Source organism: Afifella sp. IM 167, from assembly GCF_020144925.1.
Lineage (GTDB): Bacteria > Pseudomonadota > Alphaproteobacteria > Rhizobiales > Afifellaceae > Afifella.
Genome location: NZ_NSLC01000005.1, coordinates 1 through 224,499, shown reverse-complemented (window position 1 = coordinate 224,499; position 224,499 = coordinate 1). Strand labels below are relative to the sequence as shown.

The following is a 224,499-nucleotide window of genomic DNA, read 5'->3' as shown; positions in this document are numbered from 1 at the left end:
TACAATCCCAAGCTCGGCGGCGACATGCCGTGCGTGCCGCAGCATTTTCACAAAGACATCTACGAGTACATGTTCTCGCCGGATTTCTTCGACTATAAATTCTGCGTCGTGCGCAATCCATACAATCGGATGATCAGCGCCTTCAATTACCGCATGAAGACGCGGCGCCTCTACAAATATTCCCCGTTCAATCTGCACCAATGGTGCCGCCTGGAATTCCTCAGGTACCGGACCTCGAGCTATATCCTGGGCAACCACCTGCGGCCGCAATCGGAATACATCTACGGCGACCCGGAGATCTTCTATTTCGAGGAGGGGCTGGGGAAGGTGAAGGCGAAGATCGAGGCGATGGTCGGCACCGAGATCGAAGACGACATGAAGGTCTACAAGAAGTCCGTGCCGACGGCGACCGGGATGAGCGACAGCACCGCCGACCTCATCTACAATTTCTACAAGTCGGATTTCGACATGTTCGGCTACGACCGCGATTCCTATCAGGCTCTCGGCCAGCCCAAATAACCGCGTCTCTCCCGCCGGCCGGCCCGCTTCTGCGGGGGCCGCGCCCGCCCTGCCCTCAGGCCGGCTTCCTGGCAACGCCGACGAAGTCCGCCCTGGCATTCTTCTTGGCGAGGACGAAGGGCTCGACGCCGACCGACTGGGCAAAGTCGATGAAGGCGAGATTGTTGTGCAGGTCGTCCGACACGAGGAGGCCGCCGGGCTTCAGCGCCTCCCAGATGCGCGGATAGGCGAACATCCGCCCGTCATACGACTTGTCGGAATCGTAATGGGCAAGGTCGAGGGGAGCGAAGTCGGCGAGCGCGCCGGGCAGCTCATCGCGGTCCGCGCCTGACCTCAGCGACCAGAACCGCCTGAGCTCCTGCGGCACGGCAAGGCCGACATACTTGTCCATGCCCATCTCCAGATAGGGCAGGTCGATGCTGACGAGGCGGGCGGAGGGGCGCTCGCTGATCGCCGACAGGATGGCCAGGCTGGACCAGCCCCAGGCCACACCCGTCTCCAGGACGCGCTCGGCCCCGGTCGCCCGGCAGAGCGAATAGAGCAGGTCCTGATCGGCCGGGCCGCCCATATGTCCCTTGACGCCGGATATGCGCTCGCGGGCACCGCTCACGCGTTGCGGATGCTCGGCAGCGAAGTCGCGAATCGCGTCCTGCGGCAGGCCGAGCCGGCTGAACAGTTCCTCGATGCCAATCGCCCGCTCGGAGCATACCGCCACGGCTTCCCGGCCCTGCTTCGCGGAATCCTCTCTGGGCGAGAGCTTGGCCGAGATACGCCGGCCCAATTCGGGCCAGTAGCGCGGCTGGGCAAAGCGCCGCGCCAGATGGAGCCATTTGCTGAAGAAGTCCGGTTCTTGAAGCGAGGCAGGCGAGCGCGACATCGACAGAATTCCCCCGAGGCTGGTGGCCCGATTTGCCTCCGCGCCGCCCGCTCGCCGGGCGTACAGGGCTATCGGCCTACCCGATCCATCCGTGTTTTACCGAAGGGACCAAATCCGGACTATGACCAGCTCATGCCTGCGTCAATAATCCCGCGCCGCGTTTGAAACAAATCTTCTCAGAAAGGGTGAATCCCCGAGGCTCGCATCCGCGTAGACGGACGGGCGAGCGTGAAACTGCAGGACATCATCTGCAAAAGCCGTGAGGAGGCGCTCTTCGGGAAGCTTTATGAGAGAGCGAGGCCGCTCTCTCGCTCGTTTTGCCTCTCGCCCCGGAGCGCGCCAAGCGCTGCCGGAAAGACAAAGTGGTGCCCAGGAGAGGACTCGAACCTCCACGCCTTGCGGCACACGGACCTGAACCGTGCGCGTCTACCAATTCCGCCACCTGGGCCCGGAAAAGCGGTGCCCGTCTAAGCCCATGCGCGGGGGGAAGTCAATCGAAAGAGAGGGCTGCGCCACAAGGCCCTAAAGCTGTTGCGGCAAAACCCCTTTCGCCGCCTTCAGCCGCGCCCGCCCTGGCGCTTTGCGGCCGGCTTCTCAAGCCGCTCAGGCTCCGCGCCTTCGCTCTCGGGCGAGACAGCTGCGGGCGCCGGCTCGGCCGGCGGAATGGCGGCCCGTCCGCCCGCGGCGGCAGGCGCTGGGGCGGCGCCAGGGGCGCCGTCGGCCTGCTGACGGCTCTTCACCCTCTGGGCGAGGCGGCCCTTGCGGCGCTCGCGGATGCGAACCCGCTTGATGCGCCGCGGATCGGCCTCCAGCACCTCGATCTCGTAGCCTTCGAGCGCGTTGACGATTTCGCCCCGCACGGGGATGCGGCCGAGCAGCGTGTAGATGAGGCCGCCGACCGTCTCCACCTCCTCTCCGAGATCGCCGATGACGAATCCCGGCCCGATCACCTCGGAAAGCTCCTCGAGCTCGGCCCTGGCATCGGCGACGAAGACGCCCTCGGCCACCTTGGTGATGTCGGCCTCTTCCTCGTCGTCGTGCTCGTCCTCGATCTCGCCGACGATGACCTCGACCAGATCCTCCAGCGAGATGAGGCCGTCCGTGCCGCCGTATTCGTCGATGACGAGAGCCATCTGGGTGCGGCCGGCCTGCATGCGTTCCAGCAGCATGCGCGCCGGCATGGAGGGCGGAACGAAGAGGATCGGACGGATGATGCCGGCCGTGCGCAGGGAGCGCGACAGGTCGACGGGGGAGAAATCGAGCGTCGTGTCGAAGCGGAAGCGGCGTTCCGTCTCGTCCTGGCTGGCGCCTTCGCTGGAGGGATGGGCGACATCCTTGCGCGCCTGGTCGAGCACCCAGCCGACGACGTCCTTCAGGTGCACCATGCCGATCGGATCGTCGAGGGTCTCGCGATAGACGGGGAGCCTTGAATGTCCGGCCTCCTTGAAGGCCATCAGCACGGTGGCGAGCTTGACCTCGTGATCGACGGCGTCGATGTCGGCGCGCGGCAGCATGACGTCCTCGACGCGCATGTCGCCGAGCTTGAGGACGGCGCGCAGCATCGCCCGCTCCTCGGGAGCGAAGGCGGCGCCGTCGGCCTCGTCGGCGGCGAGCACATGCTCGATCTCGGAACGCGCAGAGCCGTTGGCCTTCATCCTCAACAGGGATTTCAGGCTCTGGCGCAACCGGTCCGTAACGCTCTCGGACTGCGATTGGGTGGAGGATTCCTCAGGAAGCCCCGCAGGACTTCGGGCGATATCGTCGCTCATGATCGGGTCGCCGGCATGTCGGGCTCACGGTAGGGATCGGCAATGCCGAGCCTTGCGAGCGCCTGTCGCTCCAGCGTTTCCATCTCCTCTGCTTCAGCCTCTATTTGGTGATCAAAGCCGACAAGATGCAAGGAGCCATGCACAAGGAGGTGAGCAAAATGGTCGAGAAAGTCCTTTCCGGCCTCCTCGGCCTCGCGCCGCAGCGTCTCCTCGGCAAGGACGATATCGCCCAAAAGCGGGCCCGGCGGCTGCGGCCATGACAGCACGTTGGTGGGCTTTTCCTTGCCGCGCCAGGCGGCGTTCAGCCTGGCGATGGCCGCGTCGTCGGTCAGAAGAACGCTGAGTTCCACCTTCTCATCGCCGGCGATGGCCGGCTGCCAGCCGGCCTCTTCCAGTGCCGCGCCGACGGCCCTTTCCACGAGTGGGAAAAGCTCCTCACTGGGCGGCCAGTCTCCCGCCTCGCGGGCGAGCTCGATGGAAAGGCGCTGCATTTCGTCTCACAGCTCGCTCTTGGCGATCGCCCCGCCCTCGTTCTCGTAGGCATCGACGATGCGCTGGACCAGCGGATGGCGCACGACATCCTCGGCCTTGAAGCGGACGATCTCGATGCCTTCCACGCCGCCCAGGATGCGCGTGGCTTCCATCAGGCCCGAAATCTCGCCTTCCTTGAGGTCGATCTGCGAGGGATCGCCGGTGACGATCATCTTGGAGCCCTCGCCGAGACGGGTCAAAAACATCTTCATCTGCATGGCGGTGGTGTTCTGCGCCTCGTCGAGAATGACGGCGGCATGGGCGAGGGTGCGCCCGCGCATGAAGGCGAGCGGGGCGATCTCGATCGTGCCGGAAGCGAGAAGCCGCTCCACCTTGTCGGCCGCCATCATGTCGTAGAGGGCGTCGTAGAGAGGGCGCAGATACGGATCGACCTTCTCGCGCATGTCGCCCGGCAGGAAGCCGAGCCGCTCGCCGGCCTCCACCGCCGGGCGGGAGAGGATGACGCGCTCGATGTCGCCGCGCTCCAGAAGCGCCGCGGCGAAGGCGACCGCCAGGTAGGTCTTGCCGGTGCCGGCAGGGCCGATGCCGAAGATGAGCTCGCAGCGGTCCATGGCGCGGATGTAGACGTCCTGGCGGGGCGTGCGCGCCGTGACGGAGCGTTTTCGGGTGCCGATCTGGGCGAACTGCATGCGCGAGCCGGCCTCGATGCTCGGCAGCGACCATTGCGCGCCGGGGCTGTCGGCCATGCGGATCGCTCCCTCCACGTCGCCCTGATGCACCTCGTGGCCCTCCAGGAGCCGCTGGTAGAGCGAATCGAGGATGGTGCGGGCCTGACTGAGCGCATCCGCCTCGCCGCGCAGGGTGAGGACGTTGCCGCGCGCCACGGCCTCGAGCCCGAGCTTTCGCTCGATCAGGGCGAGGTGCTGGTCGAATTCGCCGAATAGCGCGCTCGCCAGGCGGTTGTCGTCGAAGACGAGCTCGATCTCATCGCCGCCGGAGCGGTCGCGCCGGGAACGCGTCCCCGCGACCGCCATCAGGCGGAGAGCCTTGCGGGCGCATCGCCCGCCAGCGCGGCGAAGAGGCTGTTGGAGCCGAGGCTTTCCACCACGACGGGGACGATCTCGCCAATGCTTCTTCCCGGCGCGTCGACGTTGACCGCCTGCAGGAAGGGCGAGCGGCCGACGAGCTGGCCCGGGCGGCGGCCCGGACGTTCCAGGAGAACTTCCATCCTCAGACCCACGGTGGCTGCGTTGAAGCGCTTCTGCTGCTTGGAAAGCAGCGCCTGAAGGCGGGCGAGACGCTCCGCCTTCACTTCCTCGGGCACCTGCTCGCGCGAGGCGGCGGGCGTTCCGGGGCGCGGGGAATACTTGAAGGAATAGGCCGAGGCGTAGCCGACGCGCTCCACCAGATCCATGGTGTCGGCGAAATCGGCCTCGCTCTCGCCGGGAAAGCCGACGATGAAATCGCCGGAAAGGGCAAGGTCGGGCCGCACCTGGCGCAACCGGTCGATGAGGCGGAAATATTCCTCGCGGCCGTGGCGGCGGTTCATGGCGGCGAGCACCCGGTCGGAGCCCGACTGCACCGGAAGATGCAGATAGGGCATCAGCTTTTCGCAATCGCCATGGGCGGCGACGAGATCGTCCGACATGTCGCGCGGATGGGAGGTCGTGTAGCGGATGCGGGCGAGTTCCGGCAGCTCGGCAAGCTCCCTGACGAGGCGCGCCAGCGACCAGTCCCGCCCGTCCGGGCCTTCGCCGTGATAGGCGTTGACGTTCTGACCGAGCAGCATGATCTCGCGCACGCCCGAGGCGAGGAGCCGCTTCGCCTCGGCGACGATCCTTTCGGCAGGCCGGGAGAATTCGCCGCCGCGCGTATAGGGCACGACGCAGAAGGTGCAGAACTTGTCGCAACCTTCCTGAACGGTGAGAAAGGCGCTCGGCGCGGCTTTTTTCGGCGGGGCCGGCAGGAGATCGAATTTGCGCTCGTCGAACTCGGTCTCGACCGCGGCGCCGCCGGAGCGGGCCCGGGCGAGCGTTTCGCCGAGGCGATGGTAGCTCTGCGGGCCGACGACGACGTCGACGGCGGGGGCCCGGCGGATGATCTCCTCGCCCTCGGCCTGCGCGACGCAGCCGGCGACGGCGATCTCGACCCGCCTTCCCTCGCGCTTCGCCTCCTCCTTCAGGTGGCGGATGCGGCCGACCTCGGAGTAGACCTTCTCGGCCGCCTTCTCGCGGATATGGCAGGTGTTGAGCACGATGAGGTCGGCGCCTTCCGGCGCCTCCACCGTTTCATAGCCCTCGCGCGCCAGGACGTCCGCCATACGAGCGGAGTCGTAGACGTTCATCTGGCATCCGTAGGTCTTGATGAAGACTTTGCGTGTCGCCGGAATCATGAAGGACGGCGCGTGCTCCTCGGCTGGCGCGTCATCGGCTAGGTTTAGCGGAAACGGGCTCCGCTCGCTAGACCGTTTTGCCGCCGAGCTAAAGCCCTTTTGCGACAGGCCTGTGGCGTCAGGCCCTCGGCGTGCCGATCGCGGCCATGACGGCATCCGGATCGCGGCCGGTATTGAGTTCCGACACGGCCGTGTGCACGGCGACGCCCGCCGCCCGCGCCGCGGCTTTTCGGTCGCTGCCCGCTCCGATCTCCACCGGCGGCAGGAAGGCGACATGCACGTCGATGCCGCCCCGCGACAGGAGCTTGGCAAGATGCGGGAGGAGGTCCAGGTCGCCGAACCAGGCGACCCATGGACGGTGCTGGCGTCCGAGCGGCATGCCGAGCATGCGCGTATAGGCGATGGCGACCGGCTGCAGCGTCGCCGGGTTTTCGCCGAGCATGCCGCGCTGGGCGGCGCCGAGGATAGCGGAGCGGAAGGGCAGGACGTGGTTGCCGTCCGAAGAGGTGCCTTCCGGGAAAAGCACCATCACGTCGCCGGCATGCAGTCGCTCGGCGATCTCGTCGGTCGCCCTGCCGGTCGAATGGCGCTTCTCGCGGTCGATGAAGACGGAGCGCTGCAGCTTGGCGAAGAGACCGAAGAGCGGCCAGTCGGCCACCTCCTTCTTGGCGATGAAGGAGACGGGCGCAATGGCGCTGAGGACGGAGATGTCGAGCCAGGAAATATGGTTGGACAGCAAAAGCAGCGGGCGCCTGTCGCTGATGCTCCCATGCACGACGAGCCGGATATCGAAGAGGCGCAGAACGAAGCGATGCCACCAGAGCGGAATGCGCTTGGCCGCCCGCCCGCCGATCTTCAGGCAGAGCGCCTGGGCGGGAATGGCGACGGCGATCGAGAGGAAGAAGAGCAGGCCGGCGGTGAAGAGCCTCAGATAGGCGAACATACGGCTCACGCGCCTCCGGCCGGCGCATGCGCGACGGCCAAGGCGGCAGCAGCCGCACCCATTGCCTGCAGTTCTCGTCTCGGCCCCAGCATAGCCCCTGCCCGCGCCCTCTGACGGTTCGCTAGAGGAGTTGCCGGCGCATGACAAGCGCGGGAAGGCGGGCCTGATCGTCGCCGGTGTAGTAGGCGGGGCGCGTGCCGACTTCGGCAAAGCCGAGCCGGCGGTAGAGATTGACCGCCGGCGCGTTGCCCGCCTCCACCTCCAGATGCAGCGCGGCGGCGCGGTCGTGGTAGAGGCGGCGAATCGCCTCCTCCATCAGCTTGCGGGCGACGCCGCGGCGGCGATAGGCCGAGCGCACGGCGATGGTGATGATCTCCGAATCGTCCGCCGCCTGGCGGAAAAGGACGAAGCCGGCCGGCGCCGTCGAGCCGAAGCGGCCGGTGTGGAAGGCGATCAGAGCCGAAACGCCCCGCTGGGAGAGGAAGGAGGCGAAATCGCCGTCCGTCCAGGCGTGGCGGAAGGCGCCGCGATGGATGGCTGCGAGATAGGCCGCATCCTCGGGCGTCGCCTCGCGGAGCGAGATTCTGGGCTGGAGAAGACTGCGCATCATCGTCTCGCCAGCGCCTTTCCCGCCTGCGGCCTGGCGTCCGGGGGGCGCAGATAGAGCGGCACGGGCGGGCTTTCGCCCCTGCCCGCTGCCGCCATCGCCGCGACCGTGGCGATATCGGCGCTGGCGGCCACGCCGAGGATGGCAGGCGTCATCGCCGAGGGCTCCATCGAGCCGACGATGGCGGAAGCCGCCGAGCCCGTCAGGACGAGGCCGCTACCGATATGCGGGGCGAGGATGGCCGGCGCCTCCTCCTCTGCAACCCGCACGGAGGAGAGGAGGACGGCGCCTTCGCCAGTCTCGATGCGCAGGCAGACATTGCCGCGCCCGGCCGCGAGAAGCGCCGCGATCACCCCGGAGCCGGCCTGGCTTCGGGCAGCCTCGACCATCGCTTCGAGGACATCGATGCCGACCGCCTCCACCTTGAGGGCGAGAGCCAGGCCGCGCGCAGCGGCGACGCCGATGCGCACACCGGTGAAGGAGCCCGGTCCGACGGTGGCCGCGATGCGTCCGATATCGGCATAGGAGCGGCCGGCCGAGGCAAGCACCCCGTCGATCATCGGGAAAAGCCGTTCGGCGTGGCCGCGGCCGATCTCCTCTTCTTCCCGCGCCAGGACGGTGAGCCCTGCGCCGGCATCTTCGGCGAGCGCGACGGCACAGGCCGGGCCGGCCGTATCGAGGGCGAGAAGAATCATCGCCCCCGATCTATCGGCGGGGGCGGTGGCTGTCGAGGCGAGAGAAGAAAGGCGGCTCTGCGCGGTCGCTAGACCGGGCGGACTTCCTGCACATCCGGCACGAAATGGCGCAGAAGGTTTTCGATGCCGTGCTTCAGGGTCGCCGTGGACGACGGGCAGCCCGCGCAGGCACCGCGCATGTTGAGGAAGACGACGCCGTTGCGGAAGCCCTGGAAGGTGATGTCGCCGCCATCGTTGGCGACGGCGGGCCGCACGCGCGTGTCGATCAGTTCCTTGATCATCGCGACGGTCTGCTTGTCGGCGTCCTCGAAGAACTCGCCTTCCAGCGTCTCGCTCTCATCGGCCGCCAGAACCGGGGCGCCGGACATGTAGTGCTCCATGATGGCACCGAGCACGGCCGGCTTGATGTGCTGCCATTCGGCGGTCGACTTCGTCACGGTGATGAAGTCGTGCCCGAGGAAGACGCCGGTCACCCCGTCGACGGAGAAGATGCGCTCGGCCAGCGGCGAGGAGGAAGCCTCCTCCGCCGAGCGGAACTCGCGCGTATCCTCCGGAAGCACGGGCTTGCCGGGCAGGAACTTCAGCGTTGCGGGATTCGGGGTCTCTTCAGTCTGGATGAACATCTCGGCCTCGTGGGGCATCCGGCAAGGCAGCCGCCGCCTGCAATTCACCTGAGGAGATGGACCTCGGGGTGCCCTTCGTCAAGGGCGGGCGAGCGGCGCCAAAGCCCGCGGAAGTTCCGCAAGTGACTGATCCGGCAGCCGGAAAGCGAGCCCGCGCGGCAAGACCCGTCTCACTCGACGATGGCGAGCGCAAAGCCGTCCCAGCCCTTGGCTCCGACGGTCTGGAGGGCGGTGGCCGAAAGACGCGGATCGCCGCCAAGCATGTCGAGGAACCTTTGCGTGCCGACGACGCCCTCGTCACCCAGATCCGGGCCGGCGACGCGGCCGTCGCGCACGACGTTGTCGCCGAGAATGACGCCGCCGGGACGGGTGAGCTTCAGCGCCCATTCCAGATAGGCGGGATTGTTCGGCTTGTCGGCGTCGATGAAAACGAAGTCGAAGGGCCCGGCCGCCTCTTCCTCAAGCGCCGGCAGGCTGGCGAGCGCCGCGCCGAGGCGGATGTCGACGCGCGACGACAGGCCGGCGCGCTCGAGATTGGCGCGCGCCACCTCGGCATGGGCGGGCACGGCCTCGAGCGTGACGAGACGGCCATCCTCCGGCAGCGCACGGGCGAGCCAGATGCTCGAATAGCCGCCGAGCGTGCCGATCTCCAGAATGCGGCGCGCGCCCATCATACGGGCGAGGAGGTAAAGAAGCTTGCCCTGAAGCGGCGAGACGTCGATCGCCGGAAGCCCCGCCGCCTCGTTGGCGGCAAGCGCCTCCTCCAGCACCGGATCGGGCGACAGAAGCCGCTCTTCCAGATAGGCATCCACTTCGTCCCAGTCGCTCATGGCCCCTCCGATCCTGCTTTTCGCGGATATGGGCGCGGGAGCGAAAAGGTCGAGGGGGCGTTGCCGGCCGGCTCACACGCCCGCCGCGACCCCCGTCTCCCAGCCGAGCATGGCGCGCTTGCGGGTGAGGCCCCAATGATAGCCGGTCAGCGCGCCGGAGCGGCCGAGCACCCGGTGGCAGGGCACCACGAAGGAGATCGGATTTCTTCCCACCGCGGCGCCGACGGCGCGGGCCGCCTTCGGCCTCTCGATCTTGCGGGCGATGTCGGAATAGGTGGTGGCGCGGGCGAACGGGATCTTCAGGAGCGTCTCCCAGACGCGCACCTCGAAATCGGAGCCGATGAAGACGATGCGCAAGGGCTCCTCCTCGCGCCAGGCGGCCGGATCGAAGACGCGCCTGGCATAGGCGGCGGTCTCTTCCGGCGCGTGGCGGTAGGTCGCCTGCGGATAGCGGGCCTGCATGTCGGCGAGCACCTCCTGCTCGCTTCCCGATCCGGCGCCGTCCTCGGCGAAGGCGAGGCCGGTCAGCCCGTATTCGGTGGCCAGCAGCAGCGCCTTGCCGAAGGGCGAGGCGTGGAAGCCCCAGACCATCTCCATGCCGGCGCCCCGGCCCTTGTAGCCGCCTGGCGTCATGGCGTGGTGGGTGACGAAGAGGTCGTGCAGGCGGCCCGGCCCGGACAGGCCGACCTCGTAGGTGGTGTCGAGGACGCTCGCCGACTGGTCGAGGAGCCGTCGGGCATTGTCGAGCGTGACCGCCTGCAGGAAGCCCTTGGGGGAGAGGCCGCACCAGCGGGTGAAGAGCTTCTGCAGCCGCGTCGGCGTCATGCCGACATGGCGCGCGAGCTCCTCCAGCTCCGGCTGGTCGCGGTAATGCTCCGTGAGATAGGCGATGACGGAGCAGACGACGGCGTAGTCGTCATCCTGGGGAAGGGTCGGAAGCGGGCTCTGCATGGTCATGACGTTGGTCGCGGATCGTTGCATACCGGCAAAAGATGCGCCGGCCGGGACGGGCATGCCACCCGATTCTTGCCGCCGCTCCCCGCGGTTCAGACGCTGCCGGCAAGGGAAGGCGGGCTGCGCACCTGCGCCAGGGCATCGCCAAGAGCCCGGGCAAAGCTCGCCCGATCGTCCGGATTGAGGAAATCGCCGATCGGCACGGCCATGCCGCGGCAGACCGCGGCAAGGCGGATCATCCCCTCATCCTCCTCCTCGCGCGCTTCAAGGCGCGTCCAGTAGGGGTCGAGCCTCAGCTCGGCGGCCCTGCCGTTCGGCGCCACCTTGCGGATGACGAGCGTGCTGCGGCTCACCGCCACGTCCTCGAAGGCGCGGGCCGAGCGATAGTTGAGCTTGAAGGCGAACCACATGACGGCGAAGTCGAGGCCGAACACGCCGGCGATCGGCCAGGCGCCGATGCGCCAGAAGAGAAGGCCGGAGAAGAAACAGGTGGCGCCGAAGACGAGCATGAAGGCGCTGTAGCCGGCCGGCCCCAGGGATCGGTGGGGGGTGAGCGTGGCGGCAAAGATCAGCGGCTCGTCGGCCGGCGAAGACGCCAGGGCTGAAGGCACGTTGCTCTCGCTCATTTGTAGTCATTATAGGGAAGCGATGGCAAAAAGCACCCTCACCCCAACGGCGAAAAAGAAGCCCCCACGCGGCCGGGCCTCCCGGCTGAGCAAGGCCGAGATCGAAACGCTGTTCCAGCGGCTGCGCGAGGCGCGTCCGGCGCCGGAAACGGAGCTGGAATACACCGATCCCTACACGCTTCTCGTCGCCGTCGTGCTCTCGGCGCAGGCGACGGATGCCGGCGTCAACAAGGCGACCCGCATCCTCTTTGCGGATGCGCCGACACCTCAGAAGATGGTCGCGCTCGGCGAGGCCGCGGTGCGCGAGCGCATCAAGACGATCGGGCTCTTCCGCAACAAGGCAAAGAATGTCGTGGCGCTGTCGGAGCGGCTGCTTGCCGAGCATGGCGGCGAAGTGCCCAGAAGCCGCGAGGCGCTCCAGGCGCTGCCGGGCGTCGGGCGCAAGACCGCCAATGTCGTGCTCAACGTCGCCTTCGGCGAGAAGACGATGGCCGTCGACACGCATATCTTCCGGATCGCGAACCGCACGGGGCTGGCGCCGGGCAAGGATCCGCTGGCGGTGGAACTGGCGCTGGAAAAGGTCGTGCCGGACGCCTTCGCGCTCCACGCGCATCACTGGCTGATCCTGCACGGGCGCTATGTGTGCGTCGCGCGCAAGCCGAAATGCCCCGAATGCGTGATCGCCGACATCTGCCGCTACGGCGACAAGACGGAGCCGGCGGGCGCGGTGCTGGCGAAGGGATGATGCCGGCGCGCCCGGGTCTGGCCCTTCGCGCATTGCCCTTTAGGATGAGGGCGGCATGGCCGAGCTATCGGCACGGGGGAGCCATCCGATGGGACCGCTGACATTCCGGCTTGTCGTCTGGTTCTGGGTCGCCGTCGCGCTCGTTGCGGCGACGCGCATCGGGCTTGCCGTCTTCGTCCTCCTCGTCGTGGCCGGCATGGCGAGCATCGCGCCCTTCCTCGGCGTTCTCGGCAATGTCCGCGACGCCACGATCGCCGCCATTTTCGCGGCCGTCCTCGTCTCGCTCTATGGGCTCGTCAAGGCGCTCCGCGCCCGGCGGCGCGGCGACATCGCCATAGCCCGGCTCTACAGCGTCATCCCGATCAGCATTGTCGGCCTTGCGGTCGCTTTCGTCATCGGCGCCCTGCAATGGCACGCGAGCGGGGCCGCCGAGCCCCTGAAATGAAAAAGGCGGCCCGCAGGCCGCCTTTCTCGTCTTCTGCGCGAAGCCTAGGCCTCCAGCCCCTCGAACAGCGCCGTGGACAGATAGCGCTCGGCGAAGGAGGGGATGATGAGGACGATGTTCTTGCCCTCGAATTCCGGCCGCTGGCCGAGCTTCACCGCGGCGGCGATGGCCGCCCCGGAGGAAATGCCGACCGGAATGCCCTCCAGCCGGGCGCATAGCCGCGCATATTCGAAGGCCTCGTCGCTGGCGACCTGCATCACCTCGTCGTAGATCTCGGTGTCCAGAATGGAGGGCGCGAAGCCCGCGCCGATGCCCTGGATCTTGTGCGGGCCGGAGGAGCCGCCGGAAAGGACCGGGCTCTCGGCCGGCTCCACCGCGGCGATGAACAGGCCGGGCTTGCGGCCCTTCAGGACCTGACCGACGCCGGTGATGGTGCCGCCCGTGCCGATGCCGGCGACGAAGGCGTCGATCTCGCCGCCCGTATCGTTCCAGATCTCCTCGGCGGTGGTCTTCCTGTGGATCTCCGGATTGGCCGGATTGTCGAACTGCTGCGGCATCACCGCATTCGGCGTCGCCTCGATCAGCTCCTCGGCCTTGGCGATGGCGCCCTTCATGCCCTTGGGGCCTTCCGTCAGGACGAGATCCGCGCCGAGCAGGCGCAGCATCTTGCGGCGCTCGACGGACATCGTCTCCGGCATGGTGAGGATCAGCTTGTAGCCCTTGGCGGCAGCGGCGAAGGCGAGCGCGATGCCGGTATTGCCGGATGTCGGCTCGATCAGCACCGTCTTGCCGGGCTCCGCCTTGCCGTCGCGCTCCAGCGCTTCCAGCATGGCGACGCCGATGCGATCCTTGACCGAGGCGATCGGGTTGAAGAATTCGAGCTTGCCGAGAAGGTGGGCCTTGACGCCCTTCTCCCTGGCAATCTTGTCGAGCCGGACGATGGGCGTGTCGCCGATCGTCTCGGTGATGGAATTGTAGATGCGACCGCGACCGGGCTTCTTGCCGGTGACGTCGCGCTGAAGAGCCTGTTCGTTCATGGCATCCTCCTGAGGATTTTTCCGTTGGCTATAGGCTAGGGCCGAAAGGGGGCCGGGGCGAGGCGAGCGGGCCCAGCGCCTTGCGGAGCAACAGAATCAAATTTTGTGGCAGGCGCCGTTTCAGGAATGAAATTGCGCGTCAGCCCCGCCTGCGCTCGATCCAGTCCGTGGCGATCGCCGTGACCATGCCGAAGACGACATGGGCGCCGAAGCGCTTCACCGCCCCGCCCTCCGGCGCCCGGAACTCGCCCCGGGCAATGCCGACGGCATGGCCGAGGCCCGCCGTGGTGACGGCGTGCAGGAGAGCTCCATAGGCCGCTCCGAGCAGCACCGGCGGAACGTCCGGCAGGCGTTCGCGCACTACCGCATAGGCCTGGCCGAAGCCGATGGAGGCGAGAAGATGGTTGCCCTGGGCCGAGGCGAAGGCGCTCGCCCGGTCGCGGCGGCGTAGCGCGTCGGAGGGGCGGTCGAGCAGCGCCTCCTCGTCGTCGGAGACGGCGGCATGCCCCAGTCCGCTCTGGCGGGCGACGGCAATCGCGGCGCTGACGACGAGACCCCCGACAAGGCCGCCCAGCATGGCGTTGGTGTATCGGCTCAAGAGCACCTCCCTTTGCATCTTGCAACGGCGGGAAGGGCAAAAGGATGCGCCGGCCGCCGCATGGGGGCTCAGGTGGGATCGGCGGTGAGGGTGAGAAGGGCGAGACCCGGCGTATGCAGGCCGAGATCGAAGGCGGGGCCTATATCTTCGGCCCGTACCGCTCCCGGCGGCGCGTGGGAGGTCGCTTCGAGGATCGATGCGAGCGCCTGCTCGCGGCTGCCGATCCCCTCCGCCGCGATATGTCCGAGCTTGATCGCGGCCTCGCGCGCGGCAAGTCCGACCTCGGCCGGCGGCGTCACGGAAAGCCGCCAGCGCTCGAAGCCGCAGAGGCTCTCGACCCGTTCGCGCCCGAACTCCTCCACCAGAGGCGTGGTGCCGGCGTCGACGAAGCCGATGCGGCGCAGGGTCCGGCCCGAGGCCGGGTTGAGATGCGCCCAGTAGACCGCATAGAGCCTGCCGGCATCGGGCAGGGCACGGAAAGCCGCGACCGCAGCGGCCGCCGCCTCGCTCATGACGCGCTTGCCGTGGAAGGCGGAGCCGAGGGCGTAGAAGAGTTCGCCAGACCATTTCCCGGCCTCGCGCGCCATGCCGAAGAAGCCGACGATGCCGATCGGCCTGTCCTTTGGCGCGAACATCCCGGAAGCGTCGGTGACGGCGAAGGCGCCGATGCCCCCGTCGCTCCAGATGGCATTCTCGCCGTCGATGCCGAGCGAATCGCACCATTTGCGAGCGAAGTCGTCGCGCTTGTGCGGCTCGGAGGCGTCGTGGAAGAGGCCCTTCATCACCAGCGGGTCGGAGAAGACGGTCTCCACCAGAGCCGGCCGGTCCGCCATGCGAAGCGGGCGCAGGCAAAGGCGCTCGGTGCGAAGTGTCGTTTCGTTCGTGCTCATGATCCAGTCGCCGCGGGCATGGCCAGAAGACCGCGAAATGGCGCCTTGCCGCAAGCCGCGCCGTGTCCGAAGGCACGCGGCGGCGCGCCCGACGCTCAAGGCATGGCGGCCTCATCGGCCCGGCGCACGAAGCGCTGCTCGACGACCTCCCTGCCCCATTGGTCGCCGCGATATTCCTCTGCGAGGACGAAGCCGTGGCGCACATAAAGGTGCCGGGCGGCATCCAGGCCGCGAAACGTCCAGAGCTGTGTCTCGGCAAAGCCCCGCGCGTCGCAGAAGGCGAGCGCCTCGGCGAGAAGACGGCCGCCGAGGCCGGCGCCACGCAGCTCCGAATCGACGATGAACCACCTCAGATGCGCGCGGCCAGCGCCCAGATCCTCGCCATCGATGGCGATCGAGGCGCCGATACGGCCCGCCTTCGCCGCGTGCCAGAGGCCGTTCTGCGGCCGGTCGAGGCGGGTGACGAAATCGGCCAGACCCGCCGCGACCCTTCCTTCGAAAGCCGCATCGAAACCGGAGGTGCGGGAATAGTAGGTGGCGTGCATTTCGGCGATGCGGCCGACGATGCCGGGAAGGTAGCCGGTGCCGAGCACGATCGCTCTGCCCTCTCCGCTCCTGTCTCGCCCCCCGCCCGGGCCCGCTTCTGCGCCGCGATCTGCGCCGCTCGCCGCGTGCCGATGGGCCGCGAGGGCGTCGGCGTAGCTGCGCAGGCCGAGGAGCACGTTCCGGCGCGCCTCGCCGGACATCGGCGCGAGCGCGCCCTGCACCTGGTCCTCGGCGTAGCCTGTGATACGGGCAAGAAGCGCCTCACCCGCCGCTGTCAGGCTCAGCTGCTTGACCCGGCCATCCTCGGCCGAGCGCTTTTCCGTCACGAGACCGCGCGCCAGGAGGGAAACGAGGAGACGGCTGACCGTCGACTTCTCCAGGATGAGCTTTTCGGTGAGCGCGCGGGCCGGAAGCGCGCCGGCAAGGCCGATCTCGACGATGGCATGCACGGCGGAGGGGGAAAGGTCGGTGCCGGCAAGCGTGCGGTTCAGGAAGCCGAGCTCGCGCACGAGATCGCGCGAGGCGGCGCGGATGTCGGGGACGAGAGAGGGGTTATCGGAAGATAGTTGCATGAAGCAACTTTATGCGAGCGAGATCCCTTCCGCAATCGCGGTCCGACGGCCGAGACGCAAAAAGGGCCGGCCCCGCAGGACCGGCCCTTTCCGGTTTCTCAATCAGGCGCTGGAGCGCTTAGCTGGCGTCGCCAGCCGCGGCGCGGGCTTCTTCGAGCCACTTGTTCCACTCTTCCTGATGACCCTTGATCCAGGCATCGGCGTGGCGCTCGATGTCGGCCTCGGTGTCCTCGCCGTCACGCATCAAGAGGTTCTCTGCGGAGATGTCGTTGGCCGACACCTTCATGATGGAAAACAGCTTGGCGGCGGAAGGATGCGCCTCGGCCCACTCCTTGTTGGCGACGATCTTCTGGTCGTTCGCCTGGAAGCCGTAATTGGAGCCGTCCGGCAGGGCGGTATCGACGTCGCTGCGGCTGCCCGGCAGCGAGGAGAACGGCACGTTCAGCCAGACCACGTCCTTGCCCGGCACGAGAACGCCCGACACCCAGTAGGGCGTCCAGGTGTAGTAGAGGACCGGCTCACCCTGCTTGTAGCGGGTGATGGTGTCGGCGATGATCGCCGAATAGGAGCCCTGGTTGTGGGTGACGGTGTCGCGCAGCTCGAACGCGTCGAGCTGATGCTCGATCACCTTCTCGCAGCCCCAGCCCGGCGTGCAGCCGGTGAGGTCGGCCTTGCCGTCGCCGTCGTTGTCGAAGATCTTCGCGATCTCCGGGTCCTTGAGCTGGCCGAGATTGGTGATGTCGTGCTCTTCGGCCGTCTTCTTGTCGATCAGGTAGCCCTGCAGCGCGCCCGGCGAATAGACGCCTTCGGCCGAGAGCTTATCGTCGCCGCCGGCTTCCTGGTAGAAATCCTGATGCAGCGGGAACCAGCCGTCGGCCAGGAAGGTGCCGTCACCGTTGCCGATGGCGACATAGGCGGTGGCGTATTCCAGCTCCTTGATCGGCTGCACGTCGTAGCCGAGTTCCGTGAGCGCCTTCATGACGAGCATGGTCTGGAAGGTCTCCTCGGCGATCGAGGACTTCAGCGGGATGACTTCGACGCCCTCGCCCGGCTTGTCCTGGGCGAGCGCGGAGCCCGCCATGAGGGCAACGGCGAGACCCGTCGCGGCAGCTGCGCCGCGCAAGGTCGTCGTTCGAAGCATGTGTTTCATGTGGTGATCTCCATGATCTGTTGGTTCGGCCGGCCGCAGCCGGCGGATGAGGTGCAAGACGCGCGGCGCAGGAAGCGCCCTCACGCCTCGCTGGTTCTGGGCTCGGCCTGCGGCCGGGCCCCGGTTCGACCCAATGCCCGCCGCACGAGACCGATCGGTCCGCTCTCGTACCAGGCGAGGTTGCCCCGATCGCGCTTGGTGACGCCGAGGGACTGGGTCATGCGGTCGATGATGATGGCGAGAAGCACGATGCCGACGCCACCGACGGTGGCGAGGCCCATGTCGAGTCGTCCGATGCCCCTGAGCACCATCTGCCCGAGGCCGCCGACGGCGATCATCGAGGCGATCACCACCATCGACAAAGCGAGCATCAGTGTCTGGTTGACGCCCGCCATGATGGTCGGCATCGCGATCGGCAGCTGCACCTTGTAGAGGAGCTGGTGACGCGACGCGCCGAAGCTCTTGGCCGCCTCGATGAGGTCTCCTGGAACCTGGCGGATGCCGAGATTGGTGAGACGGATCAGCGGCGGCAGCGCGAAGATGATCGTGACGATGACGCCCGGCACGTTGCCGATGCCGAAGAGCATGACGATCGGCACCAGATAGACGAAAGCGGGTGTCGTCTGCATGGCGTCGAGGATCGGTCTCAAGACCGATGCCGCCCGGTCGCTGCGGGCGAGCATGATGCCGGTCGGCAGCCCGATCAGAATGCAGAAGAAGACCGACGTGAAGACGAGGGAGAGCGTGATCATGCTCTCGTCCCAGGCGCCGATCAGCCCGATAAAGGTGAGCGCGGCGAGGGCGCCGATGCCGAGGCGCGGACCCGCCGCCTGCCAGGCGAGAAGGCCGAGCAGCAGGATCATGACAAGCGCCGGCACGCCCAGAAGCGTCGACTGGATGCTGGTCAGGACCCAGTCGATGGGCAGGCGGACCGCCTGGAAGAGCGGGCGGAAATGCAGCACCACCCAGTCGAGGAAGGTCTCAACCCAGTCGTTCAGCGGGATGATGGTGAAATCGAAGGGATGGAGGATGTTGAAATGGTTCTCCGGCGCGGGCGCAGCCTGGCTCAGCCAATCGGTGCTGGTACCGCCGCCGCCCGCCGGAGCGCCGTTGCCCCAGGGATTGGAACTAGCCGCATCGCCGGCCGCCTGGGCCGCACCGCCGCCCGAAGAGGCCGCACTGCTGGCGGCGTCGGCCCCGGCCTGAGCCGTCTCTGCCGAAGTCGCGCCCGCCGCGTCGCCGCCGCTGGCCGCAGCCCATGGATTATTGCTTGTCTCAGGCATCTGCCGAGCCCTCCCTGTCGAGTGCTTCCAGGAGGAGCGCGCGAGAGACGACGCCGACGTAGCGGCCCTCCTGGTCGAGGACCGGCAGGCCGCAAGGCGCCGAAGCCACCTGTCCGATGATCTCGCCGATCCGCGTTTTGGCCGAGAGCGGTTCGATGTCGGCAAGGAAGGCGTGCCGCAGTTCCGGCTTTTCCGCCTTCGCTTCCTTCTCCAGCGATGCCGCCGAGACGACGCCGTGGAAATGCTGACGCCGATCGACGACATAGGCGAAGTCGCGGTCGGCCTTGCCGATCCGCTGCAGGGCGCTGCGCACGTTGCCGTCGCGCTCGACGATCGTCACCTGCTCCTTCACGGCGACGTCGCCGGCCGTCAGCACGTTGGAGACGTCGACGCCGCGGAAGAACGAAGCGACGTAATCGTCCGCCGGATTGTTGAGGATCTCGTCCGGCGTGCCGACCTGGACGACGCGGCCGCCTTCCATGATGGCGATCCGGTCGCCGATGCGCATCGCCTCGTCGAGATCGTGCGAGATGAAGATGACGGTACGCTGCTGCTCTTCCTGAAGGGTCAGAAGCTCATCCTGCATTTCGGTGCGAATAAGGGGGTCGAGGGCGGAGAAGGCCTCGTCCATTAAAAGGATGGACGGGTCGTTGGCGAGCGCGCGGGCGAGCCCGACGCGCTGCTGCATGCCGCCCGAAAGTTCGTTGGGATAGGAATGGCCATAGGGCTCCAGCCCGACCTGCGACAGCGCCGAATTGGCCCGCGCCTCGCGCTCGGCCGGCGCGACGCCGGCAAGCTCCAGACCAAAGGCTGCGTTCTGCAGGACGGTCAAATGCGGCAACAGCGCAAAAGACTGGAAGACCATGGAGATGTGCTTGCGACGAAACTCCATGAGCTCTTTTTCCGACATCTTGGCGATGTCGCTGCCCTTGACCACGATTTCACCCGCGGAGGGCTCGATCAGCCGGTTGAGCATACGCACCAGCGTCGATTTACCGGAGCCGGAGAGGCCCATCACGACGAAGATCTCGCCTTCCTTTACGGAAAAACTCGCATCGCAGACGCCGACCGTCATGCCAGTCTTGGCGAAGATTTCGTCTTTGCTTAGTCCGTCTTCATGAAGGGCAATCGCCTTGCCCGGATCGTCGCCGAAAACCTTGAAAAGATTCCTGACAACAAGCGTCTCGCTTTCGCTCAAGTCGCTTGGTCCTTGTTTTGCGTTTTTGTTATAGGATGGGTTTGTTGACCGGAGGGGTAGGTTGACATCGGCTCAATGTCAACCGTCGAAACCTGTCCGGGGCGGCCAAACGCCGCACAAATGCTGAAATTTCGCTTGATTTTGCTGCACCGCATCACCTTCGCGCAACGCCTTCCTGATGACGAGAGGGGCACGCCGTGCCTCGCGGGAAGCCCGCGAGTTGCCCGTGCCAAGCTCTGGTCGCATTCGGCGGCGATCTTCCCGCTTCGGCGCAACGGGACCCATCCGCAGAACCCATCCGGAGGAACGATGACAGCGAGCGATCTCGCTTTGCGTGGCCGCGCCACGATGCGCGCCGCCCTTACCGCGGTTTTCCTCGCCCTTGCTGCGGCGAGCATCTCTCCTGCCGCCGCGGCGGGCCTTAAGGCGGGGATGGTCGGCCCCGGCAGCCCGAGCGAGGTAAAGAGCTTTCATCGCCGCATGCTGGAGCGGCTGAAGGAAGCGGCGAACGAGGGCGAGACGAAGATCGCCATCGACCTTTCTCCCGCCGATGCCGGCGGCACCCCGGCCGAGCTGCGCGCCGCGCTCTCCTCGGGGCGGATCGACATCGCCGCCCTGCCGCTCGCCGCCTCGGCGGCACCGGAGCCGGCGCTTGCGGCCGCCCTCCTGCCGGGCCTGGTGCGCAGCCTTGCCCGCGCCGAGCGATTGAACGGATCGGCCTTCGGACGCGATCTGCGCGCCAGGGCCGAGGAAGCCGGCCTCGTGGTCATCGCGGATGCCTGGCTCTCGGGCGGGCATGCCTCTGCCGGCGCCTGCCTGACCGGTCCCGCCGCCGTCGCCGGCAAGACCCTGCACGCCGAGGCGCCGGCGCTCAGAACCATCCTCATCAAGGCGGGCGCCGCCGTGGCCGAGACGCCGCGCTCACGGCTCGCCGACGCGATGGCGGGCGGGGTGCTAGACGGTATCTTCGCCTCTTCGGAAACGCTGCTGCAGGACGGGATTGCCGAAGCCGCCAAATGCCTGACCGCGCCCGGAGAGGAAACGGTCTTCATCAGCTACGAGCCGCTGGTCATCGCCAAGCCCGCCTGGGACGGGCTTTCACAGGACGAGCAGAAGGCGCTGAAGGCCGCCGGGGCCAAGGCGGCCGAAATGGGGGCGGAAGAGGCGAAGGCGCTGCAGGCAAAGCTCGTCGAGACCTACCGCGCGGCCGGCGTCGAAGTCCAGGAAATGGGCCGGGCGGAGTTCGACCAGTGGCTCGCCGTCGCCAAGGAATCGGCCTTCCGCGACTTCCTGCGCGACAGCCCGGACGGCAAGAAGCTCATCGACGAGGCGATCAGCCTCGACTGAGCGCGCGGCGCCATCTCCTCCAGCGCGGCATCGTCGAACTTGCAAGTGCCGCCCAAGAGCCGCCAAAGAAGGTTTCATGGACCGGAACCTCTATTCCCGCCTCGCCGCCGCCTTTTCCGGCAGCGCACAGGCGACGCCCTTCGCCGAACTCGCCGACGGGCGCATCCTCACCTACCGCGACCTCGACAAAGCCTCGGCGCGCTTCGCCAATGCGCTCGTCTCGCTCGGCGTCAGGCCGGGCGAGCGGGTCGCCGCACAGGTGGAAAAGAGCATCGGGGCGCTGATGCTCTATCTCGGCACGGTGCGGGCCGGCGCGATCTTCCTGCCGCTCAACACCGGGTATACGCCGGCGGAGCTGGAATATTTCGTCGGCGATGCGGAGCCGGCCATCTTCGTCTGCGATCCGGCGAAGGCCGAAAGGCTGCGCGAGACCGCCGAGGCGCGCGGCGCACGTCTGGAGACGCTCGGGACGGCCAGCACGGCGCAAGAGCCGGACGGGACCCTGGCGAAGGCCGCCTTCGCCGCCTCGTCCGCTTTCGACACGGTCGAACGCTCCGACAGCGACCTTGCCGCGATCCTCTACACTTCCGGCACGACGGGACGCTCCAAGGGGGCGATGCTGTCGCACGACAACCTTGCCTCGAACGCCTTCGCGCTGCGGGACCTGTGGCGATTCACCAGCGAAGACGTCCTTCTCCACGCCCTGCCGATCTACCACACGCACGGGCTCTTCACGGCCTGCAACACGCTGATGGCGGCCGGCGCATCGATGATCTTCCTGCCGCGCTTCTCGCTCGACGAGGTGATCGCCGCGCTGCCGCGCGCCACCTCCATGATGGGCGTGCCCACCTTCTATACGCGCCTCCTCTCCGACCCGCGCTTCAGCCGCGAGCTCGTCGCCCATATGCGCCTGTTCACCTCCGGCTCCGCGCCGCTGCTTGCCTCCACCCATGCCGCCTTCGCAGAGCGAACCGGCCACGACGTGCTGGAGCGCTACGGCATGACGGAGACCAACATGAACACCTCCAATCCCTATGACGGAGAAAGGCGCGCCGGCACGGTCGGCTTTCCCCTTCCCGGCGTCTCGCTCAGGATCGCCGATCCCGGCAGCGGCGAGGAAAAGCAGCGGGGCGAGATCGGCGTTATCGAGGTGATGGGTCCGAACGTCTTCAAGGGCTACTGGCGCATGCCGGAAAAGACGGCCATGGATTTCCGGGGCGGGCATTTCATCACCGGCGACCTCGGCCTCATCGACGCGGACGGATACGTCCACATCGTCGGAAGGGCGAAGGACCTGATCATCTCCGGCGGGCTCAACATCTATCCGAAGGAGATCGAGCTGGTGCTCGACGAGATGCCGGGCGTCGCCGAATCCGCCGTGATCGGCGTGCCGCATGCCGATTTCGGCGAAGCGGTCGTCGCCGTCGTCGTGCCGGAGGACGGCGTGGCGCTCTCGTGCGAAAGCATCGGCGCGGCGCTGCGCGACCGGCTCGCCAGCTTCAAGCAACCCAAGCGCATCATCGTGGTTGAGGAACTGCCGCGCAACACGATGGGCAAGGTCGAGAAGAGCCGCCTTCGGGCAGAATTTGCACAGATTCTGTCGGAAATTCAGGCAAGCGAGCCGAAGTGATTTCGGCTAAGACGGTCACCCGACGGACGTTGAAACGATATTGGCCAGCGGGCTAAGATAGTTAGCCGCTTTGCTTTATACGTTTCGCCGAAACGGCGGTGCTCGTCGAGGCCGCCGGGGCCGAAATTCGCCCTGCGGACAAGGCCGATAGAAAGACATTGCGAGGAACGCAACGAATGGACGCCAACTCTTTCGCCCCGCCCTCCCGCCGCATTTCCGGCGCCGAGGACATGCGGCGGCTGATCGTCGACAAGCTCGTCTATTCGGTCGGCAAGGACCCGGAGCATTCGGTCCGCCAGGACTGGAGCGCGGCGCTGATTCTGGCCATGCGCGACCAACTGGTCGATCGCTGGATGGCCTCCACCCGCAAGGCCTACGAACAGGACCAGAAGCGCGTCTACTATCTCTCCATGGAATTCCTGATCGGGCGCCTTCTGCGCGACACGGTCATCAATCTTGGCCTCGAGGAGCCGGTGCGCGAGGCGCTCACCATGCTCGGCCGCGACTATGAGGAGATCCTGCGCTCCGAACCCGACGCCGCCCTCGGCAATGGCGGCCTCGGACGGCTGGCGGCCTGCTTCCTGGATTCCATGTCGACGCTCGGCATCCCGGCGCATGGCTATGGCATCCGCTACGAGAACGGGCTTTTCCGCCAGAGCCTGGATGACGGCTGGCAGGCGGAGGAGCCGGAAGACTGGCTCAACACCGGCCACAACTGGGAGTTCGAGCGCCCGGAGGTCGTCTACCAGATCCCCTTCGGCGGCTCGGTCGGCGAGGATGCAAGCGGCAAGCGGGTCTGGCAGGCCAGCGAGGTGATCCTCGCCTCCGCCTTCGATACGCCGATCGCCGGCTGGCGCGGCAACCACGTCAACACGCTCCGCCTCTGGGCGGCGCGGCCGGCCAAGCGCATCGACCTCGCCAGCTTCAACCGCGGCGACTACATGAGCGCCATGGCCTCGGCGGTGCGGGCGGAGACGATCTCGCGCGTCCTCTATCCCGACGACACCACGGACGAAGGCAAGAACCTGCGTCTCAGGCAGGAATTCTTCTTCACCTCCGCCTCGCTGCAGGATCTGCTGCGCCGCTTCCTGTCGACCCACAAGGACCTCCGGCAACTGCCGGAAAAGATGGCCATCCAGCTCAACGACACGCATCCGGCGATCGCCGTGGCGGAACTGATGCGCCTTCTCGTCGACACGCACGGGATCGGCATGGATGCGGCCTACCAGATCACCCGCAACACGCTTTCCTACACCAACCACACGCTGATGCCGGAGGCGCTGGAGCGCTGGTCGCTGACGCTGTTCGGCGCGGTGCTGCCGCGGCATCTGGAGATCATCCGGTGGATCGACGAGCAGCATCTGAGGACGGCCGCGGCCGCCCAGCGTTCGCTCGACCTTGAGCGCGTGCGCATCGTCGATCATGGCAACGGCAACGGGCACGGCGTGAGGATGGGCCACCTTGCCTTCGTCGGCAGCCACCGGGTGAACGGCGTTTCGGCGCTGCATGCCGACCTGATGAAGCAGACGGTCTTCAAGGATCTCGACGCGGTCTATCCGGGCCGCATCCTCGGCGTCACCAACGGCGTCACCCCGCGACGCTGGCTGCATTCGTGCAACAAGCCGCTCAGCAGCCTTCTGATCGAGACGATCGGCGAAGCTTGGGTCGCGGACCTCGAAGCGATCGACGCCGTGGAGCCTTTTGCCGACGATGCCGGCTTCCGCGAGCGCTTTCGCGCCGCCAAGCGGGAGAACAAGGAGAAGCTTGCCGCCGAGATCCAGCAGCGGCTCGGCCTCAAGGTCTCTCCGGACGTGATGTTCGACGTACAGATCAAGCGCATGCACGAATACAAGCGCCAGCTTCTCAACATCATGGAGGCGATCGCCTATTATTTCGCCATCCGCGCCGAGCCGGAGAAGGACTGGACGCCGCGCCTCAAGATCTTCGCGGGCAAGGCCGCGCCCGGCTACCAGATGGCCAAGCTGATCATCAAGCTGATCAATGACGTGGCGCGGGCGGTCAATAGCGACGCGGTCGTCGGGGACAGGCTAAAGATCGCCTTCATCCCCAACTACAATGTCTCGCTTGCCGAGCGCATCATTCCGGCCGCCGACCTTTCGGAGCAGATCTCGACCGCCGGCATGGAAGCGTCTGGCACCGGCAACATGAAGCTTGCGCTCAATGGCGCGCTGACGATCGGCACGCTCGACGGCGCCAATGTGGAGATCTGCGAGCGCGTCGGCGAGGACAACATCCACATCTTCGGCCTCACCGCCGAGGAGGTCGCGAACTACCGCCTCTCCGGCTACGATTCGCGCGCCGTCATCGAAAGCCATCCGGTGCTGAAGAGCGTCCTCGACGCGATCGGCTCCGGGGTCTTCTCGCCCGAAGAGCCGGGCCGCTTCCGCGCCATCGTCGATCGCCTCACCTACGACGACTATTTCTTCGTCGCCGCCGATTTCGCCGCCTACCTCGATACGCAGCGGCAGGTGGACGCGGCCTTTGCCGACGAGGAGGAATGGTCGCGCCGGGCGATCCTCAACACCGCCCGTGTCGGCTGGTTCTCGGCCGACCGCGCCATCCGCGACTATGCCCGCGAGATCTGGGGCGTCGACACGCCGCCGCCCTCGGCCTTCGCGGAAGCCGCGGAGTAGCGGGCGCGGGGTCTCATTTCGGCGGTGTTACCCTTGCCGGCCAGGCGAGCGCCCCGGTCGTCACGGCAACACCCAGGAAGATCAGCACGAGACCAGCAAAAAGGGTGACGGTGAAGGCCTCGCCGAGGACCACCGCTCCCAGCAAGACGCCGAAACCGGCCCTCAGGTAGCTGCCGCTGCTGACCCCGAGGGCGCCAAGCGTCTTCACGAGGCGAAAGAAGACGATCATCGCAAGGCCCGTGGAAAAGACACCGAGGGCAGCGAGGGCGAGGAGCGCCTCCGGTGCGGGCGAAAGCGTCCATGGCCTGTCGACGAAGAGGGCGACCGGCAGCATCTCCAGCGTCGCCATCGTCATCGCCGCCGCGGCCGTCAGCGGGGCCGGCAGGTGGCCGAAGCGCCGCGCATAGATCGCCGCCAGCGCATAGCTGAGGCTCGATCCCGTCACCGCGAGCTGGCCGAGGATGCTGCTTCCCGCGGCCGCGCCGATGGCGGGACCCAGGATCACCAGGACACCGGCAAGTCCCGTCACGACGCCGACGACTTCACGCGCCCAGGCTTCGCGTTCGCGCAGCACGAAATGGGCGATCAGGAAGACGAAGATCGGCGGTGTCGCCGTCAGCAGACCGGCGAGACCGCTGTCGATGTGCAGCTCGCCCCAGCTGATCAGCATGAAGGGCAGCGCGCTCTGCAGGATGCCCTGAACGGCGAACATGCCCCAGAGACGCGGTGCCCGCGGCAGGGCGATGCCGCGGACCCTGACGAAGGCAAGGAGGAACGCCGCGCCGATCGCAAGCCGCACCAGCACGATCGTCGCCGGCGGCACCGTCGGCAGCGCGATCTTGATGAGCGTGAAGGAGCCTCCCCAGAGAAACGAGAGGAAGACGAGAAGCGCTATCTCGCCGTATCTGTCCTTGGCTGCCATTCCGCTCTCCCGCTGTCCTGAGCGGGCTTCGTGGCAGGCGCCGGGTCTCGCTTCTCGCCGCATTCGGACCTTGTCCCGGCACGAGGTCCGAATGCGGCTAGTCCCCCCCGCGCGGGGGCGGCCTAGTCCCCCCCGCGCGGGGGCGGCATAGTCCGCCCATGAAGGCAACCGGCCATCCCGATCTCGACTTTGCGACCTGCGACACGGCGCGGCTTGCGCGCGATCCGGCCTATGACGGCGTCTTCTTCACCGCCGTGCGCTCGACCCGCATCTATTGCCGGCCGGTCTGCCCCGTGCGGCCGGCGAAATCGAAGAACGTCGTCTTCTTCCCTTCCGCCGCGGCGGCCGAGGAGGCCGGCTTCCGGCCCTGCCTCAGATGCCGCCCGGAGACGGCACCCGGAAGCCCGGCCTGGCGCGGCACGGCAACGACCGTCGGGCGGGCGGTGCGGCTGATCGAGGAGGGTTTTCTCGACGAGAAAGGCGTCTCCGCGCTCGCCGAGCGGCTGGGCGTCGGCCCGCGCCATCTCGCCCGGCTCTTCGCCCGCCACATCGGCGCGAGCCCGACGCGGATGGCCGCGACGGTGCGCATCCAGAGGGCCAAACGCCTTATCGACCAAAGCGCGCTGCCGCTTTCCGCGATCGCCTTCGAGGCGGGCTTCGGCTCCATCCGCCGCTTCAACGCGGCCTTTTCGGCGTGTTACGGGCGCCCGCCCTCGGCGTTCCGGAGGAAGGCAATGACGGGATCCGGCACGCTCCCGGAGCGCAAGGCGGAGCGCCGGCCCGAAAGCCGGGCCGCGCCCTAGGCGGGATCGGCCATCAGGATTTTTCGGAGAGCATCTCGGCGGCGCGGGCGACGAGCTTCTCTGCCACATCGTCCTTGCTCATGCGTGGCCAGGCCTCGTCGGCCGAAGCGGTGACGAAATGGACGGCGTTCTCCGTCCCGCCCATGATGCCGGTCGCCGGCGAGACGTCGTTGGCGAGGATCGCGTCGCAGCCTTTTCGCGAAAGCTTTTCGCGGGCATGGGCGACGACGTTCTCCGTCTCCGCCGCAAAGCCGATGACGAGAAGAGGCCGGCGCGCATGGCGGGAGAGCGTCGCTAGAATGTCAGGGTTCTGGGTGAGCGCGAGCGCCATCTCGCTCTCCCCCGTCTTCTTCATCTTCTGATCCGCTTCCGCCGCGGCGCGCCAGTCGGCGACGGCGGCGGCCATGACGGCGATATCGGCCGGCAGCGCCTTCTCCACCGCGGCGAGCATCTCGCGCGCCGTCTCCACCCTCACCTTCTCAACGCGCGGCGGATCGGCGAGGCCGACAGGGCCGGAGACGAGCGTCACCCTGGCGCCGGCAGCTGCGAAGGCGCGCGCGATGGCATGGCCCTGGCGGCCGGAGGAGCGGTTGGCGAGATAGCGGACGGGATCGATCGGCTCGTGGGTCGGGCCGGAGGTGACGAGCACATGGCGGCCGGCGAGCGGCCCGATGCCGGCGCCGAGGATGGCTTCGATCGCAGCGAGGATCGAAGCCGGCTCGGCCATGCGGCCGAGGCCGGCCTCGCCCCTTTCGGCCATTTCGCCCTCTTCGGGGCCGACGACATGCGCGCCATCTGCCTGAAGCTGGCGGAAGTTGCGCTGGGTTGCGGCATGCGCCCACATTTTCGGGTTCATCGCCGGCGCGAGGAGAAGCGGGCCGTCGCGGGCGAGAAGCACGGCACCGGCGAGGTCGTCGGCGATCCCCGCCGCCATCTTCGCCATGCGGTCGGCCGTCGCCGGGGCGACGACGATGAGATCGGCTTCGCGGGCGAGCCGGATATGGCCGATATCCATCTCCGCCTCACGGTCGAAAAGACCGGTATGGACGGGGCCATGGCTGAGCGCGCCGGCGGCGAGCGGGGTGACGAATTCCTCCCCGGCCCTGGTGATGACGACGCGCAGCTCCACACCCGCCTTCTTCATCAGGCGGATCAGTTCCAGCGACTTGTAGGCCGCGATGCCTCCCCCGATGACGAGGAGGATGCGCCTCTTGGTCAGCGTCGTCACCTCAAGCACCCCCGGCCGAGATCGGCCGATCCCTCAGATTCGTCCGCGGCGGAAGATAGGCGAGAAGGGTTACGCAATCCAATGCGCCCGCATTTCCAAGGCTTCGCGGCCTAGCCGAGGACGCCGATGCCGGCGATGACGACGAGCGCGATCACGCCCACGCGGACCGCCCAACGGGTCCAGAAGAGCTCTTTCGCCGAGGAATCGGCGAGACGGTCCACCGTCTCGTCGTCGATCTTGATGCCGCCGGCCGAAAAGGCGGCGAGGCGATCGACGGCCGATTCCACCCGCGTCAGCGTGTCGGGCAGGCGTTCCACGAAGGCGCCGAGCTGGCGGACGGTATCGGCCGCCTCCTCCAGGCGCCCGGCGGGGCCGAGATGGCGGGTCATCCATTCGGTGACGACCGGATCGGCGGCCGCCCACATGTTGAAGTCCGGGTCGAGGCGGCGGGCGACGCCCTCCACCACGACCATCGTCTTCTGCAGGAGGATGAGCTCCGGCCGGGTCTGCATGTTGAAGAGCGCCGTCACCTCGAAGAGGAGGCCGAGGAGGCGCGCCATGGAGATCTCGCTGGCGCGCTGGCCCTGGATCGGCTCGCCGATCGCCCGCAGCGCCTGGGCGAAATCCTCCGCCGAATGGATCGGCGGCACGTAGCCGACCTCGATGTGCAGCTTGGCGATCTTCAGATAGTCGCGCTTGATGAAGCAGTAGATCACCTGGGCGAGGAAGCGGCGCTCCTTCGGGCCGATGCGGCCCATGATGCCGAGATCCACGGCGACGAGATTGCCGTCATAGTCGACGAAGAGGTTTCCCTCGTGCATGTCGGCATGGAAGAAGCCGTCGCGCAGCGCGTTCCTCAGGAAGGACTGGACGACGATACGGGCAAGGTTCTGCCGGTCGATGCCCGCTTCGATGATGGCGGCGGTATTGCGCAGCTTGATGCCGTCGATCCACTCCATCGTCAGGACGTCGCGGCCCGTGCAGGTCCAGTCGACGACCGGCACGCGAAAATCGGTGTCGGCGGCGATGTTCTCGGAAAGCTCCGAATAGGCGGCCGCCTCCAGGCGCAGATCCATTTCCAGGAGCACGGTGCGCTCCAGCGTCTGCACCACGGCCACCGGCTTCAGCCGCTTGCCCTCCGAGGAAAGGCCCTCGAGGAAATGCGCGCCGGCGTAGAAGGTCTCCAGGTCGCGCTGGAAGCCGCCGCGCACATGCGGGCGCAGCACCTTGACGGCGACGTGGCGCTCCTCGCCGTCGACGAGCATCGTGGCGTGATGCACCTGCGCGATCGAGGCGGCGGCGACAGGCTCTGAGAACGAGGCGAAGACCTCCTCCACCGAGCGACCGAGATTGACGGCGATGATCGCCTTGGCCTCTTCCGTCGGGAAAGGCGGCATCTCGTCCTTCAGGCCCGACAGGGCCTCGGCGGCGTCGTAGCCGACGATATCGGGGCGGGTTCCGAGGAACTGGCCGAGCTTCACATAGGAGGGCCCGAGCTTGTGCAGGCGCGCCGACAGGCGCCTGCCGCGCTCCGTATCGGTGAGGCCGCGCGGCTCGAACAGGCGCAGGAAGCGCACGGCGCGCGCGGCCGCCGGCGGCAGCTCATCGAGATCGACGAAGCCGAGCGCGCCGGCCCGAACGATATGAAACCCCGCCCAGACAAGGCGGAAGAGATTGAACACGCTGGCGACCCTGGCCCTCTGCTTAGAGCTTCCATCCGGAATGGAGAGCGACGATGCCTGCCGTATAGTCGCGATAGCTCACCCGCTCAAAGCCCGCATCGCCGATCATGCCGGCAAAGCGCTCCTTGTTGGGGAAGACGCGGATCGATTCCACCAGATACTGGTAGGAGGCGCGGTCGCCCGTCACCACACGGCCGATGGCCGGGATGACGTGGAAGGAATAGGCCTCATAGGCCTCGCGCACCAGCGGCATGGAGACAGGCGTGAATTCCAGGCAAAGAAAGCGTCCGCCCGGCTTCAGCACGCGGAAGGCCTCCGACAGCGCCTTGTCGAGCCGCGGCACGTTGCGAATGCCGAAGGCGATCGTATAGGCGTCGAAGCTCTGATCCTCGAAAGGCAGCTCCTCTGCATTGGCCTCCACGTAGTTGAAGTTGGCGTTGCGGCGCTTTTCGGCGCGCTCGCGGCAGACTTCCAGCATGGAGGCGTTGATGTCGGAGACCGTGACCTCGGCATGGCCGCGCGAGCGGTCGGCGATGCGGAAGGCGATGTCGCCGGTGCCGCCCGCCACGTCGAGCACCTTGTAGGGGCGGCCGGAATGGGGCGGGGCGAGCCAGGAGACCATGGCATTCTTCCACAGCCGGTGCAGCCCGCCCGACATCAGGTCGTTCATGACGTCGTAGCGCTTGGCGACCGAATGGAAGACCCCGTCCACACGGCCCTGCTTTTCCTCCATGGCTATCTCCTGATAGCCGAAGCGGGTCTTCTCGCTCATCTGAATTCCTCTGAAACTGCCGGACTTGCCGTTGGCGGGTAAATGTGGCCGGACCATAACCAATGCCATCCCGCCGCGCCATGCGGCGAGGCGCAAGAGGAGGATCGATGCCCGAACTACCGGAAGTGGAGACGATCAGGCGCGGGCTCGCCCCGGTTCTGGAAGGGCGCCGGATCGAGAAGGTAGAGCTGCGCCGCCCGGATCTGCGCTTTCCCCTTCCCGCCGGCTTCGCCGGGCGGCTCGCCGGAAGGCGGATCGACCATGTCGGGCGGCGGGCGAAATACCTCCTGGTGGAGACAGACACCGCGGAGGGCGGGCCCATCCTCGTTATGCATCTCGGCATGACCGGCTCATTCCGGTTCGAGGGCGCGGTGGAGATGACGCCCGCCGACGGGCGCTATTTCGAGGGAAAGAAAAAGAGCGAGCACGACCATGTCGTCTTCCACCTTTCCGGCGACACGCGTCTCGTCTTCAACGATGCGCGCCGCTTCGGCTTCATGGATATCGCTGAGGCCGGAAGGCTTTCGGAGCACCCGCTCTTTTCCCATCTCGGCGTCGAGCCGACCGGCAATGCTCTCAGCCCGGCCTGGCTGGCGCAAAGACTTTCCGGCCGCAAGGCGCCGCTCAAATCCGCGCTGATGGACCAGCGGCTCGTCGCCGGGCTCGGCAACATCTATGTCTGCGAGGCGCTGTGGCGGGCAAAGCTCTCGCCGAGGCGGGCAGCCGGCTCGCTGGTGCGCAAGGATGGCGCGCCGACGAAGCGGCTCGAGGCCCTCGTCGCCGCGATCCGCGAGGTGATCGACGACGCGGTGACGGCCGGCGGCTCCTCGCTGCGCGACTACGTGCACACGGACGGCACGGTCGGTCGCTTCCAGGAGAGCTTTGCCGTCTACGACCGCGAGGGCGATCCCTGCCCGCGGCTTTCCTGCGCGGGCGTCGTTGCCCGCATCACCCAGTCCGGGCGATCGACCTTCTTCTGCCCGGTCTGCCAGCGGTAGGGGCTGCCGCCTTGCCGGACCTGCGGAAGCGGGCTACGCATTTTCGAGCAGCCTCAGGGAGGGGACAATGGGCTACGACCACATCCTCGTCGAAAAGCGCGGAAATGCCGGCCTGATCACGCTCAACCGGCAGAGCGCCCTCAACGCGCTCTGCGCCGGGCTCGTGGAGGAGCTCAACCAGGCCCTCGACGATTTCGAGGCCGACGACAAGATCGGCGCCATCGTCATCACCGGCTCTGAAAAGGCCTTCGCCGCCGGCGCCGACATCAAGGAAATGAAGGATCTCGATTTCGTCAGCGCCTATCGCGGGAATTTCATTTCCGAATGGGACAAGGTCGGCCAGCGCCGCAAGCCGCTGATCGCGGCCGTCGCCGGCTACGCGCTCGGCGGGGGCTGCGAACTCGCCATGATGTGCGACTTCATCATCGCGGCGGAGACGGCGAAGTTCGGCCAGCCGGAAATCACCCTCGGCGTCATGCCGGGCTCGGGCGGCACGCAGCGCCTCACCCGCTTCGTCGGCAAGGCGAAGGCCATGGATATGTGCCTAACGGGCCGCCTGATGGACGCCGAGGAGGCGGAGCGCGCCGGCCTCGTCTCGCGCATCGTGCCGGCGGGCGACCTTCTGGAAGAGGCGGTGAAGGCGGCGCAGAAGATCGCGTCCTTCTCGCTGCCGGCGGTGATGATGACCAAGGAAAGCGTCAACCGCGCCTACGAGACGACCCTGGCGGAGGGCGTCCGCTTCGAGCGGCGGCTCTTCCATGCCCTGTTCGCCACGGAAGACCAGAAGGAAGGCATGACCGCCTTCGTGGAGAAGCGCGAGCCGCAGTTCCGCAACCGGTAGCCGGGAGCGGCCCAAGCGCCTCGCCAAGGGGCCCCAAAGGTCCGTTTTGGTTCGATAAACCGCCTGCCGCCGGGCCGGAGCGCTTGCCAAGTGCGGCGCGCCGCCGCACGATGGCCATCATTCTGGCTGGCGAGGGGCCGTCGGCGACATGGACGATTTGAGGGCCATCCCCCTTTTCAAGGACCTTGGCGAGGACCGTGCCAAGGCGGTGGCGGCGCGTTGCCTTTGGCGCAACTATGACACCAACGAGCTGATCATCGACTACGAGGACGAGTCGGACGAGGTGCATTTCGTCCTCTCGGGCAAGTGCCGCGTTCTCTTTCGCTCCCCGACGGGCCGGGAGATCATCCTCGGCGAACTCGGGGAAGGCACGTATTTCGGCGAGCTTGCGGCGATCGACGGCACGCCCCGTTCCGCCAACGTCACCGCCATGCACCGTTCGCGGCTCTGCATCATGCCCGGCAGGCTCTTCATGGACCTTGCGACCGAGGTGCCTTCCGTCAGCCGCCACATGCTTTCCAACCTCGCGACCCTCATCCGCGGCCTCAATGCGCGGCTGGCGGAGCATTCCTTCCTGCAGACCAAGGAACGCCTCTACGCCGAGCTCCTGCGCCAGTCGAAGTCCCGTTCCGGCCATGGCGCGCAGCGCATCGTCTCGCCGCCGCCCTTCCACCACGACCTCGCCAACCGCATCGGCTGCCGGCGGGAAGTGGTCTCGCGCGAACTCTCGGCGCTCGCCAAGGCAGGCCTGACGGAAAAAAGCCGCGGCGGGCTCATCCTGTGCGACCCGGACGAGCTCAACCGCCGCATCTCCAAGGCGATGGAGCGCTAGGGCCTTTCAGGGCCATCGGATGAAGGGCCGAGCGACTTCGTCCTTTCGCCCCGTTGAAACGCCCCCCTCTTCTGACGCAGCATCGGCATGACCTGCCGAGCGGAGAACCATGCCCAAAGACCTTCGCGACGCCATCCGCGCCGCGCCCTTCCAGGATGAAGCCGACGTCGTCGCCAGCCGCCTTGCCGCTCTCGGGCTCGGCGAAGAGGCCCGTGAGCGGGCCGTCCGGCGCGCCGCCGGCATGGTGGAGGGGCTGCGGGCCGACCCCGCGCCCCATCTGATGGAGCGCTTCCTTTCCGAATACGGGCTCTCGACCGACGAGGGCGTCGCGCTGATGTGCCTGGCGGAAGCCTATCTGCGGGTCCCCGACGCGCATACGCTCGACGCGCTCATCCGCGACAAGATCGGCGGGGCCGATTGGGGCCAGCATCGCGGCACCGCCGATTCGCTCCTGCTCAACGCCTCCTCCTGGGGGCTGATGCTGACGGGCCGCCTCTACGGCGCCGAGACGGGCGGCGAGCAGGCCGAGGCGCATCTCATCCATACGATGCGCCGGCTCGTCATGCGCGTCGGCGAACCGGTCGTGCGCACCGCCGTGGCGCAGGCGATGAAGATGCTCGGGGCGCAGTTCGTTCTCGGCCGCAATATCGAGGAGGCGATGCGGCGCGCGGCGCCGATGCGCCAGAAGGGCTACCGCTATTCCTACGACATGCTCGGCGAGGCGGCGCGCACCGCCGAGGACGCCGAGCGCTATTTCCGCTCCTATTCCGACGCCATCTCCGCCATCGGCAAGGAATCGGGCACCGGCGACATCGTCTCGCGGCCGTCGATCTCGGTGAAGCTCTCGGCGCTGCATCCACGCTACGAGACGGTGCAGAGAAAGCGCGTCCTCGCCGAGCTCGCGCCGCGTCTCGGCGCCCTCATCGGCCTTGCCCGCCGCGCCGGGATCGGCCTTTCCGTCGATGCGGAGGAGGCGGACCGGCTGGACATCTCTCTCGATGTGGTGGAGGCCGCGCTCGCCGGCGACGAGGCGGCGGGATGGGACGGCTTCGGGCTCGTCGTGCAGGCCTTTGCCAAGACCTCACAGCCGGTGCTGGAATGGGCGGGCGCCTTCGCGAAGCAACGCGGAGCGCGCATGCCGGTGCGGCTGGTGAAGGGCGCCTACTGGGACTACGAGATCAAGCTCGCGCAGACGCTCGGCATCGAGGCCTATCCGGTCTTCACCCGCAAGGCGACGACCGACGTGTCCTATCTCGCCGGGGCGCGGCTCCTCCTGTCGCAGCCCGAGTGGATCTATCCGCAGTTCGCCACGCACAACGCCCATACCGCGGCGGCGATCCTGGAGATCGCGGAGCCGGACGCGCCGTTCGAGTTCCAGCGCCTGCACGGCATGGGCGAGGCGCTGCACGCCCGGTTGATGAAGGAGACGGGAAAGCCCTGCCGCGTCTACGCCCCGGTCGGCATCCACAAGGACCTGCTTGCCTACCTGGTCCGGCGGCTCCTCGAAAACGGCGCCAATTCCTCCTTCGTGCACCAGCTTCTCGACGAGGAGGTGCCCGCCGAAAGGCTCGTCGCCGACCCGATCTCCAGGGTGGAGAGGGCAAGCCCCGTGGCGCATGCGCATATCCCGCTGCCGCCCGACCTCTACCAGCCGGTGCGGCGCAATTCGAAGGGCTGGAACATCAACAATCCGCGCGACCTCGCCGCGCTCGAAGAGGCGATGACGCCCTTCCTGGAAAAGCGATGGGAAGCGGCGCCGCTCGTCGGCGGAGAGACGAAGCCCGGCACGGCGCGCGACATCTTCAATCCGGCGCATCCCTCGCAGAAGGTCGGCACCGTCACGGAGGCGGATGCGGAGACGGCGCGACAGGCCATTGAAGTCGCCGGCAGGGCGGCGCCGGCATGGCGGGCACGGCCCGCCGGGGAGCGGGCGGAGATTTTGGAGCGGGCGGCCGACCTCTACGAGGCGCACGCGCCGGAGCTGATGGCGCTCGCCACGCGCGAGGCCGGCAAGACGCGGCTCGACGGCATCCTGGAAGTGCGCGAGGCGGTCGACTTCCTGCGCTACTACGCCTGCGAGGCGCGGCGCATTCTCGGTCCCGACGTTGCAGAAGGCGAAAGACGCGAGGGGCGTGGTGTATTCGTGTGCATCTCGCCCTGGAATTTTCCGCTCGCCATCTTCACCGGCCAGATCTCCGCCGCGCTCGCCGCCGGCAACGCCGTGATCGCCAAACCGGCCGAGCAGACGGCGCTGATGGCGGCAAAGGCCGTCTCGCTGCTGCACGAGGCCGGCATCCCGGGAGATGTTCTCCATCTCGTGCCGGGGGCCGGCGGCAGCGTCGGCGCGGCGCTCACCTCCGACCCCGGCATTGCCGGCGTCTGTTTCACCGGCTCGACCGAGACGGCGATCCTCATCGACCGCTCGCTCGCCGAAAACGGGCCGGCCCGCGCGCCGCTCATCGCCGAGACGGGCGGCCTCAACGCCATGATCGTCGATTCCACCGCCCTGCCGGAGCATGCGGTGCGCGACATCGTCGCCTCCGCCTTCCAGTCGGCTGGCCAGCGCTGCTCGGCGCTCAGGGCCCTCTTCGTACAGGAGGAAATCGCCCAGCCTCTGCTGACGATGCTGGAGGGCGCGGCACGCGAGCTCGTCGTCGCCGATCCCTGGGAGCCGGCCACCGACGTCGGACCGGTGATCGACGCGGAGGCGCGCGAGACCATCCTGGCGCATGTCGAGAAGCTGAAAGGCGAGGGGCGGCTCCTCTTCGAGCATCCTGGCGCGCCCAACGAAGGCACCTTCGTGCCGCCCGTGGCGCTCAGCCTCGAGCGCTTCTCGCAGCTCGGCCAGGAGATCTTCGGGCCCGTACTCCACGTCATCCGCTTCAAGGCGAAGGATCTCGACAAGGTTGTCGAGGAGATCAACGCCGCCGGCTACGGCCTCACCCTCGGCATCCATTCGCGCGTCGACCAGCGGGTGGAGCGCATCTGCGACCGCGCCCATGTCGGCAACATCTACGTCAACCGCAACCAGATCGGCGCCGTGGTCGGCGTGCAGCCCTTCGGCGGCGAGGGGCTTTCCGGCACCGGTCCGAAAGCGGGCGGGCCGCACTACCTGACGCGGTTCACGCGACCGGTCGTGCCGCCCTCTGAGGGAGAGGCGCCCGCCCGGCCGGCCGCAAAGCCGGCCGAGACGATGTCGCTGGAAGAATTCGCCAAGCTGCCGCCCGCCGCGGGCTGGGAAGAGAACTCGGCCCGCATCATGGTGCTGGCGAGCGCCGCCGGCTCCCTGCCGGAAGACGCGGAGGCGACGGCGCGGGCCGCCATCGAGGCGGCGCAGCCGGAGATCGCCGGCGTTCTCGCCCTGCCCGGCCCGACCGGCGAGGCGAACCGCCTGGCGCTCGCGCCGCGCGGCGTCGCGCTCTGCCTCGGCGGGGGCGACGGAAGCGCGCTCCTCAAACAGACCGTGACGGCGCTGGCCGCCGGCAACCGCGTCGTCATCCCGGCGCGCCTTGCCGACGACGCGGTGACGGCACTGGCGAGCGCGCTCGCCGAGCTCTTCCAGCCGAAACGGCTCATCGTGTTCCTGGAAGGCGAGCCGGCCGAGCTGGCGGCGAAGCTGCCGCGGCTCGGCCTTGTCGTCTACGAGGTGCAGACCGCGCCCGGCGACACGACGGCGCGCGAGATCCGGCGGGCGATCGCCGGGCGCGCCGGCCAGCGGGTGCCGCTCCTGTCGCTCGCCGACGGCGTTGCCCTCTTCTCCACCGAGAGGGTCGTCTCCATCGACACGACGGCCTCCGGCGGCAATGCGACCCTCCTGACGCTGCCGGAGGATTGAGGCGGACCCGCAATTGGCCGAAGGAACAAGGCCGTAACCGACATTCGCCTGCAACTCTCTGGGGACTAGACTGTTAGGAACCTAACGAGGCGCTGGACCTGCGGGCCCGGCGACCTAGCTCGAATCCTGTCGCCTGCGCCGCCGAAACGCGCCGCAGGCTTTTGAAAGCCGACACGAAGGAAAGCATGCAGAAAGGCCTCAAAACAGCAGACCGCCTCCTCCTCGCCCTCGCTGACAACCGTGTCGCCATCGAAGCGGTCACGCCCGAAATCGATGGCGGGCGCTTCGCCGCCAAGGCCGCCCTCGGCGAGATCGTCGTCGTGGAGGCCGATATCTTCTGCGACGGCCACGACGTGATCGACGCGGCGCTGCTGACGCGCAGGAAGGGGGATTCCAACTGGGCGGAAACGCCCATGCACCCGTTCGAGAACGACCGCTGGCGCGCCACTTTCAGCCCCGACGAGAACACCACCTACGAATATACGATCATGGCCTGGCGCGATCTCTTCGCCGCCTGGCGCCGCGACGTCGCCAAGAAGCAGGCGGCCGGGCTGGACCTTTCGCTGGAGCTGGAGGAAGGCTTCCGCCTCGTGCGCCGGACGCTGGAGGAGAGCGAGAGGCTGAGGCCGGAGGGCCGGGCCGGCCTGCAGATCGCCGTGGAGCAGCTGGAGCAGATCGCCGATCCCGGCGAGAAATTCTCGCGCCTCATGGGCGAGGACCTGCTCGCCACGATGACAGAGGGCGGCCTGAGATCCAACGTCTCCTACTACCTGCGGGTGCTGGAGCTTTTCGTCGACCGCAAACGCGCCGCCTTCTCGGCCTGGTACGAGGTGTTTCCCCGTTCCATGTCGGGCGATCCGGCAAGGCACGGCACCTTCGACGACGTGATCGAGCGCCTTCCCTATGTGCGCGACCTCGGCTTCGACGTCCTCTACTTCCCGCCCATCCACCCGATCGGAACGACCAACCGCAAGGGGCGCAACAACTCGCTCAAGGCGCGGCCGGACGATCCGGGAAGCCCCTACGCCATCGGCTCGAAGGAAGGCGGCCATGACGCCATCCATCCCGAGCTCGGCACGTTCGAGGATTTCGACCGGCTGGTGGAAGCGACGCATGCCGCGGGACTGGAGATCGCCCTCGACTTCGCCATCCAGTGCTCGCCCGACCATCCTTGGATCAAGGAGCATCCGGAATGGTTCGACTGGCGGCCGGACGGGACGATCAAGTTCGCCGAGAATCCGCCGAAGAAGTACGAGGACATCGTCAACGTCCACTTCTACCGCGACGCCATCCCCGGCCTCTGGTACGCGCTGCGCGACACCGTGCTGCTGTGGGCCGAGCACGGCGTGAAGATCTTTCGCGTCGACAATCCGCACACCAAGCCGCTTCCCTTCTGGGAATGGCTGATCGCCGAGGTGCGGGCCCGCTATCCGGAAACGATCTTCCTCGCCGAGGCCTTCACGCGGCCGAAAATGATGAAGCGGCTCGGCAAGGTCGGCTACACCCAGTCCTACTCCTACTTCACCTGGCGCAATACCAAGCAGGAGCTGACGGAGTATCTGACGGAGCTGACGCGGACGGAATGCCGCCACTACATGCGGCCGAACTTCTTCGTCAACACGCCCGACATCAACCCGACCTACCTGCAGCAAAGCGGGCGGGCGGGCTTTCAGGTCCGGCTCTTCCTCGCCGCCACGCTGGGCACCAATTACGGCGTCTATAACGGCTTCGAGCTGTGCGAGGCGGCCGCCATCCCCGGCAAGGAGGAGTACCTCGATTCGGAGAAGTACGAGATCCGCGCCTGGGACTACGACAGGCCCGGCCACATCAAGGACGACATCCGCCGCCTCAATGCGCTGCGCAACAGCCATCCGGCATTGCAGCAGTTCAAGAACCTCACCTTCTTCAACGCCTACAACGATGCGATCTTGTACTACGGAAAATACACCGACGACCTCTCCGACTTCCTCCTGTTCGCCGTGAACCTCGACCCGCAGAACGCGCAGGGCGCGCAGTTCGAGGTGCCGCTGTGGGAGTTCGGCCTTTCCGACGACGCGCCGGTCCTGGGAGAGGACCTCGTCGTCTCCCGCCGCTTCGTCTGGCAGGGCAAGATGCAGCACATCTGGCTGAACCCTTCGGAACGGACCTACGCCGTCTGGCGCCTCATCCCGCCGCAGGAGAGGCTGGCATGAACGACGAGACCCCGATCAAACCAATTGAGTCGGTTTCGGCCGAAGCTCGCACCAAATCCAACCGGATGGACGGCATCATCGATCGTTCCGATACCGAATGGTACAAGGACGCGATCGTCTATCAGCTGCACATCAAGGCCTTCCTCGATTCCAACGGCGACGGCGTCGGCGATTTCGAGGGCCTGATCCAGCGCCTCGACTATATCGAGAGCCTCGGCGTCACGGCGATCTGGCTGTTGCCGTTCTATCCCTCGCCCCTGCGCGACGACGGCTACGACATCGCCGACTACCGGGCGATCAACCCGTCCTACGGCACGATGCGCGACTTCAAGCGCCTCGTGGCGGAGGCGCACCGGCGCGGCATCCGCATCATCACCGAGCTCGTCATCAACCACACCTCGGACCAGCATCCCTGGTTCCAGAAGGCCCGCAAGGCGCGGCCCGGCTCGGCGGCGCGCAACTACTACGTCTGGAGCGACACCGACCAGAAGTACCAGGGTACCCGCATCATCTTCCTGGATACGGAGACCTCCAACTGGACCTGGGACCCGGTGGCGGAGGCCTTCTTCTGGCACCGCTTCTATTCGCACCAGCCGGACCTCAACTTCGACAATCCGCGCGTGATGAAGGAGGTCCAGTCGGTGATGCGCTACTGGCTGGACATGGGCGTCGACGGGCTTCGCCTCGACGCCATCCCCTATCTCGTGGAGCGCGACGGCACCAACAACGAGAACCTGCCGGAGACGCACGACGTCCTGAAGGCGATCCGCGCCGAGCTCGACGCCCACTACACCGACCGGATGCTGCTCGCCGAGGCGAACCAGTGGCCGGAGGATACCCGCCCCTATTTCGGCGAGGGCGACGAGTGCCACATGGCCTTCCACTTCCCGCTGATGCCGCGCATGTACATGGCGCTGGCGCAGGAGGACCGGCACCCGATCACCGACATCATCCGCCAGACGCCGGACATCCCCGATCCCTGCCAGTGGGCGATCTTCCTCAGGAACCACGACGAGCTGACGCTCGAGATGGTGACGGATCTGGAGCGCGACTATCTGTGGCGCACCTACGCCTCGGACCAGAAGGCGCGCATCAATCTCGGCATCCGCCGCCGGCTCGCCCCGCTCCTGCAGAACGACCGGCGCAAGATCGAACTGATGAACGCGCTGCTTCTTTCCATGCCCGGCACGCCCGTCCTCTATTACGGCGACGAGATCGGCATGGGGGACAACTACTTCCTCGGCGACCGCGACGGGGTGAGGACGCCGATGCAATGGTCGGGCGACCGCAACGGCGGCTTCTCGCGCGCCAATCCGCAGCAGCTCTTCCTGCCGCCGATCCAGGACCCGATCCACGGCTACGAGGCCGTCAACGTGGAGGCGCAGCAGTCCGACCCCTCCTCGCTGCTGAACTGGATGCGGCGCATGGTCAACGTGCGCAAGCAGTACAAGGTGTTCGGGCGCGGGGAGATGACCTTCCTCTATCCCGGCAACCGCAAGATCCTCGCCTATATCCGCAGCCATGAGGGCGAGAACATCCTGTGCGTGGCCAACCTGTCGCGCTCGGCGCAGGCGGTGGAGCTCGACCTTTCGCGCTTCCGCGGCATGACGCCGGTGGAGCTCTCCGGCCATTCCGCCTTCCCGGCGATCGGCGACCTTCCCTACATGCTGACGCTGCCGGGATACGGCTTCTACTGGTTCCTGGTCACGGAAGACGCGGAGGTGCCGAACTGGCACGTGCCCGCTCCCGACATCATGCCCGAATTCATCACCGTCACGACGCGGGGCGACCTTTCCGGAGCCCTCTCGGGACGCGACCGCACGCAGCTGGAGACGCAGACGCTGCCGGACTTCCTGCAGCGCCAGCGCTGGTTCGCCGGCAAGGGCGGGCGCATCGAGGGCGTGCATCTTTCTCCGCTCGCCTCGGTCGGCGAGGGCCATCAGGTGCTCGCCACCGTCGATGTCGATTTCGCCGAGGGCGAGAGCCAGCGCTACTTCCTGCCGCTCTCGGCGCTGTGGGGAGAGGAGCACCTGCATTTCGGCGCGCCGAAGCTTTCCTACACGCTCGCCAAGGTGCGGCGCGGACCGAAGGTCGGCGGCCTGATCGACGCGGCCTTCGACGAGGACTTCACCCGCTCGCTGCTTTCCTCCATGGCCGAGGGCAGGACGCTGCCGGCCGAGGGCGGCGAGATCGCCTTTGCCGGGCTTGCCGACCTTGCCGAGGCGGCCGAGGAGGCCGACATCCACCCGCTCGGCGTCGAGCAGTCGAACGTCTCGGTGATGATCGGCGAGAAGGCGCTCCTGAAGATCTACCGGCGCCTCAGGGAAGGCGAGCAGCCGGAAATCGAGGTCGGCCGTTTCCTCACCGACGTCGCCGGCTTCGACAACACGCCGCAGCTTCTCGGAACGGTGGAATACCGGCCGGCGGAAGGCGAGCCGACGGCGCTTGCCGCGGCCTTTTCCTTCGTGCGCAACCAGGGCGACGGCTGGTCCGTCCTCACCGACGCGCTGGAACGCGACCTCGACGCGACGGCCCTTTCCTCCGCCTCCACCTTCGAGCCGCAATCGGCGACGGGCACGATGCCCTTCGGCCATCCGCTCGACCTTCCCTGGCGCATGGGCATCCGCACCGCCGAGATGCACCTTGCTCTGGCGACGGAGACCGACGACGCCGCCTTCAAGGTGGAGCCGATCTCCGGCAGCGACATCGCGGAATGGGCCGAGGATGCGGCAAGGATGGCAGGCGAGGCGGTCGAGCGGCTGAAGGCCGCCGCGCCGACGCTTCCCGGCACGACGCAGATCCTCCTGGAAGAGCTTGCCGCCGGCAGCGACCTGGTGCTGGCGGAGCTTTCGGGCCTTGCCGACAGCCCGCCCTCGGGCGGCAAGTCGCGCATCCACGGCGACTATCATCTCGGCCAGGTGCTCGTGAGCCAGGCCGACATCGTCATCATCGACTTCGAGGGCGAGCCGCAGCGCTCGCTCGCCGAGCGGCGGGCCAAATCCTCGCCGCTGCGGGACGTGGCAGGCATGCTGCGTTCCTTCGACTATGCGGCAGCCGCCGCGGAGCGCCGCTACCTGTCGCGCTACAGCGAAGAGACGGGAGGCGTGCACGAGCGCGCGCTTCTGTGGCGCGACAAATCCGTCTCCGACTTCCTGGCGAGCTATTCCGCCCGGATGGAGGGGGCGGCGACGCTGCCGCCAGAGCGGGAAGCCACCGAAAGGCTTCTCAGGCTCTTCCTCCTGCAGAAGGGCTTTTACGAGCTCCTCTACGAAACCGCCAATCGCCCGGACTGGATCGACATTCCCCTCCGCGGCGTTCTTGACCTCATCAGCACGAAGGCCAGCGCATGAACCTCTCGCGCCTAGAACAACCGACAGCGACCTTCCCCGATATCGATCGGCGGGCCGTCCGCTCGCTGATCGAAGCAAGGCACGGCGATCCGTTCGCCCTCCTCGGCCCGCACAAGAGCCAGGACGGCATCACCATCCGCGCCTACCACCCTGGCGCCGAAAGGGCCGAGGTGATCTCTCCCGACGGGGCGCGCGTCCTTGCCCCGATGGAGCGGCTCGACGACGGCTTCTTCGCCGCCTCGCTCCGCGGAGAGGGGCGCGAGCTCGCCTATCGCTTCCGCTTCTTTTCCGGCGAGAATTCGTGGACCCAGGGCGACGCCTACCGCTTCGCGCCGCTGCTCGGCGAACTCGACCTGCACCTCCTCGGCGAGGGACGCCACCGCCGCCTCTATGAAAAGCTCGGCGCCCATCCGACCACCGTCGACGGCGTCGAAGGTACCGCCTTCGCCGTGTGGGCGCCGAATGCGCGGCGCGTCTCCGTCATCGGCAGCTTCAACGACTGGGACGGGCGCCGGCACGTCATGCGCAACCGCCTGGAAGGCGGCGTGTGGGAGCTCTTCATCCCCGATATCGGACCGGGCGAGCTCTACAAATACGAACTCATCTCGGCGGAAGGCCGCCGCCTGCCGCTGAAGGCCGATCCGCTCGCCTTCGCCCAGGAGGCGCCGCCCTCGACCGCCTCGCGGGTCAGCGGCCTGCCGGAGCGGACCTGGCAGGACGTCGCCTGGATGGCCGAGCGCAAGGCCAAGAACCGGCACGACGCCCCGATCTCCATCTACGAGGTGCATCTGGGCTCCTGGCGCCGCGACGCCGATGGCGGCTTCCTCAGCTACGAGGCGCTGGCCAACGAGCTGATCCCCTACGTCAAGGAGATGGGGTTCACGCATATCGAGTGCCTGCCCGTTTCAGAGCACCCGTTTTCCGGCTCCTGGGGCTACCAGCCGATCGGTCTTTATGCGCCCACGGCACGCTTCGGGTCGCCGGAGGACTTCGCCAAGTTCATCGAGCGCTGCCATGCCGAAGGCATCGGCGTCATCATCGACTGGGTGCCGGCGCATTTTCCCACCGACGAGCACGGGCTTGCCAATTTCGACGGCACCGCGCTCTACGAGCACGCCGATCCGCGGCAGGGCTTCCACCGCGACTGGAACACGCTGATCTACAATTTCGGGCGCACGGAAGTGCGCAACTTCCTGGAAGCCAACGCGCTCTACTGGATGGACGAATTCCATATCGACGGGCTGCGCGTCGATGCGGTCGCCTCCATGCTCTACCTCGACTATTCGCGCGAGCCGGGCGACTGGGTGCCGAACGTGCATGGCGGGCGGGAGAACCTGGAAGCCATCGACTTTTTGCGTTCCATGAACACCGACGTGTTCGGCGGCTTTGAAGGCGCCACCACCTTCGCCGAGGAATCGACCGCCTGGCCGGGCGTGTCGCGGCCGGTGGAGACCGGCGGCCTCGGCTTCGGCTTCAAGTGGAACATGGGCTGGATGCACGACACGCTCTCCTACATCCAGAACGACCCGGTGCACCGCAGGTATCATCACCACCAGATGACCTTCGGGCTGCTCTACGCCTTTTCGGAGAACTTCGTGCTGCCGCTCAGCCATGACGAGGTGGTGCACGGCAAGGGCTCCATGCTCGGCAAGATGCCGGGCGATGAATGGCAGCGCTTCGCCAATCTCAGGGCCTATTACGGCTTCATGTGGGCCCATCCGGGCAAGAAGCTGCTGTTCATGGGCGGCGAGATCGCCCAGTACCGCGAATGGAGCCACGACAGCTCGCTCGACTGGCATCTCCTGCAGCACGAACCGCATGCGGGCATGCAAAGGCTCGTGCGCGACCTCAACGCGCTCTATCAGGAGACGCCGGCGCTTTACGAGCGCGACTGCGAGCCGGCGGGCTTCCAGTGGATCGACGCCTCGGACGCCGACCAGAGCGTCTTCTCCTTCCTGCGCCGGGGCGAGAAGGCGGACGACGTCGTCGCCGTCATCTGCAACTTCACGCCCATCGTGCGCGAGGGCTACCGCATCGGCCTGCCCTTCGCCGGGCGCTGGCAGGAGCGGCTCAACACGGATTCGGCGACCTATGGCGGCTCCAATGTCGGCAACGGCGGCGAGGTGTTCGCCGGCGAAGAAGGATGGCATGGACAGCCCGCCTCCGTCGCCCTAACCCTGCCCCCACTCGGCGTTCTCATTCTCAAGTACCGACCCTAGAAGGGATCACTCACATGGCGCGGCTTCGCGTGGAGCCCGGCACGCCGCACCCTCTTGGTGCGACGTGGGACGGGTCTGGTGTCAATTTCGCGATCTTTTCCGCCCATGCGGAGAAGGTCGAGCTGTGCCTGTTCGACCGGCAGGGCCGGCGCGAGCTCGAGCGCGCGGTGCTGCCCGAATATACCCATGAGGTCTGGCACGGCTATTTCCCCGAGATCCGGCCCGGCCAGCTCTACGGCTACCGCGTCTACGGCCCCTACGATCCGAAAGCCGGCCACCGCTTCAACCACCACAAGCTGCTGATCGACCCCTATGCGCGGGCGCTGCAGGGCGAGCTGCGCCGGCCGGACCTTTGCTTCGGCTACCGCGCCTCGTCGGGACGCGAGGACCTTTCCTTCGACCGGCGGGACTCCGCCCGCGTCATGCCGAAATGCGTCGTCGTCGACCCCGCCGTCACCTGGGGGCGGGACATTTCGCCGAAGCGGCCATGGACCGAGACGATCTTCTACGAGGCGCATGTGAAGGGGATGACGGCGCGCCACCCGGACGTGCCGGAGCATCTGAGAGGCACGTTCGCGGGGCTCGGCAGCCCGCATGTCATCGAGCATCTGCAGAAGCTCGGCGTCACGGCCGTGGAGCTGATGCCGGTGCAGGCCTTCTTCGACGACGACTTCCTGTTGAAGAAGAACCTGTCCAACTACTGGGGCTACAACACCATCGCCTTCTTCGCCCCGGCGCCGCGCTTCATCTCGCACGGTTCGGATTTCCACGAATTCAAGCTGATGGTGCGCAAGCTGCACGAGGCGGGGATCGAGGTGATCCTCGACGTGGTCTACAACCACACCGCCGAGGGCAACCACCTCGGGCCGACCCTCTCCTTCCGCGGCATCGACAATGCGAGCTACTACATGCTCGCCGACGATCCCCGGCACTATTTCGATACGACGGGCACCGGCAACACGCTCGACCTGCGCCATCCGCGGGTGCTGCAGATGGTGACGGATTCGCTGCGCTACTGGGTACAGGAGTGCCATGTCGACGGCTTCCGCTTCGACCTGGCGACGGCACTCGGGCGCGAGCGGGAAACCTTCTCCAACCAGGCCGTCTTCTTCGACACGATCCGCCAGGACCCGATCCTGTCGCGCGTCAAGCTGATCGCCGAACCGTGGGACATCGGCCCGGACGGCTACCAGCTCGGCAACTTTCCGCCGGGATGGGCGGAATGGAACGGCGCCTACCGGGACGTGGTGCGCAGCTACTGGAAGGGCGACGACGGCTCGCTGCCGGATGTGGCGCGCGCGCTGCTGGGCTTTGCCGACATGTTCGAGCATCGCGGCCGCAAGCCCTGGGCGAGCGTCAACCTCGTCACGGCCCATGACGGCTTCACGCTGAACGACCTCGTTTCCTACAATTCCAAGCACAACGAGGCGAACGGCGAGGGCAGCCGCGACGGCCACGACGACAACCGCTCCTGGAACTGCGGCGTGGAGGGCGAGACCGACGACCAGGAAGTGCTGGCGCTGCGCGAGCGGCAGAGGCGCAACTTCATCCTGACGCTGTTCCTGTCGCAGGGCACCCCCATGCTGGTCATGGGCGACGAGCAGGGCCGCACGCAAAACGGCAACAACAACGCCTATTGCCAGGACAACGAGACGAGCTGGATGAACTGGGAGGAAGCGGGCCCCTCGGGCGAGGCGCTGCGCGACTTCACCTCCCGCGTCATCGCCTTTCGTCAGCTGCATCCGCTGCTGCGCCAGGCACGCTATCTGCATGGGGACGAAGTGCCCGGCCGGGGCGTACCGGACGTGCAGTGGCTGAGACCGGAAGGCGGCGTGATGCAGGAAGGCAACTGGAAGGACGGGCTGCGCAAGACCGTCGGCCTGATGCTCTCCGGCGAGGGCGCGAGCAGCCTTCTCATCCTTGCCAACGCGGCGCCGAACGACATGGAATTCACGCTGCCCAGGCTCGACTGGGTGGAGCGCTGGCGGCGCGCGATCGAGACTGTCAACGGCGAGATCGGAGGCGCGGAGTTCGAGCCGGGCAGCAAGATCCACCTGGCGGCACGTTCGATGATCGTTCTTGAGAGCTGACGAGCGAAAAAAGGGGGAGACGATGACCGAAGAGCTCGACCGCCTGGCGTGGGAGCACGGCATCGACGGGGAATACTGGGCTCTGTCAGGCGAAAAGGTCGCCGCCGGCGATGAGACGAAACGAGCGCTGCTCGCCGCGCTCGGCGTCACGGCGGGGGCGACGCCTGCCGGAGACGAACTGCGTGCGAAGCTCGGCGGGCTCGCCGGCCCCGGCAGGCCCTGTTTCGTGCCACCCTTCCTCGCGGAAGGCCGCGCCTGGGGCGTCACCTGCCAGCTCTACGGGCTCAATACCGCCCGCAACTGGGGGATCGGCGATTTCACCGACCTTGCCGAGCTCGCCGAGACGGTGGCGGCGCGCGGGGCGGACTTCGTCGGCGTCAATCCGCTGCACGCCCTCTTTCTGGCGATGCCGGAGCGGATGAGCCCGTTCTATCCCTCGAGCCGGCGTTTTCTCAATCCGCTCTACATCGCCGTCGACCAGGTTGCGGGCTACACGGAAGCCGACGCGCCCTCGGCCGAGTGGCTCGGGGCGGCGCGCGCGGCGCCGCTCGTCGACTATCCCGGGGTGACGCGCCACAAGCTCGCCGCCCTCTGGCGCATCTTCCAGCGCGGCCGCGACGGCATCCTCGCCGATCCGGCGTTCGAGCGCTTCCGCGAGAAGGGCGGCAAGGCGCTCTTCGACCACGCCCTCTTCGAGGCGATCGCGCTCGGCGGCCATGCTTCCGCGGCGCCCGGCGGCTGGCATGTCTGGGACGAGGCGTTCAGGAGCCCGGGCAGCGAGGCCTCGCAGGCCTACGCCAAGGAGCACGACGAGGAGGTGCTCTACCAGATGTGGCTGCAGTTCCTCGCCGAAGGACAGGCGGACGAGGCCCAGGCGCGGGCGCTCGCGGCCGGCATGCGGATCGGCCTTTATGTCGATCTCGCCGTCGGCGTCGCCCCGGACGGCTCGGCCACCTGGACCGACGAGGGAGTGACGGTGAAAGACGTCACCGTCGGCGCCCCACCCGACTATTTCAACGCCGACGGGCAGGATTGGGGTCTCGCGCCGCTTTCCCCGGAGGGCCTGCTCAAGGTCGAGCTGGCGCCCTTCCGCAGCCTTCTGGAAAGCCTGATGCGCCATGCCGGGGCGCTGCGCATCGACCATGTGATGGGGCTTTACCGCCAGTTCTGGATCCCGCGGGGGCTCGGACCGGCGAAGGGCGCCTATATGCGCTTTCCGTTCGCGGCGATGCTGGGCGCGCTCGCGGACGTGTCGCAATCCTCCGGCACCCTGGTGATCGGCGAGGATCTCGGCGTCGTGCCGGAGGGCTTTCGCGAGGTCATGGCCGAAACGGCGCTGCACGCCTACAAGGTATTCCTGTTCGAACGCGACGGCGAGCGCTTCCGCGACCCGGCGGAATATCCACGCTCGGCACTCGCCTGCCTCACCACGCACGATACGGCGAGCCTCGCCGGCTGGTGGAGCACGCACGACCTCGTCGTGCGCGAGCATATCGGCCTTCTCGGCGAAGAGGCGGCAGGCCACGAGCGCCAAGCCCGGAAGGGCGAGAGGCAGGCCGTGCTGAGGCTGCTTGCCGAGCACGGGCTCGGCGACGGGCTGGGCGAGATGGAGGAGGGCTCGGAAGCGCAGTTCGCCGAGATCTCGCTCCGCCTCCACACCCTCATCGCCCGCGCGCCCTCGCGGCTCTTCGCCGTGGCGCTGGAGGACATCGCCGGCATCGCCGACCAGCCGAACGTGCCGGGCACGACCGACGCCCATCCCAACTGGCAACGACGCCTGCCGCTCGAAGTTGGCGAACTCGCCTCGCGCCCGCACTTCGCGCGGATTCTGGAAGCCGTGGCGCGGGAGCGCCCGAGAACTTGAGCGGGGCCGCGGGCGATAGGCCGCATTGCCCGCACGACCTTGAGGCATGGTCGGCTTCGGCCCATTGTGCCAAGCAAGCGCGCGCGGCTGAACGCGCCGACGGGACGGGGAGATCGCCATGACCAGAATCGATCCAGACGCACTCGGGGGGCGGCTCGCCCGCCAGACGATGGCCTTTGTTCTGGCGGGCGGTCGCGGCAGCCGGCTGATGGAGCTGACGAACAACCGCGCCAAGCCGGCGGTCTATTTCGGCGGCAAGAGCCGGATCATCGATTTCGCCCTCTCCAACGCGCTCAATTCGGGCATCAAGCGCATCGCGGTGGCGACCCAGTACAAGGCCCACAGCCTCATCCGCCACCTCAACCGCGGCTGGAATTTCTTCCGCCCCGAGCGCAACGAGACCTTCGACATCCTGCCGGCATCGCAGCGCGTGGCGGAGGACAAATGGTATGTCGGCACCGCCGATGCCGTGACCCAGAACATCGACATCATCGAGGATTACGCGCCCGAGCTGATCATCATCCTGGCAGGCGACCACGTCTACAAGATGGATTACGAGATCATGCTCGCCCAGCACGTCAATTCGGGGGCGGACGTCACCGTCGGCTGCATCGCCGTGCCGCGCATGGAGGCGACGGGCTTCGGGGTGATGCATATCGACGAGAACGACCGGATCGTGGATTTCGTGGAGAAGCCGGCCGACCCGCCGGCGATGCCGGACAATCCCGACCTCGCCCTCGCCTCCATGGGCATCTACGTCTTCCACACCAAGGCGCTCTTCGAGCACCTGAAGCGCGACGCCGAGGACCCCAATTCGAGCCACGATTTCGGCCGCGACATCATCCCGGACATCGTGCGCAACGGCACCGCGGTGGCCCATCAGTTCGCCCATTCCTGCGTCATGTCCGGCGCCGAGCCGGAGCCCTACTGGCGGGACGTCGGCACGGTGGACGCCTTCTGGGAAGCCAATGTCGACCTTACCGACTTCGTGCCGGGGCTCGACCTTTACGACCGCGACTGGCCGATCTGGACCTATGGCGAGGTCACCCCGCCGGCAAAATTCGTGCACGACGAGGACGGCAGGCGCGGCACGGCGACGAGCTCGCTCGTCTCGGGAAGCTGCATCATCTCCGGCTCGCATATCGACAAGTCGCTGCTCTTCACCGGCGTCATGGCCCATTCCTACAGCCAGCTCTACAAGGTGGTGGCGCTGCCGCATGTGACGATCAACCGGCATGCGCGGCTGAAGAACGTCGTCATCGACCGCGGCGTCGTCATTCCGCGCGGCCTCATCGTCGGCGAGGACCCCGAAGCGGACGGGCGCCATTTCCGCCGCACCGACGACGGCGTCTGCCTGATCACCCAGGCAATGATCGACCAGTTGCCGGGAGTCCGGTAGGAACCACCGGCCGTGTCCCGCGTCCTCTTCGTCGCTTCGGAATGCTATCCGCTGGTGAAGACCGGCGGGCTCGCCGACGTGGTCGGCGCCCTGCCGCTTGCCCTTGCCGAGGCGGGGACCGACGTGCGGGTGCTGCTGCCGGCCTATCCGGAGGTTCTCGACAAGCTCGGCGAGGCCGTGGAAGAGCCGCTGCCTTGCGGGCCCGTCCTCGGCGAGGAAGGCCGGCTCCTGACGGCGACGACCGAGGCCGGCCTGAAGGTCATCGCACTCGATCTGCCGCGGCTCTACCGGCGCAAGGGCAATCCCTATATCGGGCCGGACGGCGCCGACTGGCCCGACAACCAGCTCCGTTTCGGGGCGCTCTCGAAGGCGGCCGTCGACATCGCCGCGGCGGGCGTTGGCGGCTGGCAGCCGAAACTCATCCACGCCCATGACTGGCAGGCCGGGCTGGTGCCGGCCTATCTGGCGGCCAGCGGCGGGGCGGCAGCCAGCCTCTTCACCATCCACAACATTGCCTTCCAGGGCGTTTTTCCGGCAACCGAACTGCCCAATCTCGGCCTGCCGGACAGCTTCTTCCACCGCGAGCGCATGGAGTTCTGGGGCCAGATCTCCTACCTCAAGGCCGGCATCGCCATGGCGGACAAGGTCTCCACCGTCAGCCCGACCTATGCGCGCGAGCTGCAGAGCGCGGAATTCGGCTGGGGGCTCGACGGGCTCATCCGCCACCGCGGCGCCGACGTCGTGGGCATCCTCAACGGCATCGACCATTCCGTGTGGAATCCCGCGGACGACCCGTTCATCCCCGCGCCCTACAAATCGGGCGCCGGCAAGGGCAAGGCGGCAAACAAGAGGGCGCTGCAGGAGAGGTTCCGCCTGGCGGAGGATCCGGACGCGCCGCTCTTCTGCGTCATCAGCCGCCTCACCGAGCAGAAGGGAATGGACCTTCTTCTCGCCAACCTGCAGCATCTCATCTGGCGCGGCGGGCAACTCGCTGTGCTCGGCACGGGCGAGCCCGCGCTGGAACTCTCCTTCCGCCAAGCCGCGGCGCTCAATTCCGGGCGGGTGGGCGTCACCATCGGCTACGACGAGGGGCTCTCCCACCTCATGCAGGCCGGCGCCGACGCCATCCTCGTTCCCTCGCGCTACGAGCCCTGCGGCCTGACGCAGCTCTACGGACTGCGCTACGGCACGCTGCCGGTCGTGGCGCGCACGGGCGGCCTCGCCGATACGGTGATCGACGCCAACCCCGCCGCCATCCAGATCGGCGCGGCGACCGGCTTCAGCTTCGCCCCGGTCACGGCCGAGGCGCTGCGTCACGCGCTCGACCGGGCCGTGCTGCTCTACCGCAACGGGCGCGCCTGGCGCGCGGCGCGCAAGGCGGCGATGCGACTCGATTTCGGCTGGGCCGCCTCGGCCCGGCTCTACAGCGACCTATACCGGCAGATCATCACGGATACCGGCCGGACAGCCAACGGAGTGAGGGCGAATGGACATTGAAACGGTCCCGACGGAACCGATCGCCGGCCAGAAGCCGGGTACTTCGGGCCTGCGCAAGAAGACGGCCGCCTTCCTGAAGCCCGGATTCCTGGAGAACTACGTCCAGGCGATCATAGACGGGATCGGCGGCGTCGCCGGCGAGAGCTTCGTCATCGGCGGAGACGGGCGCTATGGCAACAAGCAGGCGATGCAGACGCTGATCCGCATGCTGGCGGCCGGCGGCGCCAAACACCTGATCATCGGCCAGAACGGGCTCCTGTCGACGCCGGCCGCCTCCTGCGTCATCCGCAAGCGGGGCACCAAGGGCGGCTTCATCTTCTCCGCCAGCCACAATCCGGGCGGCGAGCGCGGCGATTTCGGCCTCAAATACAACATCTCCAACGGCGGACCCGCGCCCGAGAGCGTGACCTCGGCGATCTATGAGGCGACGCAGACGATCTCCGCCTACGGGCTCGCCGAGATCGAGCCCGTCGACCTTTCCACCCTCGGCACGGTGGAACGCGGCGAGATGACGGTCGAAGTGATCGACCCTGTCGCCGACTATGCCGAGCTGATGGGCGAGCTCTTCGATTTCGAGGCGATCGGCAAGCTCTTTGCCTCCGGCTTCCGGCTCTCCTACGACGCCATGAACGCGGCGACGGGGCCCTATGCCAAGGCGATCCTGGAGGGCATGCTCGGCGCGCCGGAGGGCACCGTGGTGAACGGCGAGCCGCTGCCCGATTTCGGCGGCCTGCATCCGGATCCTAACCCGGTGCACGCGCACGACCTCTTCGAGACGATGGCCTCGCCGAACGCGCCCGACATGGGCGCCGCCTCCGACGGCGACGGCGACCGCAACCTCGTTCTGGGCAAGAGCCTTCCGGTCTCGCCGTCCGATTCGATCGCCATCCTCGCCGCCAACGCGCATCTCGCTCCCGGATACGCCAAGGGGCCGGTCGGGCTCGCCCGCTCCATGCCGACGAGCCGGGCGCTCGACCGGGTGGCGGAACATCTGGGCATCGCGCTCTACGAGACGCCGACGGGCTGGAAGTTCTTCGGCAACCTCCTCGACGCCGGCAAGATCACGCTGTGCGGCGAGGAGAGCGCCGGCGCGGGCTCCGACCATGTGCGCGAGAAGGACGGGCTGTGGGCGGTGCTCCTGTGGCTCAACATCCTCGCCAGACGGGGCGAATCGATCCGCGAGATCGTCAAGGGCCACTGGGCCCGCTTCGGGCGCAATTACTATACGCGCCACGATTACGAGGCGGTCGAGACGGAGCGCGCCGAGGCGCTGATGGCGGAGCTGAAGGGCCGGCTCGAGAGCCTGCCCGGTACAACCGCCGGCAGCCTCACCATCGAGGCGAGCGACGATTTCGCCTATCGCGATCCCGTCGACGGCTCGCTCGCCGAGCACCAGGGGCTGAGGATCCTCTTCGAAGGCGGGGGGCGCGCGGTCTTCCGCCTTTCCGGCACGGGCACGGAAGGGGCGACGCTGCGCGTCTATCTGGAGCGCTTCGAGGCGGACCCGGCCAAGCACGGCATGGACGCGCAGGAGGCGCTGAAGCCGATCATCGAGGCGGCCGAGGCCGTGGCGAAGATCCGGGAGCATACGGGCCGCTCGGAGCCGGACGTCATCACCTGAGCGGCCTGCGCGCCTAGTCCCAGGCGGCGCCCTGAAGAGCGTCGAGCGGGATCTTGAGATAGCGGCGTCCGTTCGCCTCCGGCTCCGGCAGGCGGCCGCCGTCGATGTTGACCTGCAGGGCGGCGAGAATCAGCTTCGGCATCGGCAAGGACCGATCGCGCTCCTGGCGCAGCCGGACATAGTCCTCCTCGGTCTTTGCCTGCGTCAGGTGCTTGTTGGTCGCCTTCTGCTGGCGAACCGTCGATTCCCAGGCCGGATCGCGGCCGCCCGGCTTGTAATCGTGGCCGGTGAAGAGGCGCGTTGCATCGGGGAGCGCCAGGATCTCCTGGATCGACTGCCACAGGCGCTTTGCGCTGCCGCCGGGGAAATCGGCGCGGGCCGTGCCGAAATCGGGCTGGAAGAGCGTGTCGTGGACGAAGGCCGCATCGCCGATCACATAGGTGATGGAAGCCAGCGTATGGCCCGGCGAGAACATCACGCGCGCCTCGATGTCGCCGACCCGGAAGGGCTCGCCCTCAGCGAAGAGATGATCCCATTGCGAGCCGTCGGCCGGAAAGTCCGGCCAGCCGTAGATGTCCTTCCAGAGCTCCTGGACCTCCGCCACATGCTCGCCGATCGCCTTCGGCGCGCCGGTCTTCGACTTCAGGTAATCGGCGGCCGAGAAGTGGTCGGCATGAGGGTGGGTGTCGAGGATCCACTCGACGGAAAGGCCGTTCTGGCGCACGAAATCGAGGATCCTGTCGGCATTGATCGTCGCCGTGGCGCCGGACTTCTCGTCAAAGTCGAGGACCGGGTCGATGATGGCGCAGCGCCGCGTTGCCGGGTCGGCGACCACATACTGGACGCTGAACGTGCGCTCGTCGAAGAAGCCGGTCACTTCCGGCCTCGCAATATCCGTCATGGCTTCCCTTCCAGACTGCTCCGTCGCCAAGATGGGTCATATGCGGATTTTTGCAACTATTCGAGAGTTGCGGGGATTTCCAGGATCGGCATCAGGGAAAATCCGCCGGCTCTGCGGGGATAGCGGGCAGATCGCCGGAACGCCGGTTGACCCGTTTCAAAGCCTTTGCGACTTCGTGCGTCCTGCCGCGAAGGGGAAGAGATGAACGCCGGATTTCAGCCGCCCGTCGAGATCAAGATTCTGGACGAGAGGCTCCGACAGTGGGGGATGCCCGCGCACCATTCCGTCATGGCGGCAGGTCTCGACCTTCGCGCCTGCCTCGAGGAAGCGCTCGTTCTCGACGCCGGCGCGCCGGCGGTGCTCATCCCGGCCGGCTTTTCGATTTCGATCGCCAATCCCGGCATCGCGGCCTTTATCGTGCCGCGCTCGGGGGCCGGTCACAAGAAGGGGCTGGTGCTTGGAAATTCGGTCGGTCTGATCGACGCCGATTATCACGGGCCGATCATGGTGAGCGCCTGGAACCGCAACGCGCCCGGCACGCAGGCCATCCTGATCGAGCCCGGCGAGCGCATCGCGCAGATGTTCTTCGCGCCTGTCCTGCATCCGCGCTTTGAGGAAGTCGGCGAGTTTTCAGCCGACAGCGCGCGAGGCGCAGGCGGCTTCGGCTCGACCGGCTGAGCGGCCGGGCCGAAGCGTTTTCACGTCAGCGCCGCAGGATGATCCAGATGGCGTGAATGATGCCCGGCACGTAGCCGAAGATCGTCAGCAGAATGTTCAGCCAGAACTGCAGTCCGAGGCCGACCTGCAGGAAGACGCCGAGCGGCGGCAGGATGATGGCCACAAGAATGCGGATAATGTCACCGCTGGTTGCGGTGCTCTTTTCGACCGAATGGCTGGAGCCATGGGTCGGTTCACGGGTGTCGTAAGCCAAGTAGCTCTCCCTTGGTTGCGTTAACGGCAGAACTCGCCGCGGCCCGAACCGTTCCGCCATGGAGCGGAGGCAGGCGCGGGGCCGCCGCCCTTCCGTGCGCCGATTGCCACCCTAAGTGGCGCAGGACGCAGGAAAATGCCGGAGAGACGCATGCCGGGAGAAAATCCGCGCCTGACCTGGCTGAACGGCAAGGCGCCGCAGGACGGAAGCTACGTCCTCTACTGGATGGACAGAGCCCAGAGGGCGGAGGCCAACCACGCGCTCGAACTCGCCACCTTCATGGCCGACCGCTACGAGAAACCGGTCCTTGTCGTTCTCAGGATCGGCGGCGAGGAGCCGCCGATCACCCGCCGGCAGGCGACATTCATGGCCGAGGGGCTTTGCGAGCTCGCCGGCACGCTTGCCGAACGCGGCATAGGCTTTCGGGTCCTGCCCATGGCGCAGGAGAAGACCTTCCGGGAGATGCTCGACAAGGCGCTGATCGCCGTCACCGATGTCGGCTATCTGCGCTACCACCGCGAGCGGCGCGGCTGGCTCGGCGACAACGCGCCCTGCCCCGCGGTCGCGGTCGACACCGACTGCCTGGTGCCGGTGACGGCGGCGAGCGAGAAGGCCGAATACGCGGCCCGCACCATCCGCCCGAAGATCAACCGGCAGCTGGACGATTTCCTGAAGCCCCTCACGGAGCGCAGGCCCGCCAAGGCGTTCTCCGGCATCTCCCTGCCGGACGGGATCGAGCCGGGCGACAACCACGCGATCGCGGAGGCTGCCGGAAACGAGGGGCCGGAGCCGGTCGACTGGATCACCGGAGGGCACGCGCAGGCGGCGGATCGCCTGACGAAATTCCTTGCCCACGACCTTGCCGCGTATGACGAGGAACGGCCGGATCCCAATGCGGCGCGGGTCTCCATGCTCTCGCCCTATCTGCGCTTCGGGCAGATCTCGCCGCTCGAAATCGCCCTCAAGGCGCGCGATGCCAAGGCGGATTCAGCCTCCTTCCTGGAGGAGCTCGTCGTGCGGCGCGAGCTTGCCGCCAACTGGTGCCACTACCGGGACGGGTACGACAGTTACGAGGCGCTGCCGGATTGGGCGCGCGCGACGCTGGAGAAGCATCGCGGCGATGCGCGCAATCCCGGCTACACGGCGGCGGAGATGGAAGAGGCGAAGACGGGCGACGAGGCCTGGAACGCGGCCATGCGGCAGATGAAGGCGACCGGCTACCTGCACAACCATCTGCGGATGTACTGGGCCAAGCAGATCCTGCGATGGGCCTCCAGCCCGCAATACGCTCTGTCGACTATCATGGCGCTCAACAACCGCTACTTCCTCGACGGCGGCGACCACAATTCCTTCGCCAACAACCTGTGGACGCTCGGCCTGCATGACCGTCCCTTCCAGGAGAACGCGGTCTACGGCACCGTGCGCCCGATGACCCGCAGCGGGCTGGAACGGAAGTTCGACGTGAAGGCCTATATTCGCAGCGTCGACTGAGCGCCGCCATTGGCGTGGGGGCTGGGCGTGAGCGGGAGCCCGCTCCGCGGTCAATCCGGCACGTGGCCTAAGCGGGCTCTTCGGTCTTACTCTCAGGTTGTGCTTCCCGATCCTCCGGCGGCTCCCCATCGCCCCAGACGAGGCGCTTGTAGTTGAAGCCGTTCTCCAGCGTCGGCTTCACCACCGAGAAATAGGGCGAGAGGTCGAAGTCGCGCGGCGCGAAGAGCGAATGGTGGCGGATGAAATAGATCTCCCGGCGCTTGCGCCAGATGCCCGGCCGGCGTTTGTCGTCGTGCCGGATGACGGGCAGGATCGGGTAGTGCACGCGCTGATAGGCCTCGGCGATCAGCGAGGAGCAGATGGCGCGCGTCGGATCTCCCGAGCCGATGGAAATGGCGCGCCGCCGCCAGCGGGCCGGCAGCGGCAGCGGGAAGAAGTAGCGCAAGAGGTCGAAGATGTTCTTCATGTCGTATTTCAGGCCGATCTTGCCGAGCATGAACTCGGTCACGGCCTTGCGGTCGGCCGAGGAGAGCCCGACCGGCCGGCAGATGCGCACGTTGTAGGTGGCGTAGCGCGACAGCGGCACGGAGATGCAGCCCTCGCTGGCATCGACCTCGATCAGGCAGTGCGGCTCGCCCTGCGAGGTGAGAGCGCTGGGAATGTCGCCGACATAGAGCGCCGAATGCGACCAGGTCGACTGGGTGAGGTACTTCACGACCTGCGAGATGTAGGCCCTCCCCTCGACGAGGACGATGTCGCCCGGCTTCAACAGCTTGCGCAGCACCTCCGGCTCGAAGGTGTTGAAGGCTTCGTAGCTGCCGGTCTCACGCTCCAGGAGGCGCGCGAGACGATGGCCGATACGATCGAAGAGGGTGGCGGTTTCCCGAGACATCGAAGCGATGAGACGCGCGCGGGCGGGCGCGCGTCAAGAGTCCGTCACGGAGATTGTTCTGCCGGCTCAGAGGGGGAGGAGCGCCCCCGCGCAAGACCTGGGCGGCCTCCTCCACATGGCTCTTCCAGGCGACAAGCGCCGGGCGGCCCCCAGCGAGATCACCGAGGCCGATCGGCCGCGGAAGGCCTGCGCGGGGACCCGGAGGGCGCACCAGCGCATGCTGCGATGCGCAAAAATTTCGGCGCCGGCGGCAACGAGGCAGGGCCGCGACCGTTTCCCGTCTGCCCCGCCGCCACAAAGGCGGTGCGGGCGGCGCCGCAACGGCGCACAGAACAGGAGCACCTCATGGACATCATCTACATCCAGCCGCTGATCGCCCTCGTCGCCGGCATCCTCATCCTCGTCATGCCGCAGGTGCTGAACTACGTCGTCGCGGCCTATCTCATCCTCGTCGGGCTTCTGGGTCTCTTCCCGAACCTGCTCGCGACCTGAGCCGCGCCGAACCTTTCGCGGCCGGGCGGGCTTTCGGCCCGCGGCCGACACGCCAGAGGGGACAGAAAACCATGCGCAGAACGGTTGTCATCACCGGTGCCTCGGCCGGTGTGGGCCGCGCCGTGACGCGGCGCTTCGCACGCGAGGGCGCGCGGCTCGGCCTCATCGCCCGCGGGCGTCAGAGGCTGGAGGAAACCGCCGAGGAGGTGCGCGCGCTCGGCGGCGAGGCGGAGATCTTCGCCATCGACGTCGCCGACGCCGCAGCGGTGGACGCGGCCGCGGAGGAGGTGGAGCGTCGCTTCGGGTCGATCGACATCTGGATCAACTCGGCGATGGTGACCATCCTCGCCCCGGTGGAGGATATCAGCGCGGAAGAATTCCGCCGCGTCACGGAAGTCACCTATCTCGGCTGCGTCAACGGCACGCTTTCGGCGCTGAAGCGCATGCGCCTGCGCGACCGCGGCACCATCGTCGCCGTCGGCTCGGCGCTCGCCTATCGCTCGATCCCGCTGCAGGCGCCCTATTGCGGGGCCAAGCACGCCATCGTCGGCTTTCTCGATTCGCTGCGTTCCGAACTCATCCACCAGCGCTCGCGCATCAAGATCTCGGCCGTGCACCTGCCGGCGGTGAACACGCCGCAATTCGACTGGGCCCGCAACAAGCTGCCCAACCGCGCGAAACCCCTTGGGCCGATCTTCCAGCCGGAAGTGGCGGCCGAGGCGATCCACTATACGGCGCTGCATCCGCGCCGCGAGCTCTGGGTGGCGCGCTCGGCGATCACGGCGATCATCGGCCAGAAGTTCATGCCGGGCTATCTCGACCGGCTGCTGGCGCGCACCGCCTGGAGCGGCCAGCAATCCGACGAAGCGGAGAAAGAGCGGCCGGACAATCTCTACGACCCGGTTGCCGGCGGCTATGCCGCGCATGGCCGCTTCGACGCGCGGGCGACACAGAACGCGCCGGCGCTCTGGGCGGCCGAGCACAGCGAGGCGATCGGCATCGGCGCCGGGATCCTGGCCGGTGGGGCGCTCGGCTGGGCGCTCGGCAGGTTGCTTTCCAGATAGGGGGCCAGATAGGGGGGCCAGATAGCGCCGGGCAGAGAGCGCAGCTCAGGCGGGCCGCGCGGCTCAGGCGCTGAGCCGGCCGGCTTGCCTATCCTTCACGGGCAGAACGAGCGCGCAGCCCGCCGCCTCCAGCGCGGCGGCGGCCCGGGCGGGCGGGCCGGCTTCGAGGACGATGCCGCGCAGCGCCCGCACCCGGCAGAGCCGGCGCGGGGCCGAACGGGAGAACTTGCTGGTATCGGCGAGGACCCAGGCATCGCGCGCCGCCTCGATGGCCGCCTGCTTGACGGCGATCTTGGCCGGATCGAAATCCCATGGCGCCCCCTCCTCGTCGACGGCGGAGGCGCCGAGAAAGGCATGATCGAGACGGAGCCCCGAAAGGGCGAGGGCGGCGGAGGCCCCGGTGATCGCCCCATCCGGCGTGCGCACCTCGCCCGGCAGGATCTCGACGGCAAGGCCGCGCGCCCCGGCAAGGATGGAGGCGGCGTTGAGGCCGGCGCAGACGGCGCGCCCTTCGCTGAGGCCGCCCGCATCGAAGGCGGCCCGCAGCGCCTGGGCAAGGGCCTCGATGGTGGTGCCGACATCGAGAAAGAAGCTCTCGCCGCTCGCCACCAGCGCCACGGCGGCCGCCGCGATCTCCTGCTTGGCGGCGGTGTGGCGCTCGCGCTTGTCGCGATAGGAGGGCCGGGCCGCCGCCTCGGCCGGGCTGGCACCGCCGTGAAAACGCTTCAGAAGACCCGCCGCTTCCATGGCGATCAGATCGCGCCGGACGGTCTGCGCCGAGCAGCCGAAGCGCTGCGAGAGCACGTCGATGGTGACGAAGCCGTCCTGGCGAAGCGCCGTCAGAATGAGCTCGCGGCGCTCGCCCGGCACATTCGGATCGTGTAAGTTTTCGATCATCACCTCCAGACATATCACGGGAGCCGATCTTCATGCCAGACCTCACGCTCGCCAGCGACGGCACGCTATGGCGGGGCGACAGCCTTTTCGATGCCTGGGAGCGGCGCTGGGTGGCAGGTCGCGCGCCCGGCGACGCGGCCCCCGCGAGCCTCATCGAGGCGGCCACGGCCGTCATGCACGGGCCGAGGGTGCGGCGCATTCCGGTCGGCGTCATCGGGCCGCGCGAGCCGGAAGGCCGGCAGGCGGAGGTCGCGCAGGCGCTCGGCCGCGCCCTCGGCGAGCTCGGCGTGCAGATGGCCTGCGGCGGCAGGGGCGGCGTCATGGAAGCCGCCTGCCGCGGCAACCTGGAGGCCGGCGGCCTGCCGATCGGGCTTTTGCCGGACGAGGAATGGGAAAGCGCCAACCCCTATGTCGCCATCCCGCTGGCGACCGGGATCGGCACGGCGCGCAACGCCGTGCTCGCCCGCGCCTGCACGGCGCTCGTCGCCGTGGGCGGCGGCTACGGCACGCTGTCGGAAATCGCCTACGGCCTGCACTGGGACCGGCTGGTGCTGGCCATGGAGGGAGCGCCCGAGGTGAAGGGCGCGATCCGCTGCGCCTCCCTTCCGGAGGTTCTGGAGCGGCTGGCGCGCCACGTGCTCGCCCTGCCGCAGGCAAGCTGAGATCGGGTCTTGCTCCGCCCGGAAAGGAGCGTCATAAAACTTACAAAGCGCGCTTCTATGGAAGTTGTCGACCATCGGGGCATCTCAAAAAGCGCGTGAAGGGGGAAACGAGTGGCGGCCGTGACGTGGGCCTACCTGACCTATCTGGCTCTGCCGATCGTCCTGCTGTTCGTCGGCTCGCTGGGTGAAAGCTGGACGAACACGCTGTTTCCCTCCGGCCTGACGGGCGAATGGTACCGGCAGGTGATCGAGGATCCGAGCTTTACCCGGGCCTTCTTCACCAGCCTGAAGGTCACCGGCGGCACCTGCCTCGCCGGCACGCTCCTCGGCCTGCCGCTCGCCTATGCGGCGGTCAGCGCGACGGGGGGCGCCTTTTCGCGGCTGGTGCGTTTTGCCATGCTGGTGCCGGTCGCCGCGCCCGAGATCACGCTCGGCTTCGGCTTCATCATCGCCTTCTCGACCGCCGCGACGCCCTGGCTCGGCTCGCCCTGGCTGCTCGTGGCGGGCCACACGCTGCTCACCCTGCCCTATCTCGTCGCCACTTTGATGAGCGACATGGCGGCGCTGCGGCTCAGCGAAATGGAAGCGGCGGCCGCCTCGCTCGGCGCCGGCTTCTGGCGGCGCCTCCTCGACATCGTCGTGCCGGTCTCGGCGACGAGCCTCCTGACCGGCCTCGTCACCGTCTCGGCGATCTCCATCGGCGAGTTCCAGCTCTCCAACCTGATCGCCGGCTTCCTCGACCGCACCTATCCGATCGTTCTCCTGCAGGCCTTCTACGGCGCCACGGGCTTTGCCTGCGCGGCGACGGTGATCCTGCTCGTCCTTTCGCTCTTTACCGGGACGGCGTCTGCCGTGCTGTCCTCCGCCACCATGAAGGAGAGAAGCTGATGAAGAAATTGCTGCTGGCTGCCGCGGCGGTGCTGGCTTTCGCCTCCGCCGCCGAGGCCTTCGACGGCCCCGAGCTCTACGAGGGCGAACAGGCCCTTTACGAAAAAGCGCAGGAGGAGGGCCTCATCGTCTCCTTCGATACCGGCCCGACCTGGGCGAACTGGGCGGCCCAGTTCAAGGCCTTCAAGGAGCGCTATCCGGGGGTAGAGATCGTCTACAACGACCTCGGCTCGGCCGCGACGGTGGTGGCGCTGGAAAAGGCGCAGAACCGCCCGCAGGCGGACACGGCCTACTATTTCGCCGGTTCGGCCCTCGACGCGGCCGAAAAGGACGTGGTCGCCGGCTTCGAGCCGGTGAATTTCGACAAGCTGCCGGAGCCCTTCAAGAACCCGGAAGGCAAGTGGTTCACCATCCACACGCTCAACATCGCCTTCCTGGTCAACAAGAACCTCGTGGAGGACGTGCCGCATAGCTGGCAGGACCTGATGGACCCGAAATACAAGAACACGGTCGTCTATCTCGATCCGCGCTCCACCGGCCAGGGCCAGGTGCTGGTCTTCGCGGCCGCGCTCGCCAATGGCGGCTCCATGGACGACGTGATGCCGGGCATCGACTATCTGAAGCGCCTGCACGATGCCGGCACGGTGATGCGGACCGTCGGCACGACGCCCTATGCGCAGTTCGTGAAGGGCGAGATCCCGATCTATATCGGCTACGAGAACGACGGGCTGAAGGCGAAGTACAAGGACGGGATGGGCGACGCCGTCGAGGTGGTCATTCCGGAAGAAGCCTCCGCCGCCGCGCCCTATGCGATCAGCCTCGTCAAGGACGCGCCGCATCCGAACGCCGGCAAGCTGTGGCTCAACTTCATCATGACCGAGGAAGGCCAGGCGCGCTTCGCCGACGGCTATGTGCGGCCTTCCGTGCCGGGCGTGGCGCTTCCCGCCGAGGTCGCCGAGGCGATGCCGGCCGCCCCGCAGCTTCAGCCGCTCGACGTCGCCAAGGCCAAGGCGCACAAGGCCGAGATCGACCAGGCCTGGGCACAGGCGGTGCTCGGCCAGTGAGAACCATCAAAGGCGCGCCCGCTTCATGACGGACGGCCGACCCAAAAGACTGGCGCTGGCGGCTCCCGCCGGCGCCTTTCTTCTGATCTTCCTCGCCTGGCCGCTCGCCGGCATCGTCAAGGAGGCGCTCGCCGACGGCGGCGGCGCCTTTTCGCGCGTCTTTTCCGATCCGGTGTTCTGGCGCGGCGTCAGGGGCAGCGCCATCCTCGGCACGCTCGCGCCGGCCGTCTCGACGGTGATCGGGCTCGGCGTCAGCCTGCATCTGGCGCGTCTTTCGCCGGCGCGGCGCGCGACGCTTCTGACCATCATCGCCGTGCCGCTCTCCTTCTCCGGCCTCGTCGTCGCCTACGGCTTCATCCTCGTCTTCGGACGGGCGGGCTTCGTGACGATGCTCCTGGCGGAGATCGGCGCGGACCCCGCCTTCGTCGGCGGGCTCATCTACACGCCGGCGGGGCTCGCCATCGCCTATTGCTACTATCTCATCCCGCGCGCCGTCCTCGTCATCCTGCCGGTGGTGGTCAATTTCGAGCGCGAGCAGCTGGCCGCGGCGCGGGCGCTCGGCGCCTCGCCGCTCAGGGCCTTCGCCGACATCGCCCTGCCGCAGCTGATGCCGGCCTGCCTCGTCGCCTTCGCGCTCTGCGCCGCGGTGGCGCTCGGCGCCTACGGCACGGCCCTCGCCCTTTCCGGCACGCAAATCGCGATCCTTCCCATGGTGCTTTATTCCAAGATCTCCGACACCGGCTCCGACCTGCCGGCCGCGGCCGTCATGTCGCTCGTCCTCATCGCGCTCGCCTCCGCCGTCATGGCAATGGCCGAGCTGTTGCGCCCGCGGCTGAGGAAAAACGCGTGAGCGGAGCAGAGATCCGGCTGATCGGCTGCGCCAAGACCTATGGCGACGGCACGAAGGCGCTGGCCGCCACCGACCTCACGGTGGACCCCGGCGAGGTCGTCGTCATTCTCGGCCCTTCCGGCTGCGGCAAGACCACGCTGCTGCGCCTCCTTTCCGGCCTCGACCGGCCCGACGAGGGCGGGCGCGTCCTCTTCAACGGAAAGGACGTGACGGCGGCGCCGATCGAGCAGCGGGGCGTCGGCATCGTCTTCCAGTCCTATGCGCTCTTTCCGCATATGAGCGTGGCCGGCAATATCGGCTACGGGCTGCGGGTGCAGCGCTGGCGGCGCCCGGAAAGGGCCGCGCGCGTCCAGGAAATGCTGGCGACGGCACAGCTGACGGAACTCGCCGGCAGACGCGTCGACCAGCTTTCCGGCGGCCAGCGCCAGCGCGTGGCGCTGGCGCGCGCCCTCGCCCCGCGCCCTTCCATCATCCTCCTCGACGAGCCGTTGACGGCGCTCGATGCCGGTCTGCGCGAGGGTCTGCGGGCGGAGATCGCCGCGATGATCCGGGCGCAGGGCGCGACCGCCGTCTACGTCACCCACGACCAGGCGGAAGCGCTGGCGCTCGGCGACCGTATCGTCGTCATGCAGAAGGGCGCGATCGCGCAGGCCGGCACGCCGAGGGAGGTCTATTTCCGCCCGGCGAGCCCCTATGTGGCGCATTTCTTCGGCATCGTGAACGAGCTCTGCGGGACGGTGACGGAGGGGGTCTTCCACTCTCCCGCCGGGGACGTACCGGTGCCGGCTTCGATAAATGGCGCGGGGCAGATCGCCTTCCGGCCGGAGGCGCTGAGCCCGGACGAGAACGGGCCGCTCGCCTTCACCGTGCGGGAAAGCGTCTTTGAGGGAACGCGGCAACGCCTGTCGCTCGCCGATCCAAAGGGCGCCAACCTCGTCGCCTATGCGCCCGGCAGCGCTGCGATCGCGCCCGGGGAGAGCCTGCGCTTCCGCCTCGACACCTCGGCTCTGCTCGATGCGGGCAAAAAGCCGGAGCCTGCGAGACAGGGATGAGGCCGGTAGCGGCGGTTCAGGCCTTCCAGGGCGGCGGCGCCAGCTGACGCTCCGCCGCGCCGGCAATGCCAAGCCCGGCCGCCTTCTTCATCACCAGCTCGACGATGTGGCGGCCGATGGGCATGGAGGAGGTCGCCGCCGGAGAGGGCGCGTTGCACACATGCAGGGTCCGGGGCGTCTCCTCGATGAGGAAATCGTGATGTAGCTCGCCCGCCGGCGAGACGGCCTGGGCGCGGATGCCGGCCGGATAGGGCCGCAGATCCGAGAGCTGCAGGCTCGGGCAGTATTTGCGGCAGAGCTCCAGATAGCCGCGCCGGTTGAGCGAGTTGTAGAGTTCCGAGGCGCCCGCGCGCCAGTTGCCGAGCGCCATCTTCCAGAAGCCGGGAGAGGCGACCATCTCGGCGATATCGGCCGGCGAGACAGCGGCCTTGGCATAGCCCTCGCGCGCCAGGCCCAGAACCGCATTCGGCCCGACCGTGACGCTTCCGTCGATCATGCGCGTCAGGTGCACGCCGAGGAAGGGCAGCGACGGGTCGGGGATCGGATAAATGAGATGGCGGACGATGTCGTTCTTCGCCGGCGGCAGGCGGTAGTATTCGCCGCGGAAGGGCACGATGGCAAAGCCGGGCCGCCGCCCGCCGGAACGGGCGAGCCGGTCGGCCTGCAGGCCGGCGCAGGCAATGGCGGAGCGGGCGGCGATGCGCCCTCCCCTGTACCTCAGGACGGCATTGCCCGCTTCCTCCGAAAGGCTCTCGGCCTCCAGGGAGAAGCGGACCTCGCCGCCATCTTCCAAGAAAAGCTCCAGAAGGCGGCGGCAGATCGCCGGATAGTCGGTGATGGCGGTGGCGGGAACGAGGATGGCGCGCGTGCTGCGGATATTCGGCTCAAGCTCGGCGAGCTCGCCGTGGCCGATCAAGCGGTACTCGATGCCGTTCGCCGCGCAGCGCTCCACCAGCGCCTCGATGCGGCGATCCTCCTCCGCGTTGGTGGCGACGAGGAGCTTGCCGCAGCGATCGAAAGGAAGCTTCTCGCGCCGGCAGAACCAGTCCACGGCCTCGGCGCCCTCCTTGCAGAAGCGGGCCTTGGCGCTGCCGGGCTGATAGTAGACGCCGGCATGGACGACGCCGGAATTGTGGCCCGTCTGGTGCATGGCCGGGCGCTCTTCCTTGTCGACGAGAAGGATGCTCGCTTCCGGCAGCGCCTGCTTGAGCTGCCAGGCGGTCGACAGGCCGACGATGCCGGCGCCGACAATGACGAAATCGTAGATCAAGACGCTTTCCTTCTGCCTCGCCCATGAAGCGCCGCGCCAAGGAGCGCGCCGCCTTATTTAAAGCGTCGGGAGGGCGTAGGATACCTCCGCTGGGGCGACATCCCCCAGCCTGTCTTTCGCCGGACCTTCAGATCCGCCCGGCACCGACCCGCGGGTGAAGACCCGAACCGAGATTGCCGCGGAAGGAAGCGGCGCGCCGCGAACGAGCCTTTAGGCACGATCCCCCACCCTGACAGCGGGCGCCGCGGCGGCGCCAGGCAAGGAGAGACAAGACCATGGCAAAGGGCCAGAAACGCAGCACCAAGGAACCGGTCAAGTCGAAGGACGAGACCAAGCAGAAAAAGAAGGACGGGCCGAAATATCTGCGCGACGCGCAGATGCTGCAGACGGCGACGCTGGGCGCGCATCGCGGGAAGAAGGCATGACCGGCACCCCGCAAGACGGGGTCGCCGAGACCCATGAGGCGTTCGATTACGGATCGCCGGCCGAAATGTTCTTCGCGCAATCGAAGGGAGGCCGGCGGGGGCCGATGACCTATCGTCGCTTCGCCACGGCCGCAGAGGCACTGCGGTTCGCGATCGAGGACCTGTCCCCGGTGCTGCTCGCCGGCTCCGTCCTGGAAGTGGGGGACGAGCGCTTCGATCGCACGGCCATCCTCGACCTTTACGAGCGGGGCAAGGCATCGGGCGGGAAGAAGAGCGCCTCCCGTTCCGTCACCTAGCACCCGGCATATGAATACCGGGCGCCGAGGCGCCGGGCCGAGAAGTGCCAGGTTCTAAAGTTCCAGCCGTCGGGATTTCGCGACCGGGCGGCCGCGGCGCGATCCGCGCCAGTGCGTCGGAAGAGTTCTGTCGTCAGGGAATGGGCGTGGAGGCGGCGCCGCCGAAAGCGGCAGGAGCTCCGCGCGGGGGGGGGCCGCCTGGGGGGACCCTTGCGGACATCGGCAGCTATACGCCGCCCTTCGCCCGCACCTGTTGCCCGCGCCTGGGGGGCACGCGCCTCTGCGCAGGCGCGGCGCGGTGCGGTGCGGTACGGGGGTCTGCCTACCTGTCCATCGGGTGGTCGTATTCGTAGCGATCGACGAGGTCGGTCTTGCGGTCCATCGTGATGATGATGCGGCTGCCCTGAGGGTCGAATGCGGAGAGCCGCGAGCGGCTGCCATTCACCATTTTCACGTCGCGATAGCCAATGGCGGTGAGGTATCTGTGCACCTCTGAAAACGGGGTGCCCGAATCGTCGACCGATGTCGCATGCGCCGCAAGGGCGGCATCGCCGACATCGCTCGTCCCGGCGAGCGCGGGAAGGCTGAGCATTGCGGCCGCTGCGGCGGTCGCCATCAATTTCAGCATCAAATAATTCCTTCGATTAATATATTTCGCCCCCCACTCACCGAATATCCAATAATTACAATACGACGTAAAATCAATTCAAATTCATTATTTGATTAACCAGGCCGCGGCAGCCGGCGCATTTCTTCACGTTTTTTATCGGCGCGAGAATATTTCGTCGAGCAGCGCCGGCCTTGCCACTAAAGAACCCGGCGCGCGTGTCAGATTGCCATTGGCCGGCCCATTGCGGGCCGGCCCCTGACATAGAGATGGCGCCCTTAGAAGCCCATTCCGCCCATGCCACCCATGCCGCCGCCGCCCATCGCCGGGGAGTCCCCGCCTGGAATGCCGACGATCATGGCTTCGGCTGTGATCAGCAGCGCGGCGACCGAGCCCGCATCCTGCAAGGCGGTGCGCACGACCTTGGCCGGATCGACGATGCCCGCCTCGATCATGTCGACATAGCGTTCGTTCTGGGCGTCGAAGCCCTGCCGCATGTCCTCGCCGGAGACCAGCCTGCCGACGATGACGGAGCCGTCCACGCCCGAATTGGCGACGATCTGGCGGATCGGCGCCTCGAGCGCCCGCATGACGATCGAGATGCCGGCCGTCACGTCGGCGTTCGCGCCTTTCATGGAAGAAAGAGCCGTCTTGGCGCGCAAGAGGGCGACACCGCCGCCGGGGACGATGCCTTCCTCGACCGCGGCGCGCGTGGCGTTGAGCGCATCGTCGATGCGGTCCTTCTTCTCCTTCACTTCCGTCTCGGTCGTGCCGCCGACGCGGATGACCGCCACGCCGCCGGAAAGCTTGGCGAGGCGCTCCTGCAGCTTCTCGCGATCATAGTCCGAGGTGGTCTCCTCGACCTGCGCCTTGATCTGCCGCACACGCGCCTCGATCGCCGTCTTGTCGCCGGCGCCGTCGATAATCGTCGTCACGTCCTTTTCGATCACCACCCGCCTGGCGCGGCCCAGCATCTCGATCGTGACGTTCTCCAGCTTGATGCCGAGATCGTCGGAAACCATCTCGCCGCCGGTGAGGGTCGCGATATCCTCCAGCATCGCCCTGCGGCGATCGCCGAAGCCCGGCGCCTTGACGGCCGCCACCTTGAGGCCGCCGCGCAGCTTGTTGACGACGAGGGTGGCGAGCGTCTCGCCCTCCACGTCCTCCGCGATGATCAGGAGCGGCTTGCCGCTCTGCACCACGGCTTCCAGCAGCGGCAGGATCGCCTGCAGGTTTCCGAGCTTCTTCTCGTGGAGGAGGATGTAGGGCTCCTCGAGCTCGACGCGCATCTTCTCGGCGTTGGTGACGAAATAGGCCGAGAGATAGCCGCGGTCGAACTGCATGCCCTCCACCACGTCGAGCTCGGTCTCGGCGGTGTTGGATTCCTCGACCGTGATGACGCCTTCCTTGCCGACCTTGTCCATGGCCCGCGAAATCATCTCGCCGACCGCGGCATCGCCATTGGAGGCGATCGTCGCGACCTGGGCGATTTCCTGCGAGGAGCCGACCTTCGTGGCGCGGCCCTCGATATCCTTGACGACGGCGGCGACCGCCATGTCGATGCCGCGCTTGAGATCCATCGGATTCATGCCGGCGGCGACGAGCTTGACGCCCTCGCGCAGGATGGAGGCGGCGAGCACGGTGGCGGTCGTCGTGCCATCGCCCGCAAGGTCGTTGGTCTTGGACGCCACCTCGCGCAGGAGCTGGGCGCCCATGTTCTCGAACTTGTCCTCCAGCTCGATTTCCTTGGCGACGCTGACGCCGTCCTTGGTGATGCGCGGCGCGCCATAGGATCTGTCGAGGATCACGTTGCGCCCCTTCGGGCCCAGCGTCACCTTGACGGCGTTGTTGAGGATTTCGACGCCACGCAGCATGCGATCGCGCGCATCGGTGGAGAATTTGATCTCTTTAGCAGACATGATGTCGTCCAGTTCTGTGCAGGATATCGAAAAGAGGCATCGGCCGTCCGGCCGGGCGAGGCAGCCGTCTCAAGCGCCGCGTTCGCCCGGCGCGCCGGAGAAGCCGGTTGCCTTCGGAATGCCTGCGCTTCGGCCGTCAAACGTGTCGGGAACCCCGGCCAGGCGAACGGCACGCACCGCCTTCGACGCGCCGAAGCGGGCGCGCCCGTAAAAGGGCCGGAATTTCATCAGGAAATTCTTTCTTCAGCCGGCGCGGATGCCGGACTTACCACTCATATGTGGCTTCTGGCACTCAAACGCCAGAAGTGCCAAAAATATTTTTTGGGCGAAAAGGAAGCTTTCTTCGTGAAAAGAGCCACATAATACCACGACGCAGGCCGGGAAATTCTCCGAATAACCCTCAGCCGCCTTCCTTTTTTGGGCCTCAGGCCCAGTCTAGCGCAGAGCGCCAGCGAGGACGGGCCGGCCGCGAGCGCTCTTGGCCAGGAGAAACCGAGCATGCCATTGACCTTCGCCAATGCCAGCAGAAGCTACGACGAGCACCGGCGTCAGATCCGCTTCGTCGGCTACGACGGCATCTTCGAGATACCGTTTCTGCTCGACGTCGACGCCTTGTCGCAGGAGGCGGGGCGCGAGGAGCGCTCCGAGGCCGACCATCTCGCCGCCTTCGACGCCGTGCGGGACACGGTGCAATCCGCCGCCCGGCGGGCCTATTCGCACGGCCGGAAGAACCTCTACGTGCTGACGCCGACGGATTTTCGCTGAGGGCGGCGCGAACGGGCCGCGCCGCACCGCTCCGACGAGAGGCTATCTACAGCCGGCTTTCGGCGGCAGCACGAGGGCCGCGCGCAACGGCGATGGCGGCGATCGTCAGGCCGCCGGCCAGATGAAGGTCGGCCGCATGCCGGCCGCGATCCCGGCGGGGGTGGAATGGGCGAAATCCTCCGTGCCGACGCCGAAGCCGAAGACCGCGCCCATGAAGGATGCGCCGGCGATCAGGCCGATATCGCGCGACAGGCTGAGCCCAAGATTGCCTCGCTACGGCTCTTGCAGCGGTTCCTATCGTTCCTGGAGAGCCAGCCGAACCCCCAGGGCGCAATAGATGCTGCCGACGATCTTGCCCTGCCATCTCAGCACGGTCGGATGGCGGCGAAGAAACCTGCCCAGGCCGCCGGACGTGACGGCAAAGACGACGCAGCTCAGCAGTCCGAGCAGGACAAAGACGGTACCCAGAACCGCCAGTTGCAGGGCGACCGCGCCGTTTTCGGGGCGGACGAACTGCGGCAGAAAGGCGAGGAAGAAGAGCGCCGTCTTGGGATTCAGCACTTCGGTCAGGATCGCCTGACGAAAGGCTCTTTGCGCCGTGATCGGCAGGGCGCGGGCGGCGGTCGGGTCCGAAGGCGTCTTTGCCAGGATCGCCTGCAGGCCAAGAAAGACCAGATAGGCCGCTCCGAGATACTTGACGATCGTGAACAGGGCGGCCGAGGCAGCGATGATGGCGGAGATGCCTATGATCGCCATGAAGGTGTGGATCACGTCGCCCGCCGCGACCCCCGCGCCCGTTGCGATGCCGACCTTCGTCCCCGAGCTCGTCGCCCGCGCGACGGTCAGGAGAGTGGCGGGACCCGGAATGAAAACGAAGCCGAGAACGATCGCGATATAGGTGATGAGGGTCGTCCAGTCGATCATATGCCGGTCCTCCGATCCGTATACTGGATGAAATCCACCCTTTTGGACCGAGCGCAAGCCCGCTGGTCGCGACGCGGATGCCGCGTATCGGGTGATGGCCTTGAGGCGCCAGTGGCTTCTGCGGGCCCCGCACCATTCGCTGGGGCAGCGAGCGCTGGTGCCTCGCCTGCAAATACCTGATTTTCGGCATTTCCGGGTGCGCAAGAGCGGCTGGCGGGCCGGAGCCGAAGAAACGGAGAACCACGGCTGCGCGATACCCCCTCCAAAATTGACGCCCCGCATATATGTGGGTGGAAAGCTTCGATTTTCCGGGCGCGCCGGTCACGCCGGTTCCCTTGCCTGCTGGATGTCCCGCCGGGGAGGCGCGCCAAAGAACCGGCCATACTCCCGCGTGAAGTGTGAAATGCTTTGATATCCGACCGCGTGCGCCGCCTGCGCTATTCTTGAACCCTCTGCCAGCATCATCCTGCGCGCCTCGATGAGGCGCAATTGCTTCTGGAATTGGAGGGGTGACAGGGTGGTCACCTGCCGGAAATGCTGGTGAAACGCCGGCTCGCTCATGCCCGCGACTGCCGCCAGCTGCTCGACGCGAATCGTGCGCGCGTAATCCCGCCGCAGAACCGCCACGGCACGGCCGATCCGTTCGGCGTGGCTGTCCACGGCACCGATGCGGCGGATGGCGTCGCCATGGCTGCCAGTCAGCAGCCAGTAATGCAATTCGCGCAACAACCCGTTGCCGAGGGCTGTCAGCGCTTCGGGCCGGTCGAGCAGCCGGACGAGGCGAAGGGCGGCATCGGCGACATTCTCATCCAGCGGCTCGATGCGGACCGGATGCGCCTGCGTCCTTCTAGGGGATATGCCGGCCATGGAATCGCGAAGGATGGCCGGGTCGAGTTCCAGCACCAGCGCATAATAGGGGACTGCGCGGCTCGCCTCCGTAATCTGGCTCACGGTCGGTGCGTCGGCGGAGATGACCAGTGCCTCGCCCGCCCCGTATTCATGACTCTCTGCCCCGGAGGAGACCCGCTTGCGCCCCTGCAGCAACATGGCGATCAGGGGCTTGTTGACCGCGACCTGAAGCTCTCCGGCATGAAGGGCGCGGACGATCGTCAGGCCGGGCACAGGCGTGATTGCCGCCCCGCTCCGGTCAGCGTGAATGTCGGCGTAACGGCGGCAAAGCGTGAGGAGCGCTGCGAGCATCAAGTGGTTTCCGGCAAAGAATAAGCGTCGCAGATAGCCGAAATGCCCGCCTCGAAGAACCCTCCCATAGGAATAGGCAAATAACGGCGAGGAATGGGCAACTGCCGGATGCGGTCTGGTCCTATCGGATGCTCATCCCAAAACGGAAAGGGTTCCGCATGACCAAACTCTCACTTGTGACCGGCGCCAACCGTGGTCTCGGCCGCAATACCGCATTGTCCATCGCCCGGCGTGGCGAGGATGTCATCGTCGCCTACCGCGGCAACGAGGAGCAGGCGGAAAAGGTCGTCGCCGAGATCCGCGCTCTCGGACGCAAGGCCGTCGCGCTCCAGCTCGACCTCGCGCAAGCGGCAAGCTTCCCGGCTTTCGCAGAAACCCTCAAAGCAGCGCTGAAGGACACCTGGGACCGCGACAGCTTCGACCATCTGGTCAACAATGCGGGCCATGGCGAATTCGCCATGATCGCCGAGACCTCCGAGGCGCAGTTCGACGGTCTTTTCGATGTGCATGTGAAAGGGGTGTTCTTCCTCGTGCAGGCGCTGCTTCCCCTCCTGGCCGATGGCGGCCGTATCGTGAACATCTCGTCCGGGCTTACGCGCGTCTCCTATCCGGGGTTTGCGGCCTATTCTGCTGCAAAGGCGGCGGTCGAGATGCTGACGGTCTACATGGCTCGCGAGTTCGGCGCGCGTGGCATCACGGTCAACACCGTTGCGCCGGGAGCGATCGAGACCGACTTCGGCGGCGGACTGGTCCGCGACAACGCAGATGTGAATGCGCAGTTCGCGCAGATGACCGCTCTCGGCCGCGTGGGTCTTCCTGATGATGTCGGCCTGATGATCGCCAGCCTTCTGGACGAGGGAAACCGCTGGGTCACCGCGCAGCGCATCGAGGTCTCAGGCGGGCAGACAATCTGATCGGCGATCGCATCGCACGGATATCCCGCGCAGGCGGGATATCCGTCAAAGGCGAGGGCGGCACGCGTTCAAACTGGAGCGCGTCGCCGCTCCACACTCTTTGCGGCCGCGTCGTTTTCTGCGCCAAACCGGCGGTCACGGCGAACCATGGCGGGCAATCGGGAGCGGCTGGCGGAGGGAGAGGGATTCGAACCCTCGAGACGGTTTCCCGCCTACACACTTTCCAGGCGTGCGCCTTCGACCACTCGGCCACCCCTCCAGCGGGCCGCGTTTTATCGGTCGAACCGCCGGAGAGCAAGTGCGGCAATCGCCGATGCCTTCCGGGCGGCCTCACGCCTTGCGATTGCCTGTCGCCCGCCGAGGCCTTACCAAGGAGCGAAAGGCCTCATCAGCTTCAAGACAGGGCATGATCCGCTTCATCCTTCGCTTCCTCGCCGTCTGGCTGACCGCGGCCGGGCTCGTCATGGTCGTCATCGACGGCACCAAGTCGATCGCCGAATCGCGCCTCGTCTTCACGCCGCTTGCCGAGACCTGGGCGGACTGGGCGGCGGCGAGCCTTGAGAGCGTGCGACAGGCCATCGCCGACAGCCCCTCGGCCTGGGCCTGGGGCGACCTTGCGCGCTTCCTGCTCTCGGCGCCGACCTTCGCCATCCTGCTCGTGCTCGCCGGACTGCTCTTCTGGCTGGGCCGGCCAAGGCGGCGCTTCCAGTTCGCCCATGAGCGCGACCTTTAGCTTCACGGCGAACGCACCATATGGGGGACAGGAGATAAGGGAGTCCCCACCATGTTCGGCCTTGAACGCCTGATGAGAAAGACCGCCATGCCGGGCGCCGAGGAGGCGCTGGCGGGCCGCGCGGAGCCGCTGCAGACGGCCGAGACCCATTTCGTCAACAAGAACCCCCTGAAGGGCCCCTATCCGGAGGGAATGAAGACGGCTGTCTTCGGCCTCGGCTGCTTCTGGGGCGCGGAGCGCGTCTTCTGGCAGACGGACGGCGTCTGGGTGACCGCCGTCGGCTATGCGGGCGGGCTGACGCCCAACCCGACCTATCAGGAGGTCTGCTCCGGGCGCACCGGCCACAACGAGGTGGTGCTCGTCGTCTACGATCCGAAGGTGGTCAGCTACGGCGAGCTCGTCGCCCGCTTCTTCGAGGCGCACGACCCGACCCAGGGCATGCGCCAGGGCAACGATGTCGGCACGCAGTACCGCTCCGGCATCTACGTCTTCGACGCGGAGCAGAAACACCAGGCCGAAGCCGCCAGGAAAGCCTATGGCGACGTGCTGAAGGCCAAGGGCTTTTCACCGATCACGACGGAGATCGTGGAAGCGCCGGAATTCTATTTCGCCGAGGACTACCACCAGCAGTATCTGGCGAAGAACCCGGGCGGCTATTGCGGCCTCGGCGGCACCGGCCTTTCCTGCCCGGCCGTACCGGAGACGGCCTGAACCCGCGCCGGCCAGCGCATATTGTGTGACAAAATGGCAACGCATAAAATGCCATTGCATACAACAGTTTTGATTTGATCCAGATCAAGAGAAGGGAGCAGGCGGGCTCCTAGTCCTCGGCAGGTACCCTGTTGCGAGGACGAAATGAACCATGCACAAAAAACAGGGCCGGCGCTCGTCGCCGCGACCCTGATCTGTCTTGCAGCGCCTGCCTTTGCCGCCGACCTGCCCGCCCCTCCCGCCGATCCCGTCGCCTCCTTCGAGCCCTGGAGCCCGTGGCAGGTTCGCCTGCGCGCCCTCGGCGTGTTTCCCGAGGACGGCGGCTCGGTCAGCGGCGTTGCCGGCTCCGACCTGTCCTATTCGAACTCCGTCACGCCGGAACTCGACATTTCCTACTACTTCACCCCGAACATCGCGGTGGAGCTGATCCTGGGAACGACGTATGCGAGCGTCGACGGCGAGGGCTCGATTGCGGCCCTCGGCGAGGTCGGCAACAGCTGGATCCTGCCGCCGACGCTGACGCTGCAGTATCACTTCACCAATTTCGGCGCCTTCCAGCCCTATGTCGGCGCCGGCGTGAACTACACGATCTTCTACGGCACCGAGGCCAAGAGCCTGTCGGCCTTCGAGATCGAGAACACCTTCGGCCTCGCGCTGCAGGCGGGCGCCGACTACATGCTCAACGAGCATTGGGGCCTCAACCTCGACGTCAAGAAGATCTTCCTGGAGCCGGACTGGAACGGCCGCCTGGCGAACGGCACGGCCGTCAAGGGCAAGGCCGAGATGAACCCCTGGCTCATCGGCGCCGGCGTGACCTACCGCTTCTAAAGCGCCTCTACGACCACACGAAGCGGCCGCGCAGCCCAGCGCGGCCGCTTTTTCCTTGCCCGCCTCCCCGGCGGGGCGCACAACCGGCCTAGGGAAAAGCCGGCCGGGGACGCGGCATATAGGGCAGGCCGACGAGGGCGGCCGGGCCCGGACGCATGGCGCGCGCCTTGGCGGCAACGGCGGGCGGCACCTCGCCGGAAAAGGCGGCAAGCGCCGTCTGCGCGCCCGGCCTGTCGCCCGCGGCCAGCACGTTGCGGCAGGCGGCCGGGAGGCTCGCCAGGGTGATTTCACGCTTCTTCGGTGCGGGCTTTGACGGCTTTGCCGGCGCGTAGGGCTCCTTGGAGTACCACCAGGCGAGCGGGGCGCCGCAGCCGTCGTCGGAGCCGGTGCCGCGCTGCGGCTTGCAGCCGGGCGAGCCCTGCGGGCAGTAGAGCCGCACATGCATGTGATAGTTGTGGCCCCAATAGGGGCGCACCTTGGCGAGCCAGGAGCGGTCGCCCGTCGCCGTCTCGCAGAGCTTCTTCTTGATGCCGGGCGCGACGAAGATCCGCTGCACCTGCGGATTGGAGGCGGCGCGGCGGATGAGGCGCCCATGCGCCGGCGTCCAGACATCCTCATGGACCGTGTGCGGACCGGGCTCCACGACCGGGGTCGCGGAGATGTTCTCGCGCTCGGCCGCGGACAGGCGCCGGTTCGGCATCGGCGTCAGCCAGATATCGGCGTCGAGCCCGACCTGATGCGAGGCATGCCCGGTCAGCATCGGCCCGCCGCGCGGCTGGGACATGTCGCCGAGGAGGAGACCCGGCCAGCCGTCCCGCGCGGCCGCCTCGTCGGCGAGCCATCTGAGGAAGGCGACGAGCCGCGGATGGCCCCAGTTGCGGTTGCGCGACAGGCGCATCGCCTGCCAGTGCGGCCCGTCGACGGGCATCGCCTCGCCCCCGGCGAGGCAGCCCTTGGAATAAAAGCCGACCGAGGCCGGCTGCTGGGCGGAAGGAAGCGACCTGGCTCCGAAGAGCTGCTTGGCGGCAACCTCCGCATCGGCGCCCCCCGGCGTGAGGAGCGCGGCGGCAAGGCCGAGCGCAATGGCGAATCTTCGCATGCCCCACATTATCACGCCCGGCCGCCGCTTCGAAGAAGAGGCTTGCCGAGGCATGCGAGGGGAGAATCCTAACCGGGCGTTAACCGGCGGAAGCTAGGAAAACAGGGAATATCTGCGAGGCTTCGGGGGAATCATGAGCCATCTTTCCGCCAGCGAGGGACTGCGTATCGCCGTCCTCCTGCCCTGCCGCAACGATGCACCCACCATCGACGGCGTGGTGCGCGGCTTCCGCGAAAACCTGCCCGAAGCGCGGGTTTACGTGTTCGACGAAGCCTCCACGGACGACACGGCGCGTATCGCCGCCAAGGCCGGCGCCAAGGTGCTGCGCGGGGCGGTTCCCGGCAAGGGCACCGCGCTCTGGCGCATGTTCGCCGACATCGACGCCGACATCTACCTGATGGCCTCGGGCGACGGCGCCTGCGAGCCGGCCGACGCCTCCTCGCTGGTCAACGCGCTCCTGACGGAACGTCTCGACATGGTCATCGGCACATCCGCCCGCCTCGGCGGCGCGAAGATCGAAGGCAGCTCCTGGAGCGGCGGCGGCTTCGGCGAGGCCTATCGCCGGCTCTTCGGCGCCGGCTTTTCCGATCCCTTCGCCGAACGCGCCTCGCCCTACCGGGCGCTGACGCGGCGGCTGGTGAAGAGCTTTCCGCCGGTCGCGCCGAGCCTTTCGCCGGAGACGGCGCTGACGCTGCATGCGAGCGAGCTCGGCATCCCGGTCGCCAGCCTGTCGCTCGACGGCGGCAGGGAGGCGCCGCGGCAAACCGCCGAACGCTCCGCCGGCCGCTTCGGCGGCGAGATGGCGACGCTGCTGCGCATCATGCTGGAGGCGCGCCCGCTCGCCCTCTTCGGAACGCTGGCCGCCGCCTTCGGCATCCTCGGCCTGGTCATCGCCCTGCCCCTGATCCTCGCCGCGCTCGCCGGCTCGGCGGCCGGCGCCTCGGCAACCGTGATCGCCGTAGGCACCTTCCTGCTCGCCGCCTTCCTGCTTGCCACCGGCTTCGTGCTGGAAAGCCTGAGACGGGCACGGCTGGAACAGAAGCGCATCCTCTTCCTCTCCGTGCCGGCGCTCGCGGTTCAGTAGCAGGCGAGGCTAAGCTGCCGGCTACTGGCAGATGCGATAGCCGTTGCGGCGCTGAGCCAGATCGAAATGGAAGTGCGTGGCATGGGCGGCATTGGTGCCGGGGCCGAGCACGGTGGTGAAATAGCGGCAGGCGCCCTCGCGGATGCGTTTCTGGAAGAGCGCCTCACGCTCCGCCTTGGACGGGGCCGCTTCCGCCGGCGCGTCGCCGCCGGAAGCCTCTTCGGGTTTGTCTGACGCCGCTTTCGCGCTCTCGCCCGCATCCTTGGCCCCACCCTCGCCGGCCTTCGCGGCCTTGCCGGCTTCCTCTTCCTCGGCCGCTGGCTCTTCCTCGCCGGGGGCTTGTTCCGCCTCTTCCGTTTCCTCCTCCGCCTTTGGCGGCTCACGCAGCTTCATGGGCACCGGCTCGCGATCCTCGAAGGTGATCGCGGACAAATCGACGGCATTGGCGAAGGCGTGCTCGGAGATCTTGCGGTCCGGATTGCCGTAGCGGTGGCGGCACACATAGGCGGAAGCATGGGAGAGGCCGCGCGGGCGCGCGCCATCCAGAAGCTCCGCGGCGGCGGGCTCCACCACCTCCTTCAGCCAGCGCGCCAGCGCCAGGCTCGTGGCGCAGTTGAGCGTCGCGGCCGGGCTGATCGCAATTTCCGGCAGCAGCCTTTCGACCGAGAGGGGATGCGGCACGAAACAGCCGCCTTCCTCGTCGATCGGCTTTTGCTCGGAGAATTTCGCGCCGAGCGCCCGCAGGCTGGCGCTGCACTGGCGGAAGGCGGCGGCGGTCTCCTTAACCTTGCGGGCGGTCTCTTCGGCCTTCTTCTCGGCGGCAAGACGGGCGGCCTCGGCGGCCTCTTCGCGCGCCGCCTCGTCTTTCGGCTCCGGCAGGGACGGCACCCCTTCGTCGGTATCCTCCGCCGGCGCACGCTCAAGCGGCGCATTCTCCGGCGCGGCCGTCCCGGCTTCCTCTTCGGCGTCAAGGCTCGGGCGGAGCGGCTCGTCCGGCGCCGGCTCGCCGGCAGGTTCGGCCGCCTCGCCGTCCGGGGCTTTTTCCGACAGCGGCCGGGGGGCCGGTAGCTTGGGGATTCCGCCTTCCTCGGGGCGGGGCGCGGGCGAGGGCTGTGCGCCGGTCTCCGATCCGGCCTGCGATCCGGTCTCCGGGCCCTGGGGAACGGGCCGGGGATGCGGCAGTTCGGCAGCGCCGGCGGAGAAGGAAAGGAAGAGCGCCGCGCCGAAGAGGGCCGCGCCGAGGCGGCTAGTCAATGAACTTCACCACCGTGCCGTTCTTCACCATGCCCGCGAGTTCGGCCGCGTCCCAGTTGGTGAGCCGCACACAGCCATGGGAGAAGACCTTGTCGATCTTGGCCGGCTCCGGCGTGCCGTGGATGCCGTAGGTCGGCTTGGAGAGGTCGATCCAGGTGGAGCCGACAGGCCCGTTCGGACCCGCAGGGATGGTGAGGACCTCGGTGTTGTCGCCCTGCTGGAAATTGACGTCGGGCCGGTAGGTGTAGGTCGGGTCCGTCGCCACCGCGACGACTTCCACCGAGCCGCTCGGCGAGGGGGTGCCCTCGCTGCCGATGGTCGCGGGATAGACGGCGAGGAGCCGGCCAGCGGGGCCGTAGGCCCGCAGCGAGGCGAGGCCCTTGTCGGCCTCGATGCGCGTTACCTCGCCCGTCGCGTCGGGACCCGGATCGGCGACGGTGATGACGGTTCCGGGCGCGGCGAAGTTCGCCCCGGCATTCAGTTCGCGCAGGAAGTCGATATCCATGTGGAAGCGCTCGGCGAGCATTTCCTGCGGGCTGGTATAGGCGAGGCGCTGCATCTGCGCCTTCTCGCGATAATCCGTCGGAATGGAAGCCACGAAAGGCCCGGCCAGATCCTCGGGGGTGATGGCATAGTCGATGAGGACGGGGGTCGTGTCCTGCGGGGAGATCTCGGCCCAGAGCGCCGGCGTCAGATGGCCGGTCGGCAGCTCGCCCCTGGAAAGCTGGTAGTTCTGGATGGCCTTCTGGACGTTCTCGCCCCAATAGCCGTCGATGACACCCGGCGAGATGGCGTAGCGGTCGAGCAGCACCTGCAGCTTGACGACCAGCGGATCGCGCTCTCCGGTCGCAAATTCCCTCCCATCGTCAAAGCGGGCGGAATTGACCAGATCCTTGCCCAGCGGAACGGCGTCGGCCGGTGCCGGAAGCGAAAGGGCGAGGGGCAAGAGAAGGAAGGCGAAGAAGGTGCGCAGCATCGTTCCGTGATCTTTGTTCTGTTCCCGGGCAAACGCCGCGCGGGGTGAAATGGCTCCGGTTCGCGCCGCGCCTGAAAGCGCAGCCGGCAAAGGAAGCGCCGACGCATCGCCGGACGGGACGTGGAACCCGGCCGATACGCCGCGGGTTTATGGCGAGAGCGGCGCAAGTCGCCCAGACGCACCCTTTCCAAGTTTCTGCGGGGATATTCTTGTCATGCTGAAATGGGCCATCATCTTCGCCATCGTCGCCGTGATTGCCGGCGCGCTCGGCTTCACCGGCATCGCCGGCGCTTCCGCGACGATCGCGCGTTTCCTCTTCTTCCTCTTCCTCGTCATCGCGGCGATCTTCCTGGTGCTGATGCTGTTCGGACTCGGCGCCGTCGCGACGTGAGGAATGATCACATAGCCGTATAGAGAAAGGGCCCTGCCGGCATGCGGCAGGGCCCTTTTGTTTGTGCGCTACGGGCGCGTTTGGCCAGCGCAGGAAACCGACTCAACCGCCGACGATATCGCCGCCATTGGGATGCAGCACCTGGCCGGTCATGTAGGAGGCATCTTCACAGGCGAGGAAAAGGATCGCCGGCGCCACCTCGTTCGGCTGGCCGACACGGCCCATCGGCTGGTTCTCGCCGAAATCGGCGACCTTCTCCGCCGGAAAGCTCGCCGGGATCAGCGGCGTCCAGATCGGGCCCGGCGCCACGCCGTTCACCCGGATGCCCTTTTCGGCAAGGTTTTTCGAGAGCGAGCGCGTGAAGGCGAGGATGGCGCCCTTGGTGGAGGCATAATCCATCAGCACCGGCTGGCCGCGATAGGCGGTGATAGAGGTGAGGTTGACGATGGCGTCGCCCCGCGCGAGGTGCGGCAGGGCCGCCTGGGTGACGAAGAACATGCCGAAGATGTTGGTGCGGAAGGTGCGCGTCAGCTGGTCTTCGGAGATCTCGGTCAGCTCTTCGGCCATGTGCTGCTCGCCGGCGTCGTTGACGAGGACGTTGAGCTGGCCGAAGCGCTCGACGGTCCTCGCGACCGCCTCCTCGCAGAAGCTCTTGTCGCCGATATCGCCGCGGATGAGGATCGCCTCGCCGCCTTCGGCCTCGACGAGCTCCAGCGTGCGCCGGGCGTCCCAGTCCTCGTCACGGTATAGAATCGCAAGCTTCGCGCCCTCCCGCGCGAAAAGGATCGCGGTGGCGCGGCCGATGCCGCTGTCGCCGCCGGTGATGAGGGCGACCTTGTCCTTGAGGCGGCCGGAACCCGGATAACGCGGGGTGTAGTCCGGCATCGGCTGCATGTCGCGCTCGGAGCCCGGCTGGTGTGCCTGCTCCTGCGGCGGGCGCGCGGCGTTACTCAACTCGTTCATGCCTTTCTCCCGTGCATTTCACGAGAAAGACGATGCGGCACGAGTCTGTTCCGGCGCGGAGGGTGGGATGAGATAAGACGGCTAGATAGCTGGAGGCTTCAATCGATGCCTTCGGTGGCAAGCAGCCGAGGAACGAGATAGTCGATCACCGCCCGAACCAGGGGACGCATGAAACGCGAGGACGGGTAGGTCAGAAACAGCTCGGTCGGCCTCACCACGTAGTCCGGCAAGATGCGCAGGAGGCGGCCCGCCTCCAGATCGTCCCGTACGAGGATCGTCTGAACCGGCCCCGGCGCGCGTCCAGCGAGAAGACTGGCGCGGACCACCTGCGCGTTGTTCGTGCGCAGGCACGAGCGCACCGGCAGATCCACCGCTTCGCTGCCGCGCAGAAGGGCGAGACTGTGCTGCTGCGACAGGACGGCGAGCGTCGTGACAAGCTCGCGCTCGGACAATTCCTCCAGCGTCTCGATCGGCCCGCACCGTTCCAGGTAGTGGGGGGCGGCCACGAGAATTCGGGAGATCGAGCCGACCCGGCGGGCGATGGTGTCCTGGCTCGCAGGCCTGCCGTAGCAGAGAGCCAGATCGAAATTCTCGTAGACGAGATCGACCTGGCGCTCATCGAGGATCAGATCGACGGCGACGCCGGGATGCTCCTCCTGGAACGACATCAGGATCGGGCAGAGATTCTGACTGCCGATGCAGGAGGGGGCGAAGATGCGCAAGGCCCCCTCGATGCGCCCCGTATCGCTCTTCACGTCCTCCATCGCCGCCTCGAGCGCGGCAAAGGCGCCGCGGCTGGCCTCGTAGAGCCTGAGGCCTGAGGCCGTCGGGCGGATCGCGCGCGAGGTGCGCTCCAGCAGCCGCGCGTTGAGGGCGTGCTCCAGGTTGCGCAGATGCTTGGTCACCGCCGGCTGCGAGATGGCAAGGTCCCGGGCAGCGCCGGTCATCGATCCCCGCTCCACGGTGCGCACAAAGGCGCGTAGGGCCCTGAAATCCATTTCACCCGCTCCGGTTATGGCTGTCATTACCCCATAACCAATCGACAGGCATTCCGCCAGATCGTACCTGCAGCCGCCAATGCCAGCGATCGGATGCCCTGATGCAGATGAATAGAAGAAGCCTGATCATCGCGGCGGCCGCCATGCTGGGCGGCTGCGTGAGCGGTCGATCGGCCACGCCGCTCGGCTCGGGCGGGGGCGCGGGCGCGGCGGGCAGCGCCTATCATCTGTCCATGTATGCGGCGATCGAAACGGAGCCGTTCGACGTGCCGGCGATCGATCTTTCCCGGATCGAGCCCCAGTTCCTGAGGCAGGAGGTGGAATATCGGACGAGCGAGCCGGTCGGCACGATCGTGGTCGATCCCGCCCGCCGCTTTCTCTACCTCGTTCAGGAAGATGGGCGGGCGCTGCGCTACGGCGTGGGTGTCGGCAAAATCGAGGCCTTCGATTTCAGCGGAGTAGGCACGATCCGCCGCAAGGCCCGGTGGCCGCACTGGACGCCGACAGCCGACATGATCGCGCGCGAGCCCCAGCGATACGGCCCTCTCAGGGCGGGGCTGCCGGGCGGAAACGGAAATCCGCTCGGCCCGCGTGCCCTCTACATCTACAGGGACGGCAGGGATACGCTTTACCGCCTGCACGGCACCGTCGAGCCATGGACGATCGGAAGGAAGGTCTCGTCCGGCTGCATCCGTCTTCTCAACCAGGACATCATCGACCTTTACCGGCGCGTTCCCATCGGCAGCCGGATCGTCGTTCTTACCGGTGAGGAAGCAGCCGCCGCCTGAAGGTCGGGCGGACCAGCGTCCTTTGCGGAGCGAGGGCGCCTATCCGTCGCTCATCCGGTCGATCCGCATCTTGAGCGCGGCGAAGTGGTGCAGCTCCTGGCAGACTGGACGCCGCCGTTCCGGGGCTTCTAGCGACCCACGCCGGCGGCAGATGACGCCAGCGCCGCGCGCCCTCGTCGATCCCATCAAACACGGGCGTCGCAGCGGCTCTCCAAACCATATTGCGGGAATAGCCCAGCCCTGACAGTTTGGCTGATCTCCAAGCACGTCCTTCCATGGCTCTGAGATCGAATGCTCCTTGACCCCCTGACCCTCACGCTTTTTGCGGGCGCCATTCTCGTCAATGCCGGCACGCCGGGGCCGAGCGTCACGGCCCTCGTTTCGCGCGTTCTGACCCGGGGCTGGCGCGACGTGCTGCCTTTTGCGGCAGCGATGTGGATCGGAGAGGTTCTGTGGCTCGCCGCGGCCGTCTTCGGCCTTGCGACACTCGCGAAGAGCTTCTTCTGGGCCTTCGCGCTCGTGAAGTTCGCGGGCGCCGCCTATCTCGTCTATCTCGCCTTCAGGATGTGGAATGCGCCAGCCAGGGCGGAACCGGAGCCTGGCACGCCATCGCCGCGCGGTTCGGCTCTCAAAATGTTCTTCGCGGGCTTCGCCGTGACGATGGGCAATCCGAAGATCATGGTCTTCTATCTCGCCCTCTTGCCCAACCTCTTCGATCTCGAAGGTCTCAGCCTCGGCGGATGGGGGGAGCTTTCGCTCACCCTTCTCCTCGTGCTCGCCGCAATCGATCTCAGCTATATCGCGCTTGCCGGCCAGGCGCGGCGTTTCCTGCAGAAGCCGGCGGCCCGCCGCATCGTCAACCGGATCAGCGCCCTCTTCCTCGGCGGTGCGGCCGCGGCGATCGCGACCAGATAGAGCGTGCCGTCAGCCTATCCGTCGCTCATCTTCAGCGCCTGGATGAAGGCTTCCTGCGGGATCTCCACCTTGCCGAACTGGCGCATCTTCTTCTTGCCCTCCTTCTGCTTGTCCAGAAGCTTGCGCTTTCTGGTGATGTCGCCGCCGTAGCACTTGGCGGTGACGTCCTTGCGGAGGGCGGAGATCGTCTCTCGGGCGATCACCTTGCCGCCGATGGAGGCCTGGATCGGGATCTTGAAGAGATGGCGGGGGATGAGGTCCTTCAGCTTCTCGCAGAGGGCGCGGCCGCGCCGGTCGGCCTGCGAGCGGTGGACGAGCATCGACAGGGCATCGACCGGCTCGGCGTTGACGAGGATCGACATCTTGACGAGGTCGCCCGGCTGATAGCCGGTGATGTGGTAGTCGAAGCTGGCATAGCCCTTGGAGATCGATTTCAGCCGGTCGTAGAAATCGAAGACCACCTCGTTCAGCGGCAGGTCGTATTCCAGCATGGCGCGCTGGCCCACATAGGTGAGCCCCTGCTGGATGCCACGCCGGTCCTGGCAGAGCTTGAGGACGCCGCCGAGATATTCGTCCGGCGTCAGGATGGTGGCGCGGATCCAGGGCTCGCGGATCTCCGAGATGCGCACCTGATCGGGCATGTCGGCCGGGTTGTGGAGCTCGATCTCCTCGCCGTCCGTCAGGCTGATCTGGTAGACGACGGAGGGGGCCGTGGCGATCAGATCGAGGTCGAATTCGCGCGTCAGCCGCTCCTGGATGATCTCCAGATGCAACAGGCCGAGGAAGCCGCAGCGGAAGCCGAAGCCGAGCGCCGCCGAGGTCTCCATCTCGTAGCTGAAAGAGGCGTCGTTGAGCCGCAGCCTGCCCATGGCGGCCCGCAGATCCTCGAAATCGGCCGCATCGACCGGAAAGAGACCGCAAAAGACCACCGGCACGGCGGGCCGAAAATCGGGCAGCGGCTTTTCTGTCGGGCGCTTGTCCTCGGTGATGGTGTCGCCGACGGCGGTATCGGCCACTTCCTTGATGGAGGCGGTAAGGAAGCCGATCTCGCCCGGCGGAAGCTCGCCGGTCTCCACCATCTTGGGGGAGAACATGCCGACCTGATTGACCTCGTAGCGGGCGCCGGTGCCCATCATGCGGATCATCTGGCCTTCCCGGAGGAAGCCGTCGATCACCCGCACCAGCACGACGACGCCGAGATAGGGATCGTACCAGGAATCGACGAGAAGCGCCTTCAGCGGCGCATCGGCGTTGCCCTTGGGCGGCGGCAGGCGGGTGACGATCGCCTCCAGCACATCCTCGATGCCGAGGCCTGTCTTGGCGGAGATCATCACCGCGTTCGAGGCGTCGAGGCCGATCACCTCCTCGATCTGCTCGCGCACGCGCTCCGGCTCGGCCGCCGGCAGATCGACCTTGTTCAGCACGGGGACGATCTCGTGGTCGACCTCAATCGCCTGATAGACGTTGGCGAGCGTCTGCGCCTCCACGCCCTGGGAGGCGTCGACGACGAGGAGCGAGCCCTCGCAGGCATAAAGGGAGCGGTTCACCTCATAGGCGAAATCGACATGGCCGGGCGTGTCGATGAGGTTGAGGTGGTATTCCTCGCCGTTCTTGGCCGTGTAGCGCAGATGCACGGTCTGCGCCTTGATGGTGATGCCGCGCTCGCGCTCGATATCCATGGAATCGAGCAGCTGTTCCTTCATCTCGCGCGCCGGCAGCGTGCCGGTCATCTGGATGAGACGGTCGGCCAGCGTCGACTTGCCGTGGTCGATATGCGCGATGATCGCGAAATTGCGGATATGTGAGAGGTCAGCCATTGAAGCGCGCATGTAGCATGGCGGCGGGCGCGCGCAAGCGGCGAGTCCTTCGAAAGCTTGGCCAAAGCTCGATCGAAAGCTCGGGCAACGCCATCGGGGCACCGGCGTAAACCTTCCGGCAAGGCCTCGCCTATAGGTTTTGGCCGCGGACTGGCCGGACCGGTCGCGGGATATTTTCGCACATGCCCAGTAACACGCCGATCCAGCGCATCTTCCTTGCCAGCATCGCCGGCATCGCGGTCGTGAATGTCGCAGTACTTCTGAATGTCCATTTCGGCTTCAGCTTTTCGGCTCTCGGGCGAGCGATGGTGCCGGCGGCGCTATTCGCCGCCATCGCGTTGCTGGTGCGCCGGTTCGGCATGCACAAGCTCTCGGCCGGACTCTTGGGTGTCGCGGCGATCGGGCTTGCGGTGCAGCTTACCGTGCCGCTCACCTATGGCGCGGTCTCGGCAGGCGGGCCGCTGGCCGACGACGCCCTGATGGCGGCGGACCGGGCGATCGGCTTCGACTTCTCGGCCTGGGTGCACTTCGTCGGCGCCCAGCCGGTTCTTTCCGCCATCCTCGCCTATGCCTACAACCTGTTCGTCTGGCAGGTGATGCTGGTCCCGTTCGTGCTCGGCGCCTTCTGCGGCCTTTCGGAGGCGCTCCGCTTCACGCTCGGCTATCTCCTCATCGTCACGGTCGCGAGCTTCATCGCGGTGTTCGTGCCGAGCTACGGCGCCTATGTCGCCGCCGGCTTCGGCCCGGGCGATCTTGCCCATATCGACCTCAACATGCTGCTCGGCTACATCCCGGCCATCGACGATCTGCGGGCGGGCAGCTTTGCGGTCTATCGGGCGGACGCCTTCCAGGGCCTTCTCGTCTTTCCATCCGTGCACGCGGCGATGGGTGTCCTCTTCGCCCGCTCGTCGCTGCGGGTTCCCTATTTCGGCATCTTTCTCGTCCCGCTCAATCTCCTCCTCATCGCCTCCACGCCGAGCCATGGCGGCCACTTTCTCGTCGACACCATCGCCGGCGTCGCGCTGGGCTTTGCCACCTTCGTGGCTCTTGACCGGTTGCCGTCACGCCGGCGGACACAAAGCCCCGCCGACCGGGCGGGCAAAGATACCGAGACACCATCCGCTCGCGCCACGCGGCGTCCGCAAGCAGCCGAGCCGGCGGAGCGAGTGCCCGCCTGACCGAACATCAAGGCCTCCGCCCCAAGAGTGAGCCAATGCAGTTCAAGATCCTCAACGACCGACGCTTCTGGCTGATCTTCGCCTTCGGCCTGTCGCTTGCCGGCTTTCCGCGCGGCATCCTGACGGAATGGATCAACCGGACCGGAGAGGTCTATTCGACCAACCATCCCGGCGGCGGCGACTTCGTCAATTTCTACGTCGCCTCGCTGATGGTGCTGAAGGGCCAGGCGGCGCAGCTCTTCGACGCGGCGCAATATTCGGCGGCGCTGCAGGACATCTACGGCAGCGATTTCGGCGTGCGCTGGCTTTATCCGCCGCACTTCCTCTTCTTCATCTGGCCCCTCGGCGCCCTCCCCTACATGGTGGCCTACGCGCTCTTCATGGGAGCGAGCCTTACCGCCTTCATCTTCGTCGCCGCGAAGACCTGGGGCGGACGCGAGATCGTCTTCTGGCTGATCATGGCGCCGGTGAGCATCCTCGGCGTCCTCGTCGGCCAGACGGCCTTCATCGTCGGGGCGCTGATGATCGGCTCCATCTACTGGTGGGACAGGAAGCCGATCGTCGCCGGCATCCTGCTCGGCATCCTCACCGTCAAGCCACAGTTCGGCGTGCTGATCCCGCTCGTCCTCCTTCTGGAGCGGCGCTGGCTGGTGATCGCGGTCGCCTCGGCGACGGCGCTAGCGCTCGCCGGCCTTTCCATCGCCGCCTTCGGCATCGAGCCCTGGCGGGCGTTTTTCTTCGGCATGGAGGGCCCGAACGGCGATATCCTGCGCACGGCCAGCAAGTCCTTCCTCAGCGTGCAGCTGAGCACCTTCGGCGCGGCGCGCTACGGCGACATCCCGATTGCCCAGGCGGCGGCTATGCAGGCCGTCGTCAGCGTCCTGGCCGTGCTCGCCCTCATTCGCACGACGCTGTCGCGAGCACGCTGGGACACCAAGGCGGCGATGCTCGTCGTGGCGACCTATCTGTTCTCGCCCTACGTCCTCTTCTACGACCTCGCCGCCCCGACCTTCGTCGCCCTCTGGCTCTATCTCGGCAAGGAACGGGAGAGCGCACCGGGGCCGCTTTTCTCCATCGTGCTCCTGCTGGCCGCGAGCCTTTCATTCGTCAACGGCGCGACGACGCTCGCGGGCGTCTCCGCCGGCCCGCCGGTGCTCCTGGCGCTCGCCATCGGGCTGATGGCGCGGGTGCGCGCGGAAGAACGGGAGGCGGGCGGCGAAAGCCCGGCCCTTTCGCAGCTCCGGCCCGTCACGGTCTGAGGTCGTTCCAAGGCCCCTCTGGCCGCGGCGGCGCTTCGTGCTATAGCCGGCGCGAAGGCGCAAGGAGAGAGAATTGGCCGAGCTCAGAACCGTCGTTGCAGGCGCCGGCGGGCGCATGGGGAAGGCGCTGATCGCCGCGACGCTTGCCCATCCCGAACTCAAGCTGGTCGGCGCGCTCGACCGCGAGGGCGCCGATTGCATCGGCGCCGATGCGGGTGTCCTGGCGGGCGCGGCGGAAGCGGGCGTCACCGTCTCCGACGACGCGCTTGCCGTCCTCGCCCAGTGCGACGCCCTGATCGACTTCACCACGCCGCAGGCAAGCCTCGCCTTCAGCGAGCTCGCCGCACAGGCGCGCATCGTCCACGTCATCGGCACGACCGGCCTTGGGCCCGAGCACGAGCAGACCTTCCGCGCCGCGTCGCGCCACTGCCGCATCGTGAAATCCGGCAATATGAGCCTCGGCGTCAATCTCGTCGCCGGCCTGGTGCGGCGCGCGGCGGCCGCTCTCGGGCCGGAATTCGATATCGAGGTGCTGGAAATGCACCACCGCCACAAGGTCGATGCGCCGTCGGGCACCGCCCTCCTCCTCGGCGAGGCGGCGGCGGAGGGACGCGACATCGCGCTTGCCGAGAATTCGGTGCGGGTGCGCGACGGGGTGACCGGGCCGCGGCCGGAGGGGGCGATCGGCTTTGCCACCTTGAGGGGCGGCTCCGTCGTCGGCGAGCATTCCGTCATCTTCGCCGGCGAGGGCGAGTGGATCGAGATCGCCCATCACGCGCTCGACCGCAGCATCTATACGCGCGGCGCGCTGAAAGCGGCGCTGTGGGCTTTCGACAAGAAGCCGGGGCTCTATCATATGGCGGACGTGCTCGGCCTTCACTGAAATCAGCCCTTTCACCTTCCCGGAGACGCCATGGACCGCCTTCTCGTACTCGTTCGCCACGGCCAGTCGGAATGGAACCTGAAGAACCTTTTCACCGGCTGGAAGGACCCCGGGCTTTCGGAGAAGGGCGTGGCCGAAGCACGCCAGGCGGGAAGGCTCCTGAAGAAGGCGGGGCTTGCCTTCGACGTCACCTATACGAGCGCGCTGACGCGCGCCCAGACGACGCTCGACCTCATGCTGGAGGAGATGGGCATCGCCAGAAGCGGCGAAGGCGCGCTGCCGCGCATCGAGGATCAGGCGCTCAACGAGCGCGACTACGGCGACCTTGCCGGCCTCAACAAGGACGATGCGCGCGAGAAGTGGGGCGAGGAGCAGGTGCATGTGTGGCGCCGCTCCTACGACACGCCGCCTCCGGGCGGGGAGAGCCTGAAGGATACCGGGGCCCGGGTCTGGCCCTATTACATGATGGAGATCCTGCCCGCCGTGATGAACGGCAGGCGCGTCCTCGTTTCCGCGCACGGCAACTCGCTGCGCTCGCTCGCCATGGTGCTCGACAGGCTCAGCCCCGAGGCGGTGACGAAGCTGGAGATCGCGACGGGGGTGCCGATCGTCTACCGGCTCAACGCCGACACGACGGTCGCCAGCAAGCTCGTGCTGGAATGAGCGAGCAAAAGACATGACCCCCGCCCCGATCGAGGATTATCTGTCGCTGAAGCGCCGCGAGCGCCTGCCGGAAGACCTTCTGGCGCTCCTCAGGAAATATCCGCGCGAGATCTGGCCGACGCACCAGAACCTCGGCGAGCTGGCGCGCTTCTGGCTGGCGCGCCACGACATGTTCCGCGAGCTTTCCGAGATTCTGGCGGCGGCGGCGCGCGACCTGGAGGAGGGCCGGGTCGAGGCGGAAGCGTTCCGCAGCTTCTTTGCGCCGCGGATGCGCTTCTTCCTGCAGCAGCTCCACGGCCATCACGAGATCGAGGACCATGCCTATTTCCCCGCCTTCATGGCGGCGGAGCGCAGTCTCATCCGGGGATTCGAGATTCTGGAGAACGACCACGTCATCATCCACGGCGACCTGGAGCGGCTGCGCGAAGGCGGCGCGGCTCTCATCCAGTCCCTCGGCGAGGATCGCGACCGGCAGATGCGCAGCGCGGAAGCCATGGCCGGGGAGCTTCAGGCTTTCCTGACGGGGCTGCGCCGGCACCTGGCCGACGAGGAAGACCTGATCGTGCCGCTCATCCTCGACCGAACCGAGGCGAAAATCGGGGTCGTGTGAGATGCACGGTCCGGCAATCCCCTGCCTTCAAAAGGAGGGCATGCGGGGCTGGTTGCGGGCTGCACATGCCGGACCGGCGCCGCGCATGTAGTGGCGCTCCGGCCGGTAGGTCGGTGCAAAGAAGGCCCGGGCGGTCTCACCCAGATGACGGATCCATTTGGTAAAAGTCGGCATCGATCTTCACTCGGATTAGTCTGACCAGCCCACCTTGGCCAAACCGCTACCTTTGATCCGTGCACTACGTCACAATCCCTGAACGAAAGATGACCGGGCCGGCGGAAACGCCCGTTGCAGGCCGAGTCCGCCAACGAATTCATGCAGTTGTTGCGCTGCAGCAACAGTCTGACGGTCAGGCGCTGCCGATCAGGATGCCGGCCGCGAAGACGAGCGAGCCGCCGAGCACAACCTGGAGAGCCGCGCGCCAGAAGGAGGTGTCCATGTAGCGTTTCTGGATCCAGGCGATCGTCCAGAGCTCGATAAAGACGATGACGATGGCGATCGAGGTGGCGGTCCAGAAATGCGGCACGAGATAGGGGAGGGCATGGCCGAGCCCGCCCGCGGCCGTCATCACGCCGGAGGCGATGCCGCGCTTCAGCGGCGAGCCACGGCCCGTGAGCGCGCCGTCATCCGAGGCGGCTTCGGTAAAGCCCATGGAGATGCCCGCGCCGATGGCCGCGGCAAGGCCGACGAGGAAGGTCTGCCAGGTGTCGTGGGTGGCAAAGGCCGCGGCGAAGATCGGCGCCAGCGTGGAGACCGATCCGTCCATGAGCCCGGCAAGACCCGGCTGCACATAGGTGAGAAGAAAGCGCCGGTGCTCAGCGGCCGCCTCTTCCTCGCGCGCGCCCTGCGGCAAGAGCTCCGCCTCGAGGCGGTCGGCGGTCGCAAGGTGCTCGCCCTCGGCCACCGCAAGATCGCCGAGCAGCTTGCGCGTGGCGGCGTCGGAGGTGCGCGAGGCGGCCTTCTCATAGAAATTCCGCGCCTCGCTTTCCATGGAGGCCGCCTCGCCGCGGATCCGTTCGAGGCTCAGATTCGCAACCAGCCAGACCGGCCGGCGGCGGTAGAAACCGGCGACGTCGGCGCGGCGGATCAGGGGGATCGTCTCGCCGAAACGCGCGCGAAAATGCTCGATCAGGCGGCGACGATGCTCGTCCTCCTCCTGCGCCATCGCGTCGAACATCGCCGCAGAGCGCGGATAGTCGGTAGCCAGCCGCTCGGCGTAGGTGCGATAGATGCGTCCGTCCTCTTCCTCGGCAGCGATGGCGAGGGCGAGAATCTCCTTCTCGCCGAGGGAAGAGAAGGGAATACGGCTGGAGAGAGCGGGCATCATCCGGCTCTGATTTGCGCGTTTCGACGGCCAGGGCAAGGCCGCAAAAACCGGAAAGCCGGTTGCTTGATTTCGTGCCTTCGAGCCGTCATGCTGGGCACGCCTGAGGGAGGCGATTCGGGACCATGGAAAAGCTCTTCGAGGCGATCATCCTGTCCTGGGGCTGGCGGCGCCGGCTCATCGCGCTTCTCGCCGGGGCTCTCTCGGCCTTCGCCCAGCCTCCGTTCTTCCTCTTTCCGCTCCTGTGGGTGAGCCTGCCGGTCCTCGTCCTTCTCCTCGACGGGGCGGTATCGGTGCGGGTGAAGGGTCTCGGGGGAAGGCTCCTTTCCTCCTTCGGGGCGGGCTGGTGGTTCGGCTTCGGCTATTTCCTCGCCGGTCTTTGGTGGATCGGCGCCGCCTTTCTGGTGGAGGCGGATGAATTTGCCTGGCTGATGCCCTTCGCGGTGGTGCTCCTGCCGGCCGGGCTCGCGATCTTCTGGGGCTTCGGCGCCGCCTTCGCCCAGCTTCTGTGGTCCACCTCCCCGTGGCGCATCTTTGCCCTTGCCGCCGGAATCGGCGGGGCGGAATGGCTGCGCGGCCACCTCTTCACCGGCTTTCCCTGGAACGCCATCGGCTACACGCTGACGGCCGGCGACGTGATGATGCAATCGGCGTCGCTGGCCAATGTCTACGCGCTCGGCTTCCTCGCCGTCGTCATCTTCGCGGCGCCTGCCTCGCTGGTTCGTATCGGCGGGCGAAACAGCCTGCTGCCAAGCCTTCTTGCAGTTGCACTTTTTCTAGGCCTAGCCGGGTACGGCCTTGCCAGGCTTGGGCTATCGCGGGATAACCCTGTCAACAGTTTGCATATCAGGATCGTGCAGCCCGCCATCGATCAGGCGCAGAAATGGCTTCCGGAAAACAAGGAGGCCGTCTTCGAGCGCTATCTGTCGATGAGCCAGGAGGAGGTTGACGGACAGGGTCTCACCGAAGGGACGCTTCTTGTCTGGCCCGAGACCGCCCTTCCCTTCGCGCTGACGGAGGAGCCGGGCGCCCTCACGGCGATTGCAGACATCCTGCCGGCAAACGCTCGCCTTGTGACCGGCGCGGCGCGTGCGGAAGATGGACCCGATGGCCGTTTTGTATTCAATAGCGTGTATATTGTGGACGATTCTGGCACGATCGTTGCAGCGTATGACAAGGTGCATCTGGTGCCGTTCGGGGAGTATCTTCCGTTGCAGGGGGTTCTGGAAAGGCTGGGCCTTGAGCAGCTCACCCGGGTGCGGGGCGGCTTCACGCCAGGTCCGCGCCGGCGCACCCTCCTGCTTGAGAACGGGCCGCCCTTCGTGCCGCTGATCTGCTACGAGATCATCTTCCCGGGCGAGGTGCTCGCCGGCGACGGGACGCGGCCGGGCTTCCTGCTCAACGTGACCAACGATGCCTGGTTCGGCAGGACGCCGGGCCCTTACCAGCACCTGCATCAGGCCCGGGTCAGGGCGGTCGAGGAAGGCCTGCCGATCGTGCGGTCCGCCAATACCGGCATCTCGGCCGTCATCGATTCCTATGGACGACTTTTGAAACGGGGGCCGCTTGGCGACAAGGCGGTCCTCGACGGCACCCTGCCGCAGGCGATCGACGCACCGGCGGCTGCACGCCTCGGTAGTACCGCCGCCCTAATTCACCTGTTAATTTGTTTTTTTGTCGCATTTGTCGCCAAGGGTGCCGCAAAACGTCTCCCTCCCATTGACTCCGCCCAAAGCCGGGCTGAAAGGGTGCCCTAAGGTCAAGCGCATTCACGCGCATGCCTGGGTATTCTCAGGCGCGGACCGCTTGGCCCCGCAAAAATGGCCATCGCGCACAAGGAAAAACATGAACGAGAAGCGGAAGCCAAAATCGCCCGACGAGATCGACGCGCATATCGGCAGACAGGTTCGCATGCGCCGCAAGATGGCGGGCATGTCGCAGGAAAAGCTGGGGGAACAGCTGGGAGTCACATTCCAGCAGGTGCAGAAATACGAGAAGGGCGCGAACCGCATCGCGGCGAGCCGCCTCTACCAGATCGCGGATGTGCTCGGCACACCGCTCTCCTATTTCCTGCCCGAGGCGAGCGAAGGCGATGGACAGCCAGGTTTTGCGGAGAAGCAGACGGCCTACGTCATGGACTTCGTCTCCACGGCGGAGGGCGTTGAACTCAACCGCTCGTTCACCCGCATCACCAGCAGCCGGGTCCGGCGCAGGCTGATCGACCTCGTCTCCGAGCTCGCCAAGGAGTTCGGCGAGGGCGAAAAGCCGGTCTGACACCCACCGGGCGCACATTGCGGCGCCCGTGGCAGGCAGGACGGATCAGATTCGTCCGATCCGCTGAAGCGCAGCGCCGTTGCGCTTCAGCCAGGTCTTGGCTGCGCCGTAGCCCGGATCCAGCTCGGCGACGAGCCGCCAGAAGCGCGGCGAGTGGTTCATCTCGCGCAGATGGGCCACCTCATGCGCCGCGACATATCCGAGCACCTCGGGCGGCGCGAGAATAAGCCGCCAGGAAAAAGAGAGCGTGCCGCGCGAGGAGCACGAGCCCCAGCGGCTGGTGGTGTCGCGCAGACTCAACTTAAAGAAGCGGACACCGAGGCGCTCCGCATGGCGGCGACACGCCGCTTCCAGATCGCGGCGCGCCTCGCGCTTCAGGAAGTCCGAGACGCGGCGCGCGGCATGGCGCGGATCTCCCGGCACGAGAATCAGCCGCTCCCCATCCTCGCATTCGGCCCGCACCATGCCGCGCCCCGGGCGGGCGACAAGCCGCCATTCCTCGCCCCGCAGGGGGATGACCACACCGGGCTCGAGCGGAACACCCTCGGGCCGCTCGCCGAGGCGCTTTTCCACCCAGTCGCGATGGCGCCGGAGGAAGGCCTCCCCCTCACGCAGCGGGACATGCGGCGGCAGGGTCAGAACGGGCTCTCCGCTCGCCGCATCGAGGCGCAGGATCATCCGCCTTGCGCGCGCGGAACGGCGCACACGCACGGAAAGCTCGCGGCCGGCGGCGGCGAGCAGGCAGGTCTCGGGAACGGTTTTTCGCGGAGCGAATCGCATGGGTCGCAAGTATGCGGGTGCCGGGCGCCCGGACAAACGGCGAGACGGGCGAAAATGCCGGCGGGGACGGAGCGGGAGGCCCAAATGACAGACGGGGCCTTGCGGCCCCGTCAGGTCTTCTCAATCGAAAGCCGGGAACCCGGCGAGAGGTCAGATCGCGGCGTCGTGCTCGCCGGCGCTGGTGCGGCGGCGGTACTCTTCCATGAAGCGATCGAACTCTTCCTTGTCCTTGGCCCGGCGCAGCTCCTTCATGAAGCCTTCGAACTCGCTGCGCATGCTTTCGATCTTGCGGCGCTCTTCCTCGAGGCGCTCCATTTCGCGCGCCCGGTATTCGTCGAAGGCGACGTTGCCGGTTTCGCGTGCACCGAAATGGTGGCTGTGGGACTTGCCGCGGCCCGCGCCGAAGGTCGAGCGCGCCTGGTCGCGCATGTCGCCGCCGAAGCGGGCAAGCTCCTCGCCCCAGATCATCCAGGCGAGCATGGCCAGACCGAGCGGCCAGAACAAAGCGAAACCGAGCACCATCAGAACGATGTTGAGCGGTGACCAACGGCCTCGCGAGCACGACCGGTTAGCAGTGACTGTCTGGTTCATCGAACTCCCCAAGTGTGAGTGACACAAAGGACATGGGGAGGGCGAATCGGCGATTCAAGAAAAACCGGACGGCACCGTTCCGATTCCCCAGAGGGCGCGCAGACGCGCCCCGGGCCGAAGCTTCCGTTCGCGGAAGGCCTAGTGACGGGGGCCGGCGGGGAAGCCCATCAGGCGGCGCGCCTGGCTAACCCAGCCCTCGAGCGAGGCCGCGGCGCGCGCCGGCATCTCGCCCTGCAGGCTTTCGATCGCCTCGCCCGTCATGCCGGCGAGCTGGCTTACCTGATAGATGCCGAACTCGTTCAGCTCCTGCGCGGCGCGCGGGCCGATTCCGGCGATGTCGGTGAGATCGTGGGTGACGGCCGGCAGGTTGTCGACGGCAAGAGCGGAGAAGCCGAGCGCATCGGCGAGGCGCGTCTTGTAATCCTCGCGCGGATTAGGCCGCACGGCCTCGGCCGCGCCGTTCAGCGCCTTGGCGCCTCCATGGGAATGGGCGCGGATGAAATCGTTGATCACGGGCACGATCTCGGCGCGGAAGCGGGAGCCGTTGAAGACGCCGTAATGGCCGACCTTCGGCTGCAGATGATGCTTCTTCATCTCCGGCGGGAGGGAGGAGCAGAGGTCATGCGCCGCTTCCGTCTGGCCGACGCCGGAAATGTCGTCGCGCTCGCCTTCGACGGTCAGCAGAGCGGTGCCGGTGATCGCCGCCGGCCGCACCGGGCGGCCGCGATGCATCAGCTCGCCCTTCGGCAGGTCATGGCGGATGAAGACCACTTCGACGGTCTGCAGGTAGAACTCCGCCGTCAGGTCCATCACCGCCAGATATTCGTCATAGAATTCGCGGTGCTTCTCGGCGCTGTCGCCGTCATCCTGGACGAGGTGCTGGTAGAATTCCTGATGGGCGGTGACGTGCCTGTCGAGGTTCATGCTCATGAAGCCGGAGAGCTGCAGGAAGCCCGGATAGACCTCGCGCATGAAGCCCGGATGCGGGAAAGGCACGCGCATGACGACGTTGCGGCGGAACCAGTCGATATCCTTTTCCTGGGCAAGCTCGTTCACCGCCGTCGGGCTGCGGCGGGTGTCGATCGGCCCGCCCATCAGCGTCATCGAGGCGGGGATGCAGGGATCGTTGTCTTCCGCCATGACGGCGGCAGCGGCCAGAACCGGCACGGAGGGCTGGCAGACCGCCATGACATGCGTGCCGCTGCCGAGATGGCGGAGCATATCGGCGATGTAGTCGATATAGTCGTCGAGATCGAAATGTCCCTTGGATAGGGGGACCATGCGGGCATCCGCCCAGTCGGTGATGAAGACCTCGTGGTTGGGCAGCATCGCCTCAACCGTGCCGCGCAGGAGCGTGGCGTAGTGGCCGGACATCGGCGCGACGATCAGGAGCTTCGGATCGCGGGCGCGGTCCTTCGGCAGGTCGCGGCAGAAATGCAGGAGATCGCAGAAGGGCCGGCTCCAGACGACGCGCTCTTCCACCTTGACCTTGTTGCCGTCGACCTCCGTCTCGGGCAGGCCGAATTCCGGCTTGCCGTAGCGCCGGGTGGTGCGCTCGAAGAGTTCGGCGGAAGCGGCGATGGTACGCCCGAAAGGCGTCTCGGTCATCGGGTTGAACGGGCTCTGAAAGGCAAGCCGCGTCATGTCCGCCATCGCCCGCCACGGGGCGAGGACGGCATGATTGAGTTCATAGAGCTGGTAAATTCCCAAGGCTGGAGCCCTTTTCACTAGCCGGCGCGCCGGCCGTTACGCGGCAGCGCAGCACGATTTCTTGCACTGCAGAATAGGCTTTTGCGCCGCGTTGGCAACATGGCGCCCTTGCGGCACCCGGCGCAGCACGAAGCGCCCTAAGCCTTACTCGCCCAGCTGCAGAAGCGAGCCAGCGCGGCGCGAAGACTTCAGGAAGGCAACAAACGCGGCCACGGCGGCGGCGAAACAGACCGCGTTGAGGCCGGCCGCCCAGAGCATTTCTCCGGCGTCGAAGCGCTGTTCGAGAATAAGGGTGCGCATGCCCTCGAAGACATGCGTCGGCGGCAGGGCGAGCGAGAGCGGCTGCAGCCAGGCCGGCAGCACCTCGACAGGGTAATAGACGCAGGCGAGCGGCAGGAGGAGGAAGGGGATCGACCAGACGAGCGCCTCCGCCCCGAGACCGTTCCGGAGGACGACGCCCGAGGCGATAAGGCCGATCGCCCAGGAGGTGACGATCAGATTGGCGAAGAAGGCGGCGAGCGCGATGCCCAGGCCCCAGAGATTGAAGCCGAAGAAGGCGATCGCCATCAGCGAGACCGGCACGAAGCCGATGGCAAGGCGGATGACGCTCATCACCATCAGCGCGGCGATGAACTCCCAGACCCGCAGCGGCGTCATCATCAGATTGGCGAGGTTGCGCGACCACATCTCCTCCAGGAAGGAGACGGAAAAGCCGATCTGGCCGCGAAACAGGATGTCCCAGAGAAGCACCGAGCCGATGAAGGTGCCGCCAGCGAGCGCCATCGCCGAGGATTTTTCGGCGAGATAGACCTGAAGGAAGCCCCACATCAGCATCTGCACGGTCGGCCAGTAGACGAGGTCGACGATGCGCGGCCACGAGCCCTGCAGCAGATACCAGTAGCGCAGGACGAGCGCGAAGATGCGGCGGAGGGAGGCGCGCGTCATCTGCCGGTTCCCGCATGCGGTTTTGCGGAAGGGCTTTCGTTGGCGACGGCCGGCGCCACTTCTTCCCTCAGCCATTTCTCGACGGCCTCGTTGCGCTGCCGCAGAGCGCGAAGTCCTTCCCGCACCACCTCGCTGACGGAGGAATAATCGCCGCGCGCCACGAGCTCGTCGACCCAGGCGGCGTGCTCGGCTCTCAGGCTGATCGTGCGCTTCTGTATGCCCGGCATCTTTCCCTCGATTTCCTGCGCCCTGCGAGGCGCAAAGTATGAACCTTTCATACTTCTGGCTAGCCGCTTTCGGCCAGCTGGCCCGTGCGGCGGCCACGGGCGACATCGAGGAAAACGTCCTCCATGTTCTGCCGCCCGTAGCGCGTGATGAGGCCGGAGGGCGAGCCCTCGTCGACGATCCGCCCCGTCTTCATCATGATGACGTTGTCGCAGAGCCGCTCCACTTCCGGCATGTTGTGCGATGCCAGAAGGATGGTGGTGTCCCGCTCGCCGCGGTAGCGCTCCAGATGGCTGCGCACCCAGTCGGCGGTGTCGGGATCCAGAGACGCCGTCGGCTCGTCGAGGAGCAGCACGTCGGGCCGGTTCACCAGCGCCTTCGCCAGCGCCACGCGCGTCTTCTGGCCTGCCGAAAGCTTTCCGGACGGCCGGTCGAGGAAATCGCCGAGGGCAAGCTCCTCCGCCAGTTCGGCAATGCGCCCCTTCAGATCCGGGACCCCGTAGAGGCGACCGAAGATGGTCAGGTTCTGGCGCACCGTCAGGCGCAGCGGCATCTCCACATAGGGGCTTTCGAAATTGACCCTGTCGAGAACGAGGTGGCGCTCATGCGTCATGTCGCGTCCGAGGACGCGCACCTCGCCGGCGGTCGGCGTCAGGAGCCCCATCAGCATGGCGATGGTGGTCGTCTTGCCGGCGCCGTTGCCGCCGAGAAGGCCGGTCACCGAGCCGCGCGGCACGGCGAAGCTGATATGGTCGACGGCAACCACGGGGCCGAACCGCTTGGCCAGGTCGCGGACGACGATCGGATGGGCTTGCGCCTCGGGGGTCTCTCGGTCCATCGGGGTTCACGGCCTTTCGCCGGCCACAGATGCGCCGCGACGCGGGTATTTTTCAAGAGGGCCGGGATCCGGCGCGGCGGAGGACGACGCCGGGACGTCGGGCGTGTCAGGTGGAATACGTTCCGGGAGGAAGCCCGGTCAGACCTTGACCTCTTCGCCGACATCCTCGCCGAAGCCGTCTTCCACGAGCGCGGCGAGCGCATCCAGCACCGCGTCCGCATCGGGACCGACGGCGGCGACATCGATGAAGCAGCCGGGCGCGGCCGCCAGCGTCATCAGCCCCATGATGGAGGTGCCGCCGACGCTCTGGCCGTCCTTGATGACAACGACCTCGGCATCGTAGCGGCCGACGAGCTGGACGAACTTGGCGGAGGCACGCGCGTGCAGGCCGCGCTTGTTGCAGATCTCAAGGCGCCTCGTCGGGGAACCCTCTTCGGTCAGGACGTCGCTCATGTGGAGGACAGGATCCGGCTGGCCACATTGATGTATTTACGGCCCGCATCCTGCGCGGCAAGCGTCGCGTCCTCGAGATCCATCTCGCCGCGCACGCTGGCGAGCTTGATCAGCATCGGCAGATTGACGCCGGCGACGACTTCGATGCGTCCCGGCTCCATGACGGAGATGGCCAGATTGGAGGGCGTGCCGCCGAACATGTCGGTCAAAAGGATGACGCCGTCGCCGTCATCGACCTCCCCGACAGCCTTCATGATGTCGTGGCGCCGATCCTCCATATCGTCGTCCGGACCGATGGAGATGGTGGCGCAGGCGTTCTGAGGACCGACCACATGCTCCAGCGCGGCGCGGAACTCCGTGGCGAGCTGGCCATGGGTGACAAGGACGAGGCCGATCATGCCCGATGTGCCCGATGGTTTGCGCAAGGGCGGACATCTTGGCCAAACGGCTTCATGTTGCAAGACCCCAGCTTGCTCCATCCGCGGCGAAAATCGCTTCTTTCATAAGCGAGAAGGCAAGTGGGCTGCACGCCGGGGCCGGCTGGCGCGGCAGGGCGAGGCCGAGGAGGTCGGTCGAAAGCTCTTCCCGCTGCGGAAGCCGCGGGACATCCGGCCCGGGGAGAAGATCGACGACAAGGCGAATCACCGCGGCGCGCTCGCAGGCGAGCCTCAGAATGCCCCGGCCGCGCAGCTCCATCAGGCCGAAGGTGGCCGCCGGCGGTGTCGCCACGACACGGCCCGAGCAGAGGGAGAGATCGCAATAATCGTCCGCGACGAGGCGCCCGCCCGCAGCGATCGCCCGCCAGGCGAGCGACGACTTGCCGCTGCCGGAGGCACCGCGAATCAAAACGCCGCGGCCGGCGAAGACGATGGCGGTGGCGTGGATGCGCAGGGTCATAGGCAGATGGCGGTGGCTCAGCCGTCGGCGGCGGGCAGCGTGACGATGAAGCGGGCACCGGCGACCGAACCGTCGGTCCGGTGGCGGTTCTCGGCGAGGATGGTGCCGCGATGGGCCTCGACGATCTGGCGCGAGATGGCGAGGCCGAGGCCGGAATTGTTGCCGAAATCCTCCTTCTCCGGACGGTCCGTGTAGAAGCGCTCGAAGATGCGCTCGACATTGTCCTGCGGGATGCCGGTGCCATCGTCGTCGACCATGACGACGATCTTGCCGGGATGGCGCTCGGCGGTGATGCGCACCGTGCCGTCCGGCGGAGAGAAGGAGAGCGCGTTGTCGATCAGGTTGTTGAAGACCTGGCCGAGGCGGCTGTCGTGGCCGAGGACGTAGAAGGCGTCCTTGCCGAATCGGCCGTACCGCACGCTCAGCACGACCTTGTCCGCCCGCTGGGTACGGACTTCGCGGGCGACACTGACGACGGCCTCCAGGAGGAGGGCGAGATTGACGGGCTCGGTATCCTCTCGGGCGAGCTCGGCATCGAGGCGCGAAGCGTCGGAGATATCGCTGATCAGCCGGTCGAGGCGGCGCACATCGTGCTTGATGACCTCGATGAGGCGCTCCCGGTTCGCCTCGCTGCGGGCGATCGGCAGCGTCTCGACGGCGCTTCTGAGCGAGGTGAGCGGGTTCTTCAGCTCATGGGCGACGTCCGCGGCGAAGCGCTCGATCGCGTCCATGCGCGAGTAGAGCGCGCTGGTCATGTCGCGCAGCGAACGGGCGAGATGGCCGATCTCGTCCTTGCGGTCGCCGAAATCGGGGATCTGAATGCGGGAGCGCACGCCGCGCCCGGCGCGCTCGGCGGCCTGCGAGAGCCGGCTCACCGGCCCGGCGATGGTGGAAGCCAGCAGGATCGACAGGAGCACCGTGGAGCCGGCGGCAACGAGGAAGACCCGGAAGATCGCCATCCGCTCGGCATGGACGATGGCGTCGATGTCGCCCGATTCGGTGGACAGGAGCAGCGCGCCCAGCACGGCCCGGAAACGCTGCACGGGGACGGCGACGGAGACGATGAGGCCGCCATCCTCGCCAACGCGGACAATGGAGCTCGCCTGGCCGCCCAGCGCATTGACCACCTCCGGATAGGCGCGCCCGTCGGAGACGCCGACCTCCCGGTATTTCGGCAGGTCGCCACGCCTCAGCCAGACGCGGAAGCGATCCCAGGCCCGGTCGTACCAGGCGCGTGTCTCCTGGGGCGGCCTGAGGTCGAAGCGCAGGATCTGGCCGCGCGTATAAAGACCCTTGGAATCGACGATCAGGTTGCCTTCCTGATCATAAAGGCGGCCGCGGATGCGCGTCGGCGTCATCAGGCGCTTCAAAAGCGGGGCGACGCGCTCCGGATTGATCGGAAAATCGGCCGAGCTCTCGCCGACATCGAAGGGGGAGACGCTCTCGCCGGCCTGCAGCTCCAGGAGCTTGTCCGGGTCGATGGTGATGGCGTCGGTCTCCACCGTCGCCTGGGCGGCGATGGCGGCGGCGATGATCTCGCCCTGGGTCCTCAGGCTCTCCACCCGCGCATCGATGAGGCCGGCGCGAAACTGGTTGAGGTAGAGGATCGCCAGGACCATCGCGATCAGGCCGGCGAGATTCAGCGTGACGATGCGGCGGGTGACGGAAGAGAAGCTGACCTGCGCGAATATCCGCATCGGGCCGGAGAGCGGCCGGAACACCGTACGCAGCAGGCCGCGCCGCCGCCTCGGCGCGGCATCGTCACCCTCCGCCTGCCGCGCGGCAGGGTAGTCCTGCTGCCTGCCCTCGGTTTCAGCCACCATGGCTCAGGTCGCGACCCTGGATCTTGCCGGCAATCTCATCGCAGCTCTTTTGGCAGAAAAGACGGCCGGCCTCCAAGCCGGCCGCGCCCCGCCTCACGCAAGGCCGCAAGCGGCGCGGATGCCTCATATCTCGCGGAAGCGATAGCCCACGCCGTACAGTGTCTCGATCATGTTGAAGTCGTCGTCGACCGCCTTGAACTTCTTCCTGAGGCGCTTGATGTGGCTGTCGATGGTGCGGTCGTCGACATAGACCTGATCGTCATAGGCGGCATCCATCAGCGCATTGCGGCTTTTCACCACACCGGGTCGCTGGGCGAGCGCAAAGAGAATCAGAAACTCCGTCACCGTCAGCGTGACGTTCTCGCCGTTCCAGGTGCAGGTATGGCGCTCCTGATCCATGACGAGAGCGCCGCGCTCCAGCGTCTTGGAACTGTCGGGGGCGCGCACGGGACCCGCCTCCTTCGGCTGGGCACGGCGCAGGACGGCGCGCACGCGCTCCACCAGCAGGCGCTGGGAGAAGGGCTTCTTGATGAAGTCGTCGGCGCCCATCTTGAGGCCGAAGAGCTCGTCGATCTCCTCATCCTTGGAGGTCAGAAAGATCACGGGAAGGTCGGATTTCTGGCGGAGCTTGCGAAGCAGCTCCATGCCGTCCATGCGCGGCATCTTGATGTCGAGGATCGCAAGGTCGGGCGGGCTCTGGCTCAGCCCGTCCAGGGCAGAGGCGCCATCGTTGAACGTCGTGACACGGTAACCTTCGGATTCGAGCGTCATCGACACGGATGTGAGGATGTTGCGATCGTCATCCACGAGTGCGATGGTCGCCATTGACTATCTCCTAGCGGTCAGCAATTGGGGCAGCGTTCGCCGCTGGAACGCCGCTGTTGTAACAGAATGCGAACGAATTGTGGCAGGTTGCACAAAAACAGCCTTCCGGCAAAATTAGAAAACGGTAAGAAAGACCGAGGCAACGGCCGAGAGGGTGGGATATGTTCCGGCGCGAGACGAGGCTCTTGCGATCTTCTGCCGGGCCCGAAATATCAGCCACCGGTGACAGGGCCGGCGCTCGCCCGGGGGGCGGGCGAGACACGAACAGGAGTGAGTGGTGGAGGAGTTTGGCAAGCGTAATCCCGCCTGTGGGGCGGAAGCGATTGGTCTCGACAAAGCGAAGACGGTATTCTGGAACCTTCCCCAGGCGGAGCTGGCAGAACACGCTATTCGCAGGGCCGAGGCTCGCTTCTCGTCGGATGGCGCGGTAGTCGCGACGACCGGCAAGCACACCGGCCGCTCGCCCAAGGACAAGTTCATCGTCCGCGACGCCAAGACCGAGGGCACGATCTGGTGGGGCGGCAACGGCGCCATGGAGCCCGAGGCCTTCGCGCGGCTGAAGGAAGATTTCCTCAAGCACGTCGCCGGCATGAACCTCTATGCGCAGGACCTGTGGGGCGGCGCCGATCCGGAAAACCGGCTCAACGTGCGCGTCTACACGGAGATGGCCTGGCATTCGCTGTTCATCCGCAACCTGCTTCGCCGCCCGCCGCGCGAGGCGCTCGACGGGTTTGCGCCGCAGTTCACCATCATCGACCTGCCGAGCTTCGCGGCCGATCCGGAGCGCCATGGCTGCCGCACCGAGACGGTGATCGCCTGCGACCTCACCAACGGCCTCATCCTCATCGGCGGCTCGGCCTATGCCGGCGAGATCAAGAAGTCGGTCTTCACGGTCCTCAACTACCTTCTGCCGGAAAAGGGCGTCATGCCGATGCACTGCTCGGCGAACGAGGCCGACAACGGCGACGTGGCGATCTTCTTCGGCCTCTCCGGCACCGGCAAGACGACGCTCTCGGCCGATCCGGAGCGCACGCTCATCGGCGACGACGAGCATGGCTGGAGCGACAACGCCGTCTTCAATTTCGAGGGCGGCTGCTACGCCAAGACCATCCGCCTGTCGCCCGAGCAGGAGCCGGAGATCTACGACGCGGCGACGCGCTTCGGCTGCGTGCTGGAGAACGTCGTCCTCGACGACGCGACCCGCGAGCCCGACTTCGACGACGGCTCGCTGACGGAGAACACCCGCGCGGCCTATCCGCTCGACTTCATCGCCAACGCTTCCGAAAGCGGCATGGGCGGCCAGCCCAACCACATCGTCATGCTGACCTGCGACGCCTTCGGCGTTCTGCCGCCGATCGCCAGGCTGACGCCCGAGCAGGCGATGGTGCACTTCCTGTCCGGCTACACCGCCAAGGTGGCCGGCACCGAGCGCGGCGTCACCGAGCCGGAGGCGACCTTCTCCACCTGCTTCGGCGCGCCCTTCATGCCGCGCCTTCCGGCCGTCTACGGCGACCTGTTGCGCAAGCACATCAACCGCCACGACGTCACCTGCTGGCTGGTCAATACCGGCTGGAGCGCCGGGCCCTATGGCGTCGGCAAGCGCATGCCGCTGAAGCTGACCCGCCGGCTGCTGCACGCCGCCCTCGGCGGCGAACTGGACAATGCCGAGATGACCGCCGAGCCGGTCTTCGGCCTTGCCGTGCCGAAGGCGGTCGACGGCATCGAGGACAATTCGGTGCTCGATCCGCGCTCCACCTGGTCGGACAAGGACGCCTATGACCGCCAGGCCCAGAAGCTCCTGGAAATGTTCAGCGAGAACTTCCAGCAGTTCGCCGGCGACGTCGACACGGAAGTGCTCGCCGCCGCGCCGCGGCTGAAGGACGCCGCCGAATAGCGGCGCCCGGCATTTCCTGCGTCTTTGCGGGCGGGAGCGGCGAATTGGCCGCCCCGCCCGTTTTCGTTAGCCTTCTCCCATGAGCGCGAACGGGACGAGGGGCGCCGTCGCCTGCGGCCATCCGGAAACGGCGCGGGCGGCCGTGGAGGTGCTGCGGGCCGGCGGCAATGCCGTCGATGCGGCCATCGCCGCCCTCTTCATGGCCTGCTTTACCGAGCCGGTCCTCGCCGCGCCGGGCGGCGGCGGCTTCCTCATCGCCCATGACGGGACCGGCGAAAGTGCCGGGGCGCATCTCTACGACTTCTTCTGCAACGCTCCTCTCGCCCTGCCGGTGCGGCGGGAGATCGAGTTTCAAGAGATCCACGCCGATTTCGGCGAGACGACGCAGGCCTTCCATATCGGCGCGGGCGCGGCCGCAACGCCCGGCATCCTGCCGGGGCTGAAGCTTGCCTCCGAGAAGCACGGGCGGCTCGCCTTCTCCGACCTGCCGCAGCCGGCCATCGCCGCGGCGCGGGCGGGCATTCCGCTCGCCCCGATGCAGGCGAAGATGTTTCGAATCGTGGCGCCGATCCTCACCTTCGAAGAGGAAGGCCGAAAGCTCTTCGCGCCGGCCGGCCGGCTCCTGGAAGAGGGCGAGCCCTACGCCAACCCGGCCCTTTCGGAAGCCCTCGCCGAGATCGCCGCCGGGCGGAGCGAGGCGGTGGAAGAGGCCATGATCGGCGAATGCCGCGCCCATGGCGGGCTTCTGGAACGGGCCGATTTTGCCGCCTATCGGGTCGCGGAGCGCGCGCCGGCGCGGATGCGGCTCGGCGAATTCTCGCTCTTCCTCAACGCGCCGCCGGCGCTCGGCGGCATCCTTTCGGGCCTTGCCCTCAAGGCGCTGGAGCGCTCCGGGGCGAGCGACGGGCCGGCACGGCTTGCCGCACTCGCCGAAATGGAGGCGGCGCGCCTTTCCGGCCGCGCGTCGGAGATCTTCGGCGCAGACGGGGCCGGCGCGGCGACGAGCCGGGTCGTCAGCCGCGGCACCACCCATGTCAGCGTCGTCGATGCGGACGGCATGGCGGCCGCCGTCACCGTCTCCAACGGCGAGGGCAACGGCCGGCTCGTGCCCGGCATGGGCTTCATGCTCAACAACATGCTGGGGGAGGAGGACCTCAACCCGGCGGGCTTCCATCAATGCGAGGCCGGTATCCGCCTTTCCTCCATGATGGCGCCGACGATCGCCCATGCGCCCGTCTCCCATGGATCGGCCGGCCGAGTCCTCGCGCTCGGCACGGGCGGCTCCTCGCGTATCCGCACGGCTGTCTTCAACGTCGAGGCAAATCTTCTTCTGGAGGGGATGGAGCCGCGCGCGGCGGTGGAGGCGGCGCGGCTGCATTACGAGAACGGCAGGCTCGACGTGGAGGCGGCCGGCGAGCGGGACGACCTTGAAGCGCTCCAGGCCCTCCAGCCCGACCTCAAGGCCTGGCGCGAGAGGTCGATGTATTTCGGCGGCGTGCATGTCGCCGGCAGCGACGGGCGGGGCGGCTTTTCCGGCTGGGGCGATCCGCGCCGCGGCGGCGTCTTCGCGCTCGCCTAGCTCCCTTCAGCTCGCTTCTCGAAAGTGAAATAGACCGGCGTTCTGCCTTCGCGCATGGCCTTCGCCTCGTAGCGGGTGCCCGGCCAGCCGGGAAAGGGCCGGTGCCAGTCCTCGGCCCTTTCGGCGAGGAAGAGAAAGCCGCCATGGCCGGCGACCTCCACCATCGTCCAATCGGCATAGGAGACGATGTCGGTGGCAAAGCGGAAACGCCCGCCCGGCTTCAGCGCGCGCCAGATGCGCTCAAGGTTCTGGGCATTGACGAAGCGGCGCTTGAAGTGGCGCTTCTTCGGCCAGGGGTCGGGATAGAGAAGGTCGACGGAAGAAAGGGAGGCCGCCGGCACCCAGTCGAGAAAGGGCCCGGCATCGGCCGAATGCAGGCGCACGTTGCGCAGCCCTTCGGTCTCGGTCGCCGAAACCGCCTTGGCGAGGCCGTTCTGGAACGGCTCGATCCCGATATAGCCGATGTCCGGATTCTCGCGGGCGCGATGCATGAGATGCTCGCCGCCGCCGAAGCCGATCTCGAGGCGAACCTCGCGGACCGGAACGGGAAAGAGCGCCGCCAGATCATCCGGCGCGGGTTCGCCGATCTCGACGAGAAGCTCCGGCAGGCGCTTTTCCAGCAGCGCCTGCCGCGAGGCCGTCATCCGCTTGCCCTTGCGCCTTCCGAAGAAAGAATCGCGGCGCTCGGCCCGCTTCATTTCGGCCCGGGCGCCAACAAGGCGCCCGCCCCCGGCTCAGTGTGCGTTACAGCGCGTCGCGGAGCCTGTCGGCGAGGTCGGTCCTCTCCCAGGAGAAGCCGCCGTCATCCTCCGCCGGACGGCCGAAATGGCCGTAGGAGGACGTGCGCGCATAGATCGGCCGGTTGAGCGACAGATGCTGGCGGATGCCCCGCGGGGAGAGATCCATCACCTTGTCGATCGCCTTCTCGATCTGGTCGGCCCGCACATTCTTCGCCGTCTCGTGCATGTCGACATAGATCGACAGCGGCTTGGCGACGCCGATGGCATAGGAAAGCTGGATGGTGCAGCGCTCGGCGAGATCGGCCGCGACGATGTTCTTGGCGAGGTAGCGCGCCGCATAGGCGGCCGAGCGATCGACCTTGGTCGGGTCCTTGCCGGAGAAGGCGCCGCCGCCATGGGGGGCCGCGCCGCCATAGGTGTCGACGATGATCTTGCGGCCGGTGAGGCCGCAATCGCCGTCCGGGCCGCCGACGACGAACTTGCCGGTCGGATTGACGTGCCAGATCGTCTCAGGCGTCACCCAGCCTTCCGGCAGGGCTTCGAGCACATAGGGCTCGACGATCGCCCGGACGTCGCCGGAGGAAAGCCCGTCGGCATGCTGGGTGGAGACGACCACCGAATGCACACCGACCGGCACGCCGTTCTCGTAGCGCACGGTGACCTGCGACTTGGAATCGGGCATCAGCTCCGGCGCCCTGCCCGCATGGCGGGCCTCGGCCATGAGGTGCAGGATCTTGTGGGCGTAGAGGATGGGGGCCGGCATCAGCTCCGGCGTCTCGCGGCAGGCGAAGCCGAACATGATGCCCTGGTCGCCCGCGCCCTCTTCCTTGGTCTCGGCGGCATCGACGCCCTGGGCGATATCGGGCGACTGCTCGTGCAGCAGCACCTCGACCTTGCACGTTTCCCAGTGGAAGCCATCCTGCTCGTAGCCGATCTCGCGGATCGCCTGGCGGGCACATTTTTCCACGACGGAAGCATCGATCTGCGGAGCGCCACGCACCTCGCCCGCGATGACGACGCGGTTGGTGGTGGCGAGCGTCTCGCAGGCTACCCGTGCTTCGGGAAGCGCTGCCAGATGCGCATCGACGACGGCGTCGGAGATGCGGTCGCAGACCTTGTCGGGATGGCCCTCCGAGACGGATTCGGAGGTAAAGAGGAATTGCTCTCTTGGCACGCTGACACGCCTCCTTGAAGCGAAATAAGCCGGCGGGGATCCGTTCCGGCAGGCAGGTCGTGGCGCCGGTGTTTGCCCGCGAGGGGGGCTGCCGTCAAGGCTTGTCGCAAATCCGCCGCAAATAGCGGGCCCGGCGGCAACCTCCTCGTCGCTAAGGACTAGTTGCCGAAGATGCGGCCGAAGAAGGCGCCGATCCCGCCGCCCGAATTTCCGGAACGCTCCGCCCGGCGCTGCGGGCCGCTGGCATCGCGGTTCTGGATCCAGCTCTGGTAGTAGCGGTCGTCCGACGTGCCGCCGCCGACCGCGGGCGACTGATCGGCGACGCGGCTGTAGAGCCCCTCGCCCGGCAGCTGCGCCACCTGCACGCCGCGATGCGCCTCGCGCATGAAATCGGACCAGATCATCGCGGGCAGGTTGCCGCCGGAAGCCTTGTCGGTCGGGGAGTTGTCGTCGTTGCCGAGCCAGACACCGGCGGTGAGATTGGCGGTATAGCCAACGAACCAGGCATCCCGCCAATCCTGGCTGGTGCCGGTCTTGCCGCCCGCCGGCCAGCCGGGGATCTGTGCCTTGCGGCCGGTGCCGACCTCCAGCGTCGCCTTCATCATCTCGTTCATCATCGCGACCGTCCCGAGATCGAGGATGCGGCCGAGGCCTGGCGGGGAACGGTGGAAGAGCTCGCGGCCCGCCGCCGTGGTGACGCTCTGGATGACGTGCGGCAGGACGGCGAAGCCGCCGTTGGAGAGCGGATCGTAGGCGCCGGTGAGCTCCAGGAGGCTGACCTCGGACGTGCCGAGCGCGATGGTCGCGTTCGCCGTCAGGTCGGAGCTGATGCCCATGCGGTGCGCCGTCTCGGCGATGTTCTTCGGCCCGAGCTCGGCGGCGAGCTTGGCGGCGACGGTATTGAGCGAGTGCGACAGCGCCGTCGTCAGGGTGACGGCGCCCTCGTATTTGTTGGAATAATTGTGGGGCTCCCACTTGCCGATCTTCACCGGCTCGTCGACGCGCACCGTGTTCGGCCGCAGGCCATGCTCCAGCGCCGTCAGGTAGACGAAGGGCTTGAAGGCGGAGCCCGGCTGGCGCTTCGCCTGAACTGCGCGGTTGAACTGGCTTTCCTTGTAGGAGCGCCCGCCCACCATGGCGCGGATGGCGCCTGTACCGTCAAGGGCGACGAGCGCCCCCTGCCTCACGCCGTATTTCTCGCCATGGGCGCGCAGCCCCTCCACCAGCGCGAATTCCGCCTCGCGTTCCAGGCCCATGTCGAGCGTGGTGTGGACGACGAGATCCTCGTTGATGGCGCCGACATAGGAGGGAAGCCGGTCCATGACGAAATCGGCGACATAGTTCTCCGCATGGACGCGGTTGCGCGAGGCGATGCGCGGCTTGGAGGCCTTCGCCTGCGCGGCCCTGTCGGACGAGACGAAACCCTCGCGTGCCATGGCGGCGAGGACGAGGTCGGCGCGCTCCTCGGCGGCGTCGAAATTGCGGTCCGGCTGGTAGCGCGAAGGCGCCTTGAGGAGAGCGGCGAGCATGGCCGCCTCCTTGAGGGTGAGCGAATCGGCGCCCTTGGCGAAATAACGGTGCGCCGCCGCGTCGACGCCGTAGGCGCCGCCGCCGAAATAGACCCGGTTGAGATACATCTCCAGGATCTGGTCCTTGGAGTATTTCTGCTCCAGCCAGAGGGCGAGCAGCATCTCCTGGATCTTGCGCCGGATGGAGCGCTCGGGCGTCAGGAACATGTTCTTGGCGAGCTGCTGGGTGAGCGTGGAGCCCCCTTCCACCACGCCGCCGGAAATGAGGTTGCGCACCACGGCGCGGCTGAGCCCGATCGGGTCGACGCCGAAATGGTGGCGGTAGCGGTGGTCCTCGATGGCGATGACGGCGTTCGGGACATAGGCCGGAAGCTCGGTGAGACGCACGGCCTCGCCGCCGGTATCGCCGCGATTGGCGATCAGGCTCCCGTCGACCGCGAGAATGCGCACGTTCGGCGGGCGCTCCGGCACCTTCCATTCGGAGATCGGCGGCATCTGGATGCCGTACCAGGCGACGATGCCGACGGCACCGATCAGCGCCCAGACGGAGAGGACGGCGCCCCAGTAGATCGCGCGGCCGAAAAGACCGCCGCTCTTCTTGCGGGAGGCCTTCTTCCGGGACCGTCTTTTCGGCGCCCCCGTGTCGCGCGGCGCGTCCTCGAAGCGCGGCTCGCGGCGCTCCTTTTGCCTTCGGGCTGCCATCAGCCGCCTGTCCGTTGGATGAGAAGTCTTCCTCGCAGGCTAAAAGGGGCGATTTAAGGGCCGGTTAAGCATCCGGCATTGCGCGCCTATGCGGCAAGGTCGGCCACGACGGCATCGAGCACGGCGAGCCCGTCGGGCGTCGCGACGAGCCGGCCCGACGGATCGAGGCGGACCATGCCATGCTCGACGAGGTCGGCGATGCGCCTCTTCTGCAACGGCCGGCCGGCAAGGGCGTGGTAGCGCTCCAGCTCGATGCCCTCGGTGAGGCGAAGGCCCATGACGAGCATCTCGTCCGCCTCCTCCTCCAGCGTGAGGAGACCATCCTCGACGAGGCCCTCGCCCTTTTCGGCGACCCTTTCCAGCCAGCGCTCCGGATGCGGCTCGGTCGCCGTGGCGACGCGTCCCTTTTCACCGACGATGCGGCCATGGGCGCCGGGGCCCGAACCGACGAACTCGCCATGGCGCCAGTAGGTGAGGTTGTGGCGGCTTTCCGCCCCCGGCTCGGCGTGGTTGGAGATTTCATAGGCGGGAAGCCCGGCCCGCGCCGTCATTTCCTGGGTGAGCTCGTAGAAATCGGCGCCCTCGTCCGGGCCCGGGACGACCAGCTTGCCGGCACGGTGGAGGGCGGCGAAGGGCGTGCCCGACTCGATCGTCAGCTGGTAGAGCGAGAGATGGTCGGCGGCGAAGGTGAGCGCCTCGGTCAGCTCCGTGCGCCAGGCCTTCAGCGTCTGGCCGGAGCGGGCGTAGATGAGGTCGAAGGAAAGCCGCGGGAAGAGCTGGCGCGCCAGCTCGACGGCGGCGAGCGCCTCGGCGCGGTTGTGCAGGCGCCCGAGCGCTCGCAGCGAGGCATCGTCGAGCGCCTGGACGCCCAGCGAAACGCGGTTGACGCCGGCCGCGCGGTAGCCGCGAAAGCGCTCGGCCTCGACGCTGGAAGGGTTCGCTTCGAGCGTGATCTCGGCATTGGCGGCGACCGTCCAGTTGGCGGCGACGGCCTTAAGCAGGCCCTCCACCGTCGCCGGGCGCATCAGCGAGGGCGTGCCGCCGCCGAAGAAGATCGAGGTGACGGTGCGGCCCGGCGTGCGCTCGCCGAAACGGGCAAGCTCGCGCGAAAAGGCCTCCACGAAGGCGGCTTCGTCCACCGGCTTGTGGCGGACATGGGAATTGAAGTCGCAATAAGGGCACTTGGCCGCGCAGAACGGCCAGTGCAGGTAGACGGCAAAGCGGGTCTCTTCCGGCGGAATCATTGCCCAATCGCCACTGTCGAATCACCCAGCCACGGCAGACGCTGCAGGAAGGCAGGACGCCGCAAAGGCCTTGAAGGCCCGGGCGCGATGCGACAGCGCCTCTTCCTCGCCTGGGCGCCAGCCGTGCTTTTCCTCCGCGCTCATCTCGCCGAAGGTGCGGGAATGGCCCTCGGGCAGGAACATCGGATCGTAGCCGAAACCCCTGTCGCCGCGCGGCGGCCAGACGAGCGTGCCTTCCACCCTGCCTTCAAAGGTCTCCACCGCGCCTTCGGGCATAGCCAGAGCCAGCACGCAGACGAAGGCGGCGCGGCGCTTTTGCGGGCTGTCGGCGCCGAGGCCGGCGAGCTTTTCCTCGATGTTGCGCATCGCCTGGGCGAAATCGCGCCCGTCGCCGGCCCAGCGGGCCGAATAGATGCCGGGCGCGCCGTCAAGCGCCTCGACCGCAAGGCCGGAATCGTCGGCGAGCGCGGGAAGGCCGGAGGCCGCGGCGGCGGCGCGGGCCTTCAGCACCGCGTTCTCGGCAAAGGTCTCGCCCGTCTCCTCCGGCTCGATGAGACCGATATCGGCGGCCGCGCGCACGTCAAAGCCATAGGGCGAGAGGAGATCGGAGATCTCCGCCACCTTGCCGGCATTGTGGCTGGCAACGACCAGCGGACCGGGATGGAGACGCACGCCCTGCATCTCAGCCGACCGCCATCTTCTGCAGTTCGACGAGGCGCGAGATGCCGCCACGGGCGAGCGTGAGAAGTTTCGTCAGCTCTTCCTCCGAGAACGGCGCGCCTTCGGCCGTCGCCTGAACCTCGACGAGGTTGCCGGCGCCCGTCATGACGAAGTTGGCGTCGGTTTCGGCCGCCGAATCCTCCGCATAGTCGAGGTCGAGAACCGGATCGCCCTCATGGATGCCGCAGGAAACCGCGGCGACGTGATCGGTCAGGACCTGCGCGCGGACGATGTCGCGGGCACGCATCCACTGAAGCGCGTCGTGCAGCGCCACCCAGGCGCCGGTGATCGCCGCCGTGCGGGTGCCGCCATCGGCCTGCAGAACGTCGCAGTCGACGGTGATCTGGCGCTCGCCGAGGGCTTTCAGATCGGTGACGGCGCGCAGCGAGCGGCCGATGAGCCGCTGGATCTCCAGCGTGCGCCCGCCCTGCTTGCCGGAGCTCGCCTCGCGGCGCATGCGCTCGCCGGTCGAGCGGGGCAGCATGCCGTATTCGGCCGTGACCCAGCCCTTGCCGCCGCCGCGCAGCCAGGGCGGAACCTGCTCGGCAACGCTCGCCAGGCACATGACCTGCGTATCGCCGAAGCGCACGAGGCAGGAACCCTCGGCGTGTTTGGAAACGCCACGCTCCAGCGAAACAGCGCGCATCTCTTCGGCAGCCCGTCGCGATGGGCGCATCGGAATCTCCTCCACAAAAGTGTCGGTCCTGTTACGCATTCGCGGTGCCCCCCGCAAGGCGCGCCGCTTGCGCCGGGGGGCGAGCGAAGCAATATGAGGCAAGCCCAAAGCCTTCGCAAAGCATGGTACAGCCCGTGGATCGATGAAGAACGAGATGCTCACAGCCCTGGACGACCGCTCGCGGGAAATCTTCCGGCGCATCGTGGAAGGCTATCTCGATCGCGGCGAGCCGGTGGGCTCGCGCAACATCAGCCGGCTCCTGTCGGCCGCCCTTTCCCCGGCCTCGGTCCGCAACGTGATGTCGGACCTGGAATCCATGGGACTGATCTTCTCCCCCCATACCAGCGCCGGGCGCATGCCCACCGAAATGGGGCTGCGCTTCTTCATCGATTCGCTCCTGGAAATCGGCGGGCTGAGCGAGGGCGAAAGGCAGGCGATCGAGAGCCAGGTGCGCACCGGCGGCGGGGAAAAGAGCGTGGAATCGCTGCTGACGGAAGCGAGCCAGACGCTTTCGGGCCTTTCGGAAGGGGCCGGCGTCGTCGTCGCCGCCAAGCAGGATCTGCGCCTCAAGCATATCGAATTCGTGCGCATCGAACCGACACGGGCGCTGGTCGTGCTCGTCTCGGAGGAAGGGACGGTGGAAAACCGCGTCGTCTCCGTGCCGCGCGGCCTGCCGACCTCGGCGCTGCAGGAAGCCTCCAACTACCTCAACACCCATATCCGGGGTAGGACGCTCGCCGAGGCGCGCACCGAGCTGGAGCGCAAGCGCGAGGAGCGCCGGCGGGAGATCGACGCGCTGTCGGAAGGCATCATTGCCGAAGGGCTGGCGCAATGGTCGGGCGAGCCGGAGGGCGCGCCGACGCTGATCGTGCGCGGACGCTCCAAGCTTCTCAACGACCTCAAGGCGCTGGACGATCTGGAGCGCATCCGCGTGCTCTTCGACGATCTGGAGACCAAGCGCGACATCATCCAGCTTCTCGACCTCGCCGAAGGCGGCGAGGGCGTGCGCATCTTCATCGGCTCGGAGAACAAGCTCTTCTCGCTGTCGGGCTCCTCGCTCGTGGTGGCGCCGTTCCGCGACGGTTCGGAGCGGATCGTCGGCGTGCTCGGCGTGATCGGCCCGACGCGGCTCAACTATGCCCGGGTGATCCCGGTGGTGGACTATACCGCCCAGCTGATGACCCAGCTTATCCGCCGCTGAGCGCGGAAGATCGGCATGCAAGCGCGGCTTGCGGGTTGATTTTGCGCCTCCAAGCCTCGATATGCGGCGCGAATTCCAAGGACTGAAGAGAGAAAGCCTGGCAATGAACACCGAGAAGCACGATCTCGACAGCGCCGAGGCAGCAGCGCGGGCCGCGGCCGACGCCGCACGCGACGTCAGGGCGGAAGAGCGCAGCGAGCCGGAGGTCGACAGCGAAGAGGCGACGGCGAGCGTGGAAGAGCTGATCGCCCGGCTGGAGGCGGAGAAGAGCGACCTCACCGACCGGCTGCTCAGGGCAGCGGCGGAGATGGAGAACCTTCGCCGCCGCGCCGCCCGCGACGTGAACGATGCACGGCGCTACGCCGTCAGCAAGTTCGCCGCCGACATGCTGCAGGTGGAGGACAATCTGCGCCGCGCGCTGGAGGCCGTCGACGAGAAGGCCTGGGGCGCGGACGACCCGGAGCTGAAGGCGATGCTGGAGGGCGTGCAGATGACCGCCCGCGAGCTGGAACGCATCCTGGAACGCCACGAGGTGAAGCAGATTCCCGCCATGGGCGAGCGCTTCGATCCGCATCGCCACCAGGCGATGTTCGAGGTGCCCGATCCTTCCGTACCGGCCGGCACCGTCGTCCAGGTCGCCCAGAACGGCTACATGATCGGCGAGCGCATCCTGCGCGCCGCTCTGGTCGGCGTCGCCAAGGGCGGGCCGGCGCCGGACAAGGCGCCGCAGCCGGCGAACGACGAGGGCGAGAAGAAGGACTGAACCGGAGTTCAGCGCAGGATCCAGCGGGGCGTCCATCGGGCGCCCCGTTTTCGTTCCGGCTCATTCGTTCGCGGCGTATGCGTCCGGGGCTCACCGCAAGTTGAGCGCGGCCGCCTTGCCCGGGCCGGGCCGAGGACGGAAAGTGCGTTTCACGGGCGGAGCCGCGCCCGAGGGAGGGCGCTATGGCCCCGCACGGCATTTTCTACTGGAACGAACTGATGACCCACGACGTGGAGGCGGCGAAGAGGTTCTATGCCGACACGATCGGCTGGAGCTTCGATTCCATGCCGATGGACGGCGGCGCGACCTACTGGGTGGCGATGGCCGGCGACAAGCCCGTGGGCGGCATCTTCGACCTCAAGAGCGCCGGCCTTGCCGAGGTACCGGAGGCCTGGATGGCCTATATCGCCGTCGACGACGTCGATGCACGCTGCGCCAAGGCATCCGGCGCTGGGGCCGAGATCATGCGCCCACCCTTCGACGTGCCGGGCGTGGGGCGGATCGCCATCCTGAAGGAGCCCGGCGGGGCGGTGATCGGCTGGATGACGGCCGCCGCGCAAGCCTCGGGATAGGCGTCAGGCCGGGCTTGACCGGATTGCCGCTTTCGGGCCTTTCCCCTGCAGCATCTGCAGGAGGGACGGCATGGACGAACGCGGCGCGCTCTATCGCATCATCGAGGAACGCTCGTTCCGACAGGGGGGCGAGTTCACCCTCGCCTCCGGCCGAAAAAGCTCGGTCTACTTCAACCTGAAGCCGACGATGCTCGATCCGCAGGGCGCCCGGCTGATCGGCCTCGCTGCGGCCGAGACGGCGGCCGGGCTCGGCGCCGACGCGGTCGGCGGCCTTGCCATGGGCGCCGTCCCCCTCGTTGCCGCGACGGCCGCGATGAGCGCCATCGCGAACAAGCCGGTGCCGGCGATCTTCATCCGCAAGGAAGCCAAGGGCCACGGCACCCAGAGCCAGATCGAGGGGCTGGCCGAGGGCGAGAAGCTCTTCGGCCGGAAGATCCTCGTGGTGGAGGACGTGACCACGACGGGCGGCTCGGCCATGATCGCGATCGAGGCGCTCCGGTCGGCCGGAGCGACGGTCACCGACGTCCTCACCATCGTCGACCGCCAGGAAGGCGCAGAGGCCGCCTTCGCCAAGGCCGGCGTCACGCTGCATGCGCTCTTCTGCAAGAGCGATTTCGCCGACGTGGCCTGAGGCGGCTGCCGCTGCGACTCACCTCTGCCGGTGACCGATCGCGGGGCGAGCGGCGGCGCGCCCATCCCCTTCGCGCTTGCCCTTCGCGCTTGTCCTGCGCGCTTGTCCTGCGCGCTTGCCGCGACTTTCCGCCCCGATTAACAATCGTGGCGGGCCAAATAAGGGGGAACCCATGCACCGCCTGACGCTCGCCGCCGCCTTCCTCGCCGCGACCGCCATGTCGTCCGTGCCGGCGCTGGCCGACGACATCGTCTTCATGCTGCACAACAAATCGAGCTACGCCATCACCGGCTTCTTCGCCTCGCCGCCGGATGTCGACAGCTGGGAGGACAACATCCTCGAAAGCGACCTGAAGTCCGGCACGTCGATCCGCGTGACGATCGCCGACGGGCGGTCGGGCTGCCGCTACGATCTGCGCTTCGTCTTCGAGGACGACGACGCGGTCGAGGAGAAGGCGATCAATCTGTGCGAGGTCGAGGACTACAACGTCAACGACTGAGCAAGCGAGGCCGTGAGCCCGTCACGCCGGCGGCTTATTCGAGCGCGCTCAGATAGCGGCGGCCGGCGCAGGAAAGCCCCGGCTCCGGCGTGCAGGCATGCAGCGAGAAGAGGATGGCGCGCGAGCGGCCGATGAGGTTTTCCACCGGCACGAAGCCGAGGCTCTCAAAGCGGCTGTCGGCGGAATTGTCCCGGTTATCGCCCATGACGAAGAGATGGCCCTGCGGCACGCGGAAGACGCCGGTGTTTTCCTGCGGCCGGTTCTCCGACTGCAGGATGATGGAATGCGTGCGCCCGCCCGGCAGCGTCTCGGCATATTCGCGCACTTCGACCGGCGCGCCCGCGTCCTGGCGGTAGGCATAGGTGCGCAGATACTGCCGCTCCACCGCCTTGCCGTTGAGGATGAGCCGGCCGGCGGAGAGCTGCACCCGGTCGCCCGGCAGGCCGATCACGCGCTTCACCAGGGTTTCGCCCGTGCGGGGATGGGCGAAGATGACGATGTCGCCGCGCTCCGGCAGGCGGGGGAAGATGCGCCCGTCCTCCACCGCCCATTGCGGCAGGTCGAAGAAGGCCGGCGAATAGCGCCCGTAGCCGTAATCGAACTTGGAGGCGATCAGCCGGTCGCCGACCTGGAGCGTGGGCACCATGCTCTCGGAGGGGATGTAGTAGGTGGCAAAGGCGACGGTCTTCAGCACCGCCGTCAGCAGCGCGGCGCCAATGCCGATGCGCAGCCATTCCTTGATGTCCTTCACGGAGCTTCCTTTCAAAGACCCGGGCCAGGCCCCGCTAGCGGGACCTCGCGGCAAGTTTAGGGCGCCCGGCTCATCTCGGTCTCCGGCTCATCTGGGGCGCCTTCCGAGGGCGGCGTGACACGCCTCAAGGTGAGATTGATGCGCCCGCCATCGGACAGGAGCGAGGAAGATCCGGCAAGGATGCGGTCGACGCCGTGATAGGCAAGCCGCGCCTCGCCGCCGAGGACAAGCGCGTCGCCGGAGGCGAGGCGGAAGGAGCGCGTCGGGCCGCGCCGGCTCGTGCCGCCGATGCGGAATAGCGCCTCGTCGCCGAGCGACAGGGAAAGGACGGGCGCGGCAAAATCCTCCTCGTCGCGGTCCTGGTGGAGGCCCATGCGGGCGCCCGCGGCGTAATAGTTGACGAGGCAGGCCTGCGGCGGATGCGGATAGCCGGCGAGCTCCTGCCAGGCGGAAAGCAGCGTTGCCGGCATCGGCGGCCAGGGCTTGCCCGTCGCCGGATGGGCCGGCTGATAGCGGTAGCCGGAGATGTCGGAGACCCAGCCGAGCGGGCCGCAATTGGTCATGCGCACCGAAAACGGCCTGCCGGTGCGCGGCATGACGGGCGTGAAGAAAGGCGCCGCGCGCACGAGGTCGCGCAGCTCCTCGAGGAGGGCCTCCTGTTGCGGCCGGGCAAGATAGCCCGGGACGATTTTGAGGCCGGCGAGCTCGGCCATGTACGCTTGCCCTTCTTTCCTGCGGTCTTTGCCACCCGCCCCCAGGCGGTGCCCCGGGGGCGCAAAAACGAGGAGAATCGCTTGCGCCCGGATAGGGGTCTTCTTACTTGCGGCTCTGAAACCCCCTTCTTATATGAGCCGCAACCCAGCGCCGAACACCCGGCGCAGCGAGTTTCAAACGTCAGACCACGGGGGCTGGAACGGGCGTTTCTCCCGCTCACGGATGCCAGAAGGGGTCCGGCCAGCCTGCCGAACAAGGAGTGATTGGATATGGCGAAAGTCATCGGCATTGACCTCGGCACGACGAATTCGTGCGTCGCCGTCATGGACGGCAAGAACCCGAAAGTGATCGAGAATTCGGAAGGGGCGCGCACCACGCCTTCGATGGTCGCCTTCACCGAGGACAATGAGCGCCTGATCGGCCAGCCGGCCAAGCGCCAGGCGGTCACCAACCCGCAGCGCACGATCTTCGCGGTGAAGCGCCTGATCGGCCGCCGCTTCGAGGATCCGACCGTCGCCAAGGACCAGAAGCTGGTCCCCTACCAGATCGTCAAGGCCGACAACGGCGACGCCTGGGTGGAAGCCAACAGCGAGAAATACTCGCCCTCGCAAATCTCCGCGATGATCCTGCAGAAGATGCGCGAGACGGCCGAGAGCTATCTCGGCGAGAAGGTCGAGAAGGCCGTCATCACCGTTCCGGCCTACTTCAACGACGCCCAGCGCCAGGCGACAAAGGACGCCGGCAAGATCGCCGGCCTTGAAGTCCTGCGCATCATCAACGAGCCGACCGCGGCCGCCCTCGCCTACGGTCTCGACAAGAACGACGGCAAGACCATCGCCGTCTACGACCTCGGCGGCGGCACCTTCGACATCTCCATCCTGGAAATCGGCGACGGCGTCTTCGAGGTGAAGTCGACCAACGGCGACACCTTCCTCGGCGGCGAGGATTTCGACATGCGCCTCGTCGATTATCTCGCCGACGAGTTCAAGAAGGAGCAGGGGATCGACCTCCGGAACGATCCGCTGGCGCTGCAGCGGCTGAAGGAAGCCTCCGAGAAGGCGAAGATCGAGCTTTCCTCCTCGCAGCAGACCGAGGTGAACCTTCCCTACATCACCGCCGATTCCTCCGGCCCGAAGCATCTCACGATGAAGCTGTCGCGCGCCAAGTTCGAGAGCCTGGTCGATGACCTCGTGCAGCGCACGGTCGGCCCGGTGCAGGCGGCGCTGAAGGATGCCGGCACCTCCGCTTCCGACATCGACGAGGTGGTCCTCGTCGGCGGCATGACGCGCATGCCGAAGGTGCAGGAGACGGTGAAGAACCTCTTCGGCAAGGAGCCGCACAAGGGCGTGAACCCGGACGAGGTCGTGGCCATGGGCGCGGCGATCCAGGCGGGCGTGCTGCAGGGCGACGTCAAGGACGTGCTTCTGCTCGACGTGACGCCGCTGTCGCTCGGCATCGAGACGCTGGGCGGTGTCTTCACCCGCCTCATCGACCGCAACACCACCATCCCGACCAAGAAGAGCCAGGTCTTCTCCACCGCCGAGGACAACCAGAACGCGGTGACGATCCGGGTCTTCCAGGGCGAGCGCGAGATGGCCGCCGACAATAAGATCCTCGGCCAGTTCAACCTTGAGGGCATTCCGCCCGCGCCGCGCGGCATGCCGCAGATCGAGGTCACCTTCGACATCGACGCCAACGGCATCGTCAACGTCTCGGCGCACGACAAGGGCACCGGCAAGGAACAGAAAATCACCATCCAGGCCTCGGGCGGTCTTTCTGACGACGAGATCGAGAAGATGGTGAAGGAGGCGGAGACCAACGCGGAAGCCGACAAGAAACGCCGCGAGGTGGTGGAAGCCAAGAACCAGGCCGAGGCGCTCATCCACGCCACCGAGAAATCGCTCTCCGAGCACGGCGACAAGGTCGACGGGGAGACGAAGTCGGCGATCGAGACCGCGCTGGCCGAACTCAAGGAAGCCGCGCAGGGCGACGACAAGGAAGCGATCGACGCCAAGTCGCAGGCGCTCGCCATGGCTTCCATGAAGCTCGGCGAGGCCGTCTACAAGGCCGAGGAGGAAGCCGGACCTGACGCTGCCGCGGAAGGCGCCGACGAGGCTTCCGGAACGGCCCAGGACGACGACGTGGTCGACGCCGATTTCGAGGAGATCGACGACGACGAGCAGAAGAAGTCGGCCTGACCTGATCGAGACCGGGCCCGGATCCGCCGGGCCCGTTTTCGTTTCACCCATGTCGGAAGCGACGACCCACCCCCCCTTCGGAACACATGCCCTGCCGGCGCGGCTCGAAAGGCTGCGCCGCTGGTCTCTGGCGCGTCCGGCCTCCGGCGCGAACCGCCGCGTCGCCTCGCTGATCCGCCGCATCTGCCTCGCGGGGCGCGCGGATCCGGTGGATGTGGAGGTGTTTTCACGCGGCAAGGCGCGGCTCTTCCCGCGCTCCAATCGCTGCGAGAAGGCGGTCTTCGCCGGGGCGCAGTTCTGGGACCTCAAGGAACGGCAGGCGCTGGCGACGGCGATCGCCGCACACGGCAACGATCCCCGCTTCGTCTTCCTCGACGTCGGCGCGAATGTCGGGCTTTATTCGATCTTCGCCGCCGGCGAGGCGGAAAAGGCGAACCGGCCGATCCGCATCCTGGCGGTGGAGCCGGACCCGATGAACCGGGCACGGCTGGAGACGAACCTCACCCTTTCCGGCGCCAAGAACGTCACCGTCGTCGCCAAGGCGATCGGCGGCGAGGCCGGTTCGGCGCAACTGGCGCAGCCGGAGCGGAACCGGGGGGAGGTCAGGCTTGTTCGTGACGGAGGGGAAGGCGCAAGCGTTGCCGTCGCCACATTGCCGCAGCTTCTTGCCGAACACGAAATCGAACGCATCGACGCCATGAAGATCGACATCGAGGGAGAGGACGAAGCGGCCCTCTTGACCCTGTTCTCGCAGACGGGCCGGCAAAGCTGGCCGCGGCTTCTCATCGCCGAAGCAGGCCGGGACGAAAGCCCCTCCCTCATTGCGAGCGTGGCGCGCCACGGCTACAGCCTCGTGGAGCGCGCCGGCATCAACGCCGTCTTCCGGCTGGAAGAGCCGGGCGCGGACGCTCGAGCAGAAGGGGGCGCCTGAGCCTTGTCCAAGCGCGACTATTACGAAGTACTGGGAGTTTCCCGCACGGTCGACGAGAAGGAACTCAAATCGGCCTTCCGCAAGCTCGCCATGAAATTCCATCCGGACCGCAATCCGGACGACCACGAGGCCGAGCACCGCTTCAAGGAGGTGGGCGAGGCCTATGAGGTGCTGCGCGACCCGCAAAAGCGCGCCGCCTACGACCGCTTCGGCCACCAGGCCTTCGAGCAAGGCGGCTTCGGGGCACGCGGCGGCGCCGCGGGAGCGGCCGGCTTCGGCTCCTTCTCCGACATCTTCGACGACATCTTCGGCGAGTTCATGAGCGGCGGGGCGCGCCGCTCCGGCGGGCGCGAGCGCGGCTCGGACCTCCGGTACAACCTCGAGGTCACGCTGGAGGAGGCGTATACCGGGAAGACCGTGGAGATCGAGGTGCCGACCTCCGTCTCCTGCGACAATTGCGGAGGCTCGGGCGCCAAGCCGGGCTCCAGCCCCACCACCTGCCCGACCTGCCGCGGCGCCGGCCGCGTGCGCGCCACGCAGGGCTTCTTTCAGATCCAGCAGACCTGCCCGACCTGCCAGGGGCGCGGCGCCATTGTCACCGATCCGTGCGAGAAATGCTCCGGCTCCGGACGCCTCTCCGAACGGCGCACGCTCTCCGTCAACATCCCGGCCGGCATCGAGGACGGCACACGCATCCGCGTCGCCGGCGAAGGCGAGGCGGGGCTGCGGGGCGGACCTGCGGGCGACCTCTACATCTTCCTTTCCATCAAGCCGCACGAGTTCTTCCAGCGCGACGCGGCCGACATTTTCTGCCGGGTCCCGGTCTCCTTCACCACCGCCGCGCTCGGCGGCCAGTTCGAGGTGCCGACCGTCGACGGGGGTCGCACCCGCGTGCGCGTTCCCGAGGGCACGCAGACCGGCAAGCAGTTCCGCCTCAAGGGCAAGGGCATGCCGGTGCTGCGCTCGCGCAACCATGGCGACATGTACGTCCAGATCATCGTGGAGACGCCGCAGAACCTGTCGCGCCGCCAGCGCGAGATCCTGGAAGAATTCGATCGGGTTCAATCGGAAGAAAACAATCCGGAATCCACGGGTTTCTTTGCTCGTGTCCGCGACTTCCTTGAATCGCTCGGCGACACATAAACGTCACCGAAATAAAGGAAACCGCTTCAGCTGTTCGTCATCGCGACGGCTGCAAGACAGAACAATGAAAGGCTGACGGATGCTCCAGAATGCCACCCCGCTCGCCGAGCGGATCGAGGATGAGTTTCGCTTCTTCAAGACCTGGGCGCAAAGGCCGTTGAAGATGGGCGCGGTCACGCCTTCCAGCCGGGCCTTCGCCCGCATGATGATCCGGCACGGCAAGCCCGATCCGGAAGGCTGGACGCTGGAGCTCGGACCCGGCACGGGCGTCATCACCGAGGAGCTGATCCGTTCCGGCATCCCCCAGGAAAAACTGGTCTGCGTGGAGTACGAGGAGCATTTCTACGAACTCCTGAAGAAGCGCTTTCCGCGCGTGAACCTCATCCGCGGCGACGCCTTCGACCTTGCCCATACGCTCGGCGAATTCGCCGACACCGAGTTCTCCGCCGTCCTTTCGGGCGTGCCCGTCCTGCTCATCTCGGAAGAGAAGCGCCGCCGCTTCATCGACGACTGCCTGTCGCGCGTGCGCCCGGGGGGCAACATGACCCAGCTCTCCTATTCCTTCACCTCGCCGCAGAAGCCGGTGCCCGGCTGCTTCGACGTGCGCAAGTCGGAGTGGGTCGCGTTCAACCTGCCTCCGGGGCGGGTGTGGATCTTCGAGCGCGAGGCCGCCTGACATGCCGGTCAGGGTGCTGGTCGTCCCCGGCTCTTTCCGCTCGGGCTCGCTCAACACCCGCCTTGCCGGCCTTGCCACGAAGAAGCTCGCGCTCCGGGGCGCCGACGTCACGCGCATCTCGCTCGGCGACTATGCGCTGCCGATCTATGACGGCGACCTGGAAGAGAGGGAGGGCGTGCCCGCGAACGCCAAGGCGCTGGCACGCCATTTCACCGCCCATGACGCCGTGCTCATCGTCAGCCCGGAATACAACGCCTCCATTCCGCCGGTGCTTTCCAACGCCTTCGACTGGATGAGCCGCGACGGGGTGAAACCTTTTCGCGACCGGGTCTTCGGGCTCGCCTGCGCCTCCGCCGGCCATTTCGGCGGCGTGCGCGTGGCACTGGCGCTGCGCCAGATGCTGGAGGCGAGCGGCCTCGGCGCCCTCGTCATCCCCGAGCACTTTCTCCTGCCCAATGGGGGCGAGGCCTTCGACGAGCAGGAAGAACTGCGGGACCGGGCCGCCGACAAGCGGCTGGAGGCGATGCTGCGCGCCCTCATCGAACGCGCGACCGCCCTCAAACTCGCGCATGAGAGCTAGAGCACGCTCTCCGGCCTATCCCGCTTCACGAAACACAAACTCGATCACCTGAACGATGCTGGTCAGCTGGATCTGCGGATAATGCTCGCGCATGCCTTCCAGCATGACGTCGGGGGGCCATTCATCGGCCCGTCCGAGGAAGGCGGCGGCCTGCGAAAGCGGCATGTGCGTACAGTTGTGGACATCCACCACCACGCTCCGGCCGGCATCGCCCTCGCACAGGAACATCATCGGGCCGGGCGTGACGGTCCGCTCGCGCCAGCGGATCGTGGATGTTTTTTGGCCGCTCAGGATCAAAGGGAAGAGCCTCGCCACCACGTCCAGGCTCTGCATTGGTTCGTCCATTAAGAGGCCCACTCCCGAATGTCCGGTGCTCCCGCGAATGGCCGCGCCTTCGTGCTCCGATCCGTCCAGGGGTTAACCGAACAGATCGTTCGACACCATTCGCGCGCCCAACGCCGGCAGCCTGTTTTTCGGTTTCAGGCTTCCATCATGTGCACGGGCCGCATCTCCAAGCCGTGCTCGCGAGCGCCAGGGGCACGGCCGGGGCGGCAGGCGACGCGCCGCCCCAGCGCGGCCATTCGAACCGAGGCGCGAGCCTTGCGGGTCGCCGCGACTTGCCGCTTTCCGGCCAGCATGGTAACGCCCCGACCAACCTTCACGACATTCGAACGAACCGAGGATTTGATGCCCGAGCGCGAAGATTTCGTTGTCAAAGATCTGTCGCTGGCCGAGTGGGGCCGCAAGGAGATCGAGATCGCCGAGACCGAAATGCCGGGTCTCATGGCGCTGCGCGAGGAATACGGCGCCTCCCAGCCGCTGAAGGGCGCGCGGATCGCCGGATCGCTGCACATGACGATCCAGACGGCCGTCCTCATCGAGACGCTGGTGGCGCTCGGCGCGGAAGTGCGCTGGGCCTCCTGCAACATCTATTCGACGCAGGACCACGCCGCGGCCGCGATCGCCGCAAGCGGCGTTCCCGTCTTCGCCGTCAAGGGCGAGACGCTTGCCGAATACTGGGACTATGCCGACCGCATCTTCGAATGGCCGAACGGCGAGACGGCCAACATGATCCTCGACGACGGCGGCGACGCCACCATGCTCATCCTCCTCGGCGCGCGGGCGAAGGACGATCCCTCGCTGATCGCCAGCCCGCAGAACGAGGAAGAGGAAGAGCTTTACAAGATCATCAAGCGCCGGCTCGACACCACGCCGGAATGGTTCGACAAGGTGCGCGCGGCCATCCGCGGCGTCTCCGAGGAGACGACCACCGGCGTGATGCGCCTCTATGACCTGCAGAAGAAGGGCATGCTTCCCTTCCCGGCGATCAACGTCAACGACAGCGTCACCAAGTCGAAGTTCGACAACAAGTACGGCTGCCGCGAATCGCTGGTCGACGGCATCCGCCGCGCCACCGACGTGATGATGGCCGGCAAGGTCGCCGTCGTGTGCGGCTACGGCGATGTCGGCAAGGGCTCGGCGCAGTCCCTCAAGGGCGCCGGCGCACGCGTGAAGGTCACGGAGATCGATCCGATCTGCGCCCTGCAGGCGGCGATGGACGGCTTCGAGGTCGTGACCATGGACGAGGCGGCGCCGCATGCCGACATCTTCGTCACCGCCACCGGCAACAAGGACGTCATCACCATCGATCATATGCGGGCGATGAAGGACATGGCGATCGTCGGCAACATCGGCCACTTCGACAACGAGATCCAAGTCGGCGCGCTGCGCAACCTCAACTGGAACGAGGTGAAGCCGCAGGTCGACATGGTGACCTTCCCGGACGGCAAGCGGATGATCCTCCTGTCGCAGGGCCGGCTCCTCAACCTCGGCAACGCCACCGGCCATCCGAGCTTCGTCATGTCGGCCTCCTTCACCAACCAGGTGCTGGCGCAGATCGAGCTCTTCACCAAGGGCGATGAGTATTCCAACAAGGTCTACGTGCTGCCGAAGCACCTCGACGAGAAGGTCGCCTCGCTGCACCTGAAGAAGCTCAACATCGAACTGACCAAGCTGAGCCCGGAGCAGGCCTCCTATATCGGCGTCTCCGAGGAAGGGCCTTTCAAGGCGGACCACTACCGCTACTGAGTTCCGCCGCAGCTCTTTGCACAGCAATCCACAGGCTGAAGGAGCGCCCGCGGGCGCTCCTTTTTTTGTCGATCCGCCGAGCGTTCCGCGACTTGCCCGCCTTTACCGCGCCTTCGCCTTTTCCGGCCTCTGCGAAGCGGGTAATGTGTCGATTCGGGTGGGGATGTCGGGGCTTCCTCTCCGGTAGCCAGGACAGACGCGGCGGAGACGAGATTGGACCGGCAGGCCGGGCACAGAGCGATTCAAGCTGCGGGCAGGATCGCATCCGGCGTCGCGGCGAGCATCGCCGTCGCCCCTCCGGCCAGCGCAGCCTCCATTCCGGCCCTCCTGAGCAGCGGCGGCCTCTCCCAGCTCCTCTGGCTCGCGGTCACGGCCGGCTGTGCCGGCACGGCGGTCATCGCCATCGGCTTCCTGGCGCGACGCGAGCGCGACAGCAGCCTCGCCGACGCACAGAAGCGGATCGCCGCCCTGCAGCATTCGCTCGACCGCAGCGAGGCGCTGCTCGCCAGCGACGACCAGAAGACCATCTGCTTTTCCATGGCCGAGACGGAGCCCGTGCTCTACGGCGCCTTGCCCGAGCGAACCGGAGCGCCGGCGGCCAGCGACGATTTCCTCACCTTTTCCGACTGGCTGGACCAGCGCAGCGCCGATGCGCTGGCCGAATGCATCACGGGACTGCGGGAGACGGGCGAATCCTTCCGCCTGTCGCTGCGGACCTTCACCGACTGCTTTCTGGAGGCGACGGGCCGCACCAGCGGCAACCGCGCCATCATCCGGCTGCGCGAGCTGACCGGAGAGCGCCGCTCCTTCGCCGAGCTGAAGGAGCAGGCCGGCTTCGTCATCTCCGAGATGACGGCGCTGCGCTCACTCGCCGAGAGACTGCCCTTCCCGCTCTGGCGGCGGAACATGCACGGGCGTCTGAGCTGGGCCAATCCGGCCTACCTTGCCGCCACCGGCGCCAGCGACCTCGCCTCCCTCAATGCGCGCGGCAGCGAGCTTCTCGACCCTTCGACGCGCGACGCGATCCGCGCCGCCCACCGCGAGGGCCTCGTCTTCCACGAGACGGTGGCGGTGCGGTTCGGCCAGACGAAGCGCCAGATGGACGTGTTCGACATCAAGGCCGAGGACGGGACGGTGGGCCTTGCCATCGATGTCACGGAGCTGGAGAACGCCCGCGGCGAACTGAGGCGCAACATCGAGCTCAACGCCCGGCTTCTCGACGAGGTCTCCTCGGCGATCGCCGTCTTCGGCGGCGAGCAGCATCTGGAATTTTCCAACGCCGCCTTCCGCACGCTCTTCGGCCTTTCCGACCGCTTCCTCGTACCCGGCACGGAGGAGGGCGTCATCCTCGACCAGCTGCGCGCCGAGCGGCAGCTTCCCGAGCAGGCGAACTACCGGGCCTGGCGGCGCGAGCACCTTGAAGCCTATGTCGACCCGCAGCCGCGCGAGGAAATGTGGCACCTGCCGGACGGGCGCTCGCTCCGGCTGATCGCCACGCCCAACGTGCAGGGCGGCTTCACCTACATCTACGAGAACGTGACGGAGCGGCTTTCGCTGGAAAGCCGCGTCAACGCGCTGTCGCGCATCCAGGGCGAGACGCTCGACCACCTTTCGGAGGCGGTCGGCGTGTTCGGCTCCGACGGCCGGCTGCGGCTCTACAACCCGGTGCTGACGGAGATGTGGCGCCTTTCGCCCGACTTCCTCAGCAAGGAACCGCATATTTCCAGCCTCATCGGCCACTGGATGGTGTTCTATCCGGACCAGGAGACCTGGAAGAAGATCGCTACGGCGATCACCCGCACGGATGCCGGCGAGAGCCTCGAAGGCCGCATGGAGCGCCGCGGCGGCTCCGTCATCGAATACGCCACCGTGCCGCTGCCGCAGGGCATGACGCTGCTCACCTTCGCCGACGTCACCGAGAAGGCGCAGGCGCACCGCTTCCTGGAAGAGCGCAACCGGCTCCTGGAAGAGGCCGACCAGCTGAAATCCGACTTCATCCAGCACGTCTCCTACGAATTGCGGACGCCGCTGGCCTCCATCATCGGCTTCTCGCAGATCCTCGCCAGCGAGACGCCCGGCGAGCTCAACGAGCAGCAGCGCGAATATATGGGCCATATCTCGCAGTCCTCCGACGCGCTGCTCGCCCTCGTCAACGACATCCTCGACCTCGCCACCGTCGATGCCGGCATCATGGAACTGGAGATCGGCGAAGTGGACATCGCCGGCGTGGTGCGCGCGGCCGTCGAAGGCATCGGCGATCGGGTGGAGGAAAAGAAGGTGGCGCTGGCGATCTCGGCGCCTGCCGGGCTCGGCAGCTTCCGCGCCGACGCCTCCAGGGTGCGGCAGATCCTCTACAACCTGCTTTCCAACGCCATCAACTTCTCGCTCGAGGGCGGCCGTGTCGGCCTTTCGGCCGAGCGCGAGGAGGGGCATGTGGTGTTTCGCGTCAGCGACGAGGGGCCGGGCATTCCCGAGGCGATCCGCAGCGACATCTTCAAGCCCTTCGAGGGCACGGCGCCGCAGGGCGGGCGCCGCGGCGCCGGGCTCGGCCTTTCCATCGTGAAGCGGCTCGTGGAGCTGCACCACGGCGAGATCCTGATCGATTCAGAGGAAGGCGCCGGCACCACCACCACCGTGCGCCTGCCGGTCGATGTCGAAGAGGCCGTGCAAGCGGCCGAATGAAGCCTTCCGTGCCGCCCCGACCGACCGCCACGATGGCGCTCGCCGACGAGCGCGCCACGATCCGGCTTGCCGAGGACATCGCCGCGGCTGCGCGGGCCGGCGACACGATCCTGCTGGAGGGCGGGCTCGGCGCCGGCAAGACGAGCCTCGCGCGCGCCTTCATCCGCGCCATTGCGGGCGAGCCGCGCCTGGAAGTGCCGAGCCCGACCTTCGCGCTGCGGATCGACTATCCACTGGCGCGCCTTGCCGTCGTGCATGCCGACCTCTACCGGCTCGGCGCGCCGGAAGAGGCGGAGGAGACCGGGCTCCTCGACCTTCCGGCGGAGGCGACGCTCATCGCTGAATGGCCCGAAAAGGGCGCGCTTTCGGCGCCCGACGCTCTGACGGTGCGGCTGGAGGTTGCCGGCGAGGGCCGGCAGGCGAGCCTTGCCGGCGGCGGCGACTGGCCGGAAAGGCTGGAGCGCAGCTTCCATATCCGACGCTTCCTCGACGCAGGCGGCCGCGCCGACGCGCACCGCATCCCGATCCTCGGCGACGCATCAGGCCGCAGCTACGAGCGCATCCGCGACGGGGACGAGGCCATCCTGATGAACGCGCCGGCGCGGGCCGAGGGCCCGCCGGTCTGGAAGGGCAGGAGCTACGACGCCGTCGCGCACCGGGCGCTCGACCTTTCCGCCTTCCTCAAGGTCGGCGGCCTTCTCGCCGCAAGGGGGGTGAAGGTGCCGGGCGTCCTTTCCCAGGATCTTCCGGCAGGTCTGCTGCTCGTTGAGGATTTCGGCAGCGAGCCGATCGTGAGCGCCGAGCGCGAGCCGATCATGGCGCGCTACGAGGCGGCGGCCGACCTCCTCGTCAAACTGCACCGGCCGCACAAGAGCGACGCGCGGGCGGCCATCCTCCTGCCCGCCTACGACACGGAGGCGCTCCTCATCGAGGCGAGCCTGTTTGCCGACCATTTCGCCGGGCCGGAGACGGGCGCGCCGCTGACGGCCGCGGAACGGACGGATTTCCTCAAGGCCTGGCGGGAGCTGCTCGCCGGGATCGAGGGGGGCGAGAAGGCGATCGTGCTGCGCGACTACCATTCGCCCAACATCATCTGGATGGCGGGCGAGAAGGGCACCGACCGGGTCGGCGTCATCGACTTCCAGGACGCGCTGATCGGCCATCCGGCCTACGACCTCGCCTCGCTCTGCCAGGATGCGCGCGCCGATATCAGCGAAGAGCAGGAAGAAGCGCTTCTTGCGCGCTACATCGCGGCACGGAAGCGCGGGCGGGGCGCCTTCGACGAAAAAGCCTTCCGGGCCGCCTACACGATCCTTGCGGCGCAGCGGGCGAGCAAGGTGCTCGGCGCCTTCTCGCGCATGTCGCGGGAGGGAAAGCCGGCCTACCGGGCGCACATGCCGCGGCTTCTCGCCCGGCTGAAACGCGACCTCAACAAGCCGGTTCTGTCGCCGCTCCGCCGGTGCTATCAACGCCTCCTCTGACCCATCTGGAGGCTCGCTGTTGACCTCTCTGTCCAGCGCCATGGTGCTTGCGGCCGGCTTCGGCCGGCGCATGCGCCCTTTGACGACCACCACCCCGAAGCCGCTCATCGAAGTCGCCGGCAAGGCGCTCATCGACCACTGCCTCGACGGGCTGGCCGAGGCGGGCATCGGCAAGGCCGTGGTGAACGTGCATTATCTCGCCGATCTCGTGGAAGCGCATCTTTCGCGCCGCCGGCAACCACAGGTGCTGATTTCCGACGAGCGCGCGAAGCTGCTCGATACCGGCGGGGCCTGCATCAAGGCACTGCCGCTTCTCGGCGAGGGGCCCTTCCTCATCCGCAATTCCGATTCCTTCTGGCTGGAGGGCGTGCGGCCTAACCTCAGATGGCTGATCGACGGCTGGGACGAAAAGGAGATGGACGGGCTGTTGCTGCTCGCCTCCACGGTCGCCTCGGCCGGCTATTCCGGCAGGGGCGATTTCGTGCTCGGCAAGGACGGGCGGCTGGAACGGCGCCTGGAGCGGACGGTGGCGCCGTTCGCCTATGCGGGGGCGGCGATCCTCTCGCCGCGCCTCTTCGACGATCCGCCCGAGGGGGCCTTCTCGCTCAACGTCCTCTTCGACCGGGCGCTGGAAAAAGGCCGGCTCTTCGGCGTGCGCCTCGACGGACTGTGGATCAACGTGGAAAACCCCGAGGCCATCCGCGCCGCCGAGCTCGCCATCCTGGAAAGCGCCGCCTGATGCGATGAGCGAGATCGGAGACAGGCCGAACGTCTTCAGCCTCCCGGCCGGCACGCCTTTCCTCGAGGCGCTGGTGGAGGCGATCCTTTCCGGCCGCCTCGTGCCGCAGGCCCGGCTGGAGGATCCGTTGGCGCTTGCCGGCCTGACGCTCTACCTGCCGACGCGCCGCGCCGCGCGCGCCATCCGCGAAAGCTTTCTGAAGGCGCGGCCCGGCGGGCTCATCCTGCCGAAGATCCGCACGCTCGGCGATCTCGACGAGGACGAGCCGCTCGCCGAGATTGCCGGCGAAGACGACCTCCTGTCCCGGCCGGTCGTGGCGCCGCTCGCCCGCCGGCTCATCCTCACCCGGCTGGTGCTCGCCTGGTCCGGAACGATGGTGCGCCAGGCGGCCGGGCTCGGAGACGAGCCCTCCCTCATTCCCGCCTCGCCCGCCGATGCGGCGCGGCTTGCCGGCGCGCTCGGCGACGTCCTCGACGAAGTCGGGCTCGACCCGGCGCGCTGGCAGGCGCTCCACGCGGTGCCGCCGGAGGACCTTGCCCGCTACTGGCAGATCACCAGAGAGTTTCTGGAAATCGTCTCGCGCGCCTGGCCAGGCCATCTGGAAGAGCGCGGCCTTGCCGATCCGGGCGCGCATCGTGACACGGCGCTACGGGCGGAGGCGGCGCGGCTTTCCGCCGAAGGCTCGCACGGACCCGTCATTGCCGCGGGCTCGACCGGCTCGGTGCCGGCGACGGCGGCGCTTTTGGCCGCGATTGCGCGGCTGCCGAACGGGGCCGCGGTGCTGCCGGGCCTCGACACGCATCTGGACCAGGAAGGCTGGGAGGCGATCGGCGACGCGCGCGCCGAGCCGGCCGATGCCGGCCATCCGCAGTTCGGCCTGAAGAAGCTTCTTGCCGCCCTCGGCTGCCGGCGCGAGGAGGTGCGCGAGCTGGCGGCGGCACCTGCGCCTCTGGCCGCCCGGATGCGCCTCGTCTCCGACGCGCTGCGACCCGCCGCCACCACCGACCACTGGGCCGAGGCGCCGGCGCCCGGCGGCGAGGGCGGGCTGGAGGGCATTGCCCTCATCGAGGCGCAGGACGAGCGGGAGGAAGCGCTCACCGCCGCCCTCATCCTGCGCCGGGCCGTGGAGGAGGAAAAACTCGCCGCGCTGATCACCCCCGACCGGGCCCTCGCCCGGCGCGTCTCGGCCATGCTGGAGCGCTGGCAGGTGCGGGTGGACGATTCCGGCGGCATGGCGCTGACGCTGACGGCGCCGGGCGTTCTTGCCCGCCTCGTCGCCGAGGTGGCCTGGAACGGGGCGGAGGCGATCCCTCTCCTGGCGCTGGCGAAGCATCCGCTCGCCCGCTTCGGCTGGCCGGAAGGGCGCGTGCGCCGGGCGGCGCGGGCGCTGGAGCGCGCCGTGCTGCGCGGCCCCGTCCTTGCCGAAGGCCTGCCGGCCATCGAAACGACGCTCGCCCACCGGCGCGCCGCGCATGACGCGCGCGAGGACCGCAACGCGGCCTCGCGCGGACTTTCCAGCGAGGAATGGGACGAGGCGGCGGCGCTCCTTGCCCGCCTGCAGAATGCGCTTTCTCCGATGCTCGCCATCCGCTCGGGCGAAAGGCCCCTTGCCGAGCTCCTTTCCGCCCATGCGGCGGCGCTCGCCGCCATCGCGGAAGGGCCGGCCGAGGCGGACGCAGAAGGAACGGACGAACTCTTCGCGGGCGAGGCCGGCGAAGCGCTGGCAGAGCGGCTCGACGCGCTCTTCGAGGCCGCATCGGACGGGCCGGCGCTCAGGCGGGAGGATTATCCCGCCCTCTTCGAGACGCTGGCGGGCGAAGCGAAAGTGCGCCGGCGCGGCGGCAACGATCCGCGCGTCCATATCTGGGGCACGCTGGAGGCGCGGCTGCAAAGCGTCGACGTCGCCGTGCTCGGCGGGCTCAACGAGGGCGTCTGGCCAAGGCCATCGCGCACCGACCCCTTCCTGTCGCGCCTGATGGCGGGCGCCATCGGCCTCGATCCGCCGGAAAGGCGGCTCGGCCTTTCAGCCCATGATTTCGTCCAGTCGCTCGGCCATCGCGACGTTTTCCTCACCCGCGCCATGCGGCAGGAGGGCGAGCCCATGGTCGCCTCGCGCTGGCTGCAGCGCCTTGCCGCGCGCGCCGGATCGGAGGCGACGCGGGCGCTGCGCGATCGGGGGGCCGAGATGCTTGCCCTCGCGCGGGCGCTCGACGTGCCGCAGGAGACCGTCTCCATTTCCCCGCCGATGCCCTGCCCGCCGCTCGAAGCGCGGCCGAAGCAGCTCTCGGTGACGCGCATCGAGACGCTGATCCGCGACCCCTATGCGATCCACGCCGAATACGTGCTCGGCCTCAAACCCTTCGAGGAGATCGCCGCCCCGGCGGGCGCGGCCGAGCGCGGCATGCTCGTCCACGACATCCTGGAGACCTTCGTCGCCGAGCGACCCGCCGGCCCCTTCGACGAGGCAGCGCATTCCCGGCTCATCGAGATCGGGCGCGATGCCTTTGCCGGGTTTTCCGACTGGCCGGAAGTCGCGGCCATCTGGTGGCCGCGCTTTCAACGCGTGGCGCGCTGGTTCGTGCGGCAGGAGGCGGCGCGGGAGGGAATCGTGCGCCGCCATGTGGAGGCAAGGGGCGCCTGGGAAGCGAGCCGCGACTTCCGCCTCACCGGCCGGGCCGACCGGATCGATATCCTCGAGGACGGACGGCTCGCCATCATCGACTACAAGACCGGCACGCCGCCGAGCGCCAGGGAGGTGCTTTCGGTGAGCCCGCAGCTGCCGCTGGAAGCGCTGATGGCGCGGCGCGGCGCCTTTGCGGGGGCGCCGGCGGGCGATGCGGCCGAGCTCCTCTACTACCAGATCCACGGCCGCGGCGAGGGCGGCAAGGTGGAGGCGCGCGGCACGAAGCGGGCGACGAAGAACGAACCGGAGGTGACGCTCGCCGAGTGCCTGGCGATGACGGAGAAGAACCTCTTCGAGCTGATCGCCCATTTCGCCAGCCCCGAGAACGCCTACCTCTCCAGCCGTGTGCCGCGGACCGCCGATTACGGCGGCGATTTCGACCATCTCGCCCGCATCGCCGAATTCTCGCTCGGGGAGAGCGAGGAATGACCGACCTTCTCGCAAGCCCCACGGCGCGCCTGCAATGGCAGGCCTCGGACCCCGAGATCTCCGCCTTCGTCGCCGCCAATGCCGGATCCGGCAAGACGCATGTGCTGACCCAGAGGGTCGTCCGGCTGCTGCTGGCCGGCGCCGATCCCGGCTCGATCCTTTGCCTGACCTACACCAAGGCGGCGGCCGCCGAGATGTCCGGCCGCGTCTTCCGCACGCTCGGCGAATGGGCGGTGCTGCCGGACGCCGAACTGGCCGTGGCGATCGCGGGCAGCCAGGGTTTCATGCCCGACCGCGCGGCGATGGGGCGGGCGCGCCGGCTCTTCGCCCGGGCGCTGGAAACGCCGGGCGGGCTCAACATCCAGACCATCCACGCCTTCTGCGAGCGCATCCTCCACCAGTTTCCCTTCGAGGCGAACGTGCCCGGGCATTTCGAGGTGCTCGACGAGACGGGCGCCGAGGCGCTGCTGGCGAGGGCGCGGCAAGCGGTGCTGGCAAGGGCGGAGGGCGACCAGGAGGGCCTCGGCGCGGCGCTGGCGAAGATCGCCACGCTGAAGGGCGACCAGGAGATCGAGGGCGCGCTGAAGGCCGTCATCGACGAGCGCGACGCCCTGGAGCGCTGGATGGGGATGACCTCATCCGACCCCGCCACGCCCGCCGGCACGGTCGCCGACATCATCCGCGACCTGCGGCAGCGGCTGGAGCTTTCCGCGCAGGAGAGCGAGGAAGCGATTCGAGCCGAGATCTGCGCCAGCCCGGGCTGGGACGGGGCCGAGGGCGAGGAGCTCTACGACCTTCTCGGCACGCTCGGCGACCTGACGAAGCGCAACGACATCGCCGCGCGCGACGCGATGGAGGCGCTTCTCGCCGAGATCGGCCAGGAGCGGGAGGCGGATCTGCGCCTCGACTTCTTCCTGACCCAGCGGGAGGGGCGGTGGAGCCCGCGCAGCGAGAAGCACCGGTTCGGCAAGGTGCTGCGGGAAAGCTATCCCGATCTCGACGAGCGCTTCCTGGAAGAGGCGCTGCGCCTCGCCTGGCTGCGCGAGCGGCTGTCGCTGGTGCGCACGGCCGAGGCGACGGCGGCGCTGTTCATCGTCGGCGACGCCATCCTGCAGCGCTACAAGCATCTGAAGCAGCGGCGGGGCTTCCTCGATTTCACCGACCTCATCCTCAGGACGCGCAATCTTCTGAAGCGCGGCGAGGTGGCGGCCTGGGTGCAGTACAAGCTCGACGCGGGCATCAATCACATCCTCGTCGACGAGGCGCAGGACACCTCCCCCGACGCCTGGGAGATCGTGCGCATGCTCGCCGCCGAATTCTTCGCCGGCAAGGGCGCCGAGCGCGGCATCCGCACGCTCTTTGCCGTGGGCGACGACAAGCAGTCGATCTACGGTTTCCAGGGCGCCGACCCGGCGCTGCTGGCGGAAAACAGCCGGAGCTTCGCCAGCCAGGCGGAAGCGGCGGCGATGGCCTTCCGGCAGGTGCCGCTCGGCGTCTCGTTCCGCTCCGTGCAGGCCGTGCTCGACGCCGTCGACACCGTCTTCGACGGAGGCCTTTCGACGGCGGTCACCAGCCTCGGCTACGAGCGCCACCAGGCCTTCCGCGAAAAGGCGCCGGGCGAGGTGCGGCTTCTGCCGCGCATCGTGCGGCCGAAAGGCGAGGAGCCGGAGAGCTGGACGGCGCCCTTCGACGCGCCGACACAATCGGAACACCGGCTCGCCGAGGAGATCGCCGAGGAAATCGCCCGGCTCCTGCGGCAGGGCCGGCTGCCTTCCGGGGCGAAGGTGCGACCCGGCGGCATCATGGTGCTGAGCCGCAAGCGCGGCAGCTTCGCGCGGGCCATGGTGCGGGCGCTGAAGGCGCGGGGCCTGCCGACGGCCGGCGCCGACCGGATCGCGCTCGCCGACCACATCATCGCGGAGGATCTTCTCGCCCTCGCCGACGTCGTGCTGCTGCCGGAGGACGACCTTCAGCTCGCCGCCCTCCTGAAATCGCCGCTCTTCGGCTTCGACGACGACGACCTGATGGCGCTCCTCATCGGACGCGGGCGGGCGAGCCTGATGGAGCGGCTTCAGGCGAGCGAGAGGGCGAAACACAACGAGGCCCATGAGCGGCTTCGCGGTCTGATGGCGCTCGCCGACCGGCTGACGCCCTTCGCCTTCTTCACCCGCCTCATCGAGACGGAGGGCGGCAGGGAGAAATTCCGCGCGCGCATGGGCTCGGAGGCCGACGACGTGCTCGACCTCTTCCTTTCCACCGCGCTCAGCCTGGAGCAGGTGGCCGCGCCCGGCCTGCAGGCGCTCGCCGCCACCATTCGCGCCGGGGCGGGCGACGTGAAGCGCGAGCTTTCCGAAGGCGCCGAGACGATCCGCGTGATGACGGTGCACGGCGCCAAGGGGCTCGAGGCCGACATCGTCTTCCTCGCCGATACGGGCGGGCAGATCAGCGTTCACCAGCACCGGGACCGGCTGGTGAAGATCGGCACGCGCGAGGCGCCCGCCTTCCTGTGGCGGCAATCGAAGGAAGATGCGGCGCCGGCGCAGCTCATCCGCGAGGCAGAGGAGAAGGCGGAGGCGGAGAACGAGTATTTCCGGCTCCTCTACGTGGCGATGACGCGGGCCAAGGACCTCCTCGTCGTCTGCGGCATTCGCGGCGAGCGGTCGCCGAAGAACGCCTGGTATGCGACGATTGCCGAGGCTTTGGCGCCCGATGCCGAGCGGGGCGAGGACGGCGAGCTTTTGGCCCCCTTCTGCTGGCACGGCGAGAGCCCGCAGCCGCATGGCGAGGCGGCGGCGGAAGAGGTGCAGCCCGCAAAGGCCGAGACCGTCCTGCCGGACTGGGCGCTGCGGCCGGCAAAGCCTGCAAGGCTGCCGCCGCAGCCGCTCCGGCCTTCCAGCGCGCTTGCCGAGGAGGACCCGCCGCCGGGGCCGGCAACGGCGATGGCGGCGATGAAGGACGCCGCGCGGCTCGCCGCGGGACGCGGCAGGGCGCTGCACAAGCTCCTGCAGTTCCTGCCGGACTGGCCGGAGGCGGAGCGGGCGATGCGGGCCGAGCGGCTGCTTGCCCGCATCTGGCCGGAAGCCGATGGCGCGGCGCGGGCAAAGGCCTTCGCCGAGGCGCTTTCGGTGCTCGGCCAGGCGGAACTCGCGCCGCTGTTTACCGGTGAGAGCCGCGCCGAGGTCTCGCTTGTCGGCGAGATCGAGACGAAAGGCGGGGCCTTTGCCATCGGCGGGCGGATCGACCGGCTCGCCGTCGGCGAGGCGGAGGTTTTTCTCGCCGACTACAAGACCGGCGCGCCGCCGGCCTCGCTGGCGAGTGCGGACGAAACGGCGCTTCGCCAGATCGCGCTCTATGCGGCGCTGCTGCGGCACATCTATCCGCAGAAAAAGGTGCGCGCCGCGCTCGTCTACACGGCCGGGCCGACGGTGATCGAGGTGCCGCAGGAACGGCTTGAGGCGGCGCTCGCCTCGCTCGGCATCGGGGCAGACGCGAGCGCGTGAAACCGGGGCCCTGCATCCCGGCGCGCTTGACCGGGGGGCGGGGCGTTCCTACCTTCCGCTCAACCGATCAGGAGAATCTCAACATGGCCACCGAACACACGACCGACGGCTCCTTCGAGGCCGACGTGCTGAAGTCCGACACCCCCGTCGTGGTCGATTTCTGGGCCGAATGGTGCGGCCCCTGCAAGATGATCGCGCCGCATCTGGAGGAGATCGCCGGCGAGATGGAAGGCAAGGTGAAAATCGCCAAGCTGAATGTCGACGAGAACCAGCAGACCGCCATCAAGTACGGCGTGCGCTCCATCCCGACGCTGATCATGTTCAAGGGCGGCGAGCCCGTCGACATGAAGGTCGGCGCCAGCGCCAAGAGCGACCTGCAGAAGTGGATTTCCAGCGCCGCATAGGCGCTGCCGGCTTTTTCCAGCCTTTCCGGACGGCCTCCCGCCAAGCGGGGGGCCGTTTTTGTCTCGCCTATTCCGGCAGGGGGCCGTTCTCGCGCAGCACCTCGCCGGCGAGATAGAGCGAGCCGCAGATGAGAATGCGGGGCGGCTCGCCGCCCATCTCCTCGATGAAGGCGAGCGCCTCGCCGACGGAGGCGGCGGCCCTTGCCGGCAGGCCGGCCTCGTTGGCGGCGGCGGCGAGTTCGCGCGGCTCGAAGCCGGCCTCGCTCTCCTGGACCGGAACGGTGAAGACGTGCTGGGCGAGGCTCTCGAAGGAGGCGAAGTAGCCGATCGGGTCCTTGGTCGTCAGCATGCCGGCGACGAGGAAGAGCGGCTTTTGAACGCGGTCGTGCAGGGCGGCCATCTCGTCGGCGATGACGATGCCGGCGGCCGGATTGTGGCCGCCGTCGAGCCAGAGCTCGGCCCCTTCCGGCGCGGCGTCGACGAGGGGACCTTCCGAGAGCCGCTGCAGGCGGGCCGGCCAGCGGACCTGGCGCAGGCCCCTTCCCATCGTCTCATTGTCGATGCGCGTCGGCGCAAGGTCGAGGCCGAGGGCGCGCAGGGTGGCGATGGCCGTGCCGGCATTGTCGATCTGGTGCTGGCCGACGAGGCGCGGCAGGGGCAGGTCGATGAGACCGCGCTCGTCCTGGTAGACGAGGCGGGCGTTTTCGGCATGCACGCCCCATTCCATGTTGTGGCGGAAGAGGCTCGCGCGGGCGGCTTCCGCCTCGACGGCGAGCATGGCCATGACGTGTTCGTCCTGCGGGCCGACGATGGCCGGCGCGCCCGGCTTCATGATGCCGGCCTTCTCGGAGGCGATGCCGGCAAGGTCGTCGCCGAGGAACTCGGCATGGTCGTGGCTGATGGAGGTCAGGACCGCGGCGAGCGGATCGGCGATGACGTTGGTCGCGTCGTAGCGGCCTCCGAGGCCGACCTCGATCAGGGAGAAATCGGCGGGATGCTCGGCAAAGAGCCGGAAGGCGACCGCCGTGGTGATCTCGAAGAAGGTGATCGGCTGGTTGTCGTTCGCCTCCAGCACCTCCTCGATCGCGGCGATCAGCGCCGGCGTCTCGACGAGGCGGCCGCCGCCCTCGGCGCCGAGGCGAATGCGCTCGTTGAAGCGCACGAGATGGGGGGAGGTGTAGACATGCGCGGTGCGGCCCGAGGCCTCCAGGATGGCGCGCAGGAAGGCGACGACGGAGCCCTTGCCGTTCGTGCCGGCGACATGGATGACGGGCGGCAGGCGCTTTTCAGGATGGCCGAGCGCGGCCAGCAGCCGCTCGATCCGCCCGAGGGAGAGATCGATGCGCTTCGGGTGAAGCGCCAGCAGCGCCTCGAGCAGATCGTCGAGTGCGGGCATGAAGGATGGCCGGTCAGGCAGGCTGCTGCTGCGGCGGATCCGGCTCGCTCGGCGGGCCATCGGCCGGCGTGGCCGAAGGGGCGATCACTTCCGCCGGCTCCTCGGCATGCTCGTCGGCGACCTGCGGCGCTTCGGGAAGATGCATCAGCATGCGGCAGATGCGTGCCACCACCTGGCGGAGCTCCTGGCGCGGCACGACCATGTCGATCATGCCGTGCTCGAGAAGATAGTCGGAGCGCTGGAAGCCCTCCGGCAGCTTCTCGCGGATGGTCTGGGCGATGACGCGCGGGCCGGCAAAGCCGATGAGGGCGCCGGGCTCGGCGATATGGATGTCGCCCAGCATGCCGTAGGAGGCCGTGACGCCGCCCGTGGTCGGGTTGGTGAGGACGACGATATAGGGAAGGCCGGCCTCCTTCAGCCTGTCGACGGCGACGGTGGTGCGCGGCAATTGCATGAGCGAGAGGATGCCCTCCTGCATGCGCGCTCCGCCCGAGGCCGTGACGAGGACGAAGGGCACGCCGCGCTCGAAGGCCGCCTCGGCGCCGGCGATCAGCGCCTCGGCCGCGGCCATGCCGAGCGAGCCGCCCATGAATTCGAAATCCTGCACCGCCACGACGACGCTGACGCCTTCCACCTTGCCCTCGCCGACGAGGATGGCGTCCTTGAGGCCGGTCTTGGCCTTGGCGCCCTTCAGGCGGTCGGTGTAGCGGCGCTCGTCGCGAAAGCGCAGCGGATCGACGACGGGCTCGGGAAAGCCGATCTCCGTCCACTGGCCGTAATCGAGAAAGAGACGCAGGCGGGTGCGCGCATCGATGCGCTGGTGATAGCCGGAGCCCGGGAAGACGAACTGGTTCGCCTCCAGGTCCTTGTAGAAGACCATGGCGCCCGTCTCCGGGCATTTGACCCAGAGGTTGTCCGGCGTCTCGCGCTTGGTCCACAGACCGCGGATCTTCGGCCGGACGACGTTGGAAATCCAGTTCACGGGGAAAGCTCCTGTTCGGTCGCCGTCATTCCGCGGCCATCTGGCGCGAAAGGCGCACACCCTCGGCGAGCTCGCCGACGAGCGCCGTCACGGCGGAAACGGTGTTCTGGGTCGCCTTGCCGTCTTCGTCGAGGCTGGCGGCAACCGCCTGGACGATGGCCGAGCCCACGACGACGCCGTCGGCGGTGCGGCCGATGGCGCCGGCCTGCTCGCGCGTCCTGACGCCGAAGCCGACCGCGACGGGAAGTTCGGTATGCGCCTTGATGCGATCCACCGCCTCGGCGACCCGGGTGCTGTCGGGCGCGGCGGAACCGGTGATGCCGTTGATGGAGACGTAATAGACGAAGCCCGAGGTGTTCTGCAGCACCTTCGGAAGGCGCCTGTCGTCGGTGGTCGGGGTGGCGAGGCGGATGAAGTTCAGCCCGCCCTTCAGGGCCGGGATGCAGAGCTCCTCGTCCTCCTCGGGCGGCAGGTCGACGACGATGAGGCCGTCGACACCGGCATCGCAGGCATCGGCGACGAACTTCTCCGAGCCGTACTGATAGATCGGGTTGTAGTAGCCCATCAGCACGATCGGCGTATCGGCGTCGATCTCGCGGAAACGGCGCACCATGGCGAGCGTCTTCCTGAGCGTCTGGCCCGCCTTCAAGGCGCGCAGGCCGGCCGCCTGGATGGCCGGGCCGTCGGCCATCGGATCGGAGAAGGGCATGCCGAGCTCGATGATGTCGGCGCCGGCGCCGGGCAGCGCGGCCAGAATCTTCTCGCTGGTGGCAAGATCGGGATCACCCGCCGTGACGAAGGTGACGAGGGCCGGCCGCAATTCGTTGCGGACGGCGGCAAAGCGCCGGGCGATCCGGCCTGAGGAGGCGTCAGCCGACATGTTCGCGCACTTCGATGGTGACGTTGAAGGCATAGAAGCCGTCGCGCTCGATGCGCTCGCGGGCCACTTCGGCATCGAAGGCGATGCGGGGCTCTTCGTCGTCGGGGATGGTGGTCAGAAAGACGAGATTTTCGCTGGCGCGCACGCCCTCGGCGTTGGCGCTTTGATCGCCGGCGCGGACGGCGACGTAGTGCTGCGGATTCTGGACCGCGCGGTAGATCTCGAAATAGGTCATGTCCCCGCTCCCTAGATATCCATACCGAGATGGCCGGCAACGGCGAAGATGTCCTTGTCGCCGCGGCCGCACATGTTCATCACGATGATCTGGTCGCGATCCATCCGCGGCGCAAGCTTGATTACCTCCGCAAGCGCATGGGCCGGCTCCAGCGCCGGGATGATGCCCTCCAGCCGGGTGCAGAGCTGGAAGGCGTCGAGCGCCTCCCTGTCGGTCGCCGAGACGTAGGTGACACGCCCGGAATCCTTGAGGAAGGCGTGCTCGGGACCGATGCCCGGATAATCGAGGCCGGCCGAGATGGAATGACCTTCCAGGATCTGGCCGTCGCCATCCTGAAGCAGATAGGTGCGATTGCCGTGGAGGACGCCCGGACGCCCGCCATTCAGAGAGGCGGCATGACCGTTCTCGACCTCCAGGCCGTGGCCGCCGGCCTCGACCCCGTAGATCTTCACGCTCTCGTCGTCGAGGAAGGGATGGAAGAGGCCGATGGCGTTGGAGCCGCCGCCCAGGCAGGCCACGAGCGCATCCGGCAGACGGCCTTCCATCTCCTGCAGCTGCTCCTTCGCCTCGCGGCCGATGACCGACTGGAAGTCGCGCACCAGCTCCGGATAGGGGTGCGGGCCGGCCGCCGTGCCGATGATGTAGTAGGTGTCCTCGACATTCGTCACCCAGTCGCGCAGCGCCTCGTTCATGGCGTCCTTGAGGGTGCCGGCGCCGGCGGTGACGGGCTTCACCTCGGCGCCGAGGAGGCGCATGCGGAAGACGTTGGGCTTCTGCCGCTCGGTATCCGTCTTGCCCATATAGACCGTGCAGGGCAGGCCGAAGCGGGCCGCCACCGTTGCGGAAGCGACGCCGTGCTGGCCGGCGCCCGTCTCGGCGATGATGCGGCTCTTGCCCATCTTGCGGGCGAGCAGGATCTGGCCGAGGCAGTTGTTGATCTTGTGCGAGCCGGTGTGGTTGAGTTCGTCGCGCTTGAAATAGACCTTGGCGCCCCGCCCGGCCGGCGCGGCTTCGCGCAGATGCTCCGTCAGCCGCTCGGCATAGTAGAGCGGGCTCGGACGGCCGGCATAATGGGTGGCAAGCGAGGCGAGCTCGGCGTGGAACTCGGGATCCTCTTTGGCGGCCTTGTAGGCGGCCTCCAGCTCCAGGATGTTCGGCATCAGCGTCTCGGCGACGAAGCGCCCTCCGAACATGCCGAAATGCCCGGTCTCGTCGGGACCGCTGCGGTAGGTATTGGGTTTCAGACCGGGCTCTGCCATTGCGGCGTGCCTCTTTCCTGCAGGTTGTCGGTTCAGAGCGCGGCGACGGGCCGCGCGGCGCGCCGGGCATCTTTCGGCGTGTCACCGCTGCCTGGCGAATCCGCCTTTCTGACGGCGGCGACGAAGGCGGCGATACGGCTCACGTCTTTCTTTCCGGGAGCGCTTTCAACCCCGGAGGAAACGTCGACAGCCGGGGCACGGGTGCGCCGGACGGCCTCGGCGACGTTCTTCGGATCGAGGCCGCCGGAGAGGAACCAGGGCACGCCCGGCTCAAAGCCGGTCAGCAGCGACCAGTCGAACACCTCTCCGTTGCCGCCGGGCCGGGTGGCGCTTTTCGGGGGACGCGCATCGAGGAGAAGCCGATCGGCGATGCCGGCATATTGGCGAACCACGGCGAGATCTTCCGCACTGCCGATGCCGAGCGCCTTGACGACGGGCAGGGAGAACCTTTCCGCCACCTCGCGCACGCGCTGCGGGCTTTCGGCGCCGTGAAGCTGCAGAAAATCAGGCCCGAGGGCCGCGACGATATCCGCGATGAGCGCGTCGGAGGCATCGACGGTGAGCGCGACCTTTCGGGCCCTGTCGCCGACGGCCTCGGCGAGGGCCGCCGCCTCCGCGAAGCCGACATTGCGCGGGCTCTTCGCAAAGAAGACGAAACCCAGGAAATCGGCACCCGCGGCAAGGCTCGCCTCGACCGCTTCATGGGTGTTCAACCCGCAGATTTTGACCTCTGTCGCCATAGCCTTCTGGTTCGCATGAATCCTTGCCGTTGTCCAACATCCGCAGGGCCCGGGGGCGCGGCGGAAAGGCGGGCGAAGCGGCCTCAGGCGGGGGGAGCCGCCTCCCCCTCCCCGGCCATGACGGCGACCGCGGCGACGAGGCGTTCAAGGTCCTGTGGCCGCGAGAGCCGGTGGTCGCCCTCGCGCACCATGGTGACGACCACATCGTCGAAGCAGAGCCGGTCGGCAAGCTTCTCGGCGTGACGGTAGGGAACATCGCTATCCTGCATGCCCTGGATGATATGGACCGGGCAGGCGACTTCGATCGGCGCCTCGCCGAAAAGATGCAGCTCCCCATCCTCGATCAGCTCTTTCGTCAGGAGATAGGGCTCCTCGGAATATTCCGAGGGCTGCGAGACGAAGCCCTTCTCGGCCATCTCCGCCCGCTCCTTATCGCCGAAGAGGTCGCTCATCAGCACCTTGGTCATGTCGACGGCCGGAGCGATCAGGATAAGGCCCTTCAGGCGCGAGACCTCGCCGCGCTCGCGCAGCGTCTTGGCCAGAAGCAGCGCCAGCCAGCCGCCCATGGAGGAACCGACGATAATCTGCGGACCGGAGGTGAAGCGCTCGAAAACGGCGAGCGCCTCTTCCAGCCAGCGCGAGACGGTGCCGTGACGGAACTCGCCTTGCGAGCGGCCGTGCCCGGAATAGTCGAAGCGGACGCAGGGATGGCCGGTCTCGGCCGCCCAGCCGTCAAGCGCCAGCGCCTTGGTGCCTTCCATGTCCGACTTGAAGCCGCCGAGCCAGAAGAGGCCCGGACCGACCCCCGGGCGCGCCAATACCGCGATCTGTCTTTCAGCGCCGCCCTTGCCGACGGCCATGCTTTGCAAGTCCAGGGACATCAATCTATGTCTCGTTCCGCTCTTGGTTTCATCCGGCCGCCTCGAGATTGAGGTGCCCTTCGAGCCCCCGGCAGTCAACCGCAAGATGTCGAAAACCATTTTACAGGTGATCCCGAACCTCGATACCGGCGGGGCGGAGCGCACGGCTGTCGATATCGCGGCAGCCCTCTCCGCACGCGGCGACATCGCGCTCGTCGCGAGCGAGGGCGGGCGGATGGAAGCGGAGCTGAAGGCGGCCGGCGGGGAACTTTGCGAACTTCCGCTCGCCTCGAAAAATCCTCTCGTCATGGTGGCAAATGCGGGCCGGCTCGCCGCTCTGGTACGGGCGCGCAGCGTCGACATCGTGCATGCGAGGAGCCGGGCGCCCGCCTGGTCGGCGCTTCTCGCCTGCCGGATGACCGGCGTGCCGTTCGTCACCACGTATCACGGCATCTACGGCCAGAAATCGGCGCTGAAGGGCTTTTACAATTCCGTCATGGCGCGGGGCGACGCCGTCATCGCCAATTCCGGCTATACGGCCGATCTCATCGCGGCCCGACACGGCACGCCAAAAGGTCGCATCACCACCATCTATCGCGGCACCGACCTCTCACGCTTCGACCCTGGCGCGATCGGCCCGGAGCGAACCGGCCAGCTGCGCGCGCAATGGGGCATCGCCGAAGGCACGCCGATCATCCTCAACGTGGCGCGGCTCACCAGCTGGAAGGGACAGGAAGTGCTGATCGAGGCGGCCGCACGGATCGCGCAGAAGGCCGATTTCGCGCTCGTCCTCGCCGGCGACGCACAGGGGCGGGAATCCTATCGCGCCCGGCTCCTCGCGCAGACCGAGGGGCTGGGGCTTTCCGGCCGCGTCTTCCTGCCGGGCCATACGGACGACGTGCCGGCGGCACTCGCCCTTGCCTCGCTCGCCGTCGTCGCTTCCACCGAACCGGAGGCTTTCGGCCGCTTCGCGGTGGAAGCGCAGGCGATGGGCGTGCCCACCATCGTCTCCGATCTCGGCCCGGCGCGCGAGACGGTGCTCGCCCCACCGGAGGCAGATGACGAGGAGCGCAGCGGCTGGCGCGTGAGCGCCGGCGACAGCGCCGGGCTGGCGCGCGCCCTTGAGACGGCGCTCGCCCTTCCCCATGTGGAGCGGGAGGCCGTCGCGCGGCGCGCTAGGGCGCATGCGGCGACTTTCTCCCTTGCGGCGATGACCGCGGCAACGCTTAAGCTCTACGACGAGATTCCTTCGGGCGCGCGGAAGAGGTAATTCCCGCGCCTAAAAGGTCGAACCCGTTTCTTCGGCGCGCCGACATTTCGATTGCCGCGCCGGGATGCTATAGTGTTCGCACGCGCGCCGGCAAAAGGCCGCTCGCGTCGTCCAATCTATCTTGAACTATATGAGGAGAGCTCACCATTCGCAGACCACACCGTGCGCCGCCTCCGGTGAAGGAGGGGCCCCGCGTCAACGACGAGATCCGGCTGCCCGAGATCCAGTTGATCGATCATGAAGGCACCAATCACGGCATCATCGCCACGGACGAGGCCAAGGCCATCGCCGCCGAGGCCGGGCTCGATCTCGTGGAGATTTCGCCCAACCAGCGTCCGCCCGTCTGCAAGATTCTCGACTACGGCAAGTTCAAATACATTTCGCAGAAGAAGGCTGCCGAGGCGCGGAAGAAGCAGAAGACCGTCGACGTCAAGGAAGTGAAGATGCGGCCGAACATCGACACGCACGACTACGACGTGAAGATGCGCAACGCCCGCCGCTTCGTGGAAGACGGCGACAAGGTGAAGATGACCATGCGCTTCCGCGGCCGCGAGATGGCGCATCAGGAACTCGGCCTGGAGGTCCTCTTCAAGGTGCGCGATCAGCTGGGCGACATCTCCAAGGTCGAGCACGACCCGAAGATGGAAGGCCGCCAGATGATCATGATCCTGGCGCCGGACCTGAAGAAGCTCGCCGCCATCGAGAAGGCGAAGAAGCTGGCCGACAAGGCCGCCGCCAAGGCCAGCCGCAACCAGGCCGAGGCCGAAGAGGCCGAGGAATCGGAAGCGGCCGAGGAAGCCGAGGATCAGGTGGAGGCCGAGGCCGAAACGGACGAGGCCGAGGGCGAGCCCGAGAAGGCTCAGGCCTGAGCGAACGGGGCCGGCCGGTACGGCCCCTCACATCGCAGAAAGACGGCCGGCCGCCGAGCATTTCGGTGGCGGGAGACGCCGTTGGCGCGCGGGGCGGGCTTGCCTTCGAGGAAGGCCGCCCCTATAAGCGCCGCTGCCGGATCGCCCGGCTCTCCGCCTCGGCGGAAAAAGGGCATGCCGTGGCGATCCAGAACGCTCTGATACGAGCCGACCGAAAGGCTCCGCACCGGCGGGGCCTCTTTGTCATGGAAAGGAGAGCCAAATGCCCAAGATGAAGACCAAATCGGGAGCCAAAAAGCGCTTCAAGTTCACCTCGACGGGCAAGATCAAGGTTGCCGCCGCCGGCAAACGGCACGGCATGATCAAGCGCTCGAACAAGTTCATCCGTAACGCCCGCGGCACCATGGTGCTGGAGGAGCAGGATGCGCGCATCGTTCGCAAATACATGCCCTACCAGCGCTAAGGAGACCCGAACATGGCACGTGTAAAACGCGGCGTGACGGCTCACGCCAGGCACAAGAAGATCATCAAGCAGGCCAAGGGCTATTACGGCCGGCGCAAGAACACGATCCGCGCCGCCAAGCAGGCGGTGGAGAAGGCGAACCAGTACGCCTATCGCGACCGGCGCGCCAAGAAGCGCTCGTTCCGCGCCCTGTGGATCCAGCGCATCAACGCCGCGGCCCGGCTGAACGGCCTCACCTATGGCCGCCTCATCGACGGCCTCTCCAAGGCCGGCATCGAGGTCGACCGCAAGGTGCTCGCCGACATCGCCATCCATGAGCCGGAGGCGTTCACCGCGCTCGCCGGCCAGGCGAAGGAGGCGCTCGCCTACCTGAAGGACCACACCGCCAACGAATACGAGGCGGCGGTCCGCTGAGGCGGCAGGGCTTTCGCAAAGGCATTACGGGGCGGCCGATGGCCGCCCTTTTTCGTTTGCGCGCCGATCCCGGCGGCGCGGGCGGCCGCCGGCTCCCCTTGGCGCCCATGCGGCCCGTTCGGGCCTTTCCAGCGGGCGCCAAGATGGGCTAGAGCCTCCCCGCGGAGTGAGCCATGGACCAGATGACAGATCTTCACGCGCTGGAGCGCGACATCACCGAGCGTATCCACCAGGCCGGCGACGAAGCGGCGCTGGAGGAAGCGCGCATCGCCTCGCTCGGCAAGAAGGGCGCGATCTCCGAAAGGCTGAAGGGCCTCGGCAAGATGAGCCCGGAGGAGCGGCAGGTCGCCGGCCCCGCCCTCAACGGGCTGAAGGCGCGCATCGCCGAGGCGCTGGAGACGCGGCGCGGCGAATTGAAGGAAAAGGCGCTGGAAGCGCGGCTGAAGAGCGAGACGATCGACGTCACGCTGCCGCCGCGGCCGGAGACGAAGGGCACCATCCACCCGACGACGCAGGTCTGGCAGGAGGTGATCGCCATCTTCGCCGATATGGGATTTTCCGTCGCCGAGGGACCGCATATCGAGAACGACTGGTACAATTTCGGTGCGCTCAACATTCCGCCCGAGCACCCTTCCCGCCAGGAGATGGACACCTTCTACCTGGCGCCGAAGGAAGACGGCTCACGCATGGTACTGCGCACGCATACCTCGCCGGTGCAGATCCGCACCATGGAGGCCGAGGAGCCGCCGATCCGCATCATCGCGCCGGGACGCACCTTCCGCTCCGATTCGGACCGCACGCACACGCCGATGTTCCACCAGATCGAGGGCCTCGTCATCGACGAGACGACCCATATGGGTCACCTGAAGGGGACGCTGGAGGCATTCTGCAAGGCGTTCTTCGAGGTGGAGGAGCTGAAGATGCGCTTCCGCCCGTCGCACTTTCCCTTCACCGAGCCTTCCATGGAGGTCGATATCGGTTGCCAGTGGGTCGGCGGCGAACTGAAGATCGGCGAGGGCGAGGACTGGCTGGAGATTTTAGGCTCCGGCATGGTGCATCCGCATGTCATCCGCGCCGGCGGGCTCGATCCGGAAAAATACCAGGGCTTCGCCTTCGGCATGGGGCTCGACAGGCTCGCCATGCTGAAGTACGGCATCCCGGACCTTCGGGCCTTCTTCGAGGCGGACCTCAGATGGCTGCGCCATTACGGCTTTTCCGCCCTCGACATGCCGAGCGTCGCCGAAGGGCTGAGCTAGAACTCCCAGCTTCATTGCGCGCGAACCGGCGCGGCGGCTTCCCTGCCGCCGCGCCGGTTTGCTTTCCAGATTAGGGCAATTCAAACATTCCTCGCCGAAGGGTCGCACGGCAAGCCTCACGCAACCCAGCGCTGCAACATGCAAACTCCGTAACTCGTCGTACAACGGAGGGCCAACATGGAAGCCAGCGCGTCATTGGGCGAGCGCCTGCGATTCCTCGAGATCGGAGAAGCGGAGCGCGCTGAACTGCGGGCGATGTGGCCGAAGCTGGAGCCAACGCTGCCGAAAATGCTCGAGAGCTTCTACGCCCATATCCGCCAGGTGCCGAAGCTCGCAGAGATGGTCGGAGAGCGCCAGGCGCGGCTGATCGACATGCAGACGAGCCATTGGCGGCATCTCTTCGACGGCCGCTTCGACGAGGAGTACGTCGCCAGCATCCGCCGCATTGGCCTCGTGCACCACAAGATCGGGCTCGAACCACGCTGGTATATCGGCGGCTATTCCTTCCTCATGGGCGCGCTCGCCGAGCACGTGCTGGGCATGCGCGGCGGCGAGAGGAAGCGTATCCAGCAGATGCACTGCCTGCAGCGCGCCATCATGCTCGACATGGACCTCGCCATCTCCGTCTACCAGGACGTCCTGATCGAGGAGCGGCAGAAGCGCGGGCAGGCGCTCGACCAGGCCGTCAGGGACTTCTGGGATGCGGCGGAAAAAAGCCTGTCGGTCTCCCGCGACGCCAATTCCGGTCTTGCCCGCAGCGCCGAGACGCTCTCCGTCACCACGGAAAGCGCGAGCAATCTTGCCACGTCCATCGTGGCGGCCGCCGAGCAGACCGCCTCCAACATGCAGGCCGGAGCGGCGGCGACAGAAGAACTCGCCGCCTCGGTGCGCGAGATATCCGAACAGGCCGGGCGCTCGGCGACGATCGTCACCCGGGCCGTGACCGGTACGCAGGCGACCAAGGAGGCCGTCTCGGGGCTTTCCGAACATGCCCGGCACATCGGGGCGGTGGTCGACCTCATCAACCAGATCGCGGCGCAGACGAACCTTCTCGCCCTCAACGCCACGATCGAGGCGGCGCGCGCCGGCGACGCCGGCCGGGGCTTCGCCGTCGTTGCCCAGGAGGTGAAGGCGCTGGCCGGCCAGACCGCCAAGGCGACCACGGACATCATCTCGCGGGTCTCGGCGATCCAGCAGGCGACGCAGGAAACCGAGACCTCCATCGGACAGATCGCCACCATTATCGAGGAGGTAAGCGTCATCGCAACGACGATCTCCGCCGCCGTCGAGGAACAGACCGCCGCCACGGCCGACATCGCCTCGAACGTGCAGCAGACCGCCAACAACGCCCGCTCGGTCGTGGAGAGCATGGAGGCACTCAACCGCTCCACCACCTCCGCCTCCGACTGCGCGCACCAGGTAGACACCGCACGCGGCACCCTGGAACAGCAATTGATGAGACTGGAGCACGACATTACCGGCTTCATGGACGCCGCGAAGGCCGCCTGAGGCCGCCGCGTGAAGAGCGGCCATGCAGAAGGATGCTGGGTAAGGACGCGCCACGCTGCTAGCCTTCGCCCATGAATGGAACACACCTTGCCGCCCGCGCCGAGAATAGCCCCCCGTCCCGGCGCGCGGCCGGCTTGAAGCCCGGCGGAAGCACGCCTTCCGCCGGGCTTTTTCCGCTTTTCCCCCTGCTCGCTGCCGGCCTCGTCATCGGCCTCCTGGCGGCCTGCCAGTCGGCGCCCTCGCCCGAGCGAAAGCCGGTGAAGGTCGGCAACTGGACGGTGGAGACCCGGGCGACGGTGCTGATCGACCAGGCCGTGGTGCACTGACGCGCGGCCGGGCCGCCTTGCCACTCAGGCCCGAGGCGTCTAGGTGAACGCCGACACGTCTTACCCCCGCAGTTTCCGATGAAATTCACCGTTTCCTGGCTCAAGGACTTCCTCGACACCGACGCCTCGGCCGAGGAGATCGCCGACAAGCTCACCATGATCGGGCTCGAGCTCGAGAGTCTCAGCAATCCCGCCGAGGCACTTTCGCCCTTCGTGATCGCCAAGGTGCTGGAGGCGCGACAGCATCCCAATGCCGACCGCCTGCGCGTCTGCATGGTCGATCCCGGGACCGGCGAGACCGTGCAGGTCGTCTGCGGCGCGCCGAATGCGCGCACCGGCATGATCGGCGTCTTCGCCCCGGTCGGCTCCTTCGTGCCGGGCACCGGCATCGAGCTGAAGGCCGGCAACCTGCGCGGCGAGGCCTCCAACGGCATGCTCGTTTCCGAACGGGAACTGCTGCTCTCCGACGACCATGAAGGCATCATCGACCTTCCGGCCGACGCGCCGGTGGGAACAAGCTATGCCGCCTGGGCCGGGCTCGACGATCCGGTGATCGACGTGGCGGTGACGCCGAACCGGCCCGACGCGCTCGGCGTCTACGGCGTGGCGCGCGACCTCGCCGCGGCCGGGCTCGGCACGCTTAAGCCGCTCGCCGACGCGCCCGTGGAAGGCACCTTCAAGAGCCCGATCGGCGTCTCGCTCGCCTTCGACGGCGACGACAGCCCCTGCCCGCTCTTCGTCGGCCGCTATATCCGCGGCGTCACGAACGGACCCTCGCCGGCCTGGATGCAGAAGCGGCTGCGCGCCATCGGGCTTCGCCCGATCTCGGCGCTGGTCGACGTCACCAACTACATGACGCATGCCTATGGGCGACCGCTGCACGTCTTCGACGCGGCCAAGGTAAAAGGCAACATCTCGGCGCGCCTTGCCCGTCCCGGCGAGACGATCGAGGCGCTCGACGGGCGTACCTACACGCTCGACGAGACGATGACGGTAATCGCCGACGAGGCCGCGCCGGAAGCCATCGCCGGCGTGATGGGCGGCGAGGCGAGCGGCGTCACCGCGGAGACCACCGAGGTGTTCCTCGAATCGGCGTGGTTCGATCCGGTGCGCACCGCCGCCACGGGGCGCAAGCTCAACCTCAATTCCGATGCGCGCTACCGCTTCGAGCGCGGCGTCGACCCGGCCTTCGCCGAGCCCGGGGCGGAGATCGCCACGCGCATCATCCTCGACATGTGCGGCGGCGAAGCTTCCGAGATCCTTCTCGCCGGCAAGCCGCCGATCCGCGAAAAGACCATCGGCCTGCGCCTTTCGCGGGTGGAGAGCCTGGCGGGCGTTCGCATCGATCCGCAGCGGCAGGTCGATATCCTGGAAGCGCTCGGCTTTGCCGTCGCCGGGGCCGGCGACGACGTCGTCGTTTCCGTGCCCTCCTGGCGGCCGGACGTTTCCGGCGAGGCCGACCTCGTGGAAGAGATCGTGCGCATCCACGGGCTGGAAAAGATCGAGCACGTGATCCTGCCGAGGCTCGAGGCGGTGACGACGCCGAAGCTTTCGGTGCGCCAGCGCCGGCGCTTCCGCGCCGCAAGAGCGCTCGCGAGCCGCGGCTTCAACGAGGCCGTCACCTGGTCCTTCCTGCCTTCCGACCAGGCCGCGCTCTTCGGTGGCGGCGAGACGCGCCTCAAGCTCGACAATCCGATCTCCACCGAGCTTTCCGACATGCGGCCCTCGCTGCTCGCCGGGCTGGTGGCGGCTGCCGGGCGCAACGCCGACCGCGGCGCGGAGAGCCAGGCGATCTCGGAGGTGGGACAGGTCTATCTCGGCGACGGGCCGGAAGAGGAGCGGCTGCACGCCTCCGGCATCCGCCAGGGGATGACGGGGTCGCGCAGCTCGCTCGCCGCGCCCCGCGCCGTCGACGTCTTCGACGCCAAGGCCGATGCGCTCGCGGTTCTGGAAGCGCTCGGCGCGCCCGTCGACAAGGTGCAGGTGATGGCCGACGGTCCCTCCTGGTACCATCCGGGGCGGGTCGGCACGATCGGGCTCGGGCCGAAGAACCGGCTTGCCACCTTCGGCGAGGTGCATCCGCGCGTCCTTGAAGCCCTCGATGTCGCCGGGCCGCTGGTCGCCTTCGAGATCGACATCGACGCGATCCCGGTGCCGAAGGCCCAGCGGGCGGCGCGCGGGGCGCTCAACACCTCCGACTACCAGCCGGTGCGGCGCGATTTCGCCTTCGTCGTCGAGGAGGACGTGGCCGCCGAGAAGATCGTGCGGGCGGCCAGAGGGGCGGAGAAGAACCTGATCTCGCAGATCGGCGTCTTCGACGTCTTCCGCGGCGCTTCGATCGGCGAGGGAAGGAAATCGATCGCCATCGAGGTGACAATGACGCCGGACGACCGGACGCTGACGGAAGCCGAAATCGAGGCGGTTTCCAGCCGCATCGTCGCAGCCGTCGAAAAAGCGACTGGCGGCTCTCTCCGACGTTAGGTAGAATACCGAGACCCCGATGAAGGGGGTGTGAGCAACCTGTGGAAAGTGCCCTCCGGGAGGCCCCCGGAATGGCGGCTTCCTGCGGGCTTTGCCTTTGTTCCTATTTTATTCTTCCGGTAGGGAAAGCCCGCGAACGAAACGGGACCGCCGCCTATGTGGAAGCCTCTTTTGCATGTCCGGCAAAGACTTCCCGCGCCGCAGAAAGGCCGTTGAGGGCTGCCGGGAAGCCGGCATAGACGGCCATCTGCATGATGATCTCGACGATCTCCTCGCGCTCCAGGCCGACATTGAGACCGGCCGCGATGTGGACCTTCAGCTGCGGCTGTGCGGTGCCCATGGCCGTCAGCGCCGCGATGGTCGCGATCTCGCGGTCGCGCAGGGCGAGCCCTTCCCGGCAGTAGATGTCGCCGAAAGGGAATTCCAGAAGATAGGTGGCGAAGTCCGGGGCGATATCGGCCAGGGAGGCGACGACCTTCTCGCCGCCCTCGCCGTCGATCTCAGCGAGTGCCCGCCTTCCGCGATCCAGCCGGCTCTCTGCGAAATTCTGCTTCTGCGTCATGTTGCCTGGTCCTCTCCTTGCCGGCGGAATAGCCGGCGATCTTGTGATCGAGGACGAGAAGAGAGGCCTGAAGCTCGCAAATATGGGCCCGCACACGATCGCGGTGGCGCTCAAGAAGCGCGCTGCGCTCGTCTTCGGTGCCGCCGCCCCGCTCGCGCAGAGCCGCGTAGCGCAGCCTTTCGCGGATCGGCATTCCCGTCGCCTTGAGACGCTCCAGAAACGCGATCCAGACAAGGATCGAGGCGTCGTAGTCGCGCTGGCCGGAGGCTCCCCGTCCCGCGGGGGGAAGGAGACCGATCCTTTCATAATAGCGGATCGTATGGGCGCTCAGGCCCGAGCGCCTCGCCAGTTCACCGATCTTCATGGGCTTTTTCTCGTCACGACGCTTCGCAGGCTAGGACTTCGAGCGCGCTCGAAGTCAAGCGCCATCGGCTCTTGCGCCAAAGCCGCCGGAAAACTGCCTGCCACCCAGCCTAGACGATCTCGTCCATGATCTCGTCGGTGAGGGTCTCCGGAACGATGGTGACCGGGATCGGGAAGGCGCCCGCCCCCTTCTGGGCGATGGAGGTGACGAGCGGGCCCGGCCCTTCGGTGCCGCCGCTGGCGGCAAGGACGAGTATGGCGACGTCCTCGTCCTCCTCGATGAGCTGGCGGATCTCCTCGGCGCGCTTGCCCTCGCGGATGACGAGCTCCGGCTCGATGTTCGACATCTCGCTCATGCGTGCGGCAAAGCGGGAGAGGATATTCTCCGCCTCCTCCATCGCCTCGGCGCGCATCACCTCTTCCACCCCGAGCCAGTGCTGGAAGTCGCTCGGCTCGGTGACGAAAAGCAGGACCACGGCGCCGTTGGTGCGCTCGGCACGCTTGGCGGCATAGCGCAGCGCCCGCACGCATTCCGGCGTGTCGTCGATCACCACGAGGAATTTGCGCTTGTGCCCCTCGGCGCGTGCGCGTCTTGGCCGCATCATGTCCTCATGCTGCCATCTGCTTCGCCCGCCAGCAAGCGCTAGTGCCCCGGCCGCAGGAAACCAACGATGTCCTTGACCTCGTCGATGATCGGCCCGGCAATTTCGCGCGCCCGATCGGCGCCGCGGGCGAGAACGGCGTCGATCTCCGCCGGATCGGCGAGAAGGCGGCGCATCTCGGCGGCGATCGGCGACAGGCGCTCGACTGCCAGCTCGGCGAGGACCGGCTTGAACTCGGCAAAGCCGCGGCCGCCGTATTCGGCAAGGACATCCGCCTTGGTGGTGTCCCTGAGGGCGGCGAAAATGCCGACGAGATTGTCGGCCTCGGCCCGCTCCTTCAACCCCTCGACCTCGGAGGGAAGGGGCTCGGGATCGGTGCGCGCCTTGCGGAACTTCTGGGCGATGGCGTCGGCATCGTCGGTCATGTTGATGCGCGACAGATCGGAGGCCTCCGATTTCGACATCTTTTTCGTGCCGTCGCGAAGGCTCATGACGCGCGTCGCCGGGCCGGTGATGAAGGGCTCCGGCAGCGGGAAGTAGGCCTCGCCATGGCCATGCGCGGCAATGGAGGCGGAATAGTCGTTGTTGAACTTCTGGGCGATGTCGCGCGCCAGCTCCAGATGCTGCTTCTGGTCCTCGCCGACCGGCACGTGCGTCGCCCGATAGGCGAGGATGTCGGCCGCCATCAGCGTCGGATATGCGAAGAGGCCGACGGAGGCGTTCTCGCGGTCCTTGCCGGCCTTTTCCTTGAACTGCGTCATGCGGCTCAGCCAGCCCATGCGGGCGACGCAGTTGAACACCCAGGCGAGCTCGGCATGGGCGGAGACGGCGGACTGGTTGAAGATGACCGAGCGCTCGGGATCGACGCCGCAGGCGATATAGGCGGCGGCCAGTTCGCGGCTGTTGGAAACCAGCTCCTCGGGCTCCTGCCAGACGGTGAGGGCGTGCATGTCGACGACGCAATAGATGCAGTCGTGCGTCTCCTGCATCTTCACCCAGTTGATCATGGCGCCGAGATAATTGCCGAGATGCAGGGAATGCGTCGGCTGCATGCCGGAGAAGACGCGCTCTGGGAATTTGGTCATGTCGGGATCCGGGGCGGGAATTTGGCTGTGCCGGCGCGCCTTATGGCCAATCGCCCGCCCCCGCGCAAGGCCGGCGCTGCCGCGGGCCGGAGAGGCGGGCGCTTACTGGGAACCGCCGGCCGGGCGGCGGCGCAGGAGAGCGGCGAGGTTCTTCCGATCCGAGGCGCCGATCAGATGGGCGAAGGCGAAATAGACAATGCCGGCGGCGGCGCAGAGGCCGAAAAGCACGCCGAAGCGAATGAGGAAGGGCTCACCCGGCTGCATGAAGGGGGCGAGCCACCAGGCGCCGGCATAAAGGACCGCACCGAGGAAGAGCGAGGCGGCGAGGATGCGCGGGCCGCGCTTCATGACAATGCCGTCGACCGTCCAGTGGCCGCGGCGGCGCAAAGTCGTCAGAAGCAGGACGATGTTGGTCCAGCCGGCAACGGCCTCGGCGGCGGCGATGCCCGCCTCGGCGAAGATGGGAAAGAGGCTGAGCGCCAGGGTGACGTTGACGGCCACCGCGATCGCCGAGAACTTCATCGGCGTCTTGGTATCCTCGCGGGCGAAATAGCCGGGGTTGAAGACCTTGACGAGGACGAAGGCGGGAAGGCCGAAGCCGAAGACGCGCAGGGCCCGCGCCGTCGCCTCGGCCGTTTCCGGCGCGAAGGCGCCGCGCTCGAAAAGGACGGAGACGAGCGTCTCCGGAATGGCGATCAGCGCCGCGGCGGCCGGCAAAGTGAGAAAGAGGGCGAATTCCAGCGCCCGGTTCTGCACATGCGTCGCCTCGCGGAAATGCTCCGCCTTCAGGGTGCGGGAGAGCTCCGGCAAGAGGACGACGCCGATGGCGATGCCGACGACGCCGAGGGGGAGCTGATAGAGCCGGTCTGCATATTGCAGGATGGAGATGGCGCCTGCCTTGGTGGAGGCGATGATCTGGCCGATGAAGAGGTTGATCTGGGTGATGCCGCCGGTGGCGGCGGCCGGCGCGGCAAGCCAGAGGAGGCGCTTCACGCCCGGCGTCAGGCGCGGGCGGCGCAAGCGGATGGAAAAGCCGATCGCGCGGGCGGCGAGGACGACCATGGCGAGCTGCAGGATGCCGGCGGCGAGCACCGACCAGGAAAGGACACGGCCGACCTCCTCGCCTTCCATGCCGTACCACAGGGTGGCGCCGAGCGCGCCGATGGTGGTGACGTTGAGCAGGACCGGGGCGAGAGCCGGGATGAAGAAGCGGCGGTGGGCATTGAGGACGCCGGTGATCATCGCCGTCAGCGACATCAGGACCAGGTAGGGGAACATGATCCGGAAGAGGTCGATGGTGAGCGCGAACTTGACCGGATCCTCGCGAAAGCCCGGGGCGAGGACGGTGACGATGAAGGGCGTCGCCACCATGACGAGGCCGGTCAGCGCCAGGAGCGTGAGGAGGAGGACGGCCAGCACGTCCTCGGCGAAACGGCGGGCCGCCTCCTCGCCGTCGCCCTCCAGGCGGCGCGAATAGAGCGGCACGAAGGCGTAGTTGAAGGCGCCCTCGGCGAAGAGGCGTCGAAAGAGATTGGGGAAGCGGAAAGCGGCGTAGAAGGCGTCCGCCACCGGCCCGGCGCCGAGCGTGGCGGCGATCATCATCTCGCGGGCAAAGCCGAGGACGCGGCTGGCGAGCGTGGCGCCGCCGACGGAGAGGAATTTCTTCACAAGGCTCATGCGGCGCCGCCCTTTTTTTGGAAGACGGGGGCGGACACAGGGGCGTGGGCCGCGGGGACGCGCATGCCCATTTCCCGGCGGATCTGGATCATGCGCGCGCCAGAGCGGGTTTTGCGGTGCTTGCCCCGCCTATCGCCTCGATCAGCTGCTCGCGGATGCGCTTCTGGCGCGCCTCGGCGGTGATCTTGTGGCCGAGAAGATCGGTCACATAGAAGGTGTCGACGGCGCGCTCGCCGAAGGTGGCGATATGGGCCGAGGCGATGTCGAGATTGAGGTCGGCGATGACCCGCGTCAGATCGTAGAGGAGACCGATGCGATCGAGGCAGGCGATCTCCACCACGGTGAAGCGGTCCGACAGGTTGTTGTCGATGCGGATGTCCGGCTCGATGGAGAAGGCATCGCGCTTGGAGGGACCCTGGCGGCGCTTGGCGAGCATGTCGGGCAGGCGCGCCTCGCCCTGAAGCGCCTGCTCGATGATCCTGGCGATGCGCTCGGCGCGCCGCTCCTCGTCGGCATCGATATCGAATTCGCGGCCGATGACGATGGTATCGAGCGCCCGCCCGTCGGTGGTGGTGAAGATCTGGGCGTCCACGATGTTGGCCCCCGTCGCCGCGCAGGCGCCCGCCATGACGGACAGGAGCCGGGGATGGTCGGGCGCCAGGATGCAGATTTCCGTCACGCCGGCAAATTCGCGCACCTTGACCTCGTGGGCGAAGGCGAGGCCCTGCTCGCCCGCCCGGCGCAGGAAGCGCGCATGGCGGATCTGGTCTTCCAGCGCCGTGCGCAGCCAATAGGCCGGATAATGGAGGTCGAGGAGCGCCTGGCGCTCCTGCGGCGACCAGTCGGGCAGATGCTCGGCGAGCTCCTGGCGGGCGCCGGCGATGCGCTCCTTGCGCGCCACGCGGGAATGGCCGCCCGTCAGGATGAGCTCGGTCTCGTGGTAGAGGGCGCGCAGGAGCTGGCCCTTCCAGCCGTTCCACACCCCCGGGCCGACGGCGCGGATGTCGCAGACGGTGACGATGAGCAGGAGCTTCAGCCGCTCCACCGTCTGCACCACCTTGGCGAAATCGAGGATGGTGCGACGGTCGGCGAGGTCGCGCGACTGGGCGGTGATCGACATGGTCAGATGCTCGCGCACCAGCCAGGAGACGGTTTCGGTCTGCTGCGGCGTCATGCCGAAGCGCGGGCATAGCCGCCTGGCGATGCGGGCGCCGGCGACCGAATGGTCCTCCGGCTTTCCCTTGGCGATGTCGTGCAAAAGCAGGGCGACATAGAGGATGGTCTTGTCGCGAAATTCGGGCATCAGCTCGGCCGAGAGCGGCAGCTCGTCGGCCAGGCGGCCGGAATCGAGCGCCGCCAGCGTGCCGACGGTGCGGATGAGATGCTCGTCCACCGTGTAGTGGTGGTACATGTTGAACTGCATCATGGAGACGATGCGACCGAATTCCGGGATGAAGCGGCCGAGGACGCCGGTCTCGTTCATCTGGCGCAGCACCACCTCGGTGTTGTCGCCCGAGCACAGCACTTTGAGGAAGAGCCGGTTGGCCTCCTCGTCGTTCTGAAGCTTGCGGTCGATCAGCTTCAGCGACTTGGTGACGAGACGCAGCGTATCGGGATGGAAGGCATGGCTTCCCTGCGCGGCGAGGAAAAAGACGCGGATGAGGTTGACCGGATCGCGCTCGAAGACCTCGTCGTCGATCTGGTGGAGGCGGTTGTTCTCGACGTAGAAATCCTCCGTCGCCTCCGGCGTGTGGCGACGCGAGGTGATGGAGCGCAGGAGCCGGTTGAGGCGCGCCTCCTTCTTCTGCTGGCGCTCCTCCAGCGCCGCACAGACGATGCGCGTCAGGTCGCCGACGTTCTTGGCCACCCAGAAATAGTGCTTCATGAAGCGCTCGACGGCCCTCAGGCCAGGATGGCGCTGGTAGCCGAGCTCGCGGGCGAGCTCGCGCTGCAGGTCGAAGGAAAGACGCTCCTCCGCCCGGCCGGTGATGAAATGCAGATGGCAGCGCACCGCCCAGAGGAAATCGTCGCAGCGGCGGAAGAGCCGGTATTCGGCGCGCGTCAGAAGCCCCGCGTCGACCAGCGCCTCGCCGCCCGAGGCGCTGCGATAGGCGTATTTGGCGATCCAGTAGAGGGTCTGCAGGTCGCGCTGACCGCCCTTGCCTTCCTTGACCTGCGGCTCGACGAGATAGCGCGAGCCGCCGATGCGGGCGTGGCGGGAATCGCGCTCAGCAAGCTTGGAGGCGATGAACTGGGGCGCCGTTCCGGCGACGACATCCTTGTCGAAGCGCTGCTGGAATTCGGCGAAGAGATCCTCGTCGCCGCACAGAAAGCGCGCCTCCAGCATCGCCGTGCGCACCGTCATGTCCTGGCGGGACATGCGGATCGATTCGTTCACCGTGCGCGTGCCGTGACCGACCTTCACGCCGAGATCCCACAGCATGTAGAGGACGAACTCGGTGATGCTTTCCGACCAGGGCGTCGCCTTGTAGGGAAACAGGAAGAGAAGATCGATGTCGGAGCCGGGCGCGAGCGTGCCGCGGCCGTAGCCGCCGACCGCGGCCATGGAGAGCCGCTCCGCCGAAGAGGGATTGTCGGCGCGGTAGATCTTCCCTCCGAGATCGAAGAGCGAGACGATGACCGTGTCGAAGAGGGCGGAAAGGCGCTCGGCGGCGCGCGTCCCCTTGCCGTCGGCCTTGAGATCGGCGCGAACGGTGGCCTTTCCTTCCTTCAGGATCTCCTTCAGGCCGGACAAGAGGCGGCCGCGCGGGCCGGCGCTGCCGGGATCGGCTTCGGCGGCAACCTCGGCGAACAGGCCCTGGAGACGCTCGGGATCGACTGGAAGGTCTGAAATGCGGGTTGAAGCCAAGGATTTCTCTGGAGAATCGCGTCCTGTCAGGAACTCTTGCCGGAACGGCGCAGGCGTTTCAATTCAAACAAGGCATCGAGTGCCTGACGCGGGCTGAGCCCATCCGGATCGAGCGTATCCAGCATAGATAGCGCAGCTTCCTCCTGCGGCGCGGCGGGCTCCGGCCTTGCGGCAAAGAGCGGCAGTTCGCCGAGAAGCTCGGCCGGGCTCTTGCGCCGGTCGGCCGCCTCGAGCCGGTCGAGGATGGTGCGGGCGCGCGCGATCACCGGCGCGGGCAGGCCGGCGAGCTTGGCCACCTGGATGCCGTAGGAACGATCGGCAGCGCCGGGCACGACTTCGTGCAGGAAGACGACGTCTCCCTTCCATTCCTTTACCCGCATGGTGGCGTTGTCGAGCCGGGCCAGCTTGCCGGAAAGCGCCGTCAGCTCGTGATAGTGGGTGGCAAAGAGCGTGCGGCAGGCGTTCTTCTCGTGCAGGTGCTCGACCGCCGCCCAGGCGATGGAAAGCCCGTCGAAGGTCGCCGTGCCGCGGCCGATCTCATCGAGGATGACGAGGGCCGCCGGCCCCGCCTGGTTCAGGATCGCCGCGGTCTCGATCATCTCCACCATGAAGGTGGAGCGGCCGCGGGCGAGGTCGTCCGCCGCGCCGACGCGCGAAAAGAGCGCGTCGACGACGCCGATGCGGGCGCTCCTGGCCGGCACGTAGGCGCCAACCTGGGCAAGGATGGCGATCAGCGCGTTCTGGCGCAGAAACGTCGACTTGCCGGCCATATTGGGGCCGGTGACAAGCCAGAGGCGGCCCTTTTCGTCGCTCTGCGTACCGAGCGCGCAGGCATTGCCGACGAAACTCTCGCCCGCGGCGCGGAGCACCTGCTCGACCACCGGATGGCGGCCGTCCTCGATCTGGAAGGAAAGCGAGGCGTCGACATGCGGCCGGGCGTAGTTCTCGAGCGCGGCGAGCTCGGCGAAACCAGCGGCGACGTCGAGGGCGGCGAGCGCCTCGGCCACGCGGCGGATCGCCGTCTCGGCGCCGGCGCAGCGAGCGCAGAGATCGGCAAAGACCTCCAGCTCGATGGCCAGCGCCCGCTCGCCCGCGGAGGAAATCTCGCGCTCCAGCTCGCCGAGGCGGGGCGTCGAAAAACGCATGGCGCTCGCCAGCGTCTGTCGGTGAATGAAGCCCGAATCCTCCCTCTGCAGCGGGCCGGCGTGGTTCTGGCCCACCTCGACGAAATAGCCGAGCACGTTGTTGTGGCGGATCTTCAGCGCCTTGACGCCGGTGGCTTCGGCATATTCGCGCTGCAGCGAGGCGATGATGCGCCGGCTCTCGTCGCGCAGGAGCCGCGCCTCGTCGAGATCGGCGCGGCAGCCGGGGCGCACGAAGCCGCCGTCGCGGCGCAGGAGCGGCAGCTCGTCCTGGAGCGCGGCGTCGATCGCCCCCGCAAGATCGGCAGGGGCCTCTGACAGCGCCGTCAGGAGGCCAGCGAGCTCCGGGCCGGCGGCGGCTTCCGCCCCGTGCAGGAGTGAGAACGCCTCGCCGGCCGCGCGGATGCCGCCCGAGAGGGCGGCGAGATCGCGCGGGCCGCCCCGGTCGAGGCTCAAACGCGTGGCGGCACGCAGGATATCGGGCGCCCCGGCCAGGATCTGACGCAGGCGAAGACGCAGATTTTCCGCCTCCAGGAAGAAGGCGACGCTGGCGAGCCGCTCGTTGACGGCGGCGGGATCGGTGAGCGGGCTGGCGAGCCGCTGGGCGAGGAGCCGCGAGCCCGCCGGCGTGACAGTCCGGTCGATCGCCGCCAGCAGCGAGCCGCGCTTTTCGCCCGAAAGCGTCCTGAAGAGCTCCAGATTGGCGCGGGTCGAGGCGTCGATGCGCATGGCCGCGCCCTCGCTCTCGCGGGCGAGCGGGGCGAGCGGCGGCCGTGCGGCGATCTGCGTCTTCTCCACATAGGAGAGGATGGCCGCGGCGGCCGCGGTCTCCGGCCGGGAGAAGGCACCCAAACCGTCGAGCGAAGCGATGCCGAAGGCGGCCTTCAGGCGCTCTTCGGCCGTCGCCGCCTCGAAGAAGGAGGCCGGGAGCGGGGAAAGCGTGGCGCCGACGAGGCGGGCGGCGGCTTCAAGCTCGCCATCGCCCGAAAGCCGGTCGGCATGGATGATCTCGCTCGGCTCCAGGCGGGCGAGGCACCGTTCCAGCGCCCCCGGCCCGAGGCTGGTGACGCGGAACTCGCCGGTGGAAATGTCGATCCAGGCAAGGGCGTGGGAGGCCGGCTCGCCATCGGAAGCGGGAATGCGCACGAGGGCGGCGAGGAAATTGTTGCGCCTTGCATCGAGGAGCGTCTCCTCCGTCAGCGTGCCGGGGGTGACGAGGCGCGTCACTTCGCGGCGGACGACCGATTTGGAGCCGCGCTTGCGCGCCTCGGCGGGATCTTCCGTCTGCTCGCAGACCGCAACGCGGAAACCCGAGGAAATCAACTTCTGGAGGTAATCGTCGGCGGCGTGGACGGGAACGCCCGCCATCGGGATATCCTCGCCGAGATGCTTGCCGCGCTTCGTCAGCGTGATGCCGAGGCAGCGCGAGGCCTTCTCCGCATCGTCGAAGAAGAGCTCGTAGAAGTCGCCCATCCGGTAGAACAGCAGGCAATCGGGGTTCGCCGCCTTGATCTCGATATACTGCTCCATCATCGGCGTCGGACGCTCGGCCGCGAGCGGACGCGCAGGGCTTTCGGCGACCTTGGCCGGCACGTCTTCAGGCGCGGCGGCGGGCTCGGCGATCGGCATCGCGGCATGGGCTTGAGATGCGGGCATGGGACAAGTCTAGCGGCGCGTCCGGGGGGACGCCACACGGGCACCGCGCCTAATTGCGAAAAATCGGAGGACAACCAACATGCTTGCGGCTTTCGTGACCGGCTGCTACCTCGCAAAAAGGAGGCGGCAATGAATGCAGAAGATCTCATCGAACGGCGACGATTGAGGCGCCGCGCCAGTTTCTGGCGCGTCATGGCGTTTGTCGTCGTCGTGGTGGCCATCGTGGCGGTCGCGGGATCGCTGGGCTGGTTCGGCGGGCGCGGCGCCCAGGTGGCGCGCATCACGGTCGACGGTTTCATCCCTACCCGGCCGGAAGCCGTCGACACCCTGAAGAAGGCGGCGGCGAGCAGCGCTGTGAAGGCGATCGTGCTGCGGATCGATTCACCCGGCGGCGCGGCGGCCGGCGGCGAGGCACTCTACCGTGCCGTGCGTGACGCGGCGTCGAAAAAGCCCGTCGTGGCGGTGATCGACGGGCTCGGCGCCTCGGCGGCGTATCTGACGGCGATCGGCGCCGACCACGTGGTGGCGCGCGAGACGGCGATCACAGGCTCGATCGGCGTCATTCTGCAGTTTGCCACCATCCAGGATCTGCTCCAGAAGATCGGCGTCGACTATGTCGAGGTGAAGAGCGCGCCCCTCAAAGGCGAGCCGACGCCGTTCGAGAAGCCGAGCCCGGAGGCGCTGGCGATGGTGCAGGCCGTCATCGACAGCTCCTACGACTGGTTCGTCGGACTGGTCGCGGAGCGGCGCGACTTCGAGCCCCAGGAAGCAAAGGCGCTTTCCGACGGGCGAATCTTCTCCGGCCGGCAGGCCGCGGCGAACGGTCTCATCGATGAAGTTGGAGATGAAGACACCGCCAGAGCCTGGCTGGAGACGGCACATGCAGTGCCGAGCAGCCTGCCTGCGAAAGACTGGAAGAAGAACGACTATGAACTGGGCGGCATAACTGCCGCGACGGCTTCGTTTCTTCTTAAGTCTCTCGGCGTGAACGAGGGTATTTCTTCCGTTTTAGGCCATCTCCCCGAGAGACTGGCAGTTGACGGCCTCGTTTCCGTTTGGCAGGGTAATTCATCAATAAGATCAGATCGCTAGGGGGCCGGCGATGATCAAGTCGGAGCTCGTCCAGAAGCTTGCCGACCGCAATCCGCACCTCTATCAAAGGGATGTGGAGGCGATCGTGAATGCGATCCTCGACGAGATCGTGGGCGCCCTTTGCAGGGGCGACCGCGTGGAGCTCAGGGGGTTCGGCGCCTTTTCGGTGAAGAACCGCCCTGCCAGGACCGGACGCAACCCGCGGACGGGTGAAGCCGTTTCGGTGGCAGAGAAATACGTTCCCTTCTTCAAGACGGGGAAAGAAATGCGCATCAGGCTGAACGGCGGAGGCGAGTAGAAGAGTGGCAAGGCTCGCTTGGCTCCTGAAGTGGATCATCCTCCTGCCGCTGCTCGTGGTGGCGGCGCTTCTGGCCGTCGCCAACGACCAGACGGCAATCGTGCATCTCAATCCGTTCGATTCCGGCGACCAGGTGCTCAGCCTGGAACTGGCGCTCTATCAGGTGGCCTTCGCCGCCTTCGCGCTCGGCGCCATCGCGGGGGCTCTGGTGATGTGGAACGGCCAGCGCAAATACCGGCGCCAGGCGCGCCGGCAGCGCAACGAGGCGGCAAGGTGGCAGGCGCGCGCGACACGCGCGGAGGAGGAGCGGCAGGAAAGCGCCGCGCTTCTCGCCGGCCCGGCGCATCGCTGAGCGGAACATCTCGCCAAGAGCGCTGATGCGCATCATCCCAGCCAGCGACATCGCCCAGGTCCTCACCTTTCCGGACCTGATCGAGACGCTGCGGCGGGGCTTTCGCAGCGGGGCGGTGACGCCCGTCCGGCACCATCACACCATCGAGCTTCCGGACCAGGCAGACGCGACGCTGCTCTTGATGCCGTCCTGGAACGACTTCGCCGGCCAGGGCCATTCCGACCGCGGCTATGTCGGCGTCAAGGTCGCCACCGTGTTTCCGGGCAATGCCGCGCACGGCCGGCCCGCCGTCGCCGGCGTCTACCTCCTATTTTCCGGACGGCGCGGAGAGCCGCTGGCCGTCATCGACGGCTCGGCGCTGACGCTGTGGCGCACGGCGGCCGCTTCGGCGCTGGCCGCTTCCTATCTGGCGCGGTCCGACGCCAGCCGGATGCTCATGGTCGGCTCGGGCGCGCTCGCCCCCTATCTCATCGAAGCGCATGCGGCGATCCGGCCGATCAGCGACGTGCTGGTATGGAACCGCCGGCACGACAAGGCGGTGAGGCTGGCGCAACGGCTGAAGGGCCGGCGTTACTCGGCCGCCGCGACCGAGGATCTGGAGGGCGCCGTGCGCGGCGCCGACATCGTTTCCTGCGCAACGCTTTCCGGCGAGCCGCTCATCCATGGCGAATGGCTGAAACCGGGCGCGCATCTCGACCTGGTGGGCGGCTTCCGGCCCGACATGCGCGAGGCCGACGACGAGGCGATGCGCCGTTCGCGCATCTTCGTCGATACCCGGGAGGGCGCGACCCAAGAGGCCGGCGACATCGTGCAGCCGCTGCAAAGCGGGCTCATCGCCGAAGAGGACATCGCCGCCGACCTTTTCGACCTGACGCGGGGCGAGCGCGCCGGGCGGCGCTTCTACGATCAAATTACCCTCTTCAAGTCGGTCGGTACGGCGCTGGAAGATCTCGCCGCGGCGATCCTCGTCTTCTCGCGCGCCTGAGGCCGGCGCGCGAAGCAACGGCGCGGGCTTTGCGGCGCCGGCCCGGCCTGTCTTGCAAAAGGGCGCATGAAACCGTATATCGGCGACAACAAATTCTCGAATCCAAGATCGAGAGTGGGTCCCCCGGGTCCCGCTCTTTTTTATTGCCGCGGCGACGCGGCCGGCCGCTCTCGGGAGAAGCATGGCTGAAGCAGAGATCGACAGCGACAAGACCGGCGCTCCGGACGAGCGCATCATCCGCGAGAGCGGGCTGGAGGCGCGCATCGCGCATGTCGCCGGCCCCGTCGCCGAAGGGCTCGGCTACGAGCTGATCCGGGTCAGGATCACCGGCCAGAACGGCATGACCGTGCAGGTGATGGCCGAGCGGCCCGACGGCACGATGGGCGTGGACGATTGCGAGGCGATCAGCCGAGACCTCTCTCCGGCGCTCGACGTCGCCGACCTGATCGGCCGGCCCTACAACCTTGAGGTTTCCTCGCCGGGCATCGACCGGCCGCTCACCAGGGTGAAGGATTTCGAGCTCTGGGCGGGCCATGAAGCGAAGATCGAGATGGAAGTGATGCAGGCGGGCCGAAAGCGCTTCCGCGGCATCCTCACCGGCGTCAAGGACGGCAAGACGGGCCTGCGCATCGCCGCCGAGGGCGGCAGCGAGGACGTGTTCCTGCCCCTTGCCGAGATCGCCGAGGCGAAGCTTGTCCTCACCGACGCGCTGATCGCGGCCGCACAGCGCGAAACGCGGGACGCGTAAAGAATTTATCGATGTGAACAGGCCCCGAGGGGCCGTCAGAACGGAGCTGTCCGATGGCAGTCAGTGCAAACAGACTTGAACTCCTGCAGATCGCCGACGCGGTGGCGCGGGAGAAGAGCATCGACCGGCAGATCGTCATCTCCGCCATGGAGGATGCGATCCAGAAGGCGGCGAAGTCCCGCTACGGCGCAGAGACGGATGTGCGGGCCGAGATCGACGCCAAGACCGGCGACATCCGCCTGCAGCGGCTTCTGGAAGTCGTGGAAGTGGCCGAGGATTACGCCACGCAGATCGCGCTGGAGGATGCGCGGGCGCGCAACCCGGCCGCCCAGGTCGGCGACTTCATCTCCGAGCCGCTGCCGCCTCTCGACTACGGCCGCGTGGCCGCGCAGTCGGCCAAGCAGGTGATCATGCAGAAGGTGCGCGACGCCGAGCGCGACCGCCAGTTCGAGGATTACAAGGACCGCATCGGCGAGATCGTCAACGGCACGGTCAAGCGCGTCGAATACGGCAACGTCATCGTCGACCTTGGCCGCGGCGAGGCGATCATCCGCCGCGACGAGCTCATTCCGCGCGAGACCTTCCGCTACGGCGACCGGGTGCGCGCCTATGTCTACGACGTGCGCCGCGAGCAGCGGGGGCCGCAGATCTTCCTCTCGCGCACGCATCCGCAGTTCATGGCCAAGCTCTTCACCATGGAAGTGCCGGAGATCTACGACGGCATCATCGAGCTGCGCTCGGTCGCCCGCGATCCGGGCTCGCGCGCCAAGATCGCCGTCATCTCCAACGATTCATCGATCGACCCGGTCGGCGCCTGCGTCGGCATGCGCGGCTCGCGCGTGCAGGCCGTCGTCGGCGAATTGCAGGGCGAGCGCATCGACATCATCCCCTGGTCGCCCGACGCGGCGACCTTCATCGTCAACGCGCTGCAGCCGGCCGAAGTCTCCAAGGTGGTGCTCGACGAGGATGCCGAGCGCATCGAGGTGGTGGTGCCGGAGGACCAGCTGTCGCTCGCCATCGGCCGGCGCGGCCAGAATGTCCGCCTCGCCTCGCAGCTCACCGGCTGGGATATCGACATCCTGACGGAAGACGAGGAATCGGAGCGGCGCCAGAAGGAGTTCCAGGAGCGTTCGGAGCTCTTCCAGAACGCCCTCGACGTCGACGAGATGATGGCGCAGCTGCTCGCCTCGGAAGGCTTCGCCAATGTCGAGGAAGTCGCCTTCGTGGAGATCGACGAGCTCGCCTCGATCGAGGGCCTGGACGAGGGCACGGCCGAAGAACTGCAGATGCGCGCCCGCGAGTACATGGAAGCGCGCGACGCCGAGCAGGACGAAGAGCGCAAGAAGCTCGGCGTCTCCGACGACCTCAAGGACGTGCCGGGCGTGACCACGGCGATGCTCGTCGCCTTCGGCAAGAACGACGTGAAGAGCCTGGAAGACCTCGCCTATTGCGCCACCGACGACCTCGTCGGCTGGACCGAGCGCAAGGACGGCGAGACCAAGCGCTACGAGGGCATCCTCGATGGCCTCGACATCTCCCGCGAGGAAGCCGAGCAGATGGTGATCGCGGCGCGGCTCAAGGCCGGGATCATCACCGAAGAGGATCTCGCCCAGCCCGAGGAAGAAGAGACGGCGGAAGCCGAAGAGGAGACCGAGGGCGCGTGAGTTCAGCCGAGCCGCCCCTTGCGGAAAAGCTCTCGGGACCCAAATTGGAGAGGACGCGCATGTGCGCCCTCTCCCGACAGGTCCTGCCGGAAGGCGAGCTGATCCGCTTCGTGGCGGCACCGGACGGACATGTCGTGCCGGACCTGAAGGCACGCCTTCCCGGCCGCGGCATGTGGCTGGAGGGCCGTCGCGAGGTCATCGCCGAGGCGATGAAGCGCAAGGTCTTCGCACGGGCGCTGAAGCAGGACGTATCGGTTCCGGAGGGGCTCGCCGACGATGTTGCGGGTCTGCTCAGGACCCAGCTCCTCGGCCGGCTCGGCCTCGCGGCACGGGCGCGGCAGGCCGTCAGCGGTTTCGCCAAGGTCGAGGCGGCACTGAAATCGGGAGAGGCGATCGCGCTTCTTCACGCCGAAGAGGCGGCCGAGGACGGCAAGTCCAAGCTCGCCTACGCGGCGAGAGCGAAAGAGAGCGACGGCAAGACTGCCGGGGGCCGCGCAGAACCGCTGCTGATGGCGGGCTTTACCTCGGCGGAATTGGGTTTGGCATTGGGGCGGCCACATGTGATACATGCTGCCGTGCTGCGTGGTGCGGCGGCCGACACCTTTATCGGGGCGGCGCTGCGCTCCCTCCAATTTGAGACGGGAAGATCGCAGCGGCCGCCAGGGCACGAAACGGATAATCACATCGCCAGCCGGCGATGAAACAGGAATGGGCATGAGCGAAACGACAAGCAAAGGCGACAAGACGCTCCGTGCCGGAGGACGCAAGACGCTGTCCATCGGACGTGACACGGGTACGGTGCGCCAGAGCTTTTCCGGCGGGCGGTCGAAGTCTGTCGTGGTGGAGAAGAAGCGCCGCCGCGTGCTGACGCCGGGCGAGCAGGCCGAACAGAACGCTCAGGCCGCACCGCGGCCGGCCGCGGCGCCGGCAGCTCCCGTCGCGCCGCGACCCCAGCCCGCGCCGAGCGCGCCGGCCAAGGCGCCCCCCTCCAACCGCGGCAGCGGTGGCGGAGCCAGCGGCAACCGCAGCGGCATGGTGCTGAAGACGCTGACGGCCGACGAGCGCGATGCGCGCATGCAGGCCCTCGCCGATGCCCGCGTCCGCGAAGCGGAAGAGCGCCGCCTCGCCGAGGAAGAGGCCCAGCGCCGCGCCATCGAGGAAGAGCGCCTCGCCAAGGAAAACGCCGAGGCCGAGCTGCGCAGGCAGGAAGAGGATTCCCGCAAGGAAGCGGAGGCGGAGACGCGCCGTGCCGAGGAGCCGGCCGGAACGCCGGCCGCCGAGGCACAGCCGACGCCCGCCGCCGGCCGCGCCACGCCCTCGGGCCAGCCGGCCCAGCCGGCCGCGCGCGCCGATCAGGCCGCCGCCGACGAGGCCCCGAAGGAAATCCGCGCCGTCGTGCGCACCAAGCGTCCCGACGCCAAACCCGCCAAGAAGACCGGCGGCGAGGCGGAGCGCCGCCGCGGCCGACTGACCGTCACCAATGCGCTTGAAGACGCGGACCGGGAGCGTTCGCTCGCCTCCATCCGCCGCAAGCGGGAGAAGGAGAAGCGCCAGCAGTCGGGCTTCTCGCCCTCATCGGAGAAGATCGTGCGCGACGTCACCATTCCGGAGGCGATCTCCGTCCAGGAGCTCGCCAACCGCATGGCCGAGCGCGCCGTCGACGTCATTCGGCTTCTGATGAAATCCGGCACGATGGTGAAGATCACCGACATCCTCGATGCCGACACGGCCCAGCTGGTCGCCGAGGAGATGGGCCACAATGTGCGCCGCGTCGCCGCCTCGGACGTCGAGGAAGGCCTCTTCGGCGATGAGGACCGGGCCGAGGACACAAGCTCCCGGCCGCCGGTCGTCACCATCATGGGCCATGTCGACCACGGCAAGACGTCGCTTCTCGACGCCATCCGCGAGACCAAGGTCGTCGCAGGCGAAGCCGGCGGCATCACGCAGCATATCGGCGCCTACCAGGTCGAGAAGAACGGTCAGAAGATCACCTTCATCGACACGCCGGGCCACGCCGCCTTCACGGCGATGCGCGCCCGCGGCGCCCAGGCGACGGACATCGTCGTCCTCGTCGTCGCCGCCGATGACGGCGTCATGCCGCAGACGGTGGAAGCCATCAATCATGCCCGCGCCGCCGGCGTTCCGATGATCGTGGCGATCAACAAGATCGACAAGCCGGACGCCGATCCGACGCGGGTGAAGACCGATCTTCTGCAGCATTCCGTGGTGACGGAATCGATGTCCGGCGACACGCTGGAGGTCGAGGTCTCGGCGCTGAAGAAGACAAATCTCGACGGACTTCTGGAGGCGATCCTCCTGCAGGCCGAGCTTCTCGACCTCAAGGCCAACGCCGATCGTTCGGCCGAAGGCATCGTGGTGGAGGCCCAGCTCGACAAGGGCCGCGGCCCCGTCGCCACCGTGCTGGTGCAGCGCGGCACGCTCAAACTGGGCGACATCGTCGTCGCCGGCTCCGAATGGGGCCGCGTGCGGGCGCTCATCGACGACCATGGCGAGCAGGTGAAGGAGGCAGGCCCATCGACCCCGGTCGAGGTGCTGGGCTTCCAGGGAACGCCCTCGGCCGGCGACCGCGTCGCGGTCGTCGACAGCGAGGGCCGGGCCCGCGAGATCTCCGAGTACCGCCAGAGGGTGCGGCGCGAGAAGGCGGTTGCCCGCCAGACCGGCCAGCGCGGCTCTCTGGAGCAGATGATGAACCAGCTGCAGGTGGAGGGCACGCGCACCGTTCCGCTCGTCATCAAGGGCGACGTGCAGGGCTCGGTCGAAGCCATCGTCGGAGCGCTCGACAAGATCTCCACCGAGGAGGTCCGGGCCGACATCGTCCATTCGGGCGTCGGCGGCATCACCGAGAGCGACATCACGCTGGCGGCGGCCTCGGACGCGATCGTCATCGGCTTCAACGTGCGCGCCAACAAGCAGGCACGCGAAGCGGCCGACCGCGACGGCGTGGAGATGCGCTACTACAACATCATCTACGACCTCACCGACGACGTGAAGGCGGCCATGTCGGGCCTGCTTTCGCCGGAGCGGCGCGAGACCTTCATCGGCAATGCCGAGATCCTGGAGGTGTTCAACATCACCAAGGTCGGCAAGGTCGCGGGCTGCCGCGTCACCGAGGGCAAGGTGGAGCGTGGCGCGGGCGTGCGCCTCATCCGCGACAACGTGGTGGTGCACGAAGGCAAGCTTTCGACGCTCAAGCGCTTCAAGGACGAAGTCCGCGAAGTGCCGGGCGGGCAGGAATGCGGCATGGCCTTCGAGAAGTACGAGGACATGCGCGTCGGCGACGTCATCGAGTGCTATCGCGTGGAGGAAGTGGCCCGGACGCTCTAGCGCCCGGGTCCCGTTCGGGGCGGGCGAGCCCGCGCTCGAGCGGGATCTTCGCCCGCGAACCGGTCAGCGCCGGGCCCGTTCCGGCGATCCATCCCGCAAGGCGCGGGCCGGTCGTCGCTCCGGTACCGATGGCAGGGCCAAGCCTTCCTTGACGATCAACCGGCCTTGACGACCATCCGGCAAGCGCAACCGGCATATCAGGCGCAGCTAAGAACCATGTCCCGTTTCGATACCTCACATTCCGGCCAGCCCTCGCAGCGGCAGCTGCGCGTCGGCGAGCTCGTCCGGCACGCCCTCGCCGAGGTGCTGCAGCGCGGCGAGACCAACGATCCCGCGCTCGAGGGCGTCATCGTGTCGATCGCCGAGGTGCGCATGTCGGCCGACCTCAAGCACGCCACCGCGCTCATCCATCCCCTCGGCATGACGGACGGGGAAGGCGTCGTCGCGGCGCTCAACCGCAGCGCCCGGTTCCTGCGCGGCCGCATCAGCCCGGCGCTTCGCCAGATGCGCGCCATGCCGGACCTCAGATTCCTTCTCGATACGCGCTTCGAGGACGATGCCCGCATCGACGAGCTCCTGCATTCGCCGGAAGTCGCCAAGGACCTTCGCGACAAGGACGAGGAATAGGATGTCGCGCCGGCGCGCCAAGGGGCGCGACATCGACGGCTGGCTGGTCCTCGACAAGCCGATCGGCATGACGTCGACGGAAGCCGTCGCCCGGGTGAAGCGCAAGTTCGACGCCAAGAAGGCCGGCCATGCCGGCACCCTCGACCCGCTCGCTTCCGGCTGCCTGCCGGTGGCGCTCGGCGAGGCGACGAAGACCGTCTCCTTCGTCATGGACGGCAGAAAAGTCTATGAGTTCACCGTGCGCTGGGGCGAGCAGACGGAAACCGACGACCGCGAGGGCGAGATCGTGGCCCGCTCCGAGCACAGGCCGTCCGAAGCCGAAATCCGCGCTCTCCTGCCGGACTTCACGGGCACGCTGTCGCAGGTGCCGCCGCGCTATTCGGCCGTGAAGATCGCCGGAGAACGCGCCTATGACCTTGCCCGCGAGGGCGAGGAGGTGACGCTGGAGGCGCGCGAGATCATCGTGCACCAGCTCGACCTCGTCGCCTGCCCCGACGCCGACCACGCCGTCTTCCACGCCGAATGCGGCAAGGGCACCTATGTGCGGGCGCTCGCCCGCGACATGGCTGTCGAACTCGGGACCGTCGCCCATATCGCCGAGCTCCGCCGGCTCGTCGTCGGCCCTTTCGGCGAGGCGGAAATGACGCCGCTGGCGGCACTGGAAGACACCGAGGCGCCGGAGAGCTTCCTGCGACCGGTGGAGGCGGGGCTCGCCAACCTGCCGGCGCTGAGGATAGACGGCCAGGCGGCGATGCGCCTTCGCCAGGGCCAGCCCGCCTTCCTGCGCGGCGCGGACGCGCCGCTCGGCGGCAGCGCCTATACGGTTGCCGAAGGCCGGCTCGTCGCTCTCGTCGACATCGTGCGCGGCGAGATGAATCCGCGCCGGGTGTTCAAGCTCTAGGAGCCAGCTGAATAGGCTGGTTATTCGTCCGGTGGTCACTGGCTCGTCGGTGATCTCCATCGTTGTCGACCTGAGCGCATAGCCGGAGCCGAAAACGGTCTCAAGTGCTGATGGATCGAGCATTCTGCCGCTCGCGGGATTGGAAGGGTCGGAAAAGGTTGCCAGTTGCGGATAGTTCTTGTGGCCAAGGGTAACGGTCCCCTTGTAGGTCTGAACAAGCCCGAGCCGTCCGCCACCCTCGCTATCTGCTGGCAACTCGTCGGCGACGGCCCGCTGGAGACGCCATTTCATCTCCTCGTCGAGAAGCACCAGAAGCAATCTGCCCTGGCCGAGGTCGACAATGGCAGCTTCACCGGTGAGCTTGGACCCCTCCATCGTCGCGGCAAGCCAGACCCGCCCATACCAGCTTTCGACCTTACTTGCGGTCGAACCGCCGACCGGGCCAGACGGAGTGTCCACGATCAATGTCAGCTTCTGGTGCCAGCTATAATAGTCACGACATCCAGCAAGCGCCAACATGATGCCAAGGATGCGAATCGCTCGCTTCGTAGGCCTATACTACGTGTCATCTCTGATCGGCGTGGCTCTAATCAGAGTGTGCCGCGCGGAATACCATCAGCGTGTTCAGAACTCAACGTAGATGTTCATCAGGATCCGAGTCTACCGGGTTTCCGTCGGCATCCACTCTGTATCTATTGATGAGGTTGACCAACGTGACGGCGCAATAGGTGGGCGAGTCGTAAATCGCTTGGTGAATGTTCGTTTCTCGTTGCTGCAGAAGGGACCTCGGCAGTTGTCGATAGTGGCGCTCCTTCTTCCACTTCTCGTTTATGGAAAAGAGCGCATAGACAAATTGATAAAGGGCGCTGCCGAAGCCCGCGTAATCGACTAGGTCTTTTCGGGACGTTGAAAGTGATGCTCGTATCATCTCGGCGGCTTTGCGTTCGCGATCCGACAAATCTGCATAGTCCGGCCAGATAAGGGACGGGTTGTAATCACCACCGGCCCGTTCAACGGCGATCGCAAACGGCATAAGCCAATACATGCCGTCCGCGGGGCCAGTGAGTTCTCGCTGACTGCGAAGCGTCGATAGACCATTCAGATAGCTGGCTCGCAGCTCGGCCTCATCAATCATGCCAGCTTTCTCGATTTTCCAGTGGAGAGACTGCACAATGTTTCTGCAGTTCCCTCATGTCGGAATCTGACTCCCAACTGTCCGACCTGCACACAGCGCTCATTGCGAAATGCCCCCCATTTTCGATGCGCCTCCAAACTGAACCACAGGGGACGTTAAGAAATTTGCGCCGTTAGGCTAAGTGGCCGTGAGATGTGCGCATGAGGCTGTGGGATGTCGCCGATCAAAAGCAGTGCAGTCGAGATCGAAGCCTCTATGTCCTTTAGCGTGATGGCCGGCAGCGACTGCTATTGGCGACCCATGGATCTGATCTCTACGACCGACATTGGGGCGCGTTGCAGTCGAAGTGCGGCAGCCACCCGAATGGCTGCTCACCCTGCACCGCCACCCAGAAGCCGCCTGTCAGGAATCCACCCCTGAGCTGCCCTAAGCGTAAGGTACCAAGCGTTAGCTAGGTCGTGAACTCACAAACGAGGCGGCAATGGTATGAGCGGATTGGCTCCGATACGAGGCGCGAAGGCGCAGGAAATGCGCGCATTTTCAAGCCCTTCGCAACGACGTAGCCGGGCGACGTAGCCGGGCAAGGCCGCCATATGCTCTGCACGGCGAAGTGGCTGCAACCCGCTTTGTCGCGGCCCTCAACCGGGCCCCGGGCCCGCTTCTGGGACCGCTTCGCGCATAGCTTTGCCATTTCAGCCGCCATCTTCGTCCCGCTTATGCGTTCACGACCGAGGAAAGTGGCAAGGCAATTCTCCCCGCAGCCGCCTCGGCACTTTAAAAAAGCCGCATTGTTCCGTATATGGCGGCCAACGGTTCCGCCCACCTTGCGTGGAATGCCATAACGGCAGGAGAGCGGCTTTCCGTATTGCGGCCCTGGCTGGACGACATCCCGGCCATGGCATCACCCAAAGAAAGGAACGACGATGTCGATCACACCCGATCGCAAGCAGGAACTGATCAACGATTACGCCGTGAAGTCCGGCGATACCGGCTCGCCGGAAGTGCAGGTGGCGATCCTCTCGGAGCGCATCACCAACCTCACCGAGCACTTCAAGACCCATGCCAAGGACAACCATTCCCGGCGCGGTCTTCTGAAGCTCGTGTCGCAGAGGCGCCGACTTCTCGACTACCTGAAGCGCAAGGACGAAGAGCGCTATCAGACGCTGATCCAGCGTCTGGGGCTGCGCCGCTAGGGCGCCATTGAGAGGCAGCGCGGGCAAGACCGGCGCTGCCTTTTTGACATCAAGGCTTGAACGGCCATGGCAGGATCGCCGGACGGTCGCGGGGCAGTTTCCCCGCCCACGGGGCGAACCGCATCGCGACCATCCCGCCATCTTGCGCATGGTCCTTCTCGCCTTCCACGACTGACCATGAAAGGCAGAACCAAAGAATGTTCGATCTGCAAACCGTAGAAATCGATTGGGGCGGGCGTCCGCTGCGCCTCGAAACAGGCAAAGTCGCCCGCCAGGCGGACGGCGCCGTCGTCGCCACCTATGGCGAGACCACCGTGCTCGCCACCGTCGTCTCCGAGAAGGAGCCGAAGCTCGGCTTCGACTTCTTCCCGCTGACGGTGAATTATCAGGAGAAGTACTACGCCGCGGGCCGTATCCCGGGCGGCTTCTTCAAGCGCGAAGGCCGGCCAACGGAGAAGGAGACGCTGACCTCGCGCCTCATCGACCGTCCGATCCGCCCGCTCTTCGCCCCCGGCTACAAGAACGACACGCAGGTGATCGCGACGGTGCTGTCGCATGACCTGGAAAACGACCCCGACATCGTCGCCATGGTCGCCGCCTCCGCGGCGCTGACGCTTTCCGGCGTTCCCTTCATGGGCCCGATCGGCGGCGCGCGCGTCGGCTACATCAACGGCAAGTACGTGCTGAACCCGACCGTCGACGAGGTGAAGGAATCGCGCCTCGACCTCGTCGTCGCCGGAACGGGCGACGCGGTGCTGATGGTGGAATCGGAGGCCCAGGAGCTTGCCGAAGACGTCATGCTCGGCGCCGTGATGTTCGGCCACAAGGGCTTCCAGCCGGTGATCGACGCCATCGTCCAGCTCGCCGAGCGCGCCGCCAAGGCGCCGCGTCCGCATCAGGTGGACGACAAGAGCGCGCTGCTTTCCAAGGTGAAGGAGCTCGTCGGCGAGGATCTGAAGTCGGCCTACCTCATCGCCGACAAGGGCGAGCGCAAGAACGCCGTCGACGCCGCCAAGGCCAAGGCCGTCGAGGCCATGGTCGACGAGGCGAACCCGGAAGCCCCGACCAAGCAGGTCGTCGGCGACATGTTCAAGAAGGTCGAGAGCGAGATCGTCCGCGGCCGCATCCTCGACGACGGCGCCCGCATCGACGGACGGGACCTGAAGACGGTTCGCCCGATCTCGGCGGAAGTCGGCATCCTGCCGCGCGCCCACGGCTCGGCCCTGTTCACCCGCGGCGAGACGCAGGCCCTCGTGGTCGCCACGCTCGGCACGGGCGAGGACGAGCAGATGATCGACAGCCTGGAGGGCACCTACAAGCAGCCCTTCATGCTGCACTACAACTTCCCGCCGTTCTCCGTCGGCGAGACGGGCCGTACCGGTTCGCCGGGCCGGCGTGAAATCGGCCACGGCAAGCTCGCCTGGCGGGCGATCCACCCGATGCTGCCGCCGGTGCACGAGTTCCCCTACACCTTCCGCGTCGTCTCCGAGATCACCGAATCGAACGGCTCGTCCTCCATGGCGACCGTCTGCGGCACCTCGCTGGCGATGATGGATGCGGGCGTTCCCCTGAAGGCGCCGGTTGCCGGCATCGCCATGGGCCTCATCAAGGAAGGCGACAAGTTCGCCGTGCTCTCCGACATCCTCGGCGACGAGGATCATCTCGGCGACATGGACTTCAAGGTCGCCGGCACGGAAGACGGCATCACCTCGCTGCAGATGGACATCAAGATCCAGGGCATCACCGAGGAGATCATGCAGATCGCGCTCGACCAGGCGAAGGGCGGGCGTCTGCACATCCTCGGCGAGATGTCCAAGGCCCTGACCTCGGCACGGCCGGAGCTCGGCGAGTATGCCCCGCGCATCGAGACGCTGAAGATCCCGGTCGACAAGATCCGCGAAGTCATCGGTTCGGGCGGCAAGGTCATCCGCGAGATCGTGGAAAAGACGGGCGCCAAGGTCGACATCTCCGACGACGGCACGGTGAAGGTCGCCTCGCCGAACGGCGAATCGATCCACGCCGCCATCAAGTGGATCCGCTCCATCACGGACGATCCGGAAGTGGGCGAGATCTACAAGGGCACGGTCGTGAAGGTCGTCGATTTCGGCGCCTTCGTGAACTTCTTCGGCTCCAAGGACGGGCTGGTGCACATCTCGCAGCTCTCCAACGGCCGGCCGGCGAAGGTCACCGATGTCGTCAAGGAAGGCGACGAGGTCTACGTCAAGCTGATGGGCTTCGACGAGCGCGGCAAGGTGCGCCTTTCCATGAAGGTGGTCGACCAGGAGACCGGCGAGCCGGTCGAGCCGGAAGCCGCCTGAGGCCAACGGCCTTCGCAAACGATCAAGGGCGCCCCGCGGGGCGCCCTTTTTTTGTCCGGGTGGTTCTGCTCGGCCCGCGCCCGGTGGGCCAGCGGGGAGAGCGGGCTCAGGCGCTCGCGGCGAGGCGAACGGGCCGGGCTGCGGCCCCTTCTTCCTCCTGCCCGCTCTGCGGCTCGGCGGGAGCGGCGCGCATGTCGCCGGCAGCCAGAGAAGCCTGCGCCCTGTTGGCGGTGGTGCGCGCGATCTCGCCCACGACCTCCTCCAGGGTCACCGGATGGCCGAAATAGTAGCCTTGGCCGAGATTGCAGCCGCAGGAGGCGAGGATGTCCCTGTGTTCAACCGTCTCCACGCCCTCGCCGACGACGACCATGCCGAGGGAGCGACCGAGATTGCAGATGGCGCCGACGACGGCGCTCGCCTTCTTCGGATCCTCGATCCGGGCGAGGAAGGTGCGGTCGAGCTTGATCTTGTCGAAGGGGTAGCGCGAGACGAGGCCGAGGCTCGACGTGCCGACGCCGAAATTGTCGAGAACGATGGAAATGCCCGCTTCGCGCAGCCCCTCCAGCCGCGTGAAGGCGGCCTTCTCGCCGCGGCCGAGGATGCTCTCGTTGACCTCGATCTCCAGGCGGCCCGGCTCCACGTCGGCACTCGCCAGCGCCTCGGCAATGTAGGTGTCAGTGCCATCGCGCTGCAGCTGCGCGGCGGAGAGGTTGATGGCGATGCGGGCTTCGGGCGGCAGGACGTTGAGGTCGCGCGCCACCTGGCGGATGACCCATTCGCCCATCGGGATGATGAGGCCGGTCTCTTCGGCGACGGAAAGGAACATCGAGGTCGGGACAAGATTCTTGCTCGGCAGCTTCCAGCGCAGGAGCGCCTCGTAGCAGACCACGTCGCCGCTCTTCAGGTCGTGCTGCGGCTGGTACAGAATAGTGAAGAGCTCGTTCTGGATGGCGTAGCGCAGCCCGTCCTCCAGCGTCTCGCGCGAGCGCTGATCCTCGGCCATCTTCGGATCGAAGAAGCGCCAGGTGCGCCGTCCGCCGCCCTTGGCGCGGTAGAGGGCGAAGTCGGCGTTGCGAATCAGCGTCTTCACGTCCTCGCCGTTGTCCGGACCGATGGTCATGCCGATCGAGCAGCCGATCTGGATCTCCTGGCCGTCGATGCGGAAGGGCTGCTCGATCAGGCGGAGCATGCGCTCGGCCAGAGCGCGCAGCGCGCTGACATCCTGAACGACGGGAACGATGACGGCGAACTCGTCACCGGCGAGACGGCAGAGGAGGTCTTCCTCGCGGAGCGAGTTCTTCAGCCGCTCCGCGGTGGCGCGCAAAAGGTTGTCGCCAACCGGATGGCCGAGCGTGTCGTTGACGGCCTTGAAGCCATCGAGATCGAGGATGAGCAGGCCGGTCTTGTGCTCCTGCTCCTCGGCGTCCTCCAGCGCCTCGGCGAGGCGCTGCTCGAAATGCTTGCGGTTGGCGAGGCCCGTCAGCTCGTCATGCATGGCGAGATAAACGAGATCCTGCTTTTCGCGCTGCATCTGACGCGTGCGGTAGGTGAAGCCGGCCATGAAGGAGAAAAAAGTCACGACGGCGATGCCCGACAGGTAGACGAGCTGGCTCTTGAAGCTGTTGGACAGGTCCAGCGCCTCCAGCCTCTGGTCGAAGCGCACAGCCAGCTGACCTCCGCCCGGCATGGACGGGAAGACGACCCAGGTCGCCGTGACCGGGGAGAGGAATGAGGAATGGTCGATGACGATGGTGCTGCGCCGGTCGGCGCGCGGCAGGCCTGAGGCCTCGAGCGCGGGCTTCAGTTCGGCTTCCGTCGCGGCGAGCCTTCCGTGCAGGGTCTCCACCGAGCCGTCGCGGCGGATGACGGCGAGCGCGTCGATGCCGAAGGAACCGAGAAGATCGTCGTTGAGGGCCGGCGAGGTCCCATCGACGAGGCCGGCGACGCCGCTCTCGCTGTGGCGCATATTCTCATACCAGGCCATGGCGATGAGATCGCCTTCCTTCTGCAGGACAGACCTGATCTGCAGATGGCCGAGATAGAAAATGCCAACGACGCAGAGCACCGAAACGATAACGGCGACGATGCCGAACGACCCGATGCGGCCGCTTTTCTGTTGCTGGGTATCGCTCTTCCGGGTCATCAAAACGGCCGCTCCTCGTGCCGGCTGACCCTAGGGGAGCGGACTTAGAGAAGCGTAAATGCGCCGGGGGGAAAACCCGCCTTCCGCGCTACTTCGCCGGGCCGTCGTCGACGCGCTGATCCTCGCGCCGCATCGTGTCGAGACGCGGCATGGAGACGGTGTTGTAGCCGCAATCGACATAGTGAATCTCGCCCGTCACAGCGCCGGCAAGATCGCTTAGAAGATAAAGCGCGGCGCCCCCGACATCCTCGATCGTGACGGCGCGCCGCAGGGGCGAATTCATGCGCTGATAATTGAACATGGCGCGGGCGTCGGCGACGCCGGAGCCCGCCAGGGTGCGGACCGGGCCGGCGGAGATGGCGTTGACGCGGATGCCCGCCTCGCCGAAATCCGTGGCGAGATAACGCACCGACGCCTCAAGCCCGGCCTTGGCCACGCCCATGACGTTGTAGTTCGGCATGACGCGAACGGAACCGCCGTAGGTGAGCGTGAGAGCGGAGGAGCCCGGGCCCATCAGCTTCGCCGCCCGGCGCAGCACCTCGGTGAAGGAGAAGCACGAGATCAGCATGGTGCGCGTGAAGTTCTCGCGCGTCGTATCGGCGTAGCGACCCTTCAGCTCGGAGCGGTCGGAAAAAGCGACGGCGTGGACAAGGAAGTCGAGCTTGCCCCATTCCTTCTCCAGCGTCTCGAAGGTCTCCTCGACGGTGGCCGGATCCTCCACGTCGCAGGGCAGGACGAGATGGGAGCCGACACTGTCGGCGAGCGGCTTGACGCGCCGGCCGAAAGCTTCGCCCTGATAGGTGAAGGCGAGCTCGGCGCCATGCTCGGCAAGCTTCCTGGCGATTCCCCAAGCGATGGAGTGGTCGTTGGCCACTCCCATGACGAGGCCGCGGCGGCCCTCCATCAGTTTTTCCATCTCGGGGTCAGGCTTCCATTCGCTGGAAAACCAACGTCGCGTTGGTGCCGCCAAAACCGAAGGAGTTCGACAGCGCCGTGTTGATCTCCACCCCATCCTGCCGCTGGCGGGCAATCGGCATGTCGGCGAACTTCGGATCGAGCTCCTCGATATTGGCGCTCTCGCAGATGAAGCCGTTCTGCATCATCAAGAGCGTGTAGATCGCCTCCTGCACGCCGGTCGCACCGAGCGAATGGCCGGTCAGCGACTTCGTCGCGGAGATCGGCGGACATTTGTCGCCGAAGACCTCGCGGATGCCCTGCATCTCGCTCACATCGCCGACGGTGGTCGAGGTCGCGTGCGGATTGATGTAATCGACAGGCTCGCCGACATTTTCCAGAGCCATCTTCATGCAGCGCACACCGCCCTCGCCCGAGGGCGCGACCATATCGTAACCGTCGGAGGTGGCGCCATAGCCGACGATCTCGGCATAAATCTTCGCGCCACGCGCCTTGGCGTGTTCGAGTTCCTCGAGCACCAAAACGCCCGCGCCGCCGGCGATGACGAAGCCGTCGCGGTTGACGTCGAAGGCGCGCGAGGCCTTCTGCGGCGTGTCGTTGAAGTGGACGGACATGGCGCCCATGGCGTCGAAGAGATTCGACATCGTCCAGTCCAGATCCTCCGAGCCGCCGGCGAAAATGACGTCCTGCTTGCCGAGCTGGATGATCTCGGAGGCATTGCCGATGCAATGGTTGGACGTCGCGCAGGCAGAGGAGATCGAGTAGTTCACGCCCTTGATCTTGTACTGCGTGGCGAGCACGGCCGAAGCCGTGGAGCTCATCGCCTTCGGCACAGCCGTCGGTCCGATGCGCTTCGGACCCTTTTCCTGCGTGGTGAGGGCGGCCTCGAAAATGGTGCGCGTCGACGGCCCGCCGGAGCCCATGATGATGCCCGTGCGGGGATTGACGATGTCATCTTCCTCAAGCCCGGAATCGCGGATCGCCTGATCCATGGCGATGTAGTTCCAGGCCGTGCCCTTGCCCATGAAGCGCGCCGTGCGGCGATCGAGAACCTCGAAAGGGTCGAGGCTGGGGGCGCCGTGGACCTGGCTGCGGAAGCCGTGCTCCGCATATGAGGGGGCGAAGACGATGCCGGAGCGCGCCTCGCGCAGGCTGGCCACCACCTCCTGCGTGTTGTTGCCTATGGCGGAGACGATCCCCATGCCGGTGACGACGACGCGCCGCATCCCGTTCTCCCTTGTCGAAAAAGTAGCGCCCCGGTCCCTTATGCGGATGCCGGAGCGGCAGCGTTCTTGAACAGCCCGACCTTGAGGTCGCTGGCGCGATATATCGTCTCGCCGTCGGCCTTCAACCAGCCGTCGGCAACTCCGAGGGTGAGCTTGGTGCGCAGGATGCGCTTCAGCTGTACGCCATACTCCACGTGCTTGACCGTCGGCAGCACCATGCCGGTGAATTTCACCTCTCCGACGGAGAGCGCACGACCCTTGCCGGGGGCGCCCAGCCAGCCGAGGAAGAAGCCGAGAAGCTGCCACATCGCGTCGAGCCCGAGACAGCCGGGCATAACCGGGTCGCCACGGAAATGGCAGGGGAAGAACCACAGATCCGGGCGAATGCCGAGCTCGGCAAGCACCTGCCCCTTGCCGAATTCGCCGCCCTCCTCCTCGATTCTGGAAATCCGGTCGAACATCAGCATCGGAGGCAGCGGGAGCTGGGCGTTGCCCTCGCCGAAAAGCTCCCCGCGCCCGCAAGCGAGCAAATCCTCATATTCGAAATGGCTGCGGCGCTCTTGCATCGATATCATTCTTCCTAAACTGTCTTACGCCAAGCTTCCTCAGCGGCATCGGCGGCGTTCCTAACATAGCGGGAATGCAAACGAAACCAAGCTGCGGCCGAGTGCGCCGAACGGCAGCGACATACCGTCAGAGTTGTCAGAACCATACAAATTCGCATATAGAGACTAGGCAGCTTCCAAACTTTTTCGGCTGCAAAGGGCAGAAAAAATGACCGCTCTGCATCACCATAGCCATAGTCATGGCCATACGCCCGAGCAGATCACGCGCCGGCTCCGCCGGGCTGGTCTGCGCCCGACGCGCCAGCGTGTCGCGCTCGCCGGTCTGCTTTTCAAGCGCGGCGACCGCCATATCTCTGCAGAAATCCTGCAAGAGGAAGCGCAGGCGATGCGCGTACCGGTATCGCTCGCCACGATCTACAACACCCTTCATCAGTTCACCGAAGCCGGACTGTTGCGGGAAGTCGCGGTCGATGGCGCGCGGACCTATTTCGACACGAATGTGTCGGACCACCACCACTTTTTCGTCGAAGGCGACAACGAGCTGATCGACATTCCCGATGCCGTCGGCCTCACCGAGGTCCCGACTCCGCCGGAAGGAATGGAAATCACCGCGGTGGAAGTGGTCGTGAGGGTGCGTCGTACCGACGCGTGAGCGGCCGGCCTGCCACGGCAGGTTCGGGGGGCACCAGAACATGAAACGCCCGGCCCTCGGCCGGGCGTTTCGCTTTCGGCCCGGCGCACGGGCGCCGCACCGGCATGCGGGCTCTCAGCCGGAGACCTTCTCGTTCGGATAGACGCCCCAGAGCGTTTCCTGCGGCAGCCAGCCCTCGTAGCCGTCTCCGCGCAGATTGCACCAGCCCGCCTCGCAGCTGACGACATCGGCGATGACGTGCGATTCCAGGATGGCGCTGACGCGGCTGGCCGCGCGCGGCTCGGCATGGGCCTCGAATCGCTCGCCGTCCGTCCAGGGCGAGACGATCGCCGTGCGCCGCCCGGAAAGCAGGCTCTGGTGGATCCAGCCCTCCGCCCCGTCGGAATCGCGAATCTTCCGCCAGGTATCGAATTCCTGGATGATCTCGACCGGCAGACCGGCACGCACGAAGCGCCAGGCGACGGGATAGTTCTTGCCCGGGCCGCGGCGCACATTGACGGCACTCGACTTCAGGCTGACAAAGCGCGGCAGCGGCTGGCCGCTCGGGCCGGTCTGAACGCCCTGGGCAAGGGAGGCGCCCGGCGCGAGCGCCAGGGCAAGCAGGAGCACGATTGCTCGGGCCAGATTCCGGCCGGTGCAGGGAAGGGAAAGCATCACTCGGCGACTCTGTCTCGTGCGGCGGTGTTAGCGTCAATCCCGTGCGAGGCCAAGCGCCGGTTTGGTTCCTTGTTTTTGCCCCGCCCTTTGCTAGACAGAGGCGCTGTCAGTCAGGCGGAGCGTTCCTCGCCCAACCGGGGCACCGCACGCAGGAGACATGGTGCATGACCAAGGCAAAACCGCATGTCATCGTAACGCGCAAGCTCCCCGATCCGGTGGAGACGCGCATGCGGGAATTGTTTCGCGCCGAGCTCAACCTCGAGGACCGGGCGCTTTCGCAGGCCGAGCTGGTGGAGGCGCTGAAGACGGTCGACGTCCTGGTGCCGACGGTGACCGACCGCATCGACGCCTCGATGATCGCCCAGGCGGGCGACAGGCTGAAGCTCATCGCCAATTTCGGCAATGGCGTCGACAACATCGACATAGACGCCGCCTACCAGCGTGGAATTACGGTCACCAACACGCCGAACGTCCTCACCGAGGACACGGCCGATATGACCATGGCACTGATGCTCGCCGTGCCGCGCCGGCTGGTGGAGGGGGCCGTCGTCCTGGCGGACGGGCAGCCCTGGAGCGGCTGGTCGCCCACCTGGATGCTCGGCCACCGGATCTGGGGAAAGCGGCTCGGCATCGTCGGCATGGGCCGAATCGGCACCGCCGTAGCGCGCCGCGCCAAGGCTTTCGGGCTTTCCATCCACTATCACAACCGGCGCCCCGTCAATGCCAAGACGGAAGAGGAGTTGGAGGCGACCTACTGGGATTCGCTCGACCAGATGCTGGCGCGCATGGACATCATCTCGGTCAACTGCCCGCACACGCCGGCGACCTTCCACCTTTTGTCGCGGCGGCGGCTGAAACTGATTCGGCCCGAGGCCTTCATCGTCAACATCGCCCGCGGCGAGGTGATCGATGAGGCGGCGCTGATCGAATGCCTGGAGAGCGGCAGCCTCGCCGGCGCCGGGCTCGACGTCTTCGAGGGAGAGCCGACGATCAATCCCAAGCTCTCCAAGCTGGCCCGCGAGGGCAAGGCAGTGATCCTTCCGCATATGGGCTCGGCGACCATCGAAGGCCGGGTGGAGATGGGCGAGAAGGTGATCATCAACATCCGCACCTGGATGGACGGCCACAAGCCGCCGGACCGTGTCCTGCCGACTTCCGTCTAGGCTTGGAGGTCCAGGCTTGGGAGCCTAGGCTGCGCCCCTCGCCGGCGTTTCGCAGCCGGCCGAAAGAAGCCGCGTTATGCGCGCCTGCCAGTCCGCCAGCATGCCCTCGTAGGCCGCCTCCGTCATCTCGGCGAGAACCGCTTCGCCCTGCGGGGAGAGCGCCGTCAACGCATAGGCGACCTCCACCTCCGCACAGCGATTGCCGAAAGCGCGGCAGGCGACGGTGACGAACCCCATGCGCGAGCCCGGCGTCAGGCGGCAGTAACGGACGCGGTGGCGCCCGGCATCGAAATCGGCGCAGGCCCAGAGCGTTTCCTCGCCGCCGTGACGGGTGCGAAAGACCATGCCCGCCTCGGCGCGTCCGTGCGCCGGATGGATGAATTCCGGATCCCACCCGTCGACCCACGCCTTTTCGCCCCGCGGCGTGAACAGCGGGAAGACTTCCTCGACGGGCGCGTCGAGAAGGAATTTTCCGCTTCTTTCCAGATGCGCGCTCATTTTTCGCTCTCGTTTTCGCTCTTCGGCATCTCGACGAGGCGATGGCTGTCGGCGGCGGCAAGGTCGAGGCCGTAGATCCGCTTCAGCTCGGCGATCGTTGCCAGCGTCTCGGCGGAAAAGGGCGCCCTTCCCTCGAAGGCGTGCAGCACGATTCCTTCCAGGAGGTCGCCCATCGACATGTCGCGGTATTCGGCGAGGGCCTTCAGCACCTTCACCAGCCGCTTTTCCAGGCGCACGCCTGTTTGAATTCGTTCGATGGTCATACCATGATGTCATCATGGTACATCGGTAAACAACAGCGCGAGGCGCGGGAGACCTCGTCCGGAGCGACGAATCAGCCGCTGCGCCGCCTGTAGACGATCGTCTCGAAGCGCTGGGAAAGGCCGTCGTAGAGGAGAAGGCGGCCGATCAGCGGCTCGCCGAAGCCGGCAACGAGCTTGATGGCCTCCAGGGCCTGGATGGAGCCGACGATGCCGGTGAGGGCGCCGACGATGCCGGCCTCGGCGCAGCTCGGCACGAGGCCCTCCGGCGGCGGCGCGGGAAAGAGATCGGAAAAACGGGGATTGTCGTCCTCATAGGGCTTCAGCACGGTGACGGAACCGTCGAAGCGGCCGACGGCGGCGGTCACCAGCGGCTTTCGCGCCGTCTCGCAGGCGGCGGCGAGGAGATAGCGGGCGGCGAAATTGTCGGTGCCGTCGAGGACAAGGTCGTGACCAGCGACGAGGCCCGCGGCGTTCTCCTCGGTGAGGCGCAGGTTGTGCGCCTCGACTCGCAGATGAGGGTTGATGCGGAGGAGCGTCTTTCTGGCGCTCTCCACCTTCGGCGTGCCGAGATCGGCGCTCGCATGCAGGATCTGCCGCTGCAGGTTGGAGAGGCTCACCTCGTCGTCGTCGACGATGCCGATCGTGCCGATGCCGGAAGCGGCGAGATAGATGGCGGCGGGCGAGCCGAGCCCGCCCGCGCCGACGATCAGCACCTTCGCCGCCTTCAGCCGCTGCTGGCCGCCGCCGCCGATCTCCGGCAGGACGATATGGCGGGCGTAGCGCTCGATCTCCTCGGGCGCGAGTGTGGGCGCCTCGCTGTCGTCGGCGGCGGCCAAGCGCGCGCTCAGCTTTCGGCCGGCTGCGGCCCGGTATAGCCTTCCACGATGACCAGTTCCGCCTCGGCCACCGCCGCGCGGATCTCGCGGGCGGCCTGATATTCCGGCGAATGGTAGCAGGCGAGCGCGTCCTCCACGGAGGGAAACTCGATCACGACATTGCGCGCGCGCGAGCGGCCCTCGAGCGAATGCATCGGCCCGCCCCTGACGAGATAGCGCGCCCGGAACTTCTCGAAGGCCGCCGAGGCGCCGGCGACGTACTCCTTGTAGCGGTCCGGCTCGCGCACATCGACGCGGGCAATCCAGTAGCCTTTGGGCATCACTTCCCCCTCTTCACGGTTCGGCCCCTCTTCACGAAGCGGCCTCGATCTCTTCCACCAGCGCCTCCGCAACCCTGCGGGGGTTCGGCGCCTTCACGACCGGCCTGGCGACGACGAGATAGTCGCCACCCGCCTTCAGCGCGTCCGTCGGCGTCATGACGCGCTTCTGATCGCCCCTGTCGGCGCCCGACGGGCGCACGCCGGGCGTCACGATCAGCATGTCTTGGCCCAGAAGTGCGCGCATCGCCTCGGCCTCCAGCGGCGAGCAGACGATGCCGTCCATGCCGGCCTCTTTCGCCTGCGCGGCGCGGCGGCGCACCAGCTCCGCGGCTGTCCCGACATAGCCTGCCTCGGAAAGGTCGCCGTCGTCCATGGAGGTCAGCACCGTCACGGCGAGAAGGCCGAGACCTGCCCCGCCGCGCGCGGAGGCGGCGGCCCGCATCGCCTTCGGATAGGCATGGACGGTGGTCAGCGTCGCTCCGAGACGGCCGATGCCGGCGATGCCGCCGGCCACCGTGTTGTCGATGTCGAGGAGCTTCATGTCGAGGAAGACGCGCTTTCCCTCGCCCACCAGCCGCTCCACGAGCGCAAGCCCTCCGGCGAAGACCAGCTCCATGCCGATCTTGTAGAAGCCGACGACTTCGCCGAGCTCGGCGACCATTCTTTCCGCGCTTTCGAGATCGGGCAGGTCGAGACCGACGATGAGCCGCTCGCCGGCGGTGCGGGGACGCAGGAGCGCACTCCGCTCGCGCCGGGCGGCGGCAAGGTCGGGCGCGTCCATCACAGCTTCCTCAGCGCGACTTCGCGCACCGTATGATCGGCGCTCTTGCCGATGATGAGATCAGCACGCGGACGGGTCGGGCGGATATTCTCGTCGAGATTGACCAGATTGATGCGGTCCCACAGGCCTTCGGCGACTTCGAGCGCGGCCTTTTCGCTATAGTCGGCATAGCGATGGAAATAGGAGCGTGGATCGGGAAAGCGCGTCTCCTTCAGCCGCATGAAGCGCTCAAGATACCAGCGCCGGATATCGGCCTCGTCAGCGTCGATATAGATTGAAAAGTCGAAATAGTCCGAGACGAACGGCACTTCCTTGCCGTCCTTCGGCAGCGCCCGGCTCTGCAGGACGTTGAGGCCCTCCAGGATCAGGATGTTCGGCTTTTCGATCGTCATCACCTCGCCCGGAACGATGTCGTAGGTGAGGTGGGAATAGACCGGAGCGGAGACACGCGTCCTGCCGGCCTTGATGTCGGAAAGAAAGCGCAGGAGTGCGCCGACATCGTAGCTTTCGGGAAAGCCCTTGCGCTCCATCAGGCCCTCGGCCTGGAGCACGGCATTCGGATAGAGAAAGCCATCGGTGGTGACCAGCGAAACGCGCGGATGGCCCGGCCAGCGCGCGAGCAGCTCCTTCAGGATGCGTGCCGTCGTCGACTTTCCGACCGCCACGGATCCGGCGATGCCGATGATGAAGGGCATGGAGCCCTCCTCCGTGCCGAGGAAGCGCGAGCGCACGTCATAAAGCATGTCGCGCGCCTCCACATGGAAGGAGAGCAGCCGCGAAAGCGGCAGATAGATCGCTTCCGCATCCTCGATCGAAATCGGATCGTTCAAGGATTTCAGCGTGTTGACCTCTCGCTCGGAGAGCGTCATTGGCGTGTCGGCGCGCAGCTTCGCCCATTCGGCGACGCTGAAATAGCGGTAGGGCGAGAGCGAGCGCGGCGTCGCCTGGTCCATCAACCCGCGCTCTCCCTGCCACGGGAGGCCTTCTCCTCGAGCCCGGTCTGGCCGGTGCGGCGCTCAAGCTCGGCCTTCACCTCCTCGAAGGAGACACCGGAGACCTGCAAGAGCACCATCAGATGGAAGAGAAGGTCGGCCGCTTCGGCGGTGAGCCCTTCGCGGTCGCGCTCGACCGCCGCGATCGCCGCCTCCACCGCCTCCTCGCCGAGTTTCTGGGCGCATTTGGCGACACCCTTGCCGACGAGCCTGGCCGTGTAGGAGCCGGGATCGCCGGATGCCGCGCGAAGGCGGACGGTCTCGGCAAGGTCTTCCAGCGTGTAGGCGGTCATGGTGCGTTCGGTGCCCTCCTGGCGGGCGTTCTAGTGCGAAACGGGACGGACGGGTATCCCCGCCTCGGCCATATGGGCCTTCGCCTCGGCGATCGAATAGGTGCCGAAATGGAAAATCGAGGCGGCGAGGACCGCCGTCGCATGGCCGTCGCGGATGCCTTCCACCAGATGATCGAGATTGCCGACGCCGCCCGAGGCGATGACCGGCACGCGCACCGCATCCGCGATGGCGCGGGTGAGGGCGATATCGAAGCCGGCCCTGGTGCCATCGCGGTCCATGGAGGTGAGCAGGATCTCGCCGGCGCCGAGCGAGACCACCTCGCGGGCGTATTCCACCGCATCGATGCCGGTGGGGCGCCGGCCGCCATGGGTGAAGATTTCCCACCTGCCGGAACCAACCTCCTTGGCATCGATGGCGACGACGATGCACTGATCGCCGAATTTCGCGGCGGCTCGGCCGACGAAGGCGCGGTCGTTCACGGCGGCGGTGTTGATGGAGACCTTGTCGGCACCGGCAAGGAGAAGCTGGCGGATATCTTCCGTCGTGCGCACGCCGCCGCCGACCGTGACCGGCATGAAGCACTGCTCCGCCGTGCGGGCGACGACATCGAAGATCGTATCACGCTCTTCGTGGCTGGCCGTGATGTCGAGAAAGCAGAGCTCATCGGCGCCCGCCGCGTCATAGGCCTTGGCGGCCTCGACGGGATCGCCGGCATCGACGAGATCGACGAAATTGACGCCCTTGACGACGCGGCCGTCCTTGACGTCGAGGCAGGGTATGACGCGGGCTTTGAGCACGAAAGAAAGATCCGGTCGCATCAGGTCTGTTGTCGTGGCTTTCGACCTAGAGCCAGCGCGCGCCAAGCGCAACGGTTGCGTCGGTCGCGCGGCGCATGTGGCGGGCCGGCGGGGCCTACAAGACCTCGTAAAAGCTGAGATGGACGGCCGAGGGATCGCGGCGGCCGGTGCCGACAGCAACGATGCGGTTCAGCCAGAGATAGCGCGGGTCGCCGGTCTCGAAGCGCGGCTGGGTGCGCATGTAATAGCTCGCCGGATCGACGACCTCGCCCCTTGCGAGAGCCGCGATCACCTCCGGCGGGCCATGCCGGTAGCCGACATTGACGACGTCGATCAGGGCGCCGTCGTCGGTCTCCATCGGGTAGCGCGCCTCCAGGAAGGCCAGACCGTCGGCATAGACCACCTGCCAGTCCGAGCCGCCGGGCAGGATACGCCCTGAGAGCCTCTCGCCGCTCACCCTGCCGCCGGTGATCGGGATGATGCGGCGACGCCCGCGCGGCGCGTCGCCAAGTTCCAGCGGCGGCGAGAGCTCGATGGCGAGGTCGCAAAGATGGGAGAGTTCGGGAGCGGGCATGGCGGGCATCGGGAAATCATCCCGGCCCATCCGGCACGCGTCAAGCGCGCGATGAGGCGGCGCGAGCGGCCGGCCTGTCCGCGCCCGCGGCCAGCCGGCGGTTGGTCAACTTCAGTACCCGGGCAGCGGCGAGGTCCCTGGAGGCGGGCCGGCCGAGATAGAAGCCCTGAAGCTCATCGCAGCCAAGCTCGGTCAAGAACTGCATCTGCGCCTCCGTTTCCACGCCCTCCGCGGTGACCCGCAGATTGAGAGAGCGGCCGAGCGCCACGATGGAGCGGATGATGGAGGCGGCGTTGTCCTGCGGATCCTGCATGCCGTGCACGAAGGAGCGGTCGATCTTCACCTTGTCGACTGGGAACTTCCATAGATAGCTGAGGCTGGAAAAGCCGGTGCCGAAATCGTCGAGCGCCAGACGCACGCCAAGTTCGCGCAGCGCGCCGAGCTGGCGCGCCACCTCCAGCGCATCGGCTGCGAGCACGCCCTCGGTGATCTCCAGTTCGAGGCGCCTTGCTGGCAGATCCGTCTCCGCCAGCGCGCCGCGGACGATTTCCGTCATGTTGCCGAGCTCGAACTGCGCCGGCGAGAGATTGACGGCGACGATCAGCTCGTCCGGCCAGGTGGCCGCCACGGCACAGGCGTGGCGCAGCGACCAACGCCCGATGCGGGCGATCAGGCCGAGACGCTCGGCCAGCGGAATGAAATCGCCCGGAGAGACATAGCCGCCCTCGCCATTCGGCATGCGGATGAGCGCCTCGAAGCCCACCAGCGACAGATCTCCCGCACGGAAGATCGGCTGGAAGTGCAGGTCGAACGCCTCGTCGTCGACCGTCTGGCGCAACAGCGCCTCCAGATCGCGGCCGGCCTTGATCTCGGCGTTCATGCGCCTGTCGAAGATGGTGAGGCCGTCGCCGCCCTTCTCCCTGGAGCGGCGCATGGCGATGCTCGCCCGCGCCAGCGGAGAGCCGGCATCCTCCTCGCGATCGCCGATGGTGAGGCCTGCGCTGGCGGTCAGATGCACGGCCTTGCCCTTCACCCAGAGCGGGCGACGCACCTGCTGCAGGCAACGCGCAGCAAAGCGCGCCGCTTCCTTGGTATCGGAGGCCTCGAAAGCGAAGGCGAATTCGGCACTGCCGACACGCGCCATCAGCGACGAAGCGGGCGCGATGCCTTTCAGGCGCTCGCTCGTCTCCAGAAGCAGGCGATCGCCGACCTCCGGGCCGAGGCCGGCATTGATGGCCCCGAAACCGTCGAGGCCGACGCTGATCACCGCCAGCGAGCCGCTGTCTTCGAAAAGCCGGCGCGAACGAGCGACGAAGCCTGAGCGGTTGAGAAGCTCCGTCATGCCGTCATGGTCGGACAGGAAAGCAAGGCGCTCATCGGCGCGCAGCTTGGCATTGTGGCGGCGCATGAAGGCGATCGCCGGAATGGCCGAAGCCAGCGCAATGATGAGGGAAAGCAGGATGGCGCTGCGGCGCACGGTCGCGGCGATGCCCTCATACTGCGCCGTCTGATCGACATAGGCCTCGACGACGGCGACGAGGCTGCCGTCCTTCATGATCGGCAGATAGACCTCGGCGAAATACGCCGGCTCGTCCGGCGCGGTTCCCTCCTCCACCTGGACGGCGAGCTCGCCGCGCAAGGCGATCCCGGCTGCTGCCGGATTGTGGGCGCGCAGGGATGCGGGAGTGTCTTGGCCAGGGCCCTGCTCATCCAGGATGAACTCCAACGTGCCGTCGGGGGCGTAGACCCGGAAGCGAAAGACCGAGCCGGCGGACTTCGCCATCGCGATCGCCTCGAGGCTGGCGGCCGAGGGCGCGGCGCCGCGGGCGATTTCGGCAAGGTCGGGGACGTTGCGGGACAGATACCTCGCCCAGGCTTTGGCCGAGGTCTCCGCGTTGAGGCGCAGCCCCTCCTTGACGGTTTCGGAGCCGATATGCAGGGCCGCCCCGATCGCCAGCACCGGAACCAGGAAGAGCGCGAACCCGTAGCGCAGGCTGCGGCGTGAGACGAGCATCGGATCAACACACAGTTGAATCTTCGCACTAAATACGCCGTTTGCACGATTTAGTTCAATTCACTCTTTCCGGTTGAGTGAACGGAAACCTAATCGCCAGCCAGGAGGCCCAGTGCCGTTTCGGCATCGATGCGTCCGTCATAGAGGGCACGGCCGGAAATCGCGCCTTCAAGCACCGCCGCATCGGGCATCGTCAGACGCACGATATCGGCCATCGAGGCGAGCCCGCCGGAGGCGATGACGGGAATGGAAACGGCCTCGGCCAGCGCGATCGTCGCCTCCCAGTTGATGCCGGCCAGGACCCCGTCGCGGTCGATATCCGTGTAGATCAAGGCAGATACGCCTGCATCCTCGAAGCTCTTTGCCAGATCGAGCGCTTCCATGTCGGAGGTCTCGGCCCAGCCCTCCACGGCCACCCTTCCGCCACGCGCATCAATGCCGACGGCAATCTGGCCCGGATGGCGGCGCGCGGCCGTCCTGACGAGATCAGGATCGCGCAGCGCCGCCGTGCCGAGTATGACGCGGGTAACGCCCTTTTCCAGCCAGGCCTCGATCTGCTCGGGCCGCCGGATGCCGCCGCCGAGCTGCATCTTCAGGTTGTCTCCGACCGCCGCCAGGACGGCTTCGACGGCCACCCCGTTTCGGCTCTCTCCGGCGAAGGCGCCGTCGAGATCGACCATGTGCAGCCAGGTGAAGCCGGCCTCATGAAAAGCGCGCGCCTGGGCAGCCGGGTCGGCGTTGTAGGTCGTCGCCTCGGCCATCTCGCCGCGCTTCAGGCGCACGCATTCGCCGCCCTTCAGGTCGATCGCAGGGAAGAGAATCATCGTCTTACGGCCGCCATGCGAGGAAATTGGCAATGAGGGCGAGGCCGAGGTCCTGGCTCTTTTCCGGATGGAACTGGGTACCGACGAGATTTTCGCGCCCCACCATCGCCGTGACCGGGCCGCCATATTCGGCCGTCGCCAGGATGTGCTCGGGATCGGCGGCCACGAGGTGGTAGGAATGGACGAAATAGGCGTCGAGCCCCTCCGGAATGCCGGCGAGCAGCGGATGGTCGGCGCGGCCGGAAAGTTCGTTCCAGCCCATATGCGGCACCTTCAGCTGCGGATCGGAGGGGGTGATCTCGACGACGTCGCCCGGGATCCAGCCGAAGCCGGCCGAGGTCTCCTTCTCCAGGCCGCGCGTCGCCATCAGCTGGCAGCCGACGCAGATGCCGAGAAACGGCTTGCCGTCCTTCAGCACCGCTTCCTCCAGCGCCTCCACCATGCCGGAGAGCGCATCGAGGCCGCGTCGGCAATCGGCGAAGGCGCCGACACCCGGCAGCACGACATGGTCGGCCCGGCGCACCGCCTCCGGGTCGGAGGTGACGGCGACGCCGCCCGAATAGCCCGCCTCGCGGGCGGCGCGCTCAAAGGCCTTGGCGGCGGAGCGGAGATTGCCCGAACCGTAGTCGATGATGGCGACGCTCATCCGCCGGCCTCCGGGAAGAGACCCATGACAGGCGGGTCGTCGCGGTCGGCCCGGCGCGGCGGCACGGGCGGCGGGGCGGAGTCGCCCCGTGACAAGGTTCGTGGCTGCGGAGCGGGGCGCCCCAGGGACGGCTCGTCCTCGGCCGCCCGCCCGGCGAAGAAGCGAAGGGCCGCCTCTTCCTCGTTCCGGCCGGAAGCGGCGCCAACCTCGCGCCAGCCGCCGCGCTCCAGGCTCCAGCGGCGCAGGTTGTTCGCTTCCAGCGCGAAATAAAGGGAAAAGGCGATGCCGACCCAGGTGGCGGCCGTATCGCCGGCGACATAGTCGAGGCCCACGATGGCCGCACTGGCGACGAGATAGAGGAGGAACACCCACCACATGCGGCGGAAGAGGAGCCAGAGGAACGGGATGAACAGGGCCGGCCAGTTGAAGCCGTCCTTGACGAAGGCGGCGCGCTCGGCCGCTCTTGCGTCGTCCACCGCCTCCCCGGCGGCAGGCGGATAGTGCACCGTATAGTGCCGCATACCGAACATCACACCTCTCCCATCACGCCGTCAGCGTGCCCTTGGTCGAGGGGATCTCGTCGGCAAGACGCGGATCGACGGCGAGCGCCGCGCGCAGCACCCGCGCCACGGCCTTGAAACAGGTCTCGGCCACATGGTGGGCGTTGTCGCCGTAGAGGTTCTGGACATGGAGCGTGATGCGGGCGTTCTGGGCGAGCGCCTGGAAAAATTCCTTGAACAACTCCGTGTCGAAGTCGCCGACCTTCTGGCGGGCGAAATCGACGCGCCAGACGAGATAGGGCCGGCCGGAGACGTCGATGGCGGCCCGGGTCAGCGTCTCGTCCATGGCAAGGTCGAGCGAGGCGTAGCGGGCGATGCCACGCCTTTCTCCGAGCGCCCTGTCGAGCGCCTGGCCCAGCGCGATGCCGACATCCTCCACCGTGTGGTGCTGGTCGATATGGAGGTCGCCCGACGCCTTGACGGTGAGATCGATCAGCGAATGGCGGGAAAGCTGCTCCAGCATGTGGTCGAAGAAGCCGATGCCGGTATCGACCCGATAGCGGCCGGTGCCGTCCAGATCGACGGAAAGGCTGATCTTCGTTTCGCTGGTATCCCGGGAAATCTCGGCCTTGCGCATGGCTGTGCCTTTGGGCTTTCGTCGCGCGTCTTCTAACAGCGGTCGGACGGCTTGCAAATGCGCCCTTGAGGGCAGACCGGCCCCAGCGCGCGGGGCGCCGGTTTGCAGCGCCATGGGCGATGCCTACATAGGGCGCTTGAAGGGGCGCCGGAGGAGGCCGACCGGCTCGCCTGCGCCCGCTGACGAGGAGTATTTCGTGACAGAATCGAATTCCGCCTCCCCCTGGCACGGCACCACGATCGTGACCGTGAGGAAGGGCGGCAAGGTGGTCATCGCCGGCGACGGCCAGGTGACCATGGGCCAGACCATCATGAAGGCAAATGCCCGCAAGGTCCGCCCGCTCGCCAAGGGCGACGTGATCGCCGGCTTCGCTGGCGCCACCGCCGACGCCTTCACCCTTCTGGAGCGCCTGGAAGCCAAGCTGGAGCAGTATCCCGGCCAGCTGATGCGCGCCTGCGTGGAGCTTGCCAAGGACTGGCGCACCGACCGCTACCTGCGGCGCCTGGAAGCCATGATGATCGTCGCCGACAAGGAGACGACCTTGGTGCTGACCGGCACGGGCGACGTTTTGGAGCCGCAGGGCGGCGTCGCGGCGATCGGCTCCGGCGGCAATTACGCCCTCGCCGCAGCCCGCGCGCTCTCTGAGAGCGAGGCGGAGCACGACGCGGAGGCGATCGCCCGCCGCGCCATGCAGATCGCCGCAGAGATCTGCGTCTACACCAACGAGAACATCATCATCGAAAGCCTTTCGGCATGACGACCTTTTCCCCCCGCGAGACCGTTTCGGAACTCGACCGCTTCATCATCGGCCAGAAGGACGCCAAGCGCGCCGTCTCCATCGCGCTCCGCAACCGCTGGCGCCGGCAGCAGCTGGTAGGCCCCCTCAAGGAGGAGGTGCTGCCGAAGAACATCCTGATGATCGGGCCGACCGGCGTCGGCAAGACCGAGATCGCCCGACGGCTCGCCAAGCTCGCCAACGCCCCCTTCATCAAGGTGGAGGCGACGAAGTTCACCGAGGTCGGCTATGTCGGCCGGGATGTAGAGCAGATCGTGCGCGACCTCGTGGAGGCCGGCATCGGGCTGGTGCGCGAGATGCGCCGCAAGGAAGTTTCCGCGAAGGCCCATCAGCAGGCGGAGGAGCGCGTCCTCGACGCCCTCGTCGGCCAGCACGCGAGCCCGACGACGCGCGATTCCTTCCGCAAGAAGCTGCGCGACAACCTTCTCGACGACAAGGAGATCGAGGTGGAGGTGCGCGATACTTCCAACCCGATGGGCGCCTTCGAGGTGCCCGGCATGCCCGGCGCCTCGGTCGGGGTGATGAATGTCGGCGAGATGCTCGGCAAGGCCTTCGGCCAGGGCCGCACCAAGACGCGCAAGACGACGGTGAAGGAATCCTACGACCTGCTCATCACCGAGGAATCCGACAAGCTGCTGGACGACGAGCAGATCGTGCAGGAGGCGATCAGGGCGGTGGAGAACGACGGCATCGTCTTTCTCGACGAGCTCGACAAGATCTGCGCCCGCGACGGGCGGGTCGGCGGCGATGTTTCACGTGAAGGCGTGCAGCGCGACCTGCTGCCGCTCGTGGAAGGCACCACGGTGGCGACCAAGCACGGGCCGGTGAAGACCGACCACATCCTGTTCATCGCCTCGGGCGCCTTCCATGTGGCCAAGCCCTCCGATCTTCTGCCGGAACTGCAGGGCCGCCTGCCGATCCGCGTGGAGCTGCGCGCCCTGACGGAGGACGATTTCCGCCGGATTCTCACCGAGACCGAGGCGAGCCTCGTCAAGCAGTACGTGGCGCTGATGGCGACGGAGGGCGTGACGCTCGACTTCACCGACGACGCGATCGACGCGATCGCGCGCACCGCGGTGGAGATCAACTCGAACGTGGAAAACATCGGCGCGCGGCGCCTGCAGACGGTGATGGAGCGGATCCTCGACGACATCTCCTACACGGCACCCGACCGCAACGGCGATACCGTCACAGTCGACGCGGCCTATGTCGAGGAGCATATCGGCGATCTTGCGCGCAACGCCGATCTCAGCCGCTTCATCCTGTAGCACCAACCGCGACAGCCGGCGGTTCTGCCGCAAACGGCCGCGACTTCCCCCTCACCCGGCCGGCTCCGCCGGCCACCCTCTCCCTCCAGGGGAGAGGGTCGAACGTGTTGCTAGGCCGCGAGACCCTCCAGCAGACGCTGCTGCTCGGCCAGGGCGTGCAGCGAGGTCTGCGGGCGCGCGCCGATATGGGTGAGGACCTCGCCCGCCGTCAGAGAGCCGAGCTCGGCGCAGCGCGCGAGCGGGGCGCCGCGGGCATGGCCGAAGAGGAAGCCGGAAGCGAAAAGGTCGCCCGCGCCGGTCTTATCGACGATATCCTCGTCGACAGGCGGCGCCGGAACATGGATGCGCTCTTCACCCCGCAGGACCAGCGAACCCTTGGCGCCCAGCGTCACCACGGCAAGCGCGGCATCGCCCGCCAGCGCGTCGAGGCCGGTGTCGAGGTCGCCCGTCTGATAGAGCGCCACCACCTCGTGGTTGTTGGCGAAGAGGATGTCGACGGTGCGCGAGCGGATGAGGTCGAGGAACTCGGCCCGGAAGCGATCGACGCAGAAGGAATCCGACAAGGTCAGCGCGACCTTGCGCCCCGCCGCATGCGCGATCGCGGCAGCTTCGCGGAAGGCTTCCTTGGCCTTGGGCGGATCCCAGAGATAGCCTTCCAGATAGGTGATTGCGGCCCCTTCCACCGTCTCGCGATCGATATCGGCCGGGGTCAGCTCCTGGCAGGCGCCGAGATAGGTGTTCATGGTGCGCTCCGAATCCGGCGTGATCAGGATCATGGAGCGCGCTGTGGGTGCGCCTTCCTTGAGGGGGGCGGTCGGGAAGGAAATGCCGACGGAGCTCATATCGTGGCGGAAGAAATGGCCGAGCTCGTCGTCGGCGACCTTGCCGATGAAGGCCGCCCTGCCCCCGAGCGAGGCGACGCCCGCCGCCGTGTTGCCGGCGCAGCCGCCGGAAATGAGCTGGGCCGGGCCCATCGCCTCGTATAGGCGCTCCGCTTCGTCCGTCTCGATCAGGCGCATGGAGCCCTTGACGAGTTTCTCCTTCACGAGGAAGTCGTCGTCGGTCTGCGCCAGCACGTCGACGATGGCGTTGCCGATCGTCAGAACATCCGTCTTTGCGTTCGTCATTCCCAGCCTTTCCGTTCGCCTCTCGCCAGATCGATCGGGCCGGCGGCGGCAAGGCCGCCTAGCCGATCGGGACCGGGGATGCAAATTTCACCCGCCCGGCCCGGCGGTTTCAATACCGGCTTGTCCGCGCCGAGCGGGGCTCCTATCTCAAGCTCGCCATGCTCTCAGACGCCCAGCGCGCCCTCGACGAAATCCTTTCGCCGCCCTTTCGCACGGTGCTGTGGAAGTCGGTCGGACTGACCGTCGCCCTGCTCTTTGCCATCTGGCTCCTGGTGGAAGGCTTCCTCGTTCATTCCCTCGCCCTGCCCTATGGCTGGCTGGAGACCGGGATCGAGGTCTTCTCCGGGCTGACGCTGATCGTCGGGCTCGCCTTTCTCATCGCACCGGCTACCTCGCTGTTTGCCGGCATCTTCCTCGACGACATCGCGGAGGTGGTGGAGACGCAGCATTATCCCGACGAGCCCCCGGGCCGGCCGCTTTCCATCCTGGAGGGCCTTGCAACGACGCTGCAGTTCACCGCGATCGTCGTGGCGGTGAACCTGGTCGCGCTGCCGCTGGTGCTCTTCCTCGGCTTCGGCGTCGTCATCTTCTTCGTGGCCAACGGCTATCTGCTCGGGCGGGAGTATTTCGACCTTGCGGCGCGGCGCTTCCACGACCGGCGTACGGCGAAGATCCTGAGACTGCGCCATTCCGGCCGCATCTTTCTGGCAGGGCTGGTGATCGCCGGCTTCACCGCCGTGCCGATCCTCAACTTCCTCGCCCCGCTGTTTGCCACCGCCTTCATGGTGCATGTGCAAAAGCGCATCCAGAAGCGCGAGGAGGCGCCAGACGGCATTCTCGCCCCCGGGCGGGCGGGCCTCGCTCAGCCAGCAACCGCCTCGTAGTCCTTTTCCAGGTCGCAGCGCACCAGCGCCGCGACGAGGCGGGGAAAATCCTTCCCGGGCACAAGGCCCGCCAGCGCCTCGGCATCCTCCCCGAGATCGAGCTTTTGGGCAGCGGCAAGCGCCTTCCTGTCGGCGAAGGGAAAGAGCTCGTCCCAGGCGGCCTGCACCTCGCGAAAGAAGATGTCGACGCCGACATCTCCAAGTCCCTTCATTTCCTTGAGGAGCGCACGCTCCTTGACGGGGTCGCGCCCGGCCGCCTCGCGCAGCCGGCGCAGGTCGCCGCCGTACTTTTCGAGCACGATCCCTGCCGTATCGCCAAGCATGCGCGCGGCGCTCTCGTCGAAGCGCTTGTAGCCGTGCGCCGTCAGCACATCGACACGGTCCTGCCAGGTGGCGGCGCCCATCTTCGCGGCCGTGCGATAGCCGGCCTTTGAAAGGGCCCTCGCGGCCTGCGCGGCGTTCTCGGCGCTGATGCGGGAGGAAAAGAGAATCGAGGCCGTCAGCCAGCGAAACAGCGGCGCCGGTGTATTCCTGGCAATATCGATGCCGAGCTCATCGCAATAGGTCGTGCCGTGGCGCTGAAGCAGCGTCTTCACCATCCGGGATTTGCGGCTTCGGGGCATGGTGAGCTTTCTCCAAGTCCTTTCGGCGCTCAACACATCTTCCGCAAAGCTGTTCCCCGGCTCTCCGGGGCCCGGTTTTTCCACCCTGCGAGGAATTGAATCGCCCGCCGCCCCTTGCAGAGCCGGCATGACTTCCTACTCTCCTGATATACGCCGCCTTCGCTCCGAAGATGGGCCCGATAGACGACCGGCGGCACCCCGGGCCCGAACCCCAAGATTTGGGGGCTAACCTTGAAACTTTCCGACAATCAGATTGCCGCGGTCCGCGAGACCGTGGGCGCCGAGCCCATTCCGGAAGACAACCCGGCGATGGAGCCGCTGAAGGAAAACTTCGGCGACCATACGTTCTACGTCGACAATACCGGCCTTCTGGTGCTGGAGCCGGTCGACGATCCCGCACAGCCGGGAGAGCCGGCGGCGGTGATTCACATCGCGGCCTGGACCGACGAGGAGCGCAAGCAGCTCGCCCCGATCGAGCCGAAGGCCTCCGGCGCGGTCCTCGACCTTGCACCCACCGGGCCGACCAACGGCGCGGCCTGAACGGGGCTGCAAGACGGACGCGGCCGCCATTCCACGCGGCCGCCCGGAACGACAATCCGCCGGCCGGCCGAAAAGGCCGGCCATGGCGCCTCGCGCGCGGGGGCGGCTGCTAGTGCGCCGCTTCCCAATTGTCGGCCGCGCGGGCATCGACCTGCAGCGGCACCCTGAGTTCCAGAGCCGGCTCCGAAGCCCGCTCCATCACCTGCCGGATCACCGGCAGCGAAGCTTCCACCTCTTCTTCCGGCACCTCGAAGATCAGCTCGTCATGCACCTGCAGGAGCATGCGGGCGGCAAGGCGTGAGCGCGCCAGCGTCTCCTCCATGCGGATCATGGCGCGGCGGATGATATCGGCCGCCGATCCCTGGATCGGCGCGTTGATGGCCGCGCGCTCCGCCCCGGCGCGGATGCTGTGGTTGGAGTGCCGGATATTGGGGAAATGCGCGCGCCGGCCAAAGAGCGTTTCCACATAGCCCTTGTCGCGCGCCTGTTCCTTGGTCGCCTCCATGTAGTCGCGGATGCCCGGAAAGCGCCGGAAATAGGTCTTGATGTACTCGCCCGCCTCCTCGCGGCCGATGCCGAGCTGGGCGGCGAGACCGAAGGCGGAAATGCCGTAGATGATGCCGAAATTGATCGCCTTGGCGCGGCGGCGGATCATCGGATCCATGCCCTCGATGGGCGTCGAGAACATCTCGGAAGCCGTCATCGCATGAATGTCGAGCCCATCGGCGAAAGCCTGCCGCAGCGCCGGGATCTCGGCGATATGGGCAAGAATCCTCAGTTCGATCTGCGAATAGTCGGCCGAGACGAGCCTGGTGCCTTCCTCCGCCACGAAGGCGGTGCGGATTTGTCTGCCTTCCTCGGTGCGGACCGGAATGTTCTGCAGGTTCGGCTCCGACGAGGAGAGCCGGCCCGTGGTCGTGGAGGCGAGCGAATAGGACGTGTGCACCCGGCCGCGCTCGTCGAGATAGGAGGGGATGGCGTCGGTATAGGTGCCCTTCAGCTTGGTAAGCTGGCGCCAGGCGACGATCTTCATCGGCAGGGGATGGCCTTCGGCGGCCAGATCCTCCAGCACCTTCACATCGGTCGACCACTGGCCGCCCTTGGTCTTGCGGCCGCCCGGCAGGCCGAGCCTTCCGAAGAGGATCTCGCCGAGCTGCTTGGGCGAGCCGATGTTGAAGCTCTCGCCCGCCATCTCGAAAATCTCCGCCTCCAGGCCCGCCGCCTTCTGGGCGAACTGGTGGGAGAGGCGCGAGAGGATGTCGCGGTCGACCTTGACGCCGCGCTCTTCCATCTTGGCCAGGACCGGCACCAGGGGCCGCTCCAGCCTCTCGTAGACCCCGACGAGGCCCTCGGCGACGAGCCGAGGCTTGAGGACTCGCCAGAGGCGCAGCGTGATGTCGGCATCCTCCGCCGCATAGCATGTGGCGCGGCCGATCGGCGCCTGGTCGAAGGTGACCTTGTCGCGCCCGGTGCCGCAGACATCCTTGTAGGCGATCGGCTTGTGACCGAGATGGCGCTCCGAGAGCGTATCCATGCCGTGCTGCTGGCCGAAGCCGGCATCGAGCGCGTAGGAGATCAGCATCGTGTCGTCGAAGGGGGCGATCTCGATGCCGCGCGCCTTCAGCAGCAGCCAGTCGTATTTGAGGTTCTGGCCGATCTTCAGGATCGCGGGATCCTCCAGCATCGGCTTGAGGAGCGCGAGGGCCTCCTTCTCGCCGATCTGCGTATAGTCCTCATCGCGGCTATCGCCGGCTGAGGCATTCGCTTCCTGCCCCGAAGCGTCCCCCGGGGCGGCCGGCTCACCGAAGAGATCGGCAGCCGAGATGGCCGCTTCCGGGCGGCGATGGCCGAGCGGCACGTAGCAGGCGTTGCCCGGCGCGAGCGCCAGCGAGACCCCGCAAAGCGAGGCCTTGAGGGGATCGAGATCGGTCGTCTCCGTATCGAAGGCGACGGTCCCCGCCTCGGCGGCGGCGGCGATCCAGGCCTCAAGCTCGCCCACCGTGCGCACGCAGTCGTAGGAGGCGGTATCGATCTTCGGCGTGACGGCCGCCTCGGCGCGGGCGCGCACCAGGTCGGCCGGCGCGCCGAGGAGGCCGCGCTCGCCGGCAAGGCCTGTCGCTGGCCCGCCGGAGGCCGCCGGCGCGGTCGCGCCGTCTCCGGCAGGCGCGCTTTCTGCAAGGTCCGGACCATGCGCAGGAGCGCCATCGCCCCTGCCCTCGACGGAAATCGCCGCCGGCTCGATCTGCGAGGCGTCCATCCCCGTCTTCTCGGCGACGCGGCGGGTCAAAGTGTTGAATTCCATCGCCCGGCAGAAGGCGATGGCCCTCTTGCCGTCGAGCTGTTCGACGACCAGCTCGGAGAGCGGCACTTCCAGCGGAACATCATTCTCCAGAGTCACGAGCCTCTTGGAGATGCGCGCCTGCTCGGAAAATTCGATCAGGTTCTCGCGGCGCTTGTTCTGCTTGATCTCCGAAGCGCGGGAGAGAAGCGTCTCCAGATCCCCATATTCCTGCAAGAGCTGGGAGGCCGTCTTCGGCCCAATACCGGGAACGCCGGGCACGTTGTCGGTGGCGTCGCCCGTCAGCGCCTGCAGGTCGATCATCTTTTCCGGCAGGACGCCAAATTTCTGCACCACGAATTCGGCATCGATGAGCTGGTCGCGCATCGTATCGAACATGATGACGGAGGGCCCGATGAGCTGCATCAGGTCCTTGTCGGAAGAGATGATGGTGGTGCGGGCGCCCGCCTCGCAGGCAAGGCGCGCATAGGTGGCAATGAGATCGTCCGCCTCCCACCCCTTCTGCTCGATGGAAGGCAGCGAGAAGGCGCGGGTCGCCTCTCGAATCAGGCCGAACTGGGGGACGAGATCCTCCGGCGGCTCCGGCCGGTGCGCCTTGTATTCGGCGTAGATCTCGTTGCGGAAGGTTTTGGCCGAATAGTCGAAGATGACGGCGAAATGGGTCGGCTCGTCACCGGGCTCGGGCGTCGGCCCTTCCTGCAGCAGTTTCCAGATCATGTTGCAGAATCCGGAAACGGCGCCGACGGGCAGGCCATCGGATTTGCGGGTGAGCGGTGGAAGCGCGTGGAAGGCCCGGAAGATGAAGGCGGAGCCGTCGACGAGGACGAGATGGTCGCCGGCCTTCATGCCGGCAGTGGGGGCGGCGTTCATGGCCGGCACATTTGACCGGCGGAGCGGCGATTTCAAGCAAGGAGGCGGCCATGCTTTCCCGCCAGAGCCAAAAGCCTAGTCGGCCGGGGCGATAGCCGCCTTCTGCGGGGCGGCGTGGCCGGGCCTGTCGATGCGCGCCCAGGCCGGCCGCTCGAAGAGGAAGGTGCACCAGCCGGTGCGCCGGGTGAACTCGAAAAGCAGCACAGGACCGATCAGGCCGAGACAGGTGACGATCAGCGACACGACGTCGACAGGAAGGCCGGAGCCCAGAAGCGCCTGGCGGGTGACGACCATGGGCAGGAAGAAGGAGAGATAGACGACGATCGAATGCGCGCCGAGATATTTGAGCGGGCGCGCCGCCAAGGTCCTGACCAGGAGCACGGCGAAGACGCAGACGGCGAGCGCGCCGGCAAAGCCGAGCGCCAGGGAAATGAACGGCCATGTGGAGACGCCGCCGAAGACGAGGGCGGCGTTCACGCAGCCCCAGATGGCGAGATAGGCGACGCCGAGCATCGCATGCCGGTCGATGCGCGCGGCAAAGCCGAGGATCGCATCGGCCAGAATGAAGCCGGTGTAGAAATAGACGAAGCGGGCGGCGAATTCGTCGATCAGCATCGAGCCCGTCTCGATATGCGCGACTTCCAGAGCCGCGCCGGCGAGCCAGACCAGCCAGAACGGCACGCGGCCGTGCACGAGGCGGGTGACGGCGAAGAAGATGGCGAGGTGATAGATGAACCAGAGCGTGCCGAAGGGATCGACGAAGCTCTTCAGGTAGAAGCCGAGCGCACCCGGCCAGCCGAGCTGGGCGGCGAATTCCGGCGCCTTGAAGACGAACTGGATCGTCAGCCACAGGACGTAGAAATAGGCGAAATGCACGATCTTGCGGTCGACATAGAGCCGGAGCGGCGCGGTGATGCGCGCCGCCAGGAACAGGCCGGCGATCATGAAGAAATCGGGCATGCGGAAGGGACGGGCGAACTCGACGAGGTCGCCCATGAAGCCGGCATGGCCCATCGCCTGCTCGACGCCGAGAACCGAATGCATCATCACGACCATGATGATGCAAAAGCCCTTGGCGACGTCGACCCAGGCGACGCGTCCTCTGCCTTTGTGCTGTGCTCTTGCCGCGTTCATCAAAAAGGGCGGTCCTTCGCCAGAATGCTCCGGTCGCGCCCCACTATCCCATAGCCAATATGGGGAAAGCATCGCCGCTCGTCGCGGCGAAATCTGGAAGACAGTTAAAATTAGAGTCGTATCCGCCCTAATCGGCAGCCGGATGGCCGGCGGCTCAGAAGCCGCCCTGGCCGCCCGAGAAGCTGCGCGGCGCGGCGTCGATCAGGCGCGCGCCCGAGCCCGTCACCTCATAGACGGCGAGCTGGCGCTGATTGGTGCCGTCGGAACGCAGACGGAAGACCCCATCGAGCCCGCTGAATCCGTTCGGATTGGTCAGCAGCATGGTGGAGAAGGCATCGCCCGGGTTCTGCCGCACCAATCCCGCCGCAAGCACGGTGGCATCATAGGCCAGCGTGGCGTTGCGGGGCGGCTCGCCGCCATAGGCGGTGCGATAGCGGCCGGCGAAGGCATCGAAAGACTGCCTCGTCGGCGCCGGATACCAGGCGCCGGCGAGCGGCGCGCTGTTCAGCACCGCCTGCGTATCCCACTGGCCGCTGCCGAGGATCTTCAGCTTGGCGCCGGCCGGGCCGAGGCCCTGCGAGACTGCGCCGGGGATGTTGCCCCCATCGGGAACCAGAAGGGCGTCGATCCGGTCGGCAATGCCGGCGATGGAGGCCGTCTTGGCGCGGATATCGGCGTCATTCAGCTCGTAGCGCTCGATGGCGACGACACGCCCGCCGGCACGCGCGACCGCCTCGCGGAAGGCCGCGTCCGCCACCGTGCCATAGGCGTTGTTCGGCAAGAGCGCGGCAAAGGAGCGGCGATTCTGGCTCGCCGCATAGGAGACGATGCGCTGGATGTCGGAATTGGGCAGGAAGGAAAGGAGATAGACGCCGGGACCGGCCACCGCGGTGTCGGAGGAAAAGGCGACGACAGGCACGCCGGCGCTGCGCGCGATCGGCGCGGCGGCGCCGACGGAGGCGGAGAAGAGCGGGCCGAGCATCATCCTGGAGCCCTCGGCGATCGCCTTGTTGGCGGCGAGCTGCGCGCCGGAGGGCGTGCCCCCGGTATCGTAGACGACGAGTTCGATACCGGCGTTGGGGAAGTCCCGCATCGCCATCTCGGCAGCGTTGCGGAAGGATTTTCCGACATTGCCGGCATTGCCGGTCGCCGTCAGCGGCAGGAGCATGGCGACGCGTGTCGCGCCAGTGCCGATCACCTCTCCGGAAGCGACGCGTGCCTGCTCGGCCGCGGGGGGCGCGGCCGAATAGCCGCCGCCACCGCCACCGAAGGTGTTGCAGGCCGAAAGGGCGAGCGGAAGCGCCAGGGCGGCCAAGCCGCCAAGCACGCTGCGCCGTGTCGGCGCGATCCTGCGATGCGCTGCCTCAGGCGCGCCTGCCTCTTCCATCATGTCCCGTCCCCCAGCGGCAGAGTTGCCAGCCAAGAATTTCATCCCTACGGAATGTCATAAGCGGCCAGGCACGCCGCCTCAAGAGCGAGCCGGCTCATGGAAGATTCCACAGACGCCATCTATGTCATTCGCGGCCGCGAAATGGCGGCGCCCGCGCTGCCGGCCGGGCTCTATGTGACGGCAACGCCGATCGGCAATCTCGGCGACATCACGTTGCGGGCCCTGGAGACGCTCGCCGCGGCAGACCTGATCGCGGCGGAAGATACCCGCGTTACCCGCAAGCTGCTCTCGCGGTACGGCATCTCCACGCGGCTTTCGGCCTATCACGAGCATTCCGGGCCAGAGGCGGAGGAACGCCTCCTCGCCGCGATGCGCGGGGGCGCTTCGGTGGCTCTCGTCTCCGACGCGGGAACGCCGCTCATCTCCGACCCCGGGGCGCGGCTGGTGGCGCGCGCCGCCGAGGCCGGCCTTGCCGTCCATCCGATCCCCGGCCCCTCGTCTCTGACCGCCGCCCTCAGTGCGGCCGGCGTCGGCGACGGGCCGTTCATCTTCGCCGGCTTTTTGCCGCCCAAGAGCAAGGCGCGCCGCGACCGGCTGCGCGACCTCGCCACCCTGCCCTTCACCCTGGTGTTCCTGGAAGCGCCGCATCGTTTGTCGAATTTCATCGGCGATGCCCTCGATATTCTGGGGGATCGGCCTTCTTGTTTGTGCCGTGAGCTCACAAAGCTGCATGAGGTGTTCCTGCGCGCACGGCTGAGCGAGATCGCCGCCGCGGCCGGCGAGCACCAGAAGGGCGAGATCGTCGTCGTCGTCAGCGCGCCGGAGGCGTCCGCGAAGGCCGAGCCGGACGAGGCGGAGATTTCGGGCATGCTCTCCGAGCGGCTGGCATGCATGGGCGTCAAGGATGCGGCGCGCGAGGTTTCGGAGGCGACCGGGCTTTCAAGACGCGAGCTCTACCAGCGCGCGCTCGCGCTTTCGAAGGGCTAGCTCATGGAACTCTGGCGATGACCGCGGCCCGGCGGCGCGCCTTCCGGCGCGGCTTTTCCGCCGAACGGCTCGCTGCGCTCTTCCTGATGACCAAGGGCTACCGCATCCTTGCCCGGCGCTACCGCACGCCCATCGGCGAGATCGACCTCATCGCCCGGCGCGGGAAGACCATCGCCTTCGTGGAAGTGAAGCGGCGGGCGCGCAAGGATGCCGGCGAATGGGCTGTGACGCCGCGGGCGGAACGGCGGATCGGCGCGGCCGCGAGCCTCTGGCTTTCGCGCCACCCGGCCGCGATGGGGATGACGCAGCGCTTCGACCTCGTCCTTGTCGCGCCCATGCGCCTTCCCCTGCACCTTGCCGACGCTTTTCGCCCGCCGGAGTGAGCCGCCGATTGCATCGCGCTCACGGCACGGCTAACCGAAGGCGGCAACAGCCGGAGAATTTTCTGAGATGGCGCTTTCCGTCGCAGTGCAGATGGATCCGATCAGCCGGATCGACATCAAGGGGGACACGACCTTCGCCCTGATGCTGGAAGGCCAGGCGCGCGGCCACGACCTCTTCTATTACGAGCCGAGGCAGCTCTCCATGGAAGGCGGCGAGGTGTTCGCGCGCATCCGCCCGGTGACCGTGAAGGACGAGGAAGGCGCCCATTTCAGCCTCGGCGATCAGAAGAAGCAGCTTCTTTCGGAGTTCGACGTCGTCCTGATGCGCCAGGACCCGCCCTTCGACATGGCCTATATCTCGGCGACGCATCTTCTGGAGCGCATCCATCCGCAAACGCTCGTCGTCAACGACCCGGCCCATGTGCGCAACGCGCCGGAAAAGCTCTTCGTCACCGAATTCGCCGACCTGATGCCGGACACGCTGATCTCCCGCGATATCGCCGCGATCCGCGATTTCCGCGAGAGGCATCGCGACATCATCCTGAAGCCGCTCTACGGCAATGGTGGCGCGGCGGTCTTCCGCATCGGCGAAGGCGACGAGAATCTCTCGGCGCTGATCGAACTCTTCGAGACGACCTTCCGGGAGCCTTTCGTCGTGCAGCGCTACCTGCCGCAGGTGCGCCAGGGCGACAAGCGCATCATCCTCGTCGACGGCGAGCCGGCCGGCGCCATCAACCGCATCCCGGCGATCGGCGATGCGCGCTCCAACATGCATGTCGGCGGCAAGGCGGTTGAATCGGAGCTGACGGCCCGCGACCTCGAGATTTGCGCGCGCATCGGCCCGGCGCTGAAGGAGCGCGGCTTCATCCTGGTCGGCATCGACGTGATCGGCGACGTGATGACGGAGATCAACGTCACCTCCCCGACGGGCATCCGCGAGCTGAAGCGCTTTTCCGATATCGATGCGGCCGCGATGGTGTGGGATGCGGTCGAGGCGCGACGGGCCGGCTAAGCGGCGGATCAGGTCGGGCGCGGGTCGCGCCTTTCTGTTCCTTTTTCGTTCTTGCCAACTTCCGAAGGTTGAGTCATCCTCTCAACCATAACGGGGGTGTGGCCATGGTTTCTCGCGTCACGACGGTGGCTTTTCGGGGGGTCGAAGCGATCCCTGTCGACGTGCAGGTGCTGATCGCGCCGGGTCGCACGCTGTTCAACATCGTCGGCCTGCCCGACAAGGCGGTGGCTGAAAGCCGCGAGCGCGTGCAGGCGGCGATCCACGCCTCCGGCCTCGCCCTGCCGGCCAAGCGCATTACCGTCAATCTCGCTCCCGCCGACCTGCCGAAGGAGGGCAGCCATTACGATCTGCCGATCGCGCTGGCGCTGATGGCGGCCATGGGAGCGGTACCGGCGGACGCGATCGCCGAGCATGTCGTCCTCGGCGAGCTCGGCCTCGACGGCCGGATCGAACAGGTGGCGGGAGTGCTGCCCGCCGCCATCGGCGCGAATGCCCTCGGCAAGGGGCTGATCTGCCCGGCCGCCTGCGGCGGCGAGGCTGCCTGGGCCGGCGAGGAGCTTTCCGTGCTCGCACCGGCAAGCCTCATCCAGCTTGCCAATCATATCAGCGGCACGCAGGTGCTCTCGCAGCCGAAGCCGGCGCTGCGCGCCGCGCCCGAGGCACTCGCCGACCTTGCGGAGATCCGCGGCCAGGAAAGCGCCAAGCGGGCGCTGGAGATCGCCGCAGCGGGCGGCCACAACATGCTGATGATCGGCCCGCCGGGGGCTGGAAAATCCATGCTGGCGAGCCGCCTTCCCTCCATCCTGCCACCGCTGGAGCCGCGCGAACTCCTGGAGGTCTCCATGATCGCCTCCATCGCCGGGCAGCTCGCGGGCGGGCGTCTCTCCGCCCAGCGGCCGTTCCGGGCGCCGCATCATTCGGCCTCGATGGCGGCGATGGTCGGGGGCGGCCTCAACGCAAGGCCGGGCGAGGTCTCGCTCGCCCATAACGGCGTCCTCTTTCTCGACGAGTTGCCCGAATTCACCCCGGCGGTGCTCGATTCCCTGCGCCAGCCGCTGGAAGGCGGGGAAAGCGTCATCGCCCGCGCCAATCACCGCGTCACATATCCTTCCGAGTTCCAGCTCGTTGCGGCGATGAATCCCTGCCGCTGCGGCATGGCGGGCGAACCCGGCCATACCTGCCGCCGCGGGGCGCGCTGCGCCGCCGACTACCAGGGGCGCATCTCAGGCCCGCTTCTCGACCGGATCGACATCCGCATGGAAGTTCCGGCCGTCTCCGCGGTCGATCTCATCGCGCCGGGACATGGCGAGCCGAGCCGCATTGTCGCCGAACGCGTCGCCGGAGCCCGCACCCTGCAGCGGGAGCGCTATGCAAAGCGCGGTCTCGCTGGCATCCGGGTGAATGCGCGCGCCGGCAGCCGGCTCATCGAGGAAGTCGCCCAGCCCGACGAGGCCGGAACCCGCCTCATTCGCGACGCCGCCGAGGCGATGGGGCTTTCGGCAAGGGGCTATCACCGGGTGCTGAAGGTGGCGCGCACGCTCGCCGACCTCGACCAGGAAGAAAAGGTGCGCCGGCTGCATGTGGCAGAAGCGCTCAGCTACCGGCAAAGCGGCGCGCTGCTGGCGGCCGCGGCATGAGGGCCTGGCGCACCTGTTGCGCTTTCGTGGCCTGGAACGGCGCACGCCGTGCGGCTTTTCGCAAGACGCTGTAATCGCACGTCATTTTCCGGACCGCGCAGGCGGTGGAGAATCGTGCTGCGGCACCATGTTTTCGTCGCTCGATCATGCTTACGACTGGTCCAACGCCGAGCGATCCGCTAAAGGGGGAATGACTGAGATCGAGATTCCCCGGGGCAGGGAGGCCATGCAGGGACGTCAAAATCTCTCGCCGAAACGGCTGGTGCGACGCTTCGCACCCGGTTTCGGGCGGGGCAGAGGCACCGATTTCGTTCGTCCATTCGCAAAGCCCGGACGCGCCCCCTGGCGGGCGGCACGACATCTGGGCTCGCTCGGGCGGCTAGGCGACCTCGAAGCGCGGCTGGCGCGCTCTCCTGCGGAGATCCGGCGCTCGCAGGCGCTGCGCTATCACGTCTTCTACGAGGAGATGTCGGCCGTCGGGGACGCGGAAACGCATCTGCGCCGGCGCGACGCAGACGCCTACGACCTTATCTGCGACCATCTTCTGGTGCTCGACCACGCTGTGCCACGGCGCCCGTTCCTGCGTTCCAAGCCGGAGATCGTGGGCACCTACCGGCTGCTGCGGCAGGAGATCGCCGAGCTCAACGGGGGCTTTTATTCGGCCGGCGAATACGACATCGCCCCGCTGGTCTCGCGCTATGCGCATCTCAATTTCCTGGAGCTCGGGCGGTCCTGCGTGCTCAAGCCCTATCGGGACAAGCGCACGGTGGAACTCCTTTGGCACGGCGTCTGGAGCTACATTCTGCTGCACCAGGTGGACGTTATGTTCGGTTGCGCGAGCTTCGCCGGCACCGACCCGGAAAAGCTCGCCCTGCCGCTGAGCTTCCTGCACCACCATGCGCGCGCACCGGAGGAATGGAACGTCAGCGCCCTGCCGGAGCGCTATGTGGACATGAACCGCATGGCGAAGGAGGAGATCGACCCGAGGGCTGCGCTTCGCGAACTGCCCCCGCTCATCAAGGGCTATCTGAGGCTCGGTGCCTATATCGGGGACGGGGCGGTGGTCGACTACCAGTTCGGCACCACCGACATCATGATCATCCTGCCGGTGAGCGCGCTCAACCCGCGCTATGTCAATCATTTCGGCAACGATGCCGAGCGCTACGGGGCATCCCAGCCAATGGCACGGCGCCGCTTTCCGCTCCGGCGCAATCTCACGTAAAGCGCTCCCTCGCCGCCATGGCGGCGAACGGCTTCCTCGTAGGCGACGACGCGTTCGGCAAAAGCCGGCTCGCGCAGCCAGCGCGGCACCATTTCCCTGAGGACGCCCCGCCCGTCCGCCCCGCCCTTGCCGGTGATGACGAGCACCAGCGTGACGCCGCGATCCTGGCAATCGCGCAGGAAGGCGAGGAGCCGGTCATGGGCGCGCGCCTGCGTCAGGCCATGCAGGTCGATGCGCGCGCCGGGCTCCACGGTTCCCCGGCCGAGCCTTCGTCTTTCGCGCGGCTCCAGCCGCGAGGCCGCGCTCGGCGGCGCTTTCGGATCGGGCGTCCTCGGCGCTTGCGGAGCGCCCGAGCCAGCAGCGGCGGCCTTTGCAGGGGACCTGCTTGCAGAGGCCTCGTTCCCGGCGGGATCCGGCCCGGGCTTTTCCGGCTCTGGCGGAAGCGTGCGCCCCTTCAGCGGGCGGACGGTCCTCTGGATCTTTTCCCAGAGGGCCCGGTCCTGCGGGCTGATGCCGCGCCGCGCCATCGCTAGTGCCGCGCCCGCGGCAGGAGGACGGTCATGCGGCCGCTCTCGCAGATCCGGCCCGCGGCAATGCCTGCCTGCTCGCCGCTGCCGACGAAGATATCGGCGCGGCCCTGCCCCTTGATTGCCGAGCCGACATCCTGAGCCACCATCAGGCGGCGAAGCGGGCGAGAACCGAGGCCCGGCAGGGCCGGTGCCTCGAGCCAGACCGGCAGGTCGAGGCCGACATGGCCGGTATCAACCGCGATCGAGCGGCCCGGCGTCAAGGGCACGCCCGCAGCGCCGATCGGCCCGGCGGAAGGGTCGAGATCGGTGAGGATGCGGAAGAAAATGAAGGACCGGTTCTCGCACATCAGGGCGGCGCCGCGCGCGCGGTCGGCCTTCAGAAAGGCTTCGAGCGCCGCCTTGTCGGCCCTGCCGGGGGCAAGGTGGCCGCGCTCCAGCGCGAGGCGGCCTATCGAGGTGTAGGGATGGCCGGACTTTCCCGCGTAGGCGAGGCGGATCTCACGGCCGTCTTCCAGCCGCAGACGAGCCGAACCCTGGACATGGATGAAGAAGGCATCGACCGGATCGGCGAGCCAGGCGAGCTCCAGCCCCATGCCGGCAAGCGCGCCCGCCTCGATCGCCGGCCGGTCCGGCGCGCAGATATCCGCCTGGGGGTTTTCGTCGGCGGAAGCGCCCGCAGGAGGAGCGTAGAGCGGCACGGAAAATTCGGCCGAGGGCTCCAGCCGGGCTTCCACGACCGGCTCGTAATAGCCGGTGAGAAGCCCGGGGGCGGCGAAACGGTGCGGGATGAAATGCTCTTCGAAGAAGGCCTGAACGCGCTTCGGGGACGGCTCGCTCAGCGCCAGCGCCGCCCGGGCTATGCCGGCAAGGCCTTCCGCGCGGCTTCCCCGGCCGGGCGCTTCACCGGAGAGGAGCCGGGCCGCCGAGAGGCGGAAAGCCGCAAACGCCGCGGCATGGTCGTCCGCCGCCCAGCCTTCAATGTCCGCGAAAGCGATTCTTGACGGGGGCGCCGGCGCGCCGGCGTCTTCCTGAGGAGCGGGTGTGGCCGCGTTCATCGCGGAGGCGGCGCCCGAAGGCCTGCCGGATCAGCTCGTCTCGGTTGCGACGAGCTCCCAGTTCGGATCGCGGCTTGCGACGCTGCGCGCGAAGGTCCAGATCTCGTCCGGCTTCTGCACGGTCGTCGGATCGCCCTCGATGACGCGTCCCTCTCCGTCATAGGTGACGGAGACGAGCTCGGAGCGGAAGCGCACCGACACGCGGGCGACCTTGTCCTCGAGCGACGCCTTGGCGAGCTTGACGCTCTCAAAGCCGACGAAGCTCGTTTCCATGCGCTCGCCGCGTTCCTCGCGCTCGGTCATCGCCGTGGAGAAACTCTCGAACACATCGGCGGAAAGCAGGGAGCGCAGAGTGCCCCGGTCACCCGCGGCAAAGGCCTGCACAATCATCTCGTAGGCGGCCTTGGCGCCATTCACGAAGCCGTCGGGCTCGAAGGCAGGATCGGCGCGGCTAATCGCCACAAGCCCGTCATAAAGCGGCGTATCGGGCTTGGCATGACGCTTCAGGGCGCTCCAATCGGGAGCCGCCGGCTCGAGCGCCACGTCGCGCCCGGAAACGTTGTCGGGGCGCGGGAGGGTGATGACGTTTTCCGAAGTCGTCTGGGTGGCCATGCGCGGCGGCTTGCGGCCATTCTCGTAGGGCGAGGGCTCATTGCCCGTCCGCCGGCCGAGCACGCTGCCGAGGCGCATGAAGATCACCACCGCGATCACCAGGAAGATCAAGGAATATATGTCGAAGAAGCCGCTCATTGCCTGCCTTTGCACGCCCTCATGGGGTGCCCGCTTATCCAAGGGCAATGTAAGCACGATCGCCCGCGAGTCCAGCAGCGTGCCAGCAAGTCTTTAAAAAACCGGGCAAGCCCCCATATCGCTCCCACAGGAACCCCGATGCCGATTTTTCTCCTCCTTCTCGCCATCCCGCTCGTGGAAGTGGCCGTCTTCGTCCTTGTGGGCCAGTATATCGGCCTCGCGGCGACGCTCCTGCTCGTCCTGCTGACGGCCGTCATCGGGACGGTGCTTCTGCGCCATCAGGGCCTTCGGACAATCATGCGGATCCGCACCGACCTGGAGCAGAACCGCATGCCGGGGCGTTCCATGGCCGACGGGGCGATGATCGCGGCAGCCGGACTTCTCTTGCTCACGCCGGGCTTCGTTACCGACACGATCGGCTTCCTCCTCTTCGTGCCTTCGGTGCGCCAGGCGATCTTTTCCTTTGCCGTGGCGCGTCTCAACCTCCAGGTCGTCTCTGCCCGCCAGCACTACCGCACCGGCCCGGACGGCGAAGTCATCGACCTTGAGGAAGAAGAGTTCGAGGTGCGGCCTCCGCGCTGAACCCGGCGGGTGGGCGGCGCGGTTGTCGCGCCCGGCGGCCCGTGCTAGTCGGCGCCGACCCTTAGCGAAACTTCCGGAAAGACGAGCATGGCCAATCAAGCCAGCAATGGCGGCGAACCCGCCGCAGGAGAGCAGCCGGCAGAGGCGGGCGCAGGCCCCGGCATCCATGTCCTCGGCCAGTACATCAAGGACCTTTCCTTCGAAAACCCCGGTGCACCGAACTCGCTGCGCCCTTCCGGCGCCAATCCGTCGCTCGACGTCAATGTGAACGTCAATGCCCGGCCGATGGGGGAGACCCAGTTCGAAGTGGAGCTGAAGCTCGACGCCACCGCCAAGCGGGGCGAGGACACCCTCTTCGTGACGGAAGTGACCTATGGCGGTCTCTTCCAGATCAAGAACGTGCCGCAGGAGCATATTCATCCGGTCGTGCTGATCGAGTGCCCGCGCCTCTTGTTCCCCTTCGCGCGCCAGATCCTGGCGGATGCGACGCGCCAGGGCGGCTTCCCGCCGCTGATGATCGACCCCGTCGATTTCGCCGCGCTCTATCGCCAGCGCGCCCAGCAGGCCCAGCCGGAAGCGCCGACCACGGCCTGAGGCCGGCCGGCTTTTCGGAGCCTTCTTAAGAGAAGCAGCGAGGGCGCGTTTCGCGCCCTTTTTTCTATTCTGCCGCCGTTTCGACCGGCCAGAATTTCGCCCAGAGCGAATCGGCACCCATCTCGGCCGCCACGAAGGCACGATGGGCGGCACGCGCTTCGGGCGAAAGACGCGGGGCGAGCGGCTCAGGCCGCGCTCCGACCTTGCGGATCGTCAGCCCGCCCCCGCTTTCCTCGCCGAGGCTGCCGAGCGCCAGAAGCGCCTGGCGGCCGCCCTGCAGCTCCACATAGACCTCGGCCAGAATCTCCGCATCGAGCAGCGCGCCGTGCTTGGTGCGGGCCGAATTGTCGATGCCGTAGCGCGCGCAGAGCGCGTCGAGGCTGTTCTGACCGCCCGGATGGCGCCGGCGCGCCAGCACCAGCGTGTCGACGAAACGATCGTCCGCGATCACCGGCTTTCCCGCGAGGCGCAGCTCCATATTGATGAAGCCACGGTCGAAGCTCGCATTGTGGGCGACGAGCGGCGCGTCGCCGACGAATTCCAGGAATTCGGCGACGCAATCGTTGAAGCAGGGCTTGTCCGCGAGAAAAGCTTCGGTGAGGCCGTGGACCGCGACCGCGTCGGGGCTGATGGAACGCTTCGGGTTGATGTATGCGTGATAGGCGCGGCCGGTGGGGATGCGGTTGATGATCTCCACGCAGCCGATCTCGATCAGCCGGTCGCCCCGAAGGGCATCGAGGCCCGTGGTTTCCGTATCGAAGACGATCTCGCGCATGTTCAGATCATCCGGCTCGCGGTGGTGCGGGGCAAGGGCGCGCGGCGCGGCAGCTACCTTTATCCCCTTGCCAGTCGACTGCCTGATTCGCCCAAGCCGCGCAAAGCCGGCGGCAGCGTTCAGCCCATCGTCGCAACGGTCTTGAGGATCGCGCCCACATCACGCTCGGCGGCTTCCAGGCCATGCCCGGTATCGATGACGAAATGCGCGCCGAGACGCTTTTGCGCATCCGGAATCTGGCGCGCCAGGAGCTTCGCGAAAAGCTCCTCCGTCATGCCGCGGCGGGCGAGCACGCGCTGGCGCTGAATCTCGGGCGTCGTGGAGACGACGATGACGACATCCATCCATTTCTGAGCGCCGGTCTCGAAGAGGAGCGGTATGTCGAGGAGGATCGCGCGGGCGTTCTTCTGCGCCGCCGCTTCGGCAAAGCGCACCGTCTCGGCGCGAACCAGGGGATGGACGATCGCTTCCAGCCGCTTCAGCCGGGTGAAATCGCCGGCGAGAGCGGCCCCGAGCTTGCGCCGGTCGACCTCCCCATCTTCCGTCACGCCCGGAAAGGCCGCCTCGATCGGCTCCACCGCGGCGCCACGATAAAGACGATGGACGGTGCGGTCAGAATCGTGGACCGGCAGGCCGCGGGCACGGAACATCGCCGCCGTCGTCGATTTGCCCATGGCCATGGAACCGGTGAGGCCAAGCACGATCATCAGGCCGCCCTCGCAAGGTCGGCCAGGATATGCCTGCGAAGCTCTTCATCCACCTGCGGGCGCACGCCGAACCAGCGCTCAAAGCCGGGAACGGCCTGATGCAGGAGCATGCCGAGCCCGTCGACGGTCGCAAGGCCCGCGGCCTCCGCGCCTGCCAGGAAGGGCGTCTTCAGGGGGACGTAGACCAGATCGGTGGCAAGGGCGTCCGGCTTTGCCGTGTCCCAGGGCAGATCGAGACCCGGCGCGCCGTGGAGCCCTGCCGAGGTGGCGTTGACGACCAGATCAGCTCGCGACAGGGCCGCAGCGAGTCCTTGCAGCGAACCCGGTGTGACGCGGCCATCACCGAAGAAGGCCGCGAGTTCGTGGGCCCGCGCCTCGGTACGGTTGAGGAGGTCGATGCGGGGGACGCCGCGCGACAGAAGCGCGTCGAGCACGGCACGGGTCGCGCCGCCCGCGCCGAGGATGAGGGCGCATTCCGTCCGCTCCGCCCAGCCTGGCGCCCTCTGGTCGAGGGAGGCGAGGAAACCGATCCCGTCCGTATTGTCGGCGACCAGCTGCGCCTGATCCAGCCAGAGCGTGTTGGCGGCGCCGAGGCGCTCGGCCGCCGGGGTTTTGTGCGCTGCAACATGAGCCGCGATCTCTTTGTGAGGCAAGGTAACATTCGCGCCGACGAAGCCGCTCGCCTCAAAGTTGCGATAGAAGGCGTCGGCCGTTTCCGGTGCGACAAGATAGGCGACATAGTCGCCCTCGATCCCGTGGCGGGCGAGCCAGAAACGGTGGATCGCCGGGGACCGCGAATGGGCGACCGGCCAGCCGGTGACACAGGCGGTGCGCATGTTCAGAACGTGCCGATGCCGCGGCCGCGCAGGAAGGAAAGGAGCGGCAGCATCGGCATCCCGAGGATGGTGAAATAGTCGCCCTCGATACGCTCCATCAGGCGAATGCCCGGCCCTTCGAGGTGATAGAGGCCGACGGAGGAGAGAATCTGTTCGCCGACGAAGGCGAAGTAGCGACCGACTTCTTCCGGCGCCAGGTGACGGAGCGTGATCGCGGCGCTCTCCTGCGTCTCGTAGATGATCTGGCCGTTTTCGGCACAGGCGATCGCGGCGTGAAGGAAATGCGTCTTGCCGGAAAGACGGAGAAGCTGCCGGCGCGCTTCTGCCATATCCGCCGCCTTGCGGAAGAGCTGGCCTTCGCATTCGAGCGTCTGGTCGGCCGCGATGACGAGGGCGCCCGGGTGACGCTCGCTGACGGAGAGCGCCTTGACGAGGGCCAGAGCGGCGGCGATGTCCGCGGGCTCGGCGTTGCTCTCTTCGAGCGGCGCAGAAGCGGCCTCCTCGTCAAGCTCGGCAGGGACGACGTCGAACTTGAGGCCGGTGGCGCCAAGGAGGGCGCGACGGGCGGGACTTCCGGAGGCTAAAATGATCTGCTGGTTCATGCCGCTGGCCCTAGCTGACGCTCCGCCAACAAGGCAAGCACGGCCGCGGCGGTTTCTTCAATGGAGCGGCGCGAGACGTCGATGATCGGCCAGCCATGCTTGGCGCACAGCCGGCGACATTCCAGCACCTCCTGGGAGACTTCCTGGCGATCGAGATAGGCCGAATGGCGGTCCTCGCCATTATGGCTGAGGACGCGGTGCTGGCGGATCTGCACGATGCGGTCGGGGCTCGCCACGAGACCCACGACAAGACAGCGCTTGGCGCGAGCAAGCTGCGGCGGGATCGCGATGCCGCGCACGATCGGCAGGTTCGCGGTCTTGATGCCCCGATTGGCGAGATAGATGGAGGTCGGCGTCTTGGAGGTTCGCGAGACGCCGAGGAGCATGACATCGGCGTCGTCGATATTGGCGGGCACGGCTCCGTCGTCGTGCATCATCGAGAAATTCAGCGCTTCGATGCGCTGGAAATAGCTGGCGTCGAGCGCGTGCTGGGCGCCGACGCGCCCCGTCGAGCGGGCGCCAAGATAAATCTCAAAGGCCTTGAGGACGGGTTCGAGCACCGAAACGGCCGGGACCGCGAGTTCCGAGCAACGGGCTTCCAGGAGCTCGGCGAGCTTGTTGTCCACAAGCGTGTAGAGAACGATCCCCGGCGCGTTCTCGATTTCGACCATGATCCTGTCGATCTGCTTGGCGCTGCGCACGAGCGAATGAATGTGCTCGACCGCCCGGATTCCGGCGTATTGCGCGGCCGCGGCGCGGCCGACATTGATCAGCGTCTCGCCGGTGGCGTCGGAAATGAGATGAAGATGGAAGAAGCGGGTCTGGGCCAAGGTGGGGACAGCCGTGAACAAGATGGGCGATTCAGGCGCCCTTGCAGCCGGGCACCGACTTCATCCCGGAAGGCCCGCGCGCCGTCCACAATCTGGGCCGGGGCGGTGCGCTTGGCAACAGGCTGTGGGCAAGAGTCGAATGCAGCAGGTTTTCAACAGGCGGTAAGGACGAGCGAGTGGCGAAAGCGACTCTCCGCAAGAGCCCATTTTCACGGCCTCTGCAGGGGAGCCTGGCGGGGCCTTTCCACGCTCTTGTTCATCGGCTGGAAAATACCGCCGGCCGCTATGCCGCGCCTTGATGCGTTGTGGGCGAGATTGAATCCGGCTAATCCACCGGCCAATAACAACAATAAGATTCCTAATCGTTAATTTTGGATTAAGAGCGCCCGTGGCTTCCCCAAGATCCCTCATGAGAGTCCTGGAAGGCGAAAGCCTTTCGGTCCCGCCGCTTTGGATGATGCGCCAGGCAGGGCGATATCTTCCCGAGTACCGAAAAACGCGCGCGCAGGCGAACGGGTTCCTGGACCTGTGCTACACGCCCGATCTCGCGGTCGAAGTGACTCTGCAGCCAATCCGGCGTTTCGGGTTCGATGCGGCGATCCTGTTTTCCGACATTCTGGTGGTGCCGGACGCGCTCGGTCAGGATGTGCGCTTCGAGGAAGGGCACGGGCCGCGGCTGGAGCCGATCGATCCGGCGCGTATCGGCGAGTTCGCCGGCAAGGATGTCGTTGGCGCGCTTGCGCCGGTCATCGAGACGGTCGGACGCCTGCGGGAGGAGCTTCCTTCCGAGACAACGCTGCTTGGCTTCTGCGGGGCGCCCTGGACGGTGGCGACCTATATGGTGGCGGGGACGGGTACCAGCGATCAGGGACCGGCCAGGCGGCTCTCCCTGGGCGATCCAGAGGCCTTCGGGCAGCTGATGGACATCCTGGTGGAGGCATCGACCGCCTATCTGGTGGCGCAGCTGGAAGCGGGTGCGGATGCCGTGCAGATCTTCGATACCTGGGCGGGCGTCCTGGACGAGGAAGGCTTCAGGCGCTGGGGGATCGAACCGGTGCGGCGGATCATCGAAGGTGTGCGAGCAAAAGTGCCAGGCGCCAAGGTGATCGCCTTTCCGAAAGGCGGAGGCGCGCGGCTTGCGGCCTATAGCGAGGGAACCGGCGCGGATGCGATCGGCCTCGACTGGGCGGTACCGCTCGCCGCGGCACGCGAATCGGTGGGCGGCAAGGCGCTGCAGGGCAATCTCGATCCGATGCGGCTCATCGTCGGGGGCAAGGCGCTCGACGAGGGTGTCGATTCGATCCTGGAGGCGATGGAAGGCTACCCGCATATCTTCAATCTCGGCCACGGCATCACGCCGGATACGCCGGTGGAGCATGTGGAGGCCTTCGTGAAACGCGTGCGGGGCCTTTGAGATGGCGTATGAATGGGTCAAGGCCCTTCATGTCATCTCGATCATCGCCTGGATGGCGGGGCTTCTCTACCTGCCGCGGCTGATGGTCTACCACACCAAGGTGCCGGTGGGTTCGGAGCAGTCGGAGCTCTTCAAGGTGATGGAGCGGCGGCTGATGAAGGCCATCATGACGCCGGCGATGATCGCCAGCTGGGCCTTCGGATTGTGGGCTTCCGTGATCACCTATGCCTGGGACCAGCCCTGGTTTCACGCCAAGCTCGGCCTCGTTGTGCTTCTGACGATCTCGCATTTCTTCATGATGAGCTGGGTAAAGGCCTTCAAGGAAGACCGGAATACCCGGCCGGAGAAGTTCTTCCGGGCCGTCAACGAGGTCCCTACCCTTTTGATGATCGGGATCGTCATTCTGGTTATCGTCCGGCCGTTCTGAGCGGGCGTCGATATTTGAGCTTGTGATTTCGCTGAAGGCGCGTTAAGCGAAAGAGACTGGCGTTATCGGCCATCTGTGGCGAGGCCGGCCCCCTTCTCGTTTCCGCGCTGTGGCGGCGCCTCCCAAAACTCCTTGCCCAATTCGACCGTGTCTCCCACGGGACTCAAGCTCATGGCAGAAATCAAACTACAAGACCTCAAGGCGAAGTCGCCGACCGATCTTCTGCTCGTTGCAGAAGAATACGATGTGGAAAACGCCAGCATGCTGCGCAAGCAGGAGCTGATGTTCGCCATTCTGAAGAAGGTTGCCGAACGCGATATCAATATTATCGGCCAGGGTGTCATCGAAGTATTGCAGGACGGCTTCGGCTTTCTGCGGTCTCCCGATGCCAACTACCTTCCCGGGCCCGACGATATCTACGTCTCCCCCTCGCAGATCCGGCGCTTTTCGCTTCGAACCGGCGATACGGTCGAAGGCGAGATCCGTAGCCCGAAAGAAGGCGAGCGTTACTTCGCTCTTCTTAAGGTCAACACGATCAACTTCGAGGAGCCGGAGAAGGCCAAGCACAAGGTCCACTTCGACAATCTGACGCCGCTCTATCCTGACGAGCGGTTCAAGATGGAGGTCGAAGACCCGACGGTGAAGGACATGTCGGCGCGGGTCATCGACCTCGTCGCACCGCTCGGCAAGGGCCAGCGTGGCCTGATCGTCGCGCCGCCGAGAACCGGCAAGACCGTGCTCCTGCAGAATATCGCGGGCTCGATCACGACCAACCATCCCGAATGCTACGTCATCGTTCTGTTGATCGACGAGCGCCCCGAAGAAGTTACCGACATGCAGCGCACCGTGCGCGGCGAGGTGATCTCTTCGACGTTCGACGAACCGGCTGCGCGCCACGTCCAGGTCGCGGAGATGGTGATCGAGAAGGCGAAGCGGCTCGTGGAGCACGGGCGTGACGTCGTCATCCTGCTCGATTCGATCACCCGCCTCGGCCGCGCCTACAACACGGTGGTACCCTCCTCCGGCAAGGTGCTGACGGGTGGTGTGGACGCCAATGCGCTGCAGCGGCCGAAGCGCTTCTTCGGCGCCGCGCGCAATATCGAGGAAGGCGGGTCGCTGACCATCATCGCGACGGCGCTGATCGATACCGGCTCGCGCATGGACGAGGTGATCTTCGAGGAGTTCAAGGGCACGGGCAATTCGGAGATCGTGCTCGACCGCAAGGTCGCCGACAAGCGCGTCTTCCCGTCGATGGACATCCTGAAGTCCGGCACCCGCAAGGAAGAGCTGCTGGTGCCGCGCGCGGACCTGCAGAAGATCTTCGTGCTGCGGCGGATCCTCTCCTCCATGGGTGTGGTGGATGCGATCGAGTTCCTGATCGACAAGCTGCGGCACACCAAGTCGAACGACGAGTTCTTCGATTCCATGAATACCTAAGGGGCGCTTCCCGCGCCCCCTTTCGGGGTTCAGCCCTCGCGTGCGACACCTCTGCGTGTCGCCGCGAGCAGCGCCCTCGCCTCGCCGGAGCCGCTGACGTCCGGGTGACATCTTTCCTGATCGCAAAGACGAAGCGCGCCTGGGGCGAGCCCCTCGGCCGCGACATCGCACAGGAGTGCGGGGTCGGCTTCCGCGTGCACGAGCGCCTGAAGTTCCGGTGCTGCGTCCGGGGCGAGCGAGACGTGCCTGGCGCGCAGCTGGGTGTCCGCCGCAGCCTGATGGCTGGCCGTGCCGATGATGTTGCGGATGATCGCGGAGCGGAAGTTCTCGATGATCGCGCGGGCGCGGGCCGCGTAGCGCGGCTCGCCTGTGACGAGGGAGAGTCGGATCGCCGCCTCCGCAGCGACACCGCTCGCATTCGGCATCGCCTCATCAGAGTCACTATAGGGCCTTGTTATAAGTGTTTCCGCTGTCTTTGCGGACAAGTGATAGGCGTTAGAGTCTGAGTCGAGGTAGTCGGTCTCGAGTCGGGTGAAATAGTCGCTCGCGGCGGCGAGGTAGCCCGGAGAGCCAGTCGCAGCGTAGAGATCGAGGGCGGAGCGCATCATCTGGGCGTAGTCGGTGGCAAGCGGCGAGGCGGTAACGCGTCCATCCGCCCAGGCGTGGCAAAGACTTCCGTCCGGGCCGTCCGCGACGCTGCCCAGGAAGGCGAAGGCGCGCTCTGCCGCTGCCAGGAGGTCGGGGCGGGAGAGGAGCTGTGCCGCCTGGACGAGGCCGGAGATGGCGACGGCGTTCCAGTCCGTGAGGATCTTGTAGTCGCGTCCGGGCTGCGGGCGCTTGTCCCGGTGCTGGCGCAGGCGCTCGCGGATGGCTCTCAGGCCGGCTTCGCGGTCATCGCCCAGCCAGGCGGCGGAATGCGGGGCTAGCCGGTTGAGAATGGTTTTTCCTTCCCAGTTTCCGGCGTGACTGACGTCGTAAATTTCGGCGAAGGCGTCGAAGTCGGCGCCGAGCAGGTCCTGAAGCTCCTCTGCGGTCCAGACATAGGTCGCCCCCTCCTCTCCTTCGGTGTCGGCATCGAGGCTCGCGGCGAAGGCGCCTTCCGGCAGGAGCATTTCCCGCAGGAGCCAGTCGCAGGTTTCGGAGACGCGCTGGCGAAAGATCGGGGAGCCGGTGCGCTCGGCCGCGAGGCAGAGCAGGGAGAGAAGCTGGCCGTTGTCGGAGAGCATCTTCTCGAAGTGAGGCACGAGCCAGGCATCGTCGACGGTATAGCGGGCGAAGCCGCCACCGAGATGGTCGTAGATGCCGCCCTGGGACATGGTTTGCAGGGTGACCAGAACGGCGTCGCGATACGAATCGGTTCCGGTCCGGATGGAGGCGCGCCAGAGAAGATCGAGTACGGGTGCTTGCGGGAATTTCGGCGCGCCGTTGATACCTCCCGCCTGATGATCCCAGATGGTGAGGAGCTGCGCGGCCGCGGCGTCGAGTACGGGCGCGTCGGCCGGCAGCGGGTCGTGCTGCGGCCGGTGGCGCAGGCGCTGGAGGATGGCGGCGGTGTTGGTCTCGATGGTGTCGCGCTTCTTGTCCCACGCCTCGGTGATCGCTCCGAGGACCTGGCGGAAGCTGGGACGACCATAGCGGGGCTCCGGCGGGAAATACGTGCCGCCCCAGAAGGGCTCGCCCGCCGGCGTCAGGAACATCGTCAGGGGCCAGCCACCGGGCTCGCCAAGCGCGGCGAGGGCGCGCATATAGATCTGGTCGATGTCGGGTCGCTCCTCGCGGTCGACCTTGATGTTGACGAAGCCCTCGTTGAGAACGGCGGCCGTGGCCGGATCGGAGAAACTCTCATGCGCCATGACATGACACCAATGGCAGGCCGAATAGCCGATCGAGAGATGGATCGGCACGTCGCGGTGGCGTGCCTCGGCGAGCGCGGTCTCGTCCCATGGCTGCCAGGCGACGGGGTTGTTGGCATGCTGGCGGAGATACGGGCTGGCGGTTTCGGCGAGGCGGTTGCGGGTCATCGGGCTCGGCAGGGTTTCTGGTCGGACTGAGGCGAACATGGACACTATCTTTGCCTTGTCGAGTGGGGCGTTGCCGGCAGGGGTCGCGGTCGTGCGGTTCTCCGGGGCGGGGAGCCGCCAAGCGCTGGAAGCGCTTGCGGGATCTCTACCGGAGCCACGGCGCGCGAGCCTTCGGACGCTGCGTGATTCGGATGGGGAGGCGATCGACCAGGCTTTGATCGTGTGGATGCCGGGGCCGTCGAGCTTCACCGGCGAAGACTGCGCCGAGATCCACTGCCATGGGAGCCGTGCCGTGATCGCCCGGCTGGTCGAATCGGTTGCGGAACGTGACGGCCTGCGGGGTGCCGAGCCGGGCGAGTTTGCGAGAAGGGCGTTCCTCAACGGGCGGATCGACCTCACCGAGGCGGAGGGCCTCGGCGATCTGATTGGCGCGGAAACGGAGGCACAGCGGCGCCAGGCCCTCGCGCAAGCCGGGGGCGCGATGGCCGGCCAGCTCGCCAGCTGGCGGGAAAGGCTGGTCGGGCTGCTAGGCGAGGCGGAAGCCGGCCTTGATTTCGCCGACGAGGCGGATGTTGCGGAAGGGCTTTCGGCAACGTTCTGGAAGGACCTCCAATCGCTTGCAGACGAGATTGGCGAGGTGCTGGCGGGCGCGACTTTTGCCGAGCGGGTCCGTGAGGGTTTTCGGATCGTGATTGCGGGGCCACCGAATGCCGGCAAGTCGACGCTCTTGAATGCCTTTGCCCGGCGGGATGTTGCGATCGTCAGCCCGGAGGCGGGGACGACACGGGATCTGGTTTCGGTAGAGCTTTCGCTGGGTGGCTATCCGGTGACGCTTGTGGATACGGCCGGGCTGCGGGAGACGCCGAGCGAGGCGGAGAGTCTTGGCGTCGCCCGTGCGAGGAAGGCGGCCGAGGCGGCCGATCTTGTGCTGAGGCTCTCGGAGGGCCGCCCGCACTTTGGTGAAGGTTCGGAAAGCGACTGGATGGTCGAGACCAAGGCTGATGTGGCGGGGGGGCCGTGTGGAGAGCTGGGCGCTCGGCGCTTTCGGATCTCTGCGGTGACGGGGGTGGGCCTTGCGGAACTTGA

Annotated in this window: 207 protein-coding genes, 2 tRNA genes and 4 pseudogenes (1 of these 213 only partly in view); 102 read left to right on the top strand and 111 right to left on the bottom strand. The window is 67.2% G+C overall.

The genetic code is table 11. From position 1 onward, the window contains the following. Positions 1-519: the 3' portion of a sulfotransferase family 2 domain-containing protein gene (locus CLD20_RS10745; RefSeq protein ID WP_224406622.1), read on the top strand. It extends 108 nt beyond the left edge of the window; only the last 519 of its 627 coding nucleotides appear in the window; the start codon falls outside the window, past its left edge; its stop codon occupies positions 517-519. 55 nt (positions 520-574) lie between these two features. Here CLD20_RS10745 and CLD20_RS10740 read toward each other — a convergent pair whose 3' ends face one another. The 13 genes from CLD20_RS10740 to CLD20_RS10680 all read right to left on the bottom strand — a co-directional run bounded on the left by CLD20_RS10740 (position 575) and on the right by CLD20_RS10680 (position 11,327). After that, positions 575-1,396 carry an O-methyltransferase gene (locus tag CLD20_RS10740; protein ID WP_224406621.1) on the bottom strand — a complete coding sequence of 274 codons (822 nt, stop codon included), beginning with the start codon at positions 1,394-1,396 and terminating at the stop codon, positions 575-577. 363 nt (positions 1,397-1,759) lie between these two features. Further along, positions 1,760-1,844: transfer RNA gene (locus tag CLD20_RS10735), tRNA-Leu, on the bottom strand. A gap of 109 nt (positions 1,845-1,953) precedes the next feature. Further along, a complete protein-coding gene (locus tag CLD20_RS10730) occupies positions 1,954-3,165 on the bottom strand; it encodes a hemolysin family protein (protein WP_224406620.1) in 1,212 nt (403 codons plus the stop codon). Further along, on the bottom strand, positions 3,162-3,656 hold the full coding sequence (gene ybeY / locus CLD20_RS10725) for an rRNA maturation RNase YbeY (RefSeq protein WP_224406619.1): 495 nt from the start codon (positions 3,654-3,656) through the stop codon (positions 3,162-3,164). Before ybeY ends, CLD20_RS10730 begins: the two co-directional genes overlap by 4 nt. 6 nt (positions 3,657-3,662) lie before the next feature. After that, positions 3,663-4,691, bottom strand: a complete 1,029-nt coding sequence (locus tag CLD20_RS10720) for a PhoH family protein (RefSeq protein ID WP_224406618.1) — start codon at positions 4,689-4,691, stop codon at positions 3,663-3,665. Beyond that, positions 4,691-6,049, bottom strand: a complete 1,359-nt coding sequence (miaB, locus tag CLD20_RS10715) for a tRNA (N6-isopentenyl adenosine(37)-C2)-methylthiotransferase MiaB (RefSeq protein ID WP_224406617.1) — start codon at positions 6,047-6,049, stop codon at positions 4,691-4,693. The genes CLD20_RS10720 and miaB overlap by 1 nt, the downstream gene beginning before the upstream one ends. Before the next feature lie 118 nt (positions 6,050-6,167). Further along, the gene (locus CLD20_RS10710; RefSeq protein ID WP_224406808.1) at positions 6,168-6,992 is read right to left on the bottom strand and encodes a 1-acyl-sn-glycerol-3-phosphate acyltransferase; all 825 of its coding nucleotides are present in this window, start codon (positions 6,990-6,992) and stop codon (positions 6,168-6,170) included. A 121-nt stretch (positions 6,993-7,113) separates the two neighbouring features. Then, positions 7,114-7,599: a GNAT family N-acetyltransferase gene (locus tag CLD20_RS10705; protein WP_224406616.1), complete on the bottom strand. Its 486-nt coding sequence runs from the start codon at positions 7,597-7,599 to the stop codon at positions 7,114-7,116. Next, on the bottom strand, positions 7,599-8,294 hold the full coding sequence (gene tsaB, locus CLD20_RS10700; protein WP_224406615.1) for a tRNA (adenosine(37)-N6)-threonylcarbamoyltransferase complex dimerization subunit type 1 TsaB: 696 nt from the start codon (positions 8,292-8,294) through the stop codon (positions 7,599-7,601). Before tsaB ends, CLD20_RS10705 begins: the two co-directional genes overlap by 1 nt. A gap of 68 nt (positions 8,295-8,362) precedes the next feature. Then, positions 8,363-8,917 (bottom strand): NifU family protein, encoded by a 555-nt coding sequence (locus CLD20_RS10695; RefSeq protein ID WP_224406614.1) that lies wholly within the window; start codon positions 8,915-8,917, stop codon positions 8,363-8,365. A 170-nt stretch (positions 8,918-9,087) separates the two neighbouring features. Next, positions 9,088-9,747, bottom strand: coding sequence for an O-methyltransferase (locus CLD20_RS10690; RefSeq protein ID WP_224406613.1), 660 nt, complete (start codon positions 9,745-9,747; stop codon positions 9,088-9,090). A 72-nt stretch (positions 9,748-9,819) separates the two neighbouring features. Continuing rightward, on the bottom strand, positions 9,820-10,704 hold the full coding sequence (locus CLD20_RS10685; protein ID WP_370636872.1) for a methylated-DNA--[protein]-cysteine S-methyltransferase: 885 nt from the start codon (positions 10,702-10,704) through the stop codon (positions 9,820-9,822). Between the two features lie 89 nt (positions 10,705-10,793). Beyond that, on the bottom strand, positions 10,794-11,327 hold the full coding sequence (locus tag CLD20_RS10680; RefSeq protein ID WP_224406612.1) for a DUF2244 domain-containing protein: 534 nt from the start codon (positions 11,325-11,327) through the stop codon (positions 10,794-10,796). 22 nt (positions 11,328-11,349) lie between these two features. On the opposite strand from CLD20_RS10680, the gene nth reads away from it, so the two are divergent. Together nth and CLD20_RS10670 are read left to right on the top strand one after the other, a co-directional pair. Next, a complete protein-coding gene (gene nth, locus CLD20_RS10675) occupies positions 11,350-12,072 on the top strand; it encodes an endonuclease III (RefSeq protein WP_224406611.1) in 723 nt (240 codons plus the stop codon). Positions 12,073-12,160: 88 nt separating this feature from the next. Continuing rightward, positions 12,161-12,517: a hypothetical protein gene (locus tag CLD20_RS10670; protein WP_224406610.1), complete on the top strand. Its 357-nt coding sequence runs from the start codon at positions 12,161-12,163 to the stop codon at positions 12,515-12,517. A gap of 44 nt (positions 12,518-12,561) precedes the next feature. On the opposite strand, the gene cysK is transcribed toward CLD20_RS10670, so the two are convergent. The 7 genes from cysK to proV form a co-directional block, all read right to left on the bottom strand. Next, positions 12,562-13,554, bottom strand: coding sequence for a cysteine synthase A (gene cysK / locus CLD20_RS10665; RefSeq protein ID WP_224406609.1), 993 nt, complete (start codon positions 13,552-13,554; stop codon positions 12,562-12,564). A 139-nt stretch (positions 13,555-13,693) separates the two neighbouring features. Next, complete coding sequence (locus tag CLD20_RS10660) at positions 13,694-14,152, bottom strand: hypothetical protein (protein WP_224406608.1); 459 nt, start codon at positions 14,150-14,152, stop codon at positions 13,694-13,696. A 68-nt stretch (positions 14,153-14,220) separates the two neighbouring features. Continuing rightward, entirely contained in the window at positions 14,221-15,042 is an 822-nt protein-coding gene (locus CLD20_RS10655; RefSeq protein WP_224406607.1) for a GNAT family N-acetyltransferase, read from the bottom strand. 95 nt (positions 15,043-15,137) lie between these two features. After that, entirely contained in the window at positions 15,138-16,160 is a 1,023-nt protein-coding gene (locus tag CLD20_RS10650) for a helix-turn-helix domain-containing GNAT family N-acetyltransferase (RefSeq protein WP_224406606.1), read from the bottom strand. A gap of 118 nt (positions 16,161-16,278) precedes the next feature. Then, positions 16,279-17,310: a glycine betaine/L-proline ABC transporter substrate-binding protein ProX gene (proX, locus tag CLD20_RS10645; protein WP_224406605.1), complete on the bottom strand. Its 1,032-nt coding sequence runs from the start codon at positions 17,308-17,310 to the stop codon at positions 16,279-16,281. An 80-nt stretch (positions 17,311-17,390) separates the two neighbouring features. Then, complete coding sequence (gene proW, locus CLD20_RS10640; RefSeq protein ID WP_224406604.1) at positions 17,391-18,593, bottom strand: glycine betaine/L-proline ABC transporter permease ProW; 1,203 nt, start codon at positions 18,591-18,593, stop codon at positions 17,391-17,393. Beyond that, the gene (proV, locus tag CLD20_RS10635; protein ID WP_224406603.1) at positions 18,586-19,791 is read right to left on the bottom strand and encodes a glycine betaine/L-proline ABC transporter ATP-binding protein ProV; all 1,206 of its coding nucleotides are present in this window, start codon (positions 19,789-19,791) and stop codon (positions 18,586-18,588) included. Before proV ends, proW begins: the two co-directional genes overlap by 8 nt. Positions 19,792-20,100: 309 nt before the next feature. Between proV and dctP the strand changes: the two genes are divergently transcribed. The 3 genes from dctP (at position 20,101) to CLD20_RS10620 (ending at position 25,422) form a co-directional block, all read left to right on the top strand. Next, entirely contained in the window at positions 20,101-21,138 is a 1,038-nt protein-coding gene (dctP, locus tag CLD20_RS10630; RefSeq protein ID WP_224406602.1) for a TRAP transporter substrate-binding protein DctP, read from the top strand. Between the two features lie 76 nt (positions 21,139-21,214). Beyond that, the gene (locus tag CLD20_RS10625; protein WP_224406601.1) at positions 21,215-22,768 is read left to right on the top strand and encodes a malonyl-CoA synthase; all 1,554 of its coding nucleotides are present in this window, start codon (positions 21,215-21,217) and stop codon (positions 22,766-22,768) included. Positions 22,769-22,944: 176 nt separating this feature from the next. Next, positions 22,945-25,422, top strand: a complete 2,478-nt coding sequence (locus tag CLD20_RS10620) for a glycogen/starch/alpha-glucan phosphorylase (RefSeq protein WP_224406600.1) — start codon at positions 22,945-22,947, stop codon at positions 25,420-25,422. A 13-nt stretch (positions 25,423-25,435) separates the two neighbouring features. On the opposite strand, the gene CLD20_RS10615 is transcribed toward CLD20_RS10620, so the two are convergent. Then, on the bottom strand, positions 25,436-26,344 hold the full coding sequence (locus CLD20_RS10615; protein WP_224406599.1) for a DMT family transporter: 909 nt from the start codon (positions 26,342-26,344) through the stop codon (positions 25,436-25,438). A gap of 158 nt (positions 26,345-26,502) precedes the next feature. Between CLD20_RS10615 and CLD20_RS10610 the strand changes: the two genes are divergently transcribed. Beyond that, the gene (locus CLD20_RS10610; RefSeq protein WP_224406598.1) at positions 26,503-27,147 is read left to right on the top strand and encodes a bifunctional transcriptional activator/DNA repair enzyme AdaA; all 645 of its coding nucleotides are present in this window, start codon (positions 26,503-26,505) and stop codon (positions 27,145-27,147) included. A 13-nt stretch (positions 27,148-27,160) separates the two neighbouring features. Here the strand turns inward: CLD20_RS10610 and coaBC are convergent, their stop codons facing one another. From coaBC to ubiE, 3 genes are all read right to left on the bottom strand, one after another. Continuing rightward, positions 27,161-28,375 (bottom strand): bifunctional phosphopantothenoylcysteine decarboxylase/phosphopantothenate--cysteine ligase CoaBC, encoded by a 1,215-nt coding sequence (gene coaBC / locus CLD20_RS10605; RefSeq protein ID WP_370636859.1) that lies wholly within the window; start codon positions 28,373-28,375, stop codon positions 27,161-27,163. Positions 28,376-28,485: 110 nt separating this feature from the next. Then, positions 28,486-30,057: a 2-polyprenylphenol 6-hydroxylase gene (gene ubiB, locus CLD20_RS10600; RefSeq protein WP_224406597.1), complete on the bottom strand. Its 1,572-nt coding sequence runs from the start codon at positions 30,055-30,057 to the stop codon at positions 28,486-28,488. A 22-nt stretch (positions 30,058-30,079) separates the two neighbouring features. Next, on the bottom strand, positions 30,080-30,829 hold the full coding sequence (gene ubiE / locus CLD20_RS10595; protein WP_224406596.1) for a bifunctional demethylmenaquinone methyltransferase/2-methoxy-6-polyprenyl-1,4-benzoquinol methylase UbiE: 750 nt from the start codon (positions 30,827-30,829) through the stop codon (positions 30,080-30,082). 107 nt (positions 30,830-30,936) lie between these two features. On the opposite strand from ubiE, the gene mutM reads away from it, so the two are divergent. The 12 genes from mutM to CLD20_RS10535 all read left to right on the top strand — a co-directional run bounded on the left by mutM (position 30,937) and on the right by CLD20_RS10535 (position 53,567). After that, positions 30,937-31,827, top strand: a complete 891-nt coding sequence (gene mutM, locus CLD20_RS10590) for a bifunctional DNA-formamidopyrimidine glycosylase/DNA-(apurinic or apyrimidinic site) lyase (RefSeq protein ID WP_224406595.1) — start codon at positions 30,937-30,939, stop codon at positions 31,825-31,827. Positions 31,828-31,894: 67 nt separating this feature from the next. After that, entirely contained in the window at positions 31,895-32,668 is a 774-nt protein-coding gene (locus CLD20_RS10585; RefSeq protein WP_224406594.1) for an enoyl-CoA hydratase, read from the top strand. Positions 32,669-32,816: 148 nt separating this feature from the next. Next, positions 32,817-33,500, top strand: a complete 684-nt coding sequence (locus CLD20_RS10580; RefSeq protein WP_224406593.1) for a Crp/Fnr family transcriptional regulator — start codon at positions 32,817-32,819, stop codon at positions 33,498-33,500. 109 nt (positions 33,501-33,609) lie between these two features. Then, entirely contained in the window at positions 33,610-37,335 is a 3,726-nt protein-coding gene (gene putA, locus CLD20_RS10575) for a bifunctional proline dehydrogenase/L-glutamate gamma-semialdehyde dehydrogenase PutA (RefSeq protein WP_224406592.1), read from the top strand. A gap of 185 nt (positions 37,336-37,520) precedes the next feature. Beyond that, on the top strand, positions 37,521-39,527 hold the full coding sequence (locus CLD20_RS10570) for an alpha-1,4-glucan--maltose-1-phosphate maltosyltransferase (RefSeq protein WP_224406591.1): 2,007 nt from the start codon (positions 37,521-37,523) through the stop codon (positions 39,525-39,527). Between the two features lie 74 nt (positions 39,528-39,601). After that, positions 39,602-42,877: a maltose alpha-D-glucosyltransferase gene (treS, locus tag CLD20_RS10565; protein ID WP_224406805.1), complete on the top strand. Its 3,276-nt coding sequence runs from the start codon at positions 39,602-39,604 to the stop codon at positions 42,875-42,877. Beyond that, a complete protein-coding gene (glgB, locus tag CLD20_RS10560; protein ID WP_224406590.1) occupies positions 42,874-45,096 on the top strand; it encodes a 1,4-alpha-glucan branching protein GlgB in 2,223 nt (740 codons plus the stop codon). Before treS ends, glgB begins: the two co-directional genes overlap by 4 nt. A gap of 14 nt (positions 45,097-45,110) precedes the next feature. Then, on the top strand, positions 45,111-47,186 hold the full coding sequence (glgX, locus tag CLD20_RS10555) for a glycogen debranching protein GlgX (RefSeq protein ID WP_224406589.1): 2,076 nt from the start codon (positions 45,111-45,113) through the stop codon (positions 47,184-47,186). A 22-nt stretch (positions 47,187-47,208) separates the two neighbouring features. Beyond that, positions 47,209-49,050, top strand: a complete 1,842-nt coding sequence (gene malQ / locus CLD20_RS10550) for a 4-alpha-glucanotransferase (RefSeq protein ID WP_224406588.1) — start codon at positions 47,209-47,211, stop codon at positions 49,048-49,050. Positions 49,051-49,168: 118 nt separating this feature from the next. Beyond that, positions 49,169-50,449: a glucose-1-phosphate adenylyltransferase gene (glgC, locus tag CLD20_RS10545; RefSeq protein ID WP_224406587.1), complete on the top strand. Its 1,281-nt coding sequence runs from the start codon at positions 49,169-49,171 to the stop codon at positions 50,447-50,449. A gap of 12 nt (positions 50,450-50,461) precedes the next feature. Then, on the top strand, positions 50,462-51,946 hold the full coding sequence (glgA, locus tag CLD20_RS10540) for a glycogen synthase GlgA (protein ID WP_224406586.1): 1,485 nt from the start codon (positions 50,462-50,464) through the stop codon (positions 51,944-51,946). Further along, positions 51,936-53,567, top strand: a complete 1,632-nt coding sequence (locus CLD20_RS10535) for an alpha-D-glucose phosphate-specific phosphoglucomutase (RefSeq protein ID WP_224406585.1) — start codon at positions 51,936-51,938, stop codon at positions 53,565-53,567. Before glgA ends, CLD20_RS10535 begins: the two co-directional genes overlap by 11 nt. A gap of 13 nt (positions 53,568-53,580) precedes the next feature. Here CLD20_RS10535 and CLD20_RS10530 read toward each other — a convergent pair whose 3' ends face one another. Then, complete coding sequence (locus tag CLD20_RS10530; RefSeq protein WP_224406584.1) at positions 53,581-54,468, bottom strand: MBL fold metallo-hydrolase; 888 nt, start codon at positions 54,466-54,468, stop codon at positions 53,581-53,583. A gap of 201 nt (positions 54,469-54,669) precedes the next feature. Here CLD20_RS10530 and dut point away from each other — a divergent pair, with 201 nt between their 5' ends. Beyond that, positions 54,670-55,146, top strand: coding sequence for a dUTP diphosphatase (gene dut / locus CLD20_RS10525; RefSeq protein ID WP_224406583.1), 477 nt, complete (start codon positions 54,670-54,672; stop codon positions 55,144-55,146). 25 nt (positions 55,147-55,171) lie between these two features. Here dut and CLD20_RS10520 read toward each other — a convergent pair whose 3' ends face one another. Beyond that, positions 55,172-55,324, bottom strand: a complete 153-nt coding sequence (locus CLD20_RS10520; protein ID WP_224406804.1) for a YqaE/Pmp3 family membrane protein — start codon at positions 55,322-55,324, stop codon at positions 55,172-55,174. Between the two features lie 225 nt (positions 55,325-55,549). On the opposite strand from CLD20_RS10520, the gene CLD20_RS10515 reads away from it, so the two are divergent. Beyond that, positions 55,550-56,890, top strand: a complete 1,341-nt coding sequence (locus CLD20_RS10515) for a deoxyribodipyrimidine photo-lyase (RefSeq protein WP_224406582.1) — start codon at positions 55,550-55,552, stop codon at positions 56,888-56,890. A gap of 67 nt (positions 56,891-56,957) precedes the next feature. Here CLD20_RS10515 and CLD20_RS10510 read toward each other — a convergent pair whose 3' ends face one another. Then, complete coding sequence (locus tag CLD20_RS10510) at positions 56,958-57,782, bottom strand: YiiX/YebB-like N1pC/P60 family cysteine hydrolase (RefSeq protein WP_224406581.1); 825 nt, start codon at positions 57,780-57,782, stop codon at positions 56,958-56,960. Positions 57,783-58,127: 345 nt separating this feature from the next. Between CLD20_RS10510 and CLD20_RS10505 the strand changes: the two genes are divergently transcribed. Both CLD20_RS10505 and CLD20_RS10500 read left to right on the top strand, forming a co-directional pair. Next, on the top strand, positions 58,128-58,274 hold the full coding sequence (locus CLD20_RS10505; protein ID WP_224406580.1) for a DUF3096 domain-containing protein: 147 nt from the start codon (positions 58,128-58,130) through the stop codon (positions 58,272-58,274). Positions 58,275-58,345: 71 nt separating this feature from the next. Next, positions 58,346-59,338, top strand: a complete 993-nt coding sequence (locus CLD20_RS10500; protein ID WP_224406579.1) for an SDR family oxidoreductase — start codon at positions 58,346-58,348, stop codon at positions 59,336-59,338. Between the two features lie 63 nt (positions 59,339-59,401). On the opposite strand, the gene CLD20_RS10495 is transcribed toward CLD20_RS10500, so the two are convergent. Further along, positions 59,402-60,235 carry a DeoR/GlpR family DNA-binding transcription regulator gene (locus CLD20_RS10495; protein ID WP_224406578.1) on the bottom strand — a complete coding sequence of 278 codons (834 nt, stop codon included), beginning with the start codon at positions 60,233-60,235 and terminating at the stop codon, positions 59,402-59,404. 32 nt (positions 60,236-60,267) lie between these two features. Here CLD20_RS10495 and CLD20_RS10490 point away from each other — a divergent pair, with 32 nt between their 5' ends. The 5 genes from CLD20_RS10490 to CLD20_RS10470 all read left to right on the top strand — a co-directional run bounded on the left by CLD20_RS10490 (position 60,268) and on the right by CLD20_RS10470 (position 64,751). Then, a complete protein-coding gene (locus CLD20_RS10490; protein ID WP_224406577.1) occupies positions 60,268-60,897 on the top strand; it encodes a TIGR00725 family protein in 630 nt (209 codons plus the stop codon). A 111-nt stretch (positions 60,898-61,008) separates the two neighbouring features. After that, complete coding sequence (locus CLD20_RS10485) at positions 61,009-61,785, top strand: ABC transporter permease subunit (protein ID WP_224406576.1); 777 nt, start codon at positions 61,009-61,011, stop codon at positions 61,783-61,785. Then, on the top strand, positions 61,785-62,849 hold the full coding sequence (locus CLD20_RS10480; RefSeq protein WP_224406575.1) for an extracellular solute-binding protein: 1,065 nt from the start codon (positions 61,785-61,787) through the stop codon (positions 62,847-62,849). The genes CLD20_RS10485 and CLD20_RS10480 overlap by 1 nt, the downstream gene beginning before the upstream one ends. Before the next feature lie 25 nt (positions 62,850-62,874). Further along, positions 62,875-63,699 (top strand): ABC transporter permease, encoded by an 825-nt coding sequence (locus tag CLD20_RS10475; RefSeq protein WP_224406574.1) that lies wholly within the window; start codon positions 62,875-62,877, stop codon positions 63,697-63,699. Then, positions 63,696-64,751, top strand: coding sequence for an ABC transporter ATP-binding protein (locus tag CLD20_RS10470; RefSeq protein WP_224406573.1), 1,056 nt, complete (start codon positions 63,696-63,698; stop codon positions 64,749-64,751). Before CLD20_RS10475 ends, CLD20_RS10470 begins: the two co-directional genes overlap by 4 nt. Positions 64,752-64,767: 16 nt before the next feature. On the opposite strand, the gene lhgO is transcribed toward CLD20_RS10470, so the two are convergent. Further along, positions 64,768-66,018, bottom strand: coding sequence for an L-2-hydroxyglutarate oxidase (gene lhgO, locus CLD20_RS10465; RefSeq protein WP_224406803.1), 1,251 nt, complete (start codon positions 66,016-66,018; stop codon positions 64,768-64,770). Positions 66,019-66,296: 278 nt separating this feature from the next. On the opposite strand from lhgO, the gene CLD20_RS10460 reads away from it, so the two are divergent. Both CLD20_RS10460 and CLD20_RS10455 read left to right on the top strand, forming a co-directional pair. Beyond that, entirely contained in the window at positions 66,297-66,446 is a 150-nt protein-coding gene (locus CLD20_RS10460) for a hypothetical protein (RefSeq protein WP_224406572.1), read from the top strand. Then, positions 66,443-66,742: a hypothetical protein gene (locus CLD20_RS10455; protein WP_224406571.1), complete on the top strand. Its 300-nt coding sequence runs from the start codon at positions 66,443-66,445 to the stop codon at positions 66,740-66,742. The genes CLD20_RS10460 and CLD20_RS10455 overlap by 4 nt, the downstream gene beginning before the upstream one ends. A gap of 322 nt (positions 66,743-67,064) precedes the next feature. Here the strand turns inward: CLD20_RS10455 and CLD20_RS10450 are convergent, their stop codons facing one another. From CLD20_RS10450 to CLD20_RS10440, 3 genes are all read right to left on the bottom strand, one after another. Next, complete coding sequence (locus CLD20_RS10450; protein ID WP_224406570.1) at positions 67,065-67,370, bottom strand: hypothetical protein; 306 nt, start codon at positions 67,368-67,370, stop codon at positions 67,065-67,067. A 257-nt stretch (positions 67,371-67,627) separates the two neighbouring features. Then, positions 67,628-69,268 (bottom strand): chaperonin GroEL, encoded by a 1,641-nt coding sequence (groL, locus tag CLD20_RS10445; protein WP_224406569.1) that lies wholly within the window; start codon positions 69,266-69,268, stop codon positions 67,628-67,630. A gap of 69 nt (positions 69,269-69,337) precedes the next feature. Continuing rightward, positions 69,338-69,496 carry a hypothetical protein gene (locus tag CLD20_RS10440; RefSeq protein WP_224406568.1) on the bottom strand — a complete coding sequence of 53 codons (159 nt, stop codon included), beginning with the start codon at positions 69,494-69,496 and terminating at the stop codon, positions 69,338-69,340. Positions 69,497-69,766: 270 nt separating this feature from the next. On the opposite strand from CLD20_RS10440, the gene CLD20_RS10435 reads away from it, so the two are divergent. After that, positions 69,767-70,033 carry a DUF1488 domain-containing protein gene (locus CLD20_RS10435; RefSeq protein WP_224406567.1) on the top strand — a complete coding sequence of 89 codons (267 nt, stop codon included), beginning with the start codon at positions 69,767-69,769 and terminating at the stop codon, positions 70,031-70,033. Positions 70,034-70,327: 294 nt separating this feature from the next. On the opposite strand, the gene CLD20_RS10430 is transcribed toward CLD20_RS10435, so the two are convergent. Both CLD20_RS10430 and CLD20_RS10425 read right to left on the bottom strand, forming a co-directional pair. Continuing rightward, positions 70,328-70,957: a LysE family translocator gene (locus tag CLD20_RS10430; RefSeq protein ID WP_224406566.1), complete on the bottom strand. Its 630-nt coding sequence runs from the start codon at positions 70,955-70,957 to the stop codon at positions 70,328-70,330. A 321-nt stretch (positions 70,958-71,278) separates the two neighbouring features. After that, entirely contained in the window at positions 71,279-72,157 is an 879-nt protein-coding gene (locus CLD20_RS10425) for an AraC family transcriptional regulator (protein WP_224406565.1), read from the bottom strand. 158 nt (positions 72,158-72,315) lie between these two features. Here CLD20_RS10425 and CLD20_RS10420 point away from each other — a divergent pair, with 158 nt between their 5' ends. Then, entirely contained in the window at positions 72,316-73,071 is a 756-nt protein-coding gene (locus tag CLD20_RS10420) for an SDR family NAD(P)-dependent oxidoreductase (RefSeq protein WP_224406802.1), read from the top strand. Between the two features lie 169 nt (positions 73,072-73,240). Here CLD20_RS10420 and CLD20_RS10415 read toward each other — a convergent pair. Beyond that, a tRNA-Ser gene (locus tag CLD20_RS10415) sits at positions 73,241-73,330 on the bottom strand. 147 nt (positions 73,331-73,477) lie between these two features. Between CLD20_RS10415 and CLD20_RS10410 the strand changes: the two genes are divergently transcribed. The 3 genes from CLD20_RS10410 (at position 73,478) to CLD20_RS10400 (ending at position 75,343) form a co-directional block, all read left to right on the top strand. Then, a complete protein-coding gene (locus tag CLD20_RS10410; RefSeq protein ID WP_224406564.1) occupies positions 73,478-73,804 on the top strand; it encodes a hypothetical protein in 327 nt (108 codons plus the stop codon). 51 nt (positions 73,805-73,855) lie between these two features. Beyond that, positions 73,856-74,515 carry a peptide-methionine (S)-S-oxide reductase MsrA gene (gene msrA, locus CLD20_RS10405; protein WP_224406563.1) on the top strand — a complete coding sequence of 220 codons (660 nt, stop codon included), beginning with the start codon at positions 73,856-73,858 and terminating at the stop codon, positions 74,513-74,515. A gap of 144 nt (positions 74,516-74,659) precedes the next feature. Next, entirely contained in the window at positions 74,660-75,343 is a 684-nt protein-coding gene (locus CLD20_RS10400) for an OmpW family protein (protein ID WP_224406562.1), read from the top strand. 88 nt (positions 75,344-75,431) lie between these two features. On the opposite strand, the gene mepA is transcribed toward CLD20_RS10400, so the two are convergent. Then, positions 75,432-76,442, bottom strand: coding sequence for a penicillin-insensitive murein endopeptidase (gene mepA / locus CLD20_RS10395; protein ID WP_224406561.1), 1,011 nt, complete (start codon positions 76,440-76,442; stop codon positions 75,432-75,434). Between the two features lie 133 nt (positions 76,443-76,575). Between mepA and CLD20_RS10390 the strand changes: the two genes are divergently transcribed. Then, on the top strand, positions 76,576-77,526 hold the full coding sequence (locus CLD20_RS10390) for a glycosyltransferase (RefSeq protein ID WP_224406560.1): 951 nt from the start codon (positions 76,576-76,578) through the stop codon (positions 77,524-77,526). Positions 77,527-77,547: 21 nt separating this feature from the next. Here CLD20_RS10390 and CLD20_RS10385 read toward each other — a convergent pair whose 3' ends face one another. From CLD20_RS10385 to CLD20_RS20385, 3 genes and pseudogenes are all read right to left on the bottom strand, one after another. Next, a complete protein-coding gene (locus CLD20_RS10385; RefSeq protein WP_224406559.1) occupies positions 77,548-78,780 on the bottom strand; it encodes an extensin family protein in 1,233 nt (410 codons plus the stop codon). Further along, a pseudogene (locus CLD20_RS10380) lies at positions 78,773-79,420 on the bottom strand (L,D-transpeptidase); the annotation flags it as partial. The gene CLD20_RS10385 and the pseudogene CLD20_RS10380, both read right to left, overlap by 8 nt. 92 nt (positions 79,421-79,512) lie before the next feature. After that, positions 79,513-79,612 (bottom strand): annotated as a pseudogene (locus tag CLD20_RS20385) (hypothetical protein); the annotation flags it as partial. Between the two features lie 358 nt (positions 79,613-79,970). Between CLD20_RS20385 and CLD20_RS10375 the strand changes: the two are divergent. Next, positions 79,971-80,147, top strand: coding sequence for a DUF1328 domain-containing protein (locus tag CLD20_RS10375; RefSeq protein WP_224406557.1), 177 nt, complete (start codon positions 79,971-79,973; stop codon positions 80,145-80,147). Between the two features lie 102 nt (positions 80,148-80,249). Here the strand turns inward: CLD20_RS10375 and CLD20_RS10370 are convergent, their stop codons facing one another. Together CLD20_RS10370 and CLD20_RS10365 are read right to left on the bottom strand one after the other, a co-directional pair. Then, the gene (locus CLD20_RS10370) at positions 80,250-81,110 is read right to left on the bottom strand and encodes an SDR family oxidoreductase (RefSeq protein ID WP_224406556.1); all 861 of its coding nucleotides are present in this window, start codon (positions 81,108-81,110) and stop codon (positions 80,250-80,252) included. Positions 81,111-81,208: 98 nt separating this feature from the next. Beyond that, on the bottom strand, positions 81,209-82,108 hold the full coding sequence (locus tag CLD20_RS10365; protein ID WP_224406555.1) for a LysR family transcriptional regulator: 900 nt from the start codon (positions 82,106-82,108) through the stop codon (positions 81,209-81,211). Positions 82,109-82,209: 101 nt separating this feature from the next. Here CLD20_RS10365 and CLD20_RS10360 point away from each other — a divergent pair, with 101 nt between their 5' ends. Together CLD20_RS10360 and CLD20_RS10355 are read left to right on the top strand one after the other, a co-directional pair. Continuing rightward, on the top strand, positions 82,210-82,896 hold the full coding sequence (locus tag CLD20_RS10360; RefSeq protein ID WP_224406554.1) for a L,D-transpeptidase: 687 nt from the start codon (positions 82,210-82,212) through the stop codon (positions 82,894-82,896). 291 nt (positions 82,897-83,187) lie between these two features. Next, on the top strand, positions 83,188-83,811 hold the full coding sequence (locus CLD20_RS10355; protein WP_224406553.1) for a LysE family translocator: 624 nt from the start codon (positions 83,188-83,190) through the stop codon (positions 83,809-83,811). Positions 83,812-83,825: 14 nt separating this feature from the next. Here the strand turns inward: CLD20_RS10355 and lepA are convergent, their stop codons facing one another. Beyond that, entirely contained in the window at positions 83,826-85,628 is a 1,803-nt protein-coding gene (lepA, locus tag CLD20_RS10350; RefSeq protein ID WP_224406552.1) for a translation elongation factor 4, read from the bottom strand. A 182-nt stretch (positions 85,629-85,810) separates the two neighbouring features. On the opposite strand from lepA, the gene CLD20_RS10345 reads away from it, so the two are divergent. The 5 genes from CLD20_RS10345 to CLD20_RS10325 all read left to right on the top strand — a co-directional run bounded on the left by CLD20_RS10345 (position 85,811) and on the right by CLD20_RS10325 (position 90,221). Beyond that, on the top strand, positions 85,811-86,806 hold the full coding sequence (locus tag CLD20_RS10345; protein ID WP_224406551.1) for a phosphatase PAP2 family protein: 996 nt from the start codon (positions 85,811-85,813) through the stop codon (positions 86,804-86,806). Between the two features lie 35 nt (positions 86,807-86,841). Continuing rightward, the gene (locus tag CLD20_RS10340; RefSeq protein ID WP_224406550.1) at positions 86,842-88,065 is read left to right on the top strand and encodes a glycosyltransferase family 87 protein; all 1,224 of its coding nucleotides are present in this window, start codon (positions 86,842-86,844) and stop codon (positions 88,063-88,065) included. A 73-nt stretch (positions 88,066-88,138) separates the two neighbouring features. Further along, on the top strand, positions 88,139-88,948 hold the full coding sequence (gene dapB, locus CLD20_RS10335; RefSeq protein WP_224406549.1) for a 4-hydroxy-tetrahydrodipicolinate reductase: 810 nt from the start codon (positions 88,139-88,141) through the stop codon (positions 88,946-88,948). Between the two features lie 30 nt (positions 88,949-88,978). Continuing rightward, positions 88,979-89,611, top strand: a complete 633-nt coding sequence (locus CLD20_RS10330; RefSeq protein ID WP_224406548.1) for a 2,3-bisphosphoglycerate-dependent phosphoglycerate mutase — start codon at positions 88,979-88,981, stop codon at positions 89,609-89,611. Between the two features lie 13 nt (positions 89,612-89,624). Then, positions 89,625-90,221, top strand: coding sequence for a hemerythrin domain-containing protein (locus CLD20_RS10325; RefSeq protein ID WP_224406547.1), 597 nt, complete (start codon positions 89,625-89,627; stop codon positions 90,219-90,221). A 349-nt stretch (positions 90,222-90,570) separates the two neighbouring features. Here the strand turns inward: CLD20_RS10325 and mbfA are convergent, their stop codons facing one another. Beyond that, positions 90,571-91,548, bottom strand: coding sequence for an iron exporter MbfA (gene mbfA, locus CLD20_RS10320; protein ID WP_224406546.1), 978 nt, complete (start codon positions 91,546-91,548; stop codon positions 90,571-90,573). A 122-nt stretch (positions 91,549-91,670) separates the two neighbouring features. Between mbfA and lnt the strand changes: the two genes are divergently transcribed. Both lnt and CLD20_RS10310 read left to right on the top strand, forming a co-directional pair. Further along, positions 91,671-93,302 (top strand): apolipoprotein N-acyltransferase, encoded by a 1,632-nt coding sequence (lnt, locus tag CLD20_RS10315; RefSeq protein WP_224406545.1) that lies wholly within the window; start codon positions 91,671-91,673, stop codon positions 93,300-93,302. An 88-nt stretch (positions 93,303-93,390) separates the two neighbouring features. Beyond that, positions 93,391-93,819 carry a helix-turn-helix domain-containing protein gene (locus tag CLD20_RS10310; protein ID WP_224406544.1) on the top strand — a complete coding sequence of 143 codons (429 nt, stop codon included), beginning with the start codon at positions 93,391-93,393 and terminating at the stop codon, positions 93,817-93,819. 45 nt (positions 93,820-93,864) lie between these two features. On the opposite strand, the gene CLD20_RS10305 is transcribed toward CLD20_RS10310, so the two are convergent. From CLD20_RS10305 to CLD20_RS10255, 11 genes are all read right to left on the bottom strand, one after another. After that, the gene (locus tag CLD20_RS10305) at positions 93,865-94,599 is read right to left on the bottom strand and encodes a M48 family metallopeptidase (protein ID WP_224406543.1); all 735 of its coding nucleotides are present in this window, start codon (positions 94,597-94,599) and stop codon (positions 93,865-93,867) included. Positions 94,600-94,749: 150 nt separating this feature from the next. Continuing rightward, positions 94,750-95,190 carry a DUF2852 domain-containing protein gene (locus CLD20_RS10300; protein WP_224406542.1) on the bottom strand — a complete coding sequence of 147 codons (441 nt, stop codon included), beginning with the start codon at positions 95,188-95,190 and terminating at the stop codon, positions 94,750-94,752. A 138-nt stretch (positions 95,191-95,328) separates the two neighbouring features. Next, positions 95,329-96,843 carry a polyhydroxyalkanoate depolymerase gene (gene phaZ / locus CLD20_RS10295; protein WP_370636870.1) on the bottom strand — a complete coding sequence of 505 codons (1,515 nt, stop codon included), beginning with the start codon at positions 96,841-96,843 and terminating at the stop codon, positions 95,329-95,331. 201 nt (positions 96,844-97,044) lie between these two features. After that, entirely contained in the window at positions 97,045-97,845 is an 801-nt protein-coding gene (locus CLD20_RS10290; protein ID WP_224406540.1) for an ABC transporter permease, read from the bottom strand. Further along, positions 97,842-98,072: a type II toxin-antitoxin system ParD family antitoxin gene (locus tag CLD20_RS10285; RefSeq protein WP_224406539.1), complete on the bottom strand. Its 231-nt coding sequence runs from the start codon at positions 98,070-98,072 to the stop codon at positions 97,842-97,844. Before CLD20_RS10285 ends, CLD20_RS10290 begins: the two co-directional genes overlap by 4 nt. 59 nt (positions 98,073-98,131) lie before the next feature. Then, positions 98,132-98,908 carry an ABC transporter ATP-binding protein gene (locus CLD20_RS10280; RefSeq protein WP_224406538.1) on the bottom strand — a complete coding sequence of 259 codons (777 nt, stop codon included), beginning with the start codon at positions 98,906-98,908 and terminating at the stop codon, positions 98,132-98,134. Positions 98,909-99,046: 138 nt separating this feature from the next. Then, entirely contained in the window at positions 99,047-99,361 is a 315-nt protein-coding gene (locus CLD20_RS10275; RefSeq protein WP_224406537.1) for an HPr family phosphocarrier protein, read from the bottom strand. Then, positions 99,358-99,759, bottom strand: a complete 402-nt coding sequence (locus CLD20_RS10270; RefSeq protein WP_224406801.1) for a PTS sugar transporter subunit IIA — start codon at positions 99,757-99,759, stop codon at positions 99,358-99,360. The genes CLD20_RS10275 and CLD20_RS10270 overlap by 4 nt, the downstream gene beginning before the upstream one ends. Positions 99,760-99,811: 52 nt before the next feature. Beyond that, complete coding sequence (locus CLD20_RS10265; protein WP_224406536.1) at positions 99,812-100,258, bottom strand: HPr kinase/phosphorylase; 447 nt, start codon at positions 100,256-100,258, stop codon at positions 99,812-99,814. A gap of 17 nt (positions 100,259-100,275) precedes the next feature. Then, positions 100,276-102,081, bottom strand: coding sequence for a sensor histidine kinase (locus CLD20_RS10260; RefSeq protein WP_304504358.1), 1,806 nt, complete (start codon positions 102,079-102,081; stop codon positions 100,276-100,278). Between the two features lie 123 nt (positions 102,082-102,204). Next, the gene (locus CLD20_RS10255) at positions 102,205-102,906 is read right to left on the bottom strand and encodes a response regulator transcription factor (protein WP_224406535.1); all 702 of its coding nucleotides are present in this window, start codon (positions 102,904-102,906) and stop codon (positions 102,205-102,207) included. A 277-nt stretch (positions 102,907-103,183) separates the two neighbouring features. Between CLD20_RS10255 and CLD20_RS10250 the strand changes: the two genes are divergently transcribed. Beyond that, positions 103,184-104,800 (top strand): phosphoenolpyruvate carboxykinase, encoded by a 1,617-nt coding sequence (locus CLD20_RS10250; RefSeq protein WP_224406534.1) that lies wholly within the window; start codon positions 103,184-103,186, stop codon positions 104,798-104,800. A 79-nt stretch (positions 104,801-104,879) separates the two neighbouring features. Further along, positions 104,880-106,379, top strand: a complete 1,500-nt coding sequence (locus tag CLD20_RS10245; RefSeq protein ID WP_224406533.1) for a gamma-glutamyltransferase — start codon at positions 104,880-104,882, stop codon at positions 106,377-106,379. Here the strand turns inward: CLD20_RS10245 and trmB are convergent. The 6 genes from trmB to rph form a co-directional block, all read right to left on the bottom strand. Then, complete coding sequence (trmB, locus tag CLD20_RS10240) at positions 106,376-107,023, bottom strand: tRNA (guanosine(46)-N7)-methyltransferase TrmB (RefSeq protein WP_224406532.1); 648 nt, start codon at positions 107,021-107,023, stop codon at positions 106,376-106,378. The two genes, CLD20_RS10245 and trmB, sit on opposite strands and share 4 nt — an antisense overlap. Positions 107,024-107,123: 100 nt before the next feature. Then, positions 107,124-108,293: a methionine adenosyltransferase gene (gene metK, locus CLD20_RS10235; protein ID WP_224406531.1), complete on the bottom strand. Its 1,170-nt coding sequence runs from the start codon at positions 108,291-108,293 to the stop codon at positions 107,124-107,126. Between the two features lie 158 nt (positions 108,294-108,451). Beyond that, entirely contained in the window at positions 108,452-110,524 is a 2,073-nt protein-coding gene (locus tag CLD20_RS10230; RefSeq protein ID WP_224406530.1) for a transglycosylase domain-containing protein, read from the bottom strand. A gap of 86 nt (positions 110,525-110,610) precedes the next feature. Beyond that, positions 110,611-111,768 carry a radical SAM family heme chaperone HemW gene (gene hemW, locus CLD20_RS10225; protein ID WP_224406529.1) on the bottom strand — a complete coding sequence of 386 codons (1,158 nt, stop codon included), beginning with the start codon at positions 111,766-111,768 and terminating at the stop codon, positions 110,611-110,613. 21 nt (positions 111,769-111,789) lie between these two features. Then, the gene (gene rdgB, locus CLD20_RS10220; protein WP_370636856.1) at positions 111,790-112,440 is read right to left on the bottom strand and encodes an RdgB/HAM1 family non-canonical purine NTP pyrophosphatase; all 651 of its coding nucleotides are present in this window, start codon (positions 112,438-112,440) and stop codon (positions 111,790-111,792) included. 10 nt (positions 112,441-112,450) lie between these two features. Next, a complete protein-coding gene (gene rph / locus CLD20_RS10215; RefSeq protein ID WP_224406527.1) occupies positions 112,451-113,164 on the bottom strand; it encodes a ribonuclease PH in 714 nt (237 codons plus the stop codon). A 154-nt stretch (positions 113,165-113,318) separates the two neighbouring features. On the opposite strand from rph, the gene hrcA reads away from it, so the two are divergent. The 5 genes from hrcA (at position 113,319) to CLD20_RS10190 (ending at position 116,830) form a co-directional block, all read left to right on the top strand. After that, the gene (gene hrcA / locus CLD20_RS10210) at positions 113,319-114,365 is read left to right on the top strand and encodes a heat-inducible transcriptional repressor HrcA (RefSeq protein ID WP_370636855.1); all 1,047 of its coding nucleotides are present in this window, start codon (positions 113,319-113,321) and stop codon (positions 114,363-114,365) included. Positions 114,366-114,468: 103 nt separating this feature from the next. Continuing rightward, positions 114,469-115,128, top strand: coding sequence for a nucleotide exchange factor GrpE (gene grpE / locus CLD20_RS10205; protein WP_224406525.1), 660 nt, complete (start codon positions 114,469-114,471; stop codon positions 115,126-115,128). Between the two features lie 182 nt (positions 115,129-115,310). Then, positions 115,311-115,700, top strand: coding sequence for a VOC family protein (locus tag CLD20_RS10200; protein WP_224406524.1), 390 nt, complete (start codon positions 115,311-115,313; stop codon positions 115,698-115,700). A 70-nt stretch (positions 115,701-115,770) separates the two neighbouring features. Continuing rightward, positions 115,771-116,331 (top strand): orotate phosphoribosyltransferase, encoded by a 561-nt coding sequence (gene pyrE / locus CLD20_RS10195; protein WP_224406523.1) that lies wholly within the window; start codon positions 115,771-115,773, stop codon positions 116,329-116,331. Positions 116,332-116,503: 172 nt separating this feature from the next. After that, a complete protein-coding gene (locus CLD20_RS10190; protein ID WP_224406522.1) occupies positions 116,504-116,830 on the top strand; it encodes a hypothetical protein in 327 nt (108 codons plus the stop codon). A gap of 34 nt (positions 116,831-116,864) precedes the next feature. Here CLD20_RS10190 and lepB read toward each other — a convergent pair whose 3' ends face one another. Both lepB and CLD20_RS10180 read right to left on the bottom strand, forming a co-directional pair. Continuing rightward, positions 116,865-117,581, bottom strand: coding sequence for a signal peptidase I (gene lepB / locus CLD20_RS10185; RefSeq protein ID WP_224406521.1), 717 nt, complete (start codon positions 117,579-117,581; stop codon positions 116,865-116,867). 56 nt (positions 117,582-117,637) lie between these two features. Then, positions 117,638-118,294, bottom strand: a complete 657-nt coding sequence (locus CLD20_RS10180) for an alpha-ketoglutarate-dependent dioxygenase AlkB (protein WP_224406520.1) — start codon at positions 118,292-118,294, stop codon at positions 117,638-117,640. Between the two features lie 270 nt (positions 118,295-118,564). Here CLD20_RS10180 and dnaK point away from each other — a divergent pair, with 270 nt between their 5' ends. The 5 genes from dnaK (at position 118,565) to CLD20_RS10155 (ending at position 123,823) form a co-directional block, all read left to right on the top strand. After that, positions 118,565-120,493 (top strand): molecular chaperone DnaK, encoded by a 1,929-nt coding sequence (gene dnaK / locus CLD20_RS10175; RefSeq protein ID WP_224406519.1) that lies wholly within the window; start codon positions 118,565-118,567, stop codon positions 120,491-120,493. A 49-nt stretch (positions 120,494-120,542) separates the two neighbouring features. Then, positions 120,543-121,424, top strand: a complete 882-nt coding sequence (locus tag CLD20_RS10170) for an FkbM family methyltransferase (RefSeq protein ID WP_224406518.1) — start codon at positions 120,543-120,545, stop codon at positions 121,422-121,424. A gap of 3 nt (positions 121,425-121,427) precedes the next feature. After that, positions 121,428-122,567, top strand: coding sequence for a molecular chaperone DnaJ (gene dnaJ / locus CLD20_RS10165; RefSeq protein ID WP_224406517.1), 1,140 nt, complete (start codon positions 121,428-121,430; stop codon positions 122,565-122,567). A gap of 79 nt (positions 122,568-122,646) precedes the next feature. Further along, a complete protein-coding gene (locus CLD20_RS10160) occupies positions 122,647-123,243 on the top strand; it encodes a class I SAM-dependent methyltransferase (RefSeq protein WP_224406516.1) in 597 nt (198 codons plus the stop codon). Position 123,244: 1 nt separating this feature from the next. Beyond that, a complete protein-coding gene (locus CLD20_RS10155; RefSeq protein WP_224406515.1) occupies positions 123,245-123,823 on the top strand; it encodes an NADPH-dependent FMN reductase in 579 nt (192 codons plus the stop codon). Positions 123,824-123,838: 15 nt separating this feature from the next. On the opposite strand, the gene CLD20_RS10150 is transcribed toward CLD20_RS10155, so the two are convergent. Continuing rightward, positions 123,839-124,156: an ASCH domain-containing protein gene (locus CLD20_RS10150; RefSeq protein WP_224406514.1), complete on the bottom strand. Its 318-nt coding sequence runs from the start codon at positions 124,154-124,156 to the stop codon at positions 123,839-123,841. Positions 124,157-124,510: 354 nt separating this feature from the next. On the opposite strand from CLD20_RS10150, the gene ahcY reads away from it, so the two are divergent. The 7 genes from ahcY to trxA all read left to right on the top strand — a co-directional run bounded on the left by ahcY (position 124,511) and on the right by trxA (position 137,829). After that, positions 124,511-125,911, top strand: a complete 1,401-nt coding sequence (ahcY, locus tag CLD20_RS10145) for an adenosylhomocysteinase (RefSeq protein WP_224406513.1) — start codon at positions 124,511-124,513, stop codon at positions 125,909-125,911. 213 nt (positions 125,912-126,124) lie between these two features. Further along, positions 126,125-128,593: a PAS domain-containing sensor histidine kinase gene (locus CLD20_RS10140; RefSeq protein ID WP_224406512.1), complete on the top strand. Its 2,469-nt coding sequence runs from the start codon at positions 126,125-126,127 to the stop codon at positions 128,591-128,593. Further along, complete coding sequence (tsaE, locus tag CLD20_RS10135; protein ID WP_224406511.1) at positions 128,590-130,074, top strand: tRNA (adenosine(37)-N6)-threonylcarbamoyltransferase complex ATPase subunit type 1 TsaE; 1,485 nt, start codon at positions 128,590-128,592, stop codon at positions 130,072-130,074. Before CLD20_RS10140 ends, tsaE begins: the two co-directional genes overlap by 4 nt. 40 nt (positions 130,075-130,114) lie before the next feature. Then, complete coding sequence (locus CLD20_RS10130; protein ID WP_224406799.1) at positions 130,115-130,813, top strand: nucleotidyltransferase family protein; 699 nt, start codon at positions 130,115-130,117, stop codon at positions 130,811-130,813. A gap of 4 nt (positions 130,814-130,817) precedes the next feature. Continuing rightward, positions 130,818-133,925, top strand: a complete 3,108-nt coding sequence (gene addB, locus CLD20_RS10125) for a double-strand break repair protein AddB (protein ID WP_224406510.1) — start codon at positions 130,818-130,820, stop codon at positions 133,923-133,925. Beyond that, the gene (addA, locus tag CLD20_RS10120; protein ID WP_224406509.1) at positions 133,922-137,425 is read left to right on the top strand and encodes a double-strand break repair helicase AddA; all 3,504 of its coding nucleotides are present in this window, start codon (positions 133,922-133,924) and stop codon (positions 137,423-137,425) included. The genes addB and addA overlap by 4 nt, the downstream gene beginning before the upstream one ends. Positions 137,426-137,508: 83 nt before the next feature. Next, positions 137,509-137,829 carry a thioredoxin gene (gene trxA, locus CLD20_RS10115; protein WP_224406508.1) on the top strand — a complete coding sequence of 107 codons (321 nt, stop codon included), beginning with the start codon at positions 137,509-137,511 and terminating at the stop codon, positions 137,827-137,829. A gap of 67 nt (positions 137,830-137,896) precedes the next feature. Here the strand turns inward: trxA and CLD20_RS10110 are convergent, their stop codons facing one another. From CLD20_RS10110 to CLD20_RS10080, 7 genes are all read right to left on the bottom strand, one after another. Beyond that, positions 137,897-139,225, bottom strand: a complete 1,329-nt coding sequence (locus tag CLD20_RS10110; RefSeq protein WP_224406507.1) for a folylpolyglutamate synthase/dihydrofolate synthase family protein — start codon at positions 139,223-139,225, stop codon at positions 137,897-137,899. 13 nt (positions 139,226-139,238) lie between these two features. Continuing rightward, entirely contained in the window at positions 139,239-140,207 is a 969-nt protein-coding gene (accD, locus tag CLD20_RS10105) for an acetyl-CoA carboxylase, carboxyltransferase subunit beta (RefSeq protein WP_224406506.1), read from the bottom strand. A gap of 25 nt (positions 140,208-140,232) precedes the next feature. Continuing rightward, a complete protein-coding gene (trpA, locus tag CLD20_RS10100; protein ID WP_224406505.1) occupies positions 140,233-141,087 on the bottom strand; it encodes a tryptophan synthase subunit alpha in 855 nt (284 codons plus the stop codon). Further along, positions 141,077-141,322, bottom strand: a complete 246-nt coding sequence (locus tag CLD20_RS10095) for a hypothetical protein (RefSeq protein WP_224406504.1) — start codon at positions 141,320-141,322, stop codon at positions 141,077-141,079. Before CLD20_RS10095 ends, trpA begins: the two co-directional genes overlap by 11 nt. A gap of 11 nt (positions 141,323-141,333) precedes the next feature. Then, positions 141,334-142,581, bottom strand: coding sequence for a tryptophan synthase subunit beta (gene trpB / locus CLD20_RS10090; RefSeq protein WP_224406503.1), 1,248 nt, complete (start codon positions 142,579-142,581; stop codon positions 141,334-141,336). 32 nt (positions 142,582-142,613) lie between these two features. Beyond that, complete coding sequence (locus CLD20_RS10085) at positions 142,614-143,321, bottom strand: phosphoribosylanthranilate isomerase (RefSeq protein ID WP_224406502.1); 708 nt, start codon at positions 143,319-143,321, stop codon at positions 142,614-142,616. A gap of 83 nt (positions 143,322-143,404) precedes the next feature. Next, positions 143,405-144,202 carry a carboxylesterase gene (locus CLD20_RS10080; protein WP_224406501.1) on the bottom strand — a complete coding sequence of 266 codons (798 nt, stop codon included), beginning with the start codon at positions 144,200-144,202 and terminating at the stop codon, positions 143,405-143,407. 85 nt (positions 144,203-144,287) lie between these two features. On the opposite strand from CLD20_RS10080, the gene CLD20_RS10075 reads away from it, so the two are divergent. From CLD20_RS10075 to pheT, 8 genes and pseudogenes are all read left to right on the top strand, one after another. Further along, the gene (locus CLD20_RS10075; protein ID WP_224406500.1) at positions 144,288-145,451 is read left to right on the top strand and encodes a glycosyltransferase family 4 protein; all 1,164 of its coding nucleotides are present in this window, start codon (positions 144,288-144,290) and stop codon (positions 145,449-145,451) included. A gap of 146 nt (positions 145,452-145,597) precedes the next feature. Then, a pseudogene (gene infC, locus CLD20_RS10070) lies at positions 145,598-146,128 on the top strand (translation initiation factor IF-3); the annotation flags it as partial. Positions 146,129-146,582: 454 nt separating this feature from the next. Continuing rightward, positions 146,583-146,783 carry a 50S ribosomal protein L35 gene (rpmI, locus tag CLD20_RS10065; protein WP_224406499.1) on the top strand — a complete coding sequence of 67 codons (201 nt, stop codon included), beginning with the start codon at positions 146,583-146,585 and terminating at the stop codon, positions 146,781-146,783. A gap of 12 nt (positions 146,784-146,795) precedes the next feature. After that, complete coding sequence (gene rplT / locus CLD20_RS10060) at positions 146,796-147,197, top strand: 50S ribosomal protein L20 (protein ID WP_224406498.1); 402 nt, start codon at positions 146,796-146,798, stop codon at positions 147,195-147,197. Positions 147,198-147,379: 182 nt separating this feature from the next. After that, entirely contained in the window at positions 147,380-148,453 is a 1,074-nt protein-coding gene (gene pheS, locus CLD20_RS10055; protein WP_224406798.1) for a phenylalanine--tRNA ligase subunit alpha, read from the top strand. 177 nt (positions 148,454-148,630) lie between these two features. Further along, complete coding sequence (locus CLD20_RS10050; RefSeq protein ID WP_224406497.1) at positions 148,631-149,962, top strand: globin-coupled sensor protein; 1,332 nt, start codon at positions 148,631-148,633, stop codon at positions 149,960-149,962. A gap of 134 nt (positions 149,963-150,096) precedes the next feature. After that, entirely contained in the window at positions 150,097-150,288 is a 192-nt protein-coding gene (locus tag CLD20_RS10045; RefSeq protein WP_224406496.1) for a hypothetical protein, read from the top strand. A gap of 78 nt (positions 150,289-150,366) precedes the next feature. Beyond that, positions 150,367-152,769 carry a phenylalanine--tRNA ligase subunit beta gene (gene pheT / locus CLD20_RS10040; protein WP_224406495.1) on the top strand — a complete coding sequence of 801 codons (2,403 nt, stop codon included), beginning with the start codon at positions 150,367-150,369 and terminating at the stop codon, positions 152,767-152,769. A 154-nt stretch (positions 152,770-152,923) separates the two neighbouring features. Here pheT and CLD20_RS10035 read toward each other — a convergent pair whose 3' ends face one another. The 7 genes from CLD20_RS10035 to mutS all read right to left on the bottom strand — a co-directional run bounded on the left by CLD20_RS10035 (position 152,924) and on the right by mutS (position 162,725). Continuing rightward, complete coding sequence (locus tag CLD20_RS10035; RefSeq protein WP_224406494.1) at positions 152,924-153,331, bottom strand: carboxymuconolactone decarboxylase family protein; 408 nt, start codon at positions 153,329-153,331, stop codon at positions 152,924-152,926. Beyond that, entirely contained in the window at positions 153,270-153,695 is a 426-nt protein-coding gene (locus tag CLD20_RS10030; protein WP_224406493.1) for a MerR family transcriptional regulator, read from the bottom strand. The genes CLD20_RS10035 and CLD20_RS10030 overlap by 62 nt, the downstream gene beginning before the upstream one ends. A 109-nt stretch (positions 153,696-153,804) precedes the next feature. Beyond that, the gene (locus CLD20_RS10025; protein ID WP_224406492.1) at positions 153,805-154,299 is read right to left on the bottom strand and encodes a universal stress protein; all 495 of its coding nucleotides are present in this window, start codon (positions 154,297-154,299) and stop codon (positions 153,805-153,807) included. 38 nt (positions 154,300-154,337) lie between these two features. Further along, positions 154,338-155,381, bottom strand: a complete 1,044-nt coding sequence (gene trpS, locus CLD20_RS10020; protein WP_224406491.1) for a tryptophan--tRNA ligase — start codon at positions 155,379-155,381, stop codon at positions 154,338-154,340. A gap of 102 nt (positions 155,382-155,483) precedes the next feature. Then, on the bottom strand, positions 155,484-157,058 hold the full coding sequence (murJ, locus tag CLD20_RS10015; RefSeq protein WP_224406490.1) for a murein biosynthesis integral membrane protein MurJ: 1,575 nt from the start codon (positions 157,056-157,058) through the stop codon (positions 155,484-155,486). An 88-nt stretch (positions 157,059-157,146) separates the two neighbouring features. Further along, the gene (locus tag CLD20_RS10010) at positions 157,147-159,927 is read right to left on the bottom strand and encodes a [protein-PII] uridylyltransferase (protein ID WP_224406489.1); all 2,781 of its coding nucleotides are present in this window, start codon (positions 159,925-159,927) and stop codon (positions 157,147-157,149) included. Between the two features lie 26 nt (positions 159,928-159,953). After that, positions 159,954-162,725, bottom strand: coding sequence for a DNA mismatch repair protein MutS (gene mutS / locus CLD20_RS10005; RefSeq protein ID WP_370636854.1), 2,772 nt, complete (start codon positions 162,723-162,725; stop codon positions 159,954-159,956). Positions 162,726-162,854: 129 nt separating this feature from the next. Between mutS and sppA the strand changes: the two genes are divergently transcribed. The 10 genes from sppA to truB all read left to right on the top strand — a co-directional run bounded on the left by sppA (position 162,855) and on the right by truB (position 172,737). Then, positions 162,855-163,817, top strand: coding sequence for a signal peptide peptidase SppA (gene sppA / locus CLD20_RS10000; RefSeq protein ID WP_224406488.1), 963 nt, complete (start codon positions 162,855-162,857; stop codon positions 163,815-163,817). 10 nt (positions 163,818-163,827) lie between these two features. Then, positions 163,828-164,115: an integration host factor subunit beta gene (locus CLD20_RS09995; RefSeq protein WP_224406487.1), complete on the top strand. Its 288-nt coding sequence runs from the start codon at positions 163,828-163,830 to the stop codon at positions 164,113-164,115. 4 nt (positions 164,116-164,119) lie between these two features. Then, entirely contained in the window at positions 164,120-164,467 is a 348-nt protein-coding gene (locus CLD20_RS20380; protein WP_224406486.1) for a LapA family protein, read from the top strand. Positions 164,468-164,492: 25 nt separating this feature from the next. Beyond that, positions 164,493-165,452, top strand: a complete 960-nt coding sequence (locus CLD20_RS09985; protein ID WP_224406485.1) for an ornithine cyclodeaminase family protein — start codon at positions 164,493-164,495, stop codon at positions 165,450-165,452. A 181-nt stretch (positions 165,453-165,633) separates the two neighbouring features. Then, on the top strand, positions 165,634-166,200 hold the full coding sequence (gene rimP, locus CLD20_RS09980; protein ID WP_224406484.1) for a ribosome maturation factor RimP: 567 nt from the start codon (positions 165,634-165,636) through the stop codon (positions 166,198-166,200). A 53-nt stretch (positions 166,201-166,253) separates the two neighbouring features. Continuing rightward, complete coding sequence (gene nusA / locus CLD20_RS09975; RefSeq protein WP_224406483.1) at positions 166,254-167,864, top strand: transcription termination factor NusA; 1,611 nt, start codon at positions 166,254-166,256, stop codon at positions 167,862-167,864. Then, entirely contained in the window at positions 167,861-168,565 is a 705-nt protein-coding gene (locus CLD20_RS09970) for an RNA-binding protein (RefSeq protein WP_224406482.1), read from the top strand. Before nusA ends, CLD20_RS09970 begins: the two co-directional genes overlap by 4 nt. A 13-nt stretch (positions 168,566-168,578) precedes the next feature. Beyond that, the gene (gene infB, locus CLD20_RS09965) at positions 168,579-171,209 is read left to right on the top strand and encodes a translation initiation factor IF-2 (RefSeq protein ID WP_224406481.1); all 2,631 of its coding nucleotides are present in this window, start codon (positions 168,579-168,581) and stop codon (positions 171,207-171,209) included. 216 nt (positions 171,210-171,425) lie between these two features. Beyond that, entirely contained in the window at positions 171,426-171,836 is a 411-nt protein-coding gene (rbfA, locus tag CLD20_RS09960; RefSeq protein WP_224406480.1) for a 30S ribosome-binding factor RbfA, read from the top strand. Between the two features lies 1 nt (position 171,837). Further along, complete coding sequence (gene truB / locus CLD20_RS09955) at positions 171,838-172,737, top strand: tRNA pseudouridine(55) synthase TruB (RefSeq protein WP_224406479.1); 900 nt, start codon at positions 171,838-171,840, stop codon at positions 172,735-172,737. A gap of 631 nt (positions 172,738-173,368) precedes the next feature. Here the strand turns inward: truB and CLD20_RS09950 are convergent. Then, positions 173,369-173,872 (bottom strand): hypothetical protein, encoded by a 504-nt coding sequence (locus tag CLD20_RS09950; protein ID WP_224406478.1) that lies wholly within the window; start codon positions 173,870-173,872, stop codon positions 173,369-173,371. A gap of 869 nt (positions 173,873-174,741) precedes the next feature. Here CLD20_RS09950 and rpsO point away from each other — a divergent pair. Both rpsO and pnp read left to right on the top strand, forming a co-directional pair. Beyond that, positions 174,742-175,065, top strand: a pseudogene (gene rpsO, locus CLD20_RS09945) (30S ribosomal protein S15); the annotation flags it as partial. A gap of 197 nt (positions 175,066-175,262) precedes the next feature. Beyond that, a complete protein-coding gene (pnp, locus tag CLD20_RS09940; protein WP_224406476.1) occupies positions 175,263-177,383 on the top strand; it encodes a polyribonucleotide nucleotidyltransferase in 2,121 nt (706 codons plus the stop codon). Positions 177,384-177,489: 106 nt separating this feature from the next. Here the strand turns inward: pnp and CLD20_RS09935 are convergent, their stop codons facing one another. The 4 genes from CLD20_RS09935 to fabA all read right to left on the bottom strand — a co-directional run bounded on the left by CLD20_RS09935 (position 177,490) and on the right by fabA (position 182,233). Further along, positions 177,490-179,526, bottom strand: coding sequence for a bifunctional diguanylate cyclase/phosphodiesterase (locus CLD20_RS09935; protein WP_224406475.1), 2,037 nt, complete (start codon positions 179,524-179,526; stop codon positions 177,490-177,492). A gap of 88 nt (positions 179,527-179,614) precedes the next feature. Further along, positions 179,615-180,442 carry an enoyl-ACP reductase FabI gene (gene fabI, locus CLD20_RS09930; protein WP_224406474.1) on the bottom strand — a complete coding sequence of 276 codons (828 nt, stop codon included), beginning with the start codon at positions 180,440-180,442 and terminating at the stop codon, positions 179,615-179,617. A 7-nt stretch (positions 180,443-180,449) separates the two neighbouring features. Next, positions 180,450-181,667 (bottom strand): beta-ketoacyl-ACP synthase I, encoded by a 1,218-nt coding sequence (gene fabB / locus CLD20_RS09925; RefSeq protein ID WP_224406473.1) that lies wholly within the window; start codon positions 181,665-181,667, stop codon positions 180,450-180,452. Between the two features lie 38 nt (positions 181,668-181,705). After that, positions 181,706-182,233, bottom strand: a complete 528-nt coding sequence (gene fabA / locus CLD20_RS09920; protein WP_224406472.1) for a 3-hydroxyacyl-[acyl-carrier-protein] dehydratase FabA — start codon at positions 182,231-182,233, stop codon at positions 181,706-181,708. A 208-nt stretch (positions 182,234-182,441) separates the two neighbouring features. Between fabA and irrA the strand changes: the two genes are divergently transcribed. Continuing rightward, the gene (gene irrA / locus CLD20_RS09915) at positions 182,442-182,885 is read left to right on the top strand and encodes an iron response transcriptional regulator IrrA (RefSeq protein WP_224406471.1); all 444 of its coding nucleotides are present in this window, start codon (positions 182,442-182,444) and stop codon (positions 182,883-182,885) included. 114 nt (positions 182,886-182,999) lie between these two features. On the opposite strand, the gene CLD20_RS09910 is transcribed toward irrA, so the two are convergent. Beyond that, positions 183,000-183,494 carry an SH3 domain-containing protein gene (locus tag CLD20_RS09910; protein ID WP_224406470.1) on the bottom strand — a complete coding sequence of 165 codons (495 nt, stop codon included), beginning with the start codon at positions 183,492-183,494 and terminating at the stop codon, positions 183,000-183,002. A 212-nt stretch (positions 183,495-183,706) separates the two neighbouring features. On the opposite strand from CLD20_RS09910, the gene CLD20_RS09905 reads away from it, so the two are divergent. Then, the gene (locus tag CLD20_RS09905) at positions 183,707-184,705 is read left to right on the top strand and encodes a D-glycerate dehydrogenase (protein ID WP_224406469.1); all 999 of its coding nucleotides are present in this window, start codon (positions 183,707-183,709) and stop codon (positions 184,703-184,705) included. 24 nt (positions 184,706-184,729) lie between these two features. Here the strand turns inward: CLD20_RS09905 and CLD20_RS09900 are convergent, their stop codons facing one another. The 14 genes from CLD20_RS09900 to hisB form a co-directional block, all read right to left on the bottom strand. Beyond that, positions 184,730-185,203: a hypothetical protein gene (locus CLD20_RS09900; RefSeq protein WP_224406468.1), complete on the bottom strand. Its 474-nt coding sequence runs from the start codon at positions 185,201-185,203 to the stop codon at positions 184,730-184,732. Beyond that, positions 185,200-185,466, bottom strand: coding sequence for a hypothetical protein (locus CLD20_RS09895; RefSeq protein ID WP_224406467.1), 267 nt, complete (start codon positions 185,464-185,466; stop codon positions 185,200-185,202). The genes CLD20_RS09900 and CLD20_RS09895 overlap by 4 nt, the downstream gene beginning before the upstream one ends. A 71-nt stretch (positions 185,467-185,537) precedes the next feature. After that, positions 185,538-186,302, bottom strand: a complete 765-nt coding sequence (locus CLD20_RS09890; RefSeq protein WP_224406466.1) for a molybdopterin-synthase adenylyltransferase MoeB — start codon at positions 186,300-186,302, stop codon at positions 185,538-185,540. Positions 186,303-186,310: 8 nt separating this feature from the next. Continuing rightward, a complete protein-coding gene (locus CLD20_RS09885) occupies positions 186,311-186,622 on the bottom strand; it encodes a DUF1330 domain-containing protein (RefSeq protein WP_224406465.1) in 312 nt (103 codons plus the stop codon). Between the two features lie 31 nt (positions 186,623-186,653). Then, positions 186,654-187,403 (bottom strand): orotidine-5'-phosphate decarboxylase, encoded by a 750-nt coding sequence (pyrF, locus tag CLD20_RS09880; RefSeq protein WP_224406464.1) that lies wholly within the window; start codon positions 187,401-187,403, stop codon positions 186,654-186,656. Beyond that, positions 187,403-188,356 carry a type I pantothenate kinase gene (coaA, locus tag CLD20_RS09875; RefSeq protein WP_224406463.1) on the bottom strand — a complete coding sequence of 318 codons (954 nt, stop codon included), beginning with the start codon at positions 188,354-188,356 and terminating at the stop codon, positions 187,403-187,405. Before coaA ends, pyrF begins: the two co-directional genes overlap by 1 nt. Further along, positions 188,356-188,688, bottom strand: coding sequence for a phosphoribosyl-ATP diphosphatase (locus CLD20_RS09870; protein WP_224406462.1), 333 nt, complete (start codon positions 188,686-188,688; stop codon positions 188,356-188,358). Before CLD20_RS09870 ends, coaA begins: the two co-directional genes overlap by 1 nt. A gap of 30 nt (positions 188,689-188,718) precedes the next feature. Continuing rightward, on the bottom strand, positions 188,719-189,507 hold the full coding sequence (gene hisF, locus CLD20_RS09865; protein WP_370636853.1) for an imidazole glycerol phosphate synthase subunit HisF: 789 nt from the start codon (positions 189,505-189,507) through the stop codon (positions 188,719-188,721). 94 nt (positions 189,508-189,601) lie between these two features. Further along, positions 189,602-190,069 (bottom strand): DUF3237 domain-containing protein, encoded by a 468-nt coding sequence (locus tag CLD20_RS09860; protein WP_224406460.1) that lies wholly within the window; start codon positions 190,067-190,069, stop codon positions 189,602-189,604. Positions 190,070-190,100: 31 nt separating this feature from the next. After that, positions 190,101-192,074, bottom strand: coding sequence for a bifunctional diguanylate cyclase/phosphodiesterase (locus tag CLD20_RS09855; protein ID WP_224406459.1), 1,974 nt, complete (start codon positions 192,072-192,074; stop codon positions 190,101-190,103). Positions 192,075-192,163: 89 nt separating this feature from the next. Next, a complete protein-coding gene (hisA, locus tag CLD20_RS09850) occupies positions 192,164-192,898 on the bottom strand; it encodes a 1-(5-phosphoribosyl)-5-[(5-phosphoribosylamino)methylideneamino]imidazole-4-carboxamide isomerase (protein ID WP_224406458.1) in 735 nt (244 codons plus the stop codon). A gap of 4 nt (positions 192,899-192,902) precedes the next feature. Next, on the bottom strand, positions 192,903-193,544 hold the full coding sequence (gene hisH, locus CLD20_RS09845; protein ID WP_224406457.1) for an imidazole glycerol phosphate synthase subunit HisH: 642 nt from the start codon (positions 193,542-193,544) through the stop codon (positions 192,903-192,905). Continuing rightward, entirely contained in the window at positions 193,541-194,074 is a 534-nt protein-coding gene (locus CLD20_RS09840) for a DUF2628 domain-containing protein (RefSeq protein WP_224406456.1), read from the bottom strand. The genes hisH and CLD20_RS09840 overlap by 4 nt, the downstream gene beginning before the upstream one ends. A 13-nt stretch (positions 194,075-194,087) precedes the next feature. Further along, on the bottom strand, positions 194,088-194,681 hold the full coding sequence (gene hisB, locus CLD20_RS09835) for an imidazoleglycerol-phosphate dehydratase HisB (RefSeq protein ID WP_224406455.1): 594 nt from the start codon (positions 194,679-194,681) through the stop codon (positions 194,088-194,090). A gap of 196 nt (positions 194,682-194,877) precedes the next feature. Here hisB and hslV point away from each other — a divergent pair, with 196 nt between their 5' ends. Beyond that, a complete protein-coding gene (gene hslV, locus CLD20_RS09830) occupies positions 194,878-195,438 on the top strand; it encodes an ATP-dependent protease subunit HslV (protein WP_224406454.1) in 561 nt (186 codons plus the stop codon). Further along, positions 195,435-196,745 (top strand): ATP-dependent protease ATPase subunit HslU, encoded by a 1,311-nt coding sequence (gene hslU, locus CLD20_RS09825; protein WP_224406453.1) that lies wholly within the window; start codon positions 195,435-195,437, stop codon positions 196,743-196,745. Before hslV ends, hslU begins: the two co-directional genes overlap by 4 nt. A gap of 110 nt (positions 196,746-196,855) precedes the next feature. Here the strand turns inward: hslU and CLD20_RS09820 are convergent, their stop codons facing one another. Then, the gene (locus CLD20_RS09820; RefSeq protein ID WP_224406452.1) at positions 196,856-197,872 is read right to left on the bottom strand and encodes an adenosine kinase; all 1,017 of its coding nucleotides are present in this window, start codon (positions 197,870-197,872) and stop codon (positions 196,856-196,858) included. A gap of 158 nt (positions 197,873-198,030) precedes the next feature. On the opposite strand from CLD20_RS09820, the gene CLD20_RS09815 reads away from it, so the two are divergent. Next, positions 198,031-198,756, top strand: a complete 726-nt coding sequence (locus tag CLD20_RS09815) for a sulfate transporter family protein (RefSeq protein WP_224406451.1) — start codon at positions 198,031-198,033, stop codon at positions 198,754-198,756. On the opposite strand, the gene CLD20_RS09810 is transcribed toward CLD20_RS09815, so the two are convergent. Then, positions 198,735-199,379: a hypothetical protein gene (locus tag CLD20_RS09810; protein WP_224406450.1), complete on the bottom strand. Its 645-nt coding sequence runs from the start codon at positions 199,377-199,379 to the stop codon at positions 198,735-198,737. The two genes, CLD20_RS09815 and CLD20_RS09810, sit on opposite strands and share 22 nt — an antisense overlap. Positions 199,380-199,610: 231 nt before the next feature. On the opposite strand from CLD20_RS09810, the gene CLD20_RS09805 reads away from it, so the two are divergent. Further along, a complete protein-coding gene (locus CLD20_RS09805; RefSeq protein WP_224406449.1) occupies positions 199,611-199,919 on the top strand; it encodes a hypothetical protein in 309 nt (102 codons plus the stop codon). A 109-nt stretch (positions 199,920-200,028) separates the two neighbouring features. Here CLD20_RS09805 and polA read toward each other — a convergent pair whose 3' ends face one another. The 3 genes from polA to CLD20_RS09790 all read right to left on the bottom strand — a co-directional run bounded on the left by polA (position 200,029) and on the right by CLD20_RS09790 (position 205,612). Next, positions 200,029-203,064, bottom strand: a complete 3,036-nt coding sequence (gene polA, locus CLD20_RS09800) for a DNA polymerase I (protein WP_224406796.1) — start codon at positions 203,062-203,064, stop codon at positions 200,029-200,031. A 99-nt stretch (positions 203,065-203,163) separates the two neighbouring features. Further along, entirely contained in the window at positions 203,164-204,222 is a 1,059-nt protein-coding gene (locus tag CLD20_RS09795) for an acyltransferase family protein (protein ID WP_224406448.1), read from the bottom strand. A gap of 154 nt (positions 204,223-204,376) precedes the next feature. Beyond that, positions 204,377-205,612: a penicillin-binding protein activator gene (locus CLD20_RS09790; protein ID WP_224406447.1), complete on the bottom strand. Its 1,236-nt coding sequence runs from the start codon at positions 205,610-205,612 to the stop codon at positions 204,377-204,379. 96 nt (positions 205,613-205,708) lie between these two features. Here CLD20_RS09790 and rsmI point away from each other — a divergent pair, with 96 nt between their 5' ends. The 5 genes from rsmI (at position 205,709) to CLD20_RS09765 (ending at position 210,853) form a co-directional block, all read left to right on the top strand. Then, positions 205,709-206,599 carry a 16S rRNA (cytidine(1402)-2'-O)-methyltransferase gene (rsmI, locus tag CLD20_RS09785; protein ID WP_224406446.1) on the top strand — a complete coding sequence of 297 codons (891 nt, stop codon included), beginning with the start codon at positions 205,709-205,711 and terminating at the stop codon, positions 206,597-206,599. Positions 206,600-206,616: 17 nt separating this feature from the next. Next, positions 206,617-206,982, top strand: coding sequence for a YraN family protein (locus CLD20_RS09780; RefSeq protein WP_224406445.1), 366 nt, complete (start codon positions 206,617-206,619; stop codon positions 206,980-206,982). A gap of 67 nt (positions 206,983-207,049) precedes the next feature. Beyond that, positions 207,050-207,994 (top strand): glutathione synthase, encoded by a 945-nt coding sequence (gene gshB, locus CLD20_RS09775; RefSeq protein WP_224406444.1) that lies wholly within the window; start codon positions 207,050-207,052, stop codon positions 207,992-207,994. Between the two features lie 104 nt (positions 207,995-208,098). Then, on the top strand, positions 208,099-209,631 hold the full coding sequence (locus CLD20_RS09770; RefSeq protein WP_224406443.1) for a YifB family Mg chelatase-like AAA ATPase: 1,533 nt from the start codon (positions 208,099-208,101) through the stop codon (positions 209,629-209,631). Positions 209,632-209,821: 190 nt separating this feature from the next. Then, positions 209,822-210,853 (top strand): GNAT family N-acetyltransferase, encoded by a 1,032-nt coding sequence (locus CLD20_RS09765; RefSeq protein ID WP_224406442.1) that lies wholly within the window; start codon positions 209,822-209,824, stop codon positions 210,851-210,853. Here the strand turns inward: CLD20_RS09765 and CLD20_RS09760 are convergent. Genes CLD20_RS09760 through CLD20_RS09750 form a run of 3 tightly spaced genes read right to left on the bottom strand, consistent with a single transcriptional unit; the run spans position 210,793 to position 213,188 of the window. Then, complete coding sequence (locus CLD20_RS09760) at positions 210,793-211,380, bottom strand: Smr/MutS family protein (protein ID WP_224406441.1); 588 nt, start codon at positions 211,378-211,380, stop codon at positions 210,793-210,795. The two genes, CLD20_RS09765 and CLD20_RS09760, sit on opposite strands and share 61 nt — an antisense overlap. A 2-nt stretch (positions 211,381-211,382) precedes the next feature. Beyond that, on the bottom strand, positions 211,383-212,438 hold the full coding sequence (locus tag CLD20_RS09755) for a murein transglycosylase A (RefSeq protein ID WP_224406440.1): 1,056 nt from the start codon (positions 212,436-212,438) through the stop codon (positions 211,383-211,385). A 30-nt stretch (positions 212,439-212,468) separates the two neighbouring features. After that, on the bottom strand, positions 212,469-213,188 hold the full coding sequence (locus tag CLD20_RS09750; protein ID WP_224406439.1) for a Tim44/TimA family putative adaptor protein: 720 nt from the start codon (positions 213,186-213,188) through the stop codon (positions 212,469-212,471). A gap of 138 nt (positions 213,189-213,326) precedes the next feature. Between CLD20_RS09750 and CLD20_RS09745 the strand changes: the two genes are divergently transcribed. Then, positions 213,327-213,770, top strand: a complete 444-nt coding sequence (locus tag CLD20_RS09745) for an FxsA family protein (RefSeq protein ID WP_224406438.1) — start codon at positions 213,327-213,329, stop codon at positions 213,768-213,770. An 87-nt stretch (positions 213,771-213,857) separates the two neighbouring features. After that, positions 213,858-214,364 carry a protein-export chaperone SecB gene (gene secB / locus CLD20_RS09740; RefSeq protein WP_224406437.1) on the top strand — a complete coding sequence of 169 codons (507 nt, stop codon included), beginning with the start codon at positions 213,858-213,860 and terminating at the stop codon, positions 214,362-214,364. 64 nt (positions 214,365-214,428) lie between these two features. Here secB and dnaQ read toward each other — a convergent pair whose 3' ends face one another. From dnaQ to CLD20_RS09715, 5 genes are all read right to left on the bottom strand, one after another. Continuing rightward, positions 214,429-215,139, bottom strand: a complete 711-nt coding sequence (dnaQ, locus tag CLD20_RS09735; RefSeq protein WP_224406436.1) for a DNA polymerase III subunit epsilon — start codon at positions 215,137-215,139, stop codon at positions 214,429-214,431. 119 nt (positions 215,140-215,258) lie between these two features. Then, entirely contained in the window at positions 215,259-215,846 is a 588-nt protein-coding gene (gene coaE / locus CLD20_RS09730) for a dephospho-CoA kinase (protein ID WP_224406435.1), read from the bottom strand. After that, complete coding sequence (locus CLD20_RS09725) at positions 215,846-216,682, bottom strand: shikimate dehydrogenase (RefSeq protein ID WP_224406434.1); 837 nt, start codon at positions 216,680-216,682, stop codon at positions 215,846-215,848. The genes coaE and CLD20_RS09725 overlap by 1 nt, the downstream gene beginning before the upstream one ends. 2 nt (positions 216,683-216,684) lie before the next feature. After that, entirely contained in the window at positions 216,685-217,284 is a 600-nt protein-coding gene (locus CLD20_RS09720) for a Maf family protein (protein WP_224406433.1), read from the bottom strand. After that, positions 217,281-218,114: a pyruvate, water dikinase regulatory protein gene (locus CLD20_RS09715; RefSeq protein ID WP_224406432.1), complete on the bottom strand. Its 834-nt coding sequence runs from the start codon at positions 218,112-218,114 to the stop codon at positions 217,281-217,283. Before CLD20_RS09715 ends, CLD20_RS09720 begins: the two co-directional genes overlap by 4 nt. Positions 218,115-218,523: 409 nt before the next feature. On the opposite strand from CLD20_RS09715, the gene hemE reads away from it, so the two are divergent. The 3 genes from hemE to rho all read left to right on the top strand — a co-directional run bounded on the left by hemE (position 218,524) and on the right by rho (position 221,392). Continuing rightward, entirely contained in the window at positions 218,524-219,528 is a 1,005-nt protein-coding gene (gene hemE / locus CLD20_RS09710) for a uroporphyrinogen decarboxylase (protein ID WP_224406431.1), read from the top strand. A 1-nt stretch (position 219,529) separates the two neighbouring features. Then, entirely contained in the window at positions 219,530-219,955 is a 426-nt protein-coding gene (gene hemJ / locus CLD20_RS09705) for a protoporphyrinogen oxidase HemJ (protein ID WP_224406430.1), read from the top strand. 171 nt (positions 219,956-220,126) lie between these two features. Then, the gene (gene rho, locus CLD20_RS09700) at positions 220,127-221,392 is read left to right on the top strand and encodes a transcription termination factor Rho (RefSeq protein ID WP_224406429.1); all 1,266 of its coding nucleotides are present in this window, start codon (positions 220,127-220,129) and stop codon (positions 221,390-221,392) included. Between the two features lie 29 nt (positions 221,393-221,421). Here rho and CLD20_RS09695 read toward each other — a convergent pair whose 3' ends face one another. Then, positions 221,422-223,452: a thioredoxin domain-containing protein gene (locus CLD20_RS09695; protein ID WP_224406428.1), complete on the bottom strand. Its 2,031-nt coding sequence runs from the start codon at positions 223,450-223,452 to the stop codon at positions 221,422-221,424. Between CLD20_RS09695 and mnmE the strand changes: the two genes are divergently transcribed. Continuing rightward, the coding region (mnmE, locus tag CLD20_RS09690) for a tRNA uridine-5-carboxymethylaminomethyl(34) synthesis GTPase MnmE (RefSeq protein WP_224406427.1) at positions 223,451-224,499 on the top strand (1,049 nt) is incomplete at its 3' end. The two genes, CLD20_RS09695 and mnmE, sit on opposite strands and share 2 nt — an antisense overlap.

Excerpts from the sequence above, each read along its gene's own strand:
- CLD20_RS10740 (WP_224406621.1), bottom strand. The coding sequence starts at position 1,396 with ATGTCGCGCTCGCCTGCCTCGCTTCAAGAACCGGACTTCTTCAGCAAA.
- CLD20_RS10730 (WP_224406620.1), bottom strand. The coding sequence starts at position 3,165 with ATGAGCGACGATATCGCCCGAAGTCCTGCGGGGCTTCCTGAGGAATCC.
- ybeY (WP_224406619.1), bottom strand. The coding sequence starts at position 3,656 with ATGCAGCGCCTTTCCATCGAGCTCGCCCGCGAGGCGGGAGACTGGCCG.
- CLD20_RS10720 (WP_224406618.1), bottom strand. The coding sequence starts at position 4,691 with ATGGCGGTCGCGGGGACGCGTTCCCGGCGCGACCGCTCCGGCGGCGAT.
- miaB (WP_224406617.1), bottom strand. The coding sequence starts at position 6,049 with ATGATTCCGGCGACACGCAAAGTCTTCATCAAGACCTACGGATGCCAG.
- CLD20_RS10710 (WP_224406808.1), bottom strand. The coding sequence starts at position 6,992 with ATGTTCGCCTATCTGAGGCTCTTCACCGCCGGCCTGCTCTTCTTCCTC.
- CLD20_RS10705 (WP_224406616.1), bottom strand. The coding sequence starts at position 7,599 with ATGCGCAGTCTTCTCCAGCCCAGAATCTCGCTCCGCGAGGCGACGCCC.
- tsaB (WP_224406615.1), bottom strand. The coding sequence starts at position 8,294 with ATGATTCTTCTCGCCCTCGATACGGCCGGCCCGGCCTGTGCCGTCGCG.
- CLD20_RS10695 (WP_224406614.1), bottom strand. The coding sequence starts at position 8,917 with ATGTTCATCCAGACTGAAGAGACCCCGAATCCCGCAACGCTGAAGTTC.
- CLD20_RS10690 (WP_224406613.1), bottom strand. The coding sequence starts at position 9,747 with ATGAGCGACTGGGACGAAGTGGATGCCTATCTGGAAGAGCGGCTTCTG.
- CLD20_RS10685 (WP_370636872.1), bottom strand. The coding sequence starts at position 10,704 with ATGACCATGCAGAGCCCGCTTCCGACCCTTCCCCAGGATGACGACTAC.
- CLD20_RS10680 (WP_224406612.1), bottom strand. The coding sequence starts at position 11,327 with ATGAGCGAGAGCAACGTGCCTTCAGCCCTGGCGTCTTCGCCGGCCGAC.
- nth (WP_224406611.1), top strand. The coding sequence starts at position 11,350 with ATGGCAAAAAGCACCCTCACCCCAACGGCGAAAAAGAAGCCCCCACGC.
- CLD20_RS10670 (WP_224406610.1), top strand. The coding sequence starts at position 12,161 with ATGGGACCGCTGACATTCCGGCTTGTCGTCTGGTTCTGGGTCGCCGTC.
- cysK (WP_224406609.1), bottom strand. The coding sequence starts at position 13,554 with ATGAACGAACAGGCTCTTCAGCGCGACGTCACCGGCAAGAAGCCCGGT.
- CLD20_RS10655 (WP_224406607.1), bottom strand. The coding sequence starts at position 15,042 with ATGAGCACGAACGAAACGACACTTCGCACCGAGCGCCTTTGCCTGCGC.
- CLD20_RS10650 (WP_224406606.1), bottom strand. The coding sequence starts at position 16,160 with ATGCAACTATCTTCCGATAACCCCTCTCTCGTCCCCGACATCCGCGCC.
- proX (WP_224406605.1), bottom strand. The coding sequence starts at position 17,310 with ATGAAACACATGCTTCGAACGACGACCTTGCGCGGCGCAGCTGCCGCG.
- proW (WP_224406604.1), bottom strand. The coding sequence starts at position 18,593 with ATGCCTGAGACAAGCAATAATCCATGGGCTGCGGCCAGCGGCGGCGAC.
- dctP (WP_224406602.1), top strand. The coding sequence starts at position 20,101 with ATGACAGCGAGCGATCTCGCTTTGCGTGGCCGCGCCACGATGCGCGCC.
- CLD20_RS10625 (WP_224406601.1), top strand. The coding sequence starts at position 21,215 with ATGGACCGGAACCTCTATTCCCGCCTCGCCGCCGCCTTTTCCGGCAGC.
- CLD20_RS10620 (WP_224406600.1), top strand. The coding sequence starts at position 22,945 with ATGGACGCCAACTCTTTCGCCCCGCCCTCCCGCCGCATTTCCGGCGCC.
- CLD20_RS10615 (WP_224406599.1), bottom strand. The coding sequence starts at position 26,344 with ATGGCAGCCAAGGACAGATACGGCGAGATAGCGCTTCTCGTCTTCCTC.
- CLD20_RS10610 (WP_224406598.1), top strand. The coding sequence starts at position 26,503 with ATGAAGGCAACCGGCCATCCCGATCTCGACTTTGCGACCTGCGACACG.
- ubiE (WP_224406596.1), bottom strand. The coding sequence starts at position 30,829 with ATGAGCGAGAAGACCCGCTTCGGCTATCAGGAGATAGCCATGGAGGAA.
- mutM (WP_224406595.1), top strand. The coding sequence starts at position 30,937 with ATGCCCGAACTACCGGAAGTGGAGACGATCAGGCGCGGGCTCGCCCCG.
- CLD20_RS10585 (WP_224406594.1), top strand. The coding sequence starts at position 31,895 with ATGGGCTACGACCACATCCTCGTCGAAAAGCGCGGAAATGCCGGCCTG.
- CLD20_RS10580 (WP_224406593.1), top strand. The coding sequence starts at position 32,817 with ATGGACGATTTGAGGGCCATCCCCCTTTTCAAGGACCTTGGCGAGGAC.
- putA (WP_224406592.1), top strand. The coding sequence starts at position 33,610 with ATGCCCAAAGACCTTCGCGACGCCATCCGCGCCGCGCCCTTCCAGGAT.
- CLD20_RS10570 (WP_224406591.1), top strand. The coding sequence starts at position 37,521 with ATGCAGAAAGGCCTCAAAACAGCAGACCGCCTCCTCCTCGCCCTCGCT.
- glgB (WP_224406590.1), top strand. The coding sequence starts at position 42,874 with ATGAACCTCTCGCGCCTAGAACAACCGACAGCGACCTTCCCCGATATC.
- glgX (WP_224406589.1), top strand. The coding sequence starts at position 45,111 with ATGGCGCGGCTTCGCGTGGAGCCCGGCACGCCGCACCCTCTTGGTGCG.
- malQ (WP_224406588.1), top strand. The coding sequence starts at position 47,209 with ATGACCGAAGAGCTCGACCGCCTGGCGTGGGAGCACGGCATCGACGGG.
- glgC (WP_224406587.1), top strand. The coding sequence starts at position 49,169 with ATGACCAGAATCGATCCAGACGCACTCGGGGGGCGGCTCGCCCGCCAG.
- CLD20_RS10535 (WP_224406585.1), top strand. The coding sequence starts at position 51,936 with ATGGACATTGAAACGGTCCCGACGGAACCGATCGCCGGCCAGAAGCCG.
- CLD20_RS10530 (WP_224406584.1), bottom strand. The coding sequence starts at position 54,468 with ATGACGGATATTGCGAGGCCGGAAGTGACCGGCTTCTTCGACGAGCGC.
- dut (WP_224406583.1), top strand. The coding sequence starts at position 54,670 with ATGAACGCCGGATTTCAGCCGCCCGTCGAGATCAAGATTCTGGACGAG.
- CLD20_RS10515 (WP_224406582.1), top strand. The coding sequence starts at position 55,550 with ATGCCGGGAGAAAATCCGCGCCTGACCTGGCTGAACGGCAAGGCGCCG.
- CLD20_RS10510 (WP_224406581.1), bottom strand. The coding sequence starts at position 57,782 with ATGTCTCGGGAAACCGCCACCCTCTTCGATCGTATCGGCCATCGTCTC.
- CLD20_RS10505 (WP_224406580.1), top strand. The coding sequence starts at position 58,128 with ATGGACATCATCTACATCCAGCCGCTGATCGCCCTCGTCGCCGGCATC.
- CLD20_RS10500 (WP_224406579.1), top strand. The coding sequence starts at position 58,346 with ATGCGCAGAACGGTTGTCATCACCGGTGCCTCGGCCGGTGTGGGCCGC.
- CLD20_RS10495 (WP_224406578.1), bottom strand. The coding sequence starts at position 60,235 with ATGATCGAAAACTTACACGATCCGAATGTGCCGGGCGAGCGCCGCGAG.
- CLD20_RS10490 (WP_224406577.1), top strand. The coding sequence starts at position 60,268 with ATGCCAGACCTCACGCTCGCCAGCGACGGCACGCTATGGCGGGGCGAC.
- CLD20_RS10480 (WP_224406575.1), top strand. The coding sequence starts at position 61,785 with ATGAAGAAATTGCTGCTGGCTGCCGCGGCGGTGCTGGCTTTCGCCTCC.
- CLD20_RS10475 (WP_224406574.1), top strand. The coding sequence starts at position 62,875 with ATGACGGACGGCCGACCCAAAAGACTGGCGCTGGCGGCTCCCGCCGGC.
- CLD20_RS10460 (WP_224406572.1), top strand. The coding sequence starts at position 66,297 with ATGGCAAAGGGCCAGAAACGCAGCACCAAGGAACCGGTCAAGTCGAAG.
- CLD20_RS10455 (WP_224406571.1), top strand. The coding sequence starts at position 66,443 with ATGACCGGCACCCCGCAAGACGGGGTCGCCGAGACCCATGAGGCGTTC.
- CLD20_RS10450 (WP_224406570.1), bottom strand. The coding sequence starts at position 67,370 with ATGCTGAAATTGATGGCGACCGCCGCAGCGGCCGCAATGCTCAGCCTT.
- groL (WP_224406569.1), bottom strand. The coding sequence starts at position 69,268 with ATGTCTGCTAAAGAGATCAAATTCTCCACCGATGCGCGCGATCGCATG.
- CLD20_RS10440 (WP_224406568.1), bottom strand. The coding sequence starts at position 69,496 with ATGAAATTCCGGCCCTTTTACGGGCGCGCCCGCTTCGGCGCGTCGAAG.
- CLD20_RS10435 (WP_224406567.1), top strand. The coding sequence starts at position 69,767 with ATGCCATTGACCTTCGCCAATGCCAGCAGAAGCTACGACGAGCACCGG.
- CLD20_RS10430 (WP_224406566.1), bottom strand. The coding sequence starts at position 70,957 with ATGATCGACTGGACGACCCTCATCACCTATATCGCGATCGTTCTCGGC.
- CLD20_RS10425 (WP_224406565.1), bottom strand. The coding sequence starts at position 72,157 with ATGCTCGCAGCGCTCCTCACGCTTTGCCGCCGTTACGCCGACATTCAC.
- CLD20_RS10420 (WP_224406802.1), top strand. The coding sequence starts at position 72,316 with ATGACCAAACTCTCACTTGTGACCGGCGCCAACCGTGGTCTCGGCCGC.
- CLD20_RS10410 (WP_224406564.1), top strand. The coding sequence starts at position 73,478 with ATGATCCGCTTCATCCTTCGCTTCCTCGCCGTCTGGCTGACCGCGGCC.
- msrA (WP_224406563.1), top strand. The coding sequence starts at position 73,856 with ATGTTCGGCCTTGAACGCCTGATGAGAAAGACCGCCATGCCGGGCGCC.
- CLD20_RS10400 (WP_224406562.1), top strand. The coding sequence starts at position 74,660 with ATGAACCATGCACAAAAAACAGGGCCGGCGCTCGTCGCCGCGACCCTG.
- mepA (WP_224406561.1), bottom strand. The coding sequence starts at position 76,442 with ATGCGAAGATTCGCCATTGCGCTCGGCCTTGCCGCCGCGCTCCTCACG.
- CLD20_RS10390 (WP_224406560.1), top strand. The coding sequence starts at position 76,576 with ATGAGCCATCTTTCCGCCAGCGAGGGACTGCGTATCGCCGTCCTCCTG.
- CLD20_RS10375 (WP_224406557.1), top strand. The coding sequence starts at position 79,971 with ATGCTGAAATGGGCCATCATCTTCGCCATCGTCGCCGTGATTGCCGGC.
- CLD20_RS10370 (WP_224406556.1), bottom strand. The coding sequence starts at position 81,110 with ATGAACGAGTTGAGTAACGCCGCGCGCCCGCCGCAGGAGCAGGCACAC.
- CLD20_RS10365 (WP_224406555.1), bottom strand. The coding sequence starts at position 82,108 with ATGGATTTCAGGGCCCTACGCGCCTTTGTGCGCACCGTGGAGCGGGGA.
- CLD20_RS10360 (WP_224406554.1), top strand. The coding sequence starts at position 82,210 with ATGCAGATGAATAGAAGAAGCCTGATCATCGCGGCGGCCGCCATGCTG.
- CLD20_RS10355 (WP_224406553.1), top strand. The coding sequence starts at position 83,188 with ATGCTCCTTGACCCCCTGACCCTCACGCTTTTTGCGGGCGCCATTCTC.
- lepA (WP_224406552.1), bottom strand. The coding sequence starts at position 85,628 with ATGGCTGACCTCTCACATATCCGCAATTTCGCGATCATCGCGCATATC.
- CLD20_RS10345 (WP_224406551.1), top strand. The coding sequence starts at position 85,811 with ATGCCCAGTAACACGCCGATCCAGCGCATCTTCCTTGCCAGCATCGCC.
- CLD20_RS10340 (WP_224406550.1), top strand. The coding sequence starts at position 86,842 with ATGCAGTTCAAGATCCTCAACGACCGACGCTTCTGGCTGATCTTCGCC.
- CLD20_RS10330 (WP_224406548.1), top strand. The coding sequence starts at position 88,979 with ATGGACCGCCTTCTCGTACTCGTTCGCCACGGCCAGTCGGAATGGAAC.
- CLD20_RS10325 (WP_224406547.1), top strand. The coding sequence starts at position 89,625 with ATGACCCCCGCCCCGATCGAGGATTATCTGTCGCTGAAGCGCCGCGAG.
- mbfA (WP_224406546.1), bottom strand. The coding sequence starts at position 91,548 with ATGATGCCCGCTCTCTCCAGCCGTATTCCCTTCTCTTCCCTCGGCGAG.
- lnt (WP_224406545.1), top strand. The coding sequence starts at position 91,671 with ATGGAAAAGCTCTTCGAGGCGATCATCCTGTCCTGGGGCTGGCGGCGC.
- CLD20_RS10310 (WP_224406544.1), top strand. The coding sequence starts at position 93,391 with ATGAACGAGAAGCGGAAGCCAAAATCGCCCGACGAGATCGACGCGCAT.
- CLD20_RS10305 (WP_224406543.1), bottom strand. The coding sequence starts at position 94,599 with ATGCGATTCGCTCCGCGAAAAACCGTTCCCGAGACCTGCCTGCTCGCC.
- CLD20_RS10300 (WP_224406542.1), bottom strand. The coding sequence starts at position 95,190 with ATGAACCAGACAGTCACTGCTAACCGGTCGTGCTCGCGAGGCCGTTGG.
- phaZ (WP_370636870.1), bottom strand. The coding sequence starts at position 96,843 with ATGGCGGACATGACGCGGCTTGCCTTTCAGAGCCCGTTCAACCCGATG.
- CLD20_RS10290 (WP_224406540.1), bottom strand. The coding sequence starts at position 97,845 with ATGACGCGCGCCTCCCTCCGCCGCATCTTCGCGCTCGTCCTGCGCTAC.
- CLD20_RS10285 (WP_224406539.1), bottom strand. The coding sequence starts at position 98,072 with ATGCCGGGCATACAGAAGCGCACGATCAGCCTGAGAGCCGAGCACGCC.
- CLD20_RS10280 (WP_224406538.1), bottom strand. The coding sequence starts at position 98,908 with ATGGACCGAGAGACCCCCGAGGCGCAAGCCCATCCGATCGTCGTCCGC.
- CLD20_RS10275 (WP_224406537.1), bottom strand. The coding sequence starts at position 99,361 with ATGAGCGACGTCCTGACCGAAGAGGGTTCCCCGACGAGGCGCCTTGAG.
- CLD20_RS10270 (WP_224406801.1), bottom strand. The coding sequence starts at position 99,759 with ATGATCGGCCTCGTCCTTGTCACCCATGGCCAGCTCGCCACGGAGTTC.
- CLD20_RS10265 (WP_224406536.1), bottom strand. The coding sequence starts at position 100,258 with ATGACCCTGCGCATCCACGCCACCGCCATCGTCTTCGCCGGCCGCGGC.
- CLD20_RS10260 (WP_304504358.1), bottom strand. The coding sequence starts at position 102,081 with ATGGTGGCTGAAACCGAGGGCAGGCAGCAGGACTACCCTGCCGCGCGG.
- CLD20_RS10255 (WP_224406535.1), bottom strand. The coding sequence starts at position 102,906 with ATGGCGACCATCGCACTCGTGGATGACGATCGCAACATCCTCACATCC.
- CLD20_RS10245 (WP_224406533.1), top strand. The coding sequence starts at position 104,880 with ATGAGCGCGAACGGGACGAGGGGCGCCGTCGCCTGCGGCCATCCGGAA.
- trmB (WP_224406532.1), bottom strand. The coding sequence starts at position 107,023 with ATGACGGCCTCGCGGCAGGCGCTGCTGGAAAAGCGCCTGCCGGAGCTT.
- CLD20_RS10230 (WP_224406530.1), bottom strand. The coding sequence starts at position 110,524 with ATGGCAGCCCGAAGGCAAAAGGAGCGCCGCGAGCCGCGCTTCGAGGAC.
- hemW (WP_224406529.1), bottom strand. The coding sequence starts at position 111,768 with ATGATTCCGCCGGAAGAGACCCGCTTTGCCGTCTACCTGCACTGGCCG.
- rph (WP_224406527.1), bottom strand. The coding sequence starts at position 113,164 with ATGCGCCCATCGCGACGGGCTGCCGAAGAGATGCGCGCTGTTTCGCTG.
- hrcA (WP_370636855.1), top strand. The coding sequence starts at position 113,319 with ATGCTCACAGCCCTGGACGACCGCTCGCGGGAAATCTTCCGGCGCATC.
- grpE (WP_224406525.1), top strand. The coding sequence starts at position 114,469 with ATGAACACCGAGAAGCACGATCTCGACAGCGCCGAGGCAGCAGCGCGG.
- CLD20_RS10200 (WP_224406524.1), top strand. The coding sequence starts at position 115,311 with ATGGCCCCGCACGGCATTTTCTACTGGAACGAACTGATGACCCACGAC.
- pyrE (WP_224406523.1), top strand. The coding sequence starts at position 115,771 with ATGGACGAACGCGGCGCGCTCTATCGCATCATCGAGGAACGCTCGTTC.
- CLD20_RS10190 (WP_224406522.1), top strand. The coding sequence starts at position 116,504 with ATGCACCGCCTGACGCTCGCCGCCGCCTTCCTCGCCGCGACCGCCATG.
- CLD20_RS10180 (WP_224406520.1), bottom strand. The coding sequence starts at position 118,294 with ATGGCCGAGCTCGCCGGCCTCAAAATCGTCCCGGGCTATCTTGCCCGG.
- dnaK (WP_224406519.1), top strand. The coding sequence starts at position 118,565 with ATGGCGAAAGTCATCGGCATTGACCTCGGCACGACGAATTCGTGCGTC.
- CLD20_RS10170 (WP_224406518.1), top strand. The coding sequence starts at position 120,543 with ATGTCGGAAGCGACGACCCACCCCCCCTTCGGAACACATGCCCTGCCG.
- CLD20_RS10160 (WP_224406516.1), top strand. The coding sequence starts at position 122,647 with ATGCTCCAGAATGCCACCCCGCTCGCCGAGCGGATCGAGGATGAGTTT.
- CLD20_RS10155 (WP_224406515.1), top strand. The coding sequence starts at position 123,245 with ATGCCGGTCAGGGTGCTGGTCGTCCCCGGCTCTTTCCGCTCGGGCTCG.
- CLD20_RS10150 (WP_224406514.1), bottom strand. The coding sequence starts at position 124,156 with ATGCAGAGCCTGGACGTGGTGGCGAGGCTCTTCCCTTTGATCCTGAGC.
- ahcY (WP_224406513.1), top strand. The coding sequence starts at position 124,511 with ATGCCCGAGCGCGAAGATTTCGTTGTCAAAGATCTGTCGCTGGCCGAG.
- tsaE (WP_224406511.1), top strand. The coding sequence starts at position 128,590 with ATGAAGCCTTCCGTGCCGCCCCGACCGACCGCCACGATGGCGCTCGCC.
- CLD20_RS10130 (WP_224406799.1), top strand. The coding sequence starts at position 130,115 with ATGGTGCTTGCGGCCGGCTTCGGCCGGCGCATGCGCCCTTTGACGACC.
- addB (WP_224406510.1), top strand. The coding sequence starts at position 130,818 with ATGAGCGAGATCGGAGACAGGCCGAACGTCTTCAGCCTCCCGGCCGGC.
- addA (WP_224406509.1), top strand. The coding sequence starts at position 133,922 with ATGACCGACCTTCTCGCAAGCCCCACGGCGCGCCTGCAATGGCAGGCC.
- trxA (WP_224406508.1), top strand. The coding sequence starts at position 137,509 with ATGGCCACCGAACACACGACCGACGGCTCCTTCGAGGCCGACGTGCTG.
- CLD20_RS10110 (WP_224406507.1), bottom strand. The coding sequence starts at position 139,225 with ATGCCCGCACTCGACGATCTGCTCGAGGCGCTGCTGGCGCTTCACCCG.
- trpA (WP_224406505.1), bottom strand. The coding sequence starts at position 141,087 with ATGTCGGCTGACGCCTCCTCAGGCCGGATCGCCCGGCGCTTTGCCGCC.
- CLD20_RS10095 (WP_224406504.1), bottom strand. The coding sequence starts at position 141,322 with ATGACCTATTTCGAGATCTACCGCGCGGTCCAGAATCCGCAGCACTAC.
- trpB (WP_224406503.1), bottom strand. The coding sequence starts at position 142,581 with ATGGCAGAGCCCGGTCTGAAACCCAATACCTACCGCAGCGGTCCCGAC.
- CLD20_RS10085 (WP_224406502.1), bottom strand. The coding sequence starts at position 143,321 with ATGGCGACAGAGGTCAAAATCTGCGGGTTGAACACCCATGAAGCGGTC.
- CLD20_RS10080 (WP_224406501.1), bottom strand. The coding sequence starts at position 144,202 with ATGTCCCTGGACTTGCAAAGCATGGCCGTCGGCAAGGGCGGCGCTGAA.
- CLD20_RS10075 (WP_224406500.1), top strand. The coding sequence starts at position 144,288 with ATGTCGAAAACCATTTTACAGGTGATCCCGAACCTCGATACCGGCGGG.
- rpmI (WP_224406499.1), top strand. The coding sequence starts at position 146,583 with ATGCCCAAGATGAAGACCAAATCGGGAGCCAAAAAGCGCTTCAAGTTC.
- rplT (WP_224406498.1), top strand. The coding sequence starts at position 146,796 with ATGGCACGTGTAAAACGCGGCGTGACGGCTCACGCCAGGCACAAGAAG.
- pheS (WP_224406798.1), top strand. The coding sequence starts at position 147,380 with ATGACAGATCTTCACGCGCTGGAGCGCGACATCACCGAGCGTATCCAC.
- CLD20_RS10050 (WP_224406497.1), top strand. The coding sequence starts at position 148,631 with ATGGAAGCCAGCGCGTCATTGGGCGAGCGCCTGCGATTCCTCGAGATC.
- pheT (WP_224406495.1), top strand. The coding sequence starts at position 150,367 with ATGAAATTCACCGTTTCCTGGCTCAAGGACTTCCTCGACACCGACGCC.
- CLD20_RS10035 (WP_224406494.1), bottom strand. The coding sequence starts at position 153,331 with ATGACGCAGAAGCAGAATTTCGCAGAGAGCCGGCTGGATCGCGGAAGG.
- CLD20_RS10030 (WP_224406493.1), bottom strand. The coding sequence starts at position 153,695 with ATGAAGATCGGTGAACTGGCGAGGCGCTCGGGCCTGAGCGCCCATACG.
- CLD20_RS10025 (WP_224406492.1), bottom strand. The coding sequence starts at position 154,299 with ATGATGCGGCCAAGACGCGCACGCGCCGAGGGGCACAAGCGCAAATTC.
- trpS (WP_224406491.1), bottom strand. The coding sequence starts at position 155,381 with ATGACCAAATTCCCAGAGCGCGTCTTCTCCGGCATGCAGCCGACGCAT.
- murJ (WP_224406490.1), bottom strand. The coding sequence starts at position 157,058 with ATGAGCCTTGTGAAGAAATTCCTCTCCGTCGGCGGCGCCACGCTCGCC.
- mutS (WP_370636854.1), bottom strand. The coding sequence starts at position 162,725 with ATGCCCGCATCTCAAGCCCATGCCGCGATGCCGATCGCCGAGCCCGCC.
- sppA (WP_224406488.1), top strand. The coding sequence starts at position 162,855 with ATGAATGCAGAAGATCTCATCGAACGGCGACGATTGAGGCGCCGCGCC.
- CLD20_RS09995 (WP_224406487.1), top strand. The coding sequence starts at position 163,828 with ATGATCAAGTCGGAGCTCGTCCAGAAGCTTGCCGACCGCAATCCGCAC.
- CLD20_RS09985 (WP_224406485.1), top strand. The coding sequence starts at position 164,493 with ATGCGCATCATCCCAGCCAGCGACATCGCCCAGGTCCTCACCTTTCCG.
- rimP (WP_224406484.1), top strand. The coding sequence starts at position 165,634 with ATGGCTGAAGCAGAGATCGACAGCGACAAGACCGGCGCTCCGGACGAG.
- nusA (WP_224406483.1), top strand. The coding sequence starts at position 166,254 with ATGGCAGTCAGTGCAAACAGACTTGAACTCCTGCAGATCGCCGACGCG.
- infB (WP_224406481.1), top strand. The coding sequence starts at position 168,579 with ATGAGCGAAACGACAAGCAAAGGCGACAAGACGCTCCGTGCCGGAGGA.
- rbfA (WP_224406480.1), top strand. The coding sequence starts at position 171,426 with ATGTCCCGTTTCGATACCTCACATTCCGGCCAGCCCTCGCAGCGGCAG.
- truB (WP_224406479.1), top strand. The coding sequence starts at position 171,838 with ATGTCGCGCCGGCGCGCCAAGGGGCGCGACATCGACGGCTGGCTGGTC.
- CLD20_RS09950 (WP_224406478.1), bottom strand. The coding sequence starts at position 173,872 with ATGATTGATGAGGCCGAGCTGCGAGCCAGCTATCTGAATGGTCTATCG.
- pnp (WP_224406476.1), top strand. The coding sequence starts at position 175,263 with ATGTTCGATCTGCAAACCGTAGAAATCGATTGGGGCGGGCGTCCGCTG.
- CLD20_RS09935 (WP_224406475.1), bottom strand. The coding sequence starts at position 179,526 with ATGACCCGGAAGAGCGATACCCAGCAACAGAAAAGCGGCCGCATCGGG.
- fabI (WP_224406474.1), bottom strand. The coding sequence starts at position 180,442 with ATGGAAAAACTGATGGAGGGCCGCCGCGGCCTCGTCATGGGAGTGGCC.
- fabB (WP_224406473.1), bottom strand. The coding sequence starts at position 181,667 with ATGCGGCGCGTCGTCGTCACCGGCATGGGGATCGTCTCCGCCATAGGC.
- fabA (WP_224406472.1), bottom strand. The coding sequence starts at position 182,233 with ATGCAAGAGCGCCGCAGCCATTTCGAATATGAGGATTTGCTCGCTTGC.
- irrA (WP_224406471.1), top strand. The coding sequence starts at position 182,442 with ATGACCGCTCTGCATCACCATAGCCATAGTCATGGCCATACGCCCGAG.
- CLD20_RS09905 (WP_224406469.1), top strand. The coding sequence starts at position 183,707 with ATGACCAAGGCAAAACCGCATGTCATCGTAACGCGCAAGCTCCCCGAT.
- CLD20_RS09900 (WP_224406468.1), bottom strand. The coding sequence starts at position 185,203 with ATGAGCGCGCATCTGGAAAGAAGCGGAAAATTCCTTCTCGACGCGCCC.
- CLD20_RS09895 (WP_224406467.1), bottom strand. The coding sequence starts at position 185,466 with ATGACCATCGAACGAATTCAAACAGGCGTGCGCCTGGAAAAGCGGCTG.
- CLD20_RS09885 (WP_224406465.1), bottom strand. The coding sequence starts at position 186,622 with ATGCCCAAAGGCTACTGGATTGCCCGCGTCGATGTGCGCGAGCCGGAC.
- pyrF (WP_224406464.1), bottom strand. The coding sequence starts at position 187,403 with ATGGACGCGCCCGACCTTGCCGCCGCCCGGCGCGAGCGGAGTGCGCTC.
- coaA (WP_224406463.1), bottom strand. The coding sequence starts at position 188,356 with ATGGACCAGGCGACGCCGCGCTCGCTCTCGCCCTACCGCTATTTCAGC.
- CLD20_RS09870 (WP_224406462.1), bottom strand. The coding sequence starts at position 188,688 with ATGACCGCCTACACGCTGGAAGACCTTGCCGAGACCGTCCGCCTTCGC.
- hisF (WP_370636853.1), bottom strand. The coding sequence starts at position 189,507 with ATGCGACCGGATCTTTCTTTCGTGCTCAAAGCCCGCGTCATACCCTGC.
- CLD20_RS09860 (WP_224406460.1), bottom strand. The coding sequence starts at position 190,069 with ATGCCCGCCATGCCCGCTCCCGAACTCTCCCATCTTTGCGACCTCGCC.
- CLD20_RS09855 (WP_224406459.1), bottom strand. The coding sequence starts at position 192,074 with ATGCTCGTCTCACGCCGCAGCCTGCGCTACGGGTTCGCGCTCTTCCTG.
- hisA (WP_224406458.1), bottom strand. The coding sequence starts at position 192,898 with ATGATTCTCTTCCCTGCGATCGACCTGAAGGGCGGCGAATGCGTGCGC.
- hisH (WP_224406457.1), bottom strand. The coding sequence starts at position 193,544 with ATGAGCGTCGCCATCATCGACTACGGTTCGGGCAATCTCCGCTCCGCC.
- CLD20_RS09840 (WP_224406456.1), bottom strand. The coding sequence starts at position 194,074 with ATGTTCGGTATGCGGCACTATACGGTGCACTATCCGCCTGCCGCCGGG.
- hisB (WP_224406455.1), bottom strand. The coding sequence starts at position 194,681 with ATGCGCAAGGCCGAGATTTCCCGGGATACCAGCGAAACGAAGATCAGC.
- hslU (WP_224406453.1), top strand. The coding sequence starts at position 195,435 with ATGACGACCTTTTCCCCCCGCGAGACCGTTTCGGAACTCGACCGCTTC.
- CLD20_RS09820 (WP_224406452.1), bottom strand. The coding sequence starts at position 197,872 with ATGACGAACGCAAAGACGGATGTTCTGACGATCGGCAACGCCATCGTC.
- CLD20_RS09815 (WP_224406451.1), top strand. The coding sequence starts at position 198,031 with ATGCTCTCAGACGCCCAGCGCGCCCTCGACGAAATCCTTTCGCCGCCC.
- CLD20_RS09810 (WP_224406450.1), bottom strand. The coding sequence starts at position 199,379 with ATGCCCCGAAGCCGCAAATCCCGGATGGTGAAGACGCTGCTTCAGCGC.
- polA (WP_224406796.1), bottom strand. The coding sequence starts at position 203,064 with ATGAAGGCCGGCGACCATCTCGTCCTCGTCGACGGCTCCGCCTTCATC.
- CLD20_RS09795 (WP_224406448.1), bottom strand. The coding sequence starts at position 204,222 with ATGAACGCGGCAAGAGCACAGCACAAAGGCAGAGGACGCGTCGCCTGG.
- CLD20_RS09790 (WP_224406447.1), bottom strand. The coding sequence starts at position 205,612 with ATGATGGAAGAGGCAGGCGCGCCTGAGGCAGCGCATCGCAGGATCGCG.
- rsmI (WP_224406446.1), top strand. The coding sequence starts at position 205,709 with ATGGAAGATTCCACAGACGCCATCTATGTCATTCGCGGCCGCGAAATG.
- CLD20_RS09780 (WP_224406445.1), top strand. The coding sequence starts at position 206,617 with ATGACCGCGGCCCGGCGGCGCGCCTTCCGGCGCGGCTTTTCCGCCGAA.
- gshB (WP_224406444.1), top strand. The coding sequence starts at position 207,050 with ATGGCGCTTTCCGTCGCAGTGCAGATGGATCCGATCAGCCGGATCGAC.
- CLD20_RS09770 (WP_224406443.1), top strand. The coding sequence starts at position 208,099 with ATGGTTTCTCGCGTCACGACGGTGGCTTTTCGGGGGGTCGAAGCGATC.
- CLD20_RS09765 (WP_224406442.1), top strand. The coding sequence starts at position 209,822 with ATGACTGAGATCGAGATTCCCCGGGGCAGGGAGGCCATGCAGGGACGT.
- CLD20_RS09760 (WP_224406441.1), bottom strand. The coding sequence starts at position 211,380 with ATGGCGCGGCGCGGCATCAGCCCGCAGGACCGGGCCCTCTGGGAAAAG.
- CLD20_RS09755 (WP_224406440.1), bottom strand. The coding sequence starts at position 212,438 with ATGAACGCGGCCACACCCGCTCCTCAGGAAGACGCCGGCGCGCCGGCG.
- CLD20_RS09750 (WP_224406439.1), bottom strand. The coding sequence starts at position 213,188 with ATGAGCGGCTTCTTCGACATATATTCCTTGATCTTCCTGGTGATCGCG.
- CLD20_RS09745 (WP_224406438.1), top strand. The coding sequence starts at position 213,327 with ATGCCGATTTTTCTCCTCCTTCTCGCCATCCCGCTCGTGGAAGTGGCC.
- secB (WP_224406437.1), top strand. The coding sequence starts at position 213,858 with ATGGCCAATCAAGCCAGCAATGGCGGCGAACCCGCCGCAGGAGAGCAG.
- dnaQ (WP_224406436.1), bottom strand. The coding sequence starts at position 215,139 with ATGCGCGAGATCGTCTTCGATACGGAAACCACGGGCCTCGATGCCCTT.
- coaE (WP_224406435.1), bottom strand. The coding sequence starts at position 215,846 with ATGATCGTGCTTGGCCTCACCGGTTCCATGGCCATGGGCAAATCGACG.
- CLD20_RS09725 (WP_224406434.1), bottom strand. The coding sequence starts at position 216,682 with ATGCGCACCGCCTGTGTCACCGGCTGGCCGGTCGCCCATTCGCGGTCC.
- CLD20_RS09720 (WP_224406433.1), bottom strand. The coding sequence starts at position 217,284 with ATGAACCAGCAGATCATTTTAGCCTCCGGAAGTCCCGCCCGTCGCGCC.
- hemE (WP_224406431.1), top strand. The coding sequence starts at position 218,524 with ATGAGAGTCCTGGAAGGCGAAAGCCTTTCGGTCCCGCCGCTTTGGATG.
- hemJ (WP_224406430.1), top strand. The coding sequence starts at position 219,530 with ATGGCGTATGAATGGGTCAAGGCCCTTCATGTCATCTCGATCATCGCC.
- rho (WP_224406429.1), top strand. The coding sequence starts at position 220,127 with ATGGCAGAAATCAAACTACAAGACCTCAAGGCGAAGTCGCCGACCGAT.
- CLD20_RS09695 (WP_224406428.1), bottom strand. The coding sequence starts at position 223,452 with ATGTTCGCCTCAGTCCGACCAGAAACCCTGCCGAGCCCGATGACCCGC.